Origin of the sequence: Brachybacterium muris (assembly GCF_016907455.1) — a bacterium.
GTDB lineage: Bacteria > Actinomycetota > Actinomycetes > Actinomycetales > Dermabacteraceae > Brachybacterium > Brachybacterium muris.
Genome location: NZ_JAFBCB010000001.1, coordinates 1,657,144 through 1,887,829 on the forward strand (window position 1 = coordinate 1,657,144; position 230,686 = coordinate 1,887,829).

The following is a 230,686-nucleotide window of genomic DNA, read 5'->3' on the forward strand; positions in this document are numbered from 1 at the left end:
CGGGCGGCGGCCTGGTCGGCCCACTGGCCGGTGCCGTCGGGGGACGCGTCATCAGCGATCAGCACGTGGGCGTGCGGCACCGCGGTGCGCAGGCGCGCCAGGGTGCCGGGCAGTGCCTCGCGCTCGTCGTAGGTGGGGATCACCACGAGGGCGCGCAGTTCGGTGGTGCTCATCGGGTGCTTCTCCGTGCCTGTTCGCGTCGTGGGGTGCGGCGGGCCACGGCCCGGTGCCGGGTGGACAGTGCCCCGATCCAGCCCAGCAGGCCGAGGGCTGAGATCCCGATCGCGATCCAGATGCCGCCGGCCACCGCCGGGGTAATACCGGTGCGCAGGGGGACCTCCGCGCTGACGTAGCCCTGCTCCCAGTGGTCCACGAAGTCCAGCCTGCGGCCCTCGGGGCTGAAGATCGCGGAGTGGCCCACGGTGGACACGTGCACCACGCTGCGCCCGGTGACCACGGCCAGCACCTTCGCTTCGGCGAGCTGCTGGATGGCCTCGTGGGAGTCACCGAACAGGGCGTTGTTGGACTGCACCACCACCATCTCGGCCCCTGCATCGACGGTGTCCATGATGAGGGTGTCGTAGGCGATCTCGAAGCAGATCAGCACGCCCACCTTGCCCTGCCCGAGCTCGAGGGCCTCCAGGTCCAGCAGGCCCACCTCGGTCCCCGGCAGCATGTCCCGGCCCACCCGGTCCACCTTGTCGGTGATCATGCGGAAGAAGTCGCGTGCGGGGACGAACTCGCCGAACGGCACGGGGTGCCGCTTCGCGTACACGTACGGGGTCTCGCCCTCGGAGGTCCACAGCACGGAGTGGTTGTAGCGGTGGTGCTCCCCCACTGCGGTCTGGGTGCCCACCAGGATCGGGGCCCCGGCCCGTGTGGCCGCGTCGGTAAGGGCGTTGCCGCGGTAGGGATCCTGGCGCGGGTCGTACGTGGTGGAGTCCTCCGGCCATACGATCAGCTCGATCTGCTGGCCCTGCTGCTGGAAGGCGGTCGTGGCCTCGTTCGTCACCTCGAGATGGTTCTCGAACACGCCCTCGGGCATGGTCAGTGCCACCGGGTCGATCGGATCCATGGACCCCTGGGCCCCCACCACGGTCATCGTGGGTCGGCCCTCCGGGGCCCGGTTCGCCGGGTGCGGCACCACCATCGTGGCCAGCACCGCTGCGATGGCCAGTGCCAACGGCCACACGCCGGCAAGGCCACCCAGGACGCTGCGACGCCGACCGGCCAGGGTCAGCACCCCGCGTGCGAGCAGCTGCCCCAGGGCGGCGACGACGAACGCCATCCCGGCCATCCCGATCCACGGCCCCAGGTTCAGCAGCGGGGAATCGGCCAGGGCGAACCCGGAGGCGCCCCACGGCAGACCGCCCCAGGGGACGTGGCTGCGGAACGTCTCCACCGCCACCCACAGGGCACTGACCACGATCAGGGTGCTGGGGGTGAGCCCGCGGCGCACCATCACGGTGCGGGCCAGCAACCCGAACAGCACGATGTACAGCGCCTGGACGATACCGAGGGCCACCCACGGCATGGTGCCGGCGTAGGTGTTCGCCCACTCGGTGAGAGGCACGAAGAAAGCCAGGCCCCAGGCCAGGGAGGACAACAGCGCGATCCACGCCGAGCGGGTGAGCACCGCGACGCTCAGCAGCGCGAGGGCCACCGGAAGCAGCATCCACAGGTCGTACGGGGGGAACGCGAGCAGTGCCAGTGCCCCACCGACAGCGCCGCACAGCAGGGCCAGGGGCCACGGCGTGGGGTCGAGCTCGTCAAGCTCGGCCCGATGGGTGCGGGAAGAACGGGTGGCGGTGGTGGTCACGGCCGCCCATCCTCCGTCCTGTCACTGGGAGCATCCTGCATCATCAGGTCGTGCACCACCTCACCGCCGATCACGGTGCGCAGTGCCCGGGGCGAGCCCTTTGCGAGGTCCGGCAGCAGCGGGGTGCGCGAACGCGGGTCGGTGGACCAGGTCTCGAACTGCTCTCCCTGGCCTCGAACCGTGAGGTCCCACGGCTCCCACACCACGAAGGTGGCCTCCTCCCCGGTGAGCAGGGAGCCCGGGGCGCGGTCCCCGGCGGCGCGGTGGCCACCACGGGTGGCGGCGAGGAACGCAGCCCGGTCGCTGATACGGTGCTCCAGGGGGCCTTCCTGGGCGGCGGCGCGCACCCACGCCCAGGGGTCGGCCGCATCCGGTGCGCCGCCGGAGCCGAAGGCCAGCGGCACCCCCTCGGCCAGGAGTGCGCGGTAGTCGGCCTGCTCGGTGAGCGGCGTGATCACCCGCACCCCCTCGGAGGCACCGGTGCCGACGGGAAGGCGACGCACGATGCCCCGGGCCAGGGACGCAGCTGGCATGGCGTCGTCGGGAGCGGCGGCGTCCACGAAACCCGGGGTGAGCAGGCAGCCGGTCGCATCGATCGCCTGGGCGTCGGGGAACAGCACGCGGGCGGAGTCCTCGGGGCCGGCCCAGGCGATCAGGCCGCCGTCGACCAGCATCGCGGAGGCCTCCGGATCCGCGGTGGAGTACAGCACGATCCCGGTGTACAGCTGAGCGGGAGCGGTGGGGCTCATCGATCGATCTCCTGTGCCACCAGTCCGCGGCGCACCGCGGCGATGGCTGCCCGGGCGGTCGTTCCCAGGCTTTCGTCGGGGGTCAACTGGTCCAGCAGGTCCACCACCTGGCGGCAGTGGCGCACGAAGTCGCCGGGCGGCAGGTCGGAGCCGTCCAGGGCAGCGGCGAAGTGCAGTCCTCGGGCCCACCGGTGCACCACGGCGGCAACCGCCGGATCCGGGGGCGCGGTGGCGTCCACGCCGTGACGGGACTGGGCGGCCTGCAGGCGGGTGGCGATCTCACCGGAGGCGATCAGGGCGGCCTCCACGGCGGGATCGTCGATCAGCTCGGGGGCTCGGCCCTCGTCCCGGCGGGACTCGTGCACGGCAGCGGAGACCACCGCTGCCAGGCCCGCGGCATCCAGTCCGTCCCACGCGCCGTGCTCGAGGCATTCGGCGATCAGCAGGTCACGGTCGCTGAAGATGCGGCGCAGGCGCAGGCCGCGCTCGGTGGGCTCCAGCTCATCCTCTCCTGCGCGTCGCAGGTAGCCCAGCTCCACCAGCAGGCCGGTGAGCAGGTCGAACTGTCGCGCCAGGGAGCTGGTGCGCCCCTCGATGCGTCGATGTACACCGGCCAGGTCGCGGCGGGTGGAACGCCAGCGGTTCACCCAGCGCAGATGGGACTCGAGTTCCGGGCAGGCAGCGCAGGGGTGCGCGGCGAGCTCGGCCCGCAGTCCCTGCAGGGTCTCGTCGGTGGCGGCGGTGGACGGGGTGCGACCGGCCCTGCTGCGCACCTCGCGGCGCGGGTCGTCGTCGTGCCCGGCCAAGCGCTGGCGCAGGGCGGCGGCAGTGTCCTTGCGGATCTTGCCGCTGTTGAGCTTCTCCGGGCGGGGCAGCCGCAGGGAGTCGATCACAGCAGGGGGCGAGGGGAGGTCACCGGGGCGGATGCTGCGGCGGCGACCCTCGGTGTCCAGCACCTGGATCTGAGGGCCGCCGAGGACGTCCCTCTCCACGTCGGTCACCACGGCGTAGCCGCGGCGCTTGCCACCGGGCAGGGCGAGCACGTCACCGCGCTGCAGGCTGCGCAGCACGGAGCGGGTGCGGTCGCGGTCGGCCCCGGCGCGGGCGCGCGACAGGGACTTCTCCCGTTCGGTGATGCGCTCGCGGATATCGGCGTACGCGGCGATGTCACCGAGCTCGCACTCCATGGCCTCCCGGTAGGACTCGGCGGTGTCCTCCAGTTCGCGGGCACGGCGGGCCAGCCCGACCACGGAGCGGTCGGCCTGGAACTGGGCGAAGCTGGTCTCGAGGGTCTCGCGGGCACGGGCCAGGTCGAAGCGGTCCAGCAGGTTCACCGCCATGTTGGCGGTGGGTCGGAACGCGGAGCGCAGCGGGTAGGTGCGGCGTGAGGCCAAGGAGGCCACGGCCTCGGCGTCGAAGCGGGGCCCGGCCACCACCACGGCGTGGCCCTCGGTGTCGATGCCGCGGCGGCCGGCGCGGCCGGTGAGCTGGGTGTACTCCCCCGGGGTGAGGTCGGCGTGCTCGATGCCGTTGAACTTCACCAGCTTCTCCAGCACCACGGAGCGGGCAGGCATGTTGATGCCGAGGGCCAGCGTCTCGGTGGCGAACACGGCCTTGATCAGGCCCTGCTCGAAGAGGTGCTCCACCACCGTCTTCAGCAGCGGCAGCATGCCGGCGTGGTGGGAGGCGTAGCCGTCCATCGCGGCGCGGCGGAAGGCGGCCACGCCCAGGATCTCCTCGTCCTCGAAGGGGATCGGTGCCAGCTCCTCGTCCAGGACGGCGCGGATGGTGCGGCGCTCCTGCTCGCTGGTCAGACGCAAGCGGGCCTGGGCGCACTGCCGCACGGCGGCCTCGCAGCCGGCGCGGGAGAAGATGAACATGATGGCCGGCAGCAGCGCCTGCTGATCCAGCAGGGAGAGCACATCGGGTCGGCGCAGGGTGCGATGGCCGCCACCGAAGCGGCCGCCGTGACCACCGCTGAAGCGGTCGCCCTGACCACCGCGGTGGTCCCCTCTGCCGTGGTGCCCGTGCTGATCCCGCTGGTCGAGATCCCGGCGGGCCCCCCGTTCGGGCCGGCGCTGGGCCGAGCCCCGTGCCCGGTGTCGCCCGCGCGTGCCCTTACGGCTGGGGGGTGCGCCGCGGCGGCCACGATCGGGGCCCTGGCGTTCGGGAAGCTGAGTGGCGAGGGAGGCCATGCGCTGCAGTTCGGGATTGATGATGCGGTCCGAGCGGGCCCCGGGGCCGTGGGAGATCACCGGGTCCCCGGACTCGTCCACGAACAGGTCGAGCATCTGGTCGCCGATGATCACGTGCTGCCACAGCGGCACCGGCCGGGTCTCGGAGACGATGATGTCGGTGGCGCCGCGCACCTCCTGCACCCAGACCCCGAACTCCTCGGCGTTGGAGACGGTGGCCGAGAGCGCCACCAGCTGGACCGAGGGGGCCAGGTGGATGATGACTTCCTCCCACACGGGCCCGCGCAGGCGGTCGGCGAGGTAGTGCACCTCGTCCATCACCACGAAGCCGAGCCCGTCCAGCAGGGAGGAGTCGGCGTACAGCATGTTGCGCAGCACCTCGGTGGTCATCACGACGACGTCGGCGTCCGGCCGCACGGAGGTGTCCCCGGTCAGCAGGCCCACCCGGTCGGCGCCCAGCCATTCCACGAGCTCGGCGTGCTTCTGGTTCGACAGCGCCTTGATGGGGGCGGTGTAGAAGACCTTGCGGCCCTGCGCCAGTGCCAGGTGCACCGCGAACTCCCCCACCACCGTCTTCCCGGCACCGGTGGGCGCGGCGACCAGCACGGAACGGCCCTGCTCGAGCACCCGGCAGGCATCGAGCTGGAAGGCGTCCAGCGCGAAGGAGTAGCGGGCGGTGAAGACGGCCAGCTCCGTGTCCTCGAGCTGCTTCCGCTCGCGCTCCTCCTGCGCCCAGAGGGCGTACCGCTCGGACGGTGAGGGGTTCTCGGACGACGATGCCGAGGCACCGTCGGACCGGGATGGACGTCGTGATCGCGGGGTCATCGGTCCCCTCGTTTCAGTTCGGCGAGGATCCGCACCGCGCCGGGCAGCACCCGGGCGGTGACGGGCAGGTCGATGCGCGGCTCACCGTCGGCATAGGCCCGCAGGCGGCGATCGTTGCGCAGGCCCACGGTGACCTTCTGCACCGGCTGCACACCGAAGCCCTCCACCGTGGTGTGGGTGCCGCGGAACACCCTCGGGAAGAACCGCAAGAGCTTTGTCCGGCCGATGCCGGTGAGGGTGACCAGCTCCAGCACGCCGTCGTCCACGCGGGCCTCGGGGACGATGCGCATGCCCCCGCCGAACACCCCGGAGTTGCTGAGGGTGATGAGGGAGGCGTCCAGGTCGATGCGCTCGCCGTCGTCGATGCTGAGCCAGTACGGCAAGGGGCGGAACGCGGGCAGTTCGCGCAGGACCGCGGTGGTGTAGCGGACGGCGTGGCCGCGGGAGGCGCTGTTGGCGCGGGCGTTGACCAGGGCGTCGAATCCGAGGTTCACGTTCCCGAGGGCCAGGGACCGGTGCGGCAGAGCGGTCCCTGAGGCGGCGGTGATCTCGATGGCATCGATGGTGACGACCGGCCGGGACAGGGCATGCAGGAGTGCGCGGGTGGCTTCCTGGGGGTTGTTCTCGGGCAGGCCCAGGGCTCGGGCGAAGTCGTTGCCGCTGCCGGCGGGCACGACGCCGAGGCGCACGGGCGTGTTGGCGACCACTTCGGCGCCGAGGGAGACGGTGCCGTCGCCGCCCACCACCACCAGCGCGGTGAGGGTGTCGCGCACCTCGAGGGCGCGGGCGCGGGCCACGTGCGCGGAGGAACCGGACAGGTCCACCACGGAGATCCCGGACAGGCGCAGCAGGTTCCCCACCTGGCGGCCCACCCGGTGAGCGGTGCCGAGCGCTGCGGTGGGGTTGGACAGCAGCCCTACCCGGAGTCGACTCACCTGTTCTCCGGCTCGTCGATCTGGGAGGGGGCGTCGATCGGCTCGACCACGTGATCGATGCGGCTGGCCTGGTCGGGGTCGAGGTCCTGCGCCTCGAGCCCAGCCTTCTTGTCGCGCTTCTTGTCGTTGTAGATCGAGATGAACACGGCCGCGAAGAACAGGCTGGAGATCGCGGCGGACATGCCGATCAGGGTGAAGGGCTCCGGGGTGGGCACCATCACCGCGGTGAAGGCGAAGCACAGGAAGATCACCCAGCGCCAGGCCTTCAGCATGGACTTGCCGCGCAGGATCCCCAGGAAGTTCAGCAGCACCAGCACCACCGGCATCACGAAGGCGATGCCGAATGCCAGCATGGTCTTGACCAGCAGGGCGAGGTACTCGTCGTACTTGATCAGCTGTTGGACGCCCTCGGTATCCGGGGTGAAGCTCAGCAGCACCGGGACCAGCTGGTTGACCGCCCAGTACCCGGCGGCGCAGCCCAGGAAGAACAGCGGGATCGCCGCTCCGAAGAATCCGATCGCGTACTTGCGCTCGTTCTTGTGCAGGCCGGGCATCACGAACAGCCAGGCCTGGAGCATGATGATCGGTGCCGACAGCAGAAGTCCGAGGTAGGCGGACATCTGCAGTCGGACGTTCAGACCCGTGGCAACACCCTGGAAGTTCAGGTCCGCCTCCCTGCCACCGAGCGCGGCGACGCGGAAGGGGCGCTGCAGTGCTTCGAACACCGCGGGGAACAGGAACCAGCCCACGATGGCGAAGATTAGGATCGCAACGGCGCAGATGACCAGGCGGTTGCGCAGCTCGGTGAGGTGCTCACCGAGGGACATCCTGCCCTCGGGGTCCTTCTCCTTGCGCTGCTTGCGCTTCTTCGCCGTACGGCGTGCCTGACTGTCACTCGCCACGGGTGTGCTCCTCCCAGCAATCTGGGTCCGGTCGCGAAGCGGCCGGACCCGTCCTGTCGCTCAGCGGGACACCCGCTGAACGATGTACCGCTCAGTCGCGACGGTAGGAGTCGTCGTCCTGGGAGCGGACGGGCTCGCGCTCGACCTCGTCGCGCGGATCGTACTCGCGGCTGCGGGGACGGTCGTCGCGATCATCGCGGTAGCGGTCATCCCGGTCATCGCGGTAGCGGTCACGATCGCGGGCATCGCGATCACGATCGTCGCGCAGACGGTCGCGATCGTCGCGATCATCGCGGACGCGGTGGGAGCCGCCACGGCGGTCCTCGTCCACGTCCTCGTCGCGGTCGTCACCGCGCATCTCCTCGACCTCGCTCTTGAAGATGCGCATGGACTGACCCAGGTTGCGTGCCAGGCCCGGCAGCTTGCCGGCACCGAACAGCAGCACGACCACCAGAATCAGCAGGACGATCGCCCAGGGATTGCGGAACAGATTCATCAAAGACCCTTTCGACAGCGCCGCGATCATGCGGGAGCCCGCCCATGGTCCCACAGTGGACTGGTGCGGAGCCGTACCGATTGGCGGCGGCGCGCCCACCGCGCGGCGGGCCCCCTCAGGGTAGCGCTTAAGTAGGGCGATGCCGCAGTGCGGAGGTCCGTGAAACGGTCACGATCGTGTCTCTGAGTGATGTGGGATGGAGCACGTCCGCCGCGCCGGCGGCCTCGAGCACCGCATCCACCAGAGGTGCCCGTAGCGGATCGACGAGCAGTGCGTAGGACGCCGGCTGATCGGCAGTGCCCGCATCACGCAGTTCGCGGGCGCCGAACGCCTCGGCGATCCAGTGCGCCGGTGGCTCGAGACGCAGCCACACCTCGCCCGCGACGGTGCCGGAGACGTCCACCGAGGATCCCGCTTCACTCCCGTTGTCCCGCTGCTGCGGGGTGTCATCCGCCAGCAGCTCCACGATGCGGTCCAGGCGGAACAGGCGCTCCCCCTGCGCGAGCTCGCAGTGAGCACGCAGGTAGGAGCGTGTGCCATCGGTCTCGATGCGCAGCGGGCGGATCCGGCGCACGGAGGTCCCGGGACGGTCCGCCGCCGAGTAGCGGATGGTCAGGGTGCCTGCCGGATCGGAGGGGCCATCGGCGGCGAGGGCGCGGTGCACGGCGGCCAGCACCACCTCGCCGCGGTGCGCGGGGCCGGTGCTCGCACCGGGGGTGGGCGGTCGGCGCTCGGCCCCTCCGCCAGCGTGCTCGGCCCCTTCTCCCCTGTGCTCAGCAGGGCCCGCGGCACGTGTGGCCAGGAGCTTGCTGCGGGCCGCGGCCACCAGGCGGGACTCCTCGCCGGCTGCGGGTTCGAGTGCCGCGAGCCCGGCCAGGAGCGCGGTGACCTCGACATCGGTGAGCTGCAGGGCACGGCGCAGCGGATCGGCGTTGCGCACTCTCACGGTGCCCTGTTCCCACTCGGCCTCGATCAGGTCCTCGAAGCCGGTGCCCATGTCCCCGCACACGAACAGCACCTGCAGGTCGGTGATGAGCTGCTGCTGCGTGATGCCCAGCGCCTCGGCGAGCTCAGCGAGGTCCACCTCGCTTCGGGACTGCACGTAGGAGGCCTCGCTGATCAGGCGGGACAGCTGCTCGGCACCACTGCTGGCCACCCGGATCCGCGGCACCGGACGCGCAGGCGCATCGAGCACGGCATCCAGATCGGCGGCGCCCTCATGGCGCTGGGCTATCCGCGCCAGCACCTGGGCGATCTCGTCCCGCCACTCGACAGGTTCCAGCAGGGTCACCCAGCGGGCAGAGCCCAGCACCAGGCGACGCAGGGCGGGACGCGGCATGGCGGCCGTCTCGAAGCGCTCCACATCCAGCGGTGCATCGGAGCGGTCACGAAGTTCGAGGGCCTTGTACGGGGCCGCCTCGACCAGCGCGGGAGCGCTTTCGTCCCCGGTGTGGAGCCTGCCCAGCACCTCGGCAAGGTCCACTCTCGCGGGCCGCGGCTGGGAGGCAGCCTTGCCCACCCGGGGGAAGGACTCGATGCGGGAGGCCCGGAAGATGCGGGCGTCCTCGCGCACCCGGTCCCATCCGTGCAGGTACCAGTGCCCGTCGTGGACGCCCACCACCCAGGGCTCCACGGTGCGGGTGCTCAGGGCACCGGTGGTGGCCCGGTAGTCGAAGCTCACGGTGCTGCCGCTGGTCACCGCTTCCAGCAGGGGGGTCAGTACGGGAAGCGACTCGACGGAGCCGCGGGGGGCGCGGCGCAGCAGATCGGGGTCGGCATCGTGGCCCAGGCTCAGGAGCTTGGAGCGCACCCGGCGGGCCGCTCCCCCGGCGGCAGCATCGTCCCAGGCGCGGCTGGCGGCCAGCAGCACCGTGTACTCCGCAGTGGTCAGGTCCAGGACCGCGTCCCCGGCGGTGGTGTCGAGCCGGTAGTACACGGTGTTCTCGTCCAGTACGTCGGCCTCGGTGACCAGGGGCAGGCCGAGTTCGAGGATGGCGGCCTTGTCCCGCTCGAACATGCGCTCCGCTGCGCTCTCGCTGGGGGCATCGGCGTAGTCGGGGATGACCCGGAACAGTTTCGACCGGTCTATGCGACGGCGCGAACCGATGGTCATGATCACGTTGAGGAGTCGTTCCACGCCACGGGCAGCCACGAGCTCAGCGTACCGGTCCACCCTCATCGACGTCCTACGCTGGGCCCATGCTGCATTGGGAACGGGGAACCGTGGTCGAGCTCCGTGCCGGGTGGGCGGGAGTGACGCGCCTGCTGGTCAGGCTCGAGGACACCGATCAGACCGTCAAGGCCCTGGCCTACCCGGAGCTGACGGGATCGCCCGGGATGGGCGAGAGCGTGCTGCTGAATACGAATGCACTGCGCCGTGACCTGGGCACCGGCGGCGAGGCGCTGGTGGTGGCCCGCCCGGAGGTGCAGCAGGAGCCCCAGCAGATCGACGGGCACATGGTGAAGGCCCGCTACACCCCCATGCAGACCATGGTCGACGCGATCGACGACCCGGCCTCCGAGCACTACGAGACACTGCGCAGCGCCGACGGCCTCGACGGCATGCCAGTGGTGGTGGCGGATCTGCACTCCTCACTGCCCGCGGTGGTGGCGGGAATCAGGGCCGATGCACCCGCTGCGCGCATCGCGTACGTGCACACCGATGCCGCCGCACTTCCTGCCGCGTACTCGGCGACCGCGGCTGCACTCCGGGCTGAGGGCCTGTTGGAGGCGACGATCAGCGCCGGGCAGTCCTTCGGCGGTGACCTGGAAGCAGTGACGGTGCACTCGGCACTGCTGGGCGCCCGGCACGTGGTGGGCGCCGACGTGGCCGTGGTGATCCAGGGCCCGGGCAACCTGGGCACCGGAACGGGCTGGGGCTTCTCCGGCGTGCAGGCCGCCGAGGCCGTGCACGCCGCCCATGTGCTGGGCGGGACGCCCATCGCAGCCCTGCGGGTCTCCAGTGCGGATCCCCGCGAACGGCACCGGGGACTCTCCCACCACAGCGCCACGATGTTCGGGCGCGCCACCCTCGCTCCCCTGCTGCTGCCGGTGCTCCACACCGACGATCCGCAGTACAGCGAATTTCATGCGTCAGTCGCTGAACAGGTGGAATCGACGATCATGGGCGTGGGCAGGGAACGCGGCGTGGAGCACCGCAACATCGCGTTGCGATCCGAGGGGCTGCGCGCGGCCCTCGACGTGCTACCGGTGAAGCTGTCCACCATGGGGCGCGGGCTGGACGAGGATCCCGAGGCGTTCCTCTACGCCGCGCTCGCCGGCCGCTGTGCGGCGGGGCTGACCACCCAGCGCTGACACGTCAGGCGTCGTTGTCCGCCGCTTCCCCGCGCTCACGCACCAGGGCCGCCAGGCGATGGGCGTCGGCTATGCCCCTCTTGCCGTCGGCACGTTGGATCGCCCAGGTGGCGAGGGTGGTGCCGTCGGCGAGGTCCAGGTGCGCCCAGGGGTCGCCCATCGGGAAGCTCACCCCGACCACCTCGGGCCAGGTGATGGTGCGGCTGCGGAAGAGGTTGCGCACCTCGAGCGTCTCCGGGCCGGCCACCAGGCGCACGGACGCCTGCAGATGGCAGAACAGGGCCGCCAGCACGCCGAACATGATCATGCCGGCACGGTCCAACGGGCTGAAACCGGGGATCAGGATCCCGCCGGCCACCAGCCCCACCAGCATCACCGCCGCGATCCCGTAGCCCACCACCCGCACCATGCGGGGGCGGAACACCACGGTGCCGGCGGGATGCATGGCGATCGGCTCAGATCCGGCAGGCCTGGATCGCGGTGACCAGGATGGCGCGGGCGCCGGCCTCGTACAGCTCGTCCATCATGCGGTGGGCGTGAGCCTTCTCCACCATGGAGCGCACGGCGGACCACTCCCCGCCGTGCAGCGGGGAGACGGTGGGCGACTGGAAACCGGGGGTGATGGTGACGGCACGGTCCAGCAGAGCGGTGGGCACGTCGTAGTCCAGCAGCACGTACTCGCGGGCCACCAGCACGCCGCGGATGCGCCGCTCGAGAACCTCGAGGGCATGGGCGGCGTCGTCGGACAGCTCCAGGCCGGGCCGGGAGAACAGCACGGCCTCGCTGGTCATGATGGGGTCGCCGAAGGGCTCCAGGCCAGCCTGGCGAAGAGTGGTCCCGGTCTCGACCACATCGGCGATCACATCGGCCACGCCCAAGCGGATCGAGGACTCCACGGCCCCGTCGAGGTGGACCACTTCGGCGCTCACGCCGTGGCCGGCGAGGTGGTCGCTGACCAGGTTCTCGTAGCTGGTGGCGATGCGGGTGCCCTCGAGGGTGCTGAGGTCCTGGTGCTCACCCACGGGGGCGGCGAAGCGGAAGGTGGAGCGGGCGAAGCCCAGCGGCAGGATCTCCGCGGCGGGCGTGCGGGAGTCCAGCAGCATGTCCTGCCCGGTGATGCCCACGTCCACCGTCCCGGACCCCACGTACACCGCGATGTCCCGCGGGCGCAGGTGGAACAGCTCCACGTCGTTGTCGTGGTCCACCACCACGAGCTCCTTGGCCATGCCGCGGCGCCGGTAGCCGGCCTCCTGCAGCAGTTCGGCGGCGGGCTCGGACAGGGCGCCCTTGTTGGGGACGGCGATGCGCAGCACAGGTTCTCTCCTCGGTCACCACTGGGGCGAAGGGACGGGACGGATGGGGGGCGGGGCTGGGACGACCGGATCGAGCGGCGACTCAGAGACGCCGGTAGACGTCCTCGAGAGTCAGCCCCTTGGCGATCATCATCACCTGCAGGTGGTACAGCAGCTGGCTGATCTCGGTGGCGGCGTCGTCGAGGGACTCGTGCTCGCAGGCCATCCAGACCTCCGCCGCTTCCTCCACGATCTTCTTGCCGATGCCGTGAACCCCGGAGTCCAGCTCGCGCACGGTGCCGGAGCCCTCCGGGCGGGTGCGGGCCTTCTCGGTGAGCTCGGCGAACAGAGTGTCGAAATCCTTCACCCCGTCAGGGTACGCGTCCCGGTGGGCGGGTGCTGTGGGGGCCCACCCACCGGGCACGCGTGATCACAGGGCCGACCGACTAGCGACGACGTTCAGCGGGTGCGGACCGTGGGGTCCAGGTGCGCTGTCTCCACCTCGACCCGGCCGTCCTCGCGGCGATTGCGCACACGCCACCACACGAAGAAGCCCGTCAGTGTGAACACCCCGTAGAAGAGGTACATGAGGGCACTGGCGTAGTAGCCGGCGCTCCACAGCAGGGGAACCCCCACGATGTCCACGGCGACCCAGATCAGCCAGAACTCGACCCATCCCTTGGCCATGCCGTAGGTGGCCAGCAGGCTGCCCATGAAGATCCAGGCGTCGGCCCAGACCGGCTCGTAGGAGCCCAGAGCGCGGAAGATGGGGGTGAGAACGGCGGTGCCACCGACCATCGCGGCCACCAGCAGGGCGCGGGTGCCCCAGGAGGCCCATTCGGGTTCCACCGCGGTGCCGCCCTCGCTGCGGGCCTGTCGCCAACGTACCCAGCCGTACACGCTGGTGGCGATGAACATCACCTGTCGGCCGGCCTGGCCCAGCAGGTCCACGGTCTCGGCGCTGCCGAACAGGCTGCCCAGGAACACCGTCAGCAGCAGCAGGTTGCCGAGGATGCCGACGGGCCACGCCCACACCTTGCGGCGCATGCCACCCAGGGCGCTGAGGAGCCCGAACACATTGCCGAGCACTTCTCGGATCAGGAGGAACTGTCCTCCTGAGAATTCGATCTTGGCGTCGAAGAGCCACTGCAGAACATCCATGTCAGTCCTTTCACGTCCGGATGCAGTGGCTCCGGGGAAAAAGGATCCGGCATGGGCACCGAGCGCGCGCAAGCGCGACCGACGGCATGCAGGACGTGCGCCTCTCATCCAGGCTTTACTGTCGGTGCCGGAGTTCCACCGGCTCCACCGCCGAAGCGGGTCGCGGACTATCACCGCCGGCTCGGACTTTCACCGACCCCGGAGCACGTCACTGATGTGACAGGTCAAGCGTAACCCCGTCAGCAGCGGTGCACGGTCAGTGACCGTTGTGGTGCGCCCCATGGGCGGCGGCCAGATCGCGCAGTGCCGAGATCTCGGCAGCGGCGTCATGGGCGCGGTAGATGGCGGAGCCGGCCACGAACACGTTGGCACCGGCCTCGGCGCAGCGTTCGATGGTCTCGCGGCTCACCCCGCCGTCCACCTGGATCGATACCTGCAGGTTCGACTCGCTGATGGCGGCGCGGGCGCGGCGGATCTTGGGGAGCATGGTCTCCAGGAAGCTCTGACCGCCGAAGCCGGGCTCCACGGTCATGATCAGCAGCATGTCGAACTCGCCGATCACGTCCAGCAGGGGCTCGACGGGAGTGGCGGGGCGCAGGGCCACGCCCACGGCGGTGTTCTTGCGTCGCAGTTCGCGTGCCAGGCGGATCGGGGCGGCGGCGGCCTCGAGGTGGAAGGTGACCGAGGAGGCCCCCGCCTCGGCGAACACGGGGGCCTGGCGGTCGGCGTCCTCGATCATCAGGTGGGCGTCCACCGGGATCGGGGAGCGCTCCACGATCTGCTCCACCATCGCGGCCCCGAAGGTCAGGTTGGGCACGAAGTGGTTGTCCATCACGTCCACGTGGACGCTGTCTGCACTGGAGATGCGGTCCAGCTCCTCGCCGATACGCATGAAGTCGGCGTTGAGGATGCTGGGGTGGATGTACTGGCCGTCGGTCGCATAGGCGGAGTTCATGACGCGGGGTGTCCTTCCTCGGGGGTGGCGGGGTCGCCTGTGGGGTTCTTGCGCAGCAGGGCGATGAACATGGCATCGGTGCCGTGGACGTGGGGCCACAGCTGCACGGAGGGGCCCTGGCCCAGGTCCACCTCGTCCTGCAGGTCGGGGTGGATGCCGGCGGCGACGGCGGGGCGCGCGTCGAGCTGCTCGATGTCGTCGCGGCGCTTGAGGACGTCGGCCACCACCAGGCGGGTCTCCGCCAGGTGCGGGGAGCAGGTCACGTAGGCGACCACCCCTCCGGGGGCCGCGGCGTCCAGGGCGGAGGTGAGCAGGTCCCGCTGGAGGGCGGCCAGCTGGCCGATGTCACCGGGGGTGCGGCGCCAGCGGCTCTCGGGCCGACGGCGCAGGGCGCCCAGGCCCGAGCAGGGCACGTCGGCGAGGATCCGGGTGAAGTGTCCGGGCATCTCGCGGCCGATGGTGGTGCCGTCGGCGGTGCGGGTGATGATCTCGCAGCCGGCCTCCCGGAGGGTCTCCACGGCGCGGTCCACCAGTACGGTGCGGTGGGGCTGCACCTCGATCGCGAGCAGTTCGGCGTCGTGGCCGGGGGCGAGGCCGCCGAGCAGGGCGGTCTTCCCGCCGGGGCCGGCGCACAGGTCCAGCCATTCGGCCGGGCCCTCCTGCTCGGCGATGACCAGGTCATCGGCCCCCAGTCCCAGGGCCAGTGCCATCAGCTGGCTGCCCTCGTCCTGCACGGCGGCGCGGCCCTGTCTGACGGGGTCCATGCCGCCGGGGTCACCGGAGGGCCAGGTGGCACCGAAGATGGAGAGCTTCCCCCGCCCGGCGCCGCCCTCGATCATCTCGTCGAGGTCGGTGAGGCCGGGGCGCATCACCAGCGACACCGCGGGGGCTCGGTTCTGGGCGTCCAGCAGGTCCGCGAGCTCGGCCCGGTCGCGGCCGTGGCCGGCGAGGGCGTCGCCGAGGGCGCGCACGATCCAGGTGGGGTGGGAGTGGACCACGGCGAGGTGTCCCACCAGGTCCTTCTCGGGGTCCGGGGCGACCTTCTGGATCCACTCCTCGGGGGTGCGCTCCCCCACCCGTCGCAGCACGGCGTTGACGAAGCTGGCGGCCCCGGCGCCCACGACGGACCGGGCCAGGGCCACGGTCTCGGAGGTGGCGGCGTGGGGTGCGACACCCATGTCCACGAGCTGGTAGGCGCCCAGGCGCATCACGTCCAGCACGGCGCCGTCCACCTCGTCCAGGCTCCGGTCGATGCAGGCGGCGATGATCGCGTCGAGCCGACCCTGGGCACGCAGTGATCCGTAGAACATCTCGGTGGCGAAGGCGGCGTCGCGGCCGGAGAGGCGGTGGCGACGCAGCAGGCGCGGCAGCACCAGGTTGGCGTAGGCGTCGTCCTCGCGCACGGCAGTGAGAGCCTCGTAGGCGACCTCGCGGGAGCCGGTGGAGGTGCGGCTGCGCTCGGAGGGGCGGGAGCTGGACCAGCCCCGACGGGGGCCGCCCTGACCGCGGGACCCGGAGCGCTCGCGGCCCTGCGCGTCGCGCCCGCTGCGGGGCCGGTCCTCACGCCGTCCGCGGTCCTCGCGGCGGCCGCGGTGGTCATCTCGCTGCGGGTTCATCGCTGCTCCTTCTGGTCGTCGCTGTCGAAGGCCGCATCCGCGGCGAGGCTCGCGCCCCTGGCCCAGTCGGCGCCGCGCATGGGACGCTTCCCGGCCGGTGCCACCTGGGCGATCGCCAGTGGATCCGTGGCGGTGCCCACCAGGAGGTGGCGCTTGGTGGCGCGCAGTCGGCCAGGGGCGAGGTGGTCATCGCCGGTGGTCTCGGGAACGGGTTCGAGCCCCAGCACCTTCATGCGGGTGCCCTCCCACTCGGTCCAGGCGCCCGGGTGCGGGCTCATGCCGCGGATGTGGGCGCTCACCTGCTGGGCCGGGTGGTCCCATTCGATGCGGGCCTCGGCGCTGCTGAGCTTCGCGGCATGGGTGGCTGCCTGGTGGTCTTGCACGGAGAAGGTGGCGGTGCCGTCGGCCATGGCGTCCAGGGCCTGTAGCAGCAGCGAGGCGCCGTCCTCGGCCATGGCCTCCAGCAGCTCGCCGGCGGTCTCGTAGGGGCCGATGGTGCGCTCGCGCGTGGTGATGACCTCGCCGGTGTCCAGGCCCTCGTCGAGGCGGAACACGGTCATGCCCGTCGCCGTGGCTCCGGAGAGCACGGCCCGTTGTGCGGGGGCGGCCCCTCGCAGTGCCGGGAGGAGTGAGAAGTGCAGGTTCACCCAGCCGAGGGTGGGGATCGCAAGGGCCTCGGCGGGGATGAGCTTGCCGTACGCCACCACTGCGGCGGCGTCGGCGTCCAGGGCGCGCAGCTGGGCCTGCACCTCGGGGTCCCGGAGAGTGGTGGGGGTGAGCACCGGGACACCGGCCTCGAGGGCGAGGGCCTTCACGGGGCTGGGGGTGAGCTTGCGGCCGCGCCCGGCAGGAGCATCGGCGCGGGTGAGCACTGCGACCACCTCGTGGCGGGAGTCCAGCAGGGCGCGCAGGGAGGGCAGGGCGGTGGCGGGGGTTCCGGCGAAGATCAGACGCATGGTTCCTCGAGTCTAGGTTCAGTGCGCTCGGTTCAGAACACGCTGGGCGGGTCCAGACGCACGCGCAGCGAGCCGGGCGCCTTGCGGGCGGAGCGGGAGGCCACACCGGCGCGCAGCGCGTCGGCGAGCTCACGGGAACGCCTGGCCTCCAGGCGCAGCACGGCGCGGGCCCGTTCGGCGGTGCCGGGGGCAGCGGGTGCAGGGCCGGTCTGCGCATCGAGGTCCACGGGGCCGAACACATCGGTGCCGTCGGGCAGCGGGGTGGACTCCAGGAATGCGCGGCAGGCGTCTCGGGCTCCCACCACCTCCGCGGTGCGGGAGAAGGGCGGTAGGTCCAGTTCCTGCCGGTCGGCCAGTACCCGTTCCCAGAACACCTCGGAGCGGTGGGCCACCAGGTGTCGGATCGCGGGCAGGGTGGCGGTGCCCACCACCAGCACTTCCCCGCCGTGCTCGGCGCTGCGCACCAGAGCGATGGCGTTGCTCCAGCGGCGCACGGACTCCACGTCGGCGTCGTAAGCGGCGCGGGCCAGCATCGCGTCGGCGTCCAGCAGCAGGCAGGCGGCGTAGCGGTCCTGGGGGGCGGGCTCGGCGCCGGGGGTGGCCACCACGATCCCCCGTTCGGGGACGTCCTGGTCGGCCAGGGGGCCGTGGGCACCGCCGGCAATGCGCAGAGGGGCTTCGGGGAAGGCGCGGCGCAGTTCCTCGGCGGTGCGGGTGGAGCCGATGACCATGGCGCGCACCTGGGTGCGATGGCACTCGGGGCAGCGGTAGCCGTCCTCCCGGCGCCCGCACACGGTGCAGTGCAGCGGCCCGTCGCCGCCGGCCAGTAGCAGGGGGCCGGCGCAGTGCGGGCAGCGGCAGCGGGTGCCGCAGAAGGTGCAGGCCACGGCCGGGACGTAGCCGGAGCGCGGCACCTGCACCAGCACCGGGCCCTGCTCGAGGCCGGTGCGGATCACCCGCAGCGCCTCCCGCGGCAGCCGGGAGCGGCCCGAGGGGCCCTCGCGCTCGCGCAGGTACTCGTCCATCGCGACGATGCGGGGCCTGACCTGGTTCAACGGCGCGGGTTCAGGGTCGAGCCGGGCGAGGTAGCCGCTGTCCACCAGGGCACGCAGCGGCACGGCATCGCTCGCAGCCAGGAACAGCAGGGCGCATCGTTCCTCGTGGGAGCGGCACTGCAGGACGGTGCGCATGTGCGGGTAGGGGGCGCGGGGCTCCTCCAGGAGGTCGTCGGCGCTGTCCCAGCAGATCGCCAGGGCCAGGTCCTTGACCGGCGCGAAGGCGGCTGAGCGGTTCCCGAGCACCACGCGGGTGGCGCCGCGCAGGATGCGGCGGAAGGTGCGGTACCGCTTCTCGGGGCCCTCGGTGCCGGCGAGGATCTCGTGGTCGATGCCCCGTTCGGTGAGCACCCGGCTGAGGCGGGCGACGTCCCGCTGGTCGGGGGCGATCACCAGGGCGCCCTGGGCGGGGTCCAGAGCTGCGATGGCGTCGGCGGCGACGGTGGTCCAAGAGTCCGCGGGGTCGAGCGTGATGGTGGCGCGGGGCACGGGACCGGTGGGCGAGCCGGCCCGGGACAGCAGGGCCGACAGACCCCGGTAGCGGCGACCAGGGCGGGGCTGCGCTGCTGCAACGTCCGCGCGGTCCGCCGACTCCCCGGCCTCGGCCGCGCCAGGCTCCTCTGGTCCCTGCTCCTCTGCTTCCTCGCCAGGCGTTGCAGCCTCTGCTGCTACTGCCTCGGCCTCTTCCGCTGCACGGTCGTTCTTCTCGGCGCGGGCGTGGCGCGGGGGCAGCGCCAGCCGCAGCACGTCACCCACGGTGCCGGCGCAGCGCTGGGCGACGTCCTCGCACACCCGCATCATCGCCGGGGGCACCACCACGTCCTCGGAGACCAGCCTGGTCAGCGGCGCCAGGGGCCTGTCGGTGGTGGGCCGCTCACTGCGCGTCAGGACGATGCCCTCGGTGTCGCGGCCGGAGAACCGCACCCGGACGCGCATGCCCGGTCCGGCCGCGGCGGTGTCCGGGGTGACGGCGTACTCGAAGGGCCGGTCCAGGTGCGGCAGCACCCCGATCAGCCGCACGCTCGCCACAGGCCGGTCCTCGACCACGTCGAAGCCCGAGGTGGTGCGCAACCCACCGGCCCGGGACGCATGATCGCGTCCCGGGCCGGGGGTCTCGTCGACGGGCGCCTCGGGGGCCGGGGCCTCGAACAGGCCCGCCTGCTCCCCCGCAGCGCCGGGAGGCAGGGTGCTCAGCGCTTGTGCACCGCCACCAGGTCGCACACGAAGATGAGGGTCTCGCCCGGTGCGATCACGGGAGGGGCACCCATGTCGCCGTATCCGAGGTGTGCGGGGATGTCGAGACGGCGGCGCCCGCCCACCTTCATGCCCTGCACGCCCTGGTCCCATCCGGAGATGACCTGTCCCACGCCGAGCTGGAATCGCAGCGGCTCGCCGCGGTCCCAGGAGGCGTCGAACTGCTCACCGGTGGAGTGGGAGACGCCCACGTAGTGCACGTCGACCACGTCGCCGCGGCCGGCCTCCTCGCCGTCGCCCTCGATCTCGTCGGTGATCACCAGGTCGGTGGGGGCAGGGCCCTCGGGGTGGTCGATCTCGGGCTTGGTGCAGTCGTCCATGCGTCCTCCTCGGTAGATGTCAGTCGATCCTATGGGCTGCGTCCAGCACGTCCACAACGAACACCAGGGTCTTGCCGCCGAGCTGGTGCTGCGCGGGATCCTCCCCGTAGGCGTCCACCGGGGGGATCACCAGCATCACCTGGCTGCCCACGGGGAGGTCCAGCAGGTGCTGGTCCCAGCCGGTGATCACCATGCCCTGGCCCTGGAGGAAGCTGAACGGTGCGCCGCGGTCCCAGGAGGAGTCGAACTTCTCCCCGGTGTCCCAGGCCCAGCCGGTGTACTGCATGGTGAGGTAGTCGCCTTCCCGGGTGGCGTCGCCGGTGCCCTCGATCAGCAGCTCGCGGGTGGTCTCGGTGGGAGGCTCCCCCTCGGGTGCGGAGTCCAGGGAGGGAGCACCGTTCTCCGCGAGGGTCACCGAGGGGAAGCGACCGGAGGTCTCCTGGGGCTCGCCCTCGGCGCGCATGGTGGTGATCTTGCGGTCGATGTCGCCCACCTGGATCAGGGACAGGGACTGGCCGGTCTGGCTCTGCTGCCACCCGGCCATCGCGAAGCGGGAGCCCACCGTGACGGTGGTGAAGAAGGAGGCGGCCTGCTCACCGATCACGGCCGGGTCCACCTGGATCCCGCCGGCGGGGGCGCCTTGCCACCAGGACTGCAGCGTCTCGCCGGTGGAGGCGTCCACGTAGACGCTGCGCATGATCACGGTGTCGCCAGCGGCGATGGCCTCGCCGTCGCCCTGGACCACGATCCTCGCATCGGGTGCGGAGACCTCGAGGGGGGCCTCGAACTCGACGGTGGGTTCGGAGCCGAGGTCCTCGCTGACGGTGACGCCGGCCAGGATGTCGGAGTCGCCGCCGCCGTCGGAGGCACCACCGCCGTCGGACGCCTCGCCGGTCGCCTCGGGATCGGTGCCCTCGTCGGAGCAGGCGGCCAGACCGATCGCGGCGGTCGCGGCGAGAGCGGTGGAGAGCAGGGTACGGCGGCGGATCACCAGGGGGCCTTTCAGCTAGGGGCGCCCGGTACGGGCGGGTTCAGGGTACGGCAGGGCTCCGGGCCGGTTCCCAGGCCGGGCACACCCGCGCCAGGCAGCGGGCACGCCATGTCAGGCGGGCAGGGGCGGATCGACGGTGGTGCCGGCGGCCCGGATCTCAGCCAGCAGTGCGTCCACCTCGACGGATTCGGTGGTGAAGGGGTCCAGCAGCTGCACCGGCATTGCCCCGGGGCGGGTAAGCCGCAGTGTGGTCCAGTCCACCACGTGGTCCACGCCGTACTGCTGGGCGGCGGTGACCACCTGTCCGCGCAGGTGGGCGCGGGTGGAGGTCGGGGCGACGGTGCGGGCCCGCTCGATCACGTCGTCCGCGAGGACCCGGGGGGCCAGGCCCCGCCGGGCCAGGGCCGCGAACACCCCGCGCTCGGGGTCGATGTCGTGGTAGGCGAGGTCCAGGCGCTCGATCGCGGGATCGCCCAGGTCCACCCCGCGGCGCTTTGCGACCTGGCCGAACAGCCTCTCCTTGATCGCCCAGTCCAGGTTGGTGGCGGCCCAGCTGCGGTCCCCGGTGCTCACGGCGTCCAGGGCCTTCTGCCAGGTCTGCAGGGTCTGCTGCTCCTGCGGGTCGCCCGGCTCGGCGTGCTCGGCGGCCACGTCCAGCCAGCGCTGCTGCACCTCCAGGGCGGTGGTGGTGCCTCCGGCGGCAGTGGGGAGCGGCTCATGGCCGGTGAGGTCACGGGCCACGGAGCGGATCGCTGCGATGTCGTCGCCCAGGGCCAGATCCGGGAGTGTGCGGCCGGACTCGATGGCGCGCAGCACCAGATCGGTGGTGGCGAAGCGCAGGTGCGTGGAGACCTCGCTCATGGTGGAGTCACCCACGATCACGTGGAGCCTGCGGAACCGGCTGGGGTCGCCGTGGGGCTCGTCGCGGGTGTTGATGATGGGGCGGGTGCGAGTGGTGGCGGAGGAGACCGCTTCCCACATGTGGTCGCTGCGGCGGGAGAACACGAAGCGGGCGCCGTCCTCGTCGCGCACCACTCCCCCGGCACCGGTGACGATCTGGCGCGTCACCAGGAAGGGCAGCAGGAAGCGCGGCAGGCGGGTGAACTCCCCGCGGCGGTCCACCAGGTAGTTCTCGTGGGAGCCGAAGGAGTTGCCCTCGGAGTCCACGTTGTTCTTCAGCAGGTGGATGCGGGCGTCCTGACCGTCGTCGGCCAGGCGCTGATTGGCCTGCTGGGCGAGGTCGCCGAGGATGCGCTCCCCGGCACGGTCCTGGGCCACCAGTTCCCACCAGTCGTCGCACTCGGCGGTAGCGATCTCCGGGTGGGAACCGACGTCCAGGTACAGCCGGGCGGCGTTGGTGAGGAACACGTTGGAGGAGCGGCCCTTGGCGACCACCGGCCGGAACAGCTCCCGGGCGGCGGCCTCGGGCTCCAGCGCACGGGTGCCGTCGGCCCGCACGCACACCAGGCCGAACTCGGTCTCCAGGCCACCCACGCGTCGCTTCATCGCCTCACTGCCCGCCCTTCTGCACGAAGGAGCGCACGAAGGTCTCGGCGTTGGCCTCGAGGACGGAGTCGATCTCGTCGAGCAGGTCGTCGGCGCCCTGGGCGGAGGCGAAGACCTGCCCGCCGGAGACGGCGTCGGCGTCGGTAGGGTCGTCCTCGCCCGGTCCGGGGGCGTTCAGGGACAGCTGGCTCATGGTCTCTCCTGGTGGTCTCGGGGGTCGTGGTGGCCTGGGGGCCTACGGGGCGGTCTGGGAGGCGTCGACGGCGCGGCGCAGGGCAGCGAGCACGTCGTCGACATCGGCGCCGGGGTCGATGCCATGCTGCTCGCACCAGGCCGCCGAGCCGATGGTGGGATCGGCCAGGCGGATGCGGGCCCCGCCCTCGGTGCCGGCCACGGTGATGGTGTCCCAGCCGGCCGCCGGTACGCGGTCGCGGTGCTGGGAGATGAGGCTCCCGCGCAGGTGAGCGCGGGTCGATGCAGGTGGGGTGAGCACGGCACGCTGCACCTCCTGCTCGCTGACCAGGGTGCGCACGCGGCCCTTGGCGCGCATCCGCTCGAACAGGCCCGTGGCGGGGCGCAGGTCCGAGTACTGCAGGTCGATGGCGAACAGCCGCGGATCGGACCAGTCAAGGCCGTGGCGGGCGCGGTATCCCTCCAGCAGGCGCAGCTTGCCCAACCATTCGACGCGGTCGGCGGCGAGCATCGGGTCCTGCTCGAGCAGGTCGAGGATCTCGCTCCAGGCGGTGAGCACCTGCGCGGTCTCCTCGTCGGCCAGGTCCGCTGCCGTGCGCAGGGCCTCGAGGTAGGCGCGCTGGACCTGCACGGCAGTGAGCTCGCGGCCGTCGACCAGGGGTACGGTGGCGCTCAGCAAGGGGTCGTGGCTGATGGTGTGCACGGCGCCCACCGGATCGGCCAGGGCGATCTCCGGCAGGATCCGCGTTCCGGTGCGGTGCTGGGCCTCGATCGCTGCGAGCAGCAGGGATGTGGTGCCGAGCTTGAGGAAGGTGGACTCCTCCAGCATGTTGGCGTCCCCGATGATCACGTGGAGGCGGCGATGCCGTGCGGGGTCGGCGTGGGGTTCGTCGCGGGTGTTGACGATGGGCCGGTTCAGGGTGGTCTCCAGCCCCACCTCGGCCTCCATGAAGTCGGCGCGCGAGGAAATCTGGAACCCCGGGGTGGTGCCGCGGGGGCCGATGCCCACGCGTCCCGCCCCCACCAGCACCTGGCGGGTGGCCAGGAACGGCAGCAGCGCCGCAACCACGTCGTCGAAGGGGACGGCGCGGTCCAGCAGGTAGTTCTCGTGGGTGCCGTAGGAGGCGCCCTTGCCGTCGGTGTTGTTCTTGTACAGGGCCACTTCGGGGATGCCGTGGGCACCGGCCAGGATGTCCATCGCGCGGCGGGCGATCACCTCTCCGGCACGGTCGGTGACCACGGCCTCGCGGGCGCGCAGCACCTCGGGTGCGGAGTACTCGGGGTGGGCGTGGTCCACGTACCAGCGGGCGCCGTTGACCAGCACCGCGTTGCCGATGGAGCGGTGCGCGGCCCAAGTGAGGATCTCGTCGTCCTCGCCCTCGGGCGGGGTCTCCGGGCCCTGCAGGGGCGCGTCCAAGTCGACGCTGGGCACGTGGGCGTCGCGCACCTGATCGGTGAGCTGGGTGGGGTGCGCGGCAGCCCGCTGGATCTCGAAGCCGCGGGCGTCGCGCAGGGGCGTCTCGTCGCCGTAGTCCCAGCGCACGCGGCGGCCCCGGTCACCCTCCGCGGGATCCAGCAGGGCGTAGGCGGCCACGGTCAGGTGGGACAGCAGGATGGAGCTGCCGGCGCCGGCACGAGCGCGGTCCTCCGGATCGGCATGGAGCACCCCGAACTCGGTCTCGATGCCCATCACCCGCTGGGTGGTCAGGTCGTGGCTCATGCCTCGACCACCTCCTGCTCGGGGCGGCCCTGCAGGGGGATCACCGCGTCCACGCGGCGTCCCCGGCGACCCGAGATGCGGGCCCAGTCCTCAGGGTGGGCGCCGGAGGGAAGGTCCTCGTTCTCCACGAACTCGCTGCGGATAGCGGCGGCCAGGTGCTCGGCCCCCACACCCACCTGGCCGGTGGCCAGCTGGTCCTTGACGGCGTTCTTCTTGGCGCGGTCCACGATGTTGCGCAGGGTGGCGCCGGAGACGAAGTCACGGAAGTGCAGCACCTCGCCGGTGCCGTCGGAGTACTCCAGGCGCACGAAGGCCGACTCGGGGCCGTCGGCGTAGATCTCCTGCACGGCCTCGTCGATCAGCGCCTCACGGTCACCGCGCACGGGAACCGACTCGTCCAGGTACAGGCCCAGGATCTCCCGGCCGGCCTCCGCATCGGGGCGACGCACCCGGATCTTCACGTCCAGACGGCCGGGGCGCAGGATCGCGGGGTCGATCATGTCCTCGCGGTTGGAGGCACCGATCACGATCACGTTCTCCAGGGTCTCCACGCCGTCGATCTCCGCCAGCAGCTGCGGGACCACGGTGGTCTCCACGTCGCTGGACAGGCCGCTGCCCCGGGTGCGGAACAGCGATTCCATCTCGTCGAAGAAGACGACGACGGGATGGCCGCTGGTGGCCTTCTCCCGGGCCCGCTCGAACACCAGGCGGATGGAGCGCTCGGTCTCCCCCACGTACTTGTTCAGCAGCTCGGGGCCCTTGACGTTGAGGAAGAAGGAGTGCGCGAGGGCCTCCTCGACCGGCACCCCGCGGGCCTCGGCCGAACGCAGTGCCAGCTCGTGGGCCACGGCCTTGGCGATCATGGTCTTGCCGCAGCCCGGAGGGCCGTACAGCAGCACACCCTTGGGCGGGCGGAGCCCATAGGTGCGGTACAGGTCCTGCTGCAGGAACGGCAGCTCCACGGCGTCGCGGATCGCCTCGATCTGGTCGGAGAGCCCCCCGATCTGCTCGAAGGAGATGTCGGGGACCTGCTCGAGCACCAGGTCGGTGATCTCGGCCCGCTCGATCCGCTCGATCACCAGTTGGGCCCGCAGGTCCACCAGCACGTGGTCACCGGGGTGCAGGACCTCCTCTGCCAGGGACCCGGAGCGGCGCAGCACGCGCACGTCGTCGGGGGCCACCGCCACCAGGACCCGGGAGTCGGCGAGGGACTCGAGCACGGTGACCATGCTGCCGGCGTCGCTGGGGGCCACCACCTCGACCGCGGCCAGCGCCTCGTTCAGGCGCAGCTCGGCACCGGGTTCCAGGGCGTCCAGGTCGATCTGGGCGCTGGTGGCGATCCGCAGTCGGCGTCCGTTGTGCAGCACGTCCACGGTGGTGCCCTCGGTGCGTCGCAGGAAGGTGGCGTAGGAGTTCGGGGGGTCTCCCACCCGCTCCAGGTCGGCCTTGAGGTCCACGATCTGGGCGCGGGCCGCGCGCAGGCTCACGGTGAGCCGGTCGTTGAGGGTGGCGAACCGCTCCAGTTCGGCGGACATCTCCGCGTAGGTCTTCATGCTCATCTCGATGAGGTCTCCTTCAGCGGTCGCGGCCCTGGCGGATGTCGCGCAGGGCGCGCTTGATCTTGCGGGGGGCCACGCCCCGCTCCCCCAGGTCGTTCGCGGTCCACTCTCCGCCCCCACCGCCGAAGCCCTCGTTGTCGGGGTGGGCGATCTCCTCGGCGTCCCGGGATCCGGGGGCGGGGCGCGTCACCCGGGTCAGGGCGGTGACGCCGTGGGCGGTGCGACGGGCGGTGATCAGGAAGCCGGTGTGGGCGTTCATTCGGTGCTCGGGTCGCACGGCGAGACCTTCGAGGTGCCAGGGCCGCACGAACGACTCCCAGGCGTGGGGCTCGGTGAACTGGCCGTGGTCGCGCAGCGCCTCCGCGGTGCGGGACAGCTGGGTGACGGTGGCGACGTACGCGAGGAACACGCCGCCGGAGACCAGTGCCAGCGCCGCGGCGTCCACGCACTCCCAGGGCGCCAGCATGTCCAGCACCACGCGGTCGGCGGCCGGCCCCTCGGTGGCGAGCTCCAGGGCCACGTCCTGGAAGTCACCGATCGACAGTGTCCACGCGGGGTGCTCGGCCCCGAAGTAGGTCTCCACGTTCTCCCGGGCGACGGTCGCGAAGTCCTCCCGGCGCTCGATGGAATGGACGCTGCCGCTCTCGCCCACGGCGCGCAGCAGCGCGGTGGTGAGGCCACCGGAGCCGACCCCGGCCTCGAGCACCCGGGCCCCGGGGAAGATGTCGGCCCACATCAGGATCTGTGCTGAGTCCTTGGGGTAGATGATCGCGGCGCCGCGCGGCATGGACAGCATGTAGTCGGCGTACAGCGGCCGCAGCGCCTGGTAGGCGTTCCCGGCGGTATCGGTGATGACGGTGCCGTCCTCGGCGCCGATCAGGTCGTCGTGCTGGAGCACACCGCGGTGGGTGTGGAACTGGCCGGCGGTCTTCAGCGTGATGGTGTGCAGGCGCCCGCGGGAGTCGGAGAGCTGCACCTTGTCGCCCACGTCGAAGGGCCCGGTGCGGTCCAGGCCCCGACCCCGCTCACGGGCCTCCTGGTGCTCCCCGGGGGCGGGGGCGCCCGCGGGGCTGGTCGCGCTCTCGGGCGCGGTGTCGCCGGCGGGGGCGGGGGGCTGCGGAGGTGTGGAGGTCATGCGTTCCAGCATAGGTCCGAAGCCCTGGCCGGGGCCGAACGTGCTCAGCGTCCTCGCAGGACAGCGTTGACGTCTGCGCTCTTGATCACGCCGACGACGGCCCCGGTCTGCTCGCGCACGAGATACAGCGGGTGGGGCCGTGCCAGCATCGCGGTGACCATCTGGCTCCCGTTCAGCCCGGCGGCGAGCTCACCCACCTCCCCCAGGGGTGCGGCGACAGCACTCACGGGAACGTTGCCGCGCTGCCCGGCGGGCACCGAGGCCACGGCCGACGGGTCGATCCGGTACACGCGCAACGGCGGTCCCTGCTCGAGCACCACCACCGCCTCGAGGTCCGGCGTCGAACCTGGCTGGGCCCGTTCCCGCAGCCCGTCCAACAGCCTGTCCAGGGGCAGGTCCGCCGGGACCGCCACGACGGGGCGGGCCAGCTTGCGGGCATCGAGGTGCTGGATGCGGTGCTCCAGGTTCGCGGCCTCCAGGGCGCGCGAGGCCCCCTGCCACAGCATGCCGGCGATCAGCAGCGCCCACACCAGGGTGAGCATCGACCCGGTGCCCACACTGTCCCGGCCCCACATCCGCCACAGCGGCCAGATCACCACGGCCACCGCGATCGCGCGACCCAGCCAGGCCGTGATCCGGGTACCGGTGATGCGGCTGCGCAGCACGGTGCCCAGCAGGGACTCCAGGGCCCGTCCGCCGTCCATCGGGAGCCCGGGCAACAGGTTGAACACAGCCAGCGCCACGTTCAGCCAGGCCGAGTACCCCCAGAACAGGGCGGCCACGGAGGTCCCGTCGTCCGTGCGGGTGAGGGTGGCAAGTCCCGTGCACAGCGCCGCCAGCAGCAGGTTGCTCGCGGGACCGGCCAGGGAGATCACCATCGAGGGCACACCGCCCATGCGCTCGGCGCGGTACTGGGTGTGCCCGCCCCACAGGGTCAGGGCGATGTGGTCCACGGTGGCGCCGAACAGCCGGGCCGTGAGCGCGTGGGCGAGCTCGTGGACCAGCACCGAGACGATCATGAACAGGGCGATGCCCAGGGACACCACGATCGCGCCGCCGGGGCCGACGGCGCCGCTGAGCGAGATCACCGGGTGGACGACGACGGCGAGGATCAGCAGGGTCGCCAGCGTGCCGCCGCTGATGCGGATCGGCGGCAGCGAGCCGAGGCGCAGCGGGGGGATCTTCACAGGCCCGACGATAGCCGGTGCCTATGATGGATCGATGAGTCGTATCGCGATCACCGCTTTCAGCGGCTGGAACGACGCGGGCGAGGCGGCCAGCGGTGCCATCGAGCACCTGCTGAGCGTGTGGCCCTCCCGCCTGGCCGGGGCCGTGGACGCCGAGGAGTTCATCGACTTCCAGGTCAACCGCCCCGAGCTGCGCACCACCGAGGAGGGGCTCCGCACCCTGGACTGGCCGGACACCGAGCTGCGGATCGTGCAGCCGCCCCGCGGGCCCGAGATCGTCACCGTGCTGGGACCGGAGCCGAGCCTGCGCTGGAAGCGCTTCTGCGATGAGGTGCTGGAGCAGATGCAGCTGCTGGACGTCAGCTCCGTGATCTCCCTGGGCGCCCTACTGGCCGATTCCCCCCATTCCCGTCCCCTGCCGGTGAGCTGCCGGGTGGAGCCCGGCGCCGCGGAGAAGGTGGACGACGAGGACCTGTACGAGGGCCCCGTGGGGGTGCCGACGGTGCTGGCCCGCCGCACCACCAGTGCGGGGCTGCGCACCACCAGCATCTGGGTGCAGGTGCCGCACTACGTCGCCCAGACCCCGTCCCCCAAGGCGGTGCTGGGCCTGATCCGCGAGCTGCAGGACCGGATCACCGCGCCCATCCCCCTGGACGAGCTGGAGGAGGACGCCGCGGCCTGGGAGCGCGGGGTGGACGAGCTGGCCCGCACCGACGAGGAGGTGGCCGACTACGTGCGGCGCCTGGAGCGGGCACAGGACGCGGCGGGACTGCCCGAGGCCAGCGGCGACGCGATCGCCCGTGAGTTCGAGCAGTTCCTGCGCCGGCGCCGCGATACGGACTGATCCGGCGTCCTGCCGTACCGGAGGGCTGTCAGTCCTCCAGCGACAGCCCGAACAGGGCATCCACCGCCGCCGCCACGTCACCGGGCGCATCGGCGCGCGATGCCTCGTCCGCTGATGGCGCATCGGCTGTGCTTGCCGCCGACGAGTCGGCCGCCCAGGCGTCGAGCACGGTGAGGGCGGTGGGGGTGTCGAGGTCGCCGCGCAGTGCACGGCGCAGTGCCTCGACCGTGCTGGGGGACGAGCCGCCGCGGCGCGCGGCCGCACGGTAGGCGGCCAGGCGCGAGGTGGCCCGCTCCATCTCCTGGCCGGTCCACTCCCAGTCGGCGCGGTAGTGGTGGGCCATCAGCACCAGGCGGATCACCATCGGGTCGATGCCGTCGGCCACCAGGCGGTGCACGAACACCAGGTTCCCCAGGGACTTGCTCATCTTCTCGCCCTCGTAGGCGACCATCCCGGTGTGCGGGTAGAGCGAGGCGAAGCCGTGGCCGAGCGCCACCGCGTGGGCGGCGGAGAGGTCGTGGTGGGGGAAGATCAGGTCGCTGCCGCCGGTCTGCACGTCGAACGGCAGCCCCAGGCCGTGCTCGGCGACGCACACGCACTCCACGTGCCATCCGGGCCGGCCCACGCCCAGCTCACCGGCGTCCCAGGACGGCTCGCCCTCGCGGGCTGCACGCCACAGCAGCGGGTCCAGGGGGTCGCGCTTGCCGGGACGATCGGGGTCCCCGCCGCGGTCTGCGTAGACGGCCATCATCTGCTGACGGCTCCAGCCGGAGACGTCCCCCAGGGCGCCGTCGATCGAGAGGTCCAGGTACCAGTCCGGACCGGCCGCCTGCCCCTCGGGGTTCTCCAGTGCGTACGCCCGCCCCCGACGTTGCAGGGATTGCACGGCGGCGATGATCGAGTCCATCGACTCACTCACCGAGAGGTAGGTCTCCGGGGCGATGATCCGCAGCGCCTCCATGTCCGAGGTGAACAGCTCGGTCTGCTCACGGGCGAGGTCCTGCCAGTCCACCCCGTCGCGCTCGGCTCGCTCCAGCAGCGGATCGTCGACGTCGGTGATGTTCTGCGCGACATCCACCTGCCAGCCGACGTCGAGTGCGGCGCGACGCATGAGGTCCGCGGCGTGGTACGTGGCGGCGTGGCCCATGTGCGTGGAGTCGTACGGGGTGATGCCGCAGACGTACAGCCGGGCATGGCCGGGGGTGATCGGCACCAGGGGCGTCACGCGCCCCGTGCGGGTGTCGTGCAGGCGCGGCGGGATGCCGGAGCCGGGCAGGGGCGTGATAGCCGGTGAGGTCCAGGAAGGCACCTGACGATCATACGGACCCGGGGTGGGAGCTGGTTCAGCCTCCGGCGAGGGGGTCGATCACACCGGTGATCAGCAGCACCAGCAGCAGCACGCCCGCGACCACGCGGTAGAGCACGAAGGGCATGTAGGAGCGGTTCTCGATCAGGCGCATGAACCACACGATCACCACGTAGCCCACGGCGAAGGAGACCAGTGTGGCCACCGCGATGGCCAGCAGGGACGGCTCCCCCGCGGCAGCAGCGGCGGCGCGGCCGTCCGCTGTGAGCAGCACCGGGACCTCCTGCGCGGCCTTGTAGAACCCGGAGGCGAACACCGCCGGGACCGCCAGCAGGAAGGCGTAGCGCGCGGCGGCCTGTCGGGTGTAGCCCATCAGCAGGCCCGCGGTGATGGTGCCGCCGGAGCGGGACACCCCGGGGATCAGTGCGAGGGCCTGTGCCAGGCCGAACAGGATGCCGTCCCGCACCGTGAGGTCCTTCAGCTCCTTGCGCTGCGGGGCGATGCGGTCGGCCACGCCCAGCAAGATGCCGAAGAGGATCAGCATGGTGGCAGTGATGTAGAGGTTGCGCAGTCCGTGGTCGATCTGGTCCTCGAACAGCAGGCCCAGCACGCCGATCGGGATGGAGCCGATGATCACCATCCACCCCATGCGCACGTCCGGGTCGGAGTGCGGGATCTTCCCCGCGACGGCCTGGAACCATTTGCCGATGATGCGGGTGATGTCGTTCCAGAAGTAGATCAGGACCGCGGTCTCGGTGCCGAGCTGCACGATCGCGGTGAAAGCCGCGCCGGGCTCCTGACCGGGTTCGAGCAGCTCCCCGACCACGCGCAGGTGAGCGCTGGAGGAGATGGGGAGGAACTCTGTCAGGCCCTGCACGATGCCCAGGATGATCGCTTCGATGAAGGACACCGGCACTGCTCCTTGCGGTGATCGCACCGATGGTGCGGGTCGGGACGGACGGGGGCACGGATGCCCCACCCCGAAACAGTACGCGGCGCCCGGCCGCTGACCGGGCGCCGCGTCGAGGTGCCACGTGAAAATGCGACGCAGATCCCGTGAAGGGATCAGCCTCGCGGGGCGATGCTCAGGCGTCAGCCCCGGGAGGGGGCGTCGTCATCGTCGTCAAAGTTGTCGTCATCGTCCTCGTCGTCGTAGTCGTCGTCCTCGTCATCGTCGTCGTAGTCGTCGTCATCGTCATCGTCGTCATCATCGTCGTCGAAGTCGTCATCGTCGTCCTCATCATCGAGGTCATCGAGGTCATCGAGGTCATCGAGGTCGTCGTCGTCGAAGTCGTCGTCGCCGTCGAACACCACCAGCGGCGTGGCCACGTCATAGGCGTCGAAGAGGGCGTCGTCGTAGGTGTCGAAGGCGGTGCTCAGCTGCTCGGTGGCTGCCTCGAGCGAGGGATCGTCGTCACCGCGTGAGGCGGCTGCGGCCTCGTAGTGACGTTCCAGGGCGGCGATCAGCGCGGCAAGAGCGGAGCGAGGATCCGTGTTCATGGTTGGACCGTACCCCGTCCGGGGGCAGAATGGACAGTCATCGGTCACTCGTCATGCAGGGAGGGAACACGTGCCCAGAGGTCAGCAGCCGCCGCTCAGCAAGGTGATCCATGTGCACGATCCTCGTGGCGAGCGGGACCTGCCGCTGGAGAAGGGGCGCCGCCCCGAGGACTACGAGTTCCGCATCATCACCATGCCGCGCCGCGCCTCCATCGGGACCGTGCGCGCCGCCCTCACCGAGGAGGCGGAGTACGGGCGCTGGGAACTGGCCCGTACCCGGATCTACATGGGCGGCGAGAAGAAGGTGTGGATGCGCCGTCGGATCATCCGGGTGCAGTCCACGCTGATCACTGCTGCGGGTCACTGACCCCCTCGCACTTCTCTCCCCCGATCTCCCCCGATGCCGGCTCCCCCTCGCGCAGCGCCGTCCACAAGAGCGGCTGCTCCCCTGCGCCTGAGGTCCCGTTCTGCTGGGATGAGGGGATGAGCGAGCTGCTTCCGGAGGTCCCCACCGCCGCCCTGGTGGTGCTGGTGGTCGTGTACCTGCCACCGGCAGTGGTGCTCTCCCGCATCGACGTCCTCCAGCATCGCTTGCCCAATGCGTGGGTGGGAGGGATGACGCTCGCCGTGGCCGCCGCACTGCTGCTCGCGTCGGCCCTGGAGCCTGCTCTGCGCTCATCGCTGAGGGGAGCCGCCGTGATCGCCGTGGTGCTGGGGGCCGGTGCGGTGCTGGTGGCGCTGATCGCCCCTCCGCTGATCGGGATGGGGGATGCGAAGGCGCTCCCGGTGGTGGTGCTGATGTCGACCGTGATGGGCGGGGAGGTGCTGATCGGTGCGCTGCTGGGCATCGCCCTGCTGGGCGGCGCGGTGGGAGCAGTGGTGCTGGCAGTGACCCGGCGGGCGGGTCAGCGCTTCCCCTTCGGTCCGGTGCTACTGGCGGGCCCCTTCCTCGGGCTGCTGCTCGCGCCGCTCGTGGCCGGGGCCCTGGGCAACGCCTGAGGGGCTGGGCTCACCCTGTCGGCAGCCCACGCTGCCTGGCCGCCTCGTACAGGCCGATGGAACCGGCGATGGCGGCATTGAGGGAGCTCGCGCTGCCGCTCATGGGGATCTCGGCGAGCAGATCGCAGGCCTCCCTCCATCCGCTGCTGAGGCCCACGGTCTCGTTGCCGACCACCAGCACGGTGGGCCCGGTCAGATCGGTGTGGGCCAACTGGTGGCCCCTCGCCTCCTCCAGGCCGACCACCTGCCAGTTCTCCCCTGTTTCGCGGCGCCGCCCCACCCAGTCCATCAGGTCCCGGTGGGAGTCCCGGCGCACCACGGGGATCGCGAACACGGAACCCGTGCTGGCACGGATCGCCGCCGGGTCCCACGCATCGGCACTGCGCCCGGTGATCACCAGTGCGTCGCCTCCCAGCGCATCGACGGTGCGGGCGAGTGATCCGATGTTGCCCGGGGAGCCGGGGCGGTCGAAGGCCACCACCAGCGTGGGTCGCGATGCACCATCGACGCGGCCGTGGTCCAGTCGATCCAGGTCATCGGAGGGGACGGCTACCAGGGCCAGCAGTTCGGGGGCACCGTCATCGCGTTGACCGAGCTCGGCCATCAGCTCGGGTGCCACGACCACCACCGGGGCCGGTGGCTCGGCCAGCAGTTCCCTGGCCCACTGGGACGGGTTCTCACGACCGTCGCTGAGCAGGGCCCGGATCTCGTGCTCGTGGGTGATGGCCTGGGTGATGGGCCGCACGCCGTGGATGATCATCTCCCCGGTGCGGGTGCGCTTGGTGCGGTTGGTCAGCAGTGCCTGCCACTGCTGGAACAGGGCGTTGCGGCGCTCGAGACGGGCCGGCAGGGCGGGTCGGCCGCGGTTCATGCGCCGGCCCCGTCGTAGCCCAGTTGTCGCCACGCCTCGTACACCGCGATGGACGCTGCGTTGGCGAGGTTCAGGGAGCGTCGTGCAGGGAGCATCGGGATGCGCACCCGCTCGGTGACGCGCTCATGCTCCAGGGCGTACTCGGGCAGGCCGGTGGGTTCGGTGCCGAACAGCAGCACGTCGTCGCGGCGGTACTGGATGCTCTCGAAGGTGACGTCCGTGTGTGAGGTGAAGGCGAACACCCGTGAACCTGCGACACAGCAGAGGGCGGTATCCAGATCGGGGTGGATCCGGACATCGGCCAGGTCGTGGTAGTCCAGTCCCGCTCGCCGCAGCTTCGAGTCCTCGAAGTCGAAGCCCAGGGGTTCGATCAGGTGGAGCTGTGCGCCGGTGACCGCCGCCAGACGGATCGCATTGCCGGTGTTGCCGGCGATCACCGGTTCGTGGAGGAAGACGTGGACCATGGGGCTCATTAACCCACGAAGGGCCCCGGTCGATGAAACCGGGGCCCTTCGTGGTGATGAGTGTCCGAGAGGGGACTTGAACCCCTACGCCCTAATACGGGCACTAGCACCTCAAGCTAGCGCGTCTACCAATTCCGCCACCCGGACAGGTGGCCGCACCTGCGACTCGGAAACTCTAGCACGCACGGGGCGCCCCTCCCCCGCTCCCGTGGGTGCTGCCAGCGCGTTCGTGGCGACCATCACGCCTTCGTCATCGCATCGCGGCATGCAGCACCCTCAGCACCGCAGCGATCGCGGCCCCCAGTGCCATCTGCTGGGCCTCACCGCATCGCTCACGCAGGTCCTGCAGGGCCGCTGCCGCCAGGACCAGCATGGTGGGGTCCGGCTCGTCCAGGTGGGCGCCCTCCCAGCTGGCCAGCTCGGTGAGGACACCGGCAAGTTCCTTGCAATCGGCCGGGCGGGAGGTGACCATGAGGTCCACCCTGGCGCGGGTGGCCAGAGCCGTGCACCGGCGCAGCAGCGGCGTGGAACGGGACGCGGGGATCGCGAGCAGATGCTCGGCATGGTCTGCGGGCATGGCCTGCAGCAGGGTTCCTCGGTCTCGATCCATGAGTCACTCCCTCGTGCCCGGGATGGTGTGGTGCGGACGGCGCCGCACCCCGACTTTACTTCGTCTTTACTTTGCTGTGCAAGGGCTCCGCCGTGCCAGCTCCGCGAGGGCAACCTGCCTCATCGGTCCCAGGGGCGCAGGCACACCAAGCATCGAGCGGAGCTGCATATCGGCCTGGTGCAGCAGCATCTCCAGCCCGCTGACGACCCTGCAGCCCTGCTCCTCCAGCAGAGCGGCCAAGGGTGCGGGCCACGGTTCGTACAGCACGTCGAGCATGATGGACGGCACCGGGACGTCCTCGCTGCGCGACCAGGTGGTCGCCAGGAACTCCGCACCGGGATGGGCCAGTGCGCTGACCACAGCATCGCTGGCCAGCACGTCGCTGGACCGCTCCCAGGGGATCAAACGCACCTCCGCACCGGCCTGCTGCGCAAGTGCCTGCACCCGGGTGAGCTTCTCCGGGCTGCGGGCGCTCAGCTGCAGGCACTCCGCCCCCAGGTCGAGCAGTGCCGCCGCTGCACTGAGTGCGGTCGCGCCCGATCCCAGCACGCCACCCACCGACACCCGGCTCGCGCCGCCGGCGCGCAATGCCGCGCTGATGCCGTGGACATCGTGGTTCTCGGCCCGGAAGCCACCGTTCGGCCCGCGCAGCACGGTGTTGGCGATGCCCAGCCGGGCCGCGGTGTCGTCGTGGGTGGTCGCCAGGGCGAATGCCTCGGCCTTCCCGGGCATGGTGATGCTGGCACCGGACAGCTCGCGCCCGGGTCCCTCGGTCAGGAATCGCGCCAGCTCCCCCGCGGGCACCTCGAACCGTTCGTACGTCGCGTCCTCGATGCCCAGCTCGCGGTACGCAGTACGGTGCAGCAGCGGGGACAGGGAATGCTGGATGGGGGAACCGATGACGCCGAAGCGGCGCATGCCGTCCTTCACGCTCATCACCTGTTCACCGACTGCTCAGGGCTGTTCAGCCCTTGCTCTCGGCCCATTCCTGCCACTCGCGCACGTTCTTGGTGTGCTCGTCCCAGGTGGCCGCGAACTTGGTCTCACCGGTGTCGGTGTTCACCGAGACGAAGTACAGCCAGTCACCCTCCGGCGGGTTCGTGGTCGCATCGAGCGTGGCACCGCCCGGGGCGGCGATGGGGCCGATCGGCAGACCCGGGTTGAGGTACGTGTTGTACGGGGACTCGGTGGCGCGCTCCGCATCGGTGGTGCCCACCGCCCCGGACTTGCCCGAGAGATAGTGGATGGTGGAGTCGAACTGGAGCGGCATCGGGGAGCCGCCCGCCTCACCGGTGCCCTCCAGGCGGTTCAGGATCGTGCGCACCACCTTCCCGTAGTCCTCGGCGTTACGCACCTCCATCTCTGCCAGGGAGGCGATGGTCAGGGTGCGATGCCACTGGTCCTCGGGGATCTCGCGCTTGGTGAGCTCCTCCTCCATGCGGGTCCACATCATGGTGATGACGTCCTCGGCGGTGGCGTCCTCCGGGATGTCGTAGCGGCCGGGCCACAGGTAGCCCTCGAGGCTCTTGGCGGGGTTCTCGGGGATGCCGAACGAGGTGTAGTCCGCGGCTGCGGCCTCGAACTCCTCCACCGGGATGTCGGTGGTCTCGGAGATCACCGGCCAGATCTGTGAGACCCGCAGGCCCTCCGGGACGATCACTCGATGGGCGGCGAGACTTGCCGGGTCAAGCAGTGTGGTCAGGGCGTCTGCCGACTTCATCTCCTTCTTCAGCCGGTACAGGCCCGGCTCGATCGAGGATGCCTCCGGCGTGTTGGAGAAGATGGTGATGAACGGTCCGGCGGACTTGATCACGCCTTGCTCGACCAGGGTGCCGGCGATGTCGGTCCCCGTGTCGCCCTGGGCGACCTCGGCCACCACCTCACCGGTTCCGGGCCCGGGGAAGTCCTGTTCCTCCGCCTCGACGCTCACGTTGGAGGTGAGCCACTGGTAGCCCTTCACGCCACCGAAGGCGAGACCGCCGAGCACCAGGAGCACCAGCAGCACCGGGATCAGCGACCGCACGCCTCCGCCGCTGCGACGGGGGCCTCGGCGGTGACCGCGGCCGTGGTCCTGCTCCTCGACGATGTCGTCGAGGAAGACGTCCTCGTCGCTCATGCGGAGTCCTCCTGCTGGGTTCCGGGAGCCGGCGGGGCCGGGGTGTCGTCGGGGTCGTCGGCAGGATCGCCGACGACCAGTTCGCCTGCTCGGGCCCCGGTGGCCCGTTCGACGTCCAGCGCCTGCTGGAGGATCATCACAGCGGCCACCTGGTCCACGACCTGGCGGTGCTTCCGACCGCGACGACCGGAGTCGTGCAGAGCCCTGTGGGCCGACACTGTGGTGAGCCGTTCGTCCAGCAGGCGCACCTCGGTGTCGAGGCCGGTGCGGGACAGCATAGCGATCAGTTCCGCGCAGAAGGCGCGCGCCTTCTGCGCCGCTGCGCCCTCCTGCCCCGACAGGGAGCGTGGAAGGCCCACCATGACCACGCGTGCGGAGGCGTCCTGCGCCTCGGCCAGCACCCGGGCGACGGCCTGGTCCCGTGGGACCGTCTCCACCGGTGTGGCGATCAGTCCGTCGAGGTCGCTGCGGGCCACGCCCACGCGGACATCGCCGACATCGACGCCCAGGCGCACCCCGCGGGGCAGGCCCTGCGGGGTGTCGCCGGGCGTGGTCGTCCCTGCGGAGGTCATGCGGTGGCGGTGGCGCTGATGCCGGAGCGCACCGCCTCGAGGGCGGAAGCGATCTGCGTCGGGTCTCCCCCACCGCCCTGGGCCATGTCGGCCTTGCCGCCGCCGCGGCCGCCCATGGCCTCGGCGCCGGAGCGCAGCAGGGTGCCCGCGGCGAGTCCCTGGTCGCGAGCGGAGGCGTTGGTGGCGACCACCAGCGATGCCCGGGAGTCCTCGTGACCGGCGACAGCCACGACGGCAGGGACGTCCTCACCCAGGCGCGAACGCAGGTCCAGGGCCAGGGTCCGCAGGTCACCGGCCGAGACACCCTCACCTGCATCATGGGTCAGCACCCGCACGCCACCGAGGTCCGTGGCCTCCTCGACCAGCCGGCCGGCCTGGGCCTGCAGCTGCGCGCCCCGCAGGGAGGCCAGCTGCTTCTCCATGTCCTTGACCCGCTGGGTCAGGGCGCGCACCCGCTCGGGGATGTCGTCGCTGCCCACCTTCAGGATCTCCGCGAGCTGGGAGACCATCGCGTGCTCCTTGGCGCGGTGACGGTAGGCCGACAGGCCCACCAGCGCGTCCACGCGGCGCACCCCGGAGCCGATGGACGACTCGCCCATCAGCTGGATCGCACCGATGGCACCGGTGGAGGGCACGTGGGTGCCGCCGCACAGCTCGCGCGACCAGTCGCCGCCGATGGAGACCACCCGCACGATGTCCCCGTACTTCTCGCCGAACAGTGCCTGGGCGCCCAGCGCCTTCGCCTCGTCCAGGGGCATCTGGGTGTCGGTGACCTCCAGCTCGTCCTGCAGCAGGGTGTTCACCCGGCCCTCGATCTGCTCGAGGGCCGAGCGGGGCACGCCCTGCCCGTAGCGGAAGTCGAAGCGCATGCGTCCCGGGGAGTTCTCGGAACCGGCCTGGGTCGCGCCCTCGCCGATCTCCTCGCGCAGGGCCTCGTGGACCATGTGGGTGGCGGTGTGGGCGCGAGCGATCGCACCGCGCCGCTCCACGTCGATCGCTGCGATCGCCCCGGATCCGGGTGCGGCCGAGCCCTCGACCAGCCGCCCGCGGTGCACGATGAGGCCCTTGATCGGGGCCTGCACGTCGTCGACCTCGATGATGCCGCCGCCGTCCACGGAGATGCGGCCCTGATCGGCTAGCTGACCGCCGGACTCGGCGTAGAAGGGGGTAGCGGCGAGCACGACCTCGACGTCGGCGGGCGCGTGGACCTCGTCCACCAGGGCGCCGTCCACCAGCACCGACTCCACCGTGGTGGCCACGGTGGACTCGGTGTAGCCGAGGAAGGGCACGTTCTCGCCGCGCTGGGTGAGCAGGCGGTTGTAGAGGGCGGTATCGGTGTGCCCGGACTTCTTGGAGGCGGCGTCGGCACGGGCACGCTCGCGCTGCTCCTGCATCGCGGTGCGGAAGCCCTCCTCGTCCACCGTCAGGCCCACCTCGTGCGCCATCTCCAGGGTGAGGTCGATGGGGAAGCCGTAGGTGTCGTGCAGGCGGAAGGCGTCCTGGCCGGCCAGGGTGCGGCCGCCCTCCTGCTTCAGCGCGCCGGTGACCTGGTCGAAGATCCCGGTGCCGGTGGCGAGGGTACGGCGGAACGCCTCCTCCTCGGTGTAGATCGTCTCGCTGATGCGCTCGAACTCGGAGCGCAGCTCCGGGTAGGACTCGGCCATGACGGCCTGGCACACCGGCAGCAGATCGGGCATGGAGGGCTGGTCGTGGCCCAGCAGGCGCATCGAGCGCACGGCCCGGCGGATGAGTCGGCGCAGCACGTAGCCGCGACCCTCGTTGCCGGGGCGCACACCGTCCGAGCACAGCATCAGGGCGCTGCGCACGTGGTCGGCGATGACCCGGAAGCGCACGTCGTCCTCGGCATCGGTGCCGTACGCGCGCCCGGTGAGCTCCTGCGCCTTCTCGATGACGGGGAACACCTCGTCGATCTCGTACATGTTGTCCTTGCCCTGCATCAGGTACGCGACCCGCTCCAGGCCCATGCCGGTGTCGATCGACTTGAAGTCGAGCTCGCCCAGCAGCGGGTAGTCCTTGCCGGAGCCCGCTCCGCGCAGGTACTGGTCGAACACCAGGTTCCAGATCTCCAGGTAGCGGTCCGAGGCCTCTTCGCTGGGCCACTCCGTGTGCGGGCCGCCCACTTCCTCGGGCCCGTACTCGGGGCCGCGGTCGTAGTGCCACTCGCCGCAGGGACCGGCGGGGCCGGGCTGGCCGGTGTCCCAGAAGATCTCCTCGCGCGGGAGCGTCACGATCCGCTCGGCGGGCAGGCCGATCTTCTCGGTGAGCACCTTGCGGGACTCGTCGTCCTGCTCCCAGATGGTGATCCACATGCGCTCGGGGTCCAGGCCGTAGCCGCCCTGGTCCTGGGGCGTGGTCATCAGCTCCCAGGAGAGCTCGATCGCACCCTCCTTGAAGTAGTCGCCGAAGGAGAAGTTACCGGCCATCTGGAAGAAGGTGCCGTGACGGGTGGTGCGACCGACGTTCTCGATGTCGTTGGTGCGGATGCACTTCTGCACACTGACGGCCCGCGGCCAGGGCGCGCGCTCGGTTCCCACGATGTAGGGGATGAACGGCACCATCCCGGCGATCGTGAACAGGATCGAGGGGTCCGAGGAGACGAGGGAGGCGCTGGGCACCACCTGGTGCCCCCGCTTCTCGAAGAAGTCGAGGTAACGACGACGGACCTCAGATGCACGCATGGGTGGTGTCCTTCCTGGAGCGGACCCGCGAGTTCGCATGCACGGGCACATGCGGGATGAATGGACGCGAAGGCCCCGGTCAGGGTACCGGAGTACACCTGCCGGGGCCTTCGAGCGTGGTGGGCTGGGCGGGGTGCCTCAGCGCGCGTAGTACTCGACGACCAGCGGGACCTCGCAGGTCACGGGGACCTCGGCACGCTTGGGACGGGAGACCAGCTTGGCCTTCAGCTCGGCCAGCTCCACCGACAGGTACGAGGGCACGGAGGCCAGCACGTCGGAGTTGCCGCCCTCGGCAGCGATCTGGAAGGGCTCCATGGCCTGGGACTTGGGCTTGATCTGGATGGTCTGCCCCGGCTTCACGCGGAAGGAGGGACGGTCCACCAGCTTGCCGTCGACCAGCACGTGACGGTGGGTCACGGCCTGGCGGGCCTGCAGCATGGTGCGGGCGAAGCCGGAGCGCAGCACGAGGGCGTCCAGGCGCATCTCGAGCAGCTCGATCATGCTCTCACCGGTCAGGCCGGACTCCTTGCGGGCGTCCAGGTAGGCACGGTGCAGCTGCTTCTCGCGCAGGGCGTACTGCGCACGCAGACGCTGCTTCTCGCGCAGACGCACGGCGTAGTCCGACTCGGTGCGACGACGGGCACGGCCGTGCTCGCCGGGGGGGTACGGACGCTTCTCGAAGTACTTGATCGACTTCGGGGTGAGCGGGAGCCCGAGGGCTCGGGACAGGCGCGCCTGACGGCGCGCACGGGTGACGTTGGTCACGAGGTATACCTCTTGTTCGCGTGGTGTGAATCCAGTCTTGCAGCCGCGGATTCAGCCGCCCAGACTACAGCAGAGGCCCGTACGGCTCAACGGCCCGCCGCGCAGGTCGTACCCGATTTCGCTGTGCACTCGCTCACGCTCATCAGTTCGCAGCCCCCGCAGCTCAGCCCTTGCCGCGCACGATCCGGCGCAGGGCCTCTACCCGGCGCGCCACCTCGGCCTCGGCACCGTGGCTGCCGGGACGGTAGTAGTCCACGCCCACCAGATCGTCCGGCGGGTACTGCTGGGCGGCCACCCCGTGCGGGGCATCGTGGGCGTACCGGTACTCCTCCCCATGGCCCAGCTTCTTCGCCCCTGAGTAATGGGCATCCCGCAGCGCCGGCGGCACCAGCCCGCCCTTGCCGGCGCGCACGTCGGCAATCGCCGCATCGATCCCCTTGTAGGAGGCATTGGACTTCGGTGCGGTGGCGATGTGCACCACGGCCTGGGCCAGGGGGATCCGCCCCTCCGGCATGCCGAGCATCTGCACGGCCTGCATCGCGGCGACCGCGACCTGCAGGGCGGAGGGATCGGCCATGCCCACCTCCTCGCTCGCGGCGATCACCACCCGTCGGGCGATGAACCGGGGATCCTCCCCCGCTTCGATCATGCGGGCCAGGTAGTGCAGGGACGCGTCCACGTCGCTGCCCCGCATCGATTTGATGAAAGCGCTGGTGACGTCGTAGTGCTGGTCTCCGGCCCGGTCGTAGCGCAGGGCGGCGCGGTTGACCGCCTGGGCGAGGGTGGCGGCGTCCACCTCGCTGGAGTCCTTCATCAGGGCCGCTGCGGCGGCTGCTTCCAGGGAGGTGAGTATCTTGCGGGCGTCTCCCCCGCCCAGTCGCAGCAGCGCTTCCCGGGCGTCGTCGGCCAGGGTGACCGCGCCGTCCAGGCCCTGCGGCGAGGTGAGAGCCCGGTCCACCAGTTCATCGAGGTCCTCCCGGTCCAGCGGCTCCAGGGTGAGCACGATCGAACGGGACAGCAGGGGTGAGATCACCGAGAAGTACGGGTTCTCCGTGGTGGCGGCCACCAGGGTCACCCAACGGTTCTCGACGCTGGGGAGCAGGGCGTCCTGCTGGGACTTGGAGAAGCGGTGCACCTCGTCCACGAACAGCACCGTCTCCTTGCCGGTGGTGCGCAGGCGGGACCGGGCCTGGTCAACGACCTCCCGCACCTCCTTGACGCCGGCCAGCACGGCGGAGAGCTCCACGAACTCACGGTCCCCGGAGCTGGCGACCACGTAGGCGAGCGTCGTCTTCCCGGTGCCGGGTGGCCCCCACAGGATCACCGAGGACGGGGCGGTGCGGGAGTCGTCGGCCGAGACCAGACGGCGCAAGGGGCTTCCGGGCTCGAGGGCCGCGTGCTGGCCCACCACCTCATCGAGTGAGCGCGGGCGCATCCGCACCGCCAGTGGCGCACGGTGGTCACGGTTGCGGTCGGAGAGGGTGCGCGGGGCGGGCGCATCGCCCGACAGCGTGAACAGGTCCTCCTCCATGCCCCTCAGGGTAGTGGTCCGGTACGACGGACGGTCCCCGCATGACCGGCAGCCTGGTTGGCAACGTGCTGGAACGTACCGGCCGGTCCTGCGGGGCGTGACTACTGTTCGCGGGATCGGCCGACGACGGCCGAGACCGTGCAACACCCCGAGGACGGACGCGATGACGCACGCCACTCCCCACGAGCCGGTGCTGGACACCGCCCGGATCCGTGACCCGTACAAGCTGGACCCGGCCGACATCCAGGACCCGCCCCGCACCTTCCATCTCCACCGGCCGCGTCGCGGTCTCCGGGTACAACGACGTACCGCCGCGGATCGCCAAGCGCGGCTGGATGGCATGGCTGGTGCTGCTGATGTTCGTGCAGTTCATGACCAGCCAGGCCGGCGTCATCAGCGCCGCCGCCTTCGCCTTCTCCTCCCTGCTGCCGATCGGTCCGGACCCCTACTCCCTGCTGTCCATCGGCACCTGGGTGGCGATCCTGGTGGCGATCGCCGTGGTGATCCACTACTTCAACCGGTACACCCTGGTCGAGGGACTCTCCACCTTCCTGGTGGTGGCCGTGACCGGATTCGCGATCCTGGTGGTGTTCCTGCTGCAGGGCACCGAGTGGGCCTGGACCCTGGGCGACATGGCCGAGGGCATGCGCTTCCAGATCGCGGTGGGCGCATTCGGCGTGGCCCTGTCCATGTTCGGCCTGACCGGCGTGGGGGCCGGCGAGGTCACCGCCTACACCTACTGGTGCGTGGAGAAGGGCTACGCCGCCTGGACGGGCCCGCGCGACGACTCCCAGGCGTGGGTGGACCGCGCCCGCGGCTGGATCGGCGTGATGAAGCTCGACGCGTGGGTGTCATGGGTGGTGTACACCCTGTCCACCGCCTCGTTCTACATCCTCGGCGCCGCTGTGCTGCACCCGCAGGGACTGACGCCCGAAGGGTCCGAGGTGATGGCCACGATCGCCTCGATCTTCGACTCCGCTGTGGGCCGGTGGGGCGCGGTGGTCTTCCTGATCGGCGCCGGTACCGCCCTGTTCAAGACCATCATCGCCAACGTGCCGAGCCTGGGCCGGCAGGTGGGCAACACCCTCGCGGTCTTCGGGGCCTTCGACTGGGAGGACCGGAAGGTGCGCGACCGATGGATGCGCTGGATCATGATCGTGCTGCCGATCCTGTGGGGCATCTTCGGCACCATCGTCCGCTCACCGCTGCCGCTGGTGATCCTGGCCGGCATCCTCAACTCCATCTTCCTGATCGGCGTGGCGATCTCGACCCTGTACCTCTCCCGCACCCAGACCGACCCGCGGGTGAAGGACGGCGTCGCGTTCAATGCGATGGTGGTCATCTCCGCCATCGCCATCACCCTGGTCGGTGTCATCGGCCTGTACAACACCATCGCCGACCTGCTCGGCTGAGAGAGGAGCACCATGCTCGCCGTCGTCGTCCATGCCCCCGGTGACCTGCGCGTCGATGAGGTCCCCGACCCGGTCGCCGCCCCCGACGAGGTGCTGATGCGGATGGCCTACGGAGGGATCTGCGGCTCCGACATCGCCTACTGGAGGAGCGGCATCAGCGGCACCGCGGTGCTCAAGGACCCGCTCGTGCTGGGCCACGAGGTCTCCGGCACCGTCGAGGCGATCGGCGAGCAGGCCGCCGCCGAGGTCGACGCAGCAGGCCTGGGCGTCGGCTCCCGTGTCACCGTGCACCCCGCCACCCTGGTGGGCGAGCACGCGGTCCCTGCCGACACCGCCGAGCGCACCAACCTGTGGCCCGAGGTCCGGTACTTCGGATCCGCGGCCTTCGACCCCCACGAGCAAGGCGGGTTCTCGACCCTGCGGGCAGTGCGCCCCGACCAGCTGCGCGCAGTGCCCGAGGGCGTAGGGCTGGACCAGGCGGCGCTGGCCGAGCCCTTCGGGGTGGCGCTGCACGCGGTGTCCCGCGCCGGCGACATCACCGGTCGCACCGTCCTGGTCAACGGTGCCGGACCTATCGGTGCGCTCGCCGTGGCAGCGGCCCGCCGGGCCGGCGCCGGGCGCATCATCGCCGCGGACCTCTCGCCCGCTGCTCTCGAGATCGCCCGGGCGATGGGGGCCGACGAGACCGTGGACGTGGGCGCCGGGCAAGCACTGCCTGCGGATGTCGACGTCGCGATCGAGGCCTCCGGGGCGCCCCGCGCCCTGGGCGGCGTGGTCGCGGCTGTGCGCCGGGGCGGGGTGCTGGTGCAGGTGGGGAACCTGCCGGCCGGTGAGGTGCAGGCGAGCCTCGGCGGGATCGTGACCCGGGAGATCGACTACCGCGGCTCCTACCGGTTCGTCGACGAGATCAGCGATGCCCTGGAGGCGATGGCCCACGGGTTCGACGTGTCTCCGCTGATCACCCACACGGTGTCGTTGGACCGGGCCGTCGAAGGCTTCGAGATCGCGGCGGACCGGTCCACCGGATCCTCCAAGGTGCTCATCGATCTGCGGTGACCCCTCGGGCCCGGGTGCTCAGGACGTGAGCGCGCGGGCGATGCGGCCGGGCCAGCCGGGGCCCTCGTAGATCAGGGCGGTGTAGCCCTGCACGAGATCTGCCCCGGCCCCGAGCCGGTCGGTGACGTCGGCGGCGGTGGTGACGCCGCCGCAGCTGATGATCACCGCGTCCTCGGGGAGCGCCTCGCGCAGCAGGCCCAGCACCTCGAGCGACCGCTCGGCCAGCACCGGGCCGGAGAGGCCACCGGCACCGATCCGCTCGATCAGGCCCCGGTCGGAGCGCAGCTGCTTCGGGCGGGCGATGGTGGTGTTCGTGGCGATCACGCCCGCCAGGCCCAGTTCCGTGGCGAGATGGGCCACCTGCCGCACGTCCTCGTCGTGGAGGTCGGGGGCTATCTTCACCAGGACCGGCACGGCCCGGCGCAGTCGACGCTCGGACCGGGCGGCCTCCTCCAGCACCGCGCTCAGCACCGGGCGCAGGGACTGGACGGACTGCAGGTCCCGCAGGCCCGGTGTGTTGGGGCTGGACACGTTGACCGCGAGGTAGCTCGCGTACGGGGCCAGGGTACGGGCCGAGAACCGGTAGTCCTCGGCGGCGTCCTCCAGCGGGGTGGACTTGGACTTGCCGATGTTCACGCCGATCACCGGGCGCTGCCCGGCCGCGGTGCGTCGCACGCGGGCCAGTCGCTTGGCCAGGCCCACCGCACCGCGGTTGTTGAACCCCATGCGATTGATCAGAGCCCGGTCGGCGACCAGGCGGAAGGACCTCGGTGCAGGGTTGCCGGGCTGGGGGCGGGCGGTGACGGTCCCCACCTCGACGTGGCCGAAGCCGAGGGCCAGCAGGGCCAGCGGGACCTGTCCGTCCTTGTCGAAACCGGCGGCGAGGCCGAAGGGATGGGGGTGGCGCAGTCCCAGCACCTCAGGGCCCGAAGCGACGGTGCGGGCCGGATCGGGGACGCGGAAGAGGGTGCGCAGCAGACGCTCGCTGCCGGGGAGGGCGCTGAGCAGTCTCAGCGCGTCCACGGTGAGGTGGTGCGCACGCTCGGGGTCGATGCGCCGCAGGACGTGCCGGAAGAGGAACGGGTATGCCCCGCGCCGAGCCGTCGGTGCGGCGTTGACCGATGGGCCGGAGCCGGCCGAGGAGGGGGTGTTCACAGCCTCACGCTACGTGCTCGTCGGGCGTCGCCGCACGGCCTTCGTCCTGCCAACGACGACGCAGCAGGTAGGGAACAGCGATCAGCGGCAGCAGCAGCGGGACGAAGGCGTAGCCGATCCCGTACACGGACCACACGGTGTCGTCGGGGAACAGCGACGGAGCGAGCAGGCTCAGGGTGCCCACGCTCACCACGCCCAGCAGTTCCAGGATGCACAGCCACAGTGCCGCACCGGACCCGTCACGGCCCCGCACCAGAGCGATCGTGACCGCGATGTAGGTGATCGCCGCGAGCAGCGAGAGCGAGTACGCCAGCGGTGCGGCGTCGAAGTCCCGCAGGATCTGCACGAGGCTGCGGGCCGTGGCCGAGATCGCGAAGATGCCGTACACGATCACCAGCAGTGCGGTGAATCCGCGGGAGCGGGAACCAGGTCGATCGGTGCTGCGGCGGTGGTTGCCCTGCACGTGGGTGTCAGACGAGCTCATGCGAATCCTCCCGGCCAGATCTGCTCGACCCTCATCACCAGCACCGCCAGGGTCACGGCCACCACGCCGATCGCGAGACTGCCCCACCGGGTGCGCTCCCAGATCCCCAGCCATGCCCCGCCCAGTGGCAGCACCAGGCCCGTGAGCAGGTAGCCGTAGAGGGTCACGGGATCGGTCACCTCTCCCCCGCCCAGGTCCTTGATCAGCAGGGCGATGCCCAGCACCGCCCACGCCAGCAGCACCAGCGCGGCGGCTCCCAGCAGCACCAGGTCGGCGGCGAGGTCCCTCACGGTGTAGTACGCCGCCAGGGCAGCGGTCAGCCCGCACACCACGTACAGCACGATGATCAGCACCTGCATGGGCGGGTTCGTCCTCCTGGATTCCGGCATGGGCCTGGCGGGCACGCGGCCGCGGCCGACGGGGTGTCGGGGCCGACGCCTACGATAGATCCATGCCAACGATCAGTATCTCCACCGCATCCGTCCGCGACGTCGAGGCCGACGTCCTCATCCTCCCCCTGTTGGCCGGGCAGGACGACTCCCCTGCCACGGTGCCGGGCTCCTCCGAGATCTCCGAGGCGATCGCCTCTCTGGAGCCGTCCAGCGCCCGTGGTGACGTGCACCGCATCCCGTCCTTCTCCCTGGCTGCCGCCGGTTCTCTGCTGCTGGTCGGTGTGGGCGCCTCGAGCCTCGACGAGGTCGAGGCGGAGGACCTCCGCCTCGCCTACGGCGCCGCCACCCGCGCCCTGACCGGCGTGAGCACTGCCGCACTCGCCCTGCCCGGCGGCAATGCCGAGCAGCTGGCCGCTGCCGTCGAGGGCGCGGCCCTGGGCGCTTACGCGTTCATCACCCACAAGTCCGAGTCCTCCAAGGCCAAGCCCGCACTGGAGTCCGTGGTGGTTCTCGCCGAGGACGAGACCGGTGCCACGGCTGCCGCCGAGCGCGCCGAGGTCCTGGCCGGGTCGGTGGACATCGCCCGCGACCTGGTCAACACCCCGCCGAACCTGCTGTACCCGGCGGAGTTCGCACGCCGCGCCGAGGAGGCCGTGGCCGATCTGCCCATCACAGTGACGGTGCTGGACGAGAAGGAACTGGCCGAGGGCGGCTACGGCGGCATCGTGGGCGTCGGCCAGGGCTCGTCCCGTCCGCCGCGCCTGGTGCGCCTGGAGTACGCGCCCGAGGGTGCGAAGCAGTCCGTGGCCCTGGTGGGCAAGGGCATCACCTTCGACACCGGCGGCATCTCCATCAAGCCTGCCGCGGGCATGGACGAGATGACCTCGGACATGACCGGCGCAGCCACTGTCCTCGCCGCCACTGTCGGAGCGGCACGCCTGGGCCTGGACGTGAGGATCACCACCTTCCTGGCACTGGCCGAGAACATGCCCGGCGGCGGCGCCCAGCGCCCCGGTGACGTGGTCACCATGCGCAACGGGATGACGGTGGAGGTGCTCAACACCGACGCCGAGGGCCGCATGGTGATGGCCGATGCGCTGGTGGACGCGGTGGCCACCGAGCCCGATCTGGTGATGGACGTCGCCACCCTCACTGGCGCCGCCATGGTGGCGCTCGGCAAGCGCACCGCTGCCGTGATGGGCACCGAGGGCGGCCGGGACACCGTGATGGCTGCCTCCGCTCAGGCGGGCGAGCCGTTCTGGCCGCTCCCGTTCCCCGCCGAGCTGCGTGCGGACATCACCGGCCGCGTCGCCGACCTGCGCAACATCGGTGAGCGCTGGGGCGGCGCGCTCTCGGCCGGTGTGTTCCTCAAGGAGTTCGTGGGTGAGACCGAGTGGGCTCACCTCGACATCGCCGGCCCGGCCTTCGCCTCCGCCCCGCTGGGCTACATGGGCAAGGGCGCCACGGGTATGAGCGTGCGCACAGTCCTGCAGGTCCTGGAGGACCGCGCCCGCTGATCGGGCCGACCTTCCGGAAGGAATCCGAGCCGAGCGGCGCCGCCTCGTGCCCTAGCATGGGTCTCGAAGGCGGCGCCGTCCGGTTGTCCCGGTCGCACATGCCGCGATCACAATCACTCAGCGAGGGAGCACACAGGTGGCTGAATCGACCACTGACCAGTACGACGTCGTGATCCTGGGCGGTGGCAGCGGCGGCTATGCGGCTGCGCTGCGCGGCGCCCAGCTCGGGCTCAGGATCGCCATGGTGGAGAAGGACAAGCTGGGCGGCACCTGCCTGCACCGCGGCTGCGTCCCCACCAAGGCCATGCTGCACGTCGGCGAGGTCGCCGACGCCCCGTCCGAGGGCAAGGACCTGGGCCTGGACATCTCCCTGAACGCCGTGGACATCGAGAAGGTCCTGGGCTTCAAGGACAAGGTCATCGGCCGCCTCTACAAGGGCCTGCAGGGCTTGGTGAAGTCCCGCGACGTCGAGTACATCGAGGGCTTCGGCCGTCTCACCGGCAAGGACACCGTCACGGTGGAGACCGAGGGCGGCACCCGCGAGCTGCGCGGCAAGAACATCGTGCTGGCCACCGGCTCCTTCTCCAAGACCCTGCCCGGCATCGAGCTGGGTGGGCGGATCCTTGACTCCGAGGCCGCGCTGCAGCTGCCCGAGGTGCCGAAGAACCCGATCATCTTGGGCGGTGGCGTCATCGGCGTGGAGTTCGCCTCGGTGTGGAAGTCGCTCGGCGCCGAGTCGGTGACCATCGTGGAGGGCTTGCCCCACCTGGTCGCCAACGAGGACGAGTCCCTCTCCAAGGCCCTTGAGCGCTCTTACAAGAAGCGCGGCATCACGTTCTCCCTCGGGGTGTTCACCGAGAAGGTGGAGCCCAGCGACTCCGGCGTCAAGGTCACCCTGGCCGACGGCACCGTCTTCGAGGGCGACTACCTGCTGGTGGCGGTGGGCCGCGGCCCCGTCACCAAGGACCTCGGCTACGAGGAGCAGGGCATCGAGATGGATCGCGGCTTCGTGCTGGCGGACAAGGGGACGCTGGAGACCAGCGTGCCCGGCATCTACGCCGTGGGCGACATCGTGCCTGGCCTGCAGCTCGCACACCGCGGGTTCCAGCAGGGCATCTTCGTGGCCGAGCTCATCGCCGGCCAGAACCCCGCCCCGATCGTGGAGTCCGGGATCCCCCGCATCACGTACTGCGAGCCGCAGCTCGGCTCCGTGGGACTGACCGAGAAGCAGGCGAAGGAGCAGCTGGGCGACGACGCCGTTCAGACCTACGAGTACAACCTCGGCGGAAACGGCAAGTCCCAGATCCTCGGCACCACCGGCTTCATCAAGCTGGTCCGTGAGAAGGACGGCCCCATCGTGGGTGTCCACATGATCGGCTCGCGCATGTCCGAGCTGATGGGCGAGGCGCAGCTGATCGTCAACTGGGAGGCCTACCCCGAGGACGTCGCCTCCTTGATCCACGGTCACCCCACGCAGCACGAGGCCATGGGTGAGGCCGCGCTGGCCCTCGCCGGCAAGCCCCTGCACGCCCACGCCTGAGCCTGACGCCACCAGAAGGAGAACATCATGTCCGAAACCGTGAAGATGCCCGCACTGGGCGAGTCCGTCACCGAGGGCACCGTGACGCGGTGGCTGAAGTCCGTGGGCGACACCGTGGAGGTGGACGAGCCCCTGCTGGAGGTCTCCACCGACAAGGTCGACACCGAGATTCCCTCCCCCGTGGCCGGGACCATCGAGAAGATCCTGGTCGAGGAAGACGAGGACGCCGAGGTCGGCGCTGATCTGGTCGTGATCGGCGACGGGTCCGGCTCCGACGACTCCGGCTCCTCCGACGAGGGTGCCTCCGAGGAGAAGTCCGAGGAGTCCGATTCCTCCGAGGGCGAGGACCTCGCCTCCGATGAGACCGTCGCGCCATCCACCACGCAGGAGACCCCTGCCGGCGAGGACGAGAAGCCCGCAGACAAGGAGCCCGCTACCAGCGACAGCGGCTCCGCCGGTGAGGCGTCCGGCGGTGGCTCCGCCTCCGGTGAGGAAGTGACGATGCCGGCGCTCGGCGAGTCCGTCACCGAGGGCACCGTGACGCGGTGGCTGAAGTCCGTGGGCGACACCGTGGAGGTGGACGAGCCCCTGCTGGAGGTCTCCACCGACAAGGTCGACACCGAGATCCCCTCCCCCGTTGCCGGCACCCTGCTGGAGATCCGCGTCGAGGAGGACAGTGACGCCGAGGTCGGTTCCGTGCTGGCCATCATCGGTGACGAGTCCGCCGCGAAGGCCGACAAGCCCGCCGAAGACGCCCCGAAGTCCGAGAAGAAGGCAGAGCCGAAGACGGAGGAGAAGTCCGAGCCGGAGGAAGAGAAGAAGGACCAGCCGAAGGACGAGGATAAGGCCGAGGCCCCCAAGGGCGAGCAGAAGCAGGATCCCTCCGCTCCCGCCTCCGCCCCGAAGGCCGCCGACTCCGTCAGCGGCGCCGCAGGCACCGGCTATGTGACCCCGCTGGTGCGGAAGATGGCGGCCGACGCCGGTATCGACCTGTCCTCGGTCAAGGGCACGGGACTAGGTGGCCGTATCCGCAAGCAGGACGTCGCCGAGGCGATCGAGGCTGCCAAGCAGGCCTCTGCTGCCCCCGCTGCTTCCGAGCAGACCGCACCGTCGGCTCCCGCCGGTGACGCACCGAAGGCTGCTCCGAAGGTCGAGGCGTCCCCGCTGCGCGGCACCGAGGAGAAGATGAGCCGTATCCGCAAGATCACCGCGAAGCGGATGGTGGAGTCCCTGCAGACGCAGGCCCAGCTCACCACTGCCGTCGAGGTGGACATGACTCGCGTGGCGAAGCTGCGCGGTGCGGCCAAGGACGCCTTCGCCCAGCGCGAGGGTGCCAAGCTCACCTTCCTGCCGTTCATCATGATGGCCGCGGTGGAGGCGCTGAAGACCTACCCGAAGATCAACGCCGAGATCGATGGCGACATGATCAAGTACAACGCCTCCGAGAACATCGGCATGGCTGCCGACACCGAGCGCGGTCTGGTGGTGCCGGTGATCAAGAACGCCGGCGACCTGAACCTGGCCGGCCTGGCCCGCCAGATCGGTGAGCTCGGCGGCAAGGCGAAGAACAACAAGCTGGGGCCGGACGACCTGTCCGGTGCCACCTTCACCATCACCAACACCGGTTCCGGTGGTGCCCTGTTCGACACCCCGATCGTGCCCAACCCGCAGGTGGGAATCCTGGGCTGCGGCACCATCACCAAGCGTCCGGCCGTGGTGCAGAACGCGGAGGGCGATGACTCCATCGCGATCCGTTCGATGATGTACCTGTTCCTGTCCTACGACCACCGTCTGGTGGACGGCGGTGACGCCGCACGCTTCCTCACCTTCATGAAGAAGCGTCTGGAGGACGGCGCGTTCGAGGCCGAGCTCGGCCTGTGAACCTCGGGGCTGCCGTGAGGCGGTCCTGATGACCTGAGGGCCCGGTACCGCGAGGTGCCGGGCCCTCAGTCGTCCCGTGGCCGTCACCTCGTCAGGCCGGGCTCGCGGCCTCGACGTGCCAGGACTCTCCGTCCCATCGCAGGTCAAGGTGGATGGTGGTGCGCGGCGACGCAGGGACCTGCCGGGTGGTGCCGTCCGGCCCCACGGTGGTGTGGGCGGCGCTGGAGATCTGGAGGCTGAGCCGCGCGGTGCCGTCCGCGGATGACTCCTCCAGGACCTGTGCACTGTGCACCTCGGGCTCGCCTCCGGTCACCACGGTCCCCTCATAGGCGGCTCGCACCGAGTCGTCCTGGGCGCGGGCGCTGCTCCCCTCCAGGGTGATCGCAGCGTCGGATGAACCGGTGAGATAGGCGTGGCGGGCCTGGGCGAGCTCGGTGGCCAGGTCGAGCGGTTCCTCGATACCCGGACCCGATGAGATCGCGCTCCCGGGAGCGTCCATGGTCAGTACGGGATCGGCGGCCTGGGATGCGGTGGGCACGGGTGCGGACGCAGGGGCGGAAGCAGCCGAAGGATCCGGCCCGACGGTGCGCGGCATGATCGACCACGCCACCGCGCCCAGCAGCACTCCCGCCAGCACCACTGCCCCGGTGGTCGCCAGGATGTCACGGCGTCCCGCACCGCCTCCGGGCGGCACACGGGTGGGTCCCCGGCCCCGACGGCGCTTCAGGGCCCGCGGGGCCGGGAGCGGGCGCACCGCTCGCCCCTGCGTGGTCTCCTCATGTGCGCGGTCGTCCTGTGCGCGGTGGTCCTGCTCCGGCCGGTCCAGTTCCAGTCCCAGCTCGAGGTCGCTGCGGCCCTGGGTCCCGCTCGGGGGGACCGTGTCCCGACGGAGCACTCCGCGATCGTCGATGCGCCTGCGCAGGGTGCGGTCCTGATCCTGGAGCACGGAGTCGACCCAGAGCCGGTCATCGACCTGAGCCGACGAGGAGGAGTCCTGCCGCAGCCCTGTGAGGCCCTGCACCGTCACGCTGCCGTCCTGCCGCACGGCCAGGCCCTCCCCCGGGCCTCTCCCGAGCACCCAGCCGCGGGCGTGCAGTGCGGAGATCAGCGCGTCGAGGTCGTCCCGGGCACGCGCCAGCATCTGACGCTCCGCTGCACCCGGAGCGCTGCCTTCCGAGCAGCGGCGCCCGCGACGACGGGACAGCACCGAACCGGCCTCGCGCACGTATCCTCCGTCCTCGACCTCCAGCACCTCCGGTGCCGCTGCGACGCCATCCACCTCGAGCGATGCCAGCAGCTGCAGCTCGGCCCGCACCTGCTGGCTGCCGAGCTCGGTGAGAGCCCGCACCCTGACCACCTCGACCCCGCCCACCATGATCAGCTGGTCCTCACGATGCTCGGTGGCCTGCAGGACGGTCCCCTCGGTGGTGTCGGCGGTGGCGTCGGTCTCCATGGCCACAGTGAACCCCAGCCGGGGCCCGTCCACCCTTCGTCATCCACAACGCGCAGGTGAGCGGGAGGCGTACCCTGGGGTACGTGCTCGATGTGATCCGTCTCGGCTTCAGCGAACCCCTACCCGGCGGTGACCGCCACGAGGAGTTCTCCCTCCCCCCGGGGCCGGTGGAGTACCGGGCCGCCTGGGACCTGCAGCGCAGGCTCCACGCCGAGGTGGTCGCCGGCACTCGCCCCGACACGCTGCTGCTGCTGGAGCACCGACCGGTGTACACCGCCGGCAAGCTCACGGCCCCGCAGGAGCGGCCCCGGGACGGCGCACCCGTGGTGGACATCGACCGCGGAGGGAAGATCACCTGGCACGGCCCCCAGCAGCTGGTCGGGTATCCCCTGGTGAAGCTGCCGGTCCCGATCGATGTGGTGGGCTTCGTCCGGGCGCTCGAGCAGACACTGATCGAGGTGTGCGCGAGCGTCGGGGTGCATGCCACCACCGTCGAAGGGCGCAGCGGGGTGTGGATGCGGGATGCCGGCGCCGAGGGCGAGCAGGACGAGCGGAAGCTGGCTGCCATCGGCCTTCGCGTGTCAAAGCGCGCCACCATGCACGGCTTCGCCCTGAACTGCGACAACGACCTGTCCTGGGCCCACAACGTGATCCCCTGCGGGATCGACGATGCGGGCGTCAGCACCCTCAGCCGGGAAGCGGGCCGGCGCATCGCCGTGGCCGACGTGATCGACGCCGCCGAGGAGGGCATGCGGGAGCTGGTGGCGCACCGCACCCTCGCCACCACCGTCACGGCGACCGGAGGTGCCCGCCACCTGGATAGACTGCCCACATCGTCGAGCAAGGAGGCAAACGCGTGACACTCGCTCCCGAAGGCCGTCGTCTTCTCCGTGTCGAAGCCCGCAACGCCGAGGTGCCCATCGAGCGCAAGCCGGGATGGATCAAGACCCGCGCCGTGATGGGACCCGAGTACAGCGCGATGAAGAAGCGCGTCCACGGCAAGGGCCTGCACACCGTGTGCGAGGAGGCCGGCTGTCCCAACATCTTCGAGTGCTGGGAGGACCGCGAGGCCACGTTCCTGATCGGCGGGGACACCTGCACGCGCCGCTGCGACTTCTGCGACATCGCCACCGGCAAGCCGCAGGCGGTGGATCCGATGGAGCCGCTGAAGGTGGCGCAGTCGGTCAAGGAGATGGGTCTTCGCTACTCCACCATCACCGGGGTGGCGCGCGATGACCTGCCCGACGGTGCGGCGGGGCTGTTCGCCGAGACCTGCCGCCAGATCCATGCGGTGAACCCCGGCACCGGGGTGGAGCTGCTGATCGACGACATCAAGGGGGACTCGGGCGCCCTGCAGCAGGTGTTCGACTCCCAGCCGGAGGTGTTCGCGCACAACCTCGAGACCGTCCCGCGGATCTTCAAGCGGATCCGGCCCGCGTTCCGCTACGAGCGCTCGCTGGACGTGATCACACAGGCGAAGGACGCGGGCATGATCACCAAGTCCAACCTGATCCTGGGCATGGGTGAGACCAGCGAGGAGATTCTGGACTCGCTGCACGCCCTGCGGGAGTCCGGCTGCGACATCATCACCATCACGCAGTACCTGCGGCCCTCGAAGCTGCACCACCCCATCGACCGCTGGGTCAAGCCCGAGGAGTTCCTGGAGCTCTCCGAGGCCGCGGAGGAGATGGGCTACCTGGGTGTCATGGCAGGCCCCATGGTGCGGTCCTCGTACCGTGCCGGAAGGCTGTGGGCCCAGGCCATGAAGAAGCTGGGCCGTCCCATCCCACCCGAGCTCCAGCACCTCGACCAGCAGATCCCCGCACATCAGGAGGCAGCGAGCGTGGTCGCCCGCAGCCAGGCAGCCGCGAGCTGACACCCCGCATCTCGGAAGGACCCCTACCTCTCATGGCCCGCAAGAGCGAGACCACCCGCGCCAATGACACCTCCACGCGAGGCAGGCGCAACCCCGACGGCACCAAGAAGCCCGGCCGCATCAAGCAGATGGTCGAGGTGTACAAGTACACCCAGGAGGTGGACCGCACCACAGCGCCCTGGATGCTGGGCGCCCTGGTGGCCGCGATCGCCATCGGCGTGCTGATCAGCTGGCTGGTGTTCAACAGCCCCTGGTACGGCATCTTCCTGGGCCTGGGCTTCGGCATCCTGGCCGCCATGCTGATCCTGGCCCGCAAGGCCGAGCGCGCTGCCTTCGCCCGCATCAAGGGACAGCCCGGTGCGTCGCTGGCCGCGATGCAGTCCATCCGCCGCGGATGGAACGTGGCCGAGGAGCCCGTCCAGGTGGACCCCCGCAGCCAGAAGATGGTCTTCCGCGCAGCGGGTCGCGCCGGTATCGCGCTGGTGGCGGATGACGACTCGAGCACCTCCATGAAGCTGCTGGAGAAGGAGCGGCGCAGCATCCGCCGCGTGCTGCAGCACGAGGGTGTGCCGATCCATCAGATCATCGTGGGCGACGGGGCGGACCAGGTGCCGCTGCACAAGCTGCCCACCCACATGACGCGGATGAAGAAGGTGCTCACCAAGGACGAGTCCGCCCAGGTGAACAAGCGCCTGGCGGCGCTGCACCGCTCGATCCGCCAGTCGGTGCCGAAGGGCGTGGACCCGATGCGGGCGCGCCCCAACCGCAAGGCGATGCGGGGGCGCTGAGCCCCGTCCCGGATGCCCTGGACGCCCGTCCGACCCTCTCCGCCCCACGACCACGGCCCCGCCACTGCGCACATGCGCACAGGCGGGGCCGTTATCGTCCCGTTACCTTCGTGATCCAACCGTTACCCGGTGTCCGGTCGCCTCCTGCGCCGCCACCGTGAGGCGGGACGGTTGCTGCGGTGGGTTCCCGCAGCTGCGCTCACGGATCAGGCACGCACCACGGCGGTGCCGGCCAGCACGTCGTGCAGGGGCTGACGATCTCGGTTCCACACCACGGCGGTGATGACCGTGAGCATCGCGAGCGTGCGCACCAGGGCGCGCACCGGCATCGGCCAGCGGCGGGCCACCGGCAGTACCCGCAGCCCCAGCAGGAACTGGGCCGGGGTGGCCCCGAAAAGGCTCAGGAGCAGGACGTTCAGGCTCACGAACAGCAGCAGTGTGGCCAGCGGGTCGTACTGGAAGAAGGCGATGGACACCGCCACGCAGATCCCCCAGTCGATCAGCAGCGACAGCAGTCGGCGGCCGAAGCCGGCCACCGAGCCGGGGCCGTCGGCGGGCAGGCCGTAGGACGTGCCGGGGACGTAGTCGGGGTCCTGGGGAGTGCCCTCGATCCAGGAGCCCAGGTCTTTGCGGTCGATCACCCGTCGAGCCTAGCCGGGCCCCCTGAACGCCCCCGCGCCATCGTCGACAGCCGCGCGGCTCCTCCTCGGTGGGGCTGAAGAGCTTCTCGCATGGTGGTCGCAGTCACCGCCTCTAGACTTGGACCACCCGGGCACCGATCCGGGAGCGGCCCGCCGATCGCGGGGCGCGGCGACCGCCCCACGAGGTTCGAGACACCTAACGGCGCACCACGCGGTGCAGATGGAGGAGACGTGTTCAGCAATCCCAGCGAGGTCGTGAAGTACATCGAGGAGGAGGACATCGAGTTCCTCGACATCCGCTTCTGCGACCTTCCCGGCGTCATGCAGCACTTCAACATCCCGGCGAGCACCTTCGACGAGGAGGCGATCGCCACCGGTCAGCTCTTCGACGGCTCGTCGATCCGGGGCTTCCAGGCCATCCACGAGTCCGACATGAAGCTGATCCCGGACCTGGAGACGGCCTACCTGGACCCGTACAGGGAGCGCAAGACGCTGATCATGAACTTCTCGATCGTGGATCCGTTCACGGACGAGCCCTACTCCCGTGATCCCCGCACCGTCGCGGCGAAGGCCGAGGAGTACCTGAAGTCCACCGGCATCGCTGATACCGCCTTCTTCGCCGCCGAGGCCGAGTTCTACATCTTCGACGACGTCCGATTCAAGACCGGCGTCAACTCCGGCTTCTACTCGATCGACTCCGACGAGGCGGTGTGGAACACCGATCGCGACGAGTCCGAGTTCGGCGGCAACCAGGGCTACAAGACCCGTCTGAAGGGCGGTTACTTCCCGGTCCCGCCGAACGACCAGATGGCCGATCTGCGCGACGAGATCTGCGCGGTGCTGGAGGAGGTGGGCCTGTCCGTGGAGCGCGCGCACCACGAGGTGGGCACCGCCGGTCAGCAGGAGATCAACTACCGGTTCAACACGCTCCTGCAGGCCGCCGACGACGTCATGAAGTTCAAGTACATCGTGAAGAACACGGTGTGGGAGGCGGGCAAGACCGCCACCTTCATGCCCAAGCCCCTGTTCGGCGACAACGGTTCGGGCATGCACACCCACCAGTCCCTGTGGAAGGACGGCGAGCCGCTGTTCTACGACGAGCGCGGCTACGGCGGCCTCTCGGACATCGCCCGCTGGTACATCGGCGGCATCATCGAGCACGCGCCCTCGCTGGTGGCGTTCACCAACCCCACCGTGAACTCGTTCAAGCGCCTGGTGCCCGGCTTCGAGGCCCCCGTGAACATGGTGTACTCGGCCCGCAATCGTTCGGCCGCGATCCGGATCCCCGTCACCGGCACCTCCCCCAAGGCCAAGCGCATCGAGTTCCGAGCCCCGGACCCCTCGGCGAACCCCTACCTGTCCTTCGCCGCGCAGCTGATGGCCGGGATCGACGGCATCCGCAACCGCATCGAGCCGCCGGAGCCGATCGACAAGGACCTCTACGAGCTGCCGCCGGAGGAGCACAAGCTCATCAAGCAGCTGCCGGAGTCCCTGGGCGCTGCGCTGGACGCCCTGGAGGCGGACCACGACTACCTCACCGAGGGTGACGTGTTCCCCGAGGACCTGATCGAGACCTGGATCGAGCTCAAGCGCACCACCGAGATCGATCCGTTCCGCTTCCGCCCGCACCCCCACGAGTTCGAGCTCTACTACGACATCTGAGCCCGGCTCTTCCGAGGCCCGTTCCGGCCACGGCGGTACCCCCGCCGTTCGCCGGGGCGGGCCTCGCCCATGTACGGGGAGATCCGCATCGGGCATGCTGGCGCTGTGGAGACCGACGGCGTAGCGCCCTCCCACGGCCTGGACGACAGAGCACTGATCGAGGTCGTCGCTCTTGCACGGTCCGGTGATCCCGCCCTACGGGTGGCGGATCTGGCAGACCAGGTCGGGTACAGCCCCTTCCACTTCTCCCGGCTGTTCACCGCCCGGGTCGGGATCGGTCCCGGGCAGTACCTCACGGCCGTGAGGATCGACCGGGCCAAGCGTCTGCTACTGGAGGGCTCCGCCCCGGTGATCGACGTGGCCACTGCTATCGGCTTCGACTCCCTGTCCAGCTTCACCCGCCGTTTCGGCGCTGCCGTGGGTGTCACCCCGGCCCGGCTGCGGCAGCTCGCCGACACGGTGGCCGATCACTCGCCCTCCCCGTTCCGCCTCACCGGCGAAGACCCACGGTCCGTGGAGGTCACGCTCGAGCTGCCGACCGACCTGGTGCGACACGGGGACCCGTCGGTGTGGATCGGGTGGTACCCGCATCCCGCCCCGATAGGGCTGCCCCGGGCCGGAGTCCTGGCACGCAGTCGCGAGCTGGTCACCCTGCCCCTGTGCGCGGGTGCCCCGTGGCTGCTGGGCTTCGCGGTGCCCGCGCAGGCCGGCGTCCTGGACCAGCTGGCGCCGACGGACCCGGTGGTCGCGGTCCATCCGTCCCCGGTGACGTCCTCCTGCGCACTCACCCTGCACTTCGGCTCTGCTCGCCGCGGGGTGGTGCCACTGCTCTCGGCGCTGCCGAGCCTGTGCCGGTCTTGATCCTCCGCAGGATCGGACAAGCGAGGCCGCGGCGGCCCTTCGTACGCTCGATGGCATCGGACCCGGCGCCCGGGTGAGTATTCGTAGTCGTGGGAGCCACCGAATCTTGCTCTTGGGGACCGCCGATCGTGCCGACGGGGGCCAGTAGCCGCCGCGGTGGGGACCACTGGCTCCCGCCGGCATCGGGTCACTGGGGCAGTGCGGTGTGTTCTCGCATGTTCCTGTCGCCGGTGTCGATCCAGATTGTGTTGTGCACGATGCGGTCCATGATCGCATCGGCGTGGACTGCTCCACCGAGCCGGGCGTGCCAGTCCTTCTTCGGGTACTGGGTGCAGAACACGGTCGAGCCGGTGTCATAGCGGCGCTCGAGCAGTTCCAGCAGCATCGAACGCATTCCCTCGTCAGGATGGTCCAGCAGCCACTCGTCGATCACCAGCAGCGAGAACGTGGAGTACTTCCGCAGGAACTTCGTCTGGCCCTGCGGCTTGTCCTTTGCCAGGGCCCAGGCCTCTTCGAGGTCGGGCATTCGGATGTAGTGGGCTCGGAGCCGGTGCTGGCAGGCCTGCTTCGCCAGCGCGCAGCCGAGGTAGGACTTCCCTGAGCCGGTGAAGCCCTGGAAGACCACGTTCTGTTGCCGCTGGATGAAGGAGCAGGTTGCCAGTTGCGCGATCACGTTCCGGTTCAGTCCCCGTTCCTCGACCAGATCCAGCCGCCGCAGGTCCGCTCCGGGATAACGCAGCCCCGCCCGGCGGATCAGACCCTCGACCTTTCCATGATTGAAGATGGAATGCGCCTCGTCCACGATCAGCTGGAGCCGTTCCTGGAACGACATCCCCAGCACGTGAGCCTCATCCTGGGCATCGATCGCGTCCAGCAGCGCGGTCGCGCCCATCTCGCGCAGCTTCCGCTTCGTGTCGTTATCGATCACGCTCACCGGACACCTCCGGCGTAGTAGTCGGCGCCACGGACGTATCCGCCGTCTTCCGCGGGTTCCTCGCGGGGTGGACGCAGGGCGGCGACCTTGTCCTGCCCGGTGGCCAAGATCGGGTGCAGATGCGCATAGCGCGGTGAACGGACCCGTCCCGTCAGCGCGAGTGCGCAGGCCGCCTCGACCCGATCTACGGAGAAGCGGCGAGAGAGCCGTAGCACCGCCAACGCGGGATCCAGGCCCTGTTCCACGATCGGCACGGACTCGAAGATCCGCTGGATCACGATCACCGTGGCCGGCCCGACCCGATCTGCCCACGCCCGCACCCTCTGCGCGTCCCAGGCCTGGAAACGCTCGCCCGCAGGTAGGTCCGCGTCGTTGGTGCGGTACTCATTGCTCGCGGTCTCCGGGAGCAGCAGGTGACTGGTCAGTCGCTGGCTGCCCTGATAGATCTCCAGCGTCCGGGCCGTGATGCGCAGATCGACCTTCGCGCCGATGTGCGCGAACGGCGCGGAGTAGAAGTTCCGCGCGAACGTGACGTGCCCGTTCCTGCCCACTCGTCGTCCGTAGTGCCATGTCGAGATCTCGTAGGGCACCGCCGGCAGCGGCGTCAGCAGCGGCCGCTCCTCCGCGTCGAACACGCTGGCGCGGGATCCGGGCCGCTTCTGGAACGGCTCCGCGTTATAGGCCTCCATCCGCTGCCCGATGGCGGCTGCAAGTTCGGGCAGGGACGTGAATCGCTGATCCCGCAGCCCGGCGATGACCCAGGTCGCGACGTGCGCGACGGTGTTCTCCACGCTCGCCTTGTCTTTCGGTTTCCGCACCCTCCCCGGGAGCACCGCCGCCGAGTAATGCGCTGCCATCTCGCGATACGCATCGTTCAGGACGATCTCGCCCTCGCGGGGGTGCTTCACCACACCGGTCTTGAGGTTGTCCGGAACGATCCTCGGGACCGTCCCGCCCAGCGCCTCGAACATCGCTACGTGCGCTCGCAGCCAGGACTCCTGGCGCATATCCAGCGCCGGGAAGCAGAACGCGTAACGAGAAAAAGGCAGGCAGGCAACGAACAAGAACACCTTCGAGACCTCGCCGGTGACCGGATCGGCCAGCTCCATCGTGGGGCCGGACCAGTCGACCTCCACGCTCTGGCCGGCCTTGTGACCGACTCTCGAAGCGGCACCGGTGACCATGACGTGGTGCTGGTAGGTGCGGCAAAACCGGTCATACCCCATCGCCGGATCCCCAGCCGCCGTGGTCGCGTCGAAGTACTCGCCGTGCAACAGCTTCAGCGTCACGCCGACCCTGGCCATCTCTCGATGGACCTGTTCCCAGTCCGGCTGTGCGAACACGCTCTCGTGCTCGCCCCGGCCCGGGAACAACCGGGCATACACCTGCTCATCGGCGACGTCCGCGATATCGCCCCACCCGATCCCTGCAGCGTCAGCGGCCTCGAACACCGCCCTCACGGACTTGCGGGACATGCCCTGCGAGGACGAAATCGCTCGCCCCGACAGACCTTCTGCGCGCAGCTGGAGCACCAGCTTCGCCCTGATCTTCCGTACCATTCCAGATTGCTCCTTCCGCCGCGTGCCCTATACACACGGCGGAAGGAGCGTAGACAGAGCGGCCCCAACGACACCACTGGTGGTCCCGAACGACGCCACCGCTACGGCAGCGACGTGGCACCCGAACCCTCGATCAGCGGACCCCAGCGAGGCGAATATTCACCCGGGCCCGGAACCGACGCACCGGCCCCCGGTGCTGATCCCAGGAGGACGTCATGACGCGACCCATCGGAACCACTACCTGGCTCGACCTCGCGACCACGGATCTCCGTGCCGCGCAGGACTTCTACGCCGGGCTGTTCGGCTGGACCTTCGAGGACGCCGGTGAGGAGTTCGGCCACTACCGCATGGTGCGCAACAGCGGCGCCCTCGTGGGCGGAGCCATGGACGTCTCGGGGATGACCTGCCCGACAGGGCAGCCCCTGCCCAGCGAGTGGGGCGTGTACCTCGCAGCCGATGACATCGACGTCCGGCTGGAGAAGGCACAGTCCGCAGGTGCCCAGCTCGTGGTCCCGGCCCACGACGCCGGCAGCGCCGGGCGGTTCGCCGTCGTGCTGGACCCTGCAGGGAACGCCGTCGGTCTGTGGCAGGCGGGTGACACGGAGGGCTACGAGTTCACCGCTGCCCCGGGATCCCCGGTGTGGTTCGAGGTGATGACCCACGGCATCGAGGCCGCCGAGCGCTTCTACACGGAGGCTCTCGACGCGAAGCTGGTGCCGATGACGGAGCCGATGGAGGACGACTCCTTCCGGTACGTCACCAACGGTGCCGAGGAGGAGGCGACCTGGGGCATGGGAGATGCCACCGGAGTGATTCCCGAGGGCGAGGGTGGATGGCGGATCTACTTCGCGGTCGACGCCTGCGACGCGGCGGTGGACCGCATAAGGGAGCTGGGTGGATCCCTCCTGGACGGGCCGGTGGACTCTCCCTTCGGCAGGATCGCGACCGTGTCCGACCCCACCGGCGCCTCATTCCAGATCTGCGCCATGAGCGAGAAGGCACCGGAAGCCGGCTGAGGGGTCAGGTGTCGGCGGGGTCAGCCGCCGGCGATGTCACGGCGGCGCAGCCCTACCAGGCCCACCGCGACCAGTGCCACCGCCAGCAGGGAGGTCACGGCCAGGGGCACCGCCTCGACCTGTTCTGAGGGCACCAGCGGCACGTGGTGCAGCGGGGACAGGCCCAGCAGCCAGTCCGGCAGGCCCAGTAGCCCGCCCAGGAACGCCACGATCGAGGCCCACACCACCACGATCCACGCCAGTGGCGCCAGGCGCGCATCGATCCCGTACAGCGCGAAGGCGATCGCCCCGCACAGTGCGATCGCCGGCAGGTAGGCGAGGGACGCCAAAGCCATCTCGGGCACCCAGGAGGCGTCCTCGGTCGCAGTCCAGATTCCCACCCCCACCCCGAGGCCGAGGATTGCCTGCATCGGGAAGCACCACGCGACCAGCAGGCCGAGCCACCCCAGGCAGACCCTCTGCCGGGACTGCCCGGTGAGGACCAGTCCCGCGAGGCGGCCCGAGGTCTCCTCGGTGCGCAGTCGCATCACGGCGGCGACCATCAGCCCCACCGGCCCCAGGGTGAGGAAGGTGAGGATCACCGCGGCGAAGGAGCGCACCATGTCATCGAGGTCCAGGGGGATCCAGTCCTGCACCATGGGCATCTCGGCGATCATGTCCTCCAGCGAGGTGGCGAGCATCCCGAAGGCGATCGCGAACAGCAGCAGGCCGATCAGCCAGGCGGCGTAGGAGCCGCGCAGCAACCGGTCGGCCAGCCCGTGGGGCGTCACCAGCCCGGGCCGGGCCACGGCTCGGCCCACAGAGGCGCTGTGCAGGCCGGCACCGACGTCGCGCCGGTGCGCGAGGGCCATGGCGCAGACCAGAATGACCGCCGTGACCACGAGCATCAATGCCAGCGGCCACCGTCGAAGGTCCACGAAGGCACGGGTCTGCTGGGCCCAGGCGAGTGGGGAGAACCAGGACAGCCAGGAGCCTTGCCGGTCGATCACGTCGCCGAGACCGCGCACCATGAAGGCCACGGCGAGAACGCCGAGCGCCATCCCGGAAGCGGTCCCGGCGTGCTCGGTGACCTGGGCGGCCACGGCAGCGATCGCGCCGAACAGCAGGGCCGCCAGCGCTGCCGCAGCCCCGACGGCCAGGGAGTCGGGCGCCGCTCCCCCGGTGACCAGCAGCCCGGTGCTCACAGCCGCACCGACCGCCAGCGCCGCCGCCGCGACCACGATCAGGGCGGCGACGGCGGGGGCGTGCCGCCCCACGGGCAGTGCTCGCACCATCTCCAGCCGACCGGACTCCTCCTCCGCACGGGTGAGGCGCACCATCAGCAGGATCCCCATGATCGCGGCGGGCAGGTACAGGTACAGGGCCAGCTCGTTGGCGACCATCGCCCACAGGGTGTAGTGGTCCTGGTCGAACATGGGCCCGGTCATCATCACGGCAGCGGGGTTGTCCAGCAGCTGGGCACGGGCCTGGAGCGCCGCCGCGTCCGGGTAGGCCTCCTTGATCGCCGCCACCGAGGCCGGCACGAGCAGCAGGAAGGCCAGCACCCAGATCAGCACCTGCCTGCGGACCGTGCGGGCGTACAGGCGCAGCAGGTAGCCGGTGCCGGTCACGGCGCATCCCCGTAGTGGCGCAGGAACAGGTCCTCCAGGGACGGTGGGGTGATGGTCAGTCCGCTCACGCCCATCCGGGTGAGCACCGGCAGCGCGGTGGCGACGGCCGTGTCGTCCACGTCGAAGCGCAGCCGGTCCCCCTCGACGTGGAGGTCATGCACACCGTCCAGTGCACGCAGGGCGGACGGATCGGCCGTAGTGGTCGCAGACACCGTGGAACGAGTGAGGTGCCGAAGCTGGGCCAAGGTTCCGGACTCGACGTCGCGACCGGCACGGATGATGGTGACGCGGTCGCACAGCTTCTCCACCTCGGCCAGGATGTGGCTGGACAGCAGCACGGTGCGGCCCTGATCGCGCAGCGCCCGCACCTCCTGGGTGAAGATCTCCTCCATCAGCGGGTCCAGCCCGGAGGTGGGCTCGTCCATGAGGTACAGATCCGCGTCACGGGCAAGGGCAGCGACCAGGGACACCTTTTGCCGGTTGCCCTTGGAGTAGGTGCGGCAGCGCTTGGTGGGATCCAGTTCGAAGCGCTCGATCAGTTCCTGTCGCCGCCTGCGGGCATCGGCACTAACCACGGGGCCCATCAGCACGTCGATCGCCTCACCTCCGGTGAGGCCGGGCCACAGGTTGGTGTCGCCGGGCACGTAGGCGATGCGCCGGTGCACGGAGACCGCGTCCTTCCAGGGGTCCATCCCCAGGATCCGCGCCTGACCCGAGGTGGCCTGCAGCAGACCCAGCAGGACCCGGATGGTGGTGGATTTCCCTGAGCCGTTGGGGCCCAGGAATCCGGTGACCTGCCCGGTGGGAACGGTGAGGGAGAAACCGTGCAGTGCCCGGGTGCGGCCGAAGGTCTTCACCAGGTCACGCGTGGTGATCGCAGCATCGGCCGACGCGTTGTCGCCGGCGGCCGGGGCGGGGGTGTGTTCCGTGGTCATGGCGTCTCCTGAGGGTCAGTGCCCTGGGCCCGGTAGGCCTCCAGCATCGAGGAATCGGTGAGCAGGGGCTCGGTGAAAAGCTCGAGGTAGGGCGCGAGGATCCGCGCGGAGTACTCCCCCATCCATCGGGGCAGCTCCTCGACGTCCAGGTGCTCCTTCTGCGCCGGCAGCTGCAGCAGCAGGGCCCCCAGGGCCATCTCGGTGAGAAGGCGGGCGCGGGCCTCGGGGGCACGGCTGGGGCGTATCACCCCGGCCTTCTCCCCGTCGGCGAGGTACGAGACGGAATCGGCGACGAAGTCCTCCACCAGCTGTGTCGCCATCGGACCGCCTGCCTGGAGACGGCGCAGCACGTAGCCGACGGCCGGCGCGTACTGCTCGGCCTGCGCCATCTGCGTCAGCATCTCCCCGGCGCCGCCGGTCATCACGGCCGTCTTGCTGGAGCGGGTGAGCGCTAGCACTTCCTTGTCGCAGGCACTCAGCAGCCCGTCGCGGGAGCCGAAGTGGTGGATGATCAGGCCCGCCGTCACGCCGGCGTCGGCCGCGACGGTGCGCAGTCCTGCATGCAGACCGTCCGTGGCGAAGCGACGCACAGCGGCGTGTAGGATCCGCGCTCGCGCGGTCAACTCCGGCGTTGAACTCATGTTCAGTAGCCTAAACGCGCGTTCAATGGCGGGCAAGGGCAGGCGCAGGACCAGATGGGGCAATCATGAGCTCGCCGGGCGACGCCGAGTTGCATCGAGTAACAACGAGTAACAAGGAGCGGAACGGCGCCCAGCAGGAGTCATCCGAGCACGGGCATTCAGCCCAGTGCGTCCAGCCCGTCCTTCGTGCGCAGCAGCGACAGCAGCAGCGCCTTGGGGTCCTTCGCCTTGCCCAGGGCGCACTCCTCAGGGGCGAAGGACCAGGAGCGGCGCAGGGAGCGGAACACCTCGAACTCGGCGTCGCCGGTGCGCAGCGGCACGGCGGCGTACCCGCCGCCCTCGGGCAGATGGATCACGAACGCACCGGTCAGCTCGGGCATCTCCCGGGTGGTGCCGTCGTCGTCCAGCAGCTGCTCAGCGCGCACCACCGCCACCCCCTGGAGGGCGTAGTCGCCGCGCACCTTCTTGGAGGTCTTGATGTCCGCGCTCAGCAGCGTGCCGCCCACTCGCACGATCGCATCGGTGGTGCCGGCGTAGCCCACGGTGTGGTTGACCACCGTCTGCTCCACCTCCACGAACTCCGGCTGGAAGTCGTCGAGGAAGGCACCGTAGCCGTCCAGGCGCTGCGCGGCGCGGTCCAGCAGGCCGTCCAGGTCGCGTTCGGCGGCGAAGGCGCCGCTCGCCTCGCGCTGCTGCGCGGCGACCTCGGTGATGGCAGCCCGGTCGGGGCGGGTGCCGCTGGTCCCCCACAGCTCGCACAGGGTGTGCACGAAGGTGCCGAAGTCGGCTGCGCTGCGGGTGTACTCCTCGGCCGCGGCCGCGATCCGCTTCTGGGTGCCCCACTTGTCGCGGGACACGCGGGAGATCTCGGCCGGAGCCCGTTCGGGATTGCGGTCCAGCCAGGCGTACATCTCCAGCGCCCGTTTCGAGGCCATGGTGGCGTACCAGCCCTGCAGGTGGTCCTTTGCCCGCATCCCCGCCACCGTGGTGATCGAGGGGTACATCAGCGGGCCGTCGGGCTCGAGTCGGTACATGCGGCCGCGCGGGGTGTCGGCGCTGAGCTTCGGGCTGGTCATGGCTCCTCAGGAGGGCACGGCAGGGCCGCACGGGGGCGGCAGGGACGCGGTCCAGGGTACGCGCCGCTCTGGCTCAGAGACCGAACACCACGCGCTCGACGATGTGGCGTGCCCGACGGGTCTGCCGCAGGTACCGCTCCTCCAGTTCAGAGGCGGAGCCGTCATCCCCGTCGATCAACCGCGCCAGGGCCCGCAGCTCGATGCGGTCCGACGGCAGCACTGCTCCCTCGCGGCCCTTCCACAGGAACAGCCCGCGCCGCACCTGCCAGGCCAGGGTCCAGGCATCGGCCAGCTCCCGCACCTCGCGCTCGGACAGCACGCCGGCCTCGGACGCGGCCCGCAGCGCCTCGAGAGTGGTGGTGGTCCGCAGTCCGGGATGCTCCGCCGCGTGCTCGAGGGTGAGCACCTGGGCGGTCCACTCCACGTCCGTCATCCCGCCGCGGCCCAGCTTCACGTGCCGGGAGGGGTCCGCTCCGCGCGGCAGGCGCTCGGACTCGATCCGGGCCTTCATCCGGGAAATCTCGCGACGCGCGGTGGGACTCAGGCCGTCCGCGGGGTAGCGGTGGTGGTCCAGCTCGGCCTGGATGCGCTCGGCCAGCTCCTCGGATGCCACCACTGGGCGCGCCCGCAGCAGGGCCTGCTTCTCCCAGGTCAGCGCGTCACGGCGGTAGTACTCGGTCCAGGCCTCCAGGCTGCGCGCCAGCAGGCCGTTGCGCCCCTCGGGTCGCAGATCCGCATTCACCTTCATGTCGGCCCCAGCAGCCGGGGCGTTGAGGATGTGCTGGACCTGCGTGGCGATCGCGACGGCGATCTGACCGGTGTCCTTGCCGGCGCCGCGGTCCACGGCGATGAACTGCACATCGGCGTCTGAGGAGTACCCCATCTCGCGGGCACCGAAGCTTCCCAGGGCCAGGATCGCCATCTCCACGCCGAGCGCACGGGCCGGGTCGGAGCGCCGCTCCCGCAGCTCGTGGGCAGTGCCCTCGTCCACCGCGCCCTCACCGCCGGGATCGCCCTCGAGATCCAGCGGGTCGGTGCTCTCCCCGATCACGGAGCGCTCCTTGGCCACGGCGTGGTAGGCCACCAGCAGGCCGGCCTCGAGGGCGGCCTCGGCCAGGTCGGTGAGTGCGGCTGCCACCTGCTCGGGCCGGATCAGCCCCACCAGGTGCGCCAGGGCGATGCGCATCAGCTCACGTCGCCGGGTGCGGCGCAGCAGGTCCTGCGCGGCCTCCACGGACTCGACCCGGGTGATCACGGCGAGGAACTCGCGGCCCAGGACGTCTCGCTCCAGGGGCCGCAGGTCCTCGTCCCGCGCCAGCCAACGCACTGCCTCGGGGACCTGCTCGAGCTGCTGACCGACGAAACGGCTGCCGGCCAGCACCCGGGTGAGGCGCTTGGCGGCCAGCCCGGAGTCGCGCAGCAGCCCGAGGTACCAGTGGGCCGAGCCGATCTCGTCGGAGAGCCGGCGGAAGGCCAGCAGGCCCATGTCGGGGTCGATGCCGTCGGCGAACCACTCCAGCATCGCCGGCAGCAGCTGCCGTTGGATCGAGGCGCGACGGGAGATGCCCTGGGTGAGGGCCTCGATGTGGCCGAGCGCCCGCCCCGGGTCGCGGTAGCCGATCGCTGCCAGGCGCGCCTGGGCGTCCTCGGGGCTGAGCCGGATCTGCCCGTCGCTGAGCTGGGAGGCGGTCACCAGCAGGGGGCGGTAGAAGATCTCCTCGTGCAGCTGGCGGACCCGGCGGCGGGTGGCCTCGTACCGGCGGTGGAACTCGCCGGGGGTCAGCCGCATCGTGCGGGCGAGCCGGCGCCTGTCCGCGTCGGAGGTGGGCATCACCTGGGTGCGACGCAGTCGATGCAGCTGCATGCGGTGCTCGACGCTGCGCAGGAAGCGGTAGGCCTCGTCCAGTTCGGTCACGTGACTGCGGGAGATGTAGCCGCCCTCCCCCAGCCGGGCCAGGGCCTCCAGAGTGGAGCGGGCGTGGATGTCCTCGTCGGTGCGGCCGTGGACCATCTGCAGCAGCTGCACCGTGAACTCGACGTCCCGCAGACCGCCGGGGCCCAGCTTGATGTTGCGCTCCGCCTCGGAACGGGGGATGTGGGCCACCACCCGGCGGCGCATCGCCCGGGTGTCCTCCACGAAGCCCTCGCGGCGCGACGCCTTCCACACCCAGGGCGCCACCATCCCGGCGAAGTCGCGTCCCAGCTCCTGGTCACCGGCGGCGGGGCGGGCCTTCAGCAGGGCCTGGAACTCCCAGGAGTCGGCCCACTTGTCGTAGTAGCGGCGGTAGGAGTCCAGGGTGCGCACCAGGGGGCCGTCCTTGCCCTCGGGCCGCAGGTTCGCATCGACCTGCCACAGGGTGCCCTCGGCCGTGCGGTCCGAGCAGACCCGGGCCAGTTCCCGGGCCAGGGCCGAGCCGGTGCGCACCAGTTCGTCCTCGTTCACCGCAGCGTCGGTGTCCCCTGCCGCGGGGGCGACCACGTGCATCACGTCCACGTCGGAGATGTAGTTGAGCTCCCTGGCACCGGTCTTGCCCATCGCGATCACGGTCCAGCGCACCCTCTCGTGGTCGTCCACAGCGGCGCGGGAGGCCGCTGCCCCGGCGTCCAGCGCGGCATCGGCGAGGTCGGAGAGGGACTGCGAGACGGCAGGCTGTACCTCGGTGGGGTCCTCGGCGCTGACGTCGGCCGCAGCGATCTGCAGAAGCCGGGCGTGGTATGCGACGCGCAAGGCATCGCGTGCTTCGCGCCCGGTGGCGCCGGCCACCGGGACGTCGGCATCAGGATCGGCGCCGACGGCCCGCAGGAGGTCCTCGCGCACCTGGCTCGCCGGCACCGTGAGTGCGTCCTGGTCACTGCGCAGTGCCTCGAGCTGCTCCGGATGGCGAGCCAGGAAGTCACCCAGCGCCACCGAGGTGCCCAGCAGGGTGATCAGGCGGTGCCCGGGACTGCCGTCCTCGCCGACACTGCTCAGGAACTCCTGCAGCAGTGCGTCGTGCCCACCGGACTGTGCGGCCTCCGCCAGCCGCAGCAGACCGAGCACCGCGTCGTCGCCGTCGGCCGTGGCGCCGATGGCCTCCGCCCCGCCCTCGCCCAGGCCCTCCAGGGCCGGCTCGGCAAGGAAGCGCTGCACCCTGTCGGTGCGACTGAAGCCCAGGCGCGCCAGGGCACCGGTGGTGGTAGGCGGCTCGCTCATCAGATCCTGCTGAAGGTGGAGGCCAGTTCGTACTCGGTGACCTGCTCGCGGTAACGGTTCCACTCGTTGCGCTTGTCGCGCAGGAAGAACTCGAACACCTGCTCCCCGAGGGTGCGGGCCATCAGCTCGGAGGACTCGAAGGTCTCCAGCGCGCGGAAGAGGTCGGTGGGCAGCGGTTCGATGCCCATCGAGCGGCGCTCGTTCTCGGTGAGCTCCCACACCGCGTCCTCGGCGCCCTCGGGCAGCTCGTACTCCCCCTCGATGCCGGCCATGCCCGCGGCCAGCAGCACCGCGAAGGCGAGGTAGGGGTTGGTTGCGGAATCGGCGCCGCGGAACTCGACCCGGGAGCTGGTGCCCTTGGTGGGCTTGTGGAACGGGACCCGGACCAGGGCGGAACGGTTGTTGTGGCCCCAGCACACGTAGCTCGGGGCCTCCTGCGCCCCCCACAGGCGCTTGTAGGAGTTCACCCACTGGTTGGTGACCGCGCAGTACTCCGGTGCATGCCGCAGCAGGCCGGCGATGAACTGCCGGCCGGTACGGGAGAGCCCGTACTCGGCACCGGGCTCGTGGAAGGCGTTCTTCCCGCCCTGGAACAGGGACAGGTGGGTGTGCATCCCGGAGCCGGGGTGCTCGATCATCGGCTTGGGCATGAAGGTGGCCACCTGCCCCATGGACAGCGCCACCTCCTTGACCACGGTGCGGAGGGTGACGATGTTGTCGGCCGTGGTGAGGGCGTCCGCGTAGCGCAGATCGATCTCGTTCTGTCCGGGGCCGTTCTCGTGGTGGGAGAACTCCACCTGGATGTTCATCGCCTCCAGGTTCTGGATCGCGCTGCGGCGGAAGTCCTGTCCCTGGCCGCGGTGCACGTGGTCGAAGTAGCCGGCGTTGTCGATGGGCCGCAGCTTGTGGCCGGGCTGGTAGTGCTCCTGGAAGAGGTAGAACTCGATCTCGGGGTGGGCGTACAGCTCCAGACCCTGCTTCTCGGCTGCGCTGAGGGCCTCCTTGAGGACCCGGCGGGGGTCGGATGCGGCTGGTTCCCCGTCGGGCGAGAGCACGTCGCACATCATGCGGGCGGTGGCATCGGAGTCACCGCGCCAGGCCAGCACCTCGAAGGTGCCCGGGTCCGGCCGCAGCAGCATGTCGGACTCGTAGCTGCGGGTGAGGCCCTCGATGGTGGAGCCGTCGATCCCGATGCCCTCGGTGAACGCGGTCTCCAGGTCCGCCGGTGAGATCGCGATGGACTTCAGGGTGCCGGCGATGTCGCAGAACCACAGGCGGATGAACCGCACGTCCCTCTCGGCGACCTGGCGGATGACGTCGTCGTGGAATTGTTCCATGGCGCCAGTGTGCCGCATGGCCCCGGGGTCCGCTGGGGATTCCGGGGCCGACACGACGGGGCAGGTGCTGTTCCTGCTCGGGCTCTCCCGATCAGCCACCCAGGTCGGGGTTGGTGAAGTACCACTGCCCGTCGGTGTGCTTGGTCATCGGCACCGGGAACTGGGAGCCGCCGAAGCTGATGGTGACGGCACCGGAGTCATCGGCGTTCGCCTCCACCATCGAGGCGTCCAGCGCATCGAAGGTGCCGGGCTCGACATCGACCGATGACCCTAGCTCCTGCTCCAGGCTCTCGGCGCAGGCCGCGAGCTCGGCCCCGACAGGGGGCTCACCGGTGGAGGGGTCGAGCATGTAGCCGCAGGCAGCCTCGTAGTCGGGATCATCGACGACCTGCATGAAGGACACGAAGCGCTCTTTGGCGACGGTGAGGTCCTGCTCGGACACCTTCGCGTCACCACCGCCGTCGCTGGCCGAGGACTCCCCGGTGGGCTCGTCCGCGGGCTCCTCGGATGTCGGCTCCTCCGCCGGCTCCGTGGTCGGCTCCGCCTCCGCCGTCTCCTCAGCGGCGGGCGGGGCGGCCGGCTCGTCGTCGCCGCCTGTGCAGGCGGCAGCGCCCAGGGCAAGAGCGAGGCCGCCCAGGCCCACCGCTGCCGTCCGGCCTGCACGGTGTGCGGTTGTGCGTGCTGCGGTGCGGAACGAGGTACGCATCGTGGTCGACATGTGTCGGCCCTCCCTGTGGATCGGTTCTCGCTTTCGTGGTTCCGCGGCCAGCGTGCCACAGCACCGCTGAGGGCGCATCGTGCTCTCCGCATGCCGAGCCGACCGGACGTGCCGACCGCTGTCACCGATCAGTCCCTGCCCGCGACGTAGGCTGGTGGGGATCAGTTCTCTTCCCGATCCCCCAGGAGCCCCTCATGACCACCGCTTCCGGCAGCGGATCCGTCGGCCCCGCGAAGGTGCGCATCCGGCACCTGCAGGACGCCAAGGAGCGCGGCAGGCCGTTCAGCATGCTCACCTCGTACGACCAGTTCTCGGCGCAGGTATTCGAGGCCGCCGGCATCGACGTGCTGCTGGTGGGCGACTCGGTGGGCACCACGGTGCTGGGGCACGAATCCACCACGGCCACCACCCATCAGGACATGGTCGCCTTCACCGGCGCGGTGTCACGCAGCGTCCACCGGCCGCTGATCGTGGCGGACCTCGCCTTCGGCACCTACCAGACGGGCCCGGCCGATGCGGTGCGCCATGGCGTCGAACTGGTGCGGGCAGGCGCCGAGATGGTCAAACTCGAGGGCGGGCAGGCGTTCGCCCCGCATGTGCGCACGCTGGTGGACAGCGGCATCCCGGTGATGGGGCACCTGGGTTTCACCCCGCAGTCCGTCAATGCGCTGTCCGGGCACCGGGTGCAGGGACGCGATCAGGCCGGTGCGGATCGGCTCGCGGAGGACGCCCTGGCGCTGCAGGAGGCCGGGGTCTCCGCGATCGTGCTGGAACTGGTGCCTGCCGCGGTCTCGGCACGCATCACCGAGGTGCTGTCGATCCCCACGATCGGCATCGGCGCCGGCCCCCACTGCGACGGCCAGGTGCTGGTGTGGCAGGACATGGCAGGGCTGTCCGGTTTCGAGGGACGCTTCGTGAAGCGCTTCGCGAACCTGCGCGCCGAATTGCAGCGCGCCGCAGCGGAGTACCGCGAGGAGGTCGGGTCCCGCACCTATCCCGCTGCGGAGCACTCGTTCGAGTAAGTCGAGTACGAGGCGCTCAGCGGCGATTCGCGCGCCAGGCGCCGGGAAACGAGTCGGCCGATGAGTCCGGCTCAGCGCGCCTCGGGGCTGACGCCCTCGGCGGGCGGCTCGCCCCAGTCCTCCCACTTCTCGTCCTCGTCCTCCCACTCCTCGTTGCGGGCGGCGGCCTTGTCCAGGGCGCGCTGGGCCTCCTCACGGGAGGCGTAGGGGCCCATCAGCTCGCTCCCGTGGGACTGTCGCCCCTCCTCCACGGTGCCGTTGGTGAGGTTGTAGTAGAACTCTGCGGGTCCGGCCACGGCGGACTCCTCTCCTCGTCGGTGAGAGACTTGCACCCATGACTGTAGAGCAGGATTGGATCCGTCCCGAGGGACGTGCCGCACTGGTGCCGGGCACCGTCGGCCCCCGTCGCGCCGTGCCGGCGCGCATCGAACGACCGGAGTACGTGGACAAGGACGAGGCCGTCTCGGACTCGGGCCCGAAGGTGCAGAGCGCCGAGGTGATCGAGCGGATGCGGGAAGCCTCCCGTATCGCGGCACTCGCCCTGCAGGCCGCCGGCGAGGCCGCCCGACCGGGCGTGACCACCGATGCGATTGACGCCGTGGTGCACGATGTGCTGGTCTCCGAGGGCGCCTACCCCTCGACCCTGGGGTACCTGGGCTTCGAGAAGTCCTGCTGCACGAGCCTGAACGAGGTGATCTGCCACGGCATCCCGGACTCCACCGTGATGCAGGAGGGTGACATCCTCAACGTGGACGTCACCGCCTACATCCACGGCGTGCACGGCGACACGAACGCCACCTTCCTGGTGGGCGAGGTGGACCCCCGCGTCCAGGAGCTGGTGGAGCGCAGCCACGAGGCGATGATGCGCGGGATCCGGGCGGCGAAGATCGGCCGCCAGGTCAATGTGATCGGGCGCGTGATCGAGAAGTACGTGGGCAGGTTCGGTTACGAGTCGGTGCGGGACTTCACCGGTCACGGCGTGGCCGAGGGCTTCCACAACGGCCTGGTGATCCCTCACTACGACTCCGCCCCCATGTTCGACGACGAGATCGTCGAGAACATGACGTTCACGGTGGAGCCGATGGTGACGATCGGTGCACAGGAGTGGGAGATGTGGGACGACGGCTGGACCGTGGTCACCAAGGACCGTTCCTTCACCGCCCAGTTCGAGCACACCATGGTGATGACCCCGGAGGGTCCTGAGCTGCTGACGGTGGTGTGAGCACTGCTGACAGCGCAGGCCGGTGACGGTTCTGCCACACTGGTGCGGTTGCACTACCGTTTCGAGGAGAGAACATGAGCAGCACGACGGCTTTCGGCATCGACATCGGCGGCAGCGGCATCAAGGGTGCCCCCGTGGACCTGAAGGCCGGCGAACTGGCCGCTGACCGGTTGCGGATCCCCACCCCGCAGCCCTCCACCCCCGACGCTGTGGCGGACACGGTCAAGGAGCTGCTGGACTCCTTCGGCGTGGAGCGGGGCATGCCCGTGGGCGTCACCTTCCCTGCGGTGATCCAGCACGGCGTGGCCAAGACCGCCGCCAACGTGGACAAGTCCTGGATCGATACCGACGCGGATGCCCTGTTCACCGAGCGCACCGGTCACGACGTGTTCGTGGTCAATGATGCGGATGCCGCCGGGATCTCCGAGATGGAGTTCGGCGCCGGCCGTGGGAAGAAGGGCGTGGTGCTGATGACCACCCTGGGCACCGGCGTGGGCAGCGCCCTGTTCGTGGACGGCCGTCTGGTGCCCAACACGGAGCTGGGCCACATCCCCTTCCACGGTGACGCGGCGGAGAAGTACATGGCCGAGTCCGTGCGCGAGCGCGAGGACCTGAACTGGAAGGCATGGGCCGAGCGCCTGCAGGAGTACTACTCTCTGCTGGAGTTCCTGTTCAACCCCGACCTGTTCATCGTGGGCGGTGGCGTTTCCAAGCATCACGCGAAGTTCCTGCCGCTGCTGGATCTGCGCGCGCCGATCGTACCGGCGGACCTCCGCAATGAGGCCGGCATCATCGGTGCCGCGGTGCTGGCTCGCCGCGCCGAGGACGAGACGATCAAGGCCGCCTCCGGCAAGGGCCGCAAGAAGGCGGGGATCGCCGCTGAGAAGGCCGAGGCGAAGGTCGAGAAGGCTTCGACGAAGGCCGACAAGAAGGCGGAGAAGAAGTCGGATAAGGCCGCGAAGAAGGCACGCAAGGACGCCGACAAGAAGGCGAAGAAGTCGAAGGGCTCCGATTCCAAGAAAAAGTAGGTCCCAGACTTCTGCAAGATACGGGCCCATTCGCACTTGGTGCGGGTGGGCCCGTCTCCATCTGAGTATTCGTAGTCGTGGGAGCCACCGAATCTTGCTCTTGGGGACCGCCGATCGTGCCGACGGGGGCCAGTAGCCGCCGCGGTGGGGACCACTGGCTCCCGCCGGCATCGGGTCACTGGGGCAGTGCGGTGTGTTCTCGCATGTTCCTGTCGCCGGTGTCGATCCAGATTGTGTTGTGCACGATGCGGTCCATGATCGCATCGGCGTGGACTGCTCCACCGAGCCGGGCGTGCCAGTCCTTCTTCGGGTACTGGGTGCAGAACACGGTCGAGCCGGTGTCATAGCGGCGCTCGAGCAGTTCCAGCAGCATCGAACGCATTCCCTCGTCAGGATGGTCCAGCAGCCACTCGTCGATCACCAGCAGCGAGAACGTGGAGTACTTCCGCAGGAACTTCGTCTGGCCCTGCGGCTTGTCCTTTGCCAGGGCCCAGGCCTCTTCGAGGTCGGGCATTCGGATGTAGTGGGCTCGGAGCCGGTGCTGGCAGGCCTGCTTCGCCAGCGCGCAGCCGAGGTAGGACTTCCCTGAGCCGGTGAAGCCCTGGAAGACCACGTTCTGTTGCCGCTGGATGAAGGAGCAGGTTGCCAGTTGCGCGATCACGTTCCGGTTCAGTCCCCGTTCCTCGACCAGATCCAGCCGCCGCAGGTCCGCTCCGGGATAACGCAGCCCCGCCCGGCGGATCAGACCCTCGACCTTTCCATGATTGAAGATGGAATGCGCCTCGTCCACGATCAGCTGGAGCCGTTCCTGGAACGACATCCCCAGCACGTGAGCCTCATCCTGGGCATCGATCGCGTCCAGCAGCGCGGTCGCGCCCATCTCGCGCAGCTTCCGCTTCGTGTCGTTATCGATCACGCTCACCGGACACCTCCGGCGTAGTAGTCGGCGCCACGGACGTATCCGCCGTCTTCCGCGGGTTCCTCGCGGGGTGGACGCAGGGCGGCGACCTTGTCCTGCCCGGTGGCCAAGATCGGGTGCAGATGCGCATAGCGCGGTGAACGGACCCGTCCCGTCAGCGCGAGTGCGCAGGCCGCCTCGACCCGATCTACGGAGAAGCGGCGAGAGAGCCGTAGCACCGCCAACGCGGGATCCAGGCCCTGTTCCACGATCGGCACGGACTCGAAGATCCGCTGGATCACGATCACCGTGGCCGGCCCGACCCGATCTGCCCACGCCCGCACCCTCTGCGCGTCCCAGGCCTGGAAACGCTCGCCCGCAGGTAGGTCCGCGTCGTTGGTGCGGTACTCATTGCTCGCGGTCTCCGGGAGCAGCAGGTGACTGGTCAGTCGCTGGCTGCCCTGATAGATCTCCAGCGTCCGGGCCGTGATGCGCAGATCGACCTTCGCGCCGATGTGCGCGAACGGCGCGGAGTAGAAGTTCCGCGCGAACGTGACGTGCCCGTTCCTGCCCACTCGTCGTCCGTAGTGCCATGTCGAGATCTCGTAGGGCACCGCCGGCAGCGGCGTCAGCAGCGGCCGCTCCTCCGCGTCGAACACGCTGGCGCGGGATCCGGGCCGCTTCTGGAACGGCTCCGCGTTATAGGCCTCCATCCGCTGCCCGATGGCGGCTGCAAGTTCGGGCAGGGACGTGAATCGCTGATCCCGCAGCCCGGCGATGACCCAGGTCGCGACGTGCGCGACGGTGTTCTCCACGCTCGCCTTGTCTTTCGGTTTCCGCACCCTCCCCGGGAGCACCGCCGCCGAGTAATGCGCTGCCATCTCGCGATACGCATCGTTCAGGACGATCTCGCCCTCGCGGGGGTGCTTCACCACACCGGTCTTGAGGTTGTCCGGAACGATCCTCGGGACCGTCCCGCCCAGCGCCTCGAACATCGCTACGTGCGCTCGCAGCCAGGACTCCTGGCGCATATCCAGCGCCGGGAAGCAGAACGCGTAACGAGAAAAAGGCAGGCAGGCAACGAACAAGAACACCTTCGAGACCTCGCCGGTGACCGGATCGGCCAGCTCCATCGTGGGGCCGGACCAGTCGACCTCCACGCTCTGGCCGGCCTTGTGACCGACTCTCGAAGCGGCACCGGTGACCATGACGTGGTGCTGGTAGGTGCGGCAAAACCGGTCATACCCCATCGCCGGATCCCCAGCCGCCGTGGTCGCGTCGAAGTACTCGCCGTGCAACAGCTTCAGCGTCACGCCGACCCTGGCCATCTCTCGATGGACCTGTTCCCAGTCCGGCTGTGCGAACACGCTCTCGTGCTCGCCCCGGCCCGGGAACAACCGGGCATACACCTGCTCATCGGCGACGTCCGCGATATCGCCCCACCCGATCCCTGCAGCGTCAGCGGCCTCGAACACCGCCCTCACGGACTTGCGGGACATGCCCTGCGAGGACGAAATCGCTCGCCCCGACAGACCTTCTGCGCGCAGCTGGAGCACCAGCTTCGCCCTGATCTTCCGTACCATTCCAGATTGCTCCTTCCGCCGCGTGCCCTATACACACGGCGGAAGGAGCGTAGACAGAGCGGCCCCAACGACACCACTGGTGGTCCCGAACGACGCCACCGCTACGGCAGCGACGTGGCACCCGAACCCTCGATCAGCGGACCCCAGCGAGGCGAATATTCACCATCTCCGGGCCGCGCCCTTTCTCCGCGGCCCGTCTATTTCTCCGGGTTGCATCTCAGCTTCGGGGTCTCGTCGAGCCTCTCATTCACGGTGCGCGATGCCGGCTCCCTCCAGGGTGCCGGCGCCTTGGACGATCCCGGTGAACTGGCTGGGGACCGCCGAGAAGTGGCGGTGACCGGTAGGGCTGGTGATGATGAGGGTCCCGGAGCGACGTCTGCACTTCCTGCTGCGGGCATGTTTCTCACGCGCTCACATCTGTGGGGGCCCCGCGCTCACATCTGTGTATGCACAGTGGGGAACAGCGTCCCTGGGGTGTGGTGGACCAGTCGGCCTGTAAGCCGGGTTCTGTGATCGGCAGTCATCCATCTCGGATCGCCGTTGCCGACAACCTCCAGCGGTCTACCCGGGAACTCGGGCCGGCGCCCTCAGCGTTCCCTGTCTGACCTTGCTCCCGGTGGGGTTTGCCGTGCCGACCTCGTCACCGAGGCCGCGGTGGTCTCTTACACCACCCTTTCACCCTTACCGCTGCCGCCGAAGCGGCTGCGGCGGTCTGCTCTCTGTGGCACTGTCCCGCGGATCGCTCCGGGTGGGCGTTACCCACCACCGTGCCGGTTGGAGCCCGGACTTTCCTCGGCCCCGATGCGAGCATCGAGGACGCGACTGCCCGGCCGACTGGTCCACCGCCGATTCTAAGCCCGGCCCCGTGGGGCCACCGGCGCCCGGGACGACGAGGCGTGCGGAACCTCTCGGTGGCCGGTTCCTATCTCGTCCAGCCTCATCTCGCACAATGGTGGGGTGCTGATCCTGCTGCCTCCCTCGGAGACCAAGACCCGCCCTGAGCGCTCCGGTTCCGTCCTGGACCTCGACAGTCTCGCGTTCACCACCCTCACCGAGCCCCGGCGCACGATGCTGCGTGCAGTCCAGCGCACCGCCGCCGCCAAGGACGCCGCGCAGAAGCTGGGCGTGCCCGCCTCCTCCCCGGAACTGGTGGATCGGATGGCAGCGATCGAGGGAGAGCCCGTGGGGGCGCCGCTCACGGTCTACTCCGGGGTGCTGTTCGACCAGCTCGATCCCGCCGTCACGATCCACGATGACAGGCGCGTGCTGATCCAGAGCGCACTGCTGGGCGTGGTCGACGCATCGACCGACAGGATCCCCGCCTACCGGCTCTCCGCCGGCTCCACGGTGGCGCGCCTGGGCAAGGCCGCCACCTGGTGGGCGCGGCACCTGCGACCGCTGGGTGCGCGGCTGCTCGATGAGACGGCCGACGGCCCGGCCCCCGTGGTGGTCGACTCCCGCTCCGGCGCCTACCGCAGCATGATGCCGATGCGCTCGCGCACACCGTCGAGCTCAGCAGCGGGGATCAGCGTGCTGGAGGTCGCACCCGTGCAGGAGAAGGACGGGGTCCGCAAGGTCGTCTCCCACGACGCGAAGCGGTACCGCGGCTGGGTCACGCGCGTGCTGCTGGACGCCCCGGCACCTGCCACCACACCGGACGAGGTGGTGGACCAGCTGCGCGCCGGGTTCGGTGACACGCTCGGGGTCGAGCTGGACGGCGACCGCCTGGTGGTCGTGGATCGCGTGGGCTGAAAGCTCGGAGGTCTCGGGGCTGCCCCCGAGCTCAGGCCCGCCCGGTCCAGGAATCGGTGGGGACCTCGCTGATCAGCACCTCGAGCTCGGGCACCGTCTCGGCCAGCAGCTCCTTCGCCAGTGGCAGCCAGAGAGCCTCGCTCGCGGCGTGCGCCACGTCGATCAGGGCCGGTACGGCCGACGGGTCCGCCGCGTCCTCGATGTGCTCGAGCGCCGGGTGGTGTCGCAGGTCGGAGGTGATGTACACGTCGGCCTCCGAAGAGGTGGCCTCCCCCAGGAAGGAGTCACCGGCGCCGGGGCACACGGCCACCGTGCGCACCGGGCGGTCGGCGGGCCCGGTATGGGCGATGCCGCGGGCGGTGGCCGGGACGATGCCTGCGATCTGCGCGGTCAGCTCCCCCACGGTCGTCGGCGCGGGCAGCTCACCCACGGCGCCGAGACCGAACAGGGTGGAGCCGTGGGCGGCCCGGGCCGCCTCCCCCGTCTCGCGGCCGGGGATCAGCGGGCGAGGATCCTGCAGGTCCAGGGCCGTGCTCCAGGCACCCACGGTGCCGCGGGTGGAGCGGTCCACGTTCGTGTGCCCGCACCACAGGCCGATACCGGCGCGGATCAGCTCGGTGACCACCGCGCCCTTGCCGTCGTCGGCCGGCAGGAAGCTGGCGCCGCGCAGCAGCAGGGGATGATGGGTGACCAGGAGCTGCGCATCGCGCTCGACGGCCTCGCGGGCGACGGAGACCGTGGGGTCCACGGCCAGCAGCACGCGGCGCACCTCAGCGCTGCGCTCCCCCAGCACCAGGCCCACCCGGTCCCAGTCCTCCGCCCAGGCCAGCGGGTAGACGGCCTCGAGGGTCCCGACGACGGCGCCCAGAGTCGTGTTCATCGCTCCCCCAGGGCCTGGGTCTCCACCAGGGCGGCCTGGTAGGCCTTCCAGGACATCAGCACGCACTTGATGCGGGCCGGGAACTTCGCCGCACCCATCAGGGCGACGGCATCGCCGATCAGGTCCTCGTCGGGCTCCATGGTCCCGCGGGCGCCCATCACGGCCTCCAAGTGGTCGATCACCGGCAGCGCCTCCTCGGTGGTGCGGCCGATCAGCAGGTCGGTCATGATCGAGGCGGAGGCGCGGCTCATGGCGCAGCCGATCGCGTCGTAGGAGATGTCGCGGATCCGCAGGTCCTCGCCGTCCCGGTCCAGGTGCAGGCGCAGCGTGATCTCGTCGCCGCAGGTGGGGTTCACGTGGTGCACCTCGGCGTCGAACGGCTCACGCAGGCCCGCATTCTGGGGGCGCTTGTCGTGCTCGATGACGAGCTCGGTGTAGAGGGAGTTGAGGGGGTTGGTCATCGCGAGAGTCCCTGGAAGTAGTCGATGGTGCGGGCCACGCCGTCCACGAAGGCGTCGACCTCGTCCTCGGTGGTGTGCACGGAGAAGCTGGCGCGGGTGGAGCCGGTGATGCCGTAACGGCGGTGCAGCGGCCAGGCGCAGTGGTGGCCCACCCGCACCTGGATCCCGAGGGAGTCCAGCACCTGGCCCACGTCGTGGGTGTGCACGCCGTCCACCACGAAGGCCACCGCGCCGCTGCGCTCCGGGGAGGCCGAGCGCCCGAGGACCCGTACCCCGTCGATGCCGGCCAGCCCCTCCAGGGCCCGGGTGGTCAGGGCATGTTCGTGAGCAGCGACCTGCTCCATGCCCAGCGCGCTGAGATAGTCGCAGGCGGCACCGAGGCCCACCGCCTGGGAGACCGGCGGGGTGCCGGCCTCGAAGCGGGCGGGCGGGGCGGTGTACGTGGAGTACTCCATCGTGACCGTCTCGATCATGGAGCCGCCCAGCAGGTACGGGGGCATCGCTGCGAGATGCTCGTAGCGTCCCCACAGCACGCCCACCCCGGTGGGGCCCAGCATCTTGTGGCCCGACAGGGCCGCGAAGTCCACTCCCAGCTCGGCCACGTCGAACGGCATGTGCGGGGCCGACTGCGCCGCATCCAGCACGGTGAGGGCGCCGACGGCGCGAGCTGCCTCGGCGAGCTTCCGCACGGGGTTCACGGTGCCCAGCACGTTGGACTGGTGGGTGAGGGCCAGCACCTTGGTGCGCTCGGTGAGCAGGGACGACAGGTCCGTGAGGTCCAGGGTGTAGTCGTCGGCCAGCGGGATCCAGCGCAGGGTGGCGCCGGTGCGGCGGGCCAGCTCCTGCCAGGGCACCAGGTTGGCGTGGTGCTCCATCTCCGTCACCAGGATCTCGTCCCCAGGGCTGACCCGGAGGTGGTCGGGGGTGGAGTCGTCGCCGTCGCCCAGGGAGCGGGCCACCAGGTTCAGCGCCTCGGTGGCGCCCCGGGTGAACACCACCTCGTCCGTGCGGGGGGCGCCGATGAAGCGGCTCACCGTGGTGCGGGCGTGCTCGAAGGCGTCGGTGGCGGCCTCGGCCATCCGGTGTGCACCGCGCTTGACCGCGGCGTTGTCATGGGTGAGGAAGGCCACCTCGGCGTCGATCACCTGCCGGGGGCGCTGCGAGGTGGCACCGGAGTCGAGGTACACCAGCGCGGTGTCCGCATCGAGTCGACGCTCCAGGATCGGGAAGTCCCTCCGGATGGACGCGAGGTCGAATGGTCGGGTCGGATCGGACTGTGCCGTCATGCCTGGTTGGCCTCCATGGGGTCTCTACTGCTACCGGAGGGAATCTCACACCCTCGCAATGCGCGCCGACGAGGCGGTCCCGTCCAGTATAGGAAGGTCCTTCCCTACGATCCCTGGAGCCGCCGTGCGCACCTGGATGCGCGTGCAGTTCTTCCTCTTCTTCTTCAGCTGGGTCACGTTCCTGTCCTACTGGGGCGTCATCTTCGACGCCCGCGGCTTCGACGGTTCCGAGATCGGGCTGTCGATCACCGTCTCGCTGGTCACTCGCGCTGTCGCCGTGGTGACCCTGTTCCCCCTGGCCAACCGCTGGTGGCCGATCGGCACCATCGCCCGCTGGCTGCCGTGGCTGTGCTTCGTGCTGGGGCTGGCGTTCCTCCCGCACACCGGGCTGACCGGTCTGTTGCTTCTCTCGGCCGCGTTCGGCGTGCTCTACCCCACGCTGATGCCGCTGTTGGAGACCACTGCTGCCCTCGGGGCGCAGCGCGGTGCGCTGGTGTACGGGCCGGTCCGGCTGTGGGGTTCCCTGGGCTTCGTGATCGGCGCCGGGGTCAACGGTGTTCTCGCGCGGGTGCTCGGCAACGGCGCCCTGCTGCCGGTGTTCTTGCTGGCCCTGCTGGCCCTCTCGATCATGGCCCTGCGGCCGATCGGCGACGAGGTGGTGGCCGCTCAGCGGTCCGGGTCGATCGGTGCATGGGGGCCGCTGTTCGGGCACCGCGTGTTCATGCTCGCCCTGGGCATCTGCGTGCTGGTACAGAGCTCCCATGCCGCCTACTACGCCTTCGGTGCCCTGCACTTGGAGAAGCTGCAGGTGGACCCGCTGCTGGTGGCGCTGTTCCTGATGCTCGCGCCACTGTCGGAGATGGCCGTGTTCCGCCTCACCGCTGGGGTGGCTGACCGGTGGCCGCTGGTGGTGCTGATGCTGATCGCCACCCTGGGTGCACTGGCCCGGTGGGGCATCTGGGTGTTCGAGCCGCCGGTGGCGGTCTTGCTGGCCTCGCAGCTGCTGCACGGCCTCACCTTCGGAATCATGCAGGTGGGGTTCATCCAGACCATGCGCCGCCACATCGAACCGCACCTGATGGCCCCGGCCCAGGGGCTGTACTCCGCGCTCGGGACAGGCGCTGGCACCGCGGTGATGACCGCGATCGCGGGGCACTTCTTCGACATCTCCCTCGCCCTCACGTTCGTCGCCATGCTGGTGTGCGTGCTTCCGGCCCTGCCGGGCCTTATCGGGCTGGCCCTCGCAGAGCGCCGCTCAGGCCCTGTCACCGGCTGACGTGAGAACCTGGGGGAGGTACGCCGACGCCGCGCGACCGCCCCTCCACCCGATCCAGGAGACACCGCAGTGGACTCGCTCATCCCCATCCTGTTCGGCCTGACCATCCTCGCCTCGCTGGTGGTCACGCTCGTCTTCCTGATGCGCAGCCGGCGCAACGCGAAGGAGGCCGGTTTGGACCAGGCGCAGCGCACTCCCGAGCAGGCGGCCAAGGACAAGCAGACGGCGGTGATCTGGGGGTGCCTGTTCCTCGGTGTGCCACTGGCGCTGGTGCTGGTGTACACGATCACCCGCTGATCGCCGGTCGAGAGATCGAACCCACGACGAACGGCCCCCGCCACCGTGGCGGCAGGGGCCGTTCTCGAATCTGGGGTGGGTCGTGAGGGGCTCGAACCCCCGACCTCCTGGGTGTAAACCAGGCGCTCTGACCAACTGAGCTAACGACCCCGGTGGGCGCCCATCTGCGGGCGCCCGGGTTCCTGCTGGATCAGGTGCGGGAGGCCAACCGGGTGCCGGTCCAGTCCTGGGCCAGGCTCACGGTGCTCATCACGCGCAGGCCCGCGGTCTCAGCCGCCTCCTGCACCTCGGCGGGACGCACGTGTCCGTCGCGGCCGGCCTTGGGGCACAGCAGCCAGATCGGTGCGCCGGCGTCGAGGGTGGACAGGGAGTCCACAAGGGCGTCGGTGAGGTCACCGTCCCCCTCGCGCCACCACAGCACCACGGCGTCGACGATGTCCTGGCAGTCCTCGTCCTCGAGCTCTGCGCCGATGAGGTCCTCCATGGTGTCGCGCAGCTCCAGGTCGACGTCGTCGTCGTACCCGATCTCCTGTACGAGCTGACCGTTCGTGAATCCCAGCACTTCCGCAGGGGTGCGCTGTTGGCGGGGGTCGGCCGACGGTGACAAGAACGGGCTCCTTCTGAGTGACGATGCTGTACTGCCGCCGGTCACAGGGTGTGTCCCCGGTAGCGTCGCCAATCCTATGACAGTTCGTCCGGGGGTGTTGCGGGAGTCACGGGGCAAGCACTGGCACAGACCTCTCCGCCCATAGGGTGCCGGTTGTAGGCTGGTCCGAACCGAGGCCGACGGCACGGGGCTCATCGGCGCTCGCCCGCCCCACGGCCGGTCCAGCACCTCCGAGAGAGAAGGACAGCGTGAGCTCGCACATCACCCCCCGCCCGATCGGCATCAACCTGCCCAGCCACGCGCAGGACCCTGACCCGGAGGAGACGCGGGAGTGGCTCGACTCCTTCGACGGCCTGGTCGAGCACCGCGGTGAGGACCGCGCCTCGGAGGTCATCCAGAACGTGATCCAGCACGCACGTCGTTCCGACCTGCACCTGCCGGACTCCCTGACCACCGACTACGTCAACACGATCCCGGCCGATGAGCAGCCGGAGTACCCCGGCGACCCGGAGCTCGAGAAGGAGATCCGCAACGCCATCCGCTGGAACGCCGCGATGCTGGTGCACCGCGCGCAGCGCCCCGGTGTGTCCGTGGGCGGTCACCTCTCCAGCTACGCCTCGATCGCCAACATGTACGAGGTGGGCTTCAACCATTTCTTCCGCGGCCGTGACCATGAGGGCGGCGGCGACCACGTCTTCTTCCAGGGCCACGCCTCCCCCGGCATCTACGCCCGCGCCTTCATGCTGGGCCGCCTCACCCAGGAACAGCTGGACGGCTTCCGCCAGGAGGTCTCCAGCGAGCACGGCATGCCCTCCTACCCGCACCCGCGGGCCATGAAGGACTTCTGGGAGTTCCCCACCGTCTCCATGGGCATCGGCCCGGTGGCCGCCATCGAGCAGGCCTCCTTCGACCGCTACCTGCAGAACCGCGGCCTGAAGGACACCAGCCAGCAGCACACCTGGGCGTTCCTGGGCGACGGCGAGATGGACGAGGTCGAGTCCCGCGGCGCCCTGCACATCGCCGCCAAGGAGCACCTGGACAACCTGACCTTCGTGGTGAACTGCAACCTGCAGCGCCTGGACGGCCCGGTGCGCGGCAACGGCAAGATCATCCAGGAGCTGGAGAGCCAGTTCCGCGGTGCCGGCTGGAACGTCATCAAGGTGATCTGGGGCTCCGGCTGGGACCCGCTGCTGGACGCCTCCGAGGACGGCGCCCTGATCGACCTGATGAACGCCACCCCCGACGGTGACTTCCAGACCTACCGCGCCGAGTCCGGCGGCTTCATCCGCGACAACTTCTTCGGCCGCGACCCGCGCACCAAGGCGCTGGTCGAGGACATGTCCGACGACGACATCTGGTGGAAGCTGACCCGCGGCGGCCACGACACCAAGAAGATCCACGCCGCCTTCAAGGCCGCCACGGAGCACAAGGGCCAGCCCACCGTGATCCTGGTGCACACCATCAAGGGTTACCGCCTGGGCAAGAACTTCGCGGGCCGCAACGCGACCCACCAGATGAAGAAGTTCACCCTGGACGACCTGAAGGCCCTGCGCGACACCCTGCACATCCCGGTCACCGACGAGCAGCTCGAGGCCGGCAGCGTGTACGACGCCCCGCTGTACGTCCCGGATCCGGACTCGCCGGCGATGCAGTACTTCAAGTCCCGCCGCAGTGAGCTGGGTGGCCCGGTCCCCACCCGCAACACGAACCACAAGGCCCTGGACCTGCCGGGCGAGAAGGCCTACGAGGTCGTCAAGCGCGGCTCCGGCAAGCAGGAGATCGCCACCACCATGGCGCTGGTGCGGCTGCTGAAGGACCTCATGCGGGACAAGGAGACCGGCAAGCGCTGGGTGCCGATCATCCCGGACGAGGCCCGCACCTTCGGCATGGACTCGCTGTTCCCCACCGCGAAGATCTACAACCCGGACGGGCAGAACTACCTGTCGGTGGACCGCGACCTGCTGCTGGCCTACAAGGAGTCCACCTCCGGCCAGATCAAGCACATGGGCATCAACGAGATCAGCTCCACCGCGGCATTCACCGCGGCGGGCACCTCGTACTCCACCCATGACTTCCCGATGATCCCGTTCTACATCTTCTACTCGATGTTCGGGTTCCAGCGCACCGGCGACTTCTTCTGGGCCGCCGGTGACCAGATGGCCAAGGGCTTCGTGATCGGCGCGACCGCCGGCAAGACGACCCTGGCCGGTGAGGGCCTGCAGCACATGGACGGCCACTCGCCGATCCTGGCCTACACCAACCCCGGCACCGTGATCTACGACCCGGCCTACGGCTACGAGATCGGGCACATCATCCGCGACGGCCTGCAGCGCATGTACGGCGAGGACGACCGCCTGCAGGAGGTCTTCTACTACATCACCGTCTACAACGAGCCGATCGTGCACCCCAAGGAGCCGGAGGGCCTGGACGTCGAGGGTCTGCTCAAGGGCATGTACGTGCTCGAGGAGGCACCGCAGGGCGAGGGCCCCGAGGTGCAGCTGATGGCCTCGGGCGTGGGTGTGCCGTGGGCCCGCCACGCGCGTGAGCTGCTGTCCGAGGACTGGGGCGTGCGCGCGAACGTGTGGTCGGTGACCTCCTGGACGGAGATGCGCAAGGATGCCCTGGAGGCCGAGAAGCACAACCTGATGCACCCCGAGGAGCCGCGCACCCCGTGGATCTCACAGCGCCTGGAGGGCGTGGACGGCCCGTTCGTCGCCACCAGCGACTACGACTTCCTGGTGCCCGACATGATCCGCGAGTGGGTCCCCGGGCAGTACGGCGTGCTCGGCGCGGACGGCTGGGGCTTCTCCGACACCCGCCCGGCTGCCCGCCGCCACCTGAAGATCGACGCCCACTCGATGGTCGTCAAGGCACTGCAGCTGCTGGCTCGTGAGGGCAAGGTGGACGCATCGGTGGTGCGCCAGGCGATCGACAAGTACGACCTGGGCAACGTCAACGCGGGCCAGTCCGGCTCCTTCGGCGGCGAGTCCTGACAGTCACCGGGCCGTCCCCCGCACGCGCGGGGGATGGCCCGGTACTCTTCTGCCCACGTCTTCCCGACCATTCGGAGGTCCCCGTGCTCGCGATCGTCTGTCCCGGCCAGGGTGCCCAGAAGCCTGGCTTCCTGGCCCCCTGGCTCGAGATCAACGGCGTTCGTGAGAGCCTCGCGGCGATGTCCGATGCCGCGGGGGTGGACCTGATCCGCCACGGCACCGAGTCCGACGCGGAGACCATCCGTGACACCGCCGTGGCCCAGCCGCTGCTGGTGGCCGCCGGCATCACCGCGGCCGACTGCCTGGTGGGTGGGGACGGCTTCGCCGCCGGTACGCAGGCCGACCTGCTGGCCGGGCACAGCGTCGGCGAGGTCACTGCTGCGGCCCTGTCCGGAGTGCTCAGCACCGAGGACGCGATGCGCCTGGTCGCAGTGCGCTCCCGCGCCATGGCCACTGCTGCCGCCGCAGAGCCGACGTCCATGGCGGCCGTCGTCGGCGGCAACCGCGAGGAAGTGCTCGCCGCGATCGAGCAGCACGGGCTCGCACCCGCCAACATCAACTCCGCGGCGCAGGTGGTGGCGGCCGGCGGAGCCGAGCAGATCAAGGCCCTCATCGCCGAGCCCCCGGCCAAGGCACGAGTGATCCTGCTGCAGGTGGCCGGCGCCTTCCACACCCGGTACATGGCACCGGCCCGTGGGGAGCTCGCGGACTTCGCCGCGCAGGTGTCGGCGAACGATCCGCTGGGGCAGTGCCCCCTGGTCTCCAACGCCGGCGGCGAGATCGTCACCGACGGCCGCCGCTACCTCGACCTGATCGTCGACCAGGTCGCCTCCCCTGTGGACTGGGAGGCCTGCATGCGGGTCTTCGCCGAGCGCGGCGTGACCGGCATCCTGGAAGTGGCCCCGGCCGGTACGCTCACCGGGCTCGCCAAGCGCGACCTGAAGGGCGTGGCCCTGCAGAACCTCAACACGCCCGAGGATCTCGACGCCGCCACGGACTTCCTGAACGAGCACGGGGAGAACCACTTCGGGGAATCCTCCGACGACGTCGGTCCCGACAAGGAGAACTGACATGGCCGTGACCCTGCGCCCCCAGCCCACTGTGCCCGGTTCCCGGGTGCTCGCCTACGGTGCCGCCCGCGGTGACGTGAGCGTCCCCAATGACGACCTGGTCGGTCCGATCGACTCCTCCGACGAGTGGATCCGGCAGCGCACCGGGATCATCACCCGCACCCGCGCGAGCAAGGACGTGGGCGTGAAGGACCTCTCGCTCACCGCTGCCCGCGAGGCGATCGAGAAGTCCGGCATCGATCTGGAGACCCTGGACGCCGTCATCGTCTCCACCATCTCCTTCCCGTACCCCACCCCGTCGCTCGCGACCCTGCTGGCCGGTGAGCTGGGCCGGCCCGACGTGATCGCGTACGACATCTCGGCCGCGTGCGCCGGGTTCTGCTACGGCATCGGCCAGGCCGATTCGCTGATCCGCTCCGGGGCGGCCCGCAACGTGTTGGTGATCGGCGCGGAGAAGCTCTCCGACTTCGTCTCCCCCACTGATCGTTCGATCTCGTTCCTGCTGGGCGACGGGGCCGGCGCGGCCGTGGTGGGACCCAGTGACGAGCCGATGATCGGTCCCACCGTCTGGGGCAGCGACGGTGACAACTGGAACACCATCCGCATGACCGGTTCCCTGGTGGAGTTCCGTGACGGCGAGGGCCCGTGGCCCACGCTCGAGCAGGACGGCCGCACCGTGTTCCGCTGGGCCGTGTGGCACACCGCCAAGAAGATCCGCGAGATGCTCGAGCTCTCAGGCCTGGGCATCGAGGACGTCGACGTCTTCGTTCCGCACCAGGCCAACATGCGCATCATCGACGAACTCGCCAAGCAGCTGGGGCTGGGCGAGGACGTGGTGATCGGTCGCGACATCGCCGAGACCGGCAACACCTCGGCCGCATCCATCCCGCTGGCAACGCACCGCCTCATCGAGGAGGGCGCTGTCTCCAGCGGGGACGTACTGGTGCAGTTCGGCTTCGGAGCCGGGCTCGCCTATGCGGGGCAGGTCCTGATCCTGCCCTGACTCGCGACATGCACCTGCACGAGCACGTCACAGTGCTCGGTCGCAGGTAGTCTGTCCTCGCCACACAATCCAAGAATCCAAGGAGAACCCCATGGCACACACCGAGAACGAGATCCTCGAGGGCCTCGCCGAGATCGTCAACGAGGAGACCGGTGTCGCCACCGAGGACGTCAAGCTGGACAAGTCTTTCACCGACGACCTCGACATCGACTCCATCTCCATGATGACCATCGTGGTCAACGCCGAGGAGAAGTTCGACGTGCGCATCCCCGATGAGGAGGTCAAGAACCTCGTGACCGTCGGCGACGCCGTCAAGTACATCGCGGGCGCTCAGGCCTGAGCCCGCTCGACGCCCGGGACCGCCAGTTCGCGTCCCGGGCGTCGCCGTTCCCCCGCCCAGACTGTTCCCCCTTGGACGCTCCCCCGGAGGTCGAAATGTCTGCTCCCCGCACCCGCGCCGCCGTGACCGGTCTCGGCACGGTCAACCCGCTGGGCGGTGACACCGCCTCCACCTGGGAGGCCGCACTGGCCGGCACCTCCACCGCACGCACCCTCGAGAACGACTGGGTCGAGCGCTACGGGCTGAGCGTCGACTTCGCCTGCCGGGTGCCGATCGATCCCTACGATCATCTGCCGCGCCCTGAGGCCAAGAAGCTGGACCCCTCGGGCCAGTACTCGATGATCGCCGCCCGTGAGGCCTGGGCCGATGCCGGCTCCCCCGAGGTCGATCCGACCCGTCTGGGCGTCGTGGTCGGTACCGGGATCGGCGGTGTGTGGACGATCCTGGACCAGTGGGACATCGTGCAGGAGAAGGGCGCCCGCCGGGTGAACCCCTTCACGATCCCGATGCTGATGGCCAACTCCTCGGCCGCCCACATCGAGCTGGAGCTGGGTGCCCAGGCCGGTGCCCACACGCCCGTCTCCGCGTGCGCCTCCGGTGCCGAGGCGGTCGCGGTGGGCCTGGACATGATCCGCGCTGGACGCGCCGACGTGGTCGTGGTGGGAGGCACCGAGGCCTGCGTGCATCCGCTGCCCATGGCAGCCTTCGCGAACCTGCGTGCTCTCTCCACCCGTACCGACGCCCCTGAGCACGCCTCGCGGCCGTACGACCGTGACCGTGACGGGTTCGTGCTCGGCGAGGGGGCCGCGATCATGGTGCTGGAGACCGAGGAGCACGCACGTGCCCGCGGCGCCCGCGTGTACGCGTACGTGTCCGGCCGTGGCATGGCATCGGACGCCCACCACATCTCCGCCCCCTCCCAGGACGGTCAGGCCCGCGCGATCCGTGAGGCCGTAGCCGATGCCGGAGTGGACGCGAAGGACGTAGTGCACGTCAATGCCCACGGCACCTCCACCCCGCTGGGCGACATCGGTGAGCTGAAGGCCGTCGCTTCCGCTCTGGACGGGGTGACCGATCAGCTGGTGGTGACCTCCACCAAGTCGATGACCGGGCACCTGCTGGGTGGTGCGGGTGCGCTGGAGTCGGTGTTCGCGGTGCTCGCGGCACACCATCGGGTGGCCCCGCCCACCATCAACATCGAGAACCTCGACCCCGAGGTCCCCGTGCGCATCGCGCAGAACGAAGCGGTGGGCCTTCCCGAGGGCGACATCGCGGTGCTGAACAATGCCTTCGGCTTCGGTGGTCATGACGTGGCCGTGGTGGTCACCAGCGCCTGATCTCGCTGCTCAGCTGACGCGGTGCAGCCACCGCATCGGGACGCCCTCCCCGGCGTGCCGGTAGATCTCCAGGTCCTCGTCCCACGGCTCGCCGAGAGCCACGCCCAGCTCCCGCTGCAGGGCAAGGGCGTCGCCGCCGGCGCGCTCCATGCAGCCGCGCACGTGGTCCTCGGTGACCACGATGTTCCCTGCCCGGTCGGTGACGGCGTGGTGGATGCCGAGCTCGGGGGTGTGGCTCCAGCGGGACCCGTCGGTGGTGCTGGTGGGTTCCTGGGTCACCTCGAAACGCAGCTCATGAAGGCCGCGCAGGGCGCTCACCAGCGCCGCGCCGGTCTCTTCGCGTCCACGCCAGGTGAACTCGGCCCGCAGCAGACCGCGCCGTGCGGGCTGGTCCTCCCAGCGCACGCGCATGGGCACGCCGAGCACTCCGCTCACGGCCCATTCGACATGCGGTGCGAGGGCGCGCGGAGCGGAGTGGATGTACACGACACCCTGGGTCATCTCGTTCCTTCCGGTCTCCGATGCGTCTTCCCCAACGAATCGGTGGCCGCCCCGGACGAGATGTCCTGCAGGTGTGGGCCGAGCTTAGAGCCTTTCCCTGATCTGGCGCAACGCCTGCTTCTTCACGGAGCGCTCCAGCCCGTCGATGTAGAGGGCGCCGTCGAGGTGCCCCACCTCGTGCTGGATCAGCCGTGCGGTGATGCCATCACCCGCCAGTTCGATCTCTTTGCCGTCCACGTCTGTGCCCACGCAGCGGGCGTAGGCGGACCGGGTGCGCGGGAACCACAGCTCGGGCACCGACAGGCAGCCTTCGTCGCCGTCCTGGGTCTCCTCCGAGAGCTCGACGATGACGGGGTTCAGGATGCAGCCGATCCCGTGGTCCTCTAGGTTCCAGGAGAACGCGCGCAGGCTCACGCCGATCTGATTGGCGGCGACACCGGCGCGCCCCTCGTCGTCCACCGTGTCGATGAGGTCCTGGACCAGCCCGCGCACACCGTCGGTGATCTCACCGATCGGATCGCAGGGGGTGCGCAGAACGGGGTCTCCGACGATGCGGATGGGGCGGATGCTCATCGAGCGTCCTCCCCGCCCGCGTGCTCCTGGTCCTGGCCCAGGATCGTGTGGGTGACCTCGACGCCGGGGACGATGGTGCGCTCCACGGTGCAGGCCGCGGCGACGGCCCGACCGAAGACGGTGACCACCCGCTTCACCTCGTCCTGGCTGAGGCCCTCGAGGTCCAGCTGGACCTCCTCGGCGATCGAGAGGTACCGGTCCTGCTCCTGATCAGCCGTGCCATGGGCCCACAGCCGCATGTCGAAGTCCTCCCCCAGGCGGCGGCCCAGGGGGATGTCGGAGCTCATGCCCGCGCAGCCGATCAGCGCGAGCTTCAGCAGCTCACCGGGGTTGATCTCACCCTCACCGTGGCCGATGCGGATCTCGACGCCGCGCTGGTTGCGTCCCACCAGGGTGCGTTCGGCGACGCGGTCGGCCCATACGCTGCCGGGACCGAACGCCTCCGGCAGCTCGAAGCGGTCATCCGGGGCGGTGGGCATCGTCGTTCTCCTGGGGTGGCAGGCAGTTGGGGGCGTTCGGATACGACTCAGCCCCGGCCTGGGCCGGGGCTGAGAGGTACTGCTGGCTCCCGCGACTGGACTTGAACCAGTAACCGTTCGATTAACAGTCGAATGCTCTGCCGATTGAGCTACGCGGGATCGACCTGGACGACTTTAGCAAAACTGGGGAGCTCCGCGCACCTCGCGGAGCCCCGGAATCGCGCTCTATGACGCATCTAACCCCACGGCGAGATCGGCATGGGCCACCCCCAGCAGCGCCGGGTCGGTGGAGGCGCGCACAGCGAGCTGCGGCTCGATCACCCGGGACTCCGCCTGAGCAGGAGTTCCGATGGCGCCAGGAGCGGCGGGACGGCCGGCGGCGGTATCAATCACCTCGAGCATCCTCTGTGCGGCCGCTCGCCCGTACTCGACCGCGGAGCGGCGGATCGCGGTGATGGGAGGGTGGTGCCCGCGCGTGAGCGGCGAGTCCTCGTAGCTGACAACTGCCACACCCCCGGGGATCGGGACCTGGCGCTCTCTGAGCACATAGGCGCCGGCCAGCGCCATCTCGTCGCTGTCGAACACGATGGCCGTGGGGGGTTCGGGCATGCGCAGCACCTCGGCGGTCGCCCTGGCCGCCCCGGATGCCCCGTAGCCGGCATCCTGCTGGACGCAGACCAGACCCAGTTCCTCGCCCAGCTGCATGAAGGTGCGGTTGCGCTGCATGGTGTGCAGGAACTCGGCGGTTCCGGCCACGCGGGCGATCCTGCTGTGCCCGAGGGAGGCCAGGTGCTCGACGATCAACCGGGTGGCCTCCGCGTCGTCGACATAGACCGACGGCAGGGAACCGTGGTGACCGGGGCCGCCCACCACCAGCGCAGGCTGTGCCAGCTGTTCCAGCGCGGGGATGCGGGGGTCGTCCGTCTGCAGGTCCACCAGGACGACACCGTCCACCCGGCGCTGTCCGAACCAGCGTCGGTAGGTGTCGATCTCGGCCTCCGTGGAGTCCACGATCTTCATCTGGAGGGAGTAGTCCGCTGCGCTCAGCACCTCTTGGAGACCGGCCACGAAGGCACCGAAGAACGCCTCGGCGCCGAGCACCTCGGCCGGGCGGGCCAGCACCATGCCCACCGTCTTCACGGGGGCGCCGGCCAAGGCCCGAGCGGCGTGGGACGGTTCCCACTGGAGCTCGCGGGCGATACCGAGGATGCGTTCCCTGGTCGCATCGGACACACCGGGTCGACCGTTGACCGCGAGTGACACCGCAGCCGAGGTGACACCGGCACGGCGGGCAATGTCGGCGATTGTGACCCGTTTTCCGCGGCCCGTGCCGCGGGGCTGGTCTCCGGTGGTGCTGGTCATCTCGGGCCTCTTCCTCGAAGCGTCGACGCCCCGGGGCGCGGGTTGCGCCAGGCGCGAGGTATCAGACGCCGAGCGGAGGTTCGACGAATGGCCCGCGTACGGGGCTACTAAAGCGCTATAGTAACAGCAGTCACCTCCATTCTCCCCTGTCACCGAGCCATTCCAGAAGGTCGACGATGTCTTCCGCTTCCGACACACCGGCTGGTGCGTCGCACCGCCCCCGCTTCGGCGTGAACTACACGCCGCGCATCGGCTGGTTCCACGCCTGGCACGACCTCGACCTCGACGCTGTCGGGGAGGACCTCCGGGCCATCTCCGACCTGGGCCTGGACCATGTACGGGTCTTCCCGCTGTGGCCGCTGCTGCAGCCCAACCGCACCCTGATCCGCCCCCGCGCACTGGCCGACGTCCGATCCGTGCTGGACGTGGCGGCCTCCGTGGGGCTGGACGTCGTGGTGGACGTGGTGCAGGGCCACCTGTCGAGCTTCGACTTCGTGCCCAGCTGGTTGCACTCCTGGCACCGCCGCAACATGTTCACCGACCCCGAGGTGGTGGGCTCCATCGCCGATCTGGTGCGCGAACTCGGGGAGACCCTGGCCGACGCACCGAACCTGCTGGGTCTCAGCGTGGGCAACGAGATCAACCAGTTCTCCGCCTCCAACCACCCCGATCCGGATGCACTGACGGTCCCGCAGGCCGAGCAGTGGACCCGCACCATGCTGGAGGCGGCACGCACGGCCGTGCCGTCAGGGCTGCACACGGTCTCCAACTACGACGCCGCCTGGTTCATGGACGATCACGCCTTCACGCCCGATCAGTCCGCGCAGCTGGGCGATGCGACCGTGGTGCACAGTTGGATCTTCGACGGCACGGGGCAGCGCTACGGAGCTCGCTCCTACGAGGTGGAGCACCGCGCCGAGTACTACCTGGAGCTGGCTCGCGGCTTCTCCCCCACCCCGGACCGGCCCCTGTGGCTGCAGGAGGTGGGTGCGCCCCGCAGCATCCTCGAGCAGGACGACGTGCCCTGGTTCGTCCAACGCACCGTCGAGACGGCGATGGACTGCCCGAACCTGTACGGCATCACCTGGTGGTGCTCGTACGACGTCTCCCCCGACCTCGCCGACTTCCCGCCCCTGGAGCACACCCTGGGACTGTTCGACACCCACGGGCGGATCAAGGAGTCCGGGGCTGCCTTCGGGGAGGCCGTGGCCGCGGCCCGGCAGGCACCGACACCGGCAGACCGCGGAACCGCCATCGACCTGCACGTGGGCACCGAGCCGCTGCTGCAGCGCAGTGCCGCCGCCCCGGGCGGATCCGTGTTCGAGCAATGGATGGACGCCTCCCGCAGCGGTGAGCGCCCCACCGTCCGGGTGGTGCGTGACCATGCTGCCGCCCGTGCGGGGGACACCCGTACCGGTGGTGCCGCCGCGACCCGGAGCTGACCTGGTAGATTCATCCGCGCCCGCAACGGGCACGGCCCAGTAGCTCAGCCGGTCAGAGCAGCGGACTCATAATCCGTCGGTCGCGGGTTCAAGCCCCGCCTGGGCTACCGAAACCTCCCCCGGCCCCCTACCGCGGTACGCAGAGGGTACGCAGCAGGGCTCACACCCCGAGCGCGTCCTCCACAGCACCGGGCTGGGTCCAGTCTCCCTGCCAGATCTCCCCGTCGATGATCATCGTGGGGGTACCCACCTCGAGCTCCTGGGCGGCCGGCTCCACCACGTCCAGGGTCCACGGCACGTACACGCGGTCGCGGATCTGCTGCAGGCAGGTCTCGTCGGCGCCGATGGACCGTGCGATCTCAGCGATCTGCTCGAGGTCCGGGTCCGGCTGCTCGGGCGTCTCGGGCTGTGCGGCGTACATCTCCCGCTCGAAGTCCAGCAGCAGGGCAGGATCCTGGGCGTACACGGCGGCGGCCGCCGCAGCGGAGTCCTGGGAGAACGTGGTGCCGCGACGCAGGTCCAGCATCGGGCGCGGGTGGATGCGCAGCACCAGGGCCTTCTGCTCCACCTGGGTGCGGAACATCTCCCCGAAGCTCTCCATGAAGGAACGGCACGGCGGGCAGCGGAAGTCCAGCAGCAGGTCCACCACCTTTCCGTCGCTGTCCCCGGCCAGTTCCAAGTAGGTCAGGGAACGGTCGATGTCCCGGCCGCCGGAGCTCGTGGCGGGGTCGCTCGGGGTCTCGTCGGTGCTGCCGCAGGCCGCGAGGCCCAGGGCCAGTACGGCACCGCCACCGAGGAGCAGCGAGCGTCGGCCAGGAGTGGGGAGAGAAGTCATAGGGACGATGATCCCCCGTCCCCGGGTGAGGGTGGCGGGCCGTAGTGCCCGAGAGGGGGCGTCCGCCGAATGGTCGACCCGGGCATGGAAGGGCCCCGACCTTCGCCAGCACGATCCACGACCGTGGCATGAGGGAGATCGCACCGGTCCCCTTGTACTGCGAGTTCAGCGCGGTGATGCACCGCCCCCGATCCGAGCAGGAGCAGTCATGTCGCAGTCCTTCCCGCCCCCGCCGCTGGGCCAGTCCTCCCCCGCCCCCGCTGTCGGTCACGGGCGCACTCCTGCGCCCACCCTCATCAACGGTGCCACCACCCACGGACTGCTCGGCGAGCAGCGCATGAGGCACCCGTGGGAGATCCCCCTGCTCGTGGTGGGAAGCCTGATCACCACAGGTGCCTATCTGCTGTGGCTGGCCCTGGTCGTCATGAGCGTGGTCAACGCCATCCGCGGGAACGGCCCCACCCTGCTGGACCTGGGCGAGGGCCCGCTGGCAACGTTCCTGTACCAGCTGTTCGCCGTGATCATGCTGCTGCCGCTGATCCTGTGGATCGCTCGCGCGGTGATGTACGCGGATCTGCGCGCCCAGTCCGTGCGCATGAGCCCCACTCAGTTCCCCGAGGGCTACCGCATGGTGGCCGAGGCCGCAGCCCAGCAGGGCCTGCGCCGCGTGCCCGACGCCTACGTCGTCTCCGGTGGAGGCACGATCAATGCCTTCGCCTCCGGGCACGGCTTCCGACGCTTCGTCACCGTGTACTCGGACCTGTTCGAGGTGGGCGGCGCGGTGCGCGACCCGGAGGCGCTGCGCTTCGTGATCGGCCACGAGGTGGGTCACATCGCTGCCGGTCACACCTCCTACTTCCGGCTGCTGTTCACGAACCTGATGATGCAGGTGCCGGTGCTGGGACCGGCGTACTCCCGCGCCCAGGAGTACACCGCCGACAACTTCGGCTACGCGCTGACACCGGACGGGGCCGCGGGAGCGATGGCGGTGCTGGGTGCCGGCAAGTACCTCAATGCCCACGTCAACGTGCACGAGTTCGCGGACCGCGCGGCCACGGAGAAGGGGCTGTGGCTGCACGTCGTCAACTGGCAGTCGACCCACCCGGTGCTCACCTGGCGTGCCCATGCCCTGCGCGACCGCAGCCGGCCGGGCCACCTGTGGCTGCGGCCCGGGCTGCTGGGCTCCCCTGGCGCCGCCTTCCCCAGCGCCATGCCCGCCGGCAGCACCTTCTCCCAGAAGTACCTCACGCCCGCGGAGGCCCTGGACCTGCTCAGCCGGGCCGATGCCGTGCGACCGGCAGGTGCCATCAACCAGTTCGGTCGCTTCCCGGGCGTGGACTACACCGGCCAGCCCAGCACCCGGCAGCTGCAGACCACCGCACCCCTGCTCTGAGTCCGGCACAGCGCCCATGGGTGAGCGACGCGCTCGCCGGTGGGCGCTGTGGCATGCCGGTCAGTTGTCGCGGGCGTGCAGGGACCGGCGCTTCTCCTGCACCTCGCTGAGGCGGCGCAGGATCTCCTGGTAGCGCTCGGTGTCCGAGGGCTCGGTGCGCTGCAGGCGCTGCTTGAGCACCGAGTACTCCCGGGTGATGGACAGCTCGCTCAGCCGGTCCAGCAGGGATCGGGCGAGCCTGCCCAGCGCCTCCTCGTCCCGGGCGGGCAGCTGGAGGTTCGCGATCTCCACGATCAGGGGGCGCACCGTCTCCCCCGCGATCTCGAGCACCTGGTCCAGGTAGCGGGCCGGTGACAGGGTGCCGTCCACGGCTTCAAGCAGGGTCCCGGCAGCCAGCATCACGTCCCACACACCCTGCAGCGCGGGCACGTGGAAGGCGTCGTCGGGCAGGGCCCCCACCTGGTCCACCGAGAGCATCATCGGGGCCTGCAGCATCACTGCGAGGGACTGCACCTCGACCTGACCCACCGGGTCGCGGCGGCTGACCACGTCGGCCAGGCGTGCCACCGGAATCATCGATCCGTCATCACCGGCGCCGTCGGTCCCGCCGTCGCTCCCCCGCTCCCCCTGGCCGGGCATCGACGGGCGTCCATCGCGCTGATCAGGACTGGTGCGGGGCTGGTACGGGTCGTCCCCACGGTGGGTGCCGCGGTCGCCGTGGCCCTGGGTGCGGGCCGCATCGTGCACAGCGCGCAGCACGGTGCGCTCATCCATCCCCAACCATCCGGACAGCCGCCTGGCGTACTCCGGCCGCATCGCGCGGTCCCGGATCCGAGCCACCACCGGGGCGGCCATCCGCAGTCCGCTCACCTGACCCTCGACGGTGTCCAGGTCCACCTGGGCCAGCACCGAGCGGATCGCGAACTCGAACAGGGGGGTACGGGACTCCACCAGGTCCACCACGGCGGCATCGCCCTGGGCGAGCCGCAGGTCGCAGGGGTCCATGCCGGAGCCCTCCACCGCCACGAAGGTCTGGGCCACGAACCGCTGGTCCTCCTCGAAGGCGCGCAGGGCTGCCTTCTGCCCGGCGGCGTCACCGTCGAAGGTGAAGATGACCTCCCCGCCCAGTCCCCTGCCGTCGGTGTTCAGGCGCAGCCCGGCCGAGGGGTTCGAGTCGCCCATCACGCGGCGCACGATCTTCACGTGCTCCTCGCCGAAAGCGGTGCCACAGGTGGCGACGGCCGTCCCCACACCGGCGAGGTGCGCGGCCATCACGTCGGTGTAGCCCTCCACGACGACCACGCGGCGCTGGGTGGAGATCTCCTTGCGGGCCAGGTCCAGGCCGTACAGCACGTGGGACTTGCGGTAGATCGCGGTCTCGGGGGTGTTGAGGTACTTGGGGCCCTTGTCGGTCTCCAGCAGGCGCCGGGCGCCGAAGCCGATGGTGTTGCCGGTGATGTCCCGGATCGGCCACATCAGCCGCCCGCGGAAGCGGTCGTACACGCCGCGCTGGCCCTCGGAGACCAGGCCGCTGGCCTTCAGTTCCGCCTCGGTGAAGCCGCGCTTGCGCAGCACGGAGCTGATGGCGTCCCAGCCCTCCGGTGCGAAACCCACCCCGAAGCGCTCGGCGGCGGCCCGGTCGAAGCCCCGCTCGGCCAGGAACCGGCGGCCCACCTCGGACGCGGGGGCGGAGAGCTGCTCGCGGTAGAACTCCTCGGCGATCGCGTGGGCATCCAGCAGGCGCCGGCGGGTGCCGAAGTCGGGGCGGTCGCCGTCACGGCCGGTACCGGACTCCTCGTAGTGCAGCTGCACGCCGTAGCGGCCGGCCAGCATCTCCACCGCCTCGACGAAGCTGAGGTGGTTGATCTTCTGCACGAAGGAGATCACGTCACCACCCTCGCCGCAGCCGAAGCAGTGCCAATGACCGAGCTGGGGACGGATGTGGAACGAGGGGGACTTCTCGTCGTGGAAGGGGCACAGTCCCTTCATGGATCCCACGCCGGCGGTGCGCAGCATGACGTGCTCGCCCACCACCTCGTCCAGGCGGGAGCGTTCGCGCACCAGGTCCACGTCGGCGCGGCGGATCAGTCCCTGGGCCATCGCCTCACAGCTCCGATCCGAGACCGGGCAGCGGGGTGTCCGCCGCGGTGAGATGGGTGGCGGTGCGCTCGAACAGCGAGGCGTGCAGGTGGCGGGCCGCCACGTCGGTGAACGACGCGATCTGGTCCACGACCACACGGCGGCGTGCGTCGTCGTCGCACGCCTGCTCCCACAGCTCGGCGAACAGGGGCGAGAGGTGCACGGTGCCGGTGTGCCACAGCTGGGAGTACAGGTCGCGGATGATCTGCTCCTGCTCCTCGTACACCGGCTGCTGGCTGGCCGAGCTCATCACGTAGGCGGCGGCCAGCCCCTTCAGCACCGCGATCTCCAGCAGTGTCGCCTCCGGGACGATAGCGTCGCCGTCATAGCGGGAGATGGGCCCGGGGCCGTGGGCCTCGCGGGTGGAGGCGACCACGGAGCGGGTGAAGCGGCCGATCAACTGACTGGTGAGGTCCTTCAGCGCGGCAGCGGAGCGCATGTCGCCGGTGAACTCACGCATCCAGTAGGGCTCGGCTTCCAGGCGCTGCAGGGCATCGTCCAGGGCATCCACGGGGACGTCGGGCATGTACCAGTCCTGCACCACGTACAGGGCAGCGGCACGCTCCATCGGATCGGCCAGCCGCCCCAGGTCCAGGGTGCGGCCGGTGACGGCGTCCTCCACGTCGTGCACGGAGTAGGCGATGTCGTCGGCCAGGTCCATCACCTGGGCCTCGAAGCACTTGCGGTGCTGCGGGGCGCCCTCGCGGGCCCAGGTGTACACGTTGAGGTCGTCCGCGTAGGCGCCGAACTTCGAGGAGGTGGGATCAGGCCCCTCACCGCGGGCCCAGGGGTACTTGATCGCCGCATCGACGCAGGCGCGGGACAGGTTCAAGCCGTAGGGCCGGTCCGGGCCCACGATCTTGGGTTCCAGACGGGTGAGCAGCCGCAGGGTCTGGGCGTTGCCCTCGAATCCGCCGAAGTCGGTGGCGATGTCGTCCAGCACCTTCTCGCCGTTGTGGCCGAAGGGCGGGTGGCCCAGGTCGTGGGAGAGGCAGGCGGCGTCCACCACGTCCGGGTCGCAGCCCAGTTCCGCGCCGATGTCGCGTCCCACCTGGGCGACCTCCAGGGAGTGGGTGAGGCGGGTGCGCACGAAGTCGTCGGATCCGGCGCCGAGCACCTGGGTCTTCGCGCCCAGGCGGCGCAGCGCGGAGGAGTGCAGCACACGGGCCCGGTCCCGCTGGAACGGGGTGCGGTTCTGGGACTTGGGGGCCTCCGGCGCCCAGCGCTCCAGATCGGCAGGGCTGTACCCGGGTGGGACGACGGGTCGGTTCACCGTTCAGCCCCCCGAGGTGTCCAGCTCGGCCTCATGGAGGCGGGCGGCGTGCTCGTCGGTGAGGTCGCGGGAGTCCATCCAGCCCTCCGGGACCACGGCGCGCTTGGGGGAACCGGCGCGACCGCGGGGGCCCTCCACTGCTTCCCCGGGATACGGGGAGCTCCAGTCCAGTTCGGCGAGCTTCATGTCGAGGTCGGCCAGGGACTCCATGGTGGCCAGGCGGTGGCGCATCTCGCCACCGACCGGGTAGCCCTTGAAGTACCAGGCCACGTGCTTGCGCAGGTCGCGGATGCCGCGCCCCTCGTCTCCGTAGAACTCCACCAGTAGCTCGGCGTGACGGCGCAGTGTCGAGGCGACGTCCCCGAGGGTGGGTCGGATCCGGTCGGGCCGGCCGGCGAAGGCGGCGGCGAGGTCGGCGAACAGCCAGGGGCGTCCCTGGCAGCCTCGCCCCACCACCACGCCGTCGCAGCCGGTCTGCTCCATCATCTCCACGGCGTCCTCGGCGCTCCAGATGTCGCCGTTGCCGAGCACGGGGATGTCGGTGACCAGTTCCTTGAGGTCGGTGATGGCCTCCCAGCGGGCCGTGCCGGAGTAGTGCTGGACCACGGTGCGGCCGTGCAGGGCGATCGCTGCGGCGCCCACTTCCTGGGCGATCAGCCCGGCGTCGCGGTAGGTGACGTGGTCATGGTCGATCCCGATGCGGGTCTTGACGGTGACGGGGACGTCGCCGGCGGCCTCGACCGCGCCGCGCACGATGCGGGTGAACAGCTCGCTCTTCCAGGGCAGCACCCCGCCGCCGCCGCGGCGGGTCACCTTGGGCACGGGGCAGCCGAAGTTCAGGTCGATGTGGTCGGCCTTGTCGCGCTCCAGCAGCATCTCCACGGAGCGCCGCACCGTGGTGGGGTCCACCCCGTACAGCTGCACCGAGCGGGGCTTCTCCCGCTCCCCCATGGTGACCAGGCGCCAGGACTCGCGGTGGTCCTCCACCAGGGCCCGGGTGGTGACCATCTCGGAGACGTACAGGCCGCCGTCGTCCTGGCTGTGCAGGGCACCGAACTCGCGGCACAGCAGGCGGAAGGCCATGTTGGTGATGCCTGCCATCGGGGCCAGCACCACGGGGGTGTCGACCGTGTGGGGGCCGATGGTGAGGGTGCGACGCGTCGCGCCCGCCTCGGTGGCGGCGCCGGCAGCGGCGGGACCGGGAGCGGTGCGCTCAGGATCGTCCGAGGCAGTCCCCGTGGGCGGATGGGCGCGGTCGAGCATCGTCATGGTGAACCGATTGTCCCACCGAAACGCGCTCGGCGGTCCTCGCGGCAGCGTGATGTGGACCGACCTGGTGCCGGAGGGACCCACCGGCCCCGCGCGGGCGGCCCCGCACCTGGCAGACTGGACCCGGTATGAGGGCGCAGAGTGCGCCACCCAGCTCCGAGGAGGAACCCATGAACGCGAACAGCAGGCCCGCACCGCGCATCGGCTTCCTCGCGCAGGTGGACCACTCCGCCCTCACCGAGGGGATCCAGCTGTTCGTCGCTGCCGACGAGCTCGGCTACGACGTCGGCTACGTGCGCACCCGTCACCTGCAGGACGCCCTGTCCTCGCCGCTCACCTTCCTGGCCGTCGCCGGCCAGTACGCGCGCCGCATCGAGCTGGGCACCGCGGTGATCCCGCTGCGGTTCGAGAACGCGGGCCGTCTCGCCGAGGACCTCGCCACCGCGGACCTGCTTCTGGGCGGGCGACTGCGTGCGGGGGTCGGCTCCGGCTACTCCTCCCATGACGCGATGTACATGCGCGCTTTCGGTTCGCTGCCGGGAGAGCGTGCCGAGCACGTGGACCGGGTGCTCGCGGATCTGCTGTCCTTCCTGGACGGGGAGATCGTCTCCACCGCCGACGCCCACATCGAGGGGGTCGAGCAGGGCACCTCCCTCACGCTCCAGCCGCGCTCCGAGGGCCTACGCTCCCGTATCGCCTATGGTGCGGCCGGGCCCGCGCGCGCTGCCAAGGCCGGTCGCGACGGCTTGGGGCTGCAGCTGGCCACCATGGTCCCCGATGACGGGTCCGGCAGGTCGTTCGAGCTGCTGCAGCTGGACGTGCTGGAGGCGTACCGGGAGGCCAGCCGCGAGGCGGGCCACGGTGAGGGCCACGTGATGGTGTCCCGTCAGATGATCCCGGTCGCCCAGGAGTCGGATCTGGAGCGCTACCAGTCGCTGATCCCCCGGGAGCGGACCGCTGCCCCGGGTGTGACCGGGGAGTTCCGCGGCCAGGAGATCGGTGGGCACGATGCCGTGTTCAGCGAGGTCGTGATCGACACCCCCGGTGTGGTGGCGCAGGCGCTGGTGGCCGATGCGGTGGTGCAGCAGGCCGACGAGATCTGCCTGACCCTGCCCTTCGGTGCGACCGCCTCCGAGCAGCGCACCGTGCTGGAGACCTTCGGTCAGCAGGTGCTCCCCCACCTGGTCACCGCGATCATCTGACTCGGACGCGATCGGCCGGGGGCGGCTCCGTCCACTACCCCGTCATGGCGAGGTGAGGGTCAGCTGCCGAGGAAGTCGTGGATCCAGCGCCGGATCTCGATCAGGCATGCTTCGTCGACCGTTCCTGCTCTGCGCTCCAGTCGTGACCGTGAGATCGCGCGGGGCTGTTCGGTCATGGCGAACCCGGCCCGCGGCAGACCGTGAGGACCAGCGAGCGGGACATGGTTCGGCCAGTTCCTGTTCGTCGAGGTCACCGGGACCGACAGTGCGAGCGTGTCCACCAGCTCGAGGTACTCAGGGCCGGCGACGATGACGACGGGCCTGCGACCGGCTTGTTCCTGGCCGACGGATGCATCCGGTGCAGCCCACCAGACCTCACCGGGATTCAGCTCCACGCGTCGCTCTGCCATGTGCGGCTCTGCTCGCGGTAGGACTCATCCGGGGGCTGCTGCTGCATCGCCACGCGCATCGCATCGAAACGGGCACGGCGTTCCTCCGCAGCAGCCAGGGCCTCCAGGTGCTCACCGAGGGTGCGCCCGTGGAGCTGCGCCTGCTTCTTGAGGACGTCGCGCAGCTGGCTCTCCACCTTGATGGTCGTCAATGTCATACCTTCAGTATGACCCACCACCTCGAGCCAGCCCAGGAGCGCACGCTCCCGGGCCGGCGCCGCAGCCCAGTCGGTCTCACCCCTGCGGGCCCACCTTCGTGCGGCGCAGCAGCACTCCACCAGAGGCGAGCAGAACCAGGGCCGCCATGGCAACCGGCAGCGCGTCGGTACCGGTACGGGCCAGGCCCGGCCGTGCGGTGCCTGCACGATCGGTGGAGGCAGTGCGTTCGGTGGTGGTACTGCGGTCGCCGGCACCGTTGCGGTCGGCCGGGCCGTCACTGCCGGCGGAGTCGTCGTGATCATCGGTGCTGTCCGTCCCGTCACCGGCGCCGGGCTGCTCGCCCTCGTCGGCCCCAGGCTGCTCCCCAGGCTGCCCACCCGACTGTCCCGAGTCACCATCGGCGCCGTCGTCAGCGTCGTCGTCCCCGTCCGCGGGCGGGGCCGGGACCTCGCACTCGAGGCCGGTCAGGAGCACGCCGCGCAGCGAGTGGCCATCGGTGTCGGCGTCGTCGGCGAACCACGCCTCGAGATCACCGTCGGTGCAGGTACCGGCCGGCGCGACGGCCACACCCTCATTGGCCACGTTCGGCAGACCCTTCGCCCGGGCGATCCGGGCGGAGGCCTCCACGGTGGCAGCGGAGAGTTCGAACTGCACCGATTCGCCGTCGCACACCTCGTCGCAGAAGGCCCACAGGCGGTTCAGGCCCGGGTCGTAGTCCAGTGCCATCACCCCGGCCAGCCGGGTCTCCATCGTGGCGACGAGGTGCGCCTGTCCATCGGGTAGCAGGGCCACCGCGTACACGTCGCCGGTCGCCTCCAGGGCGACGAAGGCACAGGCCTCGGCGCCGGCAGGGACCTCACCCAGGTGCGTCATCGCGGTGGCGGGGACCACCTCGATGGCCTCGAGCCCCGCATTGGCTCCGGTGGCGGGCAGCAGCGCGGTCAGGTCCCATTCGGTCTTCGCGACGAGTTCGTCGCCGGCGGCAGCGGGATCCAGGCGCAGAACGGCGTTGCGGCTGGTGCCCCCGGCGTCGTTGTCGCGTTCGACGGAGATGTACACAGCGCCGTCGGCGCCCGCCGAGATGCCCTCGGCATCCGGGGTGCCGGTGCCGTCGGGGAAGCGGGAGGGCTTGCCACCGGTGGGCCAGCCCTCGGACTGCACCCATGTGCCGTCCTCGGCGCGCACCAGGCGCGACACCTGCCCGGCATCGTTGTTGGAGGCCCACAGGATCTGCTGGCCGTCCTCGAGGATCTGCAGGTCCAGGCCCGAGAGATCCTCCGCCCACTCCCCTGCCTGGTCGGTCACCCGGGCGTCGCCCGTGGTGGGCAACGGGGCCGCGGGATCGGGTTGGACACAGTCGTTGGCGGCTCCGGGCGTAGCGGTGGCCTGGGCGGCGTACTCACCCTCACACAGCCCCAGACTGGGGGCAACGTGCTCGGTCCAGCTGACCGTGCTGATCAGCGCCCCGTCGGGGGCGAACAGGCGCGCGGAATCGGCTCCTCCCAGGCCGAAGCCGAGCTGGTCCCCGGTGACCAGCAGGTGCGCGCCGGGGGCGATCACGGTGCCGGCCGGGATCGTGTACGTGTGGGTGTCGTCGTCGTCCTTGATCGCGAAGCCGCCGGCGTCCACGGTGTCCGTGCCGTCGTTGCGGATCTCCACGAAGTCCTCCCCCTGGGAGCGGACCTCGCTGATCACCAGGGCGGCCGCGCAGTTGTTGGCGGTCCCCTGGGTGGCGGCGGCGCTCAGCTGGAAATCGCCGGTGCCGTCGGGGCATCGGGCCAGGGACGGCGTGGCGTGGGTGCCGGCGGGCCAGGCCGCGCGGTCCACCAGGGTGCCGTCGGGGAGGAACAGGCGCGCCTGATCCCCCTTGCCCAGGCCGAAGCCCAGCTCGTCGCGCTCGATCACGAAGAACTCACCGGGCTGCAGCACGGTGCCGTCCACGATCACCGAGGGGTCCTTGGTGTCGTCCTCGTCCAGCACGTACCAGCCGGAGATGTCCACGGGAGCGTCAGTGGGGTTCACCAGCTCCACCCAGTCGTCCGGGATCCCACCGTCGGAGACCACCTCGTTGATCACCACACCAGCGGCGACCGGCTCCACGGGGCCCTCCGGGGCCTCGGGATCCTCGGTGTCGCTCGGGGGCGTGCAGTCGTTCGCCTCGCCGCGGGTGATCGGGTTCGCGGTGAGCACCTGATCGCCGCACACCGACAGCGTGGTCGCCGCGGGCTGCGTCCAGGCGACCTCGTCCACCAGCGTGGTGCCGTCGGCGAGGTACAGGCGCACCTGGTCGGCCTTGCCCAGGCCGAAGTCGAAGCCGGTGGGGTTCGAGGAGGATTCCTCGTCCAGCACCAGGAAGGCACCGGGCTCGATCACGGTGCCGGCGGGGATCGTCCAGGTGCGATCGTCCTTGTCGTCCTTCATCGCCCACCCGGAGACGTCCACCGCGTCAGCACCGGTGTTGGCCAGCTCCACCCAGTCACCGGGCTCCCCGTTGTCCGACTCCACCTCGGAGATCACCACGGTCGATGCGCCCGTGGGGGCAGCCGCAGCCGGCGCGGAGGGGGCAAGGACGGAGCCGAGACCGGCCAGGGGCAGGGCCAGTGCGGTCGCGGCGGCGAGACCGGCGCCTACGCGCACGGGGCCCGCCAGCGCGCGTGGGCAGGTGCCTGCGGGGCGGGAGGGAATGGGGGTGGTCATGGCCACGGGAGCTCCTGGGGACGGGGAGGGGATCCCGGTGATCCCAGCATCGCCAGATGGCCAGGAGGTGACGTGACTGCGACCTCGGGGAGGCGGGCTGGAGGACGCTGCGCCTGACACGTGGACGATGCGCGGCCGATGAGCAGGCACAATCGACGGGTGACCACCATCGTGAGCCCTGCGACCGACGCCGACCTGCCCCATCTGCAGTCTGTCGAGGACGCTTCCGACCGGCTCTTCGTGGAGCAGTACGTGCCGCTGCCGGAGATCGCGGACTGGAACGGGGCGCCCAGTGGCACCCAGCGCGCCGCCGCACCGGGCTTCCTGCTGGTGGCGCGGGAGAGGGCCGACGGGCCGATCGTGGGTTTCGTGCACGTGCTGGAGCCGGCGGGCATCGCCCACCTGGAGCAGCTCTCGGTGTTGCCGGAGCATGGCAGGCGCGGTCACGGCCGGGCGCTGGTCGTGGCGGCCCTGCAAGAAGCCGCCGCGAGGGGGCACCACGTGGTCACACTGCGCACCTATGCCGATGTGCCGTTCAACGCCCCCTTCTACCGCACCTGCGGGTTCGAGGTCACCGAACCGGACTCCGTCTTCCACCGGAGGCTGGTGGAGGTGGAGAAGCAGCAGGGCCTGCTTCGGTACGGGCAGCGGGTGCAGATGACGGCGGATCTTGCCGACTTCTAGGTCAGCGCTCGACCAGTCTCCGCCGTGAGGTCGCGTCCACCAGCACGCGGACGTTGTCGGTGATCTGCTCTGCGGTGCCGTGCCCGGCCGGCAGCGCTGCCACCACCGGGTCGGTGATCGCGGCACGCAGCGCGGCGCTGATCTGCTCGCGCACCCCGTGGTGGGGGCGGCCCCAGAAGGGCTCGGTGGCCGGGGTGATGGTGGGAAGTCCTGCTGCGCCCTGCATCGTGGCCAGTGCTTCGGCAGCCGTGCTCATCGCGTCCTGCCGCTGGCGCCAGTACGGTGCGGTGAGCACCGTCCGCCATGCTCGGCGCACGTCATCGGCGCCGGGAAGGGGTGAGTGCTCAAGCAGGACCGACGAGGACGTGCCCAGCCACTTGGAGTAGGGCGGCCAGGCACGGTGGATCAAGTGGGCCAGATGCATCATGGTGCGCACCAGGCGCGCAGCGATCACCATGGAGCCGGCCTCGTCGCCGCGCAGTCCTGCCCGGCCAACGAAGGGCAGCTCCTCCCCCAGGCGCGACCAATCGGCATCGACCGCGTACAGCCACAGGTCGTGCGGGTACCACTGAAGCCTGTCGCGGATCGCGGTGATCCGCCCGGTCCCGTCATGGAACACGGGCCCTCCCGTCACCTCCAGCACGGCCTGTCCGGTCAGGGACAGCCAGTCGGTCGTCGGAAGCTCACCGCTGGTGTCCACACCGAGTCGCGAGAGGGCGAAGTCCCGTGCCGTGGCGGTCTCGCAGCGCTGGCGGACCACCGGTTCCCAGGTGGTGGCGAACCTGGTGGGTCGGCCGCGCCAGGAGTTCGGCAGTTCCCGTTCCAACAGGGCATCGACCTCATGTGCGCCGTCCTCGACCAGGAGTGTCAGGCGCAGGCCCCAGTCATGGTCCTGGGACTGGTCGTCGTCCAGTCCGAGCACGTCGGAGCCGGATCCCAGGCGGGCCGCGGCGTACGGCAGCCCGGGCAGGTGCTTCTCGAGCAGTGGCGCGACCACGTCGGTCCAGTACGCATGCGACAGCGCGGCCCCCGAGGGTTCGGGGTGCCGCGCTGCGCGGGAGGTGTTCATCAGGTCAGCGGCGTCGGAAGCACCTGGACGGCGAGGAGCCGGGTCAGGTGGTCCGGATCAGGCGCCGCGCAGGCGCTCGGCCAGGTAGCCCTCCACCTGGTCCAGGGCCACGCGCTCCTGGGCCATGGTGTCGCGCTCGCGCACGGTGACGGCCTGGTCCTCGGAGGTCTCGAAGTCCACGGTGATGCAGAACGGGGTGCCGATCTCGTCCTGGCGGCGGTAGCGACGACCGATCGCCTGGGACACGTCCATGTCCACGTTCCAGCGGCCGCGCAGCTGCGCCGCGAGCTGCTCGGCGCGAGGCACCAGGTCCTCGCTCTTGGACAGGGGCAGCACCGCGGCCTTGACCGGGGCCAGGCGCGGATCGAGCTTCAGCACGGTGCGCTTGTCCACCCCGCCCTTGGCGTTGGGGGCCTCGTCCTCTGCGTAGGCGTCCACCAGGAACGCCATCATGGAACGGGTCAGGCCGAACGACGGCTCGATCACGTAGGGGGTGTAGCGCTCGTTGCTGGCCTGGTCGAAGTACTGCATCTTGGTGCCGGAGGCCTCGGTGTGGCTGCCCAGGTCGAAGTCGGTGCGGTTGGCGATGCCCATCAGCTCGCCCCACTCGCTGCCCTGGAAGCCGAAGCGGTACTCGATGTCGATGGTGGCGTCGGAGTAATGGGCACGCTCGCCGTCGGGCACGTCGAAGCGGCGCATGTTGTCGGGGTTCACCCCGAGGTCCACGAACCAGTTCCAGCACGCCTCGACCCACTCATCGAAGTGGGTGCCGGCCTCCGAGGGGTGGGTGAAGTACTCGATCTCCATCTGCTCGAACTCGCGGGTGCGGAAGATGAAGTTGCCGGGCGTGATCTCGTTGCGGAAGGCCTTGCCGATCTGGCCGATGCCGAACGGGGGCTTCATGCGTGAGGCGGTGACCACGTTGAGGAAGTTCACGAAGATGCCCTGGGCGGTCTCCGGGCGCAGGAAGTGCAGGCCGGCCTCGCTGTCCACCGGGCCCAGGAACGTCTTGACCAGGCCGGAGAACTGCTGGGGGTCGGTGTACTCGCCGCGCGTGCCGCAGTTGGGGCAGGGGACCTCGGCGAGCCCACCCTCGGGGGCGCGGCCCTTCTTCTCCTCGAAGGCCTCGATCAGGTGGTCCTCGCGGAAGCGGTTGTGGCACTGCTTGCACTCCACCAGCGGGTCGGTGAACGTGGCGACATGGCCGGAGGCCTCCCACACCCGCTTGGGCAGGATGATGGAGGAGTCGAGCCCCACCATGTCGGCGCGGGAGCGCACGAAGGTGCGCCACCACTGCTGCTTGATGTTCTCCTTGAGCTCCACTCCGAGGGGCCCGTAGTCCCAGGCCGAGCGGGTACCTCCGTAGATCTCACCGGCCGGGAACACGAAGCCGCGCTTCTTCGCGAGAGCGATGACGTTGTCCAGCGTGCTGGCAGGGGCCTTGGCCACGGGGATTCTCCTGGTGACGGGGGTGGGGCAGAACCTGACCAGCATAGCCAGGTGCCCCCTGTGATCGTGCCCACGGGGGACGTGATGAGCGCGGTATCGACTTGCGTGGCCGCCACCATGGGTTGAGAATGATTGTCATGTCTAGGCCCATGATCCCCGCTGCAGCCCGTCCCACCCGTCGCACCCTGCTGGCCGTGCTCGGCCTCGGCACCGGGGCCGGGGTCCTCGCCGCCTGCGGCGGGGGCGGCAACAGCGGCGGTAACGGCGACGGCGCCTCGACGGTGATCGCGCCGTGCTACCCCATCGCCTTCCTGGCCGAGCGCATCGGGGGTGACCACCTCGAGGTGGTGAACCTCGCCACTCCGGGCGCGGACGCCCACGGCCTCGAGCTGTCGGTGCGCCAGGTCCAGCAGCTGCGCGATGCCGCCCTGGTGGTGCAGATCGCCGGGTTCCAGGCCGCGATCGACGACGCGATCTCCACCCACGGCGATGAGAACGTGCTGGAGGTGGCGGAGGCGATGACCATGCTGCCCTCCGGTGGTCACGAGGGCCATGACCACGACGACCACGAAGACGAGCACCTCGACGAGCACGAAGGCCACGAGCACGCCTCGGACGCAGGTGGTGACCACGAGGACCATGAGGGCGAGGAGGTCCACGAGGGCCATGAGCACGGGCCCACCGACCCCCACTTCTGGCAGGACCCGCTGCGCATGGCCGACCTGGGCGACGCCCTTGCCACCAGGCTCGGCAACATCGCCCCTGACCAGGCGGAGACCTTCACCTCCAACGCCCAGACGCTCCGCACCGAGCTCGAGGAGCTCGACGCGGAACTGTCCGAGAAGTACGGGGCCGTCCAGGGTGAGCGCCCGTTCGTCACCAGTCACGCCGCCTACGCCTACCTCGCTGATCGCTACGACCTGCACCAGATCGGGATCACCGGGGTGGACCCCGAGGTGGAGCCCTCCCCGCAGCGCCTGCTCGAACTGGAGCGCGTGATCAAGGACGAAGGGGTCACCACGATCTTCTTCGAGACCACTGCGTCGCCCAAGGTCGCGCAGACCCTGGCCGACAACGTCGGCGTCAAGAGCGAGGAGCTCGACAACCTCGCGACACAGCTGTCCGAGGAAGCCGACTATCCTCGCGTCATGCGAGAGAACGCCGAGAAGCTCGTGGCGAGCTGGTCGTGACCGGGCCCGCCACGCCCGTCGTCGAGGTCACCGACGCCCACGTCTCCCTGGGCGGCACCGAGGTGCTGCACGGGATCGACCTGCGGATCGACCCCGGGGAGCTGGTGGCGCTGCTCGGCGCCAACGGCTCCGGCAAGTCGACCCTGCTGCGCACCATCGTGGGCGTGTTCCCGATGGACAGCGGCTCCGCCACCCTGATGGACATGCCGGTGGCACGATCCCGCGCGCACGATCGGATGGGCTACGTCCCCCAGGACGCCACCGACGGCGGGTCCATCCCCGCCACCGCACGGGAGACAGTGGCCACGGGGCTCCTCGGAGCCCGCACCTGGCGCCCCCGACTGCGTGATCCCCGCGTCATGCGCGTCCTGGACGCCGTGGGCATGGCCGATCTGGCCGACCGGCCGATCACCCGGATGTCCGGCGGGCAGCGGCGGCGCGTGATGATCGCCCGCGCCCTGGTGCGCGATCCCGAGTTCCTGGTGCTGGACGAACCGTTCTCCGGCGTGGACCTGCCCACCCAGGAGGTCATCGCGGCACTGTTCCGTGACCTCTCCGCCCGTGGCACCACGATCCTGGTGGTGCTCCACGAGATCGGTCCGTTGGAGGGCGCCATCCAGCGCGCGGTGGTGCTGGACCACGGGCTCGTCGTCCACGACGGCCCCGTCGGTGAGCGCCCCCTGCTGGACCCGGGTCACGACCACTCCCACCATGCCACCCCGATCGACGAATGCCTCGGACAGGAACTCCACCCCGCATGATCTCCGCCTTCGACCTGCTCACCTCGGACGTGATGCGGTATCCCCTGATCATCGCGGTCCTGATCGGCCTGACGGCCCCCGTGGTGGGAACCTTCCTGGTGCAGAAGCGCCTGTCCCTGCTGGGCGACGGCCTGGGCCACGTGGCCCTCACCGGTGTGGCCGTGGGCTGGCTGGTGGGCGCCTGGCTGTCCGTGAGTCCCGGTGACCTGCTGGCGATCCCCGGCGCACTGGCCGCCTCCGTGCTGGGTGCCCTCGCGATCGAGTACGTGCGCGAGGTGGGGCACACCAGCCGCGATGTGGCCCTCGCGATCCTCTTCTACGGAGGCATCGCCGGCGGCGTGGTGATCATCCAGCTCGCCGGTGGCACCTCGCAGAACCTGATGGGGTACCTGTTCGGCTCCCTGTCCACCGTCACCTCCACGGACCTCACCATCGCCGTGGTGCTGGCCGTGGTGGTGCTGGCGGTGGGCCTGGGACTGTCCGGCCTGCTTGCCGCCGTCACCACGGACGAGGAGTTCGCTCGCGCCTCCGGGCTCCCGGTGCGCCTGGTCAACGTGCTGATCGCGGTGATGGCTGCACTGACCGTGACCCTGTCGATGCGGATCGTGGGCGCGCTGATGGTCTCCGCCCTGATGATCGTGCCGGTGGCCGCCGCGCAGACGATGGTGATCGGCTTCGGCCGCACCATGCGCACCGCCATGGCGATCGCGGTGGCCGCATCACTGGGCGGACTGCTGATCACCGTGTACGTGGACCTGCCACCGGGCGGCGTGATCGTGCTGCTGAGCATCGGGGTGTACGCGATCGGGTTGCTCTCCCGTGCTGTGCTCGGCGCCCCTGTCGGCAGGATCCGCTCGGGAGCGGGCCGGTCCGCGCGCACCGAGGCTCGTGGCGAAGTCCGAGACATGACCGAGGCACGCTCAACGGCCGATGCGGGGGATGCGACGAGGGCTCCGCGTACCTCGCGTCACCTCACCTAGAGGTTTTCAGCCAGGATGGGGGACAATCGTCAGATGCAACGCAATACCCGGCAGCGCGCCGCCATCCTGGAGACGCTCGGTCGGCAGGACGAGTTCCGCAGCGCTCAGCAGATCCATGAGCAGATGCGCGCAGACGGCGAGACCGTGGGCCTGGCCACCGTGTACCGCAACCTGCAGTCACTCTCCACCGCCGGCCGTCTGGACGTGCTGGTCAGCGCCGAGGGCGAGTCCCTGTACCGCCAGTGCGAGGCCGACGGGCACCACCATCATCTGGTGTGCAGGCAGTGCGGCCGCACCGTGGAGTTCCTGGCACCGAAGCTCGAATCGGCGATGACCGCCATCGCCGGGGAGCACGGCTTCACGGACCTCGATCACACGCTGGAGGTGTTCGGCCTGTGCGCCGAGCACGCCGCTGAGGGCTCTGCGCACTCCGACAGCACCGAAGGCTCCAAGGGGAGCGAAGGCGACAAGGGGGCCGACGCCCGATGATGGACTGGGTGCAGTCACTGCCGATCGTGCCGGCGGTGGCGTTCCTGTACGTGGTGGTGCTGTGCCGCGCCGGTGGCACCTACGCGCTGGGCCGTGGCGCCCGCAAGGCCGCCAATCGGGGCAAGGTCGCCGCCTGGTTGGAGTCGCCCCGGGTGGAGCGCGCCAGCCGCATCGTGAACAAGTGGGGTGCGCCGGTGGTCGCCTTCAGCTTCCTCACCATCGGCTTCCAGACCGCCTGCAACGCTGCCGCCGGCCTCACCGGCATGCCCCTGCGTCGCTACCTGCCGGCGCTCGCGGTGGGTGGGTTCGCCTGGGCGATCATCTACGCGACCGTGGGCCTGGCTGCGATCGGCCTGTGGCTGGAGCTGTTCTTCCGCTCGCCGTGGGCAGCTGTCGCGGCCCTGGCGCTGATGGTGGTGCTGGTGATCTACCTGGTGCGCCACAAGCATCGCAGTGGCGGTCTGGCACCCACCGGCACCGGCGACGAGCCGGAGGTCGGGTCCGAGGGCATCGAGGACGAGCCCGGCGCCGCTCAGCCGGCCTCCTCCTCGCCGTCGGTCCGTTCCTGATCTGCTGACTGAACGGGGGCGTCGACCGCTCCCCCGTAGCGGCGGTCCCGCCGGGCATACTCGGTGGCGGCCCGCCACAGCACCACCCGGTCCACGTCGGGCCACAGCTCGGGAACGAACACCAGCTCCGCATAGGCCGACTGCCACAGCAGGAAGTTCGAGGTGCGCTGCTCACCGCTGGTCCGGATGAACAGGTCCACGTCCGGCATGTCGGGGTCGATCAGGTGACGTGCGAAGCTCGCCTCGGTGATGCCGCGGCCCGAGATGCGACCCGAGCGGGCCTGTTCGGCGATCTCGCGCACCGCGTCGATGATCTCGGCCCTGCCCCCGTAGTTCACGCACATGTACAGGGTCATGCGGGTGTTGGCGGCAGTGAGCCGCTCTGCTTCCTGCAGCTCCTTGATCACGCTGCCCCACAGGCGCTGCGGCCTGCCGATCCACACGATCCGCACCCCCCAGGAGTTCAGGGTGTCCCGCTGGCGGCGCAGCACCGTGCGGGAGAAGCCCATCAGGAACCGCACCTCCTCCGGTGACCGCTTCCAGTTCTCGGTGGAGAAGGCGTAAGCCGAGAGGTGGGTGACGCCGATCTGCAGGGCTCCGGCCACCACGTCCAGCAGGGCCGCCTCCCCGGCCTCGTGCCCGGCGGTGCGGGGCAGGCCGCGCTGGTTCGCCCAGCGCCCGTTGCCGTCCATCACCACGGCGACGTGGGCGGGCACGACCTGGTGCGGCAGCCGAGGCGGCTGTGCCCCGCTGGGGTGGTCGAAGGGCTCGGTGTACTCCCGGCGGTCCCGTGGCATGTGGGCAGGCTCCTTCTGGCGGTCGGTTCTCAGGCAGTTCAGCCGTGCTGCGGCTCAGCCGTACTGCAGGTCAGCGTTCGACGTAGCTCATCGAACGCACGGAGCGCTCGAGGTTCCAGGTCACGGTGTCGGCGATCAGGCGTCCGGCCTCCAGCATCACGGTCTCATCGGCCGTGACGGCATTCTCCCAGTCCCCCGCCAGCAGGAAGATCATGTGCTCGACCGCAGCCTGGCGCACAGCGGTCGCGCCCGGCCTCCGGCAGGGGGTGCACACCAGGCCCCCGGCGCGCACGTCGATCGCGTGATGGGGCCCGGGGGCACCGCAGGTGGCGCACACCCGCAGCTCCGGCGCCCACCCCGACAGCGCCAGCGTGCGCAGCAGGAAGGAGTCCAGCACCAGGGGTGCGGCGAACTGCCCGGCGGCCATCGTGCGCATCGCTCCCACCAGCAGCAGGAAGCCGCGCTGGGAAGGGTCCACGACCTCGTCGGTCAGGCGGTCAGTGGTCTCCAGCATCGCGCTGGCGGCGGTGAAGCGCCCGTAGTCCGCCGTGATCTGCTGGGCGAAGGTGTCGATCGTGACCACCTGGGTGACCGTGTGGAGGTTGCGTCCCGTGTGCAGCTGCACGTCGATCAGGCCGAAGGGCTCAAGGCGGGCCCCGAAGCGGCTGCCAGTGCGGCGCACGCCCTTGGCCACGGCCCGCACCTTCCCGTGCCTGCGGGTGAGCAGGGTGATGATGCGATCGGCCTCGCCCAGCGGATGGGTGCGCAGCACGATCGCATGGTCACGGTAGAGCTTCTGCATGGTGGATCGAGCCTACGCCGCAGCCGCTCCGGTTCTGTGGTGCGAGGATGTGACGATGCGCGTGTTCTGCTCGATCCGCCCCTCGGCCGACGCTGTCGAGCATCTCGACGCGGCCCTCGATGCCGTGCGCGACCGTGCTGGCAGGGCACTGCACTGGGGCGACCCGGATCAGTGGCACCTCACCCTCGCCTTCGCACCGCAGCTCCCGGGCGGAGCCGTGGAGGACTCCTTCGATCATCTGGCGCAGGTGCTGTCCGGGCACGGGCCCATGGACCTGCATCTGGCCGGGGCGGGCGTGTTCTCCGGCCGCGCCCTGTGGATCGGCGTGGGTGGCGATGTCGATGACCTGGCAGCACTGATGCGCGAGGACCTGCTGGGCGATCAGGACCGGGAGCGGCGCCGGGCCCACCTCACGGTGGCGCGGGTCTCGGCCCGGGCCCCGCGGCCTCGCAGGCGTCGCTACCGCGGTGAGCCGGCCCAGCCGGATCCGACGGAGCTGGTGCTGGCAGAGGTGGTGCGGGCCATGTCGGTGTACCGGGGCCCCGCCTGGGAGGTCCGGGAGGTGGAGCTGGTCTCCTCCCGCCTCGGTGCGGGTCGTTCCGGAGGCCCGTTGCACGAGGTGCTGGGCTCGGTGCCGCTGGGCGCGAATCCTCGGGGCTGACGCCGCAGCTCCCACCCTCAGCGCTCCACTGTGGTGCTGGCCCGGATGGCAGGACCGACCCCGGCGGCACCCGCGGGTGGCACGCTCCAGCCCCCGGCCTCGGCGAGGACGAAGGTGTTGTCGGCAGGTCGAACCGAGGATCGCCCTCGGCGCGGGCCTCGATCCGCTGTGCGTTCATCTGCGCAGTCGGTCCAGCCCCTGCAGATCCCCCAGGGTGCCGGCAGCCTCCACCAGGGCCTCGCGGAAGGCCAGCAGAGCGGGGTGTTCGCGGGCACCGGCACGCGCTGCCGTGTACAGCGAGCGGTGCGGGTCCCCGGGTAGGCGCAGGGGCCGAGTGCCGCCCAGGTGCTCGGCGGCGATGAGGCCGGGCACAAAGGCCACGGCGTGGCCGGAGCGCACCAGGTGCACTTGCAGCAGTGGGTCCGGGGTCTCGAACCGGATCCAGGGCTCGATCCCGTCCGAGCGCAGCACGGTTCTCTCCCAGACGCCGGTGCGCACACCGGCGGGGTCCAGTGCCCAGGGCGCCTCCGCGAGGTCGGAGAGGGTGCGTGCCTCGGACCAGGGTCCCGTGGCGGGCAGCACCACCAGCAGGGGATCCCTGAGCAGGTCCTCCCGGTCAGTGCCGCGCCGCACCACGAGTTCGCCCCCGGGGTAGGTCTCCCCCAGGATCACCTCGAAGTGGTGGGCCAGCAGGCCTTCGTAGGCCTCCTCCACCTCCCGCTGCGCGATCTCGATGCGCAGCAGGGGGTGGCGCTGCTCGAGGATGCTCACCGCGACCGGTGCCAGCGCGATCATCGGGGTCTGGAAGGACGCCACGCGCAGAACTCCCCCGTCGGTGTGACCGGCGGCCACCAGTTCGGCGCGCGCCGTCTCCATCAGGGCCAGCATCTCCTGGGCGCGGCGTGCCAGCCGCTCCCCCGCATCAGTGAGGACCACGCCCCGTCCGGCCTGTTCCAGCAGGGAGACCTTCGTCTCCCGCTCCAGCTGTGCGAGCTGCTGGGACACGGCCGACGGGGACATGCTGCTGGTGCGGGCAACGGCCGACATGGTGCCCAGCCTGTGCAGTTCGTGCAGCAGGAACAGCCGGTGAAGGTTGAGCATGGGTTCCTCCCGTAACCGTTCAGTTCTGCTTCACGATACAGGTGGCAAAGATTCGCTGGACCGTCGTGTGCCGAGGGTGCACAGTGGGCTCATGACCTCCTCGCTCTCCCCCGCTTCCGCACCCATCAACGGTGCCGGAGGTGCTGCGGCCGTAGGCAGCGGCCCATCTGGTGCCCCCGGCATCCCTGCGCACCGCCCCGGTGCCATGCCGGTGCTGATGATCCTGGCCTCGTGCATGTGCCTGCAGTTCGGTGCGGCCCTGGCGGTACAGCTGTTCCCGGCGATCGGTGCGTGGGGCACCACGTCTCTGCGCCTGGGTATCGCCGCAGTGGTGCTGCTGGCGATCACCCGGCCCAAGCTGCACCGCTTCACCGGCCGCCAGTGGGTGGCCGTCGCCGTGTTCGGTGTGGTGATCGGGGCGATGAACGGAACCTTCTACGCCTCGATCGAGCGGATCCCGCTCGGCACCGCCGTGGCGATCGAGTTCCTGGGCCCTCTCACCGTGGCCGCCGTGCTCTCCACCCGGCGCAGCGACCTGCTGTGGGTGCTGCTGGCCCTGGGTGGAGTGAGCCTGTTCGGCCTGGAGTCCCTCACCGGCGCGGATCACCTGGACCTGATCGGGGTGCTGCTGGCGCTGGTGGCTGCGGTGTTCTGGGGCCTGTACGTGCTCAGCAGCGCCCGGGTGGGACAGCTGGTGCCCGGGCAGGACGGCCTGGCGATGGCCATGGCGATCGGTGCCCTGACGGTGCTGCCGCTGGGTGCCCCCGGTGCCGTGGCCGGGCTGATGGACCTGCGCCTGCTGGCCCTCGCAGCGGGTACGGCCGTGCTGGCCTCGGTGCTTCCGTACACCCTGGAGCTGTCGGCCCTGCGCCGCCTGCCCCGCAACGTGTTCGGCATCCTGCTGAGCCTGGAACCGGCGATCGCTCTGATGGCCGGGGTGGTGCTGCTCGGCCAGGGGCTCAGCGTGCTGAAGGTGGCTGCGGCCGCACTGGTGATGCTGGCCAGCATCGGGGTGACCCTTACGGCGCGGGCACCGCGGCCGGATTCGGCAACCGTTCTCTCCGATCCCGAGGTGGCTCCCGTCTCTGCCCCTGCCACTGCGTCCTACGCCGGTACCGGTGCAGGAGCCAGTGAGGACCAGGCCTGGGAGCCCCCGCCGCTCACGGATCAGATCCCCGTGATCTCCCATGCCACCGTCACCGGTGAGATACAGGCCACCGTCACCGGTGAGATACAGGCCCTCACCGAGGCGGAGCTGGATCAGGAGCAGCCGCCGTCCCGGTGATTCAACGGGGGTTCTCTCGGGCCGTCAGCACTCTTCGCTCCCCGGATCGTCACTTTCGGGGTCATCATCCTCGGGAGCGTCCCTCTCGGGCAGGCACCACTCATGGCCGCAGGCACCGCAGTGTCGATCGCGGTAGGTGGGCGTGCAGCCGAACGAGACCCATGGTGGCGCGCTGTAGAACACCTCTGGCGTGGGCATACCCAGCATGTCGTGGAACACCTCTCCTGAACCGCACACGGGGCAGGTTCCACGCGGGGGCCATGAGACGGCGTCCTGTTCCTGATCATCCATGGCCCGAATCTACGGTGCGGGTATGACGAACGAACCGGGCCCTGGCACCGCGTCGCCCCGGCCCGGAACTCCCACGGATGCCACAGGTACTGTGGGCCCGAGCAGCGAGAGAGGCGACACGGTGCAGCGACAGCAGAAGGACCGTCCAGGAGGCAATGTGCTCGCCACATGCCTGGTGATGCTGGTGGCGATCGCGGTCACGGCTCTGCTCGCATTCGCGATCGTGCAGCTCTCCGGATGAGGGGCCGGCCCCGCTGTCGGGGCCGGCCCACCCGCCCGCGCGTACTCAGGCCGCGGTGCGTGTGAGTATTCGTAGTCGTGGGAGCCACCGAATCTTGCTCTTGGGGACCGCCGATCGTGCCGACGGGGGCCAGTAGCCGCCGCGGTGGGGACCACTGGCTCCCGCCGGCATCGGGTCACTGGGGCAGTGCGGTGTGTTCTCGCATGTTCCTGTCGCCGGTGTCGATCCAGATTGTGTTGTGCACGATGCGGTCCATGATCGCATCGGCGTGGACTGCTCCACCGAGCCGGGCGTGCCAGTCCTTCTTCGGGTACTGGGTGCAGAACACGGTCGAGCCGGTGTCATAGCGGCGCTCGAGCAGTTCCAGCAGCATCGAACGCATTCCCTCGTCAGGATGGTCCAGCAGCCACTCGTCGATCACCAGCAGCGAGAACGTGGAGTACTTCCGCAGGAACTTCGTCTGGCCCTGCGGCTTGTCCTTTGCCAGGGCCCAGGCCTCTTCGAGGTCGGGCATTCGGATGTAGTGGGCTCGGAGCCGGTGCTGGCAGGCCTGCTTCGCCAGCGCGCAGCCGAGGTAGGACTTCCCTGAGCCGGTGAAGCCCTGGAAGACCACGTTCTGTTGCCGCTGGATGAAGGAGCAGGTTGCCAGTTGCGCGATCACGTTCCGGTTCAGTCCCCGTTCCTCGACCAGATCCAGCCGCCGCAGGTCCGCTCCGGGATAACGCAGCCCCGCCCGGCGGATCAGACCCTCGACCTTTCCATGATTGAAGATGGAATGCGCCTCGTCCACGATCAGCTGGAGCCGTTCCTGGAACGACATCCCCAGCACGTGAGCCTCATCCTGGGCATCGATCGCGTCCAGCAGCGCGGTCGCGCCCATCTCGCGCAGCTTCCGCTTCGTGTCGTTATCGATCACGCTCACCGGACACCTCCGGCGTAGTAGTCGGCGCCACGGACGTATCCGCCGTCTTCCGCGGGTTCCTCGCGGGGTGGACGCAGGGCGGCGACCTTGTCCTGCCCGGTGGCCAAGATCGGGTGCAGATGCGCATAGCGCGGTGAACGGACCCGTCCCGTCAGCGCGAGTGCGCAGGCCGCCTCGACCCGATCTACGGAGAAGCGGCGAGAGAGCCGTAGCACCGCCAACGCGGGATCCAGGCCCTGTTCCACGATCGGCACGGACTCGAAGATCCGCTGGATCACGATCACCGTGGCCGGCCCGACCCGATCTGCCCACGCCCGCACCCTCTGCGCGTCCCAGGCCTGGAAACGCTCGCCCGCAGGTAGGTCCGCGTCGTTGGTGCGGTACTCATTGCTCGCGGTCTCCGGGAGCAGCAGGTGACTGGTCAGTCGCTGGCTGCCCTGATAGATCTCCAGCGTCCGGGCCGTGATGCGCAGATCGACCTTCGCGCCGATGTGCGCGAACGGCGCGGAGTAGAAGTTCCGCGCGAACGTGACGTGCCCGTTCCTGCCCACTCGTCGTCCGTAGTGCCATGTCGAGATCTCGTAGGGCACCGCCGGCAGCGGCGTCAGCAGCGGCCGCTCCTCCGCGTCGAACACGCTGGCGCGGGATCCGGGCCGCTTCTGGAACGGCTCCGCGTTATAGGCCTCCATCCGCTGCCCGATGGCGGCTGCAAGTTCGGGCAGGGACGTGAATCGCTGATCCCGCAGCCCGGCGATGACCCAGGTCGCGACGTGCGCGACGGTGTTCTCCACGCTCGCCTTGTCTTTCGGTTTCCGCACCCTCCCCGGGAGCACCGCCGCCGAGTAATGCGCTGCCATCTCGCGATACGCATCGTTCAGGACGATCTCGCCCTCGCGGGGGTGCTTCACCACACCGGTCTTGAGGTTGTCCGGAACGATCCTCGGGACCGTCCCGCCCAGCGCCTCGAACATCGCTACGTGCGCTCGCAGCCAGGACTCCTGGCGCATATCCAGCGCCGGGAAGCAGAACGCGTAACGAGAAAAAGGCAGGCAGGCAACGAACAAGAACACCTTCGAGACCTCGCCGGTGACCGGATCGGCCAGCTCCATCGTGGGGCCGGACCAGTCGACCTCCACGCTCTGGCCGGCCTTGTGACCGACTCTCGAAGCGGCACCGGTGACCATGACGTGGTGCTGGTAGGTGCGGCAAAACCGGTCATACCCCATCGCCGGATCCCCAGCCGCCGTGGTCGCGTCGAAGTACTCGCCGTGCAACAGCTTCAGCGTCACGCCGACCCTGGCCATCTCTCGATGGACCTGTTCCCAGTCCGGCTGTGCGAACACGCTCTCGTGCTCGCCCCGGCCCGGGAACAACCGGGCATACACCTGCTCATCGGCGACGTCCGCGATATCGCCCCACCCGATCCCTGCAGCGTCAGCGGCCTCGAACACCGCCCTCACGGACTTGCGGGACATGCCCTGCGAGGACGAAATCGCTCGCCCCGACAGACCTTCTGCGCGCAGCTGGAGCACCAGCTTCGCCCTGATCTTCCGTACCATTCCAGATTGCTCCTTCCGCCGCGTGCCCTATACACACGGCGGAAGGAGCGTAGACAGAGCGGCCCCAACGACACCACTGGTGGTCCCGAACGACGCCACCGCTACGGCAGCGACGTGGCACCCGAACCCTCGATCAGCGGACCCCAGCGAGGCGAATATTCAGTGCGTGCCCGATGCTCCCGGTTCAGGGCCGAGATGATCGCCTCCAGCGACGCACGGGTGATCGAGCCGTCGATGCCCACGCCCCAGAAGATCCGGTCGCCGATCTCGCACTCGATGTACGCAGCGGCCAGGGAGTCGTCGCCCTCGGTCAGCGCGTGCTCGGCGTAGTCCAGGATCCGCACATCGATCTGCCGCTCGGCCAGGGCCTTGACGAACCCGTCCAGCGGGCCGTTGCCGATGCCGGTGACCTCGTGCTCCTGGCCGTCCACCAGCAGCTGCACGGTGATGCGGTCGCTGCCCTCGCCCTGGGACTGCTGGTGCACACCGCGGAAGCCGTAGCGGCCCCAGCGGCGGGACTCGTCAGCAGAGGGCAGGTACTCGTCGGTGAAGCAGTCCCACAGTGCCGCGGGCGAGACCTCGCCGCCCTCGGAATCGGTGAGGTGCTGGACCACCCCGGAGAACTCGATCTGCAGGCGACGCGGCAGGTCCAGGCCGTGCTCGGTGCGCAGAATGTACGCCATCCCGCCCTTGCCGGACTGCGAGTTCACGCGGATCACGGCCTCGTAGGAGCGGCCCACGTCCTTGGGGTCGATGGGCAGGTACGGAACCCGCCACACCAGCTCATCGCGCGTGACGCCCTGCTTCTCGGCGTCGGTGTCCATCCGCTCCAGGCCCTTCTTGATGGCGTCCTGGTGAGAGCCGGAGAAGGCGGTGAAGACCAGGTCGCCGCCGTAGGGGCTGCGCTCGGGAACCGGCATCTGGTTGCAGTGCTCCACGGTGCGGCGCACCTCGTCGAGGTCCGAGAAGTCGATCTGCGGGTCGATGCCCTGGCTGAACAGGTTCAGGCCCAGTGTCACCAGGTCCACGTTGCCGGTGCGCTCCCCGTTGCCGAACAGGCAGCCCTCGATGCGGTCGGCGCCGGCCATGTAGCCCAGCTCGGCGGCGGCCACACCGGTGCCGCGGTCGTTGTGGGGGTGCAGGGACAGCACCACGCTGTCGCGGCGGTCCAGGTGGCGGTGCATCCACTCAATGGAATCGGCGTACACGTTCGGCGAGGCCATCTCCACCGTGGCCGGCAGGTTGATGATCACCTTGTCCTCGGGCGTCGGCTGGAACACCTCGATCACCGCGTTGCACACCCGCAGGGCGTACTCCAGCTCGGTGCCGGTGTAGGACTCCGGGGAGTACTCGTAGGTGATGGCGGTCTCCGGGACCGTCTCCTCGTACTTCTTGCACAGCAGGGCACCCTGCACGGCGATGTCCAGCACGGCGTTCTCATCGGCCCGGAACACCACGTCGCGCTGCACCACGGAGGTGGAGTTGTACAGGTGCACCACGGCGCGCTTCGCACCGGCGATCGCCTGGTAGGTGCGCTCGATCAGGTGCTCACGGGACTGGGTGAGCACCTGGATGGTGACGTCCTCCGGGATGCGGTCCTCCTCGATGAGGGTGCGCACGAAGTCGAAGTCGGTCTGGGAGGCGGCGGGGAACCCCACCTCGATCTCCTTGTAGCCCATGCCGACCAGCAGTTCGAACATCCGCAGCTTGCGCTCGGAGTTCATGGGGTCGATCAGGGCCTGGTTGCCGTCGCGCAGGTCCACGGCGCACCAGCGGGGCGCCCGGGTGATGCGGCGGGTGGGCCAGGTGCGGTCCGGCAGCTCGACCTGGATCTGCTCGTGGTACGGCAGGTACTTGTGGACGGGCATGCCGGAGGGGTGCTGGGGGGTGTCGCCGCGGGAGCCGACGACGGGCACCGAGGGATCAGCCGTCGCGGGAACCTCCGTGGCGGAGATCGGGGCGGCAGGGGCCTGGGAGGCAGGGGTCTGAGCGGCGGTTGCCGCAGGAGAGGTGCTGTTCACGGGTGGTCCTTCACGCGTTCGATGCGGATCGCCGGGGTGCATGTCCGAAGCCGCGGCGAGGTCCCGGCGGTGTCAGGCCTCGGCGCGGCGAAGAAGCAGGAGCGTCCCGTGCATTCCGTCACCGTAGCACTGGTGTGAGGCACGTCGCCGAACGGGTCCGAGCCATGGGCACGGATGGTCGGGCCACCGCACGAGCCGGGCCTGTCCGTACGGATCGGGCTCAGAAGCCGAGGCGACCCAGCTGCTTGGGGTCGCGCTGCCAGTCCTTGGCGACCTTGACCCGCAGGTCCAGGTGGACCTTGCGTCCCACCAGCTCATTGATGCCTGCACGGGCCTGCGAGCCCACTTCCTTCAGGCGCGAGCCGCCGCGGCCGATGATGATGCCCTTCTGGCTGTCGCGCTCCACGAACAGGCTGGCCCGGACCGTGAGGCGTCCCTTGCCGGGTTCGACGTGGGCGAAGGGATCACCGTCGGGGTCCACCTCCACCACTTCCTCGACCACCACGGCGATGGAGTGGGGCAGCTCGTCGCGCACGCCCTCCAGTGCCGCCTCGCGGATCAGCTCGGCGATGCGGTCGTCGCGGGACTCCTCGGTGAGCTGGTCGTCCGGGTACAGCGGCGGGCCAGCCGGCAGGTTCTGGGCGATGACGTCCAGCAGCACGTCGACCTGGGTGCCCTGCACGGCGCTGATGGGGACGATGTCGTCGCACTCCAGCATCTCGCTGACGGCCACCAGGTGCTCGGCGACGGCGTCTCGACTGACCAGGTCGGTCTTGGTGACCACGGCGATGACGCGGGGGCCGCGCCGGCCGCGGCGCAGCTCCGCGAGGTCCTCGGCGATGAACCTGTCCCCCGGCCCCAGCTTCTGATCGGCCGGCAGGCAGAAGCACACCACGTCCACCTCGGCAAGGGTCTCGCGCACAAGGTCGTTCAGGCGCTCCCCGAGCAAGGTGCGGGGGCGGTGCACGCCGGGGGTGTCCACCAGCACAATCTGCGCATCGGGGCGGGTGACGATGCCACGGATCGCCCGGCGAGTGGTCTGCGGCTTGGACGAGGTGATCGCCACCTTGTCGCCCACCAGGGCATTGGTCAGGGTGGACTTGCCGACATTGGGCCGGCCCACCAGGGCCACGAAGCCGGAGCGGTGGGTCCCCGCGCCTGTCGTGTCCATGCCGTGCGGGGTCTGCTCATTGCTCACGGGGGTCCTCCTGGCGGGTGGCGCGGTCGCTGCGAGCAGCGTCGGCGATGGGGGTGTGCGGGGCGTCGGGCTCGTCATCGGTGCTGGGGCCGGTGGCGCGGGAGACCAGCAGGGTGGACAGACGCTTGCGCCGTCCGGTGGTGCGCTCCGCCTCGAGCTGGAGGCCATGGATGGTGCCGCGGGAGCCGACGATCGGGACGCGCCCGATGGCCTTGCCGAGCAGACCGCCGATGCTGTCCACGTCCTCGTCGTCGATCTCCAGGCCGAACAGCTCGCCCACCTCGGAGACGCCCTCGCGGGCAGGCACCCGATAGGTGCCCTCTCCCAGGTCCTCGATCTTCTGCTCGGTGCGGTCGTGCTCGTCGGCGATCTCGCCCACGATCTCCTCGACCACGTCCTCGATGGTGACGATGCCGGAGACGCCGCCGTACTCGTCCACCACGATCGCGATGTGCACGCGGCTGGTCTGCATCTGCCGCAGCACCACGTCGGCCGAGACGAACTCGGGAACGAAGTGGGCACGGCGGGCGATCTCCTCGACGGGACGGTCCGGGCGCGGGTCCCACGGGGAGTGCATCGCCCGCATGACGTCCTTGACGTAGAGCATCCCCAACAGGTCGTCCACGTTCTCGCCGATCACCGGGATGCGGGAGAAACCGGAACGGACGAACAGGCGCATGGCCTGCTCCGCGGTGGAGCCCGCGGGGATGGCGACCATGTCGGTGCGGGGCACCATCAGCTCGCGCACGATGGTGTCGCGCAGGTCGAACACGCCCTGGATCATGTCGTGCTCGGCGACCTCCAGGTGCTGCTTCTCCAGGGCCCGGTCCACGCTGGAGCGCAGCTCGGAGTCCACCCCGTAGGGGCCGTCCTCCTCCGCGGCACCGGGGGTGAACACGCTGCTCAGCGCGATCAGGGCGCTCGCCGGGGGCCACAGCACGGTGCGCACCGCGCTCACCAGGGGGGCGGTGGAGATGAGCACCGCCTCGGGGCGGCGCCGGCCGATGGTGCGCGGGGAGACGGACAGGCCGATGAACAGCATCACCGAGGCGATCGCCAGCGACACCAGCACCGGCACCACCCAGCCGTCCAGCCACAGGAACACCAGGGCGGCGATCGCCACGGCCATCACGGCCTCGGCGAGGATCCGGCCCAGGCTCACGGCAGCCAGGGTGCGGTGGGAGTCCTCGTGCTGGTGAAGCACCCGGCGCCGCACACCGGCGGGGCGGTCCTCCAGGGCCCGCTCCAGGGCGGAGCGGGTGGTCGCTGCGAGAGCGGAGTCCGCGGCGGTGAGCACCGCACCGATCACCAGGCCCACGATCGCGACGGGGATCAGGATCCCGGCGGCGAGGGTCATGAGTCGCGGCGCGAGGCGAGGAACGTCAGCAGCAGCTTGCGCTGCAGGTCGAACATCACCCGACGCTCGTCCTCCTCGGCGTGGTCGTAGCCAAGCAGGTGCAGGATGGAGTGGCAGGTCAGCAGCAGCATCTCCTCGACGGCGCTGTGACCGGACCCGGCCGCCTGCTTCGAGGCCACCGACGGGCAGATCACCACGTCGCCCAGCAGCCCCTCCGGCGCGGGCCGCTCGGCGGTGCCGGGGGTCAGCTCGTCCATGGGGAAGCTGAGCACGTCGGTGGGGCCGGGCTCGTCCATCCACTGCACGTGCAGGCGTTCCATCGCCTCCTCGTCCACGAACAGGATCGAGAGCTCGGTGGCCGGGTGCAGGTGGAGGGCCTCGAACACGAAGCGGGCGAGGTGGACGAACTCCGTCTCGTCCACACGGGCGGTGGTCTCGTTGCGGACCTCGATGGTCATCTCAGGCTCCCTTGGGGTTCGTGCCACGGCCGGAGCCGCTGCCGCGGTGGCGCGAGTCGCGGTTGCCTCCCGGGCCCACCTCCCAGCGTCCGTAGGCCTCGACGATGTCGCTGACCAGGCGGTGGCGCACCACGTCCCGCGGGGACAGGCGGCAGAAGGAGATGTCGTCCACCCCGCCGAGGACCTGCTCGACCACCCGCAGCCCGCTCTTGGTGGCGCCGGGCAGGTCCACCTGGGTGACGTCGCCGGTGACCACCATCGTGGAGTTGAACCCCAGGCGGGTCAGGAACATCTTCATCTGCTCAGGGGTGGTGTTCTGCGCCTCGTCCAGGATGATGAACGCGTCGTTCAGGGTGCGGCCGCGCATGTACGCCAGCGGTGCCACCTCGATGGTCCCGGCGCCCATCAGCCGCGGGATCGACTCCGGGTCCAGCATGTCGTGCAGGGCGTCGTACAGCGGCCGCAGGTACGGGTCGATCTTCTCGTTCAGCGTGCCGGGCAGGAAGCCCAGCCGCTCCCCCGCCTCCACGGCGGGCCGGGTGAGGATAATCCGGTTGATCTGCTTGGAAAGCAGCTGCTGGACGGCCATCGCGACGGCCAGGTAGGTCTTGCCGGTGCCGGCGGGCCCGATCCCGAAGGTGATGGTGGAGGACTCGATGGCCTCGATGTACGACTTCTGCCCCATGGTCTTGGGGCGGATGGTACGGCCGCGCGAGGACAGGATGGTGCGCGAGAGCACCTGCTCCAGTCGCTCCCCCTGGGCGCGGTCGTCCCCGTAGAGGGCTGCGGCGCGCTGCACGGCCTCGGCGGTGACGGCCTGCCCGGTGGCGGCCAGCTCGATCAGGGCGCGCACGATGTGCTCGCTGCGGCGCAGCGCCTCCTCGGTGCCGCGCAGGGTGATCTGGTGGCCACGCACGTGCACGTCGGTGTCGGGCACCTGCTCCTCGAGGGCGGCGAGCGCCTGGTCGTTCTCCCCGAGCACCTGGAAGGGGCTGAGATGGTCGGGGATCGCCAGGCGGCGTTCGATCACCTCGGGGGTGCGGCCGGGCGTGGGGGTGACGGGGTCGGTCACAGTTCTCCTTCTGCGAGCTCTCCGCTCGCCAGGACGTGCGCGTGCACGTGGAAGACGGTCTGCCCGGCGCTCTGGCCGGTGTTGAACACGAGACGGAAGTCGCCATCGGCCAACTGCTGGGCCAGTGAGCCGGCCACGGCCACCACGTGCGCCAGCTGCTCGGGCTGATGGGCGAGCTCTCGCACATCGGCGCGGTGCTCGCGCGGCACCACCAGCACATGCACGGGTGCCTGGGGGTTGAGGTCCTTGAAGGCGATCACCTGATCGTCCTCGTGGATGCGCTCGGAGGGGATCTCACCGGCGACGATCTTGCAGAACACGCAGTCCTCGTCGCGGCGTTCGGCGGCGTCAGCATTCATGCCGCGAGTCTACGGGAGCGATGCACACCACAGCGGATCGGGGAACACCGCGCAGGCGCGATGTGTTCCACAGGTCATGACGAAGCTCGGAGTCCTCATCGCCAGCGCCCGTCCTAACCGTGTCGGGGAGCACGTGGCCCGCTGGGTCACCGACACCGTGAAGGAGCGCTTCGGCGATGCCGAGCACCGCGCGGAGGTCGATCTGATCGACCTGGCCGATGTGACCCTGCCCGCGTTCGACGGGCTCACCAGCCCCAAGGCCGACGGCACCAAGACGACCGACCATGCCCGCGCCTGGGGTGAGCGCATCGCCGCCCTGGACGCCCTGATCATCGTCACCCCGGAGTACAACGGCTCCTACCCGGGTGCGCTGAAGAACGCCATCGACTACCTGTACGAGGAGTGGAGCGGCTTGCCCGTGCTGATGGTGGGATACGGCTGGGGTGCCGGTACCGGCGTGCTCGAGCTGCTGGAGCGCCTGCTGACCCGTATCGGTGCCGATGTGATGGGCTCGGTGGGTCTCGCGTTCCCCGCGGACCTGTCGCTCGAGGGTGATGTGCACGTGGGCGAGGAGCCCACCGCTGCTCTTCACGACCGCCTCGAGGCGCTGGAGGCGAAGGCCCTCACCTCCGTCGCCTGATCCCCGGTCTTCCAGGACGGCCCGTCGGCATTGCCGGCGGGCCGCTTCGCTGTCGGATCAGCCCCAGCGGCCCACCAGGGCACTGAGCACGGCGATCGCCGCCGGTCCAGCGGTGGAGGAGCGCAGCACCTCCGGTCCCAGCAGCACGCTGCGGGCCCCTGCCTCGCGCAGGGCAGTGAGCTCGTCCTCGGCGATGCCGCCCTCGGGACCGACGATGATCACGATCTCGGCGGCCGGCTCACCGGCACCGGACCTCTCCCCTATCGCCCGCAGTTCCTCGGCCAGCGTCATCAGGCCTACGGACTCCTGTTCGTGCAGCACCAGCACCAGGGCGCCGCCTGCGGTGCACCGGTGAACGTCCTCGACCAGCTCACCGGTGCTCACCGGTTCGTCGACCACGGGGATGCCGGGGCGGCGGCACTGCTTCACAGCGGCGCGCACGGTGTTCTCCCAGCGGGTGCGTCCCTTGCGCAGCTTCTCCCCTCGCCACACCGCGACCGAGCGCTGGGCCTGCCAGGGCACCACGCGGTCCACACCGAGTTCGGTGGCCGACTCCACTGCCTGCTCGTCGCGCCCTCCGGTGGCCAGGGCCTGCACCAGGGTGAGGCGCGGTGAGCGCTCCACCGGAGCGGAGGGATCGGCCAGCAGCCGCAGGTCGAGCGCTTCCTTGCGGGCAGTGGTGACCTCCGCGAGCACCTGCCTGCCGGCGGCGTCGGTGAGCAGGATCTGCTCCCCGGCCCCGATGCGGGCCACTTTCGCTGCATGGCGGCCCTCCTCGCCATCCAGCGTCAGCTCGGCGCCGACAGCGGACCTGGCCAGAGCGTCGTCGAGGATCAGGAAGGCGGAGGGGGTGGTGGGCATGAGGGGTCTCGCTTCCCGGGGACGCGCGGTTCAGGCAGGGGTCAGAGGTCGCGCAGGCGCTCGCGGAGCTTGGCGAAGGGGCCCTGTCCGTTTCGGCGGGTGGCCTCGTCACCGCGGATGCGGGCGAACTGCTCCAGCAGGTCGCGCTCCTCGTCGGTCAGGGAGGTGGGGATGTCCACGTCCAGCACCACCCGGATGTCACCGCGTCGCTCGCGACGCAGCGGGGTGACGCCCAGACCCTTCAGGGTGATCTCCTCGCCGGGCTGAGCGCCGGGACGGATGTCCAGCTCCTGGACCCCGTCGAAAGTTTCCAGGGGCACCGTGGCACCGAGGGCGGCGGAGGTCATCGGCACCTCGACCGTGGTGACCAGGTCCTCGCCGTCACGCACGAAGGTGTCGTGCTCGGCCACGCTGAGCTCGACGAAGAGGTCGCCGGCCGGTCCGCCGGCCTCACCGACCTCGCCCTCGCCACGCAGCTGGATGCGGGTCCCGTTCTCCACGCCGGAGGGGATGCGCACGGTGACGTCGCGCTCGGTGGTGACACGGCCATGGCCGGAGCAGGCGGTGCAGGGGGACTCGATCACGTCGCCGTGGCCCTCGCAGGTGGGGCAGGGGGCCATGGTGACCATCTGGCCCAGCAGTGACTGGGCCACGCGCTGCACGTGCCCGGAGCCGCCACAGGCGGTGCAGCGGGTGGGGCTGGTGCCGGGCTCACAGCACGAGCCGTTGCAGCGCTCGCAGCGGCCCGCCGTGCGGAAGCGGATCTCCTTCTCGGTCCCGAACACCACGTCGCGCAGCTCGATGCCCACGCGACGCAGCACGTCGCTGCCGCGACGCTGGCGCGGGACGGGGCCCTGCCCGCGGCCACCGCGCATGCCGGCGGCGCCGGCGAACATGTCGAAGATGTCGTTGAAGTCGAAGCCTGCACCGCCCCCGGGGAAGCCGCCCATGCCGGGGCCGCCGCCCATGTCGTACTGGCGGCGCTTGTCGGCGTGGGACAGGGTCTCGTAGGCCTGGGAGACCTTCTTGAACTTCTCGGCGGCCTCGGGATCGGGGTTGACGTCCGGGTGCAGGGTGCGGGCCAGCTTGCGGTACGCCTTCTTGATCTCCTCGGTGGAGGCGTCGCGGGAGACGCCGAGCAGGTCGTAGTAGTCCTCGTTCACGGTGCGGAGTCCTTCAGGGGAGACGGTGGTGTCGGGGGCACGGGCCCGGGTGCTGCCGGGCGCGGCGCCGGGTCATTCGAGGTAGCGGGACACGTAGCGGGCGATGGCCTGCACGGTCGAGATACCGGTGACGTAGTCCATGCGGGTGGGGCCCAGGATGGCCAGGTGGGAGCCGGCGCCGTACCCGGCACCGACCACGGCGGCCTGGGTGAAGGCCTCGGTCTGCAGCTCGGATCCGATGCGCACCTCGACCGAGCCGGGCTGGGCGTGCATCTCGGTGAACAGGCGCAGTAGCACCAGTTGCTCCTCGAGCACGTCCAGCAGGGGCTCCACGTCGCGTGCGAAGTCCTCGGCGGAGCGGGCGATGTTGGCGGTGCCGGCCATCATGATGCGGTCCTCCGCGCGGGAGGCCGCCAGGATCGTGAGTGCCGAGGCCACTTCCGCCACGCTGGCCTGCTCGCTGGGCGGCTGCGCGTCGATCAGATCGACGAGGGCCCGCTCGACGTCGGTCACCTCGCGCCCTGACACGGCCCGGTTCAGCTGGTCGCGCAGCCCCTCGTAGAAGGCGGCGTCGCGCGCCGCGAGCAGGGGCACGGTGCGCTGGTCCACCCGGCCGGACTCGGTGATCAGCACCACCAGCAGCAGGGCATCGGCGACCTTCACCAGTTCGACGTGGCGGATGCGGGCCTGCTTGCGGGCGGGGTACTGGACCATCGCCACCTGGTGGGTGGTCTGGGCCAGCAGCCGCACGGTGCGCAGCAGCAGCTCCTCGACGTCACCGGCATCCTCCAGGAACGCCTGGATGGCGCGCCGCTCGGAGGTTGACAGCGGCTTGACGGTGGCCACGTGGTCCACGAAGGCGCGGTAGCCCTTGTCGGTGGGCACGCGGCCCGCGGAGGTGTGGGGCTGGGTGATCAGCCCTTCCTCCTCCAGCACTGACATGTCGTTGCGCACGGTGGCGGCGGATACCCCGAGGTCGTGGCGGTCCAGCAGGGACTTCGAGCCCACGGGCTCGCGGGTGGACACGTAGTCCTCGACGATGGCGCCGAGGATCTGCAGCTTCCGACTGTCCGTCGCTCTCACCTCCTGCAGGGACCGGTAGGGGGATGCTCGGGCGGGCGCGCCCGACTCCCAGGATTAGCACTTGGGCTTGCCGAGTGCCAATCCTACGCTCCCGTCACCGGAGCGCACGGGGTGCGCCGGGAGGTGTTCGCCACGGGCCGAGCAGGCCGGGGCGGCGGTGACGGCCGGGGGCCGGATGGGCTGTGGCGACGACGACATGCACCCGCTGGGTGGCGCTCCCCGGTGGGTCCACCGCCCCGATGTACCGTGTGGGCCGTGTCCGACCGTGCTTCCCGTCCCGCCGACCGCTACGGCCGCGACGTGCTCTCCTCCGCTCCCCCCTCGCACCATCGCCGCCGCCCGGTGGCGCGCGAGGTCCTGGCCCAGCGGGACCTGGTGGTCGAGGACGCCGCCACCGGTTTCACCGGCGCCATCACCCGGGTGGAGAAGGCCGGTGGCGTGCACGTGGTGGAGCTGGAGGACGGCCGAGGGCGCCGCCGCGGGTTCCCCCTGGGCCCCGGATTCATGATCGACGGCAAGCCGGTGGTGCTCACCCTGCCGCAGCGCCGCGCGGAGCCGTCGGGCCCCAAGCGCTCCGCGAGCGGCTCCGTGTACGTCGAGGGGGCGAAGGCGCGCACCGCACGCGCTTCCCGCATCTGGGTGGAGGGGAAGCACGACGCCGAGCTGGTGCAGAAGGTGTGGGGCCACGACCTGCGCATCGAGGGCGTGGTGGTGGAGATGCTGGACGGTGCCGACAATCTGGTGGAGCGGGTGCAGGACTTCGCTCCCGGTCCTGGCCGCCGCCTGGGGGTGCTGGTGGACCACCTGGTGCCCGGGTCCAAGGAGTCGCGGATCGCCGAGCAGGTGATGCGCCTGCCGGGCGCCCGCGGCAACGTGGCGGTGCTCGGTCACCCTTATGTGGACGTGTGGCAGGCGGTCCGCCCGGCCCGGGTGGGGCTGAAGGCTTGGCCCCACGTGCCTCGCGGCACCGACATCAAGGTGGGCACCCTGGCGGCTCTTGGCTGGCCCCACCGGGACCAGGCCGACATCGCCGAGGGATGGCAGCGGATCCTGGCGACGGTGAGGTCCTACGCGGATGTGGAGCCCACGCTGTCGGGCCGCATCGAGGAGCTCATCGACTGGGTGACGGTCGAGGGCTGAGGGCCCATCGAGGAGGGCCGGGTGTTATCCCCCGGCGGGTTCGGAGGCGCGCCGCAGGGACCGATCCAGGTGCTCTCGCTAGGCTGGAGGCATCCGACCACGACGCAGGCTGCCATCCGGTCCCGCGTCACCATCGAGAGGGGAACCATGAACGAGCAGTCGCATCCCTACGATCCCTACCGCAACGAGCCGGGTCAGCCCGGCGCAGATGATCAGCGCGGCGCCTTCGACGGCGCACCTGCGCAGCCGGCGGACGACGTCACCGCCGATCCGTACTCGAGCCCCGCCCACGACGCCACGGCTCTGGACGGCGCACCCGCTGAGCCGGCCGATGACCGCACCGGTGATCCGGCCGCCGCGCATCCCCATGACCCCTACGTCTATCAGGCGGGTCAGCAGCAGTCGGCCGATCCGTACGCGGCTCCCGCAGCCGGCGGTGCCGCCGCAGGTGCAGGTGCTGCCTACGGCGCGCCGCAGGGCTCCGGCCCCGCAGGCCAGCAGCCCGATCACGCGGGGCAGCAGCCCGGCTATGCCGGGCAGCAGGGTGCCGGTCATGGGTATCAGCAGGGGGCCGGGTACGGCGGTCAGCAGGGCCCGGCGTACGGCGCCCAGGGTGCGCAGAACGGCAATGTACCGCCGGCGGGCATCAAGGGCGTGTACGAAGGACCGCTGTCCGGACAGCCCACCTCGGACTCCGACTCCCGCCTGTGGTCGATGCTCTCGCACCTCTCCGTGGTGCTGGGCCACCTCTTCAGCTGGGGCTTCCTGGGCTGGGTGGGTCCGCTGATCATCTTCCTGGTGTACAAGGACCGTGACCGGTTCATCCGGTACAACGCCGCCGAGGCCCTCAACGGCGCCATCGCCGTGGTGATCTGCCAGGTGGTGCTCTCCGTGGTGCTCGGCATCTTCGGGGTGATCACCCTGGGCTTCGGCTTCGCGATCTTCCCGCTGGTGGGCGTCCCCGCCCTGGTCCAGCTGATCTTCTCGATCATCGGGGCCGTGAAGGCGAACCAGGGCACGTGGTGGAACTACCCGGTCAACATCCGCCTGGTGAAGTGAGCACCCCTCACCCCGCATAGCGTCAGCCGCTCCACCCCCGTCGGCACTGCGCCGTCGGGGGTGGTTGCTCACCGGGCACTGTCCGCTGGGGCCGGCCTCAGAGCACGAGGTCGCGGATCACCGCATCGGCCAGCAGCCGGCCCGAGCGGGTGAGCACGGCACGGCCCTGGGCCAGTGCCTCGGGCTCGAGGTGGCCGCGGTCGCGGTGCACCTCCAGCATCGGTCTCTGGGACTGCGGGACCACGGCCACGTCCAGTCCGTCGATGATGCGCAGCTCCAGCATGATGCGTTCCATCTGCCGGGCCTCGGCGTCCACCAGTTCGGACTCTGCCACCGGCAGCGTCTGCTGGGCGAGCTGGGCCGCGTACCGGCTGGGGTGCTTCACGTTCCAAGAGCGCCGCCCGTCCCGGTGGCGGTTGAATATTCGCCTCGCTGGGGTCCGCTGATCGAGGGTTCGGGTGCCACGTCGCTGCCGTAGCGGTGGCGTCGTTCGGGACCACCAGTGGTGTCGTTGGGGCCGCTCTGTCTACGCTCCTTCCGCCGTGTGTATAGGGCACGCGGCGGAAGGAGCAATCTGGAATGGTACGGAAGATCAGGGCGAAGCTGGTGCTCCAGCTGCGCGCAGAAGGTCTGTCGGGGCGAGCGATTTCGTCCTCGCAGGGCATGTCCCGCAAGTCCGTGAGGGCGGTGTTCGAGGCCGCTGACGCTGCAGGGATCGGGTGGGGCGATATCGCGGACGTCGCCGATGAGCAGGTGTATGCCCGGTTGTTCCCGGGCCGGGGCGAGCACGAGAGCGTGTTCGCACAGCCGGACTGGGAACAGGTCCATCGAGAGATGGCCAGGGTCGGCGTGACGCTGAAGCTGTTGCACGGCGAGTACTTCGACGCGACCACGGCGGCTGGGGATCCGGCGATGGGGTATGACCGGTTTTGCCGCACCTACCAGCACCACGTCATGGTCACCGGTGCCGCTTCGAGAGTCGGTCACAAGGCCGGCCAGAGCGTGGAGGTCGACTGGTCCGGCCCCACGATGGAGCTGGCCGATCCGGTCACCGGCGAGGTCTCGAAGGTGTTCTTGTTCGTTGCCTGCCTGCCTTTTTCTCGTTACGCGTTCTGCTTCCCGGCGCTGGATATGCGCCAGGAGTCCTGGCTGCGAGCGCACGTAGCGATGTTCGAGGCGCTGGGCGGGACGGTCCCGAGGATCGTTCCGGACAACCTCAAGACCGGTGTGGTGAAGCACCCCCGCGAGGGCGAGATCGTCCTGAACGATGCGTATCGCGAGATGGCAGCGCATTACTCGGCGGCGGTGCTCCCGGGGAGGGTGCGGAAACCGAAAGACAAGGCGAGCGTGGAGAACACCGTCGCGCACGTCGCGACCTGGGTCATCGCCGGGCTGCGGGATCAGCGATTCACGTCCCTGCCCGAACTTGCAGCCGCCATCGGGCAGCGGATGGAGGCCTATAACGCGGAGCCGTTCCAGAAGCGGCCCGGATCCCGCGCCAGCGTGTTCGACGCGGAGGAGCGGCCGCTGCTGACGCCGCTGCCGGCGGTGCCCTACGAGATCTCGACATGGCACTACGGACGACGAGTGGGCAGGAACGGGCACGTCACGTTCGCGCGGAACTTCTACTCCGCGCCGTTCGCGCACATCGGCGCGAAGGTCGATCTGCGCATCACGGCCCGGACGCTGGAGATCTATCAGGGCAGCCAGCGACTGACCAGTCACCTGCTGCTCCCGGAGACCGCGAGCAATGAGTACCGCACCAACGACGCGGACCTACCTGCGGGCGAGCGTTTCCAGGCCTGGGACGCGCAGAGGGTGCGGGCGTGGGCAGATCGGGTCGGGCCGGCCACGGTGATCGTGATCCAGCGGATCTTCGAGTCCGTGCCGATCGTGGAACAGGGCCTGGATCCCGCGTTGGCGGTGCTACGGCTCTCTCGCCGCTTCTCCGTAGATCGGGTCGAGGCGGCCTGCGCACTCGCGCTGACGGGACGGGTCCGTTCACCGCGCTATGCGCATCTGCACCCGATCTTGGCCACCGGGCAGGACAAGGTCGCCGCCCTGCGTCCACCCCGCGAGGAACCCGCGGAAGACGGCGGATACGTCCGTGGCGCCGACTACTACGCCGGAGGTGTCCGGTGAGCGTGATCGATAACGACACGAAGCGGAAGCTGCGCGAGATGGGCGCGACCGCGCTGCTGGACGCGATCGATGCCCAGGATGAGGCTCACGTGCTGGGGATGTCGTTCCAGGAACGGCTCCAGCTGATCGTGGACGAGGCGCATTCCATCTTCAATCATGGAAAGGTCGAGGGTCTGATCCGCCGGGCGGGGCTGCGTTATCCCGGAGCGGACCTGCGGCGGCTGGATCTGGTCGAGGAACGGGGACTGAACCGGAACGTGATCGCGCAACTGGCAACCTGCTCCTTCATCCAGCGGCAACAGAACGTGGTCTTCCAGGGCTTCACCGGCTCAGGGAAGTCCTACCTCGGCTGCGCGCTGGCGAAGCAGGCCTGCCAGCACCGGCTCCGAGCCCACTACATCCGAATGCCCGACCTCGAAGAGGCCTGGGCCCTGGCAAAGGACAAGCCGCAGGGCCAGACGAAGTTCCTGCGGAAGTACTCCACGTTCTCGCTGCTGGTGATCGACGAGTGGCTGCTGGACCATCCTGACGAGGGAATGCGTTCGATGCTGCTGGAACTGCTCGAGCGCCGCTATGACACCGGCTCGACCGTGTTCTGCACCCAGTACCCGAAGAAGGACTGGCACGCCCGGCTCGGTGGAGCAGTCCACGCCGATGCGATCATGGACCGCATCGTGCACAACACAATCTGGATCGACACCGGCGACAGGAACATGCGAGAACACACCGCACTGCCCCAGTGACCCGATGCCGGCGGGAGCCAGTGGTCCCCACCGCGGCGGCTACTGGCCCCCGTCGGCACGATCGGCGGTCCCCAAGAGCAAGATTCGGTGGCTCCCACGACTACGAATACTCAGCGGTGCGCACCGGGCCCGATCCCCCACCAGTCCTTCCCCTGCCAGTAGGCCAGGTTGTGCCGGGAGCGGTGCTCCGGGGTGCGGGCGAAGTTGGAGACCTCGTACCAGGACAGGCCGTCGGCACCGGTGAGATCGTCGATCAGTTCGTACTTGTCGGCCATGTCGTCAGGATCCGGCGGGGTGATCTCCCCGCGGCGCAGCCGTCGGGCCATCGCCGTGTTGCCCTCGATGATCAGCGAATAGGCCGAGAGGTGGTCCACCCCGCAGGCCAGTGCCGCGCGCACGGAGGTCTCCACGTCGGTGAGGGTCTCCCCCGGGGTTCCGTAGATCAGGTCCAGGCTGACGTCCAGGCCTGCCTCGCGTGCCCACTGCACCACCTTCGGGATCCGCTCCGGGTCATGGGTGCGGTCCAGAGTGGCGAGCACCGAGGGGATCGCGGACTGCATGCCGATGGACACCCGGGTGATGCCACCGGCGGCGAGCTGCTCGAACGACTCCGGGGTGACGGAGTCGGGGTTCGCCTCGGTGGTGACCTCTGCGCCCGGAGCCAACGGGATCAACGACCGCAGGTGGGTGAGCATCGCGACCAGCTCCGTGGCGGGCAGCAGTGTGGGGGTGCCCCCGCCGAAGAACACGGTGGAGACCTGGTCGTAGGAGTAGCCCTCGGCAGCATCGGCGGCGACGGTCAGGTCCATCTCGCGCATGGCGTTGGCGGGGTACTCGCGCTGGGAGCCGCCCCCGCCCAGCTCGGTGGCGGTGTAGGTGTTGAAGTCGCAGTAGCCACAGCGCACCGCGCAGAACGGCACGTGGATGTACACCGAGAGGTCTTTGGCCACGGTCACAGACCCATCCCCAGGCCCAGCCCGCGTCCGGTGGAGCGCAGGCGCTCGGGGTAGTCGTACTGCTCGCCCGCGCGCTCGAGAACCGTCAGGGCCGACTGCACCAGCGACTCGTACAGCACGGTCCCGCTGTGCTGGGCCCAGTCCAGCAGGGCGCGGGCCTGCTGCGCGTCCAGACCCCGGAAGGCATCGCCGATGCTCACGCCGTGATCGGGGCGGTGCAGCACCTCGATCGCATCACCGGCGCGCACCTCGCCCTCGGCGAGCACTCGGAAATAGGCACCGCAGCGGCCCTCCTCGGTGAAGCGGCGGCCCCAGCGGCGGTCCCCCATGCGCAGCGCGAAGGTGCCGCAGGGGTTGCGGGGGCAGGTGGCCTCGATCTGGGCGCTGCCGATGCGCCAGCGCTCGCCGATCAGCACCTCATCGGTGTCGTGACCGGCCGTCACCAGGTTCTCGCCGAAGAACCCGTCGGGAAGGTCCTCGCCGCGCTCGGCCGCGAAGGCCTCCCGCACCTCCCGGGAGTAGGCGTAGACGGCCTTGAAGATGCCGCCGTGGTGCTCAGAGTCGCCCTGCACGTCCCCCAGCACACCGTGGGTGAGCAGGGTGACCGGGCCGTCGACGGGACGCTTGTCGATCCCGCTCATCAGGCCCGAGTCCGGCACCGGGAACAGCTGGGTGACGGTGCAGACGGCTGCGATGGTGCTCATGCGGGTTCCTCCAGCGTCCAGTGGGTGTCGAGGTGAACGGTCCCTCGCCTCTACGAACCGCTTCCCTACTTCTTCTTGCTGTCCTTGCCGGTGTCGGCGGCGTCGGAGGAGAGAGCGGCGATGAAGGCCTCCTGGGGGACCTCCACGGACCCGATGTTCTTCATCCGCTTCTTGCCCTCCTTCTGCTTCTCCAGCAGCTTGCGCTTACGGGAGATGTCGCCGCCGTAGCACTTGGACAGCACGTCCTTGCGCATGGCGCGGATGTTCTCGCGGGCGATGACGCGGGAGCCGATGGCTGCCTGGATCGGCACCTCGAACTGCTGGCGCGGGATCAGGTTCTTCAGCTTGCCGGCCATCTCCACGCCGTAGCTGTAGGCCTTGTCGCGGTGCACCACGGCACTGAAGGCGTCCACCGGCTCGCCCTGCAGCAGCATGTCCACCTTGACCAGGTCGGCGGTCTGCTCACCGGAGACGTCGTAGTCCAGGGACGCGTAGCCGCGGGTGCGGGACTTGAGCTGGTCGAAGAAGTCGAACACGATCTCCGCCAGCGGCACGGTGTAGCGCAGCTCCACGCGGTCCTCGCTGAGGTAGTCCATGCCGCCGAGGCTGCCGCGCTTGGACTGGCACAGCTCCATCACCACGCCCACGAACTCGCTGGGCACCAGGATGGTGGCCTTGGCGACGGGCTCGGAGATCTCCTTGACCTTGCCCTCGGGGAAGTCGGAGGGATTCAGCACCTCCACCTCGGTGCCGTCCTCCATCACGACGTTGTAGACCACCGAGGGGGCTGTGGAGATGAGGTCCAGGTTGAACTCGCGCTCCAGGCGCTCGCGCACGATCTCCAGGTGCAGCAGCCCCAGGAAGCCGACCCGGAACCCGAAGCCCAGGGCGGTGGAGGTCTCCGGCTCGTAGTTCAGGGCCGCGTCGTTGAGCTTCAGCTTGTCCAGGGCGTCGCGCAGCACCGGGTAGTCCGATCCGTCGATCGGGAACAGGCCGGAGTACACCATCGGCTTGGGGTCGGAGTAACCGGGCAGGGCCTCGGTGGCACCGCGCACGGAGGTGGTGACGGTGTCGCCCACCTTGGACTGGCGCACGTCCTTCACCCCGGTGATCAGGTAGCCCACCTCGCCGGGGCCGATGCCCTTGGTGGGGCTGGGCTCCGGGGAGCTCACGCCGATCTCCAGCAGCTCGTGGTGGGCGCCGGTGGACATCATGTCGATGCGGTCGCGGGACTTCAGGTAGCCGTCGATCACGCGGATGTAGGTGATGACACCGCGATAGGTGTCGTACACGGAGTCGAAGATCATGGCGCGGCAGGGAGCATCCACCTGACCCTCGGGGGGCGGAAGGGTGCGCACCACGTGGTCCAGCAGCTCCTGGACGCCCTGGCCGGTCTTGCCGGAGACCCGCAGCACCTCGGAGGGGTCCACGCCCACCAGCTGGCCGATCTCGGCGGCGTACTTGTCCGGGTCCGCGGCGGGCAGGTCGATCTTGTTGAGCACGGGGATGATGGTGAGGTCGTTCTCCATCGCCAGGTACAGGTTGGCGAGGGTCTGCGCCTCGATGCCCTGGGCGGCGTCCACCAGGAGGATGGCGCCCTCGCATGCGGCGAGGGAGCGGGACACCTCGTAGGTGAAGTCCACGTGCCCGGGGGTGTCGATCATGTTCAGGGCGTAGTTGACCCCGTCGACCTGCCAGGGCATGCGCACGGCCTGGCTCTTCACCGTGATGCCGCGCTCACGCTCGATGTCCATGCGGTCCAGGTACTGGGCGCGCATGAGGCGCTCGTCCACCACCCCGGTCATCTGCAGCATGCGATCGGCCAGCGTGGACTTGCCGTGGTCGATGTGCGCGATGATACAGAAGTTGCGGATGCGCTCCTGGGGCGTCGACGCGGGCTGGATGTCCGTCGCCTCGTCTGCGGAGATCCTCGGGGTCACCGGCATCCGTCCTCTCATGGGTCAGGTGGTGGCGGCAGGCGCGCGCCGCAGCTACGGCGCGCCGTCCATCGTCTCACGTGCGCCCCACCGGCAATGTGCCGGGCACGGCGCGAGTGCTCACGCTCACCCGTCGGACCGGGCGCAAGCCTGCGGCGTCGGCTGCTCACTCGCCGTCGATCACGGAATCGTTGTGGGGAAGACCGCCCGGGAAGGAGATGGGCAGTGCCCGGGCCCGGGTGGGATCGGCAGCGTCCATCGCCTGGAGGTGCACGTGGGGCTCGGTGGAGTTGCCGGAGTTGCCGCACTGCGCGAGTACCTCTCCACGGTGCACCTGCTGGCCTGCACGGACCCTCAGGCTGCTCTGCTGCAGGTGGCACAGGGCGAGGAACACACCGGGGCCGGCAATGTCGGCATCGGCCTCGATGATCACGTGGTTGCCGGCGAGTGCGAGCCAGCCGCCGACCGCCCGTCGGCGCTGGGTGAGCATGTAGCGCACCGAGGGGATTCCGCGATGGGCAGCGTGATCCGGCTCGCCGTCGTGCGCAGCCCGCACGGTACCGTCGATCGGGGCCCGGATCTCACGCCCGAAGCCGACGAAGCACTCCGGTGCTTCCGGGCGCAGGAATGACCGGAGGGTGTAGGCACCGGAGCGCCCGTCCTCCCCCACCGGCGTGAGATCGATGGACTGCTCGAGGGCGTAGACGCGGGTGCCGTGACTGGGCACTCGATCGGCCGGGCTGTTCTGCACCAGCCAGCGTCCTGGACCGGGTACGTCGAGGGGGATCGGGGTGCGGGGTCCTCGTGCCATGACGTCCTCTCCCGGGTCCTGGTGGTGCCCTGGGGGTCAGGTGCTGGGTTCGAAGTAGGTGCTCTTCAGAGCCCGGCTGACAGCGACGGTGACCCGCTGCAGCTGCTCCATCTCCGTCTCGAAGTCGGCGACGATGTCGTCGAGTGAGCGGTAGCGCAGGCTGGCGGCCGCGCGGCCGACGATCCGCCGGGCCGGGTCCTCCGTGCCCATGCGGTCGAAGGAGCTGCCGTGCAGTTTCGCCAGGGTCTCCAGCGCCTCGTCCAGTTCGATCAGGCAGTGCGCGGCCGAGCGGGGGAAGATCGAGTCCAGCAGCAGGAACTCGATGGCGCGGGCGGCACGCACCCGGCCCCGGTAGGAGCGGATGTAGGCCTCGTGGGCGCTGCAGCTGCGCAGCAGCATCACCACGTTGCCGTCGCTGGCGTCTTCGAGGTCATGGGCCTGCAGGATGCGGGCCACCATGTCCACCCGTTCCAGCAGCTGCCCGATGCGCAGGAACAGCCAGGCCTCGTCTCGGGTCATGGAGGCGTCGATCAGGCCGTTGACCACGGCGCAGCGGTCCTTGGCGTACTGGAACGCACCGTGCATCCGGGAGGGGCGCACCCCGCGGGGCATCCCGAGGGTGGTGGTGTTCAGCGACTCCCACACCTCGGTGGAGAGCACTTCGCGGGCACCACGGGCGTTCTCCCGGGCCGTCTGCAGGGCACCGGCGATCGAGGAGGGGTTCTGGCGGTCGGTCACCAGGCGGTCCAGGATCCGCTGCACCGTGAGGTCCGAGGTGTCCTCGACGGAGGCGCCGAAGATCGAGTACACGTCCTTGCAGGCGGTGCCCACGTCGTGCGTGGCGTCCTCGGTGATGGACTGCAGTGACACGTCCAGGATCCGGGCGGTCTGGTCCGCGCGCTCCACGTAGCGGCCAATCCAGAAGACGGCTTCGGCGATCCTACTGAGCATCGCGCTGCTCCTCCCGGTCGTGGTCGTCCTGGTCGTCCTGCTTGTCGATAGTCGGATCCTCGGTGTCGTCGGTGCCACCGCCGCCATCGCTGGGGGCGGGATTCCCGTCATCGGGATCGAGGGCCTCCAGCTCATCGACGTCGAGGATGGGGATCGCAGCGGAGACCGGTTCCGGCTCGTTGCCGGCGATGTCCTCCCCCAGCATGTCCTCGTCCTCGTCGAAGGGTTCGTCCACACCGGTCTGCTCCACCACGCGCACCTCGCCCTCGGGGGTGGCGACCTGCACCTGGGTGGGGGTCTCGGAGGCCAGCACCCAGGTGTCCTTGGAGCCGCCGCCTCGCGAGGAGTTCACGATCATCTCACCCTTGGGCAGGGCCACGCGGGTCAATCCGCCGGGCAGCACCCACACGTCGTCCCCACTGTTCAGGGCGAAGGGCCGTAGGTCCACGTGACGCAGGTCCGGCCCCTCCTCCACCAGGGTGGGGATGGTGGACAGCTGCACCACGGGCTGGGCGATCCAGCCGCGCGGGTCCTGCTCCAGGCGCGAGCGCAGATCGGACAGCTCCTCCGCAGTGGCGGCGGGGCCGATCACGATGCCCTTGCCACCGGAGCCGTCGACGGGCTTCACCACCAGTTCGTCCAGGCGGTCCAGCACCTCGGCGCGGGAGTCCGGCTCCTCCAGGCGCCAGGTGTCCACATTCGGCAACACCGGCTCCTCACCCAGGTAGTAGCGGATCATGTCCGGCACATAGGTGTAGGTGAGCTTGTCGTCGCCCAGGCCGTTGCCGATGGCGTTGGCGACCACCACGTTACCCGCGAGGATCGACCGCACCAGGCCCGGCACGCCCAGCATGGAGTCGGGGCGGAACACCTCGGGGTCGATGAAGTCGTCGTCGGTGCGCTTGTAGATCACGTCCACGCGCCGCAGACCGGCGGTGGTGCGCATGTAGATGCGGTCGCCCCGCTCCAACAGGTCGCTGGCCTCCACCAGGTCCACGCCCATGGTGCGCGCCAGCAGGGAGTGCTCGAAGTAGGCGCTGTTGTAGCGGCCCGGGGTGAGCACCACGACGGTGGGCTCCTCCCCCGCGGTGTCCGGAGCGGCGGCCTGCAGGGCGCTCAGCAGTCGACCGGGGTACTCGCTCACGCGCCGCACGGGTCGGTGCGAGAACAGCTCGGGGAAGCCCTGGGTCATCGCCCGACGGTTGGAGAGCACGTAGCTGACACCGCTGGGGGTGCGCACGTTGTCCTCGAGCACCCGGAAGCCGCCGGAGCCGTCGCGCACCAGGTCGATGCCGGAGATGTGGATGCGCACGCCGTTGGGCGGACGGTAGCCCTGCACCGCGTCCACGATGTAGGTGGAGGAGTCCAGCAGGGACTCGGGGACCACGCCGTCGGCCACGGCCCTGCGTTCGGTGTACACGTCGTCCAGGAACGCCTCCAGGGCGCGCACCCGCTGCGCGATGCCGATGGAGACCAGCGCCCACTCCTCGGCCGCGATCACCCGGGGGATGGCGTCCACCGGGAAAGGACGCTCCTCGCCGGCGTAGTCGAAGGTGACACCCTGGTCGAGGTAGCTGGAGGCAAGGGTCTCCGAGCGGGAGCGGAACTCCTCCAGCCCCAGGCCGGCGAGGGCCTCGTGGAGGAAGCCGTAGGTGGGGCGCACCCTGCCGTCGGGGGCGAACATCTCGTCGCCGGCACCGGCGACGCCGTACTCCTGGAACAGAGAGCTGCCTGACATGCCCCCATCTAACACTGTCCATGCATCCTGAGGGCCGTGGACCAGGCACACTGGGGCCTCCCGATCATCACGAGAGGTGAAGCCATGTCACTCGGATCCCGCCTGAGCTCGCTGCTGCGCACGGCCGCCCGCTCCCCCGCCGTGCGGCGCGCCGCCCGCGACCTGGGCCGCTCCGCCGTGCGATCGGTGCAGGAGGTTCGCTCCGGTCGTTCAGGTCACTCGGTGCAGGAGGACGGGCCCGGCCGCACGTCACGCTCGCCCGGTGGTTCACCGGCGCAGGCCCGCCCGGATCAGCAGGTCGCCCCCGGGGCCTCATCGGCCCTCGCGGATCGCGCCTCCACCCCGCCCGTGACGATGACCTATGCACCCCGTGACGACGACCACCCCGATCCCGGAGAGGTGGTGTGGGCGTGGGTGCCGTACGAGGAGGACCTGAGCCGCGGCAAGGACCGCCCCGTGCTGGTGCTCGCCGAGGAGGATGCCCGCACCGGGGGCCGCGACGGCGACGGCGAGGTGCTGGTGGGGCTGATGCTCACCACCCGTGACCGGGCAGATGCGGGCGAGATCCACGTGGACCAGCACGGCGCCACCTGGGTGGACGTGGGTGCCGGCGCCTGGGACAGCAAGGGCCGCCCCAGTGAGGCACGGGCCGACCGGCTGCTCCGGCTGGGTCTCCACGCCGTGCGGCGCGAGGGTGCACACCTGCCCCGGGACCGGTTCGATCGGGTGGCCTCCGCAGTGCGCGAGGTGCATGGATGGGACGGATGACACGTCTGGCGGGCAGTGCCGCTGAACTGCGGCTCTGGTAGTGTCTACGCTCGTATGTGTGACATACCGTTCGGTGTGCGCATGCCGGAGGCCCCACCGTGTCAGGGTCCACCGGTAGGTGCGACCCGGACGAGTACCCGTGGCAGTGACCCGGTACCGACGTCTCCAGGCGACCCCCACCGCCCGTCCCCGTCGGCAACGGACCTCGGCCGCCACGGATGTTCCACCACCACAGCACAAGAGAGAAGTCTTCGTGGCAAACATCAAGTCCCAGATCAAGCGGAACAAGACCAACGAGAAGGCGCGCCTGCGCAACCGTGCGGTCAAGTCCGAGCTCAAGACCTACACCCGCAAGGTACGCTCCGCCGTCACCGAGGGTGACGCCGACGCCGCGGCCAAGGCGCTCAAGGAGGCCTCCCGCAAGCTGGACAAGGCCGTGTCCAAGGGCGTCATCCACAAGAACCAGGCCGCCAACCGCAAGTCCGGTCTGGCCAAGCTGGTCTCCAAGGTCAGCGCCTGAGCGCAGCATGACTGATCACTGACCGCACCGGTCGGTGGCAGAAGGCCCCGCACATCGACTGTGCCGGGCCTTCTTCATGCCCTCACGGCCGTCATGGTCGTCATGGGCGTCGGGCCTCCTGGCCCTCCCAGCGAGGGGCGTTGCCTTCTCAGCGTGCCCGGCGGGCGCGGCCTATCTCGATCACCATGTGCTGAACGGACCAGCGAGGGTCGCGCCCGGCGCCCTTGACCTCGTGGTCGGCGCGGGCCACGGCCTCCAGCGCCCGGGCCAGGGAGCGGTCGTTCCAGGAGCGGGCGTCGCGGCGGAGGTTGCGGATCATCCAGTCGGGCATGCCGAGACTGCGGGCGTTGGCGCCCGGGGTGGTGACCTTGGCGAGGCTGCGCATCTTCGCTGCGATCGCGGCGACGATGGGCACCGGGTCCGCTCCTGCCAGCTGGGCCTGCTGCAGCAGCTGAAGGGCCTCGCGCTCTCGGCCGGCGATCGCGGCGTCGGCCACGGCGAAAGCGGTCGACTCCACTCGGCCCGCGGTCACCGAACGCACGTCCTGCAGGGACAGGGGCGGGGCCTGAGCGCCTTCGTCGGGCGTGGTGTCGTCGATAAGCTGCCTGCTCATAGCGGCGAGCTCGGCCAGGTCGGTGCCGAAGGCGTCCACCAGTGCGGCCACGGCCTCGGGCTGGATGCGGCGGCCGGCGCGGGCGAACTCGGAGGCAACGAAGGTCTGCTTGTCACCCACGCGCTTCAGCGGGTCCGCCGGGACGCGGGGCACGCCTGCCTTCTTCAGAGTGTCCAGCAGCTTCTTGCCGCGGTTGCCGCCGCGGTGCACCAGCACCAGGGTGACATCTGGTTCCGGCGCGGGAATGTACGCGAGAACTTCGTTGATCAGGGATTCAGGGGCGGTCTGCATCTCGGGCACGATCACCATGCGCGGCTCTCCGAACAGGGAGGGGCTGGTGACCTGGGAGAGGGAACCGGAGGTGATGTTCTCGGCCGTGAGCTCGTGGAAGGCCACCGAGTCGTCATTCTCCCGGGCAAGTGCGCGCAGACGCTGCACGGCGCGGTCGGCGATCAGGGACTCCGTGCCGTGGATCAGCACGATCGGTGCCAGGGCGACACTGTGCCACTCCACATCGCTCACGGCGGCTCCTTCTGCTGGGGACCTTGCGATCCTATCGGGGCGGACCGACGGACCGGGGCTCGCCCGAGCGGTGGCGATCTTCAGCGTCAACGGGAGAACCGGGAGCTAGGGGGTCGGCGCTCTCAGCCGGGTCGTGGGCCGGCAGGATCACGGTGCCGTGCAGGTCGGTGCGCACCACCTGCGCCCCGACCGCCCCGAGCAGGTCCAGGGTGTGGTCGGTGGGGTGGCCGAAGGTGTTCTCCTTGCCCACGGTGACCAGGGCAAGTCCGGGATCCAGCTGCTCATAGAGCGCGTCGTGCTGGCGCCGGGATCCGTGGTGGGCGACCTTCACGATGTGCGCCGGGCCCGGCTGCAGTGCGGCCAGTTCGCGTTGGGCCACGGGTTCGAGATCACCGAGTGACACCAGGCGGGTGCCGTCCGGCCAGGTGGCGGCGATGGTCACGGAGCAGTCGTTGGCGGCGTCGCCCTCCCCGGAGCCGTCCTCGCGCAGGGCAGCGGACTGCGCGGCCTCGGCCGAGGGCGGCCACAGCACCTCGAGTGCGAGGCCGTCCTGCTGCCAGGTCTCCCCCGTGGTGACGGGTTCGGGAGGGCCTCCCTCGGCCACGTCCTGCCCGGCGTGAGGCAGCGGGCACACCCACTGTTGTGCGGGGGCGCGGGAGCCGGTGAGAGCGGTACGGCCACCGGTGTGGTCGGCGTGGGGATGGGTGAGGATGAGCAGGTCGATGTGGTCCACGTCCAGGCGGTTCAGGCACTCGCGCAGCGGTTCCGGGGCAGGCCCGGTGTCGATCAGTACCGTGGTGGACCCGCTACGCAGCAGCACCGCGTCCCCCTGCCCCACGGCACAGGCGGCGACGGTCCATTCCTGCCCTTCCCGCCCTGGCAGGTGGGGGGCGAGCCCTGGGGCGGTGACCGCTACCAGGAGGCCCGCCATCGCCCAGCGCACCAGTGGGGACCGCCGCCCTGCGACGGCGATCGCGAGGACCACAATGACCGCCACCGCGCCCAGCACACCCGCGGTTCCCTCGAGCACGGGGATGCGGGAGCCGGGCAGGGCATCGGCCGTGCGGGCGATCAGGAGCACCAGATGGGCTCCGCCGGCGGCGATTGTGTTCAGCAACTGCGCGGCGGGGGCCCACACCGGCCCCATCAGCAGGGCGATCAGGCCGATCACGGTGGTGGGGCCGACGATGGGACCGACGATCATGTTCACCGGGACCGCCCAGGCGGAGACCTCCGGTGCCAGCGTCACCAGGATCGGGGTGCAGGCGAGCTGAGCGACCAGCGGCACTGCAAGCACCAGGGCCGGGACCTTCCCGATCCTCTCCCCCGTTGCTTCGGTGATCGCACGGGCCAGGGGTGGGGCGCCGATCAGGATCGCGGCGGTCGCCAGGGCGGAGAGGGCGAAGCCGATCGATGCCGCGGTGACCGGGTCCAGCACCGACCACAGCGCCACCGTGAGGGCCAGTGCCGCCACCGGGGAGGCCCTCACCCCCACGTAGCGGGCGATCAGCAGCGGGGTCACCATGGTGGCGGCCCTCTGCACGCTGGGCTCCTCCCCCACCAGCCCCACGTACGCGGCCACAGCGAGGCCGGCGATCAGCAGGCGGGGGCGCCTGCGCACCCCGGCCAGCAGCAGCGGTGCGATCACCGCTGCCAGGACCAGCGCGATGTTGGCGCCGGAGACGGCCACGAGGTGGGAGATGCCGGCGCGCTGCATGATCTCCTCGCTGCGGTCCCCCAGCCCGTGGGTGTCCCCGGAGGTCATCCCGCGCACCAGCGCCGCCTCGTCGCCCGGGAGGTGGCGCGTGTTGTGCCGGGCCAGGTCCCGCAGCTGCTGCCGGGCGTTCTGGGCCACAGCCGTCGCGCCGCGCTCCGGGATGGGCCGCACCTCGGTGACGGTGAGGACCAGGAGCCCACCGGAGGCCCGCACCTTCCCTCGGACCTGTACGGCGTCTCCCCCGCGTGCCTGTGCCAGCTGCTGCTCCGCTTCGGCGTCCCCGGTGCGCATGAGCACCGGCACCGAGGCGGGGAGCGGGACGTCCTGGTCCCCGATCGTGGCCTGCGTGGGCAGAGTGCGTGCCATCGCCTGCATCCCCGATCGGGACCACGCGGGACCTGTGGTGGGCACAGCGGGATCTGCACGGAGGGTAATGGCTACCTCGACGATCAGGGCATCCTCCGAGGCGGTGCTCAGCTGATCGACGGCGTGATCGTGGCGCAGCAGCACGGGGAACAGCAGCACCCCGGCCAGTGCCACCACGCCCAGGTGGGCGAGGAGCACCTGGGTGAGGACGGGGCGGGCGATGACGACGGCCGCCGTCAGCACCGTGGCGGCAAGGATCGCGCAGGTGGCGATCGCTGCTTGGGCGCCTGCCGCGATACCCAGCACGGCGAGGACCCACACGGCGGTGGCGCCGGGAAGCAGGCGCAGATCGTTCCAGCGCATGGCAGGCTTCTCAGCCGCTCACGGTGGCGTGCTCGCGGGTCTTCTCGAGCGTTGCCGGGCCGATCCCGGAGACCTCCAGCAGGTCGTCCACGGAGCGGAAGGGGCCGTTGGAGTCGCGGTGGTCGATGATGCGCTGGGCGATCGCGGGGCCCACTCCGGGCAGTCCCTCCAGGGCAGTGGCATCAGCGGTGTTGAGGTCGATCAATGCTGCCCCGCTCCCGCCGCCACCGCCTGTGGGTGCGTCGCCGCCACTCCGGGCTGGGGCCGTACCCAGGGCGGGAGCGGCCACCGGGGGTGCCTCTCCGGGGACGGGCAGGTGGATCTGCTCCCCGTCGGTGATGGGGCGGGCGAGGTTCACGGCGGCGAGGTCGGCTTCCGGGGTGGGCCCGCCGGCGGCGTCCACGGCGTCCTGCACCCGCGCGCCTGGTCCGAGACGGACCACGCCGGGGGCGGCCACAGCGCCGGAGACGTGCACGACGATCTCGGTGGTGGCGGCCTCTCCTTCGTGCGCGGTGGGTGCAGTTCCCGGGCCGGCTGGCTGTCCGGGGGCGGGTTCCGGTGCAGATCCTGCGGATGCCGAGGAGTCCGAGGACGACGTGGGAGCCGACGGTGATGCATCGGTGGCATCGTCGGCCGGGGATGCGTCCATCGGCTGGGAGACGGATGTCGGCTCCTCGAGCGGTACGGCGGAGCCGGAGGAGCCCAGGTGGATCGCGCCTGCTCCGATGAGGATCAGCACCGCGATCCCCACCAGGGAGGAAGGGCTCGGGGCGGGCAGTGAAGCCCGCTTGGCCCCGGCCGGGGGTTCGTGCTCGACGTGCTCGACCAGCGGCTCGGTGCTTCGCCTGTGCCGCCCGGGCCGGTTGCGTCGCGGCCACCCCTGCTGTACTCCCATGAGCACGACGCTAGGGACTGAACAGGCACCTCACACCATCAGGGCCACCGGTGGGGAGAACAGGGCGCTGTGGAGGAACCTCAGCACCGGAGGATGGATGGGATCAGACGATCCCCAGCATCGACATCCACTGCGCCCAGAAGGCGAACAGGATCACCAGTGCCACCAGCAGGTACCAGGCCAAGGTCAGCAGCACCCAGCGGCGCAGGATCCCGGCCACAGGTCGGGGCAGCGGCAGGTCGCCGCTCTCCACCGTGTGGGCGAGGGTGGCGAAGAACATGGGGGCCGTGGCCACCCACACCACCATGCACCACGGGCACAGGGCGCGGATGATGAAGATCGCGGAGAACGCCAGGAAGTGGATGAAGGCGAAGGCGAAGGTCATCCCGCCCAGTCGCGCCCAGCGCATCCACGGTGGCAGGGAGGTGCCGCTGATCATCAAGGAGCCCAGCACCCCCATGATCGCGAAGCCTCCCAGGCCCAGAGCCATGTTGGGGATCCCGAAGGCCTCGGCCTGCCAGGTGAACATCACGGTGCCGCAGGAGATGAACGGGTTGATGTCGCACGCCAGGGTGCCGCCGGGGTTCTCCAGCAGGAACAGCTTGTCCACCAGCAGGTTCAGGGCGGCGATCCACCCCACCAGGCCGCCGATCAGCAGCACCGCACCGGTGAGCGCGGCACCGGCACGGGGCTTGGAGCGGCGCTCGGCAGCGAGTTCCGCGTCGATCTCTGCACGCAGCTGCGCGTCGTCGAGCTCCTCGCCGTTCGCATCGTCGGCGACGACCTCCGGATCGCCGCCCACGGCGGTTGCCCGCGACGTGCCCGGCGTGGAGTGCGCGGAGCCCTGGTTCTCGTTCATCGAGGACATTATGCTCACGCCACGGGGTGGGCGCGATACCAGTCCGCGAGGCGTTCGAAGCCCTCGTCGATGCTGACCGCGGGGGTCCACTGCAGGCGCTCGCGGGTGCGGCGCTGGTCGAACCAGTGTGCGGTGGACATCTGCTCGGCCAGGAACTCCGTCATCGGAGGCTCGTCGGCCCCGGGACGGATCTCCCACAGCCGCTCCACCACGCGCCCGGCGGCACGCGCCACCGAACCGGGGATCCGGATGCGGGGACGGGGCACCCCGGCGGCGTCGCACCAGCCGGCGAACACGTCGCGCACAGTGCGGGGCTCACCGTTGGTGACCACGAAGCTCTCGCCGTGGACGTCCTCGATGCGGTCCAGGCCCGCCACGATGGCGTCGGCCGCATTGGTGACGTAGGTGGTGTCGATCAGGGCCATGCCGTCGTCCAGCAGCGGCAGGCGGCCACTGCGCGCTCGATCCACGATCCTGCCCACCAGCTGGGTGTCGCCCGGTCCCCACACCACGTGGGGGCGGATGGAGGTGACCAGCAGGCCGTCGTGGCCGTCGGCCTCCATCGCCAGCAGCTCGGCGGCGGCCTTGGTGCGCGCGTAGGGGCCGCGGGCGTGCTCAGGGTCGGCGGGGGTGGCGTCCAGGCCCACGATCGCGGTGCCCAGGTGCGCCACCGACGGGGATGACACGTTGACCAGATGCCCGCCACCCTGGGCGCGCAGGGCGTCGACCACATTGCGGGTGCCGCCGATGTTGATCTCGCGGTACTCGCTCTCGGGCCCGGAGATCGACACCTTGGCGGCCAGGTGGATCACGGCGTCGCAGCCATCCACCGCGCGGCGTACGTCCTCGGCGCTGGTGAGGGATCCGTTGACGTCGGTGACGCCGTCGATCCCAGCGGGGCGGCGCTGGAAGGCGCGCACCTCCTCACCGCGGTCGCGCAGGGCGGTCGCCACAGCGCCGCCCAGCATCCCCGAGGCGCCGGTGACCAGGATCCGTCGGCCGCTCACAGGGCCTCCGCCCGCTCGCCGCGCAGCGTCTGCTCCGACCAGCGCGACAGGGCCGCACGGTCGATCTTGGAGTTGTGGCGGATGTCGGTGGGCAGGGCCCGGGTGGTGAACACCGCGGTGACCTCGACGCCTGCGCGTTCGCGGACGGCGCGTCGCACCGCTTCCTGCAGGGAGGTGTCGGCGGGGCGGGGGCGCCCGGCGGGACCGGGGCGGTAGCCGTCCTCGGTCTCCAGGATCACCACCACCTGCTGGGTGCCCCGGGGGCCCACCACGGCAGCACCGGCGCGGCGCACCGTGGGGACGGTCTCGGCGGCGTCCTCCACCTGCACGGGGGTGAACAGACCGTCGGCGGTGGCCAGCACGTGCGCGGCACGGCCCTCCACCCACAGGCGACCGTCCTCGTCGAGGTGGCCCACATCCCCGGTGGCGTGCCAGCCCTCGAAGCGCATCGCGGCGTGGGTGGTGCCGTACAGCATCAGGTAGCGGTCCCGCACGTGCGGGGCGCGGATCAGGATCTCGCCGGTGGTGCCGGCCTGATCGGTGATCTCGCCGGTGGTCTCGCCCTCGGCGTCCATCGCGGCGATGGCGACCTGGACGCGGTTGACGGGACGGCCCACGCACACCCCGGCCCCGGGGCCGGCGGCCTCGATGCCCTCGAGGTCGATGGCGGTGGCGACCAGGCACTCGGTCATCCCGTAGGGGGTCAGGGCCTTCGCGTGGGGCATCAGGCCTCGCAGCTCACGCAGCAGGTGCGCGGCGATGGGAGCGCCTGCGGAGAAGAAGCTCGGCACCCGGGCCAGGGCCGCGCGGCCCTTCTCGTCCAGCTGGCTCGCCGTGTCCAGGATGTTGCGCAGCGCCGCCGGGGCGGTGAACACCGCTGGGGACCCCAGGGCGTCCACGGCCTCGGCGAGTGCCTTCGCGGTGAGTTCGCCGGGGCGGGTGATGTCCATGTCCGGCACCACGGAGGGGGCGCCGAGGGCGGGGCCCAGCAGCGCGAACGGCGCGAACCCGGCGACCAGGCCGCGCTCGGGGTCCAGCTGCAGGGTGTCGCCCACGGCGGTGAACATGGCGGACATCTGCCGGTGGGTGTACACGGCGCCCTTGGCGGGGCCGGTGGAGCCGGAGGTGAACAGGATCGCAGCGTCGGCCTCCGGGTCGGGCCAGGGTGCATCCAGCGGTGCGCCGAGGTCACGCATCTGGGCGCCGGAGGCGGCGAGCTGCGCCACGGAGGTCTCCACGCCGAGCACGGTGCGGTCCACGGTGGGCAGCTGGCTGACGCTGATGCGGCGGCCGGGCCAGCCCATGGCGCGGGCGCCGATGAGGGCCTTGTTGATGCCGATGATCCAGTCGGGGTGGGAGCCGATCACGGCGCGGGTGAGGCCGTCCACGCCCAGGCCGGCGTCGGCGATCACGGCGACCGCGCCGATGCGCAGGCAGGCGTACAGCACGCCGGTGAGGTCGGCCCCGGGGGTGATGAGGATGGAGACCCGGTCCCCGGGCTCGATGCCGTGGGCGAGCATGCCGGCGGCGATGTCCTCCACGCGGCGGTTCAGCAGCGACCAGGAGATCTCGCGGCGCTCCCCGTCGGGACCGGAGAGCTCGACGACGGCAGGGCGGTGGGCGTGGGCCGGATCGGCGGCGAGACGGCCGATGGGTTCGCCCACGTGCCGCTCCGGTGCCTGCTCGGCGTAGGTGGAGACGGCGCGGTGGGCGCTGCCGGCCGCGGGGTCGCTCAGGTCGACGCGGCCGGCGGGGCCGTCACCGTCGAAGGTGTCCTGCAGCCAGGTGGCCACCAGTCCTGCGACATCGGCGTCCTCCCACACCAGGTGGGAGGCCTTCTCGAAGCGGTGCACGGAGGCGTGCGGCACCCGCTCCAGCAGGTCCCGCAGGTAGCGGTCGGAGAAGGTGATGTCTCGCGGGCCCCAGGCGAACAGGGTGGGCACATGCAGTTCGCTGATCCCATCGGCCAGGCGTTCCAGGGCGGGCCGGGAGGGGTGGGTGGCGTCGGCCGGGATGTCGGCCACGAAGGCCTCGATGCCCTTGCGGCGAGAGCGGCTGCGGTACGGCGCCAGGTAGGCGTCCTGCACCTCGGCGGGCAGCGAGGGCTTGGACAGCGACAGGGTGGTGCGCAGGAACGCGTCGGTCAGCGACGTGGAGGCGGGCAGGAATGCCGGGGTGGTGGCCAGCTGCAGGGCCTTCGGCAAGGATTCCCCGAGCTCCTGGTGGATGCCGGTGTTGGTGAGGATCATGCCCACCACGTCGTGGCGGTTGTCCAGGGCCCAGCCGGTGGAGATGATGCCGCCCCAGTCGTGGCCCACGGTGACCACGGGGCCGCGCAGGGACAGGGCGTCGGTGAGCAGGGAGAGGTCGGTGATGCGGTCCTGCAGCAGGCGGGTGACGCCGGTCCGCTCGGACCAGCCCATCTCCAGCTGGTCCACGGCGATCACGCGCCAGGGGATGTCCTCACGCACGAGGGTGCGGTACAGGAAGGAGTAGGTGGGGTTGCCGTGGACGGCCAGCAGAGTGCCGCGCGGGGCGATGCCGCGCTCGGCCAGCAGCGGGGCGGAGTCCAGCAGGTGCCAGCGGCGCATCTCACCGGTGTGGTCGCGCACCTCCAGGGTGCGGGAGATGCGGGGGTCCACGCCGGGCATGGCGGGCACCTCGGGGATCTGGGCGCGGCGTCGGCCCTTCGGGGTCGTGCTCACCATTCCACCTCCATGAAAGCGGTGTTCAGTCCGGAGCCCACCCCGAGCAGCAGCACCCGCTCACCGCGGGCGATGTCCTTCTGGTGGTTCGCGAGCGTCATCGGCACGGCCTCGGCAGCGATGTTGCCCCAGTCGGGGAAGCTCACGGGGATGCGCTCCATCCCCACTCCGGTGATCTTCGAGAAGTTGCGGGTGTACACCATCGACACCTGGTGCGGAATCACGTGCTCGATGCTGCGGAAGTCCAGGCCCGCCTCGTTGGCGTCCTTCCAGGTGTCCATGATCAGCGCGATCCCGTTCTCCAGCAGACCGGTGGAGTCGGTGCGCATGTCCTGCATGTTCGCCACGCACAGCTCGTGGTGCTGGGTGCCGGCCCGGGCCTGGGTCAGCTTCAGGCGGTGGCCCTCGGGGTGCTTGTCGGTGGGGCCCAGCACCGCGGCGGCGGCACCGGATCCCAGGGTGAGGGAGGCGAACTGGTTGTTGAAGTCAGCGCGGGTGGCGGACTTGGAGTTCAGGCGGTCGATGGTGCCGCGCTGCACCTCCTCCACGTCCTCCGCGCCCACGATCAGGGCGTACTGGATCTGCCCGGCGTCGATCATCCCGGCGGCCATGGTCATGGCGTTGACGAAGCCCAGGCACGCGTTGGTGATGTCGAAGTTCATGCAGCTGGTGGGCATGCCCAGCGAGTGGTGGATCGCGGTGGAGACGGCCGGCTCGAGGTAGGGCCGGGACACCGAGGCGTTGATCAGCAGGCCCACCTGGTTGCGGGTGATGCCGGCGTTGGCCATCGCGCGCTCGGCGGCGTTGACCACGCCGTGGCGCCAGCCGTCCTCGGTGTCCTGCCACCAGCGGCGCTCGTACACCCCGGCCACGCGCTGCAGCACGCCCTTGGGCAGGCGCAGGCGCTTGCGGGCCGGCGTGAGCATCTCGTCGATCTCGTCGGACGTGACGGTCACCGTGGGCAGGGTCATCTCGACCGAGAGCAGTGAAGCGTTCTGGTGGACGAAAGCTGTGTTCCCCATCTGTGTGCACTACCTCGTTCTTCGTCGTGTCTCTCGAGCCGCGGCGCTCATTGTTTCATCGGTTCCCTGGGACCGGCCGGGGGGTGTCCGATCACACGTCCGTGTGGGTCTCCCCCGCGACCTTGTCGTCCTGGACCTCGTCGTCCTGCTCCAGATGGTGGCCCAGGTGATGGCGGGCGAAGTGCAGGCACTGCGTGAGCACCCGTTCGCGCTCCCCCTCACCGCGGTGCGGCCGGGTGTTGATCTCCAGTAGCACCGATCCGCCCCAGCCGCGGTTGGCCAGGCGCCGCAGCACCTCGGCGCAGGGCTGGTTGCCCTCACCCGGTGGCAGGTGCTCGTCCTTGGTGGTGCAGCCGGAGCCGTCGGCCAGGTGCAGGTGGGTGAGCCGGTCCCCCAGCCGCTCGATCATCGCCAGGGCGTCGTCCCCGGCGGTGGCGGCGTGGGAGAGGTCCACGGTCACGTGCGCGTAGTCCTCGTCGGTGGGGTCGTGGTCGGGGAGGTAGGCCATGGCCTCGCGCACGCCCAGGCGCCACGGGTACATGTTCTCCACTGCCACGGCGACCCCGTAGCGCTCCTCGATCTCCGCGACCCCTTCGACGAACTCGCGGGCGTAGGAGCCCTGCCAGCGGAAGGGCGGGTGCGCGACGACGGTGGGGACGTCGAGCTCGAGGGCCAGCTGTACGGTGCGCTCGATCTTCACCCAGGGGTCCCCGCCCCACAGGCGCTGCAGGAAGAACAGGGTGGGTGCGTGCAGGGACAGGATCGGCTGCTCGTACCGCTCCACGTACGTGCGCAGGGCGTCGGGGTCCTGCGAGTCCGATGGGTAGGAGACCATCACCTCGACACCGTCGTAGCCGATGCGCTGAGCGAGGCGGAAGCACTCCTCCACCCCGGCAGGGAACACGGAGGAGCTGGACAGGCCCACGGGGATCCGCCGCGCCGGGTGCTGCTCACTGCGCCGGTCGCCCTCCAGGAGCCTGCGGGAGAGGTTCGCGCGGGCACTGCGCTGGGCGCTGTTGGCACGGGTGTAGGGCTTGCGCGCCCCGTTGCGCGGGGAGCCTGCCGGGTTACGGCGCTCACGACGTGGGTTCACAGTTCCTCCTCGGTGCTCGGATGCGCCGCAGTCAGTATGACTCTCCCGGGCACGGCCGGGTGGGCCGACGAGTACGAGGTCACACCCCGCGCCGGCACGCACCCCATCGTGGGCCCGCACCTACACTCGACCCCATGCGAGTACGTGACCTGGGGGCCGAGGACGCCCGCGCCTACCGAGCGCTCAGCACCGGTGCCTTCGGCGGCCGCGAACCGGCCACGGCACCGCGGCCCTTCAACCCGGCCGAGACAGCGATCGGCATCGACTCCGCCTCCCTGCCCGGTGGGGTCGACGGGGTGATCGCCGCCGGTGCCCGGATCCGCCACGACCGGATCACCGTCGGCGGTGGGGTGGCTGCCTGTGGCGGGGTCGCAGGGCTCGCCGTCCACCCCGCGCACCGCGGCAACGGTCTGTTCGGCCCGCTGCTCACCGCGGTGATCGCGCGCTGCCAGGCCGAGGGCATGGCCTTCTCGATGCTGTACCCGTCGAATCCCGCGATCTACCGTCGCTTCGGGTACCAGGAGGTGGCACGGGAGAACGAGGTGCAGGTGCCGCTGGGTGACCTGCAGCGACTGCGCCCGGTCCCGGGTCGTCGTCTGGTGCCCGTGACCGAGGAGACCATGCCCCGCCTGCGCTCCCTGTACCGGGAGCTGACGGCCGGTGACAACGGGATGCTGCTGCGCGAGGGTCCCCTGTTCCCGGACGGCCTTCCCGGTGACGGCTGGTCCGCCGTGCTGCTGGAGGACGCCGAGGGCCAGGACCACGGCTACATGTCCTGGACCCGCGCCGCCGAGTACGAGGCTGTCGAGGGGCTGGAGGTCCACGAGATCCTGGGCCGCACCCGCGATGACCGAGTGGCGCTGCTGCAGTCCCTCGGGTCCTGGTCCACGGTCACCGCTCACGCGCGAGTTCGACTGCGCAGCGAGGACCCTGTGCTGGACGTGCTGCCCAGCGGCCGGCTGCAGGCCGCACCGGGGATCCCCGGCATCGTGATGATGCGGGTGATCGATACAGCTGCCGCCCTGGAGGCACGGCCGGCCCCTGCCGGTCTCGACGGGGCGATCCGCCTGGTCGTCGAGGACTCGACCGTTCCTGGCGGGATGTGTCGCGCTGCGGGCACGTGGATCGTGCGGGCGCACGACGGTGCGATCAGTGCGCAGTGCGTCGCGGAGTGCGACGGCCAGGAGGCCCGCGCCGGTCACGCCGCGGCGTCACGGCCGGACCAGGGCGGGTCCTCGGACGGGGCCGTGGGCGAGATCCGTCTCGACATCCACGCCGCATCGCTGCTGCTGGCAGGGGGACGTTCCGTGGCCGACGCCCGCCGACTGGGCCTGCTCGTCGAGGGTGACCCGACGGCCGCACGGTTCCTCGACGCCATGCTGGCCGGCCCCCGCCCCAGCGTGCTGGACGCCTTCTGACCCCTGTCCGCACGGGGGCACCCCACGCACCGTCCTGCACCTCCCACCCGTTCCCCGCTGTCTGTTCCTGTCCCCCGCCGACCATTCCGGAGAGAACCGCCCCATGGCCAAGCTGCACTTCAAGTACGGAGCGATGAACTCCGGCAAGTCCGACACGCTGATCAAGACCGCCTACAACTACGACGAGCGAGGTCTCGCCACCATCACCGTCAAGCCCGCCCTGGATACCAAGGGCGAGGACTGGGTGGTGGCCCGCGGTGGTGCGAAGCGGCAGGTGGACGTGCTGGCAGCCCCCGGCGAGAACGTGCGATCCCACATTCATGCCGTGGCCGATGAGAAGGGCCTGCGACCCCTGCACTGCGTGCTGGTGGACGAGTCGCAGTTCCTGGAGCCCTCCCAGATCGACCAGCTGTTCCGGGTCGCCAAGGAGGACGGAATCTCCGTGATCTGCTACGGCCTGCGGGCCGACTTCCGCACCCGCACCTTCCCCGGAGCACTGCGCCTGTTCGAGCTCTCCGACAACATCGAGAAGCTCCCCACCATGTGCCGCTGCGGCTCCCAGGCCGAGTTCAACTGCCGGGTGGTGGACGGCCGTCACGTCTTCGAGGGGGACCAGGTCGCGATCGACGACGGCGCTGCCGTCACGTACGAGTCCCTGTGCGGCCCCTGCTTCATGCAGGAGCAGGACGGTGCCGGGGTGCACGTGCTCGGCTGACAGCGTCCGAGCGGGCCCGGGCCAGTGGACGGAGACGACCTCGCTGGAGGCGGCTGATGACGCGCACGTACGACGACATGCACGAACGACGACGGGGCGGTGCCGGATGATCCGGCACCGCCCCGTCGTTCGCCCCAGGTCGTTCAGGGGCTCAACGCATCAGCTGGTCAGGAGCTGAGGGGACGGTCCTCGCCCACCTCGGCGTCGCCACCGGCGGCAGCGGTGTCCTCGGAGCTCTCGCTGAGCTCGTCCTCGGTCTTCGCTGCGTCCTTCTCGGCGTCCTTCTCAGCCTTCTTCTCGGCTGCCTTCCCCTTGGCCTCGGATGCCTTGTCCTTGGCGGTGTCAGCGAGGTCTGCAGCCTTGGCCTTCGCGGTCTCGGCGACCACGGGGGCCTTCTCCTTGACCGTCTCGGCGGCATCCTGCGCGGCCTTGCCGGCGGTGTCGCGGGCCTGGGCGGCCTTGCGCTGCACCTCAGGGTCCTCGACGATCTTGCGGGCGTTGCGCTCGAGGGACTCGTAGGGGCCGCGGCCCATGCGGGAGCCGACGACGAAGCCGATGGCCAGGCCGGAGATGAACAGGAACCTCTTCATGGGTGCCTCCTGAGTTCGGTGATCGTGTCGGGTGCATCGTCCCACAATTCACCTGGGACACCGCCGGGTCAGGTATCGGCACCGTTCCATCGACCGAACGGTCCAGCCTCCACGGCCCCCGCCGACACCATCGCGGGGCACCGGCGGGGCCACGCGTCGGTCCACGTGACCGTTCTTGTCCTCACCGGTGCGCGCCGGGATCTACGATCGAAGGTGGCAGAGGACCGGTCACAGGACGCCCGGTCCTCCCCACGAAGCATTCGAGGAGCAGACGACGGTGTCATCCAAGCAGTCCCCCGCACCCACCACCCGCATCACGATCGAGGACGTGGCATCCCAGGTACGCACCTGGGTGGAGGCCGCGCGCACCCGCCCGGTGCCGCCCCCGGCCAAGCTGCTCTCCGACCTGCTGAAGGACCCCAAGGGCCTGCAGTTCACCCTGGCCTTCGTGGACCGGGTGATCCGCACCGAGGACCCGAAGGCCGCCGCGGTGGAGCTGAGGCGACTGGCACAGGATCCCCCGGAGTTCCTGCCGGCGCCGCTGCAGCGCATCGTCTCCCTCGGTGGCGTCGCCTCGAACGTGGCTCCGCAGGTGGTGGTGCCCACCGCGCAGGCCGTGATGCAGAAGATGGTCTCCCACCTGATCCTTGACGCCCGGCCCCGCCCCCTCACCCGCTCGATCGCACGGATGACGGCCGACGGCACCAAGCTGAACATCAACCCGCTCGGCGAAGCAGTCCTGGGTGCGCAGGAGGCCGCCCGGCGCCTGCAGGTGGTGCGAGAGCTCGCGGCCAGGCCCGACGTCGACTACGTGTCGATCAAGGTGTCCTCAATCGTTGACCACCTTCCGCTGTGGGCGGCGGACCAGACGGTGGACCACATCGTGGAGACCCTGCTGCCGCTGTACCTCGAGGCCTCCCGCGGCCAGCGCCCCACCTTCCTGAACATGGACATGGAGGAGTACCGCGACCTCGAGCTCACCCTGCGGGTGTTCGAGAAGCTCCTGGACCGGCCCGAGCTGAAGAACTACCGCGCCGGCATCGTGCTGCAGGCCTACCTCCCCGACGGCCCCACCGCGATGGCCCGCCTGCGGGAGTTCGCCGAGCGCCGCGTGGCCGAGGGCGGCGCACCGGTGAAGGTGCGGCTGGTCAAGGGCGCGAACCTGGCGATGGAGACGGTGGACGCCTCCGTGCACGGCTGGCCCCAGGCTCCGCTGCTGAGCAAGTTGGACACCGACGCCCAGTACAAGCGGATGCTGATGGAGGCGCTGGATCCCGCCAAGCTCGAGGCCGTCAACATCGGTGTGGCCGGGCACAACCTGTTCGACATCGCCTTCGCGCACTTGCTGATGCGTGAGCGCGGCATCCGCCCCCTGCCCAGCAGCGGGGTGGAGTTCGAGATGCTGGCGGGCATGGCGCCCGGACAGCAGGCCGTGGTGCGCGAGTCCGTCGGGTCGATGCGCCTGTACGTGCCGGTGGTGGCACCCCAGCAGTTCGACGTGGCCGTCTCCTACCTGGTGCGGCGCCTGGAGGAGAATGCCTCCAGCGAGAACTTCATGTCGGCCGTGTTCGAGCTGGACAGCTCACCGGACCTGTTCGACCGTGAGCAGGACCGCTTCGCCCGCGCCCTGAACCTGGCGCTGGAGGACGTCTCCCCCACCACCCACCGCATCCAGGACCGCTCCCTGGAGAGCCGTGACGGCCTGCCCGAGCTGGGATCCGCTGCGATTCCCTCGGTGCCCGGCCGGTTCCGCAACACCCCGGACACCGACATGTCCACGCCCGCGAACCAGACCTGGGCCGATGCGATCACCCACCGCCTGCGAGGGTCCCGCATCGGCATCGACGAGGCGCAGCAGATCCGGGTGGAGAGCATCGAGGGCGTGGATCAGGTGCTCACCCGGGCGCTGGAGGCCCAGAAGGAGTGGGCGGCACTGCCCGCCTCGAAGCGGGCGGCGGTGCTGCGGCGCGTTGCCCGCGTGCTCGCCGAGCACCGGGCCGAGCTGCTGGAGGTGGCGGCCTCGGAGACCGGCAAGACCCTCGAGCAGGGCGACCCGGAGATCAGCGAGGCGATCGACTTCGCGCTCTACTACGCCGATCAGGCCGAGGAGCTCGAGGCGGACCCGGAGACGGTGTTCACGCCGCGTCGCCTGACGCTGGTGACGCCGCCGTGGAACTTCCCCATCGCCATCCCCACCGGCAGCATGCTGGCCCCGCTGGTCACAGGCAGCGCCGTGGTGATGAAGCCCGCCCCGCAGGCCCGCCGCTGCGGTGCGTACCTGGGGCGTCTGCTGCACGAGGCCGGGGTGCCCGAGAGCGTGCTCACCGTGATCGACGTGCCGGAGGACGAGACCGGCAAGGCGCTGATCGCCGACGAGCGGGTGGACCAGCTGATCCTCACCGGTGCCTACGAGACCGCTGAGTTGTTCGCCTCCTGGCGCCCGGACCTGCGGATCCTCGCCGAGACCAGCGGCAAGAACGCCATCGTGGTCACCCCGCACGCGGACCTGGACCTGGCGGCGAAGGATGTCGCGGCCAGTGCCTTCGGCCACGCCGGTCAGAAGTGCTCGGCCGCCAGCCTGGTGATCGCGGTGGGTTCGGTGGCCCGCTCCCGCCGGTTCATGGCGCAGCTGGCCGACGCGGTGCTGAGCCTGCACGTGGGCGAGCCCACCGATGCCACCGTCCAGATGGGCCCGGTCATCGAACCGCCCGGCGAGAAGCTCGCCGCAGGCCTCACCGAGCTGGGCGAGGGCGAGACCTGGCTGTCCCGCCCCCGTCAGCTGGACCAGGAGGGCCGCCTGTTCACCCCCGGTGTGCGCGAAGGCGTGAAGGAGGGCTCCGCCTTCCACCTCACCGAGTACTTCGGGCCGGTGCTGGGCATCATGCACGCCCCCACCCTGGAGGACGCGGTGCGGATGCAGAACGGCACCGCTTTCGGCCTCACTGCGGGCCTGCACTCCCTGGACCCGGCCGAGATCGCCTGGTGGACCGCGAACGTGGAGGCCGGCAACCTGTACGTGAACCGCGGCATCACCGGGGCGATCGTGGAGCGGCAGTCCTTCGGCGGCTGGAAGCGCTCCGCGATCGGTAAGACGGCCAAGGCCGGCGGCCCCAACTACCTGGTGCATCTGATGGACGCCGCGGATCGTGAGCGTGACGCCCTCGCAGCATCGGCCACTCCCCGGGGCCATGCTGCGGCGGGCTCCGCCCGCGACGGGGCGGTTGCATCTGTCGACGACGCGGCCGGTACTGCCCCGGCGGATCTCGAGGCTGCCTGGCTCTCCCAGGCCCAGCACTCCGATCGCGAGCACATGGCCGGGTTCTTCGCCCCTCGGGACGTGCAGGACCTGCACGGTGAGATCAATGTGCTGCGGTACCTGCCGCTGCCGGTGATGGTGCGCGCAGCGGCCGGGACCCGTCCCGTCGAGCTGGAGCGGGTGCTGCACGCGGCGGCCACGGCGGGTGCTGAGGTCGAGGTGTCGATCGCCAGCGGGGAGAACGCTCCACAGCTCGAAGCAGTGGTGCGCAAGGCCGAGCTGGCCGGTGACCGGGTGCGAGTGGACCGGGTACGGGTCGAGGACGATGCCTCCTTCGCCGCCCGCATCCCGGGCCTGGACCAGGCTCGCGTGCGAGTGATCGGCACCGTGGACCCGGCCCTGCGCAAGGCGATCGCGGATCGACCGGAGGTGGCGCTGTTCGACGGGACCGTGGTCGCCAGTGGTCGTGTGGAGCTGCTGGCGTTCCTGCACGAGCAGGCGATCAGTGCCACCGATCACCGCTACGGGAACCTGCTGCCCTACCAGCAGGACCTCACCGGTGGCCGGGGCTGGGAACGCGGCGCCCAGTCCTGAACTCAGGCGCGCCGTCGGGGCTGGGAGCGCGGCGCCCAGTTCTGACCCGAAGCGCGCGGCCGTGTCCGAGACGGGCGCTGGACGGGTTCCGCGGAAGCTCCCCCACCGACTGCGACATCGTGAACAGAACCAGCCCCCCGTTACTGTTCACGATGTCGCAGTCGGCGTCGCGCTCGCTGCGTTTCCGGTGCCGGTGCCGGTGCAGCCTGTGCTGGCCTCCCATGTGCTGGCTTCTAGCGTGCTGGCATCCGGTGCACTGGCGTCGGACGAGCCGGCACAGCGGCCGTGGGCCCGCTCAACCCTGTCGACCTCCCGCTCCCCGGCTCATCCCTCCCAGCCCTGCTTGCGCAGAGCCCACCTCACCCGATCCACCGCCCTCGCACAGCCGGAGGAAAGGTCCTCCGCAACGGTGCGGACCTCGATGCATCCTGCCCGAGTGCGCCGTTCCGTTCGATCAATATCGCGCGCCTGCTGTTCCTTGGTGAGGTGGCTCGGGCCTTCGTGTTCCACCATCACCTTCAACCCCGGCCAGTACATGTCCGGCTCCCCCAGGCGCACACCGTCGACGACGGCGGGCTGATTCACCACAGGTTCAGGCATCCCGGCGTCGACGAAGGCCAGCCGCAGTGCAGTCTCCGCCGGGGAGTCACTGCTCACTCGTACGCTCGCGACCGCCCTGCGGAAGGCCAGTGCACCGCGGCCGCTGAAAGCGTCGGCCGCGGCGCGAAGCTCCGCTAGCGGCACGAAGGGCTCGGCCCGTTGCTCGAACCGCTCCCGCGGTATGCGCACCAGGTGGTCGCCGATCGCGACGAGCCCCTCGTGAGAGAGCACTGGGGCGAGATCCTGGAACGTGCGAAGACGAGACGTCACCCTCAGGCCCGAGGACGTACGAATCATCTGACCATCCCCGACCACGAGCTGGCTCCACCGGATGAGTGCCGTGTCTCCGCGACGCACACCGGTGGTGGCTAGGTGAATACGGCGATCGATGCGATCGATGCGTCTGCGCCGACGGCCTCCCGTTCCCCGCGTGTAGATGGACGCTGACATCGGTGGAGTGGTGACCTCATCCCCGAGCCTTCCGCGCAGTGGCAACCCAAGGATGCGCGCCGCGGTCAGGCCTGCAGCGAAGGTCGGCGGGTCCAGCCTGCAATAGGCGGCGACGATATTCGCTTCCGTGACCGGTACACCGCGCTGCGCGTACAGCCCGAACTCCCGCTGCTCAAGGTCCTGGGCCCTCAGGCGCCACACGGGCACACCGGCGAGGCGAGCCTCCTCAGCTGTGAACACGGGATACGCGAGGCTGGCAGGCAATGGCACTGGAAGTCTTGGCATGCGGCCAGGATGGGGGTTCGCCAGCCTCCACCCGGTCGGCTATCCAGAGTGCCGAGGTCGCCAGAACGAGTTCAGGTTCCTCCCCATGCCGGTGAGGATCTCCTCCCCCATGCCGATGACGATCTGAGCGAGCTGCCGGTGGCTACCTGAGGGAGTCGAGATTCGGCGCAATGGGCCCCGGGTGGGACACGCTCCACTCGCCCCGCCCGACTGCGACATCGTGAACAGAACCAGCCCCTCGTTACTGTTCACGATGTCGCAGTCGGCTGTGGTCAGCCGGCCAATTCAGCCACCTGGCCGTCGATCTCGATCCGACGTCAGTCGGTGCCGACCCGGGCGCCGTCGGGAACCGTGCCGCCCTCGGCGCCGAGCACGGCGTCCCCGATCACCGAGACGTCCTGGCCGAAGGTCCAGTCGCCCTGCACATCCAGGCTCACCGCCTCCTTCAGCGAGGGCACGCCCTGCGGGAACCGGGCCTCGAAGTCATTGATCAGCTTGTACGGCTCGGAGGCGAGCTTGACGGCCGGCACGCTGGGCACCTGCTGCACGAGCGCCTGGCGCTGGTCGAGTGCGTACAGGTCCGAGCGGACCAGCAGCAGATCGCTGGTGGCCTTGACCGGCAGGAACCGATCGCGGCCCACCACGATCGCGGTCGCGCCCTCGAACACCTCGATCGCCGCCCCCATGGCGGACTCGATCTGGTACACGGCAGGGCTGGTCTTGTCGGAGGGATCCACCGTCTTCTCGTTGCGGATCAGCGGCAGGCCCATCACGCCCTCGCGCTCCTTCAGCACGGCGTCGAGCTGCTCGAGGTCGAACCACAGATTGTTGGTGTGGAAGTACGGGTGGCGGTGCTCGTCGGTGAAGAAGTCCATCTCCTCCTCCGGGGTCTGCGCGGTGTCGCGCAGGATGAGACGGCCGTCGGACTTGCGCACGGCGAGGTGGCCGCCCTTGCGGTCCGCAGCGGTACGACGGCACAGCTCAGCGGCGTAGGGAGCACCGGTGGAGGCGAACCAGGAGGCGATCACCGGGCTCGGGACGGTGCCGAGGTTGTCCGAGTTGGATACCGAGGCGTACTTGAAGCCGGCGTCCAGCAGCTGCTGCAGCAGGCCGGAGGTCTGCAGGGCGGTGTAGATGTCACCGTGACCGGGCGGGCACCACTCCAGGGTCGGGTCGGCCTCCCACTCCACGGGGGTGAGGTCGTCGGTCCGCAGCTTGGGCTCCTTGTTCTGCAGGAAGTCCAGCGGCAGGTCCCCCACCTGGAGGTCCGGGTACTTCGCGAGCACGTCCAGGGTGTCCTGGCGGGTGCGGAAGGAGTTCATGAAGATCAGCGGCAGGCGCGAGCCCGTGCCGCGGCGGGCCGCCAGGACCTGCTCCACGATGATGTCCAGGAAGGTCTTCCCGTCCCGCACCGGCAGCAGTGACTTGGCCTTGTCCAGGCCCATCGAGGTGCCCAGGCCACCGTTGAGGTTGATGATGGCGAGCTGGTCGAACACCTGCTTGGCGTGCGCGGGGTCGATCTTCACGTCGTCCAGCTTGGGCGGGTCCAGGTACGGCTGGATCGTGTCCTCCGGGATGGAGCCGGTCACGCCCTCCTCGAGCTGGCCGTAGTAGTGGGTGAAGACGTCGATGGCGGTCTGCGGCACGCCCTCATCGATCATCTTCTGCTGCGCTGCGGAGAGTCCTTCGGTGCTCATGGTCCCAGGGTATCGGGGCGGCTGCGCGATTCCTGCCCGATGCAGTTCTGCCGACTGTTCGTCGGTGACTGTCTGGCCGAGTTTCACTACGGCTTTTCCGCCATCCCAGTCATATCGGTCGCGAACCCTCACTCGGGTGGCCGTCCCATAGGCACACTCGGCGCTGCGACTCAGTTCGAGCTGCGGGAGTCCTTTGCGCGCATGAGGTCCAGGGCGATGAGCCCGCCGATCACGGCCAAGCGCTCGCGGGGCGGCATGGTCGGGTTCAGCACGGCGACGTAGCGGCTGTGGCCCAGCAGTCCCCGGCCGATGCCAGCCCAGTGTCGGGCCACCTGCACCACTTCCTGCCCACCGATGCTCATGGTGAACTCGAATCCGAAGGCGTTCCCGATCAGCTCGAACGTGGGCCCGGCAGCCACCTCGATGTCCACGCGGCGGCGCAGGAAGGAGAACCGCTTGCGGATGGTGGCGATCGGGGCCCCGGTGGCGTCCTGCACCGCATAGGTGTCGAATCCGAAGTCCATCGGGTCCTCCACGTGTACCAGGACGGTCCCGTCGACCTCGCACACGTCGAAGGATCGGTTGCCGAGGACGAACCGCTGCCCGGCGCCGCCGGTGGTGGTGATCCGGCCGATCGTCGACCCGTGCTCGTCGAGGATGTCGAAGTCGTTGGACATGAATCCCGTGACCTGCTGCATCACGAGGGTGTTGTGCGTCAGCAGCCCCGCGGGCGGTGCGGACTGATCAGGGGCCTGGTGTGCGTCCATGTGGTCACAATGCCAGAAGCCGGGCCGGAGCGAGGGACGCATGCCTGCATCTGCCCCCGTAGAATCGACTCCCATGAGCACAGTCCTGTCCGCGGTCGCCTGGCCGTACGCCAACGGTCCCCGTCACATCGGTCATGTCGCCGGCTTCGGCGTCCCCTCGGACGTCTTCTCTCGGTACATGCGGATGGCCGGGCACGACGTGCTGATGGTCTCCGGCACCGACGAGCACGGCACCCCGATCCTGGTCGAGGCCGACCAGCAGGGCGTCACCGCCCGCGAACTGGCCGACCGCAACAATCGGATCATCGTCGAGGACCTGGTGGCGCTGGGCCTTTCCTACGACCTGTTCACCCGCACCATCACCCGCAACCACTACCAGGTGGTGCAGGACATGTTCGTGGCGGTGCGCGACAACGGCTACATGATCGAGCAGGCCACCTCCGGCGCGATCTCCCCCTCCACCGGCCGCACCCTGCCGGACCGCTACATCGAGGGCACCTGCCCGATCTGCAAGACCCCCGGCGCGCGCGGCGACCAGTGCGATGCCTGCGGCAACCAGCTGGACCCCACCGACCTGATCGATCCAGTCTCCCGCATCAACGGGGAGACCCCGGAGTTCGTGGAGACCACGCACTGGTTCCTTGACCTGCCGGCCCTGGCCTCCGAGTTGGGCCGCTGGCTGGACGAGCGCGAGAACACGGGCCTGTGGCGCCCCAACGTGATCCGCTTCAGCCAGAACATCCTCGAGGACATCCGCCCCCGCGCGATGACACGCGACATCGACTGGGGCATCCCGGTGCCGGGCTGGGAGGACCAGCCCAACAAGCGCCTGTACGTGTGGTTCGACGCCGTGATCGGCTACCTCTCCGCCTCCATCGAGTGGGCCCGCCGCAGCGGCGACCCCGAGGCGTGGCGCCAGTGGTGGAACGACCCCGGGGCCCTGTCCTACTACTTCATGGGCAAGGACAACATCGTCTTCCACTCGCAGATCTGGCCGGCCGAGATGCTGGCCCAAAACGGCAAGGGAGACAAGGGCGGCGAGCCCGGGAAGTTCGGCGAGCTGAACCTGCCCACCGAGGTGGTCTCCAGCGAGTTCCTCACCATGGAGGGCAAGAAGTTCTCCTCCTCCAAGCGCGTGGTGATCTACGTGCGCGACATGCTGGACCGCTACCAGCCTGATGCGCTGCGCTACTTCATCTCCGCCGCCGGCCCCGAGAACCAGGACGCCGACTTCACCTGGGTGGACTTCGTCTCCCGCACCAACAACGAGCTGGTGGCTGGCTGGGGCAACCTCGTCAACCGCACCGCGGCGATGATCGCCAAGAACGTCGGGGAGATCCCCGCCGCCGGCGAGCTCGAGCCGATCGACGAGAAGCTGCTCGGTGCGATCCGTGACGGCTTCGGCACCGTCGGCACGCTGATCGAGACCCACCGCCAGCGCGCCGCGATCGCCGAGGTGATGCGCCTGGTGGGCGAGGCCAACCGGTACGTCTCCGAGACCGAGCCGTTCAAGCTCAAGGCCGAGGACGAGCGTGAGCGCCTGCTCACGATCCTGCACGTGCTGGCCCAGGCCGTCACCGACCTGAACACGATGATGGCTCCGTTCCTGCCACACTCCGCCAACGAGGTGGAGAAGGCGCTGGGCGGCGACCGGGTGATCGCCCCGATGCCGCGCATCGAGGACGTCGAGGACCTCGACGGCGGCCCCGGCTACCCGATCATCACCGGTGACTACACCCAGGCGCCCGCCTGGGAGCACCGCCCCGTCACGGTGGGTGCGAAGGTCGCCAAGCCCACCCCGATCTTCGTCAAGCTCGATCCGACCACCGCCGAGGTGGAGCTGGAGCGGCTCGAGGAGCAGACGGCGACGAGCAGGACGACGGGCGAGGACGAGAGCTGAGGCTCACGCGGTCTCAGGCCGGCGAGGGTTGAGGGCGGCGAAAGCTGAGGCTCACGAAGGCTGAGCTTCGGCCCCGCGCGCAGCGAGGAGCCTCCCTTGCTAACAGTTTCTCCAAAAGTGTTAGTACAGTTGATCCATGATCACAGTTCCAGGGCCGGTCACCGTCCCTTCTGCGGGGGTACGGCCCGGGACCTGGTATGTGCCGGATGACGGTCTGTCCTCCCGTTCGGCGCGTGCCCGAGGGTCCGGTCCGTACGAGGCATCGCTTCCTGCGCGTCTGGCCGGGCTGGAACTGGCGCTTCCAGGAGATCTTGCGGCCGACGTGGGCGATGCCGAGGCGGCATTGGCCGCTTTCGATGCGCATTCGACCTCTGCCCTCGGCACCGACAACCCTGCCCTGGGGCCCATGAGTGCTGTGCTGCTGCGTACCGAATCGGCCTCCTCCTCGCAGATCGAGGACCTGACGGTGGGCGCGAAGCAGCTGGCCCTGGCAGAGCTCCACCAGTCACGCAGTGCGAACGCGCGGGCCGTGGTGGCGAACGTGCGCACCATGGAAGCGGCCCTGCGCCTGGCCTCCGACCTGGACCTGGACGCGCTGCTGAGCATGCATCGCGAACTGATGACCGATGCCGCAGTCGGCTCCGGTCGCTCCGGGCCCACCGGGGATGCAGGTTCACTGCGCACCCGCCTGGTGTGGGTGGGGCGCAGCGGCTCCAGCCCACGAGGCGCTGTCCACGTAGCGCCCGAGGCCGAGGACGTTCCCCCGGCGATGGCGGACCTGATCCACTTCATCGCACGGGATGACCTGCCTGTGCTGCTCCATGCGGCGCTGGCCCATGCCCAGTTCGAGACCATCCATCCCTTCACCGATGGCAACGGCCGTACCGGCCGCGCACTGGTCCACGCCATGCTGCGGGGAAAGGGTCTGCTGCGCAGCACCACCGCCCCGGTCTCAGCCGGCCTGCTCACCGACCTCGACGGGTACGTCTCCGCGCTCACCGCGTTCCGCACCGGCGATGCCCGCCCGATCATCGAGCAGTTCGCGCACGCCGCCCGCTACGCCGCCACCACCGGCAGCCGCCTCGTGGATGATCTCGCCGCAGTCCTGGCACACTCCCGTAACCTCATGACCGGCATGAGACGGCAGGCCACAGGGTGGAAGGTGCTCCCCCTGCTGATCGCTCAGCCGATCGTGGACAGCGCCTTCGTGCGAGATCGGCTCGGGGTCAGCGCCATGACGGCCCAGAGGGCGCTCGATCAGCTCACCGATGCCGGCGTGCTGCGGGAGACCACGGGGTTCTCCCGCAACAGGGTGTGGCAGCAGGGCGAGATCCTCGCCGTGCTCGATGGGTATGCCGCAACCGTGCGGCGGGACGGCTGACCGGCGGGACGGTCAGCCTTGCTCCGCCTCCAGCCCACCAAGGTCGAACACTCTGAACGGCACCGCGTACTCGACGCCGAGGCCCTCTCCCCCGCCTCGCAGGATCTCGGGGATGAACTGGGCGGGCTCGGGGTGGTCGCGGATGTGCTCGAGGTAGGCGTCGTGAGCGCTGAGCGAATCGACCGCTGCCTGGACCTGCGCCTCGTCCACCTGCTTGGCGTGGGTGGCAGCCGGGTCGCCTGCCACCAGGATCGCCCGGGCCTGCCAGGGCTCCAGTCCCTCGCTCTCGCCCAGGTCGCGGAACACCCAGGGGTTGGCGGCGTCACGCACGGCGTCGATGACCGCCAGGCCCGCCACGCGGTGATCAGCCTGGTTCAGGCCGCCGTAGGCCTCGAAGTCGAAGTTCGCGGAGAGCACGAGGTCCGGGCGGACCTGGCGCACCACCCGGGCGATGTCGCGCCGTAGCGGGAGCCCGTATTCCAGCATCCCGTCAGGGTGATCGAGCATGCGCAGCTCGGAGACTCCCACGATCTCGCAGGCGCGCCGCTGCTCCTTCTCGCGCAGCGGCGCGACCTTCTCCGGGGCCTCAGCCATGCCGGTCTCGCCGCGGGTGAGCAGCAGGTAGGTGACCTCTACGCCAGCACCGGTCCAGGCGGCCACGGCCGCGGAGGTGCCGTACTCCATGTCGTCGGGATGGGCGACGACGCACAGAACGAGCCGCACTCCCGTCTCGGGCAGAGGCTGCAGGGCGGGCTCGGTGTCGTGGTCGGTCATCGGGGTCTCCTTCGACGGGTCGACGTCATCACGCCACTGTACGGGCGGAGATGCTCCGATCCTCATCTGCGGCCTCCAGCTCGTCGTCGGCCTCCAGCAGCCGTACCAGTTCGGCCACGGCCGCACGTCCGGCGCGGTTCGCTCCGATAGTGGAGGCGCTGGGGCCGTAGCCCAGCAGGTGGATGCGGGGGTCCTCGGCGACGGCGGTTCCGTCCATGGTGATGCCGCCGCGGTGGTTGTGCAGGCGCAGCGGGCGCAGGTGCGTGAGCTCGTGCCGGAACCCGGTGGCCCACAGCAGGACGTCCAGTTCAGTGGTGGTGCCGTCGGCCTCGATCACTCCGCCGGGCACGATGCGACCGAACATGGGGTGGCGCTCCAGGATCCCGCGTCGGTCGGCCTCGCGCAGGGTGGAGGTCCAGAACAGTCCGGTGGCGGAGACGACGCTCTGGACGGGAAGCCCTTGGGCAACGCGCTCGGCCACCCCGGCCACGGCGCGGCTCCCCCGTTCTGCCGTGAACGCCTCCTCGGTGAACACCGGTTCGCGGCGGGTGTACCAGTGGGTGGTGGCGCCGGCGTCGGCCAGCTCCATCAGGTGCCCCAGAGCGCTGATGCCGCCGCCGATCACCGCGACGCGCTTGCCGGTGAAGTCGCCCGCGCGGGTGTAATCGGCTGTGTGCAGCTGCCGGCCGGTGAAGTCGGCGGCCCCGGGATAGGCGGGGAGGAAGGGGCGGGTCCAGGTGCCGGTGGCGTTGAGGATCGCGCGGTGCGTATGAGCGGCAGCGAGGTGCCGTCGGGGCCGACGGAGTGGATCAACAGGCGGCGGCGCGGGAGCGGACCCTCGGGGTCGTCAGGAGCGCCGGGATCGTTCTCGACCCGGACCACGCGCACGGACCGTTCGATCGGCACCTGGTAGCGGGCTTCGAAGTCCGCGAAGTAGGCGGGGACGGCCTGGTTGGAGGGCTCGCTGGGGTCGGATTCCACCTCGGGCATGCCGGGCAGCTCGCGGATACCGTTCACGGTGGCCATGGTGAGGCTGTCCCAGCGGTGCCGCCAGGCACCCCCGGGACCCTGTTCGGCATCCAGCAGGATCACGCTGCGGTCGGATGATTCAGAGATGTAGGTGGAGTCGGCGCGGTCGGAGGATTCTGAGGATTCGGTGGAGCGGAAGCCACGTCGCCACAGGTGGTAGGCGACAGAGAGCCCTGCCTGGCCTGCGCCGATCACCACCACGTCCGCTTCGCGCATATCCGTCCTCATGACCGGCTGAACACCGGCGCAGGAAGGAGTGTTTCCACCCGAGGTCGGGCTGACACCGAGGTCACACGATGTGGAGGGTGCGCTCCGAGTGCTCGGTTCCGGCGGGCGCTTGCCTCTTCCCCTGCACATCAGCCAGGGCGCGGTCCGCAGTGGGCACGACGCGGGGAGGCTCAAGAGCAGCGACAGCGGCAAGCGCGCGATCCAGGTCCGCCTGCAGGTCCGTCAGGTCCTCCAGGCCGATGCTGATGCGCACGGTCCCGTCGGTCACCCCGCAGGCGGCGCGCTGCTCAGGCGTGAGGTGGGAATGAGTGGTCGTGGCGGGATGGCACACCAGGGAGCGGGCATCGCCGATGTTGACGGCGATGGTGAACAGCTCCAGTGCGTCGCAGAATGCCGCAGCAGCGTCCTCTCCCCCGGCCAGATCCACCGAGAACACGCCGGAAGTGCCGCGGGGGAAGTCCCGGGCGGCGATCGCGGCATCACGTCGGCCGGGGATCGCGGGGTGGTTGACCCGCGCGACCCCGGGCCGCTCGTGCAGGCGGGAGGCGAGCTCCTTCGCAGTCGCGCTGATGCGGTCCATGCGCAGATCCAGCGTCTCGATGCCCACCAGGATCTGCTGGGCACTGGCCGCGGGGAGGGTGGCGCCGAAGTCGGTGACGTACTTGGCGCGGGCGTAGGAGAGCAACCCCGAGCAGCCGCGCTCGTAGTCATCGGCGAAGGTGACGCCGAACCGCCGGTTCGGGGTGGTCAGGCGCTGCCAGCGTTCGGGCCGACGGCGGGGGTCGAAGCGGCCGGTGTCCACGATGAGTCCCGCGATGGTGGTGCCGTGACCGCCCAGGTACTTGGTGGCGGAGTGGACGATGACGTCGGCCCCGTGGTCCCCGGGGCGGTACAGGGCAGGGCTTGCCAAAGTGGAGTCCACCACCACGGGCACGTCGTACCGGTGGGCGATCTCGGCGATCGCGGGCAGGTCCACCAGTTCCGCCCCGGGGTTGGCGATGGATTCGAGCAGCACCGCTCGGGTCTCGGGCCGGATCGCGGCCTCCCAGCCGTCCAGGTCCCAGGGATCCACGGTAGTGGAGGTGACGGCGAGGTCGGCCAGGGTGTCGTCCAGGAACTCGGTGGTCCCGCCGTACAGGCGGTTCGAGGCGACCACATGGCTACCCGGTTCCAGCAGTGCGCACAGGGCGATGGTGGTGGCCGCCTGCCCGCTGGCCACGGCGATCACCCCGATGCCGCCCTCGAGCAGGGCGATGCGCTCCTCGAGCACCGCGGTGGTGGGATTGCCGGAACGGGAGTACGCGAAGCCCTCGCAGCGACGCGCGAACAGCGCCTTCAGCGACTCGTGGCTGGGGTGGGCGTACGCACTGGTGGCATAGATGGGCGGCACCACGGCCCCGTGGGGGTCCCGTGCTCGCCATCCCCCGTGGATCGCTGCGGTGGACATGCTGCGCCTCCTTGAATCGCTGACGCCCTCAGCTTCGGGCAGGAGGCACGATGGGGCGCAGGAATGTGACGGTGTGTGGCGTGGGTGCGGAACCGGCGGCGGCGCGGGGCCAGTGCAGTCGCCTGTCGTACGACCTGACTCGTCAGTCGAGAGGCGTGCCGTCCTCGGCCCACAGCCCGGAGCAGCCGCGGCGGTGCGACCCCACCAGGTGGGTGTCCACGATGCCGATCGCCTCCATCAGCGCGAACATCGTCGTCGGCCCCACGAAGCGGAAGCCGCGCTTCTTCAGCTCCTTGGCCAGAGCCGTCGATTCGGCAGAGACGGTGGGGACCTCTGCTGCGGTGCGGGGCATCGGGGTGCGCTCGGGGCGGTAGGACCACACCAGGTCCGCCAGTGTGGCGCCGGGGCCCAGCTCCCCCCGTGCGCCGAGACCGTCGGCACCGCGCAGCGCGAGGGTGGCGCGGGCGTTGCTGATGGTGGCCTCGATCTTGCCGCGATGGCGGATGATGCCGGTGTCCTCCAGGAGCCGCTCCACGTCGGCCTCATCGAAGACCGCGACCGCATCGGGATCGAAACTGAGTATTCGTAGTCGTGGGAGCCACCGAATCTTGCTCTTGGGGACCGCCGATCGTGCCGACGGGGGCCAGTAGCCGCCGCGGTGGGGACCACTGGCTCCCGCCGGCATCGGGTCACTGGGGCAGTGCGGTGTGTTCTCGCATGTTCCTGTCGCCGGTGTCGATCCAGATTGTGTTGTGCACGATGCGGTCCATGATCGCATCGGCGTGGACTGCTCCACCGAGCCGGGCGTGCCAGTCCTTCTTCGGGTACTGGGTGCAGAACACGGTCGAGCCGGTGTCATAGCGGCGCTCGAGCAGTTCCAGCAGCATCGAACGCATTCCCTCGTCAGGATGGTCCAGCAGCCACTCGTCGATCACCAGCAGCGAGAACGTGGAGTACTTCCGCAGGAACTTCGTCTGGCCCTGCGGCTTGTCCTTTGCCAGGGCCCAGGCCTCTTCGAGGTCGGGCATTCGGATGTAGTGGGCTCGGAGCCGGTGCTGGCAGGCCTGCTTCGCCAGCGCGCAGCCGAGGTAGGACTTCCCTGAGCCGGTGAAGCCCTGGAAGACCACGTTCTGTTGCCGCTGGATGAAGGAGCAGGTTGCCAGTTGCGCGATCACGTTCCGGTTCAGTCCCCGTTCCTCGACCAGATCCAGCCGCCGCAGGTCCGCTCCGGGATAACGCAGCCCCGCCCGGCGGATCAGACCCTCGACCTTTCCATGATTGAAGATGGAATGCGCCTCGTCCACGATCAGCTGGAGCCGTTCCTGGAACGACATCCCCAGCACGTGAGCCTCATCCTGGGCATCGATCGCGTCCAGCAGCGCGGTCGCGCCCATCTCGCGCAGCTTCCGCTTCGTGTCGTTATCGATCACGCTCACCGGACACCTCCGGCGTAGTAGTCGGCGCCACGGACGTATCCGCCGTCTTCCGCGGGTTCCTCGCGGGGTGGACGCAGGGCGGCGACCTTGTCCTGCCCGGTGGCCAAGATCGGGTGCAGATGCGCATAGCGCGGTGAACGGACCCGTCCCGTCAGCGCGAGTGCGCAGGCCGCCTCGACCCGATCTACGGAGAAGCGGCGAGAGAGCCGTAGCACCGCCAACGCGGGATCCAGGCCCTGTTCCACGATCGGCACGGACTCGAAGATCCGCTGGATCACGATCACCGTGGCCGGCCCGACCCGATCTGCCCACGCCCGCACCCTCTGCGCGTCCCAGGCCTGGAAACGCTCGCCCGCAGGTAGGTCCGCGTCGTTGGTGCGGTACTCATTGCTCGCGGTCTCCGGGAGCAGCAGGTGACTGGTCAGTCGCTGGCTGCCCTGATAGATCTCCAGCGTCCGGGCCGTGATGCGCAGATCGACCTTCGCGCCGATGTGCGCGAACGGCGCGGAGTAGAAGTTCCGCGCGAACGTGACGTGCCCGTTCCTGCCCACTCGTCGTCCGTAGTGCCATGTCGAGATCTCGTAGGGCACCGCCGGCAGCGGCGTCAGCAGCGGCCGCTCCTCCGCGTCGAACACGCTGGCGCGGGATCCGGGCCGCTTCTGGAACGGCTCCGCGTTATAGGCCTCCATCCGCTGCCCGATGGCGGCTGCAAGTTCGGGCAGGGACGTGAATCGCTGATCCCGCAGCCCGGCGATGACCCAGGTCGCGACGTGCGCGACGGTGTTCTCCACGCTCGCCTTGTCTTTCGGTTTCCGCACCCTCCCCGGGAGCACCGCCGCCGAGTAATGCGCTGCCATCTCGCGATACGCATCGTTCAGGACGATCTCGCCCTCGCGGGGGTGCTTCACCACACCGGTCTTGAGGTTGTCCGGAACGATCCTCGGGACCGTCCCGCCCAGCGCCTCGAACATCGCTACGTGCGCTCGCAGCCAGGACTCCTGGCGCATATCCAGCGCCGGGAAGCAGAACGCGTAACGAGAAAAAGGCAGGCAGGCAACGAACAAGAACACCTTCGAGACCTCGCCGGTGACCGGATCGGCCAGCTCCATCGTGGGGCCGGACCAGTCGACCTCCACGCTCTGGCCGGCCTTGTGACCGACTCTCGAAGCGGCACCGGTGACCATGACGTGGTGCTGGTAGGTGCGGCAAAACCGGTCATACCCCATCGCCGGATCCCCAGCCGCCGTGGTCGCGTCGAAGTACTCGCCGTGCAACAGCTTCAGCGTCACGCCGACCCTGGCCATCTCTCGATGGACCTGTTCCCAGTCCGGCTGTGCGAACACGCTCTCGTGCTCGCCCCGGCCCGGGAACAACCGGGCATACACCTGCTCATCGGCGACGTCCGCGATATCGCCCCACCCGATCCCTGCAGCGTCAGCGGCCTCGAACACCGCCCTCACGGACTTGCGGGACATGCCCTGCGAGGACGAAATCGCTCGCCCCGACAGACCTTCTGCGCGCAGCTGGAGCACCAGCTTCGCCCTGATCTTCCGTACCATTCCAGATTGCTCCTTCCGCCGCGTGCCCTATACACACGGCGGAAGGAGCGTAGACAGAGCGGCCCCAACGACACCACTGGTGGTCCCGAACGACGCCACCGCTACGGCAGCGACGTGGCACCCGAACCCTCGATCAGCGGACCCCAGCGAGGCGAATATTCATCGAAACCGGCGAAAGCGTCCCGGAAGCCTTCGCGCCGGCGCAGGATCGTGGCCCAGCTCAGCCCCGACTGGAAGCCCTCCAGGGCGAGCCGTTCGAACACCCCGCGCTCTTCGCGCACCGGCATGCCCCATTCGGTGTCGTAGTACTCCCGCAGGTCGTCGTGCCGCGAGGCCCACAGCGGACAGTGCAGTCCGTCCTCCCCCGCCAGCAGGTCCTCGTTCGTCATCGCCGCCATTTCCCCTGTCCGTGAACACCGCAGGAGTTCGCCTCCTGCTCGACCTGCCCGATGGGCCGGGCCGACCGGTCGGCTCCATCGTTCCCAAGCAATGCCACGGTAGTGCGCATAGGTTGGCCCGATGACAGCACCGCAGAAGACAGATGATCGCACCTGCCCCTTCCACGGCCTCACCGACAGTGTGGACCTGCTGAAGCAGGGCTACCTCTTCGCCGGGAAGCAGCGAGAGCAGCACGGCAACGCCGGCAGCGACAAACCACTGTGGGTGCGCCTGCTGGGCAAGCCCAGCCTCCTGGTGCGGGGCGATGAGGGCGTGCGCCTCTTCTACGACGACACCCGGATCAAGCGCGAGGGCGCGATGCCACTGGCGATCCGCGGTTCTCTGTTCGGCAAGGGCTCCGTGCACGGCATGGACGACGAGGCCCACCGGCATCGCAAGGCCACCTTCGTGAAGGTCTGCTACGACGACGCGCAGGTGGAGCGGATCGCCCCGATGGTCGAGGCGGAGCTGCGCGAGGCCGCCCAGCGCTGGCGGAAGCACCCCGACAGCGTGTACGACTCGGCCGTAATCGCCTATGGCCGCGCCGCCATGCGCTGGGCGGGTATCGAGGGCCGTGACGCCGAACTGGACGTGCAGGCACGCCGCCTGGGCACGATCGTGGAGGGCTTCGCCCATGTGGACCTGGACCATCTGCGCTCCTGGCGGGACCGCCGCCTGACCGACCGCTGGTGCGCCCAGGTGATCCGTGAGCAGCGCTCAGGCAAGAGGAACGCGGCCCCGGGCACCTCGCTGTACGAGTGGGCGAACCACCGTGAGCTGGACGGACAACTGCTGGATGCGAAGACCGCGGGCATCGAGATGCAGAACACCATCCGACCGCACATCGCGGTGGCTCGTTTCGCGGCCTTTGCCACCAAGGCGCTGTTCGAGCATCCCCAGTGGCGTGAGCGGATCCAGGCCGAGACCGCTGAGCGCGGCACCCTGGTGGGCGGTCCGCTGGCCACGGCCTTCGCGCAGGAGGTGCGACGCGTCTACCCCTTCGTGCCAATGCTGCCGGCTTTCGCCCGCACGGACTTCGAGTTCGAGGGCGAGCAGGTCAGCGAGGGTGACCGCGTCCTGATCGACATCCTGAACACCAATGTGGACCCCAACTCCTGGGATCGCGCCGACCAGTTCGATCCCGAGCGGTTCCTGGACGTGGATTTCGAGCAGATCACCTCGTTCGTCCCCCAGGGCGGGATGGATGTGGCCACGGGGCACCGCTGCCCGGGTGAGAAGATCGCGGTGGGTTCCCTGGCCTCGACCATCGCCGTGCTGTGCGAGCCAGAGGTGGAGATCCTGCCCGAGGGTCTGGACTTCTCCTGGACCGAGATGCCCACCCGGCCTGCCAGCGGGGGTCTGGTGCGCGCGACCGACTGACAGCGGCGAGTGGCTCGTCGGCACCGTCAGCGCTTCATCACGCTGATGGTGCCGCCGGACTCCAGGACGGCCCGCTCCACACCGGCCACCCCCTCCGCGCCCGCCTGCCGCAGCGATTGCTGGAGCAGGGTCTCGGAGACTCGCGCCTCACGCATGGCATCCTCGCGTCTCTCCCCGTTCTCGACGAGGGTGACGGGTGCGTTGTCGACCACCTTCTGCACGCGTGAGGAGATGGCGCTCGACTTCGAGACCACCCACTGTGCGATCACCAGGACCAGCAGGCCGAGGCAGGGCTCCACCAGGCGACCGCTGGTGATGGCGGTGGCCACGAGAGAACCGGCCGCCACGTTGGTGAGGAAGTCGTACGTGGTGAAGCTGGCGAAGGTGCGCGTGCCGGCGATCCGTGCCAGGAGCACCACGAAGGCGAAGACGCCCAGGGTGCCCGCGACGACCCGGACGATCACCTCGACGCTCCACCCGCCCTCCGGGGTGAGCAGTTGACGGGCGACACTGAGCAGGATGTCCATCGCCCCATCCTGCCCTCCCGACGGTGCCGAAGCATTCCCCACGGCAGCGGGGAAGTGGTGGCGTCAGTCGTCGATCTTCCCGATGTCCTCGCGCTTCTCGGCCTGGAACTGGTCCTCCACCCGCCCCAGCGCCCAGTAAGCGGAGATCGAGATCGCCTCGCGGGGGATCTGACGCTCCGCTACCAGCAGTCGGCGCAGCTGCTTGGTCAGGCCCCGCTCTGCGTGGCAGAACACCTGCAGCCCGGTCGGGTCGACGAGGTCCAGGGCAGCGACTTCCTCCAGCAACTGCTCGCGCTCGCCGATCACCCAGCGCACTTCCAGCCCGGCAGGATGCTCGAGCTGCAGGGCGTCCTCCGCGTGGTCCAGGTGGATTAGGGCGGTGCCCTGGGCGGCGGGGTCCATGGACTCCAGGGCTGCGGCGATCGCGGGCAGGGCCGCGTGGTCACCGATCAGCAGGTGGCGACTCGACCCCGGGTCGGGGCTGTACCCGCCGCCGGCGCCGGACAGGGCGATCTGGTCGCCGGGCTGGGCTTCATCGGCCCAGCGCGCGGCGATGCCGTCGTCGTCGGCACCGTCGCCGTGGCCGTGCAGCACGAAGTCCAGGTCGATGGTGCCTGCCTCGTGGCCCCAGCGGCGCACCGTGTAGGTGCGACGGGAGGGAAGCTGCGCGGGATCCTGCTCGCGGATGGCGTCGAGGTCGTACGGGGGCCGCAGTCCGGATCCGGGGACGGCGATCAGCAGCTTCACGTATGCGTCGGTGTGGTCGTTGCGGCGCAGCACGGAGAACTGCTCCCCGCCGAGTCGTACCCGGAGCAGGCGAGGGGAGATGCGGGTCTTGGAGATGACCTCGAGCACGGCCTGCGCCCGTGGCTTGCGGGGACCGCGCCCCTCGGTGGTGCCGGCGTCCCCGGTGGGTGCGGGCTCGGATTGCGGGGTGTCGAAAGGCATGCCTGACAGATTACGCGACACGATCGTTTCCTAAATCAAGCTCGGGGATTGCTCACACGATCTGTCCCGCGTGAGGGCTCTACGCTGGGTCCATGAGCGCCAACCCGCCCTCCCCCGCCGGCGCGGGCACCGTCGACGCCGTCGTCGTCGGCTCCGGGCCCAACGGTCTCGCGGCAGCGGTGACCCTGGCGCGCGCCGGCCTGCGGGTGCAGGTGCTGGAAGCGCAGGATTCCGTCGGTGGCGGCTCCCGCACCCTGGACCTCGGTCTCGCCCCGGGCATCACCCATGACCTGTGCTCCGCCGTGCACCCGATGGCACTGGCCAGCCCCTTCTTCCGGGCCTTCGACCTGCCCGGGCGCGGCGTGGAACTGGCGGTGCCCGAGGCCTCCTACGCCCAGCCCCTGGACGACGAACCGGCCGCGATCGCCTGGCACGACCTGGACCGCACGGCGGACGGCCTCGGGGTGGACGGCCCCATGTGGCGGCGCACCCTCGGCACCCTTGCCGAGCACAGCGAACTGGTGGTGGACCTCGCCCTCGGTGACAAGCGCTCCGTGCCGCCCGCGCTGCTGCGCTCCCCCGATGGCCTGCCGGTGGCCGCCCTGTTCGGCGCGATGGTCGGCACCCAGGGCTCCCCCGCCTGGGACCTGCCCCTGCGCACCGAACGAGCCCGGGCGCTGCTGACGGGGGTGGCCGCCCACGCGATCGGCCCATTGCCGTCACTGGCGCCGGCCGCGACCGGGGTACTGCTGGGATCGCTCGCCCACGCGGGCGGCTGGCCGATCCCCGTGGGCGGTTCGCAGGCGCTCGTGGACGCAATGGTGACAGACCTCGAAGCCCATGGCGGGCAAGTGATCACCGGTCACCGGGTGCGCACCTGGCGGGATGTTCCCCCGGCGCGGGCCGTTCTGCTGGACACCACGGCCGGTGCGGCAGCGGACATCCTCGCGAACCGCCTTCCCGCCGGGCTGGAACGCCGGCTGCGGCGGTTCCGGCACGGCAACGCGGCGGCGAAGGTGGACTTCGTGCTCTCCGACCCGGTGCCGTGGCGCGATGCAGACGTGGGCCGTGCAGGCACCCAGCACCTGGGCGGGACCCGGGAGCAGATGGCCCGCGCCGAGGCGGACGTCACCGCAGGCCGCATGCCCGCACGCCCCCTCACCCTGGTGAGCGACCCGTCGGTGGCCGACCCTTCCCGCATACACGACGGGCTGCGGCCCCTGTGGGCCTACGCACATGTGCCGGCCGGGGACCCGACGGACCCCACGGAGGCGGTGACCGCGCAGATCGAGCGCTTCGCCCCCGGCTTCCGGGACCTGATCGTGGCCTCCCGCGGCGTCAGTGCGGCCGACATGTCGAAGCACAACCCGTCCCTCGTGGGCGGGGACATCGCGATGGGCCGGGTGACGATGTGGGACATGGTGGCCCGCCCCACCGCGCGATGGGACCCGTACCAGCTGGGTGGGACCGGCTGGTACCTGTGCTCGGCAGCCACCCCGCCCGGCCCCGGGGTGCACAGCATGAGCGGCTGGCATGCCGCCCGACGCGTACTGAGCCGAGAGTTCGGGATCCAGCAGGCCCCGCACCTCGGCGTTGCCGGATGAACGGACCTGACGGGCCATCCCGCAGGTAAGGTGGCCGCGTCGGCGACGGGGGTCGTCGTCGATCAGGTCGGCGCGGAGCGTTCCAGCGCCGATGGCGACAGCCGCACCGAAGGAGGCCCGATGAGTTCCCTGAGTCAACCTCTAGGCCGCGAGAGCGGTGGTTTTGTGTGTTCTGTCGGTTCTGTGGGCTTGGTGGGTGGCGGGGTCGTAGCAGGTGCCGTCGCGCCAGCAGGCGTAGATGATCCGCAGCCAGGCCCGGGCCAGGATCCGCACGGCATGGGCATGGCGTTTGCCCTGGGCGCGTGCGGTCTCGTAAATGTTCTTCGCCCAGGGCGAGGCGTGGCGGGAGTTGTCTGCCCAGCGGACCAGGGCTTGGCGGGCCCGCCGGTTGGTGGCGTAGCGGAACACGACCGCGTGGGATTTACCCGAGGCGCGGGTGACGGGCACGACGCCTGCCTCGGCGGCGAGCTGGTCAGCGTTGGAGGCGTGTTCGAGCAACGGTCCGATCTCCCCGATGATCTGGGCGAGGTTGACGATCCCCACCCGGGGCAGGGGCTGGATCAACGCTGCCCAGGAATGGGCGGCCAGAGCCGTCTCGATCTGGGCTTCAAGGTCATCGATCGCTGTTCTGAGGGCCCGGATGACCTGGACCTGTGTGCGAACCAGCGCGGTGATCGTCTCCTCACCGAGCCGCGAGGCAGGCGCGGGGGCCCCACGAAGCCTGGCCACCAGGGCAGCGGGGTCGACGCGGCCGGAGTAGTGCTGCCGGGCGAGCCAGTCCCGCATTCTGGCCGGGGCCAGGTGCTTGGCCGAGGCTGGGGTGGGGAACCTGTCGCAGAAGGCCAGGGCGATATCGGAGTCCAGGCGGGCGAACACCACCCCGGCGCCGGGCCAGTGCTCGGCCAGCAGGGCGGCGAGCTGGTTGGTCGCGGCCACGCGGGCGGTGACCTGGTCCTCGCGGGCCCGGACCAGCGCTTGCAGCTCGAGGGTCGCCTGCTCGGTCGGGCGCAGGGTCCGCAGGCGGTGCCCGTCGGTGCGGAGGTAGTCGGCGAGCTTGAACGCGTCGCCGGGGTCGTCCTTGGCGCGGGCAGCGCCCCAGCGGGGACGGACGGCGTTGAACGCGTTGGGATGGACCGGGACCACGGGATGCCCGGCGGTCAGGAGACGGTCGATCACCAGCCCGCGGGTGGTCTCGATCGCGACCGGCAGCCTAGCCGGAGGGCCGTGGCTGGCCAGGCGGGCCAGGGTGGCTCGAATCCCGTCCTCGGTGTGGGGGCAGGGCCAGCGGTCGATCACCTGGCCCTGGTCATCGATCACAGCGACAGCATGGGTGGTATTGCCCCAGTCCCATCCGACATACATGCGCGTACTCCAGGTTCATCGAAGGAGCACCACTTGGTGGAGGTCATCTGCCGGAAGCTCACTGCTCGGCCCTCAAAGGGGCATGTTCCTGACGCCGTTCAGATGGCCTCGGCCCGGCGGGGCCGGCAGAACTCATCGTGGCCGTCGAACGGCACGCACAAATGGCCGTGCACCCACCGGGACCGAGTGGTCACGACCTTACCGAACAAGGCCGCACTAAGGATGGTGCACCAGTGAGCACACCAGGCATGAGTGCCATGCCGGTCCTGTTCGTGATCGTCCCGGCGCTGCTGGGCCTTGCTGGCCTGTGGCTCCTGATCGGCTCGGTGAGGGAGCTGCTGCGCAACAGCGCCCTGGCCCGCAACGGGCTGACCGTCGACGGCCGCGTGGTCTCCTCGAACCTCAAGATCACCAGCAGCGGCGGCCGCGACTCCAATGCCCGTTCACGGTTGGTCGAGACGATCGAGTTCACCACTGCCAACGGGCAGCGCGTGCGCGGCGTGCCCGTCCACAGCGATGTGGGCATGCTGGATCGGACCGGGGAGCAGGTAACGGTGCTGCACCACCGCGACCGCCCTGATCAGTTCATCGCCCCCAGGAACGGCCGGTCCATCTCCCCGGCCGGCCCCCTGCTGAAGATCGTGTTCAGCTTCGTGTTCCTGGGGTTCCTGGCGTTCTTCATCACGACGTCGCTGAGCATGTTCGGCCAGATGGGCCAGATCTTCGGCGGGTGACTGCTTGCCGATCGATCACAGCCAGATCAGCCTGCCCACTCCAGCACGGTCTCGCCGTTCAGCGTGACCACGGCACGAGGCTGCGGGGAAACGGCGACCTCCACCTCCAGCCGGTCGTGCTCGGCGGTCACGGCGTAGCGCAGCAGCTCGTTCTCGGTGTGCTCCACCTCGACCACTGCCCGGGTGATCCAGGAGCAGCGCCGGCGCAGGGCGATCAACTCGCGGTACAGGTCGTGCAGCCACCAGCCGTTCGGTGCCAGCTCCTCGGGTCCAGCGGGCAGGGGCGGGCGCAGCGGGTCGTCGGCCGCGAAGCCCTCGGCCTTCTCACCGCGGAAGGCCTGCTCGTCGCCGTAGTAGACGCTGGGAATGCCCGGCAGAGTGAGCAGCATGACCGCCGCCAGCGCTGCTCCTGCATCGCCCACGGTGCTGGCGATGCGGGGCACGTCGTGGTTGCCGACGAAGGTCTGCATCGGGGCGACCTGTGAGAACTCGGCGTGGCGACCCAGGGCGTGCTGGAGCTCCCAGAGGTTGTGGTCCGTCATGGAGCTCCAGACGGCCTTCCACAGCTCGTACTGGGTGACAGTGTCCAGGGTGCCGTCACGGGTGATCTGGGCGTAGTCGCCGTGGATCACCTCGCCCAGGAACATCGCCTCGGGGTGCTCCTCGCGGACGGAGGGCAGCACGGAGGCCCAGAACTCGGAAGGAACGGCGTAGGCGACGTCCAGGCGCCAGCCGTCAGCCCCGCGGTCCAGCCAGTGGTTCATCACACCGCGCACCAGGTCGTGCACCTCGGGACGGGAGTGGTCCAGCTCCACGAGGGACCCGTGCCCCTCCCACACGGCTGGCGTGCCGTCCTGGTCGCGGCGGATGCCGGGCCAGGTGGGATCGGTGGCCAGGGGATGCTCGGCCCCCAGGTGGTTGAACACCCCGTCGAGCATGATCGCCATGCCGCGTCCGTGCGCTCGGGCGACGAACTCGTCCCAGTCGGCCTGGTCGCCCAGGCGGGGGTCCAGGCGGAAGTGGTCCAAGGTGTCATAACCATGGGACGTGGACTCGAAGATCGGGCCCAGCAGGATGCCGGTGAACCCCATGTCGGCCGCGTAGTCGATCCAGGGCAGCAGGTGAGGCAGGCGATGCTCCTCCCAGGGCTGCTCCCCCTGAGCCTCGCGGCGCGGTGGCGCCCCGGCGGCACCCAGCGGGTACAGGTGCCACCAGATCCTGTTCTCGAGCTCGTGCATACGTGCCTCCTGACACCTTATTGATCGTAGGTCAACAAGGGTGACTCTACCCCTCTATTGATCCCGACTCAACAACGGTAGGGTGTGAGCCATGTCCGCCTCCTCACCCTCCCCCCGCCGCCGGCTCGATGTCCAGCAGCGCCGCGCCGCGATCCTGCAGGCCGCCCGGGAGGTCTACTCCGAGCAGCCCTACGGGACGGTGCCCACAGCGGTGATCGCGAAGGCCTGTGGCGCCTCACCCTCCCTGGTGTTCCACTACTTCGGCTCCAAGGCGGGCCTGTACGCGGAGGTGATCTCCGGCGCCCTGGAGGATCTGGCGGTCGCCCAGGAGCAGGCACTGTCCCACCTCTCCCCCGGCGTCCCGGTGCGCGACCGGGTCCGCGCCGCGCTGGGGGTCTACCTCGATCGGATCGCGGAGCGGCCCATCTTCTGGGGCGTGCCTCTGCAGGGCGGTCAGGAGCCCCCCGAGGCACAGCAGGTACGGATCGAGGCGCGCGCCCGGTACGTCGAGCGGCTGGGTGCCCTGCTGGGAGTGGGCTCTTTCCCCCGCCACCGGTACGCGATCACGGGATTCCTCGGGTTCGTCGATCAGTCCTGCGCTCGCTGGGTGCAGCAGGGCTGCCCCACTCAGGATCGGGACCTGCTGCTGGATGCCGCCCTCGGCGCCCTCGAGGGCGGCCTCGGCGACTGGAAGGTCTGAGACAGGTGGATGCACAGCACCTGCATGCGTGCGCACGTGATCGGGCCCAGGAGCTGCCTGCGTCCTCCGGGGGATTCCCCTTCGGGCCGGACCACGAGGTGTTCAAGGTCTGCGGGAAGGTGTTCCTGTTGATGACGGAGCTGTCCGGGGTGCCGGTCGCGACGCTCAAGGCGGATCCGGCCGATGCCGAACTCCTGCGCGGCGCCCACGAGGACATCACGCCCGGCTACCACATGAACAAGCGGCACTGGGTCACGGTGAGACCGGGTGGTCCCGTGGACGAGAGCCTGCTGCGGGACCTGGTCACCGAGTCCTACCTGCTGGTGGTCCAGAGGCTGCCGCGCGATCAGCAGCCGGTGGATCCGGAGTCCTTTGGTCGCGGCTGATCGCGGCCACCTCATCCGGTGCGGTGCGGGAGCGTACTCACGGGTGTCCGGGATCCGACTAACGGTGGCACCGCCGATGCGTACGGCGCGGTCGAGCAGGAGCGCAGCCCCAGTATGCGGGGCATAGGCGAGATGCCGGGGGCCGACAGCACCAGGGCTCCCTCCGAACCTCGGCGTGCCTGCCGAGGTAGCAACTCCCCATTTCGAGAGCGGTCGTTCATCCGGTTGCCCAGGTCCGGGTCGCGGAACCCGGGCGCATCGGCCGTGGTGAGGTCCTCCCATCCCTCGCGGGTGATCCGGGCCGGCTCGTCCCCCGACCGCGCGCAGCGGTGCAGTGCCCTGAGCAGTCGCTGGCCGAGGATCGCCACGCCCAGGGCGGGCGCCCAGGCCAACAGCAGGATCCACCACGGTGGCGGGGCCGTGACCACCGCGTACACCAGCCCGGCCAGCAGCAGGGCGCACACCAGCAATGCCCATGAGAGCGCCACGATGACGAGCACACGTGCCTGCGGGCTCTCCTTCGACGCGCGGGGGTCGGAAGACCAGGCAGGGTCGAGGCCGAGGCGCCGCACCTCCTCGGGCGTGGGATCGAAACCCTCGATCGCCCACCGCTGCAGGGCCTCGCGGGCCCCAGTGCACCACCGGACACCGGGGGCGAGGTGCTCACCTGCCCGGCCGGGCAGCGCCTCGGCGACCTGAACCTGGCCTCCCAGGTCCTCCAGCCGTCAATACCGCAGTCGTCGAGTCCCCTTCTGGCGCAGGCTGCGGATATCCAGTCCCTGCCGCCGGGTGGAGACGGTTCCGCCGCGGATCACGTGCCATCGGCTGAGGCGGGGAAGAAGCGCGGCCACGGGCAGGCCGGTTGCTGCGATCGCGAGGAACGTGAGGATCACCTGGTCCGCGCTGCCGAGCACCCCTGCGGCGACTGCTCCGGGCACCCCGACGATCACAGCCCCCAGCGCCGTCCAGGAGAGCAGCACCGCGAGCCTGCGCGGCCGTGCCGCGATCACCACGGAGCCCTCCTCGGGGCCCGGCCAGGCGACATGGCTCCAGAAGCCGGCGAACGTCCAGGCCCAGATCGGAGTGCCGAGCAGCGCCGCGAACCCGGAGAAAGCGATCCGCTGTGCTGCCCCGCCCAGCTCCGCATCCAGCCCGATCGGCACCATGGCAAGGAGCAGCAGGGACAGTGCACCGCGCGCCGGCGGGAAGCTCAGCACCCTCATGGCGACGTTCGGGGAGATCACCGGGACATCATGCCGCGGGCGCCACGGTTCGCACCCCCGGGGCTAGTCGGGGGCGTTGCGCTACTGATCGACGGTACAGCCTTCAGCGGGGATTCACTGCTGAACAGCTGTTTCTTGCTGTCAGCCCAGCAGGCGGGGCAGTTCGGTCTCGATCCCGCGCACGTGGCGGTCCACGAACGCGTACACCGTCTCGTACCAGATCACCGAGTTGTTGGGCGAGAGGATCCAGTGGTTCTCGTCCGGGAAGTACAGGAAGCGGTGGGGGTTGTCCTCGGGGTCCTGGTCAGCGGCGGTCAGCAGTTCGAACCACAGCCGCAGGCCCTCCCCGATCGGCACCCGGTAGTCCTTGTCGCCGTGGATCACGAGCATGGGGGCGGTGATCGCGTCGATGCCGTCGGCCGGGTTGTACTTCGCGTTGTGCTCGTCGCTGAGGTGGGCGGCCCAGTGGGAGGCGGTGTCGGTGGTGCCACGGAACTGGTCCAGCGCCCACAGGGAGGCGTGGGTGACGATGCAGTCGAAGAAGTCGCCGGTACGGCCGGCGATCCAGTTGGCCATGTACCCGCCGTAGGAGCCGCCCAGGGCGGCCTTGCGGGTCTCGTCGATGTCGTCACGCTCCAGGGTGGCGCGGGTCAGGAGCATGATGTCGTCGTAGGGGCTGCCACCCAGCTGGTCCCAGCCGCGGTCGATCATCTCCTGGCCGTAGCCGGTGGAGATCGCCGGGTCCGGCAGCAGCACCGCGTAGCCGCGGGCGGTGGCGGTCCAGGGGTTCCAGCGCCAGGTCCAGGAGTTCCAGGATCCGAAGGGCCCGCCGTGGATCCACAGCAGCAGGGGTGCCGGCTCTGTCGCTCCGGCGCTCTCGGGCAGGCACAGCCAGGCGCGCAGCGGGGTGCCGTCCTCCGCGGTTGCGGTCACCTCGGTGAGCGACCCGGGCACGGCAGGCGCCTCAATCCCACAGGGGATGGGGCTGATCTCGCCGGTGGCGGGGTCGCAGCGCACCGGTAGCGGCGGGGCGTCAATGGCGTCTGCGAGCGCGATCAGCCGCCCGGAGCGCTCGTCGAGGGCGAGGGCGCTGTAGTGACGGGCGTCCTCGGTGAGCACGGTGACGGTGCCGGATCCGAGGTCCAGGCGGTGGATGGCGCCGTGGCCCTCGAGGTCGGCGGTGAAGTAGGCGGTGGTGTTGTCGGGGGCGATGCGCACATCGGAGGGCCAGTTGGTGAAGCCGGTGTAGGCGGGGGTGAGCTCACCGCTCTCCAGATCGGCCTTCACCAGCTCCATCGCGAGGGGCCGGGTGTCGCTGGCCACGGTGCTGCGGCTCAGCAGCAGCACGGAGCCATCGGGGCTGAGGGCCGCCAGGCCGAGGTTGTGATCGTCCTGCGCTGCGAGCGTGCGCACCTTACCGCTGTCCGCATTGATCGCGACGATGCGTGAGCGGGCCGTGGTGCCGTGCAGGGTGCGGCTGACGTCGGCGTACACGGTGCGGCCGTCGGGGCTGATGATCACCTCCCCCAGTCGTTCGGCGGGACCGAAGGAGGTCAGTCGGCGCAGGTCCAGTCGCGGATCAGGGTCCGTGGGATCCAGGGGCTCGGCGATCAGCACCTGGTCCCGGGCGGGGCCCAGGTCGTGGTCCCAGTACCGCACCGGGTGACCGGTGTGCAGGATGGCGGAGGTCTTGGTCTCACGCCGCTCGGAGGCCAGGGCGCGATCGTCCTCGTCGTCGGCGGCGCGCGGGTGGATCGCGCTGGTCAGGGCGATGCGGCCGCTGTCGCGCGCGATGGACAGGGAGGCGAAGCCGCCGTGACGACGGGCGACCACGACGGCCTCGCCCCCGCCGCGGGGCAGCAGGAACAGGGTGGTCTCGTCCGTGTGCTCGTCATCGCCCGTGTCGCGCTTGGCGGTGAACAGCAGGTCGCCGTGGGCGGTGAACCCGGCGAGCGCCTCACCGTCCACGCCGCGGGTGAGGCGACGCGGGGACTGGCCGGCATCGGCGGCGGAGCGGTGCCCGCGGGAGCGGCGGGAGGAGTGCGGCAGCTCCCACAGTGCGGTCACGTACCCGTTCCTCTTCTTGTTCAGCTCGGTGCGGGCGGCGACCAGACGGTCCCCGGCGGGCGCCAGGTACAGCCCGGTGATGCGCGGCTCGGCAACGAAGGCGTGCAGGTCGTGAAAGATCGTCGGGCTATCGGTGGCGGACTGGTTGGGCGAGGCGTCGGTGCTGGCAGCGGCGTCACGGGGGGTGTCGGTCATGGGCCCCATTGCATCACGAGGACGCGTGCCCGTTGCGCACTGCGCCCCGCTCGGTCACTCCGTGACCGAGAGCCCTTCCTTCATGTCCTCGAGGTCCTGCATCTGGTCACCATGCCCGGTGGCGGCACCGCCCACGAAAGCGCTGGGGCCGCCGGGGGTCTCGACCACGATCGCGGCGTAGCGCCAGGAGTCGGTGGATTCGAAGGTGGTCTCACCTGTGATCGCGACGGTGGCCTCGAACAGGTGCGCCGGGTGGCCGTCGACGGTCGTGGCCTCCTCGTGGATCTCGCTGACCTGCGGCTGGTCGGTGAACACCTCGGCGGAGTCGTCCCGGGTGATGGAGCACTCGAAGAGGTGGCGGGCGGCGGCCTCGGCACCAGGGTACCCGCCTGTCTCCTCCGGGTAGGCGACGCGGCCCACGGTCACGGCCGTGTACCAGCCGGCCTCGACCGGTGTCCAGGCGCTCTCGGAATCCTCCAGGTGGGGCTGCTGCCCGGCGCTGCCGGAGAGGCGTTCCCAGCCGCTGGGAAGTGGGACAGAGAGGCCGCCTCCGCGCATCTCGCCCTCCGGCTGCTCCTGAACACTGCCCGGGGCGTAGAGCGTGCACTCGGTGGAGGGGGCCACCGTCATGGTGGGCCCCTGCTCCGGTTCGGGCTGGGTGGTCTCCTCCTCGCTGGGGATGTACTCGCCGCGCGTCCTCTCCTCGTCGTCGGTCTCCTCCTGTGTGGTGGAGGGGTCACCGCCGGTCAGCGGATCCTGGCCGCCGGGGAACACCGTCTGGGACAGCACCAGGCCCACCACCACCAGGATCACCAGCAGCAGGCCGGCACCCCCGAGGCCGAGGGCGAGCCAGAGGCCGCGGCGCGATCCACCACCGCCCGGTCCTTGCGGCGCAGGGCCGGTGGGCCCCGTCGGACCAGGACCACCTGCGGGTCCCCCGCTCACCCCGGAACTACCCGGGCTGCCGCCTCCGGAGAAGTCCGGGAGTGAGAAGTCTGCCGAGTCGTCCTGACGGTCCTGCATGCGGATCCCCCTGCTCGTGTCTCGCGTTCCGCTGGCGCACGGTCAGACTAGCCGTCGTCCTTCACTGCCTCACGGAGCTCAGTGGATCTCGGAGACGAGCTGTTCGAAGCGGCGGGCCATGGCCTCCAGGCTGTACCGGGCGGCATTGGAGCGCGCCGCATCGGGGGTGATGTGCAGGGCCCGCCGGATGGCCTCGGCGAGGTCCGCGGGGTCTGCGGAGTCGGCGACCGCTCCCCCGTCGCCGATCACCTCGGGCATCGCTCCCCGGGGGGTGGCGGCCACGGGCGTGCCGGTGGCCATCGCCTCGACGGGGGCCAAACCGAAGGGCTCGGCCCACAGCGGCGAGGCGATGAACACGTCGGCCGCGCTGAGCTGCTCGCGGATCTCGGCGTGGGAAAGGTGGCCCAGGTACGCCGGTGCGGTGGAGTCGTGCTCGCTCTCCTTCCGCAGGTGCGGAGCAATCTTCTCCTCGAAGTAGCCGGGGTCTGAGCGCAAGCCGCTGATGCGCAGATCGACCTCGGCCAGTCGGGCGGCTTCGATCGCGATGTGCAGGCCCTTCTGGTGGGTGATGCGGCCCGTCCACAGGGCCACAGGGCGCTCTCGTAGTCCGTCGTGGGGCCGGGAGGCGGGTCCGTCGGCCCGGGTGCTCGACTCACCGGTCGGGGTCGACGTCTCGGGGGCGGCCGACCAGTAGTCGATGTCGATGCCGTTGGGCAGTACGCCGACCTCGGGGTAGTGCTCGCGCCAGGCCTTGGCGTTGGATTCGGAGACGGTCACGAAGCGGTGCTGTTCGGGAAGCTCGGAGGTGCGTGCGAAGAATTCCACGAAGGCGGGCACCGGCACGGGACTGTGCATGATGGTGAGCAGGCGGCATGAGCTCAGCAGCTGGTGCGGCAGGGGGCTGAGGGAGTTGTTGACAACCAGGTCGTCGTCCGTGCTGGCGGCCATCTCGCAGGCCCGGCGGATCGCCTCCTCGGAGCGCCGCGCCTGCAGCGCTCCCCGCTGCTGGTCCGGGTTCAGCTCGTACTGGTGTTCGCTGCTCTCGATCTGCGCGAACTTCGCACCGGCGGGGATCTCACTGCCTTCCTTGGCGTACAGCGTGACCTGGTGGCCGCGCTCCAGCAGGGCCGCGGTGATCATCGAGGTGTGCATCTCCATGCCCCCGGCCCAGGGCTCCCGGATGGGGTGGTGGGGGTGGCAGATCAGCGCGATCCTCATGGCGAACACCTTTCGTCAGCGGAGGGGACCGGCGCAGGGAGCGCAGAAACCCCGCTCCGCACACTACCCACCCCCGGTATCAGGTGGGGGCGTCGGGGCTGTGACCAGCACGAACTCGCGCTCAGGCCCCCCTACCGAGAGGAAGGGGGCGGGTAGCGGAGGGACCTTGAAGTGATGAGGTCCACTGCCCTGCCCGGAAGCACCTCCAGCTCGCTCGCGGCATCGATGAGATCGAGCAGGTCCAGGTCGGGGTCCACATACACGAGCAGGTCGATGTCGCTATGGGCGTGCTCCTGGTGCTGAGGGACGGAGCTGAAGATCCGCGGGTTGCTCATGCGGTGGTGCTCCAGCACGCGAAGGATCGCTCTCGTACGCAGCGATGTCGGGCTGCGTAACACCACTGCGCTGGGCGAGCTTCACTTGGGTGAGCCCCGCTTGCAAGCGTCGCGATCACAGATCTTCCAGATGCGGAGCACAGCCCGCGATATGACGGCCGGTTCGGCGGTAGAAGTCGATCCCGAATCGAGGCGATACGCATCCCTCATCGCAGCAGACGTGGACGGGACTGATGCGCGATCAGGTGTCAGTTGGGGTTAGGCCGCCAGGCTGACGGTCGGGTTCATGATGGTCTCGTATTCGATGGGGGTCAATCGGCCCAGGCGGGCCTGCCGACGGCGGCGGTGGTAGGTCCGCTCGATCCAGGTGATGATCGCGATCCGCAGCTCTTCCCGAGTCCGCCAGCGCTTGCGGTCCAGGACGTTCTTCTGGAGCAGTGCGAAGAAGGACTCCATCGCGGCGTTGTCCCCGGCAGCACCGACTTTCCCCATCGAGCCGATGAGGTGATGACGGTTCAGGGCGTGCACGTAGCTCCGGGCTCGAAACTGGGATCCTCGGTCCGAGTGCACGATGCAACCAGCCACGTCGCCACGCCGTGAAGCTGCGTTGTTCAGGGCGTTCACCGCGAGGCGAGCCTTCATCCGGTCACTGATCGAGTAGCCGACGATCCGGCCGGAGAATACGTCCTTGATGGCGCAGAGGTAGAGCTTCCCCTCGTCGGTCCGGTGCTCGGTGATGTCGGTCAGCCATAGCTCGTTGACGTCGTCGGCGGTGAAGTCTCGCCTCACGAGGTCGTCGTGCACGGGCGGGCCCGGGCGCTTGCCGTTCTTGCCGCGCTTCTTCCCGAACACGGACCACCACTGGTTGTCCCGGCAGATCCTCCACGCGGTCCGCTCGCACATCGACTCGCCAGCGGCCTCCGCTTCACCGGCGAGGAACCGATACCCGAACTCGGGATGGGACTGCCGCACGTTCAGGTGACAGTTTGACCTGCCCTACGGTTTGGTTTCCACTCTTGGTCGCTAGCTGTAGTTGGTCATGACGTTGTCGACGCTGGCGTGGAGGCGTGAGGCCGGGGGCTGATCGCCGCAGGCGGTGTGGGGCCGATGGACTCTTCTATGTCTGTCAAGCCGTGGTCGGCGCCGCGTGGAGCGCCTCGAGAGTTCGATAGATCCGCCGGGCGAGGTAGCGCTTGAGGCAGCGTCGGATCTCTTTTGTCGTGCGCCCCTCAGCTCGCCGTCTGTCAACGTAAGCGCGTGTCTCGGGGTCGTGAACCATTCGGGTGACCGTGGCCATGTGGAGCACGCGATTGAGCCTTCGATCGCCTCCGCGATTCAGCCTGTGGCGAGTCGTGTTTCCCGACGATGCAGGGATGGGACTCACGCCGGCCAACGCCGCGAAGGCAGCTTCGTCACGCAAGCGCCCACGGTGTGACCATGCTGAATAGGCGACTGCGGCGGTCACGGGTCCGACGCCGATCACGTCCAGCAATGGGGCAGCTTTGCTCTGACGCAGAAGCTCCTCGAGCTGCGAGCGGTTGTCGGCGAGCTCAATGTCGAGAGCACGAACTCGCTTGGCCAGCCGGTGAGCCTCGGCTCGTGCAGCCGCGAGCTCGAGGTCTTCAACTCGAGTGCGCCAAGACGCCACCTCGGTGATCTGCCCGTTTGTCAGCGGCTTCCGCGCATCGAGGCCAAGATCTGCGGTGCGCAACAGGGCGGTGAGAGCGTTGACGCTGGCCGTGCGCTCCGAGCTCATGTTCTCCCGCGCGCTCGTCAGGACGCGTAACGCGGGACGCAAGCCGGCGTCGGAGCGGGGATGGCGTAGCCGGTCGTCTTCCAGCGGCAGTACCGAGGCGCCGATGCGGTGCGCATCGAGGAGATCCGACTTACCAACGCGATGATGTGTCCGAGCATCCATCCTGGCTGCCTCGGCGACTTCGTAGCCAGCGTCGGTCACGACTCGTGCGAGCCGTGCGCCATAGGTAGCGGCGCCTTCGATCACCCATAGAGCGGTCAGGTTCCCGCCAATGAGACGAGAGACCCAGGCTACGGCGCGATTCAGGCCCGCGGACGTCGTCGGGAACTGCTTGGCAGCGATTTGCTCGCCGGTGGCTGCAGTCAGGACCGCGAAACTGTGGTTGCGGGCATGGGTATCCACTCCGATGACGAACGGGCGAGTATGCGCGACGATGGCCATGGCGGTTCGTATTTCCTTCCAAGTCAGGACTGATGACGCGGCCGCTACGGGCCGGCGCAAGCCTGGATGGAAGTCACTTCGGGGCAATACTGTGATGAGTCACGACCTCGCCGAGAGGACGAGGGCGGACAGTCTTCTGATCAAGCCATCGGAGTGGGCCGGGCGAGCGCCGGCCACCCCACGCCGGAGCCGGACATGTCCATCGAAACGCACCCGATGGGGGCGAATAGTTGTAAGAGCCACGGCCTCGGCGCGGAAGCAGCACGACGCTCACCCTGCCAGCCAGTTCCAGACCAGCCGCTCAAAGACTCACAGTAGTTGTAGTGGTGCAGCCAGACGCCGTGGCGGTTCCGACGCTCCTGTTCGGAGGTGAACACCTCGGCGTAGAGGAACTCGTCGGCGGTGATCCGCTGGAACCGCTCGATCTTCCCGTTGTGGCGGGGCGTGTAGATCCGGGTGCGCTGGTGCCGGCCGATGAACGCGCAGCTCGAACGACGGAACGACCTGGCGGTGTAGTTCTTGCCGTTGTCCGTGACCAGACGGGAGATCCGCGTGATCCCGTGCTCGGCGAAGAACGCCCTCGCGCGGTGGAAGAAGGCGATGGTCGTCGCGGCGGTCTCGTCCTCGAGCGCTTCGGTGTAAGCCAGGCGGGAGTACCCGTCGATCATCGAATGGAGGTAGGTGTAGCCGACCTTCTGCTTGTGGCGCGCTTGTTCACCCGCGCCTTCTCGCTGCTACGACCGTGGACCTTCCAACCACCGCCGTCGGGAATCTTCCCGACCTTCTTCACGTCCATATGGACCATATGGCCCGCATAGCGGGCAAGGATCTTCCCTGGTCGGCGCAGGTTCTCGCCGTCCGGAGTGATGTCGCGGACCCGGTTCAGGCCGAGTCGGTCCAGCCACCGCGTCACCGTCCGGACACTGCACTGGGCGTGGTGGCCGTCGGTGAGCTCACGGGCGATCCGGCGGGCCGACCACTTCTTCTTCCGCCGCCAGTGCTCGATCAGCTCCACCACCTCCACGCTCAGGCGCGATGGGCGGTTCGCCGGGGCGCTGGAGCGGTCCTCGAGCCCGGCCGCACCGGCAGCTCGGTAGCGGCCGACCCACTTCGAGAGCGTGGCGCGGGCGATGTGGAACTCGGCGGCGACGTGCGCGATCGGCCGACCACGCTCGATCACCTGGGCGACGGCGCGCTGCCTTCCGAGCACGGTCAGCGGGGCATTACGGTGGATCACGGAACGGGTCTCCTCCCAGCAGATGAATGGCTTCAGCACCACCCATCGTGCCGGTCAGGGACCCGTTCCTTCATCCCCACCCCGCTGACTACAACGTCATAACCCGCAACAGCTAGCTTCTGGTGGTGGTGAGTGCCCGCGGGGTGCGGGCGAGGTCGTAGTCGTGGGGTGTCGCGTACTCGAGGGAGGAGTGCCGTCGACGACGGTTGTACAACACCTCGATGTACTCGAAGATCGCGTTCGCGAGCTCGATGCGCGTCTTCCACTTCTTCCAGTTCAGCAGCTCGATCTGCATCGTCGACCAGAACGACTCCATCATCGCATTGTCGAGGCCATCGCCTACGGTCCCGAACGACGGCAGCAGTCCCGCTGAACGGATCTTCTGAGTGAAGACCCAGGAGGTTAACTGGACTCCATGATCCGCATGAACGATCCCCCCGGGCCCTGGCTGACGTGCACGGATTGCCATGTCCAGAGCGTTCACGACCAGGGTGGAGTCCTGTTTGGAGTCGATAGCCCAGCCGATGATCTTGCGGCTACAAGCATCCAGCACGGCGGCGCAGTAGACCTTTCCCTCCCGGGTGGGATGCTCGGTGATGTCCGTGACCCACAGCTCGTTCAGTTCGAGACGGTGGAACTTGCGGTTGACCAGGTCGTCCGCTGTGGCGACCCCCTTGAGTCGCTTGATTCTGGCTGGGCCTGGAAGGCCACCGATTCCGGCGCGAGTCATGAGGACGGAGATGAGCCGGCTGGAACACGGAATGTTCATTCCGATGGTGAGCTCGGCGTGGATGCGGCGGTAGCCGTAGGTGCCGCGGGACGCGACGTGGATCTCCCTGATCAGCCCGGTCAGCCAGCGGCGGCGCAGCTCAGTGGAACTGGTCGGGCGCTTTCGGTACCGGTAGTAGCCCTGACGGGAGACGCCCAATAGGCGGCAGCAGGTGCTGGTGAGTGCCCCGGCGTCGACGAGTCGGTCGATCACCGGGTGCGCCCTTTTGGGGCGACTCCTCCCTCCTCGTCGAGCCACGTCGCGGCCCGGCGAAGGATCGCGATCTCCTGCTCGAGCTGCCGAACACGGCCGCGCGCCGCGCGGAGCTCGGCAGATTCCTGACTGCTTCGTCCCGGCCGGCGGCCGTGGTCGATATCGTCCTGTCGCAGCCAGCTGTGGAGGGTGACCTCGTGGATACCCAGGTCCAGTGCGGTCTGCTTGACCTGGCGGCCCTCGCGGACCAGAGCGATAGCACGGGCACGGAACTCGGGAGGGTACGGGCGGGGCATGCGAAGAGCCTTCCATGAAGACCATCGACTAGCGACGTCAACTGGAAACCGAGCCAAAGGTCAGGTCAAATGAGCAGTGGCGCTGAGGAATCTGACAACTTAGCGAGAGCTTGGGCAGCTCTCCCACCCATTGAATCGCCCCGGGTCTGGTGGAGGCTCTGATCCCACGGGAGGATGAGGAGCATGGCAGCACCACGGAAGTACCCTGATGAGCTTCGGGAGCGAGCGATCCGCATGGCTCTGGACCAGGTCAAGGAGGGCAACGGCAGGGCGGTCTTCCGCCGTGTCGGTGACCAGTTGGGCATCAACCCGGAAACGCTCCGGGGCTGGGTCCGCCAGCGCCAGATCGACCTCGGTGATCGGCCCGGGACCTCGACGGATGAGTCCCAACGAGTGATGGAGCTGGAGAAGGAAGTCCGCGAGCTGCGTCGGGCCAACGCGATCCTGCGGTCGGCTTCGGCTTTTTTCGCAGCGGAGCTCGACTGCCCACCGCGTTGATCGTGCAGTTCATCGACCTGCATCGAGAGGAGTTCGGCGTCGAGCCGATCTGCCGCACGCTCACCGCGGCGGGCACGCAGATCGCGCCGAGCACCTACTACGCCTTCCACTCCCGTCCGCCCTCGCGTCGTGCGGTGCGGGACGAAGAGGTGCTGGTCGAGATCCGCCGCGTTCACGCAGCGAACTTCGGTATCTACGGGGCGAAGAAGATGCATGCCCAGCTGCGCCGGGAGGGCGTCCAGGTGGCGCGATGCACGGTCGAGCGACTCATGAAAGTCGCGGGCCTGCGAGGGATCTCCCGGGCCAAAGGGCCCCGCACCACGATCCCCGGGCACGGCCCGGAGAGCCGTCCTGACCTGGTCGAGCGCGACTTCACCGCGACCGCTGCGAACCAGTTGAATATTCGCCTCGCTGGGGTCCGCTGATCGAGGGTTCGGGTGCCACGTCGCTGCCGTAGCGGTGGCGTCGTTCGGGACCACCAGTGGTGTCGTTGGGGCCGCTCTGTCTACGCTCCTTCCGCCGTGTGTATAGGGCACGCGGCGGAAGGAGCAATCTGGAATGGTACGGAAGATCAGGGCGAAGCTGGTGCTCCAGCTGCGCGCAGAAGGTCTGTCGGGGCGAGCGATTTCGTCCTCGCAGGGCATGTCCCGCAAGTCCGTGAGGGCGGTGTTCGAGGCCGCTGACGCTGCAGGGATCGGGTGGGGCGATATCGCGGACGTCGCCGATGAGCAGGTGTATGCCCGGTTGTTCCCGGGCCGGGGCGAGCACGAGAGCGTGTTCGCACAGCCGGACTGGGAACAGGTCCATCGAGAGATGGCCAGGGTCGGCGTGACGCTGAAGCTGTTGCACGGCGAGTACTTCGACGCGACCACGGCGGCTGGGGATCCGGCGATGGGGTATGACCGGTTTTGCCGCACCTACCAGCACCACGTCATGGTCACCGGTGCCGCTTCGAGAGTCGGTCACAAGGCCGGCCAGAGCGTGGAGGTCGACTGGTCCGGCCCCACGATGGAGCTGGCCGATCCGGTCACCGGCGAGGTCTCGAAGGTGTTCTTGTTCGTTGCCTGCCTGCCTTTTTCTCGTTACGCGTTCTGCTTCCCGGCGCTGGATATGCGCCAGGAGTCCTGGCTGCGAGCGCACGTAGCGATGTTCGAGGCGCTGGGCGGGACGGTCCCGAGGATCGTTCCGGACAACCTCAAGACCGGTGTGGTGAAGCACCCCCGCGAGGGCGAGATCGTCCTGAACGATGCGTATCGCGAGATGGCAGCGCATTACTCGGCGGCGGTGCTCCCGGGGAGGGTGCGGAAACCGAAAGACAAGGCGAGCGTGGAGAACACCGTCGCGCACGTCGCGACCTGGGTCATCGCCGGGCTGCGGGATCAGCGATTCACGTCCCTGCCCGAACTTGCAGCCGCCATCGGGCAGCGGATGGAGGCCTATAACGCGGAGCCGTTCCAGAAGCGGCCCGGATCCCGCGCCAGCGTGTTCGACGCGGAGGAGCGGCCGCTGCTGACGCCGCTGCCGGCGGTGCCCTACGAGATCTCGACATGGCACTACGGACGACGAGTGGGCAGGAACGGGCACGTCACGTTCGCGCGGAACTTCTACTCCGCGCCGTTCGCGCACATCGGCGCGAAGGTCGATCTGCGCATCACGGCCCGGACGCTGGAGATCTATCAGGGCAGCCAGCGACTGACCAGTCACCTGCTGCTCCCGGAGACCGCGAGCAATGAGTACCGCACCAACGACGCGGACCTACCTGCGGGCGAGCGTTTCCAGGCCTGGGACGCGCAGAGGGTGCGGGCGTGGGCAGATCGGGTCGGGCCGGCCACGGTGATCGTGATCCAGCGGATCTTCGAGTCCGTGCCGATCGTGGAACAGGGCCTGGATCCCGCGTTGGCGGTGCTACGGCTCTCTCGCCGCTTCTCCGTAGATCGGGTCGAGGCGGCCTGCGCACTCGCGCTGACGGGACGGGTCCGTTCACCGCGCTATGCGCATCTGCACCCGATCTTGGCCACCGGGCAGGACAAGGTCGCCGCCCTGCGTCCACCCCGCGAGGAACCCGCGGAAGACGGCGGATACGTCCGTGGCGCCGACTACTACGCCGGAGGTGTCCGGTGAGCGTGATCGATAACGACACGAAGCGGAAGCTGCGCGAGATGGGCGCGACCGCGCTGCTGGACGCGATCGATGCCCAGGATGAGGCTCACGTGCTGGGGATGTCGTTCCAGGAACGGCTCCAGCTGATCGTGGACGAGGCGCATTCCATCTTCAATCATGGAAAGGTCGAGGGTCTGATCCGCCGGGCGGGGCTGCGTTATCCCGGAGCGGACCTGCGGCGGCTGGATCTGGTCGAGGAACGGGGACTGAACCGGAACGTGATCGCGCAACTGGCAACCTGCTCCTTCATCCAGCGGCAACAGAACGTGGTCTTCCAGGGCTTCACCGGCTCAGGGAAGTCCTACCTCGGCTGCGCGCTGGCGAAGCAGGCCTGCCAGCACCGGCTCCGAGCCCACTACATCCGAATGCCCGACCTCGAAGAGGCCTGGGCCCTGGCAAAGGACAAGCCGCAGGGCCAGACGAAGTTCCTGCGGAAGTACTCCACGTTCTCGCTGCTGGTGATCGACGAGTGGCTGCTGGACCATCCTGACGAGGGAATGCGTTCGATGCTGCTGGAACTGCTCGAGCGCCGCTATGACACCGGCTCGACCGTGTTCTGCACCCAGTACCCGAAGAAGGACTGGCACGCCCGGCTCGGTGGAGCAGTCCACGCCGATGCGATCATGGACCGCATCGTGCACAACACAATCTGGATCGACACCGGCGACAGGAACATGCGAGAACACACCGCACTGCCCCAGTGACCCGATGCCGGCGGGAGCCAGTGGTCCCCACCGCGGCGGCTACTGGCCCCCGTCGGCACGATCGGCGGTCCCCAAGAGCAAGATTCGGTGGCTCCCACGACTACGAATACTCACCGTGGGCGGCATCCTCGCGACTCTCACCATTCCGACAGAGACGGGCGGCTTCAAGAAGCTTGAGGCCTGGGCGGGAGGTTTCGGAAAGGTCATCGCGTTCGGCATCGAGGGCACCGGCTCCTACGGCGCCACGCTGACCTCGTTCCTGCGACGCCACGGGCACAAGGTCGTTGAAGCGGGGCGTCCCGACCGGCGAGCTCGACGGCAGAACGGGAAGTCCGACACGCTCGATGCGGAGAATGCGGCTCGCTCCGTGCTCGCAGGGTTCGCCACCGCGATCCCGAAGACTGCGGACAACACGGTTGAGATGATCCGCCAGCTCAAGATCGTGCACGACTCCGCAGTTACCGACCGCTCAGCCTCGATGATCTCGATGAAGGCGATGCTCGTCCACGCCGACGACAGCTTGCGCCGTGAAACGAGCCGGATGTCGCCGACCAAGCTCGCTCGCCACCTCGCTGCACTACGCCCTCGCCGCCTCGAGACTCCCGCCGATTCGCTACGTCACTCCCTGCGGTCCCTTGCGCGCAGATGGCAGTACCTAGATGCAGAGATCAAGGAACTTCGCGGATCGATCGAGAAGCTCATCCACGTGACCGCTCCTCAACTCCTTGAGCAGTTCGGCATCGGGATCGATACCGCGGCCGAGATCCTCATCGTCGCCGGCGACAACCCCGAGCGCATCCGCTCAGAGGCAGCGTTCGCGAAGCTCGCTGGCATCAGTCCAATCCCTACCGGGTCGGGCATGACCAGCGGCCGTCATCGCATCAACCGTGGCGGCCACCGGCAGCTCAACGCCGCCATCTACCGGACCGTGATCGTCAGGATGCAGTTCCACGAACCGACCATCGCCTACGTCGCTCGACGCACAGCCGAGGGAAAGAGCAAACGCGACATCATCCGCTGCCTCAAGCGCTACGTCATCCGCGAGGTCTACCACCTCATCAAGATGAACCCTCGAACCGGTGAGATAGCGACTTGACTGCTATAGGAGCGTCAACGCCCTCGCAGAGACCGTGAACGGCCTCTACAAGGCCGAACTCATCCACCGCCATCGCACCTGGCCGACCGTCACCGCAGCCGAGATCGCGACTCTGGACTGGGTGGACTGGTGGAATACGAAGCGCCTCCACGAGGCCCTCGACTACCGCACCCCCGCAGAAGTCGAAGCGTCCTACACTCAGCCCGCAACGACCGTGCCCGCGACCGTCTAACCATGGAACGAAACCCAGGGCGCTTCAGTGGGGACCTTGGCGGTGGCATCGCGGACCGCTGACTCCATCCGCGATACGAGCGATCCATACCGGACGCTGCTCCTAGCTGCTTGCCAGTCAGGATTGGTCTCGAGCCGGCGGAGCGTATCGAGTGCGTCGTTATCATCCTTGCTGAGTTCCGATTCAGAGAGTTCCTCGAAAGGCACGAGCAGTGGATGGGTGCGGATCAGATAGGCATTCTTGAACTGCCCGGGGACGAAACCTTCGCTCAGCATGAAGGAGCACCACCGGTCATGCTCCAACCGCTGCAGACGGAGATGCTGCTCCGGAGAACGCTCATCGAATACGACTCGCGCCCCGGGAGCACCAATGGCTCGTTTGGCACGCCAATGAATGGGCACTGCGATGGATGAGGAGTAGTTGTATTCAGAGAGCCAGAAGCTCTCGACAGCGTCGCCGAATCCGGAGCCCATCAGGTCGGCCCAGGCGAGGTGGCAGACCAGGCCGTTCAGCTCCATCTCAGGTTGGACGACCGCGTCGTACCGGTAGACCTCGCGGGTGTCGCCGACCAGGTGTATCGACGGCAGTGGAGCATCGCCCACGCGATCGGCCGCTTCCCGGGACAGGTCTCCGAGCGCGGCATCGACCGTTGCTGAGTTGCGCGAGACGGCAAGGATCTGGGGCGCTGAGCCAGAGCGAACGGCGGCGCGGAACAGTTCGATGGCGACGGCGATATTTCTGGTGTCGTCGCCGAGGGCGACGAACACGAAGTCGAGGTGCTTACTGTGCAATGTCTGCACAAGCTTCGCTGTGGTTGCATCGGTGCTCTCATGCACCTCGATGGTGGTCTCGTTCAGCAGGCAGAGGGCGTCATTCTCGGGCAGCAGGCCGGGGAGCGCGACCGCAACACGATCTCGAGCACGGGGATCGATGTCGAAGGCGTCAACATGGAGCCGTACGCGCTCCCCGCTGGGGAGTTCCATGCGGCAGAACCAACTCATGGCACGGAGCATCTCGGTGCCATGCTCGCCGAGACCGATGACAGCCGCAGAGATCGTCGGGGTCTCTGGGGTGACTCCGCGGAACAGGTGTGTCCCTGCCGTGAGATGTTCTTCAGGGGATCGCCACAGCCAGTCGTACACCATCGCTCGCGCTGGATTCACCAGACGCATGTGCGCCGTCCACTCGGGGTGACGCTGGCCCAGTGCCAGCTTCGCCTCAACAGCGGCGGAGAACACGTAGATATCGGTGGAATCCCGCCGTCCGAACCGCCGCGATTCGACGACTTCTCGGCCGTACCAGGCATTCTTCACGTCATCATCGCCGATGATGAAGATGCGGAAGGTCGCCCGGCGAAGCCGCCACGGGAGCGGGGCGGACAGCAGATCCTGAGCGAAGCAGACGGCCCCGATCGCCCGGGCTTTCGCGATCAGCTCCGGTGACGGGCTCTCCGCTGCGATCGCGACGTTTCCGAACACGATGCTCGTGCGGAGTTCTTGCGATCTCAGACTCTCGGCCAAGGCGATGGATCGGTCGGTCAGCTCGCTGAAGAAGGTCGCATCGCGCCAGAACGGGATCGCGAACCGAATTATCGAGACCGGCGCCTGGAAGTACGAGACGATGACAGTGATCAGCAGCAGCGGCGCAGAGAGATGCATCATCCCGATCGCGATCGCCTCGATCTGCTCCAGCACGTCTGCGCCTTGGCGGAAACGTGTCAGCAGCGCTGGTACATCCGCGCCCGAGGTGAAGGTCTGCAGTGAGTAGTAGATCGACACGATCACCGCATGGAAGGTACCGAGGGCTCCCGACCCGGTTGCCGCGAGCGCAGACGGGACCACGCTCAAGAGCACGGCGATGCCGGTTCCGAGCACCAGGAGGTGCAACGAGGACCTGCGCCAGCTGCTGCGCCGGGCGGCAAAGCTGACCACGATCGTGACCAGCCAGACCAACAGAGCGATGGCAGACCAGGGATTCATGGGCCAGGCTCCGTCTCGTCGGCCAGCGGCCGGTAGGACCCTGTGAACTCTTCCGGCGGGACCGGCCACCGATTGCCCTGTTCGTCGGTCAGGATCCAGTCGCCCGGTGTCGCGCGTGCTTCACCTTCCAACGTCTGGACCGACTCCTGGATCAATGCTTCCCGTGCCCGGACCTGTCCGATGCGTCGATAGACCTCCTCAGAGACGTGCTGATAGGTGGCCGCGAAAGCAGACGGGGCCACCGAGTGTGACCGTCCGTCGTCCGTTGTCACCCACCAGTCCCCCGGCTCAGCCTGCAGGTGATCGCCGTGAGCTGTGCGCCAGGCGCGGGCGGTGTCGAGCCTCGTAGCGCTCACACGCCCGGATCGCTCCCACCTCTGGCCGTCAGGATGCATCGCGGGGCAGCTCTCGCTGGAACGGGCCCTTGTACGGACCGGTCATGTGTTGGCGACGTGCCATGTCGGATCCTTCGCGTCGTCGTCCGTCCCGAAGTGACCTTCCGGGACGTCGCAGAACACCATGCTCCAGTGCTCTGCATACTCCCCCTTCCGCGGGTCCGGGAGGGTCTGGGCGTGCTGCAGTGCTTCGAGCTCGGGAGAGGCGGGGACACCAGGCTGAGCCGCCACATAACGAGAGGCCCGGCGGACAATCGCTGCCGCGAGGTCTCCGGTCTTCACACTCTTGTGGAAGACAAAGGTGAAGTGATGCTCGAACCGTCCTATCTCGCGCTTCGGGAATCCGTCGCGATCGTATGGCTCCATAGCCTGGATCACGATCTCGGCATCGTTCCAGAAGCCCTGTTTGGGCCGGGATTTGACGCTCACGATCCACGGGAATCGGATCTGGCCGACGATGCGTGTGCCGTCGCGCTGGACTTCTCGGCCAACGATCACCACTCGGGAATCGGTGATGAACAGTTCATAGTCCGAGCTGGCGAACAGGAGCGGAGGGGCTTGTATCGCCTCGGCCAGCTGCTGCATGGATGCGCCGTCGGGCACGACTCCAACGTTTCGCAAGAATCTTCTGGCTGTTGCGCGTACCGGGTTCGCACCGTCATCCGATCCCATGATCGGATGTCCGGCGTCATCGATGGCTGGGATCATTCGTCGCCCCAAGTCGTGCTGTTCCTGCGGCAGAACTTCCGCGACCAAGTACTCGGTGTCGTCATGGGTGACCATCAATCCGCTTCCCTTCTCGAACGTGATGAATATCGGCGTCTTCTCTGGTCCCTGGTTGCTCATCAGCGGGGTCCTCCCTCGCCCACACGTGCAACGATTCCCGCGCGGCGGCGAGCTCCGCGGCTCTCTCCTCGGGATCCTCGATCGCCGCAACACGGCTCGCCTGATCGACGATCTGGCTCAGGTTTCCTGATCGTTCGAATGACCCCTTGCCCGCGAGTGTTCTCAGTTTGTGGATTTCCGCGGTCGCGAATGCCGCCCAGTCGCGCCCGAAGGAGATGTAGTGGACGAGCTCGCCATGCTCTGTGTAGGAGATCGCCGGTATGGACGCCAGCGCGAGGTCGGAGTCGACGAACGGATCGTTTGGACGTCCGGTCGCTGAGGCGATCGTTCGATACCTCAGGGCGCTGCGTTCCGGGGTGTCCGGGGGAAGGACGAGCAGCGTCTTCCCGAGCATTCCCATTTGGCTCAACTGGGAGATCTCCCACCCGAGACCTTCGCTTGTGCCTGCAACAAGAATGACCGCACGACACCGCACAGCAGTTCGTCGGACTGCTTCCTGCCAGCTGTCATCCGTCCAGTAGCTGCGATGCGCACCGAGCGACGGGATCGGTTCGCCGGGCCGCCCGATCGCCACGAGCTGAGTGGCCTCGCCGTACGTCCATCCTTCGAGCAGTTCTTCGAAGCGCACCCGGTGTGGCAGCAAGGGTTCGTACCACCGTGTGCCGGAAAGTGGTGAATAGATTCTCGCCGTGTCGTCGTCGAACGACCTCAGGTAGAGAATCGCTGACTCCGGGGTGTTGTCCGCAAAGGTGGCGATCCTCATTCTCCGTATTCGCGCTTCCACCGCTCTGGCCGGCAGATGCGCCCGATCGATCAGGACCACTGCGAGGAGGATCAGGAGTGCGACGAGAAGCAGGTACGGCAAGACCGGGGCGATGTACAGCAGTGCCGCTGCCGCGCGCAGCAGAAGAAATGCCAGGCAGAGCACTGCGATCTTGAGCAGGAGGCCGGCGGCGACCGAGAAACCGGAACCGCGGTACTTCCCTCCTTCAGCTTCACGATCTCGGCTGCGCACGGTGAACTCGCCCAGTGCACCCCCGACGCCGATGACGATGAACACGGCAAGTGGTACGACCCACCATCCCCAGATGAAGATCGTCGCAAGGTAGGTGAAGGCCATCAGGAGGATGAGCCGACTCGATACCCGCCAAGGAATGGAAGACGCTCGCATGGCGTCGACGCCTTCGAGCGTTTCTGTGTCCTGGACACGCCCTCCCCGCCGTTCGAAGTCGGCGAACCAGCACCAGACATCCATCCCCTGCGGTTCGAGCTTTCGACGCTCCCGCGTTCCGGGGTCTCGTCGTGCTCGAACTCTCACGGTGAGGATCAGCAGCAGTGCTGATATGAGAAAAACTATAGACCCAGACAGCAGCATCAGTTGCTCCTTGCCGGACAGCTCCGTTGGCCCCGGGCAGGCAGGCCTAGCCAGACCTTATAGGACGGGGTGGTGTAGTAGGGGACTGATGCACGGATTGGCGTCAAATTGACCTGCCTTACGGTTTGGTTTCCACTCTTGGTCGCTAGCTTCTGGTGGTGGTGAGTGCCCGCGGGGTGCGGGCGAGGTCGTAGTCGTGGGGTGTCGCGTACTCGAGGGAGGAGTGCCGTCGACGACGGTTGTACAACACCTCGATGTACTCGAAGATCGCGTTCGCGAGCTCGATGCGCGTCTTCCACTTCTTCCAGTTCAGCAGCTCGATCTGCATCGTCGACCAGAACGACTCCATCATCGCATTGTCGAGGCCATCGCCTACGGTCCCGAACGACGGCAGCAGTCCCGCTGAACGGATCTTCTGAGTGAAGACCCAGGAGGTTAACTGGACTCCATGATCCGCATGAACGATCCCCCCGGGCCCTGGCTGACGTGCACGGATTGCCATGTCCAGAGCGTTCACGACCAGGGTGGAGTCCTGTTTGGAGTCGATAGCCCAGCCGATGATCTTGCGGCTGCAAGCATCCAGCACGGCGGCGCAGTAGATCTTTCCCTCCCGGGTGGGATGCTCGGTGATGTCCGTGACCCACAGCTCGTTCAGTTCGAGACGGTGGAACTTGCGGTTGACCAGGTCGTCCGCTGTGGCGACCCCCTTGAGTCGCTTGATGAGTATTCGTAGTCGTGGGAGCCACCGAATCTTGCTCTTGGGGACCGCCGATCGTGCCGACGGGGGCCAGTAGCCGCCGCGGTGGGGACCACTGGCTCCCGCCGGCATCGGGTCACTGGGGCAGTGCGGTGTGTTCTCGCATGTTCCTGTCGCCGGTGTCGATCCAGATTGTGTTGTGCACGATGCGGTCCATGATCGCATCGGCGTGGACTGCTCCACCGAGCCGGGCGTGCCAGTCCTTCTTCGGGTACTGGGTGCAGAACACGGTCGAGCCGGTGTCATAGCGGCGCTCGAGCAGTTCCAGCAGCATCGAACGCATTCCCTCGTCAGGATGGTCCAGCAGCCACTCGTCGATCACCAGCAGCGAGAACGTGGAGTACTTCCGCAGGAACTTCGTCTGGCCCTGCGGCTTGTCCTTTGCCAGGGCCCAGGCCTCTTCGAGGTCGGGCATTCGGATGTAGTGGGCTCGGAGCCGGTGCTGGCAGGCCTGCTTCGCCAGCGCGCAGCCGAGGTAGGACTTCCCTGAGCCGGTGAAGCCCTGGAAGACCACGTTCTGTTGCCGCTGGATGAAGGAGCAGGTTGCCAGTTGCGCGATCACGTTCCGGTTCAGTCCCCGTTCCTCGACCAGATCCAGCCGCCGCAGGTCCGCTCCGGGATAACGCAGCCCCGCCCGGCGGATCAGACCCTCGACCTTTCCATGATTGAAGATGGAATGCGCCTCGTCCACGATCAGCTGGAGCCGTTCCTGGAACGACATCCCCAGCACGTGAGCCTCATCCTGGGCATCGATCGCGTCCAGCAGCGCGGTCGCGCCCATCTCGCGCAGCTTCCGCTTCGTGTCGTTATCGATCACGCTCACCGGACACCTCCGGCGTAGTAGTCGGCGCCACGGACGTATCCGCCGTCTTCCGCGGGTTCCTCGCGGGGTGGACGCAGGGCGGCGACCTTGTCCTGCCCGGTGGCCAAGATCGGGTGCAGATGCGCATAGCGCGGTGAACGGACCCGTCCCGTCAGCGCGAGTGCGCAGGCCGCCTCGACCCGATCTACGGAGAAGCGGCGAGAGAGCCGTAGCACCGCCAACGCGGGATCCAGGCCCTGTTCCACGATCGGCACGGACTCGAAGATCCGCTGGATCACGATCACCGTGGCCGGCCCGACCCGATCTGCCCACGCCCGCACCCTCTGCGCGTCCCAGGCCTGGAAACGCTCGCCCGCAGGTAGGTCCGCGTCGTTGGTGCGGTACTCATTGCTCGCGGTCTCCGGGAGCAGCAGGTGACTGGTCAGTCGCTGGCTGCCCTGATAGATCTCCAGCGTCCGGGCCGTGATGCGCAGATCGACCTTCGCGCCGATGTGCGCGAACGGCGCGGAGTAGAAGTTCCGCGCGAACGTGACGTGCCCGTTCCTGCCCACTCGTCGTCCGTAGTGCCATGTCGAGATCTCGTAGGGCACCGCCGGCAGCGGCGTCAGCAGCGGCCGCTCCTCCGCGTCGAACACGCTGGCGCGGGATCCGGGCCGCTTCTGGAACGGCTCCGCGTTATAGGCCTCCATCCGCTGCCCGATGGCGGCTGCAAGTTCGGGCAGGGACGTGAATCGCTGATCCCGCAGCCCGGCGATGACCCAGGTCGCGACGTGCGCGACGGTGTTCTCCACGCTCGCCTTGTCTTTCGGTTTCCGCACCCTCCCCGGGAGCACCGCCGCCGAGTAATGCGCTGCCATCTCGCGATACGCATCGTTCAGGACGATCTCGCCCTCGCGGGGGTGCTTCACCACACCGGTCTTGAGGTTGTCCGGAACGATCCTCGGGACCGTCCCGCCCAGCGCCTCGAACATCGCTACGTGCGCTCGCAGCCAGGACTCCTGGCGCATATCCAGCGCCGGGAAGCAGAACGCGTAACGAGAAAAAGGCAGGCAGGCAACGAACAAGAACACCTTCGAGACCTCGCCGGTGACCGGATCGGCCAGCTCCATCGTGGGGCCGGACCAGTCTGAGTATTCGTAGTCGTGGGAGCCACCGAATCTTGCTCTTGGGGACCGCCGATCGTGCCGACGGGGGCCAGTAGCCGCCGCGGTGGGGACCACTGGCTCCCGCCGGCATCGGGTCACTGGGGCAGTGCGGTGTGTTCTCGCATGTTCCTGTCGCCGGTGTCGATCCAGATTGTGTTGTGCACGATGCGGTCCATGATCGCATCGGCGTGGACTGCTCCACCGAGCCGGGCGTGCCAGTCCTTCTTCGGGTACTGGGTGCAGAACACGGTCGAGCCGGTGTCATAGCGGCGCTCGAGCAGTTCCAGCAGCATCGAACGCATTCCCTCGTCAGGATGGTCCAGCAGCCACTCGTCGATCACCAGCAGCGAGAACGTGGAGTACTTCCGCAGGAACTTCGTCTGGCCCTGCGGCTTGTCCTTTGCCAGGGCCCAGGCCTCTTCGAGGTCGGGCATTCGGATGTAGTGGGCTCGGAGCCGGTGCTGGCAGGCCTGCTTCGCCAGCGCGCAGCCGAGGTAGGACTTCCCTGAGCCGGTGAAGCCCTGGAAGACCACGTTCTGTTGCCGCTGGATGAAGGAGCAGGTTGCCAGTTGCGCGATCACGTTCCGGTTCAGTCCCCGTTCCTCGACCAGATCCAGCCGCCGCAGGTCCGCTCCGGGATAACGCAGCCCCGCCCGGCGGATCAGACCCTCGACCTTTCCATGATTGAAGATGGAATGCGCCTCGTCCACGATCAGCTGGAGCCGTTCCTGGAACGACATCCCCAGCACGTGAGCCTCATCCTGGGCATCGATCGCGTCCAGCAGCGCGGTCGCGCCCATCTCGCGCAGCTTCCGCTTCGTGTCGTTATCGATCACGCTCACCGGACACCTCCGGCGTAGTAGTCGGCGCCACGGACGTATCCGCCGTCTTCCGCGGGTTCCTCGCGGGGTGGACGCAGGGCGGCGACCTTGTCCTGCCCGGTGGCCAAGATCGGGTGCAGATGCGCATAGCGCGGTGAACGGACCCGTCCCGTCAGCGCGAGTGCGCAGGCCGCCTCGACCCGATCTACGGAGAAGCGGCGAGAGAGCCGTAGCACCGCCAACGCGGGATCCAGGCCCTGTTCCACGATCGGCACGGACTCGAAGATCCGCTGGATCACGATCACCGTGGCCGGCCCGACCCGATCTGCCCACGCCCGCACCCTCTGCGCGTCCCAGGCCTGGAAACGCTCGCCCGCAGGTAGGTCCGCGTCGTTGGTGCGGTACTCATTGCTCGCGGTCTCCGGGAGCAGCAGGTGACTGGTCAGTCGCTGGCTGCCCTGATAGATCTCCAGCGTCCGGGCCGTGATGCGCAGATCGACCTTCGCGCCGATGTGCGCGAACGGCGCGGAGTAGAAGTTCCGCGCGAACGTGACGTGCCCGTTCCTGCCCACTCGTCGTCCGTAGTGCCATGTCGAGATCTCGTAGGGCACCGCCGGCAGCGGCGTCAGCAGCGGCCGCTCCTCCGCGTCGAACACGCTGGCGCGGGATCCGGGCCGCTTCTGGAACGGCTCCGCGTTATAGGCCTCCATCCGCTGCCCGATGGCGGCTGCAAGTTCGGGCAGGGACGTGAATCGCTGATCCCGCAGCCCGGCGATGACCCAGGTCGCGACGTGCGCGACGGTGTTCTCCACGCTCGCCTTGTCTTTCGGTTTCCGCACCCTCCCCGGGAGCACCGCCGCCGAGTAATGCGCTGCCATCTCGCGATACGCATCGTTCAGGACGATCTCGCCCTCGCGGGGGTGCTTCACCACACCGGTCTTGAGGTTGTCCGGAACGATCCTCGGGACCGTCCCGCCCAGCGCCTCGAACATCGCTACGTGCGCTCGCAGCCAGGACTCCTGGCGCATATCCAGCGCCGGGAAGCAGAACGCGTAACGAGAAAAAGGCAGGCAGGCAACGAACAAGAACACCTTCGAGACCTCGCCGGTGACCGGATCGGCCAGCTCCATCGTGGGGCCGGACCAGTCGACCTCCACGCTCTGGCCGGCCTTGTGACCGACTCTCGAAGCGGCACCGGTGACCATGACGTGGTGCTGGTAGGTGCGGCAAAACCGGTCATACCCCATCGCCGGATCCCCAGCCGCCGTGGTCGCGTCGAAGTACTCGCCGTGCAACAGCTTCAGCGTCACGCCGACCCTGGCCATCTCTCGATGGACCTGTTCCCAGTCCGGCTGTGCGAACACGCTCTCGTGCTCGCCCCGGCCCGGGAACAACCGGGCATACACCTGCTCATCGGCGACGTCCGCGATATCGCCCCACCCGATCCCTGCAGCGTCAGCGGCCTCGAACACCGCCCTCACGGACTTGCGGGACATGCCCTGCGAGGACGAAATCGCTCGCCCCGACAGACCTTCTGCGCGCAGCTGGAGCACCAGCTTCGCCCTGATCTTCCGTACCATTCCAGATTGCTCCTTCCGCCGCGTGCCCTATACACACGGCGGAAGGAGCGTAGACAGAGCGGCCCCAACGACACCACTGGTGGTCCCGAACGACGCCACCGCTACGGCAGCGACGTGGCACCCGAACCCTCGATCAGCGGACCCCAGCGAGGCGAATATTCAAGTCGACCTCCACGCTCTGGCCGGCCTTGTGACCGACTCTCGAAGCGGCACCGGTGACCATGACGTGGTGCTGGTAGGTGCGGCAAAACCGGTCATACCCCATCGCCGGATCCCCAGCCGCCGTGGTCGCGTCGAAGTACTCGCCGTGCAACAGCTTCAGCGTCACGCCGACCCTGGCCATCTCTCGATGGACCTGTTCCCAGTCCGGCTGTGCGAACACGCTCTCGTGCTCGCCCCGGCCCGGGAACAACCGGGCATACACCTGCTCATCGGCGACGTCCGCGATATCGCCCCACCCGATCCCTGCAGCGTCAGCGGCCTCGAACACCGCCCTCACGGACTTGCGGGACATGCCCTGCGAGGACGAAATCGCTCGCCCCGACAGACCTTCTGCGCGCAGCTGGAGCACCAGCTTCGCCCTGATCTTCCGTACCATTCCAGATTGCTCCTTCCGCCGCGTGCCCTATACACACGGCGGAAGGAGCGTAGACAGAGCGGCCCCAACGACACCACTGGTGGTCCCGAACGACGCCACCGCTACGGCAGCGACGTGGCACCCGAACCCTCGATCAGCGGACCCCAGCGAGGCGAATATTCACTTGATTCTGGCTGGGCCTGGAAGGCCACCGATTCCGGCGCGAGTCATGAGGACGGAGATGAGCCGGCTGGAACACGGAATGTTCATTCCGATGGTGAGCTCGGCGTGGATGCGGCGGTAGCCGTAGGTGCCGCGGGACGCGACGTGGATCTCCCTGATCAGCCCGGTCAGCCAGCGGCGGCGCAGCTCAGTGGAACTGGTCGGGCGCTTTCGGTACCGGTAGTAGCCCTGACGGGAGACGCCCAATAGGCGGCAGCAGGTGCTGGTGAGTGCCCCGGCGTCGACGAGTCGGTCGATCACCGGGTGCGCCCTTTTGGGGCGACTCCTCCCTCCTCGTCGAGCCACGTCGCGGCCCGGCGAAGGATCGCGATCTCCTGCTCGAGCTGCCGAACACGGCCGCGCGCCGCGCGGAGCTCGGCAGATTCCTGACTGCTTCGTCCCGGCCGGCGGCCGTGGTCGATATCGTCCTGTCGCAGCCAGCTGTGGAGGGTGACCTCGTGGATACCCAGGTCCAGTGCGGTCTGCTTGACCTGGCGGCCCTCGCGGACCAGAGCGATAGCACGGGCACGGAACTCGGGAGGGTACGGGCGGGGCATGCGAAGAGCCTTCCATGAAGACCATCGACTAGCGACGTCAACTGGAAACCGAGCCAAAGGTCAGGTCAAACTGTCACCTATCCGCGCGGCAGTCCCCTTGAGTAGTGCGTGTAGATCGCTTGCGATTGGGTTTGCCAGCGTGGTCGGAACGGACTTGCCGAAACTCCCACTCTTATCAAGGCCAGCGGTTGTGGCAGCTTCTCTGATCCGGGCGACCATAGTCTTGCCCAGCACCCCGAACTGGCGGCCGTCAACTTCTGCCTCGGTGCGCACTTCGTCGTCGCTGAAGTGAGGCAACCCTCCATCGCGGTTGATCTTGATCAAGGCTTCACTTCGCTTCTTCCTTCTGTTCTTCAACTGGTCGTCGTTCTTGTCTACCTCTGCAAGCGCGCTTTCCAAGAGGCTGGACGCCTCATCGTCAGTAATGTTGAAATGGCACGCGATAACCTCAGGAGCTGCCCAGTACGCCTCAATATCGGAGTACTTGGTGGCCCAAAATCGGTGCCCTTGGTCTTCATAGGGTTTGGCGAGTTTCGAAACTTCTACGGGCATGAGAAAATCTCGATCCCGATGGATCACCAGGCGCACGTCCGCTCCAAGTAGAGCTTGGAGACCATCAATAGCATCCGCGGGTGGAATATTGGATGATCCATGGAATGGCCAGATCGCCGTGGTGCGTTCGACATCTGGCCACTGAGCCAGGATCGACCTGAGCATGTCCGTGTGGGTGTCCTCGGTCAGAAGAACGATCCTTCGGTCAAGTAGACCCCATCCCATGAGCTGTCGGCCGTCGGTGTCTCCGTCGGGTTGCACTTCGCCGTCTCTCATCCAGATGACCTGCGATGCACCAGGGAGTGCGCGAACAATGGATGGACTGTGGGTTGTTAGCAGTATCTGAGAATCAAAATCCTCTGCGGCCTGTGCCAGAACCTTAATGAGACGCTCTTGGGCGATCGGGTACAGGTGCGCGTCCGGTTCGTCCACAAGGAGCACGACCGGCCGGAAGTAGACGAGGTAGGAGAAAATCTGGAGTACTTGCAGATAGCCAATTCCTGCTAGTTCCAGTGGTCGATAGGCTTTTTCATCTCCGGTGGCCATGTCACCGGTCTTGAATGTCGCCATTACACGGGTATGCTTCTCGTCCTCAAACTCAACTCTCAAAGAGAAGTCGCCCATCACTTGGGACACAAGACTTTCCACGACTTCAAGGCCGTTGCGGCCGTTCACCGTGACACGCCTAAGCAGGTCGAGCACGTTTCGGAGTACGGTGTTGGCGTCTCCCGCTGCGGCAGACCGATGCACAAGGAGCTTTGATCGCTTCTCCTCGTTGAGCGGGATGCCGGCAACCCCAGGAATGTATGCACTGAATTCGCGAGACTGGTCGCGAATGTGTGCAACGATAGGGTTCCCCGAGGGGACGTGCACGGAGATGCCCTCGTTGCGGGCGGCCTTCAGCCACATCTCGGCCGTAGCCTCGGTGTCTTCGTCCACCTTCGCGACGACGGTGACGCCGAGTTGGGGCTTGCCGCGAGTGTTACCGTACTCAGTTCCGTGACCGGCGTCCCTATAGTCCGGAGACGGCATGTAGATTGCGTCTTTCTCGGAGAGTGTTGAGGCGGTATCGCCCTTCCTTGGCTCAACGTTGAGATTGCGTCCAGACTGGAACATCCAATGGAGGGCTTGCAGCACAGAACTCTTGCCAGAGCCGTTGGCTCCAACGAGCACATTGAACGTTGGATGCAGGTCAATCTTCGTCTTCTCAAGTGCTTTGAAGTTGGAGATTTCGACGGAGGTGATTTTCATGGACAGCTCAGCTCAGCTCTTCTCGAAGCCGGAACTGGGATCGAACTTGAGGACGCGTGCGTTCTCGCTGATGGTGCGGACCTCTGCCTCATCGAAGCCCTCGGGTTTAGTGGCCTGGATGTCGATGGTGATTTCCAACCGTGCCCCGGCCCCGGAGAGGCGGTCGATGACCTCGCGTGTGACGTTGCCGATGTCGCGGGAGTATCGGTCGGAATCGATCTTCACCGAGCCGAAGAATCTCGCAAGCGCTGCTTCGAGTACAGGCTCGGCCGGAGACAGCGAATCACTGTCGGACTCCGACTGACCGGCTCCCGTCCACGCGTAGTCCACCCGGCCGACACCCTCGGCACCTTCTTCGGTCTTTCCAACAGCGGGCTCTCGGGCTGCAGCCCTGTCTGCGTCTACCTGTTCCTGCGCTCTGTCAGCGTCGATGAGCAGGGTGCTGTTCGTGACCTGGATGCTGGCATGCGTGTCGGGCGGCACCACTAGTCCGCGATAGCGCCCGGTGTCGGCGTCCTTCCCAGCCGCGATACCGAATCGTTCGCTCGCCACGAGGACAGTGGTCAGGGCTTGCTGGATCGCACCGTCGAGCACCTCGCGTCGGACGAGACGAGGCAGATAGGTGTAGCGGGTGAAGTATCCCCATAGCTCACCCACGCTGATCTCGCCTGCGTCACGCCAGAGCGCGCCGAGTTCGCCCCGCAGGGTCGCGCCGAGGATCGGTGCGCCGAAGTCGGTGACGAGCTGGTCTTCGCGTCCGAGCTTTGTACCGACCCGTTCAGCGAGCGATCGACCGCCGGAGTCCGGCACGCGGTCGGCGATCAGCTCGAAGGGCTTGGTGGGGTCGAACTGTTCGGGGTAGATAGCCCAGACGAATGTGTCCCTGATGCGATCCGAGACCGTCTGGTCGAGGCGTCCCACCCAGTCGTCGGTCTGCTTGCGCTGCTGCGCGGAGAGGTTGAGGCTGTCGCTGGTGGCCTGCACACGCTGCCAGCCTAGGTAGCTGCGGGTGGCGGCTTCCAGGCTTTCCAGTTCGCTCTTGTCGGCGAGCAGGAAGATCAGCGTGTTGCGGTGGATCCGCTGGCTCGCGCCCTTGCTCTCGATGGCATCACGGACCCAGGCGTGCGCCGCCGAGTCGGCACCGTCCTGCTTGCGGCGCGCGTGGCGCGGGTGAGCGATCACCAGGCGCGTGTCTTCAAGGTCGGGAATGTCGGCCGAGGAGGACGGGGCGATGTGCACGCGGTCGAACACGCCGCGTGATTTCTCTTCTCCTTGGAGGCGGCGGCTGATCTCGTTCCATACCGTCTCGACATCCTCGCGGAGTCGCTCGGCGTAATCGTTGGCTGTCTTCGTGACCGACGGCTGGGTGTCGAACCAGTAGTGGCCCTGTTCCTCGTAGAAGTACGTCGAGCGCTGCGCGAGCAGCTCGACGGCACTGCCGTAGTTCCCGAGTGTGTCGCCAGGGATCGCGGTGCCGAGCCACAGGTACTGCTTGTCCAGCCCCTTACGGCTGCTCTTGATGCGGGGTGCAGCACCCATGAAGATCGTGCGGGCAATGCGCTGGGTGACGAACCGCTGACCTAAGTTTGGGCGATCAAGGTCAATCTGGTGCGCGGTGGACCCTGGGCCGTCGATGTCGGAGTCAATGATCGGCTTCCACTGGTCTTCGAGGTACTGCGTCAAGTCAGTGTTCACAGTCGTCGCATCCAGCGGCACATTGCCCGGCAGGATCAACGGCGAGGTGTCGTTGGACGCCCACAGCTCGTGCACGATCGACGAGACCAGTTTCAGCACACCTCGGGTTCGCTGGAACCGCTCCAGCGTCGACCAGTCCTCATACAACCGGTCGAGCAGTTCGGGATGCAGCGGGTAGGAGGCACGGATGCGCTTCTCGTAGTCATCGTTCGGCGACGCCGCGTCCCGCGGGAACAGTGCGGTGTTGTTCCGGTACAGGTTCGTGAAGCTACGCGCCACAGCCGAGATGGTGGTGAGCCCCTCGGCATTCGGTGCCTGGAACAGGCGACGGCGCACGATCTCGAACGACTCGTCCTTGCTCGACGGACGCCACTGGTCCGCGACACGACGGATCACGTTCTGAAGACGCTCCAGCGCCAGCTGACCGTTCGCACCACCGATCTCAATGTCGCTCCCACGTCCCTCAGAGCCCGTATCGGACGCCGGGATCGACACCACGAGCATCACACCCGGCACGGAACGCACGATCTCGGTCAGGGACTGGGCGAAGGTGAACTGGGTCTCGAACGACCCCGACGGGAGTTCCTTGTCGGTGACGAGCTGCCGCGCGTAGGCGACCCATTCGTCGATCAGGATCAGCGAGGGCGAGTACCGCACGATCAGGGTGCGCAGCGCCTCGCCAGGGTTGGTGCCGGCGCGGTCGTCCTCGGCGATCAGGTCGTACGCTTCGCGGCCACCCAACTGCCAGGCCAACTCGCCCCACAAGGTGCGAACCTCGGTGCCGTCCTCCTTGATGATCGGCGATCCGGCCTTCAAGTACGTACCGACCAGCGCCACCCGTTTCACGTCGAGCGCGCGAAGGTCGGGGTTGCCGTTCGCCGCGATCAGTTCTTGAAGTTCCTGCGGGAAGTCCTTCGCCGGGGTACCGCTGAACAAGTGATACAGGGCGAGCATCGAGTGGGTCTTGCCGCCACCGAAGTTGGTCTGAAGGTTCACCACGGGGCTCGCCCCAGCCTCACCGTTCACCCGCCGCAGCGCGCGCGACAGCAGATCACGAAGACCCTCGGTGAGATAGGTGCGGGTGAAGAACTCGACCGGGTCCCCGTACTCCGGGCTCGTCGCCTGCCCGGTGTGGACCAGGTGCAGATCAGCCGCGAACTCCGACGCGGTGAACGCGCCGCGCGCCACGTCGTCGTGGGGACGGATCACCTCACGCCACGGCCGCAGCCCGGAGCCCGGATCGAGGGACACCTTGGTGCGCTTGACCTGTTTACGGGTCTGATCCTCGAACACGGTGCGCTGGAGATCGACGCGGAGCTTCCGCACGTCCTCGGCGGAATCGACCGCGCCGACGGCGTGGAGCAGACGCTCAATGGTGTCCAGCGCGCGGGCGGCGTCGTCGGAGCTGAAGGGCTCATTGTGCGCCCACAGGTTCCGGGTCTCCCGCAGCTCGGACGCGAAGCCCTGCTGGGCGCGGGAGAGCACGTCCTTGAAGTGGTAGCCCTGCTCCGTGATGGCGCGAAGCTGCACCTGAACGTCGTGCTTCGTCAAGGTGCGCAGTGGGCCGCCCCGGCGCTGGGCGTCTTCCTTCGCCCACGCGGCAGGCCAGTCAGCGGTCTTGTAGGCGCGCGTCATGACCTCATCGACCTCGTCGAGCAGCCCCTCGGAGAGCAGGTCGAACGCCTTGCCCACTCGATCTCGGTTGTTCATCGCCATCGCTGTCTCCTATGACCTACTACCTACGACCATCGTGGGCACTCCCCACAACGGCCAATCTCTGCTACTCATCACCGTTGTCGTCTCCGCCTGCCGCGATCCGTCTACGAGCGAGCCGCTCCTGGGCCTCTCGGTAGATTTCCCTGATCTTGGCCTCAAGCTCGGCCTTCGGCGGCAGTGCCGTCCAGTACTCCGCGACGACAATCCCGTCCTTGTGCATCTCTAGCAGCTCGATCTGATCCCGGCTCGCCTCGGTACACAGGATCAGGCCGATGGGTGGGTTCTCATCGGCCTGGCGCTCGTGCCGATCCAGCCACTTGAGATAGAAGTTCATCTGTCCCTGGTAGCTCGGCTTGAACTTGCCGACCTTCAGCTCCACGGCGATCAACCGGCGTAGCGGGCGCGAGTAGAACAGCAGGTCGAGGTAGTAGTCGTCGCCGTCGAACGTCATGCGCTTCTGACGCTCAACGAACGCCCACCCACGCCCCACATCCAACAGGAAGGACTCCATGTCACGGCGGAGCGCAGCTTCGAGGTCCCGCTCCAAGAAGGTGTCGGCGAGCCCCAGCATGTCCAGCAGCATCGGATCGCGGAAGGCATCGAGCGGCATCGCCGATCCCTCCGGAATCTGCGAGTCAGCGATCTCCCGGCGCTCGAAGGCTTTGCGCTCGATGGCCCGGCGCAGATCACGAACGCCGAGTCGGCGCTCGATGGTCTCCTTCACATAGAACGCTCTCGCCTCGGGACTCGGTACTGGCAACAGCGTCTTGAAGTGGGTCCAGCTAACTTGTCGCCCCAGTGAGGCGACAAGTTCGACGTCCGGGAAGGCCTGCGAGAACTGAACCATCCGGTAGAGGTTGGCCCGCTCGAAACCTCGACCGTACCGAGCGGTCAGTTGTCGCCCCAGTGAGGCGACAACTTCCTGGTCGTGCCCAGCACGGTCTTCGTGAAGCACGGCCACGTCGATCATGCGCCCTATGTACCAGTTCCGCAGAGTCAAGGTCGCGTTCACCTGCGCGGCCGCGAAGGATTGCGCCTGATCGATCAGCGCCGACACCCGCTCCACGAGATCGCCACCTTCGGCGCTGACAGACTCCGCGATGGCACGGAACGGCGAAAGACCATCGTCAGATCGGTGCCTCACCGTGGCACCAATCTGGGCGTCGTCCGGGTTCCGAGCCATGACCTAATCCTCGTCCTCATCGAAGTCGAACTCCTGCTGCGACGAACGCGGCGTCGCGGCGAACTTGCGCGCCTGCTCGTTCACGTCGCCCCAGGCGCTCACCAGACCGTTGAACAGGATCGCGTCCTTCGTGTCCTTCTTCTTCTCCGCCTCGTGGAACAGCAGGAACCCCAGCTCCTTCACCGCATCCAGGTTCACGCGCGTTTGCACCGACGGCAGCAGCTCCGCCACCTTGTCGGCACCATCCTTCGCCATCACCGCAGCGAGACGGACGGTCGCTTCCCACACGCTGACACGATCGTCGGAGGTCGCATCCCAGTCTCCATCGAGCTGCGCTGGCGGGAGGAGCCGAGCCTTGCCGCCCTTCGCCTCGAAAATGCCGCCGCGCTCCAGAGCACCGATCGATGTGTCAGAGGAACGCGCCAGCTGGTCGGCGATACCGGAGCTCTCTTGCGTCCAGCCGTACTGCCGGTACCACTTGACCGCGAATCGCGTATCCGGATCGAAGTCAGACTCTTGCTCGCCGAGCACTTCATCCAAAGTGGAATTGATCAGCAGCAGCGCGTCTTTCACGCTCATATCAGAGCCGTCTGCTTCGCGAACCCGTGAGAATCGCGAGAAGACTGCGATGCCGGGACCGATGGCCGCCTGTGCCAGATCGACCGGCGCAATTGAGCCCTGAATAAGCGTGCGGAGCGCCTCCGGTAACTCCGACTTCAGTGTGGCCACGAACGCGCGTCGAGTCGTCGCGCTCGCAGTGGCAGCACGCGGTCGGCAGGCCAAGAGAATCGAGGATGCAAGCGCATTCGTCCCGACACTCACCATACGGCCAGCGCGCTCGCTTCGCATCGGCCACGTTGCGTTGACCTCCCACCCCGACTCGATGAGCCCACTGAGGAGCGTGTGCCAGCCTGTCGAAGATGTTCCCGTGTCTCTGGTGTCCTGCTGCTTATACGCGTAGTAGACAGTCATCGGAATGCCCGGCTCCGCACCCTCTCGGATGCGTCGGAAGACCTGATTGAAGCCCTCGACGAAGAACCTCTCAGCACCGTCACGGCCGCCGTGTCTATTGGGGTTCGCGACGAGCTCTCCCTCCTTCGGGGTGAGGAGAGTTCCAAGAACATCCGGGTGAATGTCACCAAGCGACCGACGTAGCCAAACGTAGAAGAAATCCGAAAGGTCGGAGTACCCAATGTTGTCGTAGTAGGGCGGGTCTGTGCTCACAACATAGTTGGCGTAGTCGCGGGTTGCCGCGTTGGCTTGCTGGACGCGCCCCGGTTCGGAACTAGTGCCGATTGGCATGGCTGCCACGCCCGCCGCAACCCAATCGACGTGAGTATAGAAGTGGCCAACAGAGTTCGAGAAGGGATTGATCTCGACATAGTCCCAGACCATAGGGAGGGCTTGTCGAGCGAAGGTGTCTCGAACGCCTTCGATCCCTGAAATCCAACTACAGATCGAAGACGACCAGTCGGATAGCTTGCTTAGAGCAAAGGCTAGGTAAGTCGCAACCGCATCCCCGTAGGCCACGGCACCGGCCCCGGCGGAGGCAAAGCTCTTGCCCTCCGGCATGCCTTGCGCGAGTGCATCATCGATCGCCTTCTCGCGGGCCTTCGCGATGAGATCGCTGATGGTGGTGAGAGCAAGCAACTGTCGGTTCGTGAACGCATCCGCCCAGGTGGGCATGCCGTACATCGGCAGCCGATCCACATCGTGGTTCCGAGTTGGAATCAGTTGATCAGGCACGTTATCTGGGCGCCCAACGAGAGCGGCATTGACGTGCTCTTGGCTTGGTTCTATGTAGAGTCGGCGGCGCTCACCCTCTGCGACCACCGCGATCAGGTGCACGCCGAGACGTCCAGCCTTTGCCTCAGCTCGGATGTAATCGTTGTCAATTACGGTGCCATCACCGAGTGCAACGGCGTTCCCACGCCTCATCGTGCCGTCGTCTTCTTTGGTGGGCCCGTGCTTGTCGTTGCGGATCGTGTACTTTACGACTCCGTCTACGACCTTCGCTTCGATCCAAGCCTCCTTGCCCTTCTTCTTGCTTAGCCACCAAGATCGAACTAAGGGAGTCTCGATTGGATTGAACGGATTCGGGCTCCGTACGGTGCGCGCCCAGAGCCACGCGATGACAGTATGTTCGGTCCCTCCTGGGGCTGTCACCTTCGGATACCTGTCACCGATCTGCGCGAATGCCTCGTCCCTGAGCCAAGCGCCATACTTGCGAACGTCCTCCGCCAACCCCTGCGCGCCGACCCAGTCAACGGAACGGGCCTCTGCATCGGGATGAACTGGCGGTTGATTGGCGAACCGCGTAGGAATCTCCAGCAGGCCGCGCGTCTTGAGTACCGCGACTGGGTTCAAGTCCGACGCGAACGTGTCTAGCCCGAGTCGCTGGGCCTCTAGCGGGATCGCACCCCCACCCGCGAATGGGTCGAGAAAACGCAGTTGACGATCTGAGGTGGATCGGCGAATCTCACGTCTCGCCTGATCCAGCACGGCCTCGTTGTTCGAGTTCTCCCACTTTGAAAGCTCAGATACCAGAGCGTGGAGTCGAGCTCGTTCAGCGTCCTGCTCCTCGGAGCTCGGAAACTCCTCGGGCCGCGAAGAGGGATCATCCACCAGTTGTGCAAACAGCACGGCGCGCGCAGCCGCAAGCGGCCTTGGTGCCCAATACAGGTGCATAGTCGATGGGTGCCCCTTGCGGGGAACAGACTTCTCATGCTGTGCAGCATCATTGATGGCCTGGAGCGGCAGCGAGACTTCGATGAGCTTCTTCTTCGGTGCGGTCACGGTACTTCTCTCGCTGGCGTTGGTCTGGTTGTCGGTGGTGTGGGTCATCGCGGTGGTCCTCCGCGTTCCCAGTAGTCGCGCCAGACCTCGTTGTAGGAGCGGGTGGTCGCGGATGGTTCGAGGTGCGCAAATGCGTCGGAGACGTAGCGCAGTTGGTCCTGCTCCAGGCCGCTGGTCGATACTTCGACCAGGGCGAGTCGGTGCCGGTCTCCCTGGGTCTGGGCGAAGGTGATCTCGTTGGTGGTGATGGTGAAGGTGTCGGAGCCCTCGATGCGTCCCTTGGCCTCGATGTAGTGGACGAAGCCTTGAGTGTCGGTGGATTGGATGTCGTAGCCGGGGTTGTTGCGCGGCATCTCAACCGGAGTGCGTCCGAGCGCACGCTCAGCAGCGAGGACGGCGTCAACGGCTCTGCGTTCGACTTCCTCGGTCTGGCGAGCGAAAGTCTGCGGCGCGGGGGCATCGTCGGTGGCGAGGAGGTCGCCGGGGATGACGAGCGCTGCGCCTCGGATGACTGCGGGTACGGCGACGAGGTTGGTGGCCTCGTCGAGCTGTTCGAGCCGGTGGTTCAGGCGCTCGTCGAGCTGGCGTGCGCGGACGAGTGCGGTCTCGGCGCGGAGTCGGCCGACGGTTCCTGCGCGCTCGAGTGCTTCGAGTCGGTTGTGCTCGCGATCCCAGTGGTTGATCTCGGCCAGCAGCCGGTCTTTCACCTGCGCCCGGGCCCGTGCGGTTTCGATGTCGAGTCGGGCCTTGATCTCGTCCATCCGGGGCTGGAGCCCTTCACGGTAGGCCCAGGCGCGCACGAGTTTCTCGTGGTTCTGCCGCGCCCAGTCACTGCTGACGATCTCGGTGATGGCCTCGGCTTCGCCGGGTTCGGGGCGGTCGTAGTCGAGGTACGGCGGGGCTGCCGAGACGGTGACGGTGCCGTCCTGTTCGAGTAGCGGGTAGTCGAAATGGTGGGAGACGGTGTCGGCGTCAGTTGCGGTGTTCTCGATGCGCTGCTCGACGCTGAACATCAGCATCGGTGCGTCGGTCTGCTTGGTGCGGCGGTCAACGAGCACGGTGCCTTGCTTGAGGGTGGGGCCGAGGTCGTCGATGGTGGCTTCGATCACGGCGTGTAGCAGCGGGTGCCCGGGTGCGATGAGGGAGGCGTCGGCGAGTCCGTCGGGATGCATATGCGCGAGCTCGAAGGTGATGCGCTCGTACTGTTCAGCGACGGGTGCCCACCGGTTGATGCGACGCGCGGTGTCGATCACGCGGGCGGGAACGCGGGTAATCTCGTAGCGGCCCTTCTCGCGCTTGCGGATGCGTCCGCCGAGGCGTGTGAGCGCGGGGATGAAGAAGGCGGCGATGTAGCCGGGCTGGAGTCGGCGTTCGCGGGCCTTCTCCATCCGTGCCCGGACTTCGTCGAGGTTGAGCGCGGAGAACATCTCGGGGTGGAGCGCTCGTTCGGCGAGCATCTCATCGAGTCCGTGTGAGACTCCGGCGTCGATGATGCGGTCGAGCTTGGCCTTGACCTGGGGCTGGTCGCCGTAGCGGATCGCTTCGATCAGCAGGTCGCGCAGTGAGCGTTCCTGGAAGGCGTCGGCGTCGCCGAGCACGTTGAACAGGTTGCCGTTGTAGGCGATCGACATCTGGTCGATCTTCGCCAGCAGCCGGGTGAACACGTCGCCCTCGCGGGTGTCTCTCGCGACCATGTTCCACAGGTGGCAGACCTCGCGCTGGCCGATGCGGTGGATGCGGCCGAAGCGCTGCTCGATGCGGTTCGGGTTCCACGGCAGGTCGTAGTTGACCATCAGGTGTGCGCGTTGAAGGTTCAACCCTTCACCGGCAGCGTCGGTGGCGAGCAGGACCACGGTGTCGGGGTTGTGGGTGAAGCGCTCACGGGCGAGCTTGCGATCCTCTCGGCGGGTGCCGCCGTGGATCGTGATGACCGAGTCCGCGCGCCCGAACTGTGCGGTGATCTTGGCGTGCAGGTAGTCGAGCGTGTCGCGGTGCTCGGTGAAGATGATGATCTTGCGGGCGTCGCCGGAACCGTCGTGGGTCAGGAGTTGCTCGTCGAGGATGGTGCGCAGCTGCACCCACTTCTTATCGTCGTCCTGCAGCCTGACGCGACGGGCGACCTTGATGAGGTCTTCGAGGATCGCGATCTCAGCCCGCAACTCAGGGATCGTCTGCGCCGCAGTCGCGAGATCGACAACTTGGTCGGCTTGTTCCTCGAACTGGGCGCGTTCTTCGTCGGTGGTCTCCTCGTCGAAGTCCTCGAAGTCTTCAATCGAGAACGCCGGGAGAGCCGCATCGTCGATAGGTAGCTGGGCGACCGCACCGGTCAAGCGGGCCGTCTCGGTGACACGCTGCATGTCCCGAAGCTTCGTGTCGAGGCGCTGTTGGCGTCGTTCCAGCGATCGCAGGATCGCTTCCGGGCTGGACGCCAGGCGTCGCTGAAGCACGGTGAGCGCGAAGCCGACGTTGTTGCCGCGCTTCTTGTCGCCCGCCTGAGCGATCCGCTCGGCTCGTCCCATCTCGGTGCGGACGTAGTCAGTGACCAGCTCGTAAAGTTCCCGCTCGGCGGGGCTGAGCTCGTACTCGACGGTGTAGGCCTTGCGTTCGGGGAACAGTGGCTTGCCCTCGAACGTGAGCAGGTCTTCCTTCACCATGCGGCGCATCAGGCCGTGGGTGTCGGTGCGGTGCACGCCCTGCCGGTACTGGCCCTCGAAACGATCACGGTCCAGCAGCGACATGAACAGCTGGAAGTCCTCTTCCTTGCCCGCGTGCGGGGTCGCGGTCATCAAAAGGAAGTTGTGCGCAGTCTCCGACAGCAGACGTCCGAGCTTGAACCGCTTGGTCTCATCGACCTCGCCCGCCCAGGACGAGTAGTGCGCCGACATGCGATGGGCCTCGTCCACGACCGCGACATCCCAGGTGACCTCGCCGAGCTGCTCGATCAGGTCTTCGCTGCGTGAGAGCTGGTCCATGCGGGCGATCAGGAAAGGGTGCTCCGCGAAGACGTTGCGGCCCTGGGCGTCATCGACCATCTGGCGGCCGAAAACCTCGAAGCGCAGGTCGAACTTCTGCGATAGCTCCTCACGCCACTGCTCAACCAGACCACCAGGGGCAACGATGATCGCTCGCTCGCAGTCCGAGCGCAGGATCAGCTCCTTCACGTACAGGCCGGCCATGATCGTCTTGCCCGCGCCGGGGTCGTCCGCGAGCAGGAACCGCAGCGGGATGCGCGGCAGCAGCTCTTCGTAGACCGCGCGAATCTGGTGCGGCAGCGGGTCAACGTCGGAACTGTTGACCGCGACCATCGGGTCATACAGTGCGGCGTACTTGATCCGCAGCGCCTCGGCCGCGAGCCGGAACTCGTCCGGGTCTGCATCGTAGGCCGGAGCAGAGTCGAAGTCGCCCGCGATCTCGAAGCGCGCCACGTCGGCGTCGGTGATCGCGCGAGCGCCGCTGCGGCCGGAATCGTCACGGTAGAAGACCTCGAACAGGCCAGCGTCGATGGGGTCGATGGCGATCAAGGTGACGGTCTGGCCCGGCACGAGGCCTCGGAGGCGCTGGCCCGCGCGCAGCGTCGCGAGCGTCAACGTCTCATCGGCTGTTGCTTCTGTCACGGGGTGCCTCCTTCCGGTTTTGGGCAGTGGGTCAGGATATGGGGTGCCACCGACAAAGCGTCAGCAGCGGCTCAAATCGAGCGGAACGATCACCCTGGCGGGGATGGGTCAGAGTCGGCGGCCGCGCCGCCGCGGCGCACCCAGTCGTCGATCTCGCTGGCTTGGAACTTCCAGAGGCGGCCGACCTTGTGGGCGGGCATGGCCTTCTCGGCGATCCAGGTGTAGACGGTGTCTTTGGTGACCCCGAGGTGGGCGGCGATGTCGTCTGCGGACAGCCACGGCTCAGCCACGTTGGTCCTCCCTCGCGCTCCGTGACCCGGGCGGGCCAACGTGCTCCATCGTATCGGAAGTTGTGCCGCTTGAACTGGGTTTGTCCGGGCGTGGCCGAACGACATCGGTGCAGTTGAGCCGAAGCGATCAGGGCGTCAGCTGTGAATCGGCGCATCGACGCCCACTACGGCGACTACGCCGACTCCCGCGCGCACCTCGACGACGCGCTCGGGCTCCTCGCCTACTGCGCCGACATCTACGCCCGCTGCCACGACACGAACCGGCGGCTCTGCAACCAGGCGTTCTTCACCAAGGTCTACATCGACGAGGACAACGAGCTGCGCGTCGAGCACCACCGGCCCTTCGAAATGCTGCTCGACCCAGAGGTCAACGCCAACGCGCTGACCTGGGCCGCAGATGCCAACAAGGCCCGAACCTCTACCAACATTGACGTTGGCAAGGGTTCGAGCCTTGTGCGTGGGGTGGAGCTAAGGGGATTCGAACCCCTGACCTCTTCCATGCCATGGAAGCGCGCTACCAACTGCGCCATAGCCCCGAGTGGGAGTCACCTGCCTGGTCGAGCCCCTGCGGGCCGTCCCGTCGGCGTGGCGACTCAGCGAGCTTACATCCTCGGCGGCCTCAGATGAAATCAGGGGCGATGTTGTGTGACACCAGCCTCATGCGCTCCCCGGTGGGGTCGGAGTAGAGCGGCTCGAGCACGGATCGGTGGCAGTTCTGCAGGCCGCCGATGCCGCGGAAGGTGTCGGTGTTCAGGCCCAGCAGCTCGGTGATACCCAGGGTGGTGGCGGCGCCGTGGCCCACCACCAGCACGGTCATGCCGGTGTTCTCGGCCACCAGCTGGTGGCAGCGGTCGGCCACGCGACGGGCCACGTCCGGTCGGTCCTCGATGCCCAGCCCTGGCACCGAGCGGTGCTCGCGCCACAGGGCGTGCTCCTGGGGCCAGCGGCTGCGGATCTCCTCGCCGCGCAGTCCTTCCCACGGCCCGAAGCCGCGCTCCAGGAAGGCCTCGTCGACGACCACGTCGATGCCGCAGGCCTTCCCGACCTCGAGGGCCGTCTCGTGGGCGCGCGTGAGCGGGGAGGAGACGATGACGTCCGGCTCCTGCTCGACCATCGCGGCGGCCAGGGCCCTGGCCTGCTTGCGGCCCACGGCGTTCAGGGGGATGTCGACCTGGCCCTGGAGGCGGGCCTCGCGGTTGTAGTCCGTCTGCCCGTGGCGGGCCAGGATCAGCCGTGTGCGCACGTGGCCGTTCATGCCGGCGGTGATCGAGCTCACTGGGGATCCGAGGTGCTCTCGACCGTGGCCGCCTGGTCCAGCTGCAGGTCGATCACGGGGGCGTCGCGCCACAGCCGCTCCAGCGCGTAGAAGGCGCGGTCCTCGGCGTGCTGCACGTGCACCACGATGTCCCCGTAATCCAGCAGCACCCAGCGGGCATCGCGCTCACCCTCGCGGCGCAGGGGCTTTCGGCGGCGCTCCTTCAGCAGTGCCTCCTCCACGCCGTCGACGATGGCGGACACCTGGCGCTCGGAGTCGCCGGAGCACACCAGGAACACGTCGGTGATGACGACCTGCTCGGAGACGTCCAGGCCGATCACTTCGTTGGCGAGCTTGTCGGCGGCGGCCCGGCCGGCCACGCGGGCGAGGTCGAGGGATTCGTCGGGGGCACTCACGCGGACGTGACCTCCAGGGGTGTCGGGTACGGGGTGGATGCGAGATCGAGCACGTGCGGATCAGGCAGAGCTGCAAGGGCGCCGAGTGCGCCGGTGTCGCCGGGGCCCAGCACCCCGGTGGCCAGCAGGATGATGAGGGCCAGCACGGCCAGGCCTATCAGCACCCACACCACCCACAGCAGGGATCGCCCGCCGGAGTCGTCGGCGCGCTGCAGCACCTTGCCCTCGAAGCGGGGTGCGGGGCGCGGATCGGGAGCCTCGCTCACCGACATCTCCCCCAGCTCCACGCCGTCCACGTCGCGGTCCACTGCGACGGTCGAGGTGGCGCCGGTGGTGGCCGACTTCTCGGTTGCCGGCTCGTTGCTGTCCGACTCACCGGAGGAACCTGCGCCGGCTGCAGCCTCGTGGTCGGGGGTGATCTCATCGGCCGCCTGCTGTTCGTCAGCTGGCTCCGGGGAGGCATCCGCCGGGGTGGTCTGCACGGTCGCGTCGACGGGGTCGGCCAGCTCGATGATGCGGGCGCGACGGCCGAACTTGCGCAGTCGCGGCACGGGCGCATCGGCCTCGGGCGGGGCGACGGCACCGCGCACCGAGGGCGCTGCGGTGGCGTCACCGGCGGTCGCGGCGGCCAGTGCCTGCTGGGCGGCCCCCTCCTCGGGGGTGAGGCGGCGGGCGCGACGGCCGTGACGGGTGGGGGCATCGGTCTCAGACAATGCCGTCACCTCCTGTGTACAGGGCGTACTTGTTGATGTACTGCACCACACCGTCCGGCACCAGGTACCACACGGGCTGACCTGCGGCGACTCGGGTGCGACAGTCGGTGGAGCTGATCGCCATGGCGGGCACCTCGATCAGCGTCACGCCGTCCGCGGGCAACCCCTCGGTGGCAAGCTCGTGGCCCGGCCGGGTGACGCCCACGAAGTGCGCCAGCTCGAAGATCTCCTGGTTGTCCTTCCAGGTGAGGATGGACTGCAGGGCGTCGGCACCGGTGATGAAGAACAGGTCGGCATCGGGGTGCTGGGTGCGCAGGTCGCGCAGGGTGTCGATGGTGTAGGTGGCCCCGGGCCGGTCCACGTCCACCCGCGACACCGTGAACACGGGGTTCGCGGCGGTGGCCACCACGGTCATCAGGTAGCGGTGCTCCGGGTCCGAGATCTCGCGATCGGACTTCTGCCACGGACGACCGGTGGGCACGAACACCACCTCGTCCAGGCCGAACACGCTCTGGACCTCGCTGGCGGCCACGAGGTGGCCGTGATGGATGGGATCGAAGGTCCCGCCCATCACGCCGATCCGGCGCCGGTGCTGCTCCACGGGGCTCAGTGGTCGCTGGCGGCGGTGTCGTGGTGGTGGGCGGAGGTGCGGGTCTCGGCGGGATGGCGCGCCTCGCGCCCGGAGCGCTGCACGCCACCGGCGAGGTAGGTGATGCCCAGCAGGCCCAGCAGGATGATGAGCATGCCCAGACCCACCAGGTAGGCAGGGATGCCTTCGGCGGCGGCGCCGGCTTCGGCGAGGATCATGAGCTGATCGGTCATGGTTCAGGTGGCCTTTCGACGGGAGACCACGACATCATCCCACAGGCCGCAGGGCACCTGGAGCCCGGACATGCCGCCGCCCGGACACACTGGTGCCCGTGCCCGTCTCCTCAGGGACGAACATGCCCCTGCCCCACCACGATCCACTTGCCGCAGGTGAGCTCGGTCAGCCCCATCGGGCCCCGGGCATGGAGCTTCTGGGTGGAGATGCCGATCTCCGCACCGAAGCCGAACTCGCCGCCGTCGGAGAACCGCGTGGAGGCGTTGGCCATCACCACCGCGGAGTCCACCTCCGCCAGGAACCGCTGCTGACTGACCAGATCGCGGGTGAGGATCGACTCGGTGTGGCCGGTGGAGTGGGCACGGATGTGGGCGAGAGCCTCATCGAGGTCATCCACCACCTTCACCGCGAGGTCCAGGGACAGGTACTCGGTGTCCCAGTCCTCCTCGGTGGCATCCACGATCGAGGCGTCGGCGCGGGCCCCGGGTCCTTCCACCGACAGCGCCGCCCGGGCGGCGTCGTCCACGTGCAGGGTCACACCGGCCTCGATCAGGGGTGCCGCGACCAGCGGCAGGGCCCGCTCGGCGACGTCGCGGTGCACCAGCAGGGTCTCCAGTGCGTTGCACACCCCGATCCGCTGGGTCTTGGCGTTGGTGATGATATCGACGGCCTGGTCCAGATCAGCGGTGGCGTCGAGGAATACATGGGTGTTGCCGGTGCCGGTCTCGATCACGGGCACCACGGAGTGGGTGACCACGTGCTGGATGAGGCCCGCTCCCCCACGCGGGATCAGCACGTCCACCAGGCCCCGGGCGCGCATCAGGGCGTCCACGCCCTCACGGCCGTGCTCGTCCATCCCGACTACCAGGTCCACGGGCAGGTCGTGGGCGGCGAGCACTTCCCGCAGCACCTCGATCAGGGCGGTGTTGGAGTGCAGTGCTGCGGAGCCACCGCGCAGCACCACCGCATTGCCTGACTTCAGCGCGAGACCGGCGGCATCCACGGTCACGTTGGGGCGCGCCTCGTAGACCATCCCGATCACGCCCAGCGGCACCCGCAGCTGCCGCAGCTCGAGACCGTTGCGCAGGATCGATCCCTGCATCACCTCCCCGATCGGGTCGGGCAGGGCAGCGGCATCGCGCAGCTGCTGGGCGATCGCTCCTACCCGCTCAGTGGTGAGGGCGAGACGATCGCACAGGCCGGCCGCCATGCCGGCGGCATCGGCCGCCTCGAGGTCCCGCGCGTTGGCCTGGACGATCTGCGGCGCGCTGTCGACGAGGGCCTCGGCCATGGCCAGCAGTACCGCGTCCTTGCGGTCGCGGTGCAGGCGCGCAAGTGCCGGCTGGGCGCCCTTCGCCGCACGGGCGGCCTCGCGCACGGCCCGCTCGACGGGGCTCAGGGCCTCCTCACCCTCGGTGCCAGGGGTGCCGGGGGGCCCGGGGATCCCGTGAGTGCTGGAGGCGCTGCTCGTCGTGGGGCTCGAGTTCATGGAGCAAGGGTAGGCCGCGCCGGGGAGCACCGGCAGGGGTGTCCAGAGGCACGTGCAGGATCCAGCTGTTGCGCACCACGCTCGCGCCAATTATGATCTAACCCACTCACTTTGGAAACGTTTCCACTCTGGGTGGCGCCGATCCTCCGGGCGGCGTCCCGCACACGACGACGTGTCGAAGGAGGAGCACGTGGCCAGGCCGACCATTCGTGACGTCGCTGCCCGTGCCGGGGTGTCCCT

General features: G+C 69.3%; 201 protein-coding genes, 5 tRNA genes, 1 other RNA gene, 10 pseudogenes, 1 riboswitch and 1 other annotated feature (2 of these 219 running past the window's edge). Of the genes and pseudogenes, 62 read left to right on the forward strand and 155 right to left on the reverse strand.

What is annotated here, in order from left to right; all coding sequences use genetic code 11:
* The 8 genes from JOD52_RS07670 to JOD52_RS07705 form a co-directional block, all read right to left on the reverse strand.
* Positions 1-173: the beginning of a polyprenol monophosphomannose synthase gene (locus JOD52_RS07670; RefSeq protein WP_017822543.1), read on the reverse strand. Its footprint begins 631 nt before the window's first position; the window shows 173 of its 804 coding nt (coding positions 1-173); its start codon is at positions 171-173; its stop codon lies beyond the left edge, outside the window.
* Positions 170-1,819: an apolipoprotein N-acyltransferase gene (lnt, locus tag JOD52_RS07675; protein ID WP_017822542.1), complete on the reverse strand. Its 1,650-nt coding sequence runs from the start codon at positions 1,817-1,819 to the stop codon at positions 170-172. Before lnt ends, JOD52_RS07670 begins: the two co-directional genes overlap by 4 nt.
* Positions 1,816-2,568 carry a hypothetical protein gene (locus JOD52_RS07680; protein WP_017822541.1) on the reverse strand — a complete coding sequence of 251 codons (753 nt, stop codon included), beginning with the start codon at positions 2,566-2,568 and terminating at the stop codon, positions 1,816-1,818. Before JOD52_RS07680 ends, lnt begins: the two co-directional genes overlap by 4 nt.
* Entirely contained in the window at positions 2,565-5,588 is a 3,024-nt protein-coding gene (locus JOD52_RS07685) for a DEAD/DEAH box helicase (RefSeq protein WP_204409271.1), read from the reverse strand. The genes JOD52_RS07680 and JOD52_RS07685 overlap by 4 nt, the downstream gene beginning before the upstream one ends.
* On the reverse strand, positions 5,585-6,523 hold the full coding sequence (locus JOD52_RS07690) for a diacylglycerol kinase family protein (protein WP_204409272.1): 939 nt from the start codon (positions 6,521-6,523) through the stop codon (positions 5,585-5,587). The genes JOD52_RS07685 and JOD52_RS07690 overlap by 4 nt, the downstream gene beginning before the upstream one ends.
* Positions 6,520-7,425, reverse strand: coding sequence for a twin-arginine translocase subunit TatC (tatC, locus tag JOD52_RS07695; protein ID WP_204409273.1), 906 nt, complete (start codon positions 7,423-7,425; stop codon positions 6,520-6,522). Before tatC ends, JOD52_RS07690 begins: the two co-directional genes overlap by 4 nt.
* A gap of 91 nt (positions 7,426-7,516) precedes the next feature.
* A complete protein-coding gene (gene tatA, locus JOD52_RS07700; RefSeq protein ID WP_239551834.1) occupies positions 7,517-7,951 on the reverse strand; it encodes a Sec-independent protein translocase subunit TatA in 435 nt (144 codons plus the stop codon).
* 97 nt (positions 7,952-8,048) lie between these two features.
* Positions 8,049-10,073 (reverse strand): WYL domain-containing transcriptional regulator, encoded by a 2,025-nt coding sequence (locus JOD52_RS07705; protein WP_338124064.1) that lies wholly within the window; start codon positions 10,071-10,073, stop codon positions 8,049-8,051.
* Between the two features lie 47 nt (positions 10,074-10,120).
* Between JOD52_RS07705 and JOD52_RS07710 the strand changes: the two genes are divergently transcribed.
* Positions 10,121-11,236, forward strand: a complete 1,116-nt coding sequence (locus JOD52_RS07710; protein ID WP_204409275.1) for a DUF3866 family protein — start codon at positions 10,121-10,123, stop codon at positions 11,234-11,236.
* A gap of 4 nt (positions 11,237-11,240) precedes the next feature.
* Here the strand turns inward: JOD52_RS07710 and JOD52_RS07715 are convergent, their stop codons facing one another.
* The 16 genes from JOD52_RS07715 to JOD52_RS07790 all read right to left on the reverse strand — a co-directional run bounded on the left by JOD52_RS07715 (position 11,241) and on the right by JOD52_RS07790 (position 28,135).
* Complete coding sequence (locus tag JOD52_RS07715) at positions 11,241-11,681, reverse strand: PH domain-containing protein (RefSeq protein ID WP_204409278.1); 441 nt, start codon at positions 11,679-11,681, stop codon at positions 11,241-11,243.
* A 10-nt stretch (positions 11,682-11,691) separates the two neighbouring features.
* Complete coding sequence (gene hisG / locus JOD52_RS07720; protein WP_204409280.1) at positions 11,692-12,549, reverse strand: ATP phosphoribosyltransferase; 858 nt, start codon at positions 12,547-12,549, stop codon at positions 11,692-11,694.
* A gap of 82 nt (positions 12,550-12,631) precedes the next feature.
* Positions 12,632-12,895: a phosphoribosyl-ATP diphosphatase gene (locus JOD52_RS07725; RefSeq protein WP_017822532.1), complete on the reverse strand. Its 264-nt coding sequence runs from the start codon at positions 12,893-12,895 to the stop codon at positions 12,632-12,634.
* A 92-nt stretch (positions 12,896-12,987) separates the two neighbouring features.
* Positions 12,988-13,689: a nicotinamide riboside transporter PnuC gene (pnuC, locus tag JOD52_RS07730; RefSeq protein ID WP_017822531.1), complete on the reverse strand. Its 702-nt coding sequence runs from the start codon at positions 13,687-13,689 to the stop codon at positions 12,988-12,990.
* Between the two features lie 92 nt (positions 13,690-13,781).
* Positions 13,782-13,899, reverse strand: a riboswitch (FMN riboswitch).
* A 46-nt stretch (positions 13,900-13,945) separates the two neighbouring features.
* Positions 13,946-14,644 carry a ribulose-phosphate 3-epimerase gene (gene rpe, locus JOD52_RS07735; protein ID WP_017822530.1) on the reverse strand — a complete coding sequence of 233 codons (699 nt, stop codon included), beginning with the start codon at positions 14,642-14,644 and terminating at the stop codon, positions 13,946-13,948.
* Positions 14,641-16,260: an RsmB/NOP family class I SAM-dependent RNA methyltransferase gene (locus JOD52_RS07740; protein ID WP_204409282.1), complete on the reverse strand. Its 1,620-nt coding sequence runs from the start codon at positions 16,258-16,260 to the stop codon at positions 14,641-14,643. The genes rpe and JOD52_RS07740 overlap by 4 nt, the downstream gene beginning before the upstream one ends.
* Complete coding sequence (fmt, locus tag JOD52_RS07745; protein ID WP_204409285.1) at positions 16,257-17,216, reverse strand: methionyl-tRNA formyltransferase; 960 nt, start codon at positions 17,214-17,216, stop codon at positions 16,257-16,259. Before fmt ends, JOD52_RS07740 begins: the two co-directional genes overlap by 4 nt.
* A 32-nt stretch (positions 17,217-17,248) precedes the next feature.
* Positions 17,249-19,342, reverse strand: a complete 2,094-nt coding sequence (locus JOD52_RS07750) for a primosomal protein N' family DNA-binding protein (RefSeq protein WP_204409287.1) — start codon at positions 19,340-19,342, stop codon at positions 17,249-17,251.
* A gap of 119 nt (positions 19,343-19,461) precedes the next feature.
* Positions 19,462-19,845: an FKBP-type peptidyl-prolyl cis-trans isomerase gene (locus JOD52_RS07755; RefSeq protein WP_204409289.1), complete on the reverse strand. Its 384-nt coding sequence runs from the start codon at positions 19,843-19,845 to the stop codon at positions 19,462-19,464.
* 19 nt (positions 19,846-19,864) lie between these two features.
* Complete coding sequence (locus JOD52_RS17470; protein WP_204409291.1) at positions 19,865-20,836, reverse strand: FKBP-type peptidyl-prolyl cis-trans isomerase; 972 nt, start codon at positions 20,834-20,836, stop codon at positions 19,865-19,867.
* Positions 20,837-20,947: 111 nt separating this feature from the next.
* Positions 20,948-22,342, reverse strand: a complete 1,395-nt coding sequence (pafA, locus tag JOD52_RS07765) for a Pup--protein ligase (protein ID WP_204409293.1) — start codon at positions 22,340-22,342, stop codon at positions 20,948-20,950.
* A gap of 4 nt (positions 22,343-22,346) precedes the next feature.
* Positions 22,347-22,535 carry a ubiquitin-like protein Pup gene (locus JOD52_RS07770; RefSeq protein ID WP_204409297.1) on the reverse strand — a complete coding sequence of 63 codons (189 nt, stop codon included), beginning with the start codon at positions 22,533-22,535 and terminating at the stop codon, positions 22,347-22,349.
* Positions 22,536-22,577: 42 nt separating this feature from the next.
* Entirely contained in the window at positions 22,578-24,254 is a 1,677-nt protein-coding gene (gene dop / locus JOD52_RS07775; RefSeq protein WP_204409299.1) for a depupylase/deamidase Dop, read from the reverse strand.
* A complete protein-coding gene (gene arc / locus JOD52_RS07780; RefSeq protein ID WP_042342734.1) occupies positions 24,251-25,807 on the reverse strand; it encodes a proteasome ATPase in 1,557 nt (518 codons plus the stop codon). Before arc ends, dop begins: the two co-directional genes overlap by 4 nt.
* A gap of 22 nt (positions 25,808-25,829) precedes the next feature.
* The gene (locus JOD52_RS07785; RefSeq protein WP_239551835.1) at positions 25,830-26,948 is read right to left on the reverse strand and encodes a tRNA (adenine-N1)-methyltransferase; all 1,119 of its coding nucleotides are present in this window, start codon (positions 26,946-26,948) and stop codon (positions 25,830-25,832) included.
* A 44-nt stretch (positions 26,949-26,992) separates the two neighbouring features.
* Positions 26,993-28,135 (reverse strand): M50 family metallopeptidase, encoded by a 1,143-nt coding sequence (locus tag JOD52_RS07790; protein ID WP_204409303.1) that lies wholly within the window; start codon positions 28,133-28,135, stop codon positions 26,993-26,995.
* A 34-nt stretch (positions 28,136-28,169) separates the two neighbouring features.
* On the opposite strand from JOD52_RS07790, the gene JOD52_RS07795 reads away from it, so the two are divergent.
* On the forward strand, positions 28,170-28,979 hold the full coding sequence (locus tag JOD52_RS07795) for a PAC2 family protein (protein WP_204409307.1): 810 nt from the start codon (positions 28,170-28,172) through the stop codon (positions 28,977-28,979).
* 28 nt (positions 28,980-29,007) lie between these two features.
* Here the strand turns inward: JOD52_RS07795 and mshC are convergent, their stop codons facing one another.
* From mshC to JOD52_RS07810, 3 genes are all read right to left on the reverse strand, one after another.
* Entirely contained in the window at positions 29,008-30,288 is a 1,281-nt protein-coding gene (gene mshC, locus JOD52_RS07800) for a cysteine--1-D-myo-inosityl 2-amino-2-deoxy-alpha-D-glucopyranoside ligase (protein ID WP_204409309.1), read from the reverse strand.
* A 34-nt stretch (positions 30,289-30,322) separates the two neighbouring features.
* Positions 30,323-31,195: an undecaprenyl-diphosphate phosphatase gene (locus JOD52_RS07805; RefSeq protein ID WP_204409313.1), complete on the reverse strand. Its 873-nt coding sequence runs from the start codon at positions 31,193-31,195 to the stop codon at positions 30,323-30,325.
* 182 nt (positions 31,196-31,377) lie between these two features.
* Positions 31,378-31,785, reverse strand: coding sequence for a DNA primase (locus JOD52_RS07810; RefSeq protein ID WP_204409316.1), 408 nt, complete (start codon positions 31,783-31,785; stop codon positions 31,378-31,380).
* A 112-nt stretch (positions 31,786-31,897) separates the two neighbouring features.
* Here JOD52_RS07810 and JOD52_RS07815 point away from each other — a divergent pair, with 112 nt between their 5' ends.
* Together JOD52_RS07815 and JOD52_RS07820 are read left to right on the forward strand one after the other, a co-directional pair.
* On the forward strand, positions 31,898-32,152 hold the full coding sequence (locus JOD52_RS07815; protein WP_338124065.1) for a DUF5703 family protein: 255 nt from the start codon (positions 31,898-31,900) through the stop codon (positions 32,150-32,152).
* 116 nt (positions 32,153-32,268) lie between these two features.
* Positions 32,269-32,784, forward strand: a complete 516-nt coding sequence (locus JOD52_RS07820) for a hypothetical protein (RefSeq protein ID WP_017822513.1) — start codon at positions 32,269-32,271, stop codon at positions 32,782-32,784.
* A gap of 10 nt (positions 32,785-32,794) precedes the next feature.
* On the opposite strand, the gene JOD52_RS07825 is transcribed toward JOD52_RS07820, so the two are convergent.
* The 10 genes from JOD52_RS07825 to JOD52_RS07870 all read right to left on the reverse strand — a co-directional run bounded on the left by JOD52_RS07825 (position 32,795) and on the right by JOD52_RS07870 (position 42,412).
* Positions 32,795-33,655: an RNA methyltransferase gene (locus JOD52_RS07825; RefSeq protein ID WP_204409318.1), complete on the reverse strand. Its 861-nt coding sequence runs from the start codon at positions 33,653-33,655 to the stop codon at positions 32,795-32,797.
* Positions 33,652-34,119, reverse strand: coding sequence for a tRNA (cytidine(34)-2'-O)-methyltransferase (locus JOD52_RS07830; protein WP_017822511.1), 468 nt, complete (start codon positions 34,117-34,119; stop codon positions 33,652-33,654). The genes JOD52_RS07825 and JOD52_RS07830 overlap by 4 nt, the downstream gene beginning before the upstream one ends.
* 61 nt (positions 34,120-34,180) lie before the next feature.
* Positions 34,181-34,266, reverse strand: a tRNA-Leu gene (locus tag JOD52_RS07835).
* Positions 34,267-34,369: 103 nt separating this feature from the next.
* A complete protein-coding gene (locus JOD52_RS07840; RefSeq protein ID WP_204409319.1) occupies positions 34,370-34,729 on the reverse strand; it encodes a hypothetical protein in 360 nt (119 codons plus the stop codon).
* A 66-nt stretch (positions 34,730-34,795) separates the two neighbouring features.
* Complete coding sequence (locus JOD52_RS07845) at positions 34,796-35,665, reverse strand: shikimate dehydrogenase family protein (protein WP_204409320.1); 870 nt, start codon at positions 35,663-35,665, stop codon at positions 34,796-34,798.
* A gap of 28 nt (positions 35,666-35,693) precedes the next feature.
* Positions 35,694-36,845 (reverse strand): endolytic transglycosylase MltG, encoded by a 1,152-nt coding sequence (gene mltG / locus JOD52_RS07850; protein ID WP_204409321.1) that lies wholly within the window; start codon positions 36,843-36,845, stop codon positions 35,694-35,696.
* Entirely contained in the window at positions 36,842-37,417 is a 576-nt protein-coding gene (ruvX, locus tag JOD52_RS07855; protein ID WP_204409322.1) for a Holliday junction resolvase RuvX, read from the reverse strand. The genes mltG and ruvX overlap by 4 nt, the downstream gene beginning before the upstream one ends.
* On the reverse strand, positions 37,414-40,116 hold the full coding sequence (gene alaS / locus JOD52_RS07860; protein ID WP_204409323.1) for an alanine--tRNA ligase: 2,703 nt from the start codon (positions 40,114-40,116) through the stop codon (positions 37,414-37,416). Before alaS ends, ruvX begins: the two co-directional genes overlap by 4 nt.
* Positions 40,117-40,254: 138 nt before the next feature.
* Positions 40,255-40,881, reverse strand: coding sequence for a 30S ribosomal protein S4 (rpsD, locus tag JOD52_RS07865; protein ID WP_017822505.1), 627 nt, complete (start codon positions 40,879-40,881; stop codon positions 40,255-40,257).
* 163 nt (positions 40,882-41,044) lie between these two features.
* Complete coding sequence (locus tag JOD52_RS07870; RefSeq protein ID WP_017822504.1) at positions 41,045-42,412, reverse strand: replication-associated recombination protein A; 1,368 nt, start codon at positions 42,410-42,412, stop codon at positions 41,045-41,047.
* 212 nt (positions 42,413-42,624) lie between these two features.
* Here JOD52_RS07870 and JOD52_RS07875 point away from each other — a divergent pair, with 212 nt between their 5' ends.
* On the forward strand, positions 42,625-43,824 hold the full coding sequence (locus tag JOD52_RS07875; RefSeq protein ID WP_338124067.1) for an Nramp family divalent metal transporter: 1,200 nt from the start codon (positions 42,625-42,627) through the stop codon (positions 43,822-43,824).
* A 12-nt stretch (positions 43,825-43,836) separates the two neighbouring features.
* Positions 43,837-44,880 (forward strand): L-idonate 5-dehydrogenase, encoded by a 1,044-nt coding sequence (locus tag JOD52_RS07880; protein ID WP_204409324.1) that lies wholly within the window; start codon positions 43,837-43,839, stop codon positions 44,878-44,880.
* A gap of 18 nt (positions 44,881-44,898) precedes the next feature.
* On the opposite strand, the gene JOD52_RS07885 is transcribed toward JOD52_RS07880, so the two are convergent.
* The 3 genes from JOD52_RS07885 to JOD52_RS07895 are packed head-to-tail and all read right to left on the reverse strand — an operon-like array spanning position 44,899 to position 46,878.
* Positions 44,899-46,035, reverse strand: coding sequence for a quinone-dependent dihydroorotate dehydrogenase (locus JOD52_RS07885; RefSeq protein ID WP_204409326.1), 1,137 nt, complete (start codon positions 46,033-46,035; stop codon positions 44,899-44,901).
* Between the two features lie 4 nt (positions 46,036-46,039).
* On the reverse strand, positions 46,040-46,519 hold the full coding sequence (locus tag JOD52_RS07890) for a hypothetical protein (protein WP_017822500.1): 480 nt from the start codon (positions 46,517-46,519) through the stop codon (positions 46,040-46,042).
* Positions 46,516-46,878 (reverse strand): hypothetical protein, encoded by a 363-nt coding sequence (locus JOD52_RS07895; RefSeq protein WP_017822499.1) that lies wholly within the window; start codon positions 46,876-46,878, stop codon positions 46,516-46,518. Before JOD52_RS07895 ends, JOD52_RS07890 begins: the two co-directional genes overlap by 4 nt.
* 92 nt (positions 46,879-46,970) lie before the next feature.
* Here JOD52_RS07895 and JOD52_RS07900 point away from each other — a divergent pair, with 92 nt between their 5' ends.
* From JOD52_RS07900 to sucB, 3 genes are all read left to right on the forward strand, one after another.
* Positions 46,971-48,428, forward strand: coding sequence for a leucyl aminopeptidase (locus tag JOD52_RS07900; RefSeq protein WP_017822498.1), 1,458 nt, complete (start codon positions 46,971-46,973; stop codon positions 48,426-48,428).
* Positions 48,429-48,564: 136 nt separating this feature from the next.
* Positions 48,565-49,968, forward strand: coding sequence for a dihydrolipoyl dehydrogenase (lpdA, locus tag JOD52_RS07905; RefSeq protein ID WP_017822497.1), 1,404 nt, complete (start codon positions 48,565-48,567; stop codon positions 49,966-49,968).
* A 27-nt stretch (positions 49,969-49,995) separates the two neighbouring features.
* Entirely contained in the window at positions 49,996-51,849 is a 1,854-nt protein-coding gene (gene sucB, locus JOD52_RS07910) for a 2-oxoglutarate dehydrogenase, E2 component, dihydrolipoamide succinyltransferase (RefSeq protein ID WP_204409328.1), read from the forward strand.
* Between the two features lie 91 nt (positions 51,850-51,940).
* On the opposite strand, the gene JOD52_RS07915 is transcribed toward sucB, so the two are convergent.
* Positions 51,941-53,302, reverse strand: coding sequence for a hypothetical protein (locus JOD52_RS07915; RefSeq protein WP_204409330.1), 1,362 nt, complete (start codon positions 53,300-53,302; stop codon positions 51,941-51,943).
* 83 nt (positions 53,303-53,385) lie between these two features.
* Here JOD52_RS07915 and lipB point away from each other — a divergent pair, with 83 nt between their 5' ends.
* The 3 genes from lipB to JOD52_RS07930 are packed head-to-tail and all read left to right on the forward strand — an operon-like array spanning position 53,386 to position 55,966.
* Complete coding sequence (gene lipB, locus JOD52_RS07920) at positions 53,386-54,162, forward strand: lipoyl(octanoyl) transferase LipB (RefSeq protein WP_204411579.1); 777 nt, start codon at positions 53,386-53,388, stop codon at positions 54,160-54,162.
* Positions 54,159-55,178 (forward strand): lipoyl synthase, encoded by a 1,020-nt coding sequence (gene lipA / locus JOD52_RS07925; RefSeq protein WP_204409333.1) that lies wholly within the window; start codon positions 54,159-54,161, stop codon positions 55,176-55,178. Before lipB ends, lipA begins: the two co-directional genes overlap by 4 nt.
* A gap of 32 nt (positions 55,179-55,210) precedes the next feature.
* Positions 55,211-55,966 carry a DUF4191 domain-containing protein gene (locus JOD52_RS07930; protein ID WP_017822492.1) on the forward strand — a complete coding sequence of 252 codons (756 nt, stop codon included), beginning with the start codon at positions 55,211-55,213 and terminating at the stop codon, positions 55,964-55,966.
* A gap of 206 nt (positions 55,967-56,172) precedes the next feature.
* Here the strand turns inward: JOD52_RS07930 and JOD52_RS07935 are convergent, their stop codons facing one another.
* Positions 56,173-56,607 carry an RDD family protein gene (locus JOD52_RS07935; RefSeq protein ID WP_017822491.1) on the reverse strand — a complete coding sequence of 145 codons (435 nt, stop codon included), beginning with the start codon at positions 56,605-56,607 and terminating at the stop codon, positions 56,173-56,175.
* Between the two features lie 231 nt (positions 56,608-56,838).
* On the opposite strand from JOD52_RS07935, the gene glnA reads away from it, so the two are divergent.
* Positions 56,839-58,269, forward strand: a complete 1,431-nt coding sequence (gene glnA, locus JOD52_RS07940; protein ID WP_204409335.1) for a type I glutamate--ammonia ligase — start codon at positions 56,839-56,841, stop codon at positions 58,267-58,269.
* A 105-nt stretch (positions 58,270-58,374) separates the two neighbouring features.
* Positions 58,375-59,130 (forward strand): helix-turn-helix domain-containing protein, encoded by a 756-nt coding sequence (locus JOD52_RS07945; protein ID WP_259878468.1) that lies wholly within the window; start codon positions 58,375-58,377, stop codon positions 59,128-59,130.
* 187 nt (positions 59,131-59,317) lie between these two features.
* Here the strand turns inward: JOD52_RS07945 and JOD52_RS07950 are convergent, their stop codons facing one another.
* On the reverse strand, positions 59,318-60,064 hold the full coding sequence (locus JOD52_RS07950; protein ID WP_338124028.1) for an ATP-binding protein: 747 nt from the start codon (positions 60,062-60,064) through the stop codon (positions 59,318-59,320).
* Complete coding sequence (istA, locus tag JOD52_RS07955; protein ID WP_204408388.1) at positions 60,061-61,623, reverse strand: IS21 family transposase; 1,563 nt, start codon at positions 61,621-61,623, stop codon at positions 60,061-60,063. Before istA (JOD52_RS07955) ends, JOD52_RS07950 begins: the two co-directional genes overlap by 4 nt.
* Positions 61,624-61,838: 215 nt before the next feature.
* On the opposite strand from istA (JOD52_RS07955), the gene JOD52_RS07960 reads away from it, so the two are divergent.
* Entirely contained in the window at positions 61,839-62,639 is an 801-nt protein-coding gene (locus tag JOD52_RS07960) for a VOC family protein (protein WP_204409339.1), read from the forward strand.
* A gap of 20 nt (positions 62,640-62,659) precedes the next feature.
* Here JOD52_RS07960 and JOD52_RS07965 read toward each other — a convergent pair whose 3' ends face one another.
* The 7 genes from JOD52_RS07965 to JOD52_RS07995 form a co-directional block, all read right to left on the reverse strand.
* On the reverse strand, positions 62,660-64,249 hold the full coding sequence (locus JOD52_RS07965; protein ID WP_204409341.1) for a polyketide antibiotic transporter: 1,590 nt from the start codon (positions 64,247-64,249) through the stop codon (positions 62,660-62,662).
* Positions 64,246-65,184, reverse strand: coding sequence for an ABC transporter ATP-binding protein (locus JOD52_RS07970; RefSeq protein WP_239551836.1), 939 nt, complete (start codon positions 65,182-65,184; stop codon positions 64,246-64,248). Before JOD52_RS07970 ends, JOD52_RS07965 begins: the two co-directional genes overlap by 4 nt.
* Positions 65,181-65,825, reverse strand: coding sequence for a TetR/AcrR family transcriptional regulator (locus JOD52_RS07975; protein WP_239551837.1), 645 nt, complete (start codon positions 65,823-65,825; stop codon positions 65,181-65,183). Before JOD52_RS07975 ends, JOD52_RS07970 begins: the two co-directional genes overlap by 4 nt.
* A gap of 158 nt (positions 65,826-65,983) precedes the next feature.
* Entirely contained in the window at positions 65,984-66,901 is a 918-nt protein-coding gene (locus JOD52_RS07980; protein ID WP_204409343.1) for a PD-(D/E)XK nuclease family protein, read from the reverse strand.
* A 73-nt stretch (positions 66,902-66,974) separates the two neighbouring features.
* A complete protein-coding gene (locus tag JOD52_RS07985; protein WP_204409345.1) occupies positions 66,975-70,094 on the reverse strand; it encodes a bifunctional [glutamine synthetase] adenylyltransferase/[glutamine synthetase]-adenylyl-L-tyrosine phosphorylase in 3,120 nt (1,039 codons plus the stop codon).
* Entirely contained in the window at positions 70,094-71,431 is a 1,338-nt protein-coding gene (locus JOD52_RS07990; protein WP_204409347.1) for a glutamine synthetase family protein, read from the reverse strand. Before JOD52_RS07990 ends, JOD52_RS07985 begins: the two co-directional genes overlap by 1 nt.
* 91 nt (positions 71,432-71,522) lie before the next feature.
* Complete coding sequence (locus tag JOD52_RS07995; protein ID WP_204409349.1) at positions 71,523-72,149, reverse strand: hypothetical protein; 627 nt, start codon at positions 72,147-72,149, stop codon at positions 71,523-71,525.
* A 194-nt stretch (positions 72,150-72,343) separates the two neighbouring features.
* Here JOD52_RS07995 and panB point away from each other — a divergent pair, with 194 nt between their 5' ends.
* Positions 72,344-73,171 (forward strand): 3-methyl-2-oxobutanoate hydroxymethyltransferase, encoded by an 828-nt coding sequence (gene panB, locus JOD52_RS08000; RefSeq protein ID WP_017822480.1) that lies wholly within the window; start codon positions 72,344-72,346, stop codon positions 73,169-73,171.
* A gap of 71 nt (positions 73,172-73,242) precedes the next feature.
* Here panB and JOD52_RS08005 read toward each other — a convergent pair whose 3' ends face one another.
* The gene (locus JOD52_RS08005; protein WP_204409351.1) at positions 73,243-73,467 is read right to left on the reverse strand and encodes an SPOR domain-containing protein; all 225 of its coding nucleotides are present in this window, start codon (positions 73,465-73,467) and stop codon (positions 73,243-73,245) included.
* A 38-nt stretch (positions 73,468-73,505) separates the two neighbouring features.
* Here JOD52_RS08005 and map point away from each other — a divergent pair, with 38 nt between their 5' ends.
* Positions 73,506-74,393, forward strand: coding sequence for a type I methionyl aminopeptidase (gene map, locus JOD52_RS08010; RefSeq protein ID WP_042342708.1), 888 nt, complete (start codon positions 73,506-73,508; stop codon positions 74,391-74,393).
* Positions 74,394-74,467: 74 nt separating this feature from the next.
* Positions 74,468-75,421, forward strand: a complete 954-nt coding sequence (gene ppgK, locus JOD52_RS08015; RefSeq protein WP_017822477.1) for a polyphosphate--glucose phosphotransferase — start codon at positions 74,468-74,470, stop codon at positions 75,419-75,421.
* Between the two features lie 175 nt (positions 75,422-75,596).
* Here the strand turns inward: ppgK and JOD52_RS08020 are convergent, their stop codons facing one another.
* The 3 genes from JOD52_RS08020 to rnpB all read right to left on the reverse strand — a co-directional run bounded on the left by JOD52_RS08020 (position 75,597) and on the right by rnpB (position 78,740).
* Positions 75,597-76,343, reverse strand: coding sequence for an ATP-binding protein (locus JOD52_RS08020; RefSeq protein WP_338124028.1), 747 nt, complete (start codon positions 76,341-76,343; stop codon positions 75,597-75,599).
* On the reverse strand, positions 76,340-77,902 hold the full coding sequence (gene istA / locus JOD52_RS08025) for an IS21 family transposase (protein WP_204408388.1): 1,563 nt from the start codon (positions 77,900-77,902) through the stop codon (positions 76,340-76,342). The genes JOD52_RS08020 and istA (JOD52_RS08025) overlap by 4 nt, the downstream gene beginning before the upstream one ends.
* Before the next feature lie 480 nt (positions 77,903-78,382).
* Positions 78,383-78,740, reverse strand: an RNA gene (rnpB, locus tag JOD52_RS08030) — RNase P RNA component class A.
* 119 nt (positions 78,741-78,859) lie between these two features.
* On the opposite strand from rnpB, the gene yaaA reads away from it, so the two are divergent.
* Positions 78,860-79,654, forward strand: coding sequence for a peroxide stress protein YaaA (gene yaaA / locus JOD52_RS08035; RefSeq protein WP_204409353.1), 795 nt, complete (start codon positions 78,860-78,862; stop codon positions 79,652-79,654).
* Positions 79,655-79,685: 31 nt separating this feature from the next.
* On the opposite strand, the gene JOD52_RS08040 is transcribed toward yaaA, so the two are convergent.
* From JOD52_RS08040 to JOD52_RS08050, 3 genes are read right to left on the reverse strand one after another with little or no spacing between them, the layout of a single operon-like run.
* Positions 79,686-80,534 carry a Nif3-like dinuclear metal center hexameric protein gene (locus tag JOD52_RS08040; RefSeq protein ID WP_204409355.1) on the reverse strand — a complete coding sequence of 283 codons (849 nt, stop codon included), beginning with the start codon at positions 80,532-80,534 and terminating at the stop codon, positions 79,686-79,688.
* Positions 80,531-80,995 carry a Fe-S cluster assembly sulfur transfer protein SufU gene (sufU, locus tag JOD52_RS08045; protein WP_204409357.1) on the reverse strand — a complete coding sequence of 155 codons (465 nt, stop codon included), beginning with the start codon at positions 80,993-80,995 and terminating at the stop codon, positions 80,531-80,533. Before sufU ends, JOD52_RS08040 begins: the two co-directional genes overlap by 4 nt.
* The gene (locus JOD52_RS08050; protein WP_017822473.1) at positions 80,992-82,281 is read right to left on the reverse strand and encodes an aminotransferase class V-fold PLP-dependent enzyme; all 1,290 of its coding nucleotides are present in this window, start codon (positions 82,279-82,281) and stop codon (positions 80,992-80,994) included. The genes sufU and JOD52_RS08050 overlap by 4 nt, the downstream gene beginning before the upstream one ends.
* A 124-nt stretch (positions 82,282-82,405) precedes the next feature.
* Here JOD52_RS08050 and JOD52_RS08055 point away from each other — a divergent pair, with 124 nt between their 5' ends.
* Complete coding sequence (locus tag JOD52_RS08055) at positions 82,406-83,557, forward strand: MFS transporter (RefSeq protein WP_017822472.1); 1,152 nt, start codon at positions 82,406-82,408, stop codon at positions 83,555-83,557.
* A 69-nt stretch (positions 83,558-83,626) separates the two neighbouring features.
* Complete coding sequence (locus JOD52_RS08060; RefSeq protein ID WP_204409359.1) at positions 83,627-83,854, forward strand: hypothetical protein; 228 nt, start codon at positions 83,627-83,629, stop codon at positions 83,852-83,854.
* A gap of 76 nt (positions 83,855-83,930) precedes the next feature.
* Here JOD52_RS08060 and JOD52_RS08065 read toward each other — a convergent pair.
* Together JOD52_RS08065 and JOD52_RS08070 are read right to left on the reverse strand one after the other, a co-directional pair.
* Positions 83,931-84,004, reverse strand: a tRNA-Val gene (locus JOD52_RS08065).
* A gap of 40 nt (positions 84,005-84,044) precedes the next feature.
* Positions 84,045-84,461, reverse strand: coding sequence for a DUF3052 domain-containing protein (locus JOD52_RS08070; RefSeq protein ID WP_204409361.1), 417 nt, complete (start codon positions 84,459-84,461; stop codon positions 84,045-84,047).
* Positions 84,462-84,709: 248 nt separating this feature from the next.
* Here JOD52_RS08070 and aceE point away from each other — a divergent pair, with 248 nt between their 5' ends.
* The 5 genes from aceE to JOD52_RS08095 all read left to right on the forward strand — a co-directional run bounded on the left by aceE (position 84,710) and on the right by JOD52_RS08095 (position 91,204).
* Positions 84,710-87,454 carry a pyruvate dehydrogenase (acetyl-transferring), homodimeric type gene (gene aceE / locus JOD52_RS08075; protein ID WP_204409363.1) on the forward strand — a complete coding sequence of 915 codons (2,745 nt, stop codon included), beginning with the start codon at positions 84,710-84,712 and terminating at the stop codon, positions 87,452-87,454.
* An 83-nt stretch (positions 87,455-87,537) separates the two neighbouring features.
* On the forward strand, positions 87,538-88,524 hold the full coding sequence (locus JOD52_RS08080; RefSeq protein ID WP_204409365.1) for an acyltransferase domain-containing protein: 987 nt from the start codon (positions 87,538-87,540) through the stop codon (positions 88,522-88,524).
* A 1-nt stretch (position 88,525) separates the two neighbouring features.
* The gene (locus JOD52_RS08085) at positions 88,526-89,527 is read left to right on the forward strand and encodes a beta-ketoacyl-ACP synthase III (RefSeq protein WP_017822460.1); all 1,002 of its coding nucleotides are present in this window, start codon (positions 88,526-88,528) and stop codon (positions 89,525-89,527) included.
* Between the two features lie 91 nt (positions 89,528-89,618).
* The gene (locus JOD52_RS08090) at positions 89,619-89,867 is read left to right on the forward strand and encodes an acyl carrier protein (protein WP_017822459.1); all 249 of its coding nucleotides are present in this window, start codon (positions 89,619-89,621) and stop codon (positions 89,865-89,867) included.
* 95 nt (positions 89,868-89,962) lie between these two features.
* The gene (locus JOD52_RS08095; protein WP_204409367.1) at positions 89,963-91,204 is read left to right on the forward strand and encodes a beta-ketoacyl-[acyl-carrier-protein] synthase family protein; all 1,242 of its coding nucleotides are present in this window, start codon (positions 89,963-89,965) and stop codon (positions 91,202-91,204) included.
* Positions 91,205-91,213: 9 nt separating this feature from the next.
* Here the strand turns inward: JOD52_RS08095 and JOD52_RS08100 are convergent, their stop codons facing one another.
* The 5 genes from JOD52_RS08100 to JOD52_RS08120 form a co-directional block, all read right to left on the reverse strand.
* Positions 91,214-91,705, reverse strand: a complete 492-nt coding sequence (locus JOD52_RS08100) for a DUF3145 domain-containing protein (RefSeq protein WP_204409369.1) — start codon at positions 91,703-91,705, stop codon at positions 91,214-91,216.
* Between the two features lie 84 nt (positions 91,706-91,789).
* Positions 91,790-92,278, reverse strand: coding sequence for a peptide deformylase (gene def, locus JOD52_RS08105; RefSeq protein ID WP_204409371.1), 489 nt, complete (start codon positions 92,276-92,278; stop codon positions 91,790-91,792).
* The gene (locus tag JOD52_RS08110; protein ID WP_204409377.1) at positions 92,275-92,757 is read right to left on the reverse strand and encodes an OsmC family protein; all 483 of its coding nucleotides are present in this window, start codon (positions 92,755-92,757) and stop codon (positions 92,275-92,277) included. The genes def and JOD52_RS08110 overlap by 4 nt, the downstream gene beginning before the upstream one ends.
* A gap of 83 nt (positions 92,758-92,840) precedes the next feature.
* Positions 92,841-92,916: transfer RNA gene (locus JOD52_RS08115), tRNA-Asn, on the reverse strand.
* Between the two features lie 66 nt (positions 92,917-92,982).
* Positions 92,983-94,119, reverse strand: coding sequence for a LacI family DNA-binding transcriptional regulator (locus JOD52_RS08120; RefSeq protein ID WP_204409380.1), 1,137 nt, complete (start codon positions 94,117-94,119; stop codon positions 92,983-92,985).
* A 176-nt stretch (positions 94,120-94,295) separates the two neighbouring features.
* On the opposite strand from JOD52_RS08120, the gene JOD52_RS08125 reads away from it, so the two are divergent.
* Positions 94,296-95,561 carry a glycoside hydrolase 5 family protein gene (locus tag JOD52_RS08125; RefSeq protein WP_204409383.1) on the forward strand — a complete coding sequence of 422 codons (1,266 nt, stop codon included), beginning with the start codon at positions 94,296-94,298 and terminating at the stop codon, positions 95,559-95,561.
* 33 nt (positions 95,562-95,594) lie between these two features.
* Positions 95,595-95,668: transfer RNA gene (locus tag JOD52_RS08130), tRNA-Ile, on the forward strand.
* Positions 95,669-95,721: 53 nt separating this feature from the next.
* On the opposite strand, the gene JOD52_RS08135 is transcribed toward JOD52_RS08130, so the two are convergent.
* Positions 95,722-96,396, reverse strand: coding sequence for a DsbA family protein (locus JOD52_RS08135; RefSeq protein ID WP_204409385.1), 675 nt, complete (start codon positions 96,394-96,396; stop codon positions 95,722-95,724).
* 208 nt (positions 96,397-96,604) lie between these two features.
* Here JOD52_RS08135 and JOD52_RS08140 point away from each other — a divergent pair, with 208 nt between their 5' ends.
* The gene (locus tag JOD52_RS08140; RefSeq protein ID WP_204409387.1) at positions 96,605-97,789 is read left to right on the forward strand and encodes a M48 family metallopeptidase; all 1,185 of its coding nucleotides are present in this window, start codon (positions 96,605-96,607) and stop codon (positions 97,787-97,789) included.
* Between the two features lie 60 nt (positions 97,790-97,849).
* On the opposite strand, the gene dnaG is transcribed toward JOD52_RS08140, so the two are convergent.
* From dnaG to dusB, 3 genes are read right to left on the reverse strand one after another with little or no spacing between them, the layout of a single operon-like run.
* Positions 97,850-99,889 (reverse strand): DNA primase, encoded by a 2,040-nt coding sequence (dnaG, locus tag JOD52_RS08145; RefSeq protein ID WP_204409389.1) that lies wholly within the window; start codon positions 99,887-99,889, stop codon positions 97,850-97,852.
* A 4-nt stretch (positions 99,890-99,893) separates the two neighbouring features.
* A complete protein-coding gene (locus JOD52_RS08150; protein WP_204409391.1) occupies positions 99,894-101,201 on the reverse strand; it encodes a deoxyguanosinetriphosphate triphosphohydrolase in 1,308 nt (435 codons plus the stop codon).
* A gap of 3 nt (positions 101,202-101,204) precedes the next feature.
* The gene (dusB, locus tag JOD52_RS08155; protein WP_204411584.1) at positions 101,205-102,464 is read right to left on the reverse strand and encodes a tRNA dihydrouridine synthase DusB; all 1,260 of its coding nucleotides are present in this window, start codon (positions 102,462-102,464) and stop codon (positions 101,205-101,207) included.
* A gap of 176 nt (positions 102,465-102,640) precedes the next feature.
* Here dusB and JOD52_RS08160 point away from each other — a divergent pair, with 176 nt between their 5' ends.
* Complete coding sequence (locus JOD52_RS08160) at positions 102,641-103,672, forward strand: LLM class flavin-dependent oxidoreductase (protein ID WP_017822446.1); 1,032 nt, start codon at positions 102,641-102,643, stop codon at positions 103,670-103,672.
* A 59-nt stretch (positions 103,673-103,731) separates the two neighbouring features.
* Here JOD52_RS08160 and JOD52_RS08165 read toward each other — a convergent pair whose 3' ends face one another.
* From JOD52_RS08165 to JOD52_RS08175, 3 genes are all read right to left on the reverse strand, one after another.
* Complete coding sequence (locus JOD52_RS08165) at positions 103,732-104,082, reverse strand: type II toxin-antitoxin system PemK/MazF family toxin (protein ID WP_204409393.1); 351 nt, start codon at positions 104,080-104,082, stop codon at positions 103,732-103,734.
* A complete protein-coding gene (locus JOD52_RS08170; RefSeq protein ID WP_042342707.1) occupies positions 104,058-104,279 on the reverse strand; it encodes a lipase chaperone in 222 nt (73 codons plus the stop codon). The genes JOD52_RS08165 and JOD52_RS08170 overlap by 25 nt, the downstream gene beginning before the upstream one ends.
* A gap of 76 nt (positions 104,280-104,355) precedes the next feature.
* Positions 104,356-106,977: a lamin tail domain-containing protein gene (locus JOD52_RS08175; RefSeq protein ID WP_204409396.1), complete on the reverse strand. Its 2,622-nt coding sequence runs from the start codon at positions 106,975-106,977 to the stop codon at positions 104,356-104,358.
* 159 nt (positions 106,978-107,136) lie between these two features.
* On the opposite strand from JOD52_RS08175, the gene JOD52_RS08180 reads away from it, so the two are divergent.
* Positions 107,137-107,661 (forward strand): GNAT family N-acetyltransferase, encoded by a 525-nt coding sequence (locus JOD52_RS08180; RefSeq protein ID WP_204409398.1) that lies wholly within the window; start codon positions 107,137-107,139, stop codon positions 107,659-107,661.
* Between the two features lies 1 nt (position 107,662).
* Here JOD52_RS08180 and JOD52_RS08185 read toward each other — a convergent pair whose 3' ends face one another.
* Positions 107,663-108,730, reverse strand: coding sequence for a DUF4037 domain-containing protein (locus JOD52_RS08185; protein WP_204409400.1), 1,068 nt, complete (start codon positions 108,728-108,730; stop codon positions 107,663-107,665).
* A 57-nt stretch (positions 108,731-108,787) separates the two neighbouring features.
* Complete coding sequence (locus JOD52_RS08190) at positions 108,788-110,179, reverse strand: glycine--tRNA ligase (protein ID WP_204409402.1); 1,392 nt, start codon at positions 110,177-110,179, stop codon at positions 108,788-108,790.
* Positions 110,180-110,316: 137 nt separating this feature from the next.
* On the opposite strand from JOD52_RS08190, the gene JOD52_RS08195 reads away from it, so the two are divergent.
* The 5 genes from JOD52_RS08195 to JOD52_RS08215 are packed head-to-tail and all read left to right on the forward strand — an operon-like array spanning position 110,317 to position 114,168.
* Positions 110,317-111,369 carry a metal ABC transporter substrate-binding protein gene (locus JOD52_RS08195; RefSeq protein ID WP_239551839.1) on the forward strand — a complete coding sequence of 351 codons (1,053 nt, stop codon included), beginning with the start codon at positions 110,317-110,319 and terminating at the stop codon, positions 111,367-111,369.
* Positions 111,366-112,130, forward strand: a complete 765-nt coding sequence (locus JOD52_RS08200; RefSeq protein WP_204409404.1) for an ATP-binding cassette domain-containing protein — start codon at positions 111,366-111,368, stop codon at positions 112,128-112,130. Before JOD52_RS08195 ends, JOD52_RS08200 begins: the two co-directional genes overlap by 4 nt.
* A complete protein-coding gene (locus tag JOD52_RS08205) occupies positions 112,127-113,110 on the forward strand; it encodes a metal ABC transporter permease (RefSeq protein ID WP_204409405.1) in 984 nt (327 codons plus the stop codon). Before JOD52_RS08200 ends, JOD52_RS08205 begins: the two co-directional genes overlap by 4 nt.
* Before the next feature lie 33 nt (positions 113,111-113,143).
* Positions 113,144-113,599: a Fur family transcriptional regulator gene (locus JOD52_RS08210; protein WP_017822435.1), complete on the forward strand. Its 456-nt coding sequence runs from the start codon at positions 113,144-113,146 to the stop codon at positions 113,597-113,599.
* Positions 113,599-114,168, forward strand: coding sequence for a DedA family protein (locus JOD52_RS08215; protein ID WP_204411588.1), 570 nt, complete (start codon positions 113,599-113,601; stop codon positions 114,166-114,168). Before JOD52_RS08210 ends, JOD52_RS08215 begins: the two co-directional genes overlap by 1 nt.
* Here JOD52_RS08215 and JOD52_RS08220 read toward each other — a convergent pair.
* Complete coding sequence (locus JOD52_RS08220) at positions 114,132-114,965, reverse strand: isoprenyl transferase (protein ID WP_204409406.1); 834 nt, start codon at positions 114,963-114,965, stop codon at positions 114,132-114,134. The genes JOD52_RS08215 and JOD52_RS08220 overlap by 37 nt on opposite strands.
* Before the next feature lie 70 nt (positions 114,966-115,035).
* The gene (gene recO / locus JOD52_RS08225) at positions 115,036-115,767 is read right to left on the reverse strand and encodes a DNA repair protein RecO (RefSeq protein ID WP_204409407.1); all 732 of its coding nucleotides are present in this window, start codon (positions 115,765-115,767) and stop codon (positions 115,036-115,038) included.
* Here recO and JOD52_RS08230 point away from each other — a divergent pair.
* On the forward strand, positions 115,766-116,428 hold the full coding sequence (locus tag JOD52_RS08230; protein ID WP_239551840.1) for a 2'-5' RNA ligase family protein: 663 nt from the start codon (positions 115,766-115,768) through the stop codon (positions 116,426-116,428). The two genes, recO and JOD52_RS08230, sit on opposite strands and share 2 nt — an antisense overlap.
* A gap of 174 nt (positions 116,429-116,602) precedes the next feature.
* Here the strand turns inward: JOD52_RS08230 and JOD52_RS08235 are convergent, their stop codons facing one another.
* Complete coding sequence (locus JOD52_RS08235) at positions 116,603-117,529, reverse strand: LysR family transcriptional regulator (RefSeq protein WP_204409408.1); 927 nt, start codon at positions 117,527-117,529, stop codon at positions 116,603-116,605.
* A gap of 91 nt (positions 117,530-117,620) precedes the next feature.
* Between JOD52_RS08235 and JOD52_RS08240 the strand changes: the two genes are divergently transcribed.
* On the forward strand, positions 117,621-118,814 hold the full coding sequence (locus JOD52_RS08240) for an EamA family transporter (protein WP_239551841.1): 1,194 nt from the start codon (positions 117,621-117,623) through the stop codon (positions 118,812-118,814).
* A gap of 577 nt (positions 118,815-119,391) precedes the next feature.
* Here the strand turns inward: JOD52_RS08240 and JOD52_RS17475 are convergent.
* The 9 genes from JOD52_RS17475 to JOD52_RS08280 form a co-directional block, all read right to left on the reverse strand.
* Entirely contained in the window at positions 119,392-119,517 is a 126-nt protein-coding gene (locus JOD52_RS17475; RefSeq protein WP_275579097.1) for a hypothetical protein, read from the reverse strand.
* Positions 119,518-119,521: 4 nt separating this feature from the next.
* Positions 119,522-120,268: an ATP-binding protein gene (locus JOD52_RS08245; RefSeq protein WP_338124028.1), complete on the reverse strand. Its 747-nt coding sequence runs from the start codon at positions 120,266-120,268 to the stop codon at positions 119,522-119,524.
* The gene (istA, locus tag JOD52_RS08250) at positions 120,265-121,827 is read right to left on the reverse strand and encodes an IS21 family transposase (RefSeq protein WP_204408388.1); all 1,563 of its coding nucleotides are present in this window, start codon (positions 121,825-121,827) and stop codon (positions 120,265-120,267) included. Before istA (JOD52_RS08250) ends, JOD52_RS08245 begins: the two co-directional genes overlap by 4 nt.
* A gap of 101 nt (positions 121,828-121,928) precedes the next feature.
* Positions 121,929-123,848, reverse strand: coding sequence for a 2-isopropylmalate synthase (gene leuA, locus JOD52_RS08255; protein ID WP_204409409.1), 1,920 nt, complete (start codon positions 123,846-123,848; stop codon positions 121,929-121,931).
* A gap of 220 nt (positions 123,849-124,068) precedes the next feature.
* On the reverse strand, positions 124,069-125,019 hold the full coding sequence (era, locus tag JOD52_RS08260) for a GTPase Era (protein ID WP_204411595.1): 951 nt from the start codon (positions 125,017-125,019) through the stop codon (positions 124,069-124,071).
* 16 nt (positions 125,020-125,035) lie between these two features.
* The gene (locus JOD52_RS08265; protein ID WP_204409411.1) at positions 125,036-126,403 is read right to left on the reverse strand and encodes a hemolysin family protein; all 1,368 of its coding nucleotides are present in this window, start codon (positions 126,401-126,403) and stop codon (positions 125,036-125,038) included.
* Positions 126,400-126,861: an rRNA maturation RNase YbeY gene (ybeY, locus tag JOD52_RS08270; RefSeq protein ID WP_204409413.1), complete on the reverse strand. Its 462-nt coding sequence runs from the start codon at positions 126,859-126,861 to the stop codon at positions 126,400-126,402. Before ybeY ends, JOD52_RS08265 begins: the two co-directional genes overlap by 4 nt.
* Position 126,862: 1 nt before the next feature.
* Positions 126,863-127,933, reverse strand: a complete 1,071-nt coding sequence (locus JOD52_RS08275; RefSeq protein WP_017822421.1) for a PhoH family protein — start codon at positions 127,931-127,933, stop codon at positions 126,863-126,865.
* The gene (locus JOD52_RS08280; protein WP_017822420.1) at positions 127,930-128,292 is read right to left on the reverse strand and encodes a histidine triad nucleotide-binding protein; all 363 of its coding nucleotides are present in this window, start codon (positions 128,290-128,292) and stop codon (positions 127,930-127,932) included. Before JOD52_RS08280 ends, JOD52_RS08275 begins: the two co-directional genes overlap by 4 nt.
* Positions 128,293-128,368: 76 nt before the next feature.
* Here JOD52_RS08280 and JOD52_RS08285 point away from each other — a divergent pair, with 76 nt between their 5' ends.
* Entirely contained in the window at positions 128,369-128,932 is a 564-nt protein-coding gene (locus tag JOD52_RS08285) for an NADPH-dependent FMN reductase (protein ID WP_204409415.1), read from the forward strand.
* 57 nt (positions 128,933-128,989) lie between these two features.
* Here JOD52_RS08285 and JOD52_RS08290 read toward each other — a convergent pair whose 3' ends face one another.
* From JOD52_RS08290 to hrcA, 3 genes are all read right to left on the reverse strand, one after another.
* A complete protein-coding gene (locus tag JOD52_RS08290; protein ID WP_204409417.1) occupies positions 128,990-129,793 on the reverse strand; it encodes a 16S rRNA (uracil(1498)-N(3))-methyltransferase in 804 nt (267 codons plus the stop codon).
* Between the two features lie 41 nt (positions 129,794-129,834).
* A complete protein-coding gene (dnaJ, locus tag JOD52_RS08295) occupies positions 129,835-130,956 on the reverse strand; it encodes a molecular chaperone DnaJ (protein WP_204409419.1) in 1,122 nt (373 codons plus the stop codon).
* Positions 130,957-131,028: 72 nt separating this feature from the next.
* The gene (hrcA, locus tag JOD52_RS08300; RefSeq protein WP_204409422.1) at positions 131,029-132,039 is read right to left on the reverse strand and encodes a heat-inducible transcriptional repressor HrcA; all 1,011 of its coding nucleotides are present in this window, start codon (positions 132,037-132,039) and stop codon (positions 131,029-131,031) included.
* A 246-nt stretch (positions 132,040-132,285) separates the two neighbouring features.
* Between hrcA and JOD52_RS08305 the strand changes: the two genes are divergently transcribed.
* Together JOD52_RS08305 and JOD52_RS08310 are read left to right on the forward strand one after the other, a co-directional pair.
* Positions 132,286-133,179 (forward strand): DUF3097 family protein, encoded by an 894-nt coding sequence (locus JOD52_RS08305; protein WP_204409424.1) that lies wholly within the window; start codon positions 132,286-132,288, stop codon positions 133,177-133,179.
* 147 nt (positions 133,180-133,326) lie between these two features.
* Entirely contained in the window at positions 133,327-134,238 is a 912-nt protein-coding gene (locus JOD52_RS08310) for a DUF4870 domain-containing protein (RefSeq protein WP_204409426.1), read from the forward strand.
* Positions 134,239-134,335: 97 nt separating this feature from the next.
* Here the strand turns inward: JOD52_RS08310 and JOD52_RS08315 are convergent, their stop codons facing one another.
* Positions 134,336-134,623, reverse strand: coding sequence for a hypothetical protein (locus tag JOD52_RS08315; RefSeq protein ID WP_239551842.1), 288 nt, complete (start codon positions 134,621-134,623; stop codon positions 134,336-134,338).
* A gap of 194 nt (positions 134,624-134,817) precedes the next feature.
* Here JOD52_RS08315 and istA (JOD52_RS08320) point away from each other — a divergent pair, with 194 nt between their 5' ends.
* Both istA (JOD52_RS08320) and JOD52_RS08325 read left to right on the forward strand, forming a co-directional pair.
* A complete protein-coding gene (gene istA / locus JOD52_RS08320) occupies positions 134,818-136,380 on the forward strand; it encodes an IS21 family transposase (RefSeq protein WP_204408388.1) in 1,563 nt (520 codons plus the stop codon).
* A complete protein-coding gene (locus JOD52_RS08325) occupies positions 136,377-137,123 on the forward strand; it encodes an ATP-binding protein (RefSeq protein WP_338124028.1) in 747 nt (248 codons plus the stop codon). The genes istA (JOD52_RS08320) and JOD52_RS08325 overlap by 4 nt, the downstream gene beginning before the upstream one ends.
* Before the next feature lie 113 nt (positions 137,124-137,236).
* On the opposite strand, the pseudogene hemW reads toward JOD52_RS08325, so the two are convergent.
* The 6 genes and pseudogenes from hemW to JOD52_RS08355 form a co-directional block, all read right to left on the reverse strand.
* A pseudogene (gene hemW / locus JOD52_RS08330) lies at positions 137,237-138,079 on the reverse strand (radical SAM family heme chaperone HemW); the annotation flags it as partial.
* Positions 138,076-138,783, reverse strand: a complete 708-nt coding sequence (locus JOD52_RS08335) for an MOSC domain-containing protein (protein WP_204409428.1) — start codon at positions 138,781-138,783, stop codon at positions 138,076-138,078. The pseudogene hemW and the gene JOD52_RS08335, both read right to left, overlap by 4 nt.
* A gap of 65 nt (positions 138,784-138,848) precedes the next feature.
* A complete protein-coding gene (gene lepA / locus JOD52_RS08340) occupies positions 138,849-140,729 on the reverse strand; it encodes a translation elongation factor 4 (protein WP_017822410.1) in 1,881 nt (626 codons plus the stop codon).
* A gap of 157 nt (positions 140,730-140,886) precedes the next feature.
* Complete coding sequence (locus JOD52_RS08345) at positions 140,887-141,471, reverse strand: M23 family metallopeptidase (RefSeq protein WP_338124068.1); 585 nt, start codon at positions 141,469-141,471, stop codon at positions 140,887-140,889.
* A gap of 96 nt (positions 141,472-141,567) precedes the next feature.
* Entirely contained in the window at positions 141,568-142,482 is a 915-nt protein-coding gene (locus JOD52_RS08350; protein ID WP_204409432.1) for an alpha-E domain-containing protein, read from the reverse strand.
* Complete coding sequence (locus JOD52_RS08355; RefSeq protein WP_204409434.1) at positions 142,472-144,220, reverse strand: circularly permuted type 2 ATP-grasp protein; 1,749 nt, start codon at positions 144,218-144,220, stop codon at positions 142,472-142,474. Before JOD52_RS08355 ends, JOD52_RS08350 begins: the two co-directional genes overlap by 11 nt.
* 84 nt (positions 144,221-144,304) lie before the next feature.
* Here JOD52_RS08355 and JOD52_RS08360 point away from each other — a divergent pair, with 84 nt between their 5' ends.
* Both JOD52_RS08360 and rpsT read left to right on the forward strand, forming a co-directional pair.
* Positions 144,305-144,988 (forward strand): type II toxin-antitoxin system PemK/MazF family toxin, encoded by a 684-nt coding sequence (locus JOD52_RS08360; protein WP_204409437.1) that lies wholly within the window; start codon positions 144,305-144,307, stop codon positions 144,986-144,988.
* Between the two features lie 253 nt (positions 144,989-145,241).
* Entirely contained in the window at positions 145,242-145,508 is a 267-nt protein-coding gene (gene rpsT, locus JOD52_RS08365; protein WP_017822404.1) for a 30S ribosomal protein S20, read from the forward strand.
* 148 nt (positions 145,509-145,656) lie between these two features.
* On the opposite strand, the gene holA is transcribed toward rpsT, so the two are convergent.
* The 8 genes from holA to JOD52_RS08405 all read right to left on the reverse strand — a co-directional run bounded on the left by holA (position 145,657) and on the right by JOD52_RS08405 (position 156,670).
* Positions 145,657-146,643, reverse strand: coding sequence for a DNA polymerase III subunit delta (gene holA / locus JOD52_RS08370; RefSeq protein ID WP_017822403.1), 987 nt, complete (start codon positions 146,641-146,643; stop codon positions 145,657-145,659).
* Between the two features lie 31 nt (positions 146,644-146,674).
* Positions 146,675-149,089: a ComEC/Rec2 family competence protein gene (locus JOD52_RS08375; RefSeq protein ID WP_204409439.1), complete on the reverse strand. Its 2,415-nt coding sequence runs from the start codon at positions 149,087-149,089 to the stop codon at positions 146,675-146,677.
* A 10-nt stretch (positions 149,090-149,099) separates the two neighbouring features.
* Positions 149,100-149,828: a ComEA family DNA-binding protein gene (locus JOD52_RS08380; RefSeq protein ID WP_338124069.1), complete on the reverse strand. Its 729-nt coding sequence runs from the start codon at positions 149,826-149,828 to the stop codon at positions 149,100-149,102.
* A gap of 259 nt (positions 149,829-150,087) precedes the next feature.
* Entirely contained in the window at positions 150,088-150,843 is a 756-nt protein-coding gene (locus JOD52_RS08385) for a vitamin K epoxide reductase family protein (protein ID WP_150108272.1), read from the reverse strand.
* Positions 150,844-150,857: 14 nt separating this feature from the next.
* Complete coding sequence (locus tag JOD52_RS08390) at positions 150,858-151,850, reverse strand: NAD-dependent epimerase/dehydratase family protein (protein ID WP_017822399.1); 993 nt, start codon at positions 151,848-151,850, stop codon at positions 150,858-150,860.
* Positions 151,847-154,558 carry an alpha/beta fold hydrolase gene (locus JOD52_RS08395; protein ID WP_204409440.1) on the reverse strand — a complete coding sequence of 904 codons (2,712 nt, stop codon included), beginning with the start codon at positions 154,556-154,558 and terminating at the stop codon, positions 151,847-151,849. The genes JOD52_RS08390 and JOD52_RS08395 overlap by 4 nt, the downstream gene beginning before the upstream one ends.
* Positions 154,552-155,577 carry a 3-oxoacyl-ACP synthase III gene (locus tag JOD52_RS08400; RefSeq protein ID WP_204409443.1) on the reverse strand — a complete coding sequence of 342 codons (1,026 nt, stop codon included), beginning with the start codon at positions 155,575-155,577 and terminating at the stop codon, positions 154,552-154,554. Before JOD52_RS08400 ends, JOD52_RS08395 begins: the two co-directional genes overlap by 7 nt.
* A 91-nt stretch (positions 155,578-155,668) precedes the next feature.
* Positions 155,669-156,670 (reverse strand): TIM barrel protein, encoded by a 1,002-nt coding sequence (locus JOD52_RS08405; protein ID WP_204409445.1) that lies wholly within the window; start codon positions 156,668-156,670, stop codon positions 155,669-155,671.
* Between the two features lie 134 nt (positions 156,671-156,804).
* Here JOD52_RS08405 and JOD52_RS08410 point away from each other — a divergent pair, with 134 nt between their 5' ends.
* Together JOD52_RS08410 and JOD52_RS08415 are read left to right on the forward strand one after the other, a co-directional pair.
* Positions 156,805-158,088: a GNAT family N-acetyltransferase gene (locus JOD52_RS08410; protein ID WP_204409446.1), complete on the forward strand. Its 1,284-nt coding sequence runs from the start codon at positions 156,805-156,807 to the stop codon at positions 158,086-158,088.
* Between the two features lie 103 nt (positions 158,089-158,191).
* On the forward strand, positions 158,192-158,803 hold the full coding sequence (locus JOD52_RS08415) for a thymidine kinase (RefSeq protein WP_017822394.1): 612 nt from the start codon (positions 158,192-158,194) through the stop codon (positions 158,801-158,803).
* A 167-nt stretch (positions 158,804-158,970) separates the two neighbouring features.
* On the opposite strand, the gene JOD52_RS08420 is transcribed toward JOD52_RS08415, so the two are convergent.
* Positions 158,971-159,393 carry a hypothetical protein gene (locus tag JOD52_RS08420; RefSeq protein WP_204409448.1) on the reverse strand — a complete coding sequence of 141 codons (423 nt, stop codon included), beginning with the start codon at positions 159,391-159,393 and terminating at the stop codon, positions 158,971-158,973.
* 277 nt (positions 159,394-159,670) lie between these two features.
* Here JOD52_RS08420 and JOD52_RS08425 point away from each other — a divergent pair, with 277 nt between their 5' ends.
* A complete protein-coding gene (locus tag JOD52_RS08425) occupies positions 159,671-163,243 on the forward strand; it encodes a proline dehydrogenase family protein (protein ID WP_204409450.1) in 3,573 nt (1,190 codons plus the stop codon).
* A gap of 324 nt (positions 163,244-163,567) precedes the next feature.
* Here the strand turns inward: JOD52_RS08425 and JOD52_RS08430 are convergent, their stop codons facing one another.
* From JOD52_RS08430 to JOD52_RS08440, 3 genes are all read right to left on the reverse strand, one after another.
* Entirely contained in the window at positions 163,568-164,533 is a 966-nt protein-coding gene (locus JOD52_RS08430; protein ID WP_204409452.1) for a hypothetical protein, read from the reverse strand.
* Positions 164,534-164,895: 362 nt separating this feature from the next.
* Entirely contained in the window at positions 164,896-166,275 is a 1,380-nt protein-coding gene (locus JOD52_RS08435) for a UTP--glucose-1-phosphate uridylyltransferase (protein WP_204409454.1), read from the reverse strand.
* Positions 166,276-166,445: 170 nt separating this feature from the next.
* Positions 166,446-167,042: an LURP-one-related/scramblase family protein gene (locus JOD52_RS08440; protein ID WP_204409456.1), complete on the reverse strand. Its 597-nt coding sequence runs from the start codon at positions 167,040-167,042 to the stop codon at positions 166,446-166,448.
* 73 nt (positions 167,043-167,115) lie between these two features.
* Here JOD52_RS08440 and metG point away from each other — a divergent pair, with 73 nt between their 5' ends.
* Both metG and JOD52_RS08450 read left to right on the forward strand, forming a co-directional pair.
* Positions 167,116-168,942: a methionine--tRNA ligase gene (metG, locus tag JOD52_RS08445; RefSeq protein ID WP_204409458.1), complete on the forward strand. Its 1,827-nt coding sequence runs from the start codon at positions 167,116-167,118 to the stop codon at positions 168,940-168,942.
* 136 nt (positions 168,943-169,078) lie between these two features.
* On the forward strand, positions 169,079-170,323 hold the full coding sequence (locus tag JOD52_RS08450) for a Fic family protein (RefSeq protein WP_204409460.1): 1,245 nt from the start codon (positions 169,079-169,081) through the stop codon (positions 170,321-170,323).
* 12 nt (positions 170,324-170,335) lie between these two features.
* Here JOD52_RS08450 and JOD52_RS08455 read toward each other — a convergent pair whose 3' ends face one another.
* The 7 genes and pseudogenes from JOD52_RS08455 to JOD52_RS08485 form a co-directional block, all read right to left on the reverse strand.
* A complete protein-coding gene (locus tag JOD52_RS08455) occupies positions 170,336-171,097 on the reverse strand; it encodes a PIG-L deacetylase family protein (RefSeq protein ID WP_204409462.1) in 762 nt (253 codons plus the stop codon).
* Positions 171,098-171,125: 28 nt separating this feature from the next.
* Positions 171,126-171,854 carry an FAD-dependent oxidoreductase gene (locus JOD52_RS17715; protein WP_338075542.1) on the reverse strand — a complete coding sequence of 243 codons (729 nt, stop codon included), beginning with the start codon at positions 171,852-171,854 and terminating at the stop codon, positions 171,126-171,128.
* 561 nt (positions 171,855-172,415) lie between these two features.
* Positions 172,416-173,801 carry an O-acetylhomoserine aminocarboxypropyltransferase/cysteine synthase family protein gene (locus JOD52_RS08465; RefSeq protein WP_204409464.1) on the reverse strand — a complete coding sequence of 462 codons (1,386 nt, stop codon included), beginning with the start codon at positions 173,799-173,801 and terminating at the stop codon, positions 172,416-172,418.
* A gap of 142 nt (positions 173,802-173,943) precedes the next feature.
* Positions 173,944-174,486 (reverse strand): DNA-3-methyladenine glycosylase I, encoded by a 543-nt coding sequence (locus tag JOD52_RS08470; protein ID WP_239551844.1) that lies wholly within the window; start codon positions 174,484-174,486, stop codon positions 173,944-173,946.
* 4 nt (positions 174,487-174,490) lie between these two features.
* Positions 174,491-175,237, reverse strand: coding sequence for an ATP-binding protein (locus JOD52_RS08475; RefSeq protein WP_338124028.1), 747 nt, complete (start codon positions 175,235-175,237; stop codon positions 174,491-174,493).
* Complete coding sequence (istA, locus tag JOD52_RS08480; protein WP_204408388.1) at positions 175,234-176,796, reverse strand: IS21 family transposase; 1,563 nt, start codon at positions 176,794-176,796, stop codon at positions 175,234-175,236. The genes JOD52_RS08475 and istA (JOD52_RS08480) overlap by 4 nt, the downstream gene beginning before the upstream one ends.
* Positions 176,797-176,957: 161 nt before the next feature.
* Positions 176,958-177,185: pseudogene (locus tag JOD52_RS08485) on the reverse strand (DNA-3-methyladenine glycosylase I); the annotation flags it as partial.
* Positions 177,186-177,315: 130 nt separating this feature from the next.
* Here JOD52_RS08485 and JOD52_RS08490 point away from each other — a divergent pair.
* A complete protein-coding gene (locus JOD52_RS08490; RefSeq protein ID WP_204409468.1) occupies positions 177,316-178,614 on the forward strand; it encodes a cytochrome P450 in 1,299 nt (432 codons plus the stop codon).
* 26 nt (positions 178,615-178,640) lie between these two features.
* Here JOD52_RS08490 and JOD52_RS08495 read toward each other — a convergent pair whose 3' ends face one another.
* Complete coding sequence (locus JOD52_RS08495) at positions 178,641-179,141, reverse strand: DUF421 domain-containing protein (protein ID WP_017822375.1); 501 nt, start codon at positions 179,139-179,141, stop codon at positions 178,641-178,643.
* Between the two features lie 63 nt (positions 179,142-179,204).
* Positions 179,205-180,089, reverse strand: coding sequence for a siderophore-interacting protein (locus JOD52_RS08500; protein ID WP_204409470.1), 885 nt, complete (start codon positions 180,087-180,089; stop codon positions 179,205-179,207).
* A gap of 92 nt (positions 180,090-180,181) precedes the next feature.
* Here JOD52_RS08500 and JOD52_RS08505 point away from each other — a divergent pair, with 92 nt between their 5' ends.
* A complete protein-coding gene (locus JOD52_RS08505; RefSeq protein ID WP_204409472.1) occupies positions 180,182-181,693 on the forward strand; it encodes a phytoene desaturase family protein in 1,512 nt (503 codons plus the stop codon).
* A gap of 141 nt (positions 181,694-181,834) precedes the next feature.
* On the opposite strand, the gene JOD52_RS08510 is transcribed toward JOD52_RS08505, so the two are convergent.
* Complete coding sequence (locus JOD52_RS08510) at positions 181,835-183,055, reverse strand: IS110 family RNA-guided transposase (protein ID WP_204408911.1); 1,221 nt, start codon at positions 183,053-183,055, stop codon at positions 181,835-181,837.
* A gap of 233 nt (positions 183,056-183,288) precedes the next feature.
* Here JOD52_RS08510 and JOD52_RS08515 point away from each other — a divergent pair, with 233 nt between their 5' ends.
* The gene (locus JOD52_RS08515) at positions 183,289-183,789 is read left to right on the forward strand and encodes a DUF3592 domain-containing protein (protein ID WP_338124070.1); all 501 of its coding nucleotides are present in this window, start codon (positions 183,289-183,291) and stop codon (positions 183,787-183,789) included.
* 26 nt (positions 183,790-183,815) lie between these two features.
* Here JOD52_RS08515 and JOD52_RS08520 read toward each other — a convergent pair whose 3' ends face one another.
* Positions 183,816-185,027 carry an alpha-amylase family protein gene (locus JOD52_RS08520; RefSeq protein ID WP_204409474.1) on the reverse strand — a complete coding sequence of 404 codons (1,212 nt, stop codon included), beginning with the start codon at positions 185,025-185,027 and terminating at the stop codon, positions 183,816-183,818.
* 91 nt (positions 185,028-185,118) lie between these two features.
* Here JOD52_RS08520 and JOD52_RS08525 point away from each other — a divergent pair, with 91 nt between their 5' ends.
* Both JOD52_RS08525 and JOD52_RS08530 read left to right on the forward strand, forming a co-directional pair.
* Positions 185,119-185,727: a TetR/AcrR family transcriptional regulator gene (locus tag JOD52_RS08525; RefSeq protein WP_204409476.1), complete on the forward strand. Its 609-nt coding sequence runs from the start codon at positions 185,119-185,121 to the stop codon at positions 185,725-185,727.
* Between the two features lie 5 nt (positions 185,728-185,732).
* Positions 185,733-186,113: an MmcQ/YjbR family DNA-binding protein gene (locus JOD52_RS08530; protein WP_204409478.1), complete on the forward strand. Its 381-nt coding sequence runs from the start codon at positions 185,733-185,735 to the stop codon at positions 186,111-186,113.
* 11 nt (positions 186,114-186,124) lie between these two features.
* Here the strand turns inward: JOD52_RS08530 and JOD52_RS08535 are convergent, their stop codons facing one another.
* The 12 genes and pseudogenes from JOD52_RS08535 to JOD52_RS08585 form a co-directional block, all read right to left on the reverse strand.
* Complete coding sequence (locus tag JOD52_RS08535; protein ID WP_204409479.1) at positions 186,125-186,601, reverse strand: hypothetical protein; 477 nt, start codon at positions 186,599-186,601, stop codon at positions 186,125-186,127.
* A 237-nt stretch (positions 186,602-186,838) separates the two neighbouring features.
* On the reverse strand, positions 186,839-187,357 hold the full coding sequence (locus JOD52_RS08540) for a hypothetical protein (protein WP_204409480.1): 519 nt from the start codon (positions 187,355-187,357) through the stop codon (positions 186,839-186,841).
* Positions 187,358-187,477: 120 nt separating this feature from the next.
* Positions 187,478-189,598, reverse strand: a complete 2,121-nt coding sequence (locus JOD52_RS08545) for a S9 family peptidase (RefSeq protein WP_204409481.1) — start codon at positions 189,596-189,598, stop codon at positions 187,478-187,480.
* A 54-nt stretch (positions 189,599-189,652) separates the two neighbouring features.
* On the reverse strand, positions 189,653-190,543 hold the full coding sequence (locus JOD52_RS08550; RefSeq protein ID WP_204409482.1) for a hypothetical protein: 891 nt from the start codon (positions 190,541-190,543) through the stop codon (positions 189,653-189,655).
* A 156-nt stretch (positions 190,544-190,699) separates the two neighbouring features.
* Entirely contained in the window at positions 190,700-191,839 is a 1,140-nt protein-coding gene (locus JOD52_RS08555) for a glycosyltransferase (RefSeq protein ID WP_204409483.1), read from the reverse strand.
* A gap of 131 nt (positions 191,840-191,970) precedes the next feature.
* Positions 191,971-192,174 (reverse strand): nucleotidyltransferase domain-containing protein, encoded by a 204-nt coding sequence (locus tag JOD52_RS08560; protein ID WP_204409485.1) that lies wholly within the window; start codon positions 192,172-192,174, stop codon positions 191,971-191,973.
* Entirely contained in the window at positions 192,119-192,280 is a 162-nt protein-coding gene (locus JOD52_RS17865; RefSeq protein WP_376983389.1) for a helix-turn-helix domain-containing protein, read from the reverse strand. The genes JOD52_RS08560 and JOD52_RS17865 overlap by 56 nt, the downstream gene beginning before the upstream one ends.
* Positions 192,281-192,432: 152 nt before the next feature.
* Positions 192,433-193,161, reverse strand: a pseudogene (locus JOD52_RS08570) (IS3 family transposase); the annotation flags it as partial.
* A gap of 36 nt (positions 193,162-193,197) precedes the next feature.
* Positions 193,198-193,296, reverse strand: a pseudogene (locus tag JOD52_RS17870) (IS481 family transposase); the annotation flags it as partial.
* A gap of 4 nt (positions 193,297-193,300) precedes the next feature.
* On the reverse strand, positions 193,301-194,371 hold the full coding sequence (locus JOD52_RS08575) for an IS110 family RNA-guided transposase (protein WP_204409489.1): 1,071 nt from the start codon (positions 194,369-194,371) through the stop codon (positions 193,301-193,303).
* A gap of 314 nt (positions 194,372-194,685) precedes the next feature.
* A pseudogene (locus tag JOD52_RS08580) lies at positions 194,686-195,608 on the reverse strand (IS481 family transposase); the annotation flags it as partial.
* Positions 195,609-195,720: 112 nt separating this feature from the next.
* Positions 195,721-196,886, reverse strand: a protein-coding gene (locus tag JOD52_RS08585; protein ID WP_204409491.1) for an IS3 family transposase whose coding sequence is annotated in 2 segments (ribosomal slippage) — positions 195,721-196,610 and positions 196,610-196,886 — 1,167 coding nt in all. Because the reading frame shifts where the segments join, the coding sequence is not laid out codon by codon here.
* Positions 196,887-197,069: 183 nt separating this feature from the next.
* Between JOD52_RS08585 and JOD52_RS08590 the strand changes: the two genes are divergently transcribed.
* The 6 genes and pseudogenes from JOD52_RS08590 to JOD52_RS08615 form a co-directional block, all read left to right on the forward strand.
* Positions 197,070-197,384, forward strand: coding sequence for a transposase (locus JOD52_RS08590; protein WP_204409493.1), 315 nt, complete (start codon positions 197,070-197,072; stop codon positions 197,382-197,384).
* Positions 197,345-197,473: a sequence feature (AL1L pseudoknot), on the forward strand. It overlaps the preceding gene by 40 nt.
* A complete protein-coding gene (locus tag JOD52_RS08595; protein ID WP_204409495.1) occupies positions 197,387-197,809 on the forward strand; it encodes an IS3 family transposase in 423 nt (140 codons plus the stop codon). Its footprint overlaps the feature before it by 87 nt.
* A 133-nt stretch (positions 197,810-197,942) precedes the next feature.
* A complete protein-coding gene (gene istA, locus JOD52_RS08600; RefSeq protein ID WP_204408388.1) occupies positions 197,943-199,505 on the forward strand; it encodes an IS21 family transposase in 1,563 nt (520 codons plus the stop codon).
* Entirely contained in the window at positions 199,502-200,248 is a 747-nt protein-coding gene (locus JOD52_RS08605) for an ATP-binding protein (RefSeq protein WP_338124028.1), read from the forward strand. The genes istA (JOD52_RS08600) and JOD52_RS08605 overlap by 4 nt, the downstream gene beginning before the upstream one ends.
* Before the next feature lie 115 nt (positions 200,249-200,363).
* Complete coding sequence (locus JOD52_RS08610) at positions 200,364-201,344, forward strand: IS110 family RNA-guided transposase (RefSeq protein ID WP_204409497.1); 981 nt, start codon at positions 200,364-200,366, stop codon at positions 201,342-201,344.
* Between the two features lie 16 nt (positions 201,345-201,360).
* Positions 201,361-201,576, forward strand: a pseudogene (locus JOD52_RS08615) (integrase core domain-containing protein); the annotation flags it as partial.
* Here the strand turns inward: JOD52_RS08615 and JOD52_RS08620 are convergent.
* The 24 genes and pseudogenes from JOD52_RS08620 to JOD52_RS08735 all read right to left on the reverse strand — a co-directional run bounded on the left by JOD52_RS08620 (position 201,573) and on the right by JOD52_RS08735 (position 230,446).
* Positions 201,573-203,555 carry a hypothetical protein gene (locus tag JOD52_RS08620; RefSeq protein WP_204409499.1) on the reverse strand — a complete coding sequence of 661 codons (1,983 nt, stop codon included), beginning with the start codon at positions 203,553-203,555 and terminating at the stop codon, positions 201,573-201,575. The pseudogene JOD52_RS08615 and the gene JOD52_RS08620 sit on opposite strands and share 4 nt — an antisense overlap.
* A gap of 437 nt (positions 203,556-203,992) precedes the next feature.
* Complete coding sequence (locus JOD52_RS08625) at positions 203,993-204,796, reverse strand: hypothetical protein (protein ID WP_204409501.1); 804 nt, start codon at positions 204,794-204,796, stop codon at positions 203,993-203,995.
* On the reverse strand, positions 204,720-206,171 hold the full coding sequence (locus tag JOD52_RS08630) for a hypothetical protein (protein ID WP_204409503.1): 1,452 nt from the start codon (positions 206,169-206,171) through the stop codon (positions 204,720-204,722). The genes JOD52_RS08625 and JOD52_RS08630 overlap by 77 nt, the downstream gene beginning before the upstream one ends.
* 145 nt (positions 206,172-206,316) lie before the next feature.
* Positions 206,317-206,892: pseudogene (locus tag JOD52_RS08635) on the reverse strand (IS3 family transposase); the annotation flags it as partial.
* Positions 206,893-207,004: 112 nt separating this feature from the next.
* On the reverse strand, positions 207,005-207,751 hold the full coding sequence (locus tag JOD52_RS08640; protein ID WP_338124028.1) for an ATP-binding protein: 747 nt from the start codon (positions 207,749-207,751) through the stop codon (positions 207,005-207,007).
* Positions 207,748-208,878, reverse strand: a pseudogene (gene istA, locus JOD52_RS08645) (IS21 family transposase); the annotation flags it as partial. The pseudogene istA (JOD52_RS08645) and the gene JOD52_RS08640, both read right to left, overlap by 4 nt.
* A gap of 113 nt (positions 208,879-208,991) precedes the next feature.
* On the reverse strand, positions 208,992-209,738 hold the full coding sequence (locus tag JOD52_RS08650) for an ATP-binding protein (protein ID WP_338124028.1): 747 nt from the start codon (positions 209,736-209,738) through the stop codon (positions 208,992-208,994).
* Positions 209,735-211,297 (reverse strand): IS21 family transposase, encoded by a 1,563-nt coding sequence (gene istA, locus JOD52_RS08655; RefSeq protein WP_204408388.1) that lies wholly within the window; start codon positions 211,295-211,297, stop codon positions 209,735-209,737. The genes JOD52_RS08650 and istA (JOD52_RS08655) overlap by 4 nt, the downstream gene beginning before the upstream one ends.
* 163 nt (positions 211,298-211,460) lie before the next feature.
* A pseudogene (locus tag JOD52_RS08660) lies at positions 211,461-211,895 on the reverse strand (IS21 family transposase); the annotation flags it as partial.
* Between the two features lie 162 nt (positions 211,896-212,057).
* Positions 212,058-212,653, reverse strand: a pseudogene (locus JOD52_RS08665) (transposase); the annotation flags it as partial.
* Positions 212,654-212,713: 60 nt separating this feature from the next.
* A complete protein-coding gene (locus tag JOD52_RS08670; protein ID WP_204409505.1) occupies positions 212,714-214,456 on the reverse strand; it encodes an ATP-dependent nuclease in 1,743 nt (580 codons plus the stop codon).
* Between the two features lie 12 nt (positions 214,457-214,468).
* Positions 214,469-217,867, reverse strand: a complete 3,399-nt coding sequence (locus tag JOD52_RS08675) for a DUF499 domain-containing protein (RefSeq protein ID WP_204409507.1) — start codon at positions 217,865-217,867, stop codon at positions 214,469-214,471.
* Between the two features lie 64 nt (positions 217,868-217,931).
* Complete coding sequence (locus JOD52_RS08680; protein WP_204409509.1) at positions 217,932-219,050, reverse strand: PDDEXK nuclease domain-containing protein; 1,119 nt, start codon at positions 219,048-219,050, stop codon at positions 217,932-217,934.
* 3 nt (positions 219,051-219,053) lie between these two features.
* Entirely contained in the window at positions 219,054-221,894 is a 2,841-nt protein-coding gene (locus JOD52_RS08685; RefSeq protein WP_204409512.1) for a DUF1156 domain-containing protein, read from the reverse strand.
* A complete protein-coding gene (locus JOD52_RS08690) occupies positions 221,891-225,460 on the reverse strand; it encodes a helicase-related protein (RefSeq protein WP_204409514.1) in 3,570 nt (1,189 codons plus the stop codon). Before JOD52_RS08690 ends, JOD52_RS08685 begins: the two co-directional genes overlap by 4 nt.
* An 89-nt stretch (positions 225,461-225,549) precedes the next feature.
* Positions 225,550-225,750 (reverse strand): helix-turn-helix domain-containing protein, encoded by a 201-nt coding sequence (locus tag JOD52_RS08695; RefSeq protein ID WP_128773205.1) that lies wholly within the window; start codon positions 225,748-225,750, stop codon positions 225,550-225,552.
* A gap of 135 nt (positions 225,751-225,885) precedes the next feature.
* A complete protein-coding gene (locus tag JOD52_RS08700; RefSeq protein WP_204409516.1) occupies positions 225,886-226,083 on the reverse strand; it encodes a hypothetical protein in 198 nt (65 codons plus the stop codon).
* 130 nt (positions 226,084-226,213) lie between these two features.
* Positions 226,214-226,286, reverse strand: a tRNA-Ala gene (locus JOD52_RS08705).
* An 83-nt stretch (positions 226,287-226,369) separates the two neighbouring features.
* On the reverse strand, positions 226,370-227,026 hold the full coding sequence (locus tag JOD52_RS08710) for a histidine phosphatase family protein (protein WP_338124071.1): 657 nt from the start codon (positions 227,024-227,026) through the stop codon (positions 226,370-226,372).
* Positions 227,023-227,421 (reverse strand): ribosome silencing factor, encoded by a 399-nt coding sequence (gene rsfS, locus JOD52_RS08715; RefSeq protein ID WP_204409518.1) that lies wholly within the window; start codon positions 227,419-227,421, stop codon positions 227,023-227,025. The genes JOD52_RS08710 and rsfS overlap by 4 nt, the downstream gene beginning before the upstream one ends.
* On the reverse strand, positions 227,418-228,134 hold the full coding sequence (locus JOD52_RS08720) for a hypothetical protein (protein WP_204409520.1): 717 nt from the start codon (positions 228,132-228,134) through the stop codon (positions 227,418-227,420). Before JOD52_RS08720 ends, rsfS begins: the two co-directional genes overlap by 4 nt.
* Complete coding sequence (gene nadD / locus JOD52_RS08725) at positions 228,127-228,735, reverse strand: nicotinate-nucleotide adenylyltransferase (protein ID WP_017824095.1); 609 nt, start codon at positions 228,733-228,735, stop codon at positions 228,127-228,129. The genes JOD52_RS08720 and nadD overlap by 8 nt, the downstream gene beginning before the upstream one ends.
* Before the next feature lie 5 nt (positions 228,736-228,740).
* On the reverse strand, positions 228,741-228,956 hold the full coding sequence (locus tag JOD52_RS08730; RefSeq protein WP_017824096.1) for a hypothetical protein: 216 nt from the start codon (positions 228,954-228,956) through the stop codon (positions 228,741-228,743).
* Between the two features lie 110 nt (positions 228,957-229,066).
* Positions 229,067-230,446, reverse strand: a complete 1,380-nt coding sequence (locus JOD52_RS08735) for a glutamate-5-semialdehyde dehydrogenase (protein WP_239551847.1) — start codon at positions 230,444-230,446, stop codon at positions 229,067-229,069.
* Positions 230,447-230,636: 190 nt separating this feature from the next.
* Between JOD52_RS08735 and JOD52_RS08740 the strand changes: the two genes are divergently transcribed.
* Positions 230,637-230,686: the 5' end (the start) of a substrate-binding domain-containing protein gene (locus tag JOD52_RS08740; protein ID WP_204409522.1), read on the forward strand. 967 nt of this gene lie beyond the right edge of the window; 50 of the gene's 1,017 nt are visible here — the first part of the coding sequence; it begins with the start codon at positions 230,637-230,639; its stop codon lies beyond the right edge, outside the window.

Excerpts from the sequence above, each read along its gene's own strand:
- JOD52_RS08350 (WP_204409432.1), bottom strand. The coding sequence starts at position 142,482 with ATGCTCAGTAGGATCGCCGAAGCCGTCTTCTGGATTGGCCGCTACGTG.
- recO (WP_204409407.1), bottom strand. The coding sequence starts at position 115,767 with ATGCAGAAGCTCTACCGTGACCATGCGATCGTGCTGCGCACCCATCCG.
- JOD52_RS07825 (WP_204409318.1), bottom strand. The coding sequence starts at position 33,655 with ATGAACCGCGGCCGACCCGCCCTGCCGGCCCGTCTCGAGCGCCGCAAC.
- panB (WP_017822480.1), top strand. The coding sequence starts at position 72,344 with ATGACCACCGCTTCCGGCAGCGGATCCGTCGGCCCCGCGAAGGTGCGC.
- JOD52_RS08335 (WP_204409428.1), bottom strand. The coding sequence starts at position 138,783 with ATGAGCACCATCGCAGCCGTCTGCACCGTCACCCAGCTGTTCCCGGTG.
- JOD52_RS08630 (WP_204409503.1), bottom strand. The coding sequence starts at position 206,171 with ATGCTGCTGTCTGGGTCTATAGTTTTTCTCATATCAGCACTGCTGCTG.
- dusB (WP_204411584.1), bottom strand. The coding sequence starts at position 102,464 with ATGCTCGACCGCGCCCATCCGCCCACGGGGACTGCCTCGGACGATCCT.
- JOD52_RS07830 (WP_017822511.1), bottom strand. The coding sequence starts at position 34,119 with ATGGTCCACGTCTTCCTCCACGAACCGGTGATCGCCGGCAACACCGGC.
- JOD52_RS08440 (WP_204409456.1), bottom strand. The coding sequence starts at position 167,042 with ATGGACGCACACCAGGCCCCTGATCAGTCCGCACCGCCCGCGGGGCTG.
- JOD52_RS08085 (WP_017822460.1), top strand. The coding sequence starts at position 88,526 with ATGGCCGTGACCCTGCGCCCCCAGCCCACTGTGCCCGGTTCCCGGGTG.
- JOD52_RS08525 (WP_204409476.1), top strand. The coding sequence starts at position 185,119 with ATGTCCGCCTCCTCACCCTCCCCCCGCCGCCGGCTCGATGTCCAGCAG.
- ybeY (WP_204409413.1), bottom strand. The coding sequence starts at position 126,861 with ATGACCATCGAGGTCCGCAACGAGACCACCGCCCGTGTGGACGAGACG.
- rpe (WP_017822530.1), bottom strand. The coding sequence starts at position 14,644 with ATGAACTCCGCCTATGCGACCGACGGCCAGTACATCCACCCCAGCATC.
- JOD52_RS08400 (WP_204409443.1), bottom strand. The coding sequence starts at position 155,577 with ATGGGGAACACAGCTTTCGTCCACCAGAACGCTTCACTGCTCTCGGTC.
- JOD52_RS08220 (WP_204409406.1), bottom strand. The coding sequence starts at position 114,965 with ATGCCACGGGACCGCCGGGAGTACACCGAGCCCTTCGACCACCCCAGC.
- JOD52_RS08290 (WP_204409417.1), bottom strand. The coding sequence starts at position 129,793 with ATGCCCACCACCCCCTCCGCCTTCCTGATCCTCGACGACGCTCTGGCC.
- JOD52_RS08510 (WP_204408911.1), bottom strand. The coding sequence starts at position 183,055 with ATGTATGTCGGATGGGACTGGGGCAATACCACCCATGCTGTCGCTGTG.
- JOD52_RS08450 (WP_204409460.1), top strand. The coding sequence starts at position 169,079 with ATGATCACAGTTCCAGGGCCGGTCACCGTCCCTTCTGCGGGGGTACGG.
- JOD52_RS08435 (WP_204409454.1), bottom strand. The coding sequence starts at position 166,275 with ATGAGCACCGAAGGACTCTCCGCAGCGCAGCAGAAGATGATCGATGAG.
- istA (WP_204408388.1), bottom strand. The coding sequence starts at position 121,827 with ATGGTACGGAAGATCAGGGCGAAGCTGGTGCTCCAGCTGCGCGCAGAA.
- JOD52_RS07990 (WP_204409347.1), bottom strand. The coding sequence starts at position 71,431 with ATGGAACAATTCCACGACGACGTCATCCGCCAGGTCGCCGAGAGGGAC.
- era (WP_204411595.1), bottom strand. The coding sequence starts at position 125,019 with ATGGACACGACAGGCGCGGGGACCCACCGCTCCGGCTTCGTGGCCCTG.
- JOD52_RS08195 (WP_239551839.1), top strand. The coding sequence starts at position 110,317 with ATGTCTAGGCCCATGATCCCCGCTGCAGCCCGTCCCACCCGTCGCACC.
- JOD52_RS07845 (WP_204409320.1), bottom strand. The coding sequence starts at position 35,665 with ATGAGCGTGAAGGACGGCATGCGCCGCTTCGGCGTCATCGGTTCCCCC.
- JOD52_RS08285 (WP_204409415.1), top strand. The coding sequence starts at position 128,369 with ATGACGAAGCTCGGAGTCCTCATCGCCAGCGCCCGTCCTAACCGTGTC.
- sucB (WP_204409328.1), top strand. The coding sequence starts at position 49,996 with ATGTCCGAAACCGTGAAGATGCCCGCACTGGGCGAGTCCGTCACCGAG.
- JOD52_RS08240 (WP_239551841.1), top strand. The coding sequence starts at position 117,621 with ATGACCTCCTCGCTCTCCCCCGCTTCCGCACCCATCAACGGTGCCGGA.
- JOD52_RS08455 (WP_204409462.1), bottom strand. The coding sequence starts at position 171,097 with ATGACCGACCACGACACCGAGCCCGCCCTGCAGCCTCTGCCCGAGACG.
- JOD52_RS08280 (WP_017822420.1), bottom strand. The coding sequence starts at position 128,292 with ATGAATGCTGACGCCGCCGAACGCCGCGACGAGGACTGCGTGTTCTGC.
- JOD52_RS08265 (WP_204409411.1), bottom strand. The coding sequence starts at position 126,403 with ATGACCCTCGCCGCCGGGATCCTGATCCCCGTCGCGATCGTGGGCCTG.
- JOD52_RS08465 (WP_204409464.1), bottom strand. The coding sequence starts at position 173,801 with ATGTCCACCGCAGCGATCCACGGGGGATGGCGAGCACGGGACCCCCAC.
- JOD52_RS07960 (WP_204409339.1), top strand. The coding sequence starts at position 61,839 with ATGACGCGACCCATCGGAACCACTACCTGGCTCGACCTCGCGACCACG.
- JOD52_RS08135 (WP_204409385.1), bottom strand. The coding sequence starts at position 96,396 with ATGACTTCTCTCCCCACTCCTGGCCGACGCTCGCTGCTCCTCGGTGGC.
- JOD52_RS07715 (WP_204409278.1), bottom strand. The coding sequence starts at position 11,681 with ATGCATCCCGCCGGCACCGTGGTGTTCCGCCCCCGCATGGTGCGGGTG.
- JOD52_RS07710 (WP_204409275.1), top strand. The coding sequence starts at position 10,121 with ATGCTGCATTGGGAACGGGGAACCGTGGTCGAGCTCCGTGCCGGGTGG.
- JOD52_RS08095 (WP_204409367.1), top strand. The coding sequence starts at position 89,963 with ATGTCTGCTCCCCGCACCCGCGCCGCCGTGACCGGTCTCGGCACGGTC.
- JOD52_RS08675 (WP_204409507.1), bottom strand. The coding sequence starts at position 217,867 with ATGGCGATGAACAACCGAGATCGAGTGGGCAAGGCGTTCGACCTGCTC.
- JOD52_RS08670 (WP_204409505.1), bottom strand. The coding sequence starts at position 214,456 with ATGAAAATCACCTCCGTCGAAATCTCCAACTTCAAAGCACTTGAGAAG.
- ruvX (WP_204409322.1), bottom strand. The coding sequence starts at position 37,417 with ATGACCTCCGCAGGGACGACCACGCCCGGCGACACCCCGCAGGGCCTG.
- JOD52_RS08500 (WP_204409470.1), bottom strand. The coding sequence starts at position 180,089 with ATGCCTTTCGACACCCCGCAATCCGAGCCCGCACCCACCGGGGACGCC.
- mltG (WP_204409321.1), bottom strand. The coding sequence starts at position 36,845 with ATGAGCGACGAGGACGTCTTCCTCGACGACATCGTCGAGGAGCAGGAC.
- JOD52_RS07810 (WP_204409316.1), bottom strand. The coding sequence starts at position 31,785 with ATGAACACGGATCCTCGCTCCGCTCTTGCCGCGCTGATCGCCGCCCTG.
- def (WP_204409371.1), bottom strand. The coding sequence starts at position 92,278 with ATGAGCATCCGCCCCATCCGCATCGTCGGAGACCCCGTTCTGCGCACC.
- JOD52_RS08555 (WP_204409483.1), bottom strand. The coding sequence starts at position 191,839 with ATGAGGATCGCGCTGATCTGCCACCCCCACCACCCCATCCGGGAGCCC.
- JOD52_RS08125 (WP_204409383.1), top strand. The coding sequence starts at position 94,296 with ATGTCTTCCGCTTCCGACACACCGGCTGGTGCGTCGCACCGCCCCCGC.
- JOD52_RS08050 (WP_017822473.1), bottom strand. The coding sequence starts at position 82,281 with ATGACGGCACAGTCCGATCCGACCCGACCATTCGACCTCGCGTCCATC.
- tatA (WP_239551834.1), bottom strand. The coding sequence starts at position 7,951 with ATGATCGCGGCGCTGTCGAAAGGGTCTTTGATGAATCTGTTCCGCAAT.
- JOD52_RS08360 (WP_204409437.1), top strand. The coding sequence starts at position 144,305 with ATGTCACTCGGATCCCGCCTGAGCTCGCTGCTGCGCACGGCCGCCCGC.
- JOD52_RS07820 (WP_017822513.1), top strand. The coding sequence starts at position 32,269 with ATGAGCGAGCTGCTTCCGGAGGTCCCCACCGCCGCCCTGGTGGTGCTG.
- JOD52_RS08185 (WP_204409400.1), bottom strand. The coding sequence starts at position 108,730 with ATGAACACCTCCCGCGCAGCGCGGCACCCCGAACCCTCGGGGGCCGCG.
- pafA (WP_204409293.1), bottom strand. The coding sequence starts at position 22,342 with ATGAAGCGACGCGTGGGTGGCCTGGAGACCGAGTTCGGCCTGGTGTGC.
- JOD52_RS07740 (WP_204409282.1), bottom strand. The coding sequence starts at position 16,260 with ATGAACCCGCAGCGAGATGACCACCGCGGCCGCCGCGAGGACCGCGGA.
- JOD52_RS07785 (WP_239551835.1), bottom strand. The coding sequence starts at position 26,948 with ATGACCTCCACACCTCCGCAGCCCCCCGCCCCCGCCGGCGACACCGCG.
- JOD52_RS08495 (WP_017822375.1), bottom strand. The coding sequence starts at position 179,141 with ATGGACATCCTGCTCAGTGTCGCCCGTCAACTGCTCACCCCGGAGGGC.
- JOD52_RS08210 (WP_017822435.1), top strand. The coding sequence starts at position 113,144 with ATGCAACGCAATACCCGGCAGCGCGCCGCCATCCTGGAGACGCTCGGT.
- JOD52_RS07795 (WP_204409307.1), top strand. The coding sequence starts at position 28,170 with ATGAGTCGTATCGCGATCACCGCTTTCAGCGGCTGGAACGACGCGGGC.
- JOD52_RS08680 (WP_204409509.1), bottom strand. The coding sequence starts at position 219,050 with ATGGCTCGGAACCCGGACGACGCCCAGATTGGTGCCACGGTGAGGCAC.
- JOD52_RS08685 (WP_204409512.1), bottom strand. The coding sequence starts at position 221,894 with ATGACCCACACCACCGACAACCAGACCAACGCCAGCGAGAGAAGTACC.
- JOD52_RS08505 (WP_204409472.1), top strand. The coding sequence starts at position 180,182 with ATGAGCGCCAACCCGCCCTCCCCCGCCGGCGCGGGCACCGTCGACGCC.
- alaS (WP_204409323.1), bottom strand. The coding sequence starts at position 40,116 with ATGCGTGCATCTGAGGTCCGTCGTCGTTACCTCGACTTCTTCGAGAAG.
- istA (WP_204408388.1), bottom strand. The coding sequence starts at position 77,902 with ATGGTACGGAAGATCAGGGCGAAGCTGGTGCTCCAGCTGCGCGCAGAA.
- JOD52_RS08470 (WP_239551844.1), bottom strand. The coding sequence starts at position 174,486 with ATGCCGGCGGGAGCCAGTGGTCCCCACCGCGGCGGCTACTGGCCCCCG.
- JOD52_RS07895 (WP_017822499.1), bottom strand. The coding sequence starts at position 46,878 with ATGCAGGTGCTGATCATCGTGCTGTACGTGGTGTGCGGGCTGACCGCT.
- JOD52_RS08520 (WP_204409474.1), bottom strand. The coding sequence starts at position 185,027 with ATGCACGAGCTCGAGAACAGGATCTGGTGGCACCTGTACCCGCTGGGT.
- JOD52_RS08395 (WP_204409440.1), bottom strand. The coding sequence starts at position 154,558 with ATGGTGAGCACGACCCCGAAGGGCCGACGCCGCGCCCAGATCCCCGAG.
- JOD52_RS07995 (WP_204409349.1), bottom strand. The coding sequence starts at position 72,149 with ATGTCGACCACGATGCGTACCTCGTTCCGCACCGCAGCACGCACAACC.
- JOD52_RS08625 (WP_204409501.1), bottom strand. The coding sequence starts at position 204,796 with ATGAGCAACCAGGGACCAGAGAAGACGCCGATATTCATCACGTTCGAG.
- JOD52_RS08215 (WP_204411588.1), top strand. The coding sequence starts at position 113,599 with ATGGACTGGGTGCAGTCACTGCCGATCGTGCCGGCGGTGGCGTTCCTG.
- JOD52_RS08175 (WP_204409396.1), bottom strand. The coding sequence starts at position 106,977 with ATGACCACCCCCATTCCCTCCCGCCCCGCAGGCACCTGCCCACGCGCG.
- JOD52_RS07685 (WP_204409271.1), bottom strand. The coding sequence starts at position 5,588 with ATGACCCCGCGATCACGACGTCCATCCCGGTCCGACGGTGCCTCGGCA.
- JOD52_RS08355 (WP_204409434.1), bottom strand. The coding sequence starts at position 144,220 with ATGTCAGGCAGCTCTCTGTTCCAGGAGTACGGCGTCGCCGGTGCCGGC.
- JOD52_RS08140 (WP_204409387.1), top strand. The coding sequence starts at position 96,605 with ATGTCGCAGTCCTTCCCGCCCCCGCCGCTGGGCCAGTCCTCCCCCGCC.
- JOD52_RS08490 (WP_204409468.1), top strand. The coding sequence starts at position 177,316 with ATGACAGCACCGCAGAAGACAGATGATCGCACCTGCCCCTTCCACGGC.
- lepA (WP_017822410.1), bottom strand. The coding sequence starts at position 140,729 with ATGCCGGTGACCCCGAGGATCTCCGCAGACGAGGCGACGGACATCCAG.
- JOD52_RS17475 (WP_275579097.1), bottom strand. The coding sequence starts at position 119,517 with ATGCCGGCGGGAGCCAGTGGTCCCCACCGCGGCGGCTACTGGCCCCCG.
- JOD52_RS07870 (WP_017822504.1), bottom strand. The coding sequence starts at position 42,412 with ATGGAGGAGGACCTGTTCACGCTGTCGGGCGATGCGCCCGCCCCGCGC.
- JOD52_RS08040 (WP_204409355.1), bottom strand. The coding sequence starts at position 80,534 with ATGAACACGACTCTGGGCGCCGTCGTCGGGACCCTCGAGGCCGTCTAC.
- JOD52_RS08590 (WP_204409493.1), top strand. The coding sequence starts at position 197,070 with ATGGCAGCACCACGGAAGTACCCTGATGAGCTTCGGGAGCGAGCGATC.
- JOD52_RS07880 (WP_204409324.1), top strand. The coding sequence starts at position 43,837 with ATGCTCGCCGTCGTCGTCCATGCCCCCGGTGACCTGCGCGTCGATGAG.
- JOD52_RS08410 (WP_204409446.1), top strand. The coding sequence starts at position 156,805 with ATGCGAGTACGTGACCTGGGGGCCGAGGACGCCCGCGCCTACCGAGCG.
- istA (WP_204408388.1), bottom strand. The coding sequence starts at position 211,297 with ATGGTACGGAAGATCAGGGCGAAGCTGGTGCTCCAGCTGCGCGCAGAA.
- istA (WP_204408388.1), top strand. The coding sequence starts at position 134,818 with ATGGTACGGAAGATCAGGGCGAAGCTGGTGCTCCAGCTGCGCGCAGAA.
- JOD52_RS08120 (WP_204409380.1), bottom strand. The coding sequence starts at position 94,119 with ATGACCAGCACCACCGGAGACCAGCCCCGCGGCACGGGCCGCGGAAAA.
- JOD52_RS08375 (WP_204409439.1), bottom strand. The coding sequence starts at position 149,089 with ATGCGCTGGAACGATCTGCGCCTGCTTCCCGGCGCCACCGCCGTGTGG.
- JOD52_RS08420 (WP_204409448.1), bottom strand. The coding sequence starts at position 159,393 with ATGAAGAGGTTCCTGTTCATCTCCGGCCTGGCCATCGGCTTCGTCGTC.
- JOD52_RS08100 (WP_204409369.1), bottom strand. The coding sequence starts at position 91,705 with ATGACCCAGGGTGTCGTGTACATCCACTCCGCTCCGCGCGCCCTCGCA.
- JOD52_RS07680 (WP_017822541.1), bottom strand. The coding sequence starts at position 2,568 with ATGAGCCCCACCGCTCCCGCTCAGCTGTACACCGGGATCGTGCTGTAC.
- JOD52_RS08205 (WP_204409405.1), top strand. The coding sequence starts at position 112,127 with ATGATCTCCGCCTTCGACCTGCTCACCTCGGACGTGATGCGGTATCCC.
- JOD52_RS08735 (WP_239551847.1), bottom strand. The coding sequence starts at position 230,446 with ATGAACTCGAGCCCCACGACGAGCAGCGCCTCCAGCACTCACGGGATC.
- JOD52_RS07840 (WP_204409319.1), bottom strand. The coding sequence starts at position 34,729 with ATGGATCGAGACCGAGGAACCCTGCTGCAGGCCATGCCCGCAGACCAT.
- metG (WP_204409458.1), top strand. The coding sequence starts at position 167,116 with ATGAGCACAGTCCTGTCCGCGGTCGCCTGGCCGTACGCCAACGGTCCC.
- JOD52_RS07930 (WP_017822492.1), top strand. The coding sequence starts at position 55,211 with ATGGCCCGCAAGAGCGAGACCACCCGCGCCAATGACACCTCCACGCGA.
- JOD52_RS08230 (WP_239551840.1), top strand. The coding sequence starts at position 115,766 with ATGGTGGATCGAGCCTACGCCGCAGCCGCTCCGGTTCTGTGGTGCGAG.
- ppgK (WP_017822477.1), top strand. The coding sequence starts at position 74,468 with ATGAGCAGCACGACGGCTTTCGGCATCGACATCGGCGGCAGCGGCATC.
- JOD52_RS08575 (WP_204409489.1), bottom strand. The coding sequence starts at position 194,371 with ATGGCCATCGTCGCGCATACTCGCCCGTTCGTCATCGGAGTGGATACC.
- JOD52_RS07900 (WP_017822498.1), top strand. The coding sequence starts at position 46,971 with ATGCCAACGATCAGTATCTCCACCGCATCCGTCCGCGACGTCGAGGCC.
- istA (WP_204408388.1), top strand. The coding sequence starts at position 197,943 with ATGGTACGGAAGATCAGGGCGAAGCTGGTGCTCCAGCTGCGCGCAGAA.
- dop (WP_204409299.1), bottom strand. The coding sequence starts at position 24,254 with ATGAGCCACGACCTGACCACCCAGCGGGTGATGGGCATCGAGACCGAG.
- JOD52_RS07890 (WP_017822500.1), bottom strand. The coding sequence starts at position 46,519 with ATGAGCTCGTCTGACACCCACGTGCAGGGCAACCACCGCCGCAGCACC.
- JOD52_RS07980 (WP_204409343.1), bottom strand. The coding sequence starts at position 66,901 with ATGACCAGCCCGAAGCTCAGCGCCGACACCCCGCGCGGCCGCATGTAC.
- sufU (WP_204409357.1), bottom strand. The coding sequence starts at position 80,995 with ATGACCAACCCCCTCAACTCCCTCTACACCGAGCTCGTCATCGAGCAC.
- istA (WP_204408388.1), bottom strand. The coding sequence starts at position 61,623 with ATGGTACGGAAGATCAGGGCGAAGCTGGTGCTCCAGCTGCGCGCAGAA.
- dnaG (WP_204409389.1), bottom strand. The coding sequence starts at position 99,889 with ATGGCCCAGGGACTGATCCGCCGCGCCGACGTGGACCTGGTGCGCGAA.
- JOD52_RS08235 (WP_204409408.1), bottom strand. The coding sequence starts at position 117,529 with ATGCTCAACCTTCACCGGCTGTTCCTGCTGCACGAACTGCACAGGCTG.
- JOD52_RS08385 (WP_150108272.1), bottom strand. The coding sequence starts at position 150,843 with ATGAACGAGAACCAGGGCTCCGCGCACTCCACGCCGGGCACGTCGCGG.
- JOD52_RS07970 (WP_239551836.1), bottom strand. The coding sequence starts at position 65,184 with ATGACCACGGAACACACCCCCGCCCCGGCCGCCGGCGACAACGCGTCG.
- arc (WP_042342734.1), bottom strand. The coding sequence starts at position 25,807 with ATGAAGACCTACGCGGAGATGTCCGCCGAACTGGAGCGGTTCGCCACC.
- JOD52_RS08415 (WP_017822394.1), top strand. The coding sequence starts at position 158,192 with ATGGCCAAGCTGCACTTCAAGTACGGAGCGATGAACTCCGGCAAGTCC.
- map (WP_042342708.1), top strand. The coding sequence starts at position 73,506 with ATGACTGTAGAGCAGGATTGGATCCGTCCCGAGGGACGTGCCGCACTG.
- JOD52_RS08110 (WP_204409377.1), bottom strand. The coding sequence starts at position 92,757 with ATGCCCACCGCCCCGGATGACCGCTTCGAGCTGCCGGAGGCGTTCGGT.
- JOD52_RS07755 (WP_204409289.1), bottom strand. The coding sequence starts at position 19,845 with ATGGACGACTGCACCAAGCCCGAGATCGACCACCCCGAGGGCCCTGCC.
- JOD52_RS08730 (WP_017824096.1), bottom strand. The coding sequence starts at position 228,956 with ATGACCGATCAGCTCATGATCCTCGCCGAAGCCGGCGCCGCCGCCGAA.
- istA (WP_204408388.1), bottom strand. The coding sequence starts at position 176,796 with ATGGTACGGAAGATCAGGGCGAAGCTGGTGCTCCAGCTGCGCGCAGAA.
- JOD52_RS08310 (WP_204409426.1), top strand. The coding sequence starts at position 133,327 with ATGAACGAGCAGTCGCATCCCTACGATCCCTACCGCAACGAGCCGGGT.
- JOD52_RS08560 (WP_204409485.1), bottom strand. The coding sequence starts at position 192,174 with ATGAGCAACCCGCGGATCTTCAGCTCCGTCCCTCAGCACCAGGAGCAC.
- JOD52_RS07985 (WP_204409345.1), bottom strand. The coding sequence starts at position 70,094 with ATGAGCGAGCCGCCTACCACCACCGGTGCCCTGGCGCGCCTGGGCTTC.
- JOD52_RS08165 (WP_204409393.1), bottom strand. The coding sequence starts at position 104,082 with ATGGCAGAGCGACGCGTGGAGCTGAATCCCGGTGAGGTCTGGTGGGCT.
- fmt (WP_204409285.1), bottom strand. The coding sequence starts at position 17,216 with ATGCGTCTGATCTTCGCCGGAACCCCCGCCACCGCCCTGCCCTCCCTG.
- JOD52_RS07975 (WP_239551837.1), bottom strand. The coding sequence starts at position 65,825 with ATGAGTTCAACGCCGGAGTTGACCGCGCGAGCGCGGATCCTACACGCC.
- JOD52_RS07915 (WP_204409330.1), bottom strand. The coding sequence starts at position 53,302 with ATGGAGACCGACGCCACCGCCGACACCACCGAGGGGACCGTCCTGCAG.
- pnuC (WP_017822531.1), bottom strand. The coding sequence starts at position 13,689 with ATGGATGTTCTGCAGTGGCTCTTCGACGCCAAGATCGAATTCTCAGGA.
- JOD52_RS08545 (WP_204409481.1), bottom strand. The coding sequence starts at position 189,598 with ATGACCGACACCCCCCGTGACGCCGCTGCCAGCACCGACGCCTCGCCC.
- JOD52_RS07770 (WP_204409297.1), bottom strand. The coding sequence starts at position 22,535 with ATGAGCCAGCTGTCCCTGAACGCCCCCGGACCGGGCGAGGACGACCCT.
- JOD52_RS08160 (WP_017822446.1), top strand. The coding sequence starts at position 102,641 with ATGAACGCGAACAGCAGGCCCGCACCGCGCATCGGCTTCCTCGCGCAG.
- JOD52_RS08090 (WP_017822459.1), top strand. The coding sequence starts at position 89,619 with ATGGCACACACCGAGAACGAGATCCTCGAGGGCCTCGCCGAGATCGTC.
- JOD52_RS08620 (WP_204409499.1), bottom strand. The coding sequence starts at position 203,555 with ATGAATCCCTGGTCTGCCATCGCTCTGTTGGTCTGGCTGGTCACGATC.
- JOD52_RS08170 (WP_042342707.1), bottom strand. The coding sequence starts at position 104,279 with ATGACATTGACGACCATCAAGGTGGAGAGCCAGCTGCGCGACGTCCTC.